The organism is Methylobacterium sp. 391_Methyba4 (assembly GCF_029691625.1).
Taxonomy (GTDB): domain Bacteria; phylum Pseudomonadota; class Alphaproteobacteria; order Rhizobiales; family Beijerinckiaceae; genus Methylobacterium; species Methylobacterium fujisawaense.
Genome location: NZ_CP121475.1, coordinates 1,120,072 through 1,344,136, shown reverse-complemented (window position 1 = coordinate 1,344,136; position 224,065 = coordinate 1,120,072). Strand labels below are relative to the sequence as shown.

The 224,065-nt window shown below is 71.0% G+C and carries 204 protein-coding genes, 1 tRNA gene, 1 pseudogene and 1 riboswitch (1 of these 207 cut by a window edge); of the genes and pseudogenes, 113 read left to right on the top strand and 93 right to left on the bottom strand.

Going from position 1 to position 224,065, the window contains the following annotated elements:
• Positions 1-102: 102 nt before the first annotated feature.
• Both P9K36_RS06435 and P9K36_RS06430 read left to right on the top strand, forming a co-directional pair.
• A complete protein-coding gene (locus tag P9K36_RS06435) occupies positions 103-321 on the top strand; it encodes a hypothetical protein (RefSeq protein ID WP_051045078.1) in 219 nt (72 codons plus the stop codon).
• 133 nt (positions 322-454) lie between these two features.
• On the top strand, positions 455-658 hold the full coding sequence (locus P9K36_RS06430) for a hypothetical protein (RefSeq protein ID WP_043356243.1): 204 nt from the start codon (positions 455-457) through the stop codon (positions 656-658).
• Between the two features lie 62 nt (positions 659-720).
• On the opposite strand, the gene lpdA (P9K36_RS06425) is transcribed toward P9K36_RS06430, so the two are convergent.
• The 7 genes from lpdA (P9K36_RS06425) to P9K36_RS06395 form a co-directional block, all read right to left on the bottom strand.
• The gene (gene lpdA, locus P9K36_RS06425; protein WP_053610584.1) at positions 721-2,160 is read right to left on the bottom strand and encodes a dihydrolipoyl dehydrogenase; all 1,440 of its coding nucleotides are present in this window, start codon (positions 2,158-2,160) and stop codon (positions 721-723) included.
• A gap of 13 nt (positions 2,161-2,173) precedes the next feature.
• Entirely contained in the window at positions 2,174-3,604 is a 1,431-nt protein-coding gene (locus P9K36_RS06420; RefSeq protein WP_278306696.1) for a pyruvate dehydrogenase complex dihydrolipoamide acetyltransferase, read from the bottom strand.
• Between the two features lie 4 nt (positions 3,605-3,608).
• Positions 3,609-4,202: a Uma2 family endonuclease gene (locus tag P9K36_RS06415; protein WP_278306695.1), complete on the bottom strand. Its 594-nt coding sequence runs from the start codon at positions 4,200-4,202 to the stop codon at positions 3,609-3,611.
• A gap of 15 nt (positions 4,203-4,217) precedes the next feature.
• Complete coding sequence (locus P9K36_RS06410) at positions 4,218-4,505, bottom strand: DUF5076 domain-containing protein (RefSeq protein WP_043356258.1); 288 nt, start codon at positions 4,503-4,505, stop codon at positions 4,218-4,220.
• A 70-nt stretch (positions 4,506-4,575) separates the two neighbouring features.
• Positions 4,576-6,018, bottom strand: coding sequence for a pyruvate dehydrogenase complex E1 component subunit beta (locus P9K36_RS06405; RefSeq protein WP_278306694.1), 1,443 nt, complete (start codon positions 6,016-6,018; stop codon positions 4,576-4,578).
• A gap of 58 nt (positions 6,019-6,076) precedes the next feature.
• Positions 6,077-7,054 carry a pyruvate dehydrogenase (acetyl-transferring) E1 component subunit alpha gene (pdhA, locus tag P9K36_RS06400; RefSeq protein ID WP_236952977.1) on the bottom strand — a complete coding sequence of 326 codons (978 nt, stop codon included), beginning with the start codon at positions 7,052-7,054 and terminating at the stop codon, positions 6,077-6,079.
• A 233-nt stretch (positions 7,055-7,287) separates the two neighbouring features.
• Positions 7,288-7,599, bottom strand: coding sequence for a septum formation initiator family protein (locus P9K36_RS06395; protein WP_043356265.1), 312 nt, complete (start codon positions 7,597-7,599; stop codon positions 7,288-7,290).
• 95 nt (positions 7,600-7,694) lie between these two features.
• On the opposite strand from P9K36_RS06395, the gene P9K36_RS06390 reads away from it, so the two are divergent.
• On the top strand, positions 7,695-8,897 hold the full coding sequence (locus P9K36_RS06390; RefSeq protein ID WP_278306693.1) for an adenylate/guanylate cyclase domain-containing protein: 1,203 nt from the start codon (positions 7,695-7,697) through the stop codon (positions 8,895-8,897).
• 56 nt (positions 8,898-8,953) lie between these two features.
• Here P9K36_RS06390 and P9K36_RS06385 read toward each other — a convergent pair whose 3' ends face one another.
• The gene (locus P9K36_RS06385; protein WP_244447777.1) at positions 8,954-9,217 is read right to left on the bottom strand and encodes a DUF3574 domain-containing protein; all 264 of its coding nucleotides are present in this window, start codon (positions 9,215-9,217) and stop codon (positions 8,954-8,956) included.
• Between the two features lie 137 nt (positions 9,218-9,354).
• Positions 9,355-10,644 (bottom strand): phosphopyruvate hydratase, encoded by a 1,290-nt coding sequence (eno, locus tag P9K36_RS06380; RefSeq protein WP_043356273.1) that lies wholly within the window; start codon positions 10,642-10,644, stop codon positions 9,355-9,357.
• A 194-nt stretch (positions 10,645-10,838) separates the two neighbouring features.
• Between eno and queF the strand changes: the two genes are divergently transcribed.
• Positions 10,839-11,291 (top strand): preQ(1) synthase, encoded by a 453-nt coding sequence (gene queF / locus P9K36_RS06375; protein ID WP_278307262.1) that lies wholly within the window; start codon positions 10,839-10,841, stop codon positions 11,289-11,291.
• Between the two features lie 64 nt (positions 11,292-11,355).
• Here queF and P9K36_RS06370 read toward each other — a convergent pair whose 3' ends face one another.
• Positions 11,356-11,694 carry a hypothetical protein gene (locus tag P9K36_RS06370; protein ID WP_043756095.1) on the bottom strand — a complete coding sequence of 113 codons (339 nt, stop codon included), beginning with the start codon at positions 11,692-11,694 and terminating at the stop codon, positions 11,356-11,358.
• Positions 11,695-12,027: 333 nt separating this feature from the next.
• Between P9K36_RS06370 and P9K36_RS06365 the strand changes: the two genes are divergently transcribed.
• Complete coding sequence (locus P9K36_RS06365) at positions 12,028-12,702, top strand: class I SAM-dependent methyltransferase (protein ID WP_278306692.1); 675 nt, start codon at positions 12,028-12,030, stop codon at positions 12,700-12,702.
• Between the two features lie 5 nt (positions 12,703-12,707).
• On the opposite strand, the gene kdsA is transcribed toward P9K36_RS06365, so the two are convergent.
• Both kdsA and P9K36_RS06355 read right to left on the bottom strand, forming a co-directional pair.
• Positions 12,708-13,562 carry a 3-deoxy-8-phosphooctulonate synthase gene (gene kdsA, locus P9K36_RS06360; RefSeq protein WP_043756093.1) on the bottom strand — a complete coding sequence of 285 codons (855 nt, stop codon included), beginning with the start codon at positions 13,560-13,562 and terminating at the stop codon, positions 12,708-12,710.
• A gap of 10 nt (positions 13,563-13,572) precedes the next feature.
• Complete coding sequence (locus P9K36_RS06355; protein ID WP_278306691.1) at positions 13,573-14,061, bottom strand: hypothetical protein; 489 nt, start codon at positions 14,059-14,061, stop codon at positions 13,573-13,575.
• 173 nt (positions 14,062-14,234) lie between these two features.
• Here P9K36_RS06355 and P9K36_RS06350 point away from each other — a divergent pair, with 173 nt between their 5' ends.
• Complete coding sequence (locus tag P9K36_RS06350) at positions 14,235-15,245, top strand: alpha/beta hydrolase (protein ID WP_278306690.1); 1,011 nt, start codon at positions 14,235-14,237, stop codon at positions 15,243-15,245.
• Between the two features lie 188 nt (positions 15,246-15,433).
• Here the strand turns inward: P9K36_RS06350 and P9K36_RS06345 are convergent, their stop codons facing one another.
• Entirely contained in the window at positions 15,434-16,609 is a 1,176-nt protein-coding gene (locus P9K36_RS06345) for an amidinotransferase (protein ID WP_278306689.1), read from the bottom strand.
• A gap of 209 nt (positions 16,610-16,818) precedes the next feature.
• Here P9K36_RS06345 and P9K36_RS06340 point away from each other — a divergent pair, with 209 nt between their 5' ends.
• The 6 genes from P9K36_RS06340 (at position 16,819) to P9K36_RS06315 (ending at position 23,234) form a co-directional block, all read left to right on the top strand.
• A complete protein-coding gene (locus tag P9K36_RS06340; protein ID WP_043350577.1) occupies positions 16,819-17,931 on the top strand; it encodes a flippase-like domain-containing protein in 1,113 nt (370 codons plus the stop codon).
• A complete protein-coding gene (locus tag P9K36_RS06335) occupies positions 17,922-18,575 on the top strand; it encodes an ABC transporter substrate-binding protein (protein WP_043350575.1) in 654 nt (217 codons plus the stop codon). The genes P9K36_RS06340 and P9K36_RS06335 overlap by 10 nt, the downstream gene beginning before the upstream one ends.
• An 87-nt stretch (positions 18,576-18,662) precedes the next feature.
• Entirely contained in the window at positions 18,663-19,871 is a 1,209-nt protein-coding gene (gene hpnI / locus P9K36_RS06330) for a bacteriohopanetetrol glucosamine biosynthesis glycosyltransferase HpnI (RefSeq protein WP_043350573.1), read from the top strand.
• Positions 19,872-19,928: 57 nt separating this feature from the next.
• Positions 19,929-21,362, top strand: coding sequence for a hopanoid biosynthesis associated radical SAM protein HpnJ (gene hpnJ, locus P9K36_RS06325; RefSeq protein ID WP_043386333.1), 1,434 nt, complete (start codon positions 19,929-19,931; stop codon positions 21,360-21,362).
• A gap of 121 nt (positions 21,363-21,483) precedes the next feature.
• Positions 21,484-22,326 (top strand): hopanoid biosynthesis-associated protein HpnK, encoded by an 843-nt coding sequence (gene hpnK / locus P9K36_RS06320; RefSeq protein WP_278306688.1) that lies wholly within the window; start codon positions 21,484-21,486, stop codon positions 22,324-22,326.
• Positions 22,327-22,358: 32 nt separating this feature from the next.
• On the top strand, positions 22,359-23,234 hold the full coding sequence (locus P9K36_RS06315; RefSeq protein ID WP_053610577.1) for a bifunctional helix-turn-helix transcriptional regulator/GNAT family N-acetyltransferase: 876 nt from the start codon (positions 22,359-22,361) through the stop codon (positions 23,232-23,234).
• A 48-nt stretch (positions 23,235-23,282) separates the two neighbouring features.
• Here P9K36_RS06315 and P9K36_RS06310 read toward each other — a convergent pair whose 3' ends face one another.
• The gene (locus P9K36_RS06310) at positions 23,283-25,949 is read right to left on the bottom strand and encodes an MMPL family transporter (protein ID WP_043386381.1); all 2,667 of its coding nucleotides are present in this window, start codon (positions 25,947-25,949) and stop codon (positions 23,283-23,285) included.
• Between the two features lie 620 nt (positions 25,950-26,569).
• Between P9K36_RS06310 and hpnH the strand changes: the two genes are divergently transcribed.
• Complete coding sequence (hpnH, locus tag P9K36_RS06305) at positions 26,570-27,733, top strand: adenosyl-hopene transferase HpnH (RefSeq protein WP_043386340.1); 1,164 nt, start codon at positions 26,570-26,572, stop codon at positions 27,731-27,733.
• Positions 27,734-27,811: 78 nt separating this feature from the next.
• Here the strand turns inward: hpnH and P9K36_RS06300 are convergent, their stop codons facing one another.
• Genes P9K36_RS06300 through P9K36_RS06285 form a run of 4 tightly spaced genes read right to left on the bottom strand, consistent with a single transcriptional unit; the run spans position 27,812 to position 30,519 of the window.
• On the bottom strand, positions 27,812-28,432 hold the full coding sequence (locus P9K36_RS06300; protein WP_053610576.1) for a GNAT family N-acetyltransferase: 621 nt from the start codon (positions 28,430-28,432) through the stop codon (positions 27,812-27,814).
• Between the two features lie 34 nt (positions 28,433-28,466).
• A complete protein-coding gene (locus tag P9K36_RS06295) occupies positions 28,467-29,249 on the bottom strand; it encodes a hypothetical protein (RefSeq protein ID WP_278306687.1) in 783 nt (260 codons plus the stop codon).
• 23 nt (positions 29,250-29,272) lie between these two features.
• Positions 29,273-29,473 (bottom strand): hypothetical protein, encoded by a 201-nt coding sequence (locus P9K36_RS06290; protein WP_043350558.1) that lies wholly within the window; start codon positions 29,471-29,473, stop codon positions 29,273-29,275.
• On the bottom strand, positions 29,470-30,519 hold the full coding sequence (locus tag P9K36_RS06285) for a hydantoinase/oxoprolinase family protein (protein ID WP_278306686.1): 1,050 nt from the start codon (positions 30,517-30,519) through the stop codon (positions 29,470-29,472). Before P9K36_RS06285 ends, P9K36_RS06290 begins: the two co-directional genes overlap by 4 nt.
• Positions 30,520-30,528: 9 nt before the next feature.
• On the opposite strand from P9K36_RS06285, the gene P9K36_RS06280 reads away from it, so the two are divergent.
• Positions 30,529-31,260 carry a HisA/HisF-related TIM barrel protein gene (locus tag P9K36_RS06280; protein ID WP_182591859.1) on the top strand — a complete coding sequence of 244 codons (732 nt, stop codon included), beginning with the start codon at positions 30,529-30,531 and terminating at the stop codon, positions 31,258-31,260.
• Positions 31,261-31,329: 69 nt separating this feature from the next.
• Positions 31,330-31,932: a 3-isopropylmalate dehydratase small subunit gene (leuD, locus tag P9K36_RS06275; protein WP_043350546.1), complete on the top strand. Its 603-nt coding sequence runs from the start codon at positions 31,330-31,332 to the stop codon at positions 31,930-31,932.
• Between the two features lie 73 nt (positions 31,933-32,005).
• Here leuD and P9K36_RS06270 read toward each other — a convergent pair whose 3' ends face one another.
• Positions 32,006-32,677 carry an O-methyltransferase gene (locus tag P9K36_RS06270; RefSeq protein WP_043350544.1) on the bottom strand — a complete coding sequence of 224 codons (672 nt, stop codon included), beginning with the start codon at positions 32,675-32,677 and terminating at the stop codon, positions 32,006-32,008.
• 94 nt (positions 32,678-32,771) lie between these two features.
• Here P9K36_RS06270 and P9K36_RS06265 point away from each other — a divergent pair, with 94 nt between their 5' ends.
• Complete coding sequence (locus P9K36_RS06265; protein ID WP_043756071.1) at positions 32,772-33,425, top strand: TetR family transcriptional regulator; 654 nt, start codon at positions 32,772-32,774, stop codon at positions 33,423-33,425.
• Positions 33,426-33,475: 50 nt separating this feature from the next.
• Here P9K36_RS06265 and P9K36_RS06260 read toward each other — a convergent pair whose 3' ends face one another.
• Complete coding sequence (locus tag P9K36_RS06260; protein ID WP_278306685.1) at positions 33,476-33,817, bottom strand: carboxymuconolactone decarboxylase family protein; 342 nt, start codon at positions 33,815-33,817, stop codon at positions 33,476-33,478.
• Positions 33,818-33,988: 171 nt separating this feature from the next.
• Here P9K36_RS06260 and P9K36_RS06255 point away from each other — a divergent pair, with 171 nt between their 5' ends.
• The 3 genes from P9K36_RS06255 to P9K36_RS06245 all read left to right on the top strand — a co-directional run bounded on the left by P9K36_RS06255 (position 33,989) and on the right by P9K36_RS06245 (position 37,673).
• The gene (locus P9K36_RS06255; protein WP_278306684.1) at positions 33,989-35,203 is read left to right on the top strand and encodes a lytic murein transglycosylase; all 1,215 of its coding nucleotides are present in this window, start codon (positions 33,989-33,991) and stop codon (positions 35,201-35,203) included.
• Positions 35,200-35,583, top strand: a complete 384-nt coding sequence (locus tag P9K36_RS06250; RefSeq protein ID WP_278306683.1) for a RidA family protein — start codon at positions 35,200-35,202, stop codon at positions 35,581-35,583. Before P9K36_RS06255 ends, P9K36_RS06250 begins: the two co-directional genes overlap by 4 nt.
• A 503-nt stretch (positions 35,584-36,086) precedes the next feature.
• Complete coding sequence (locus P9K36_RS06245) at positions 36,087-37,673, top strand: methyl-accepting chemotaxis protein (RefSeq protein WP_278306682.1); 1,587 nt, start codon at positions 36,087-36,089, stop codon at positions 37,671-37,673.
• A 115-nt stretch (positions 37,674-37,788) separates the two neighbouring features.
• On the opposite strand, the gene rplS is transcribed toward P9K36_RS06245, so the two are convergent.
• From rplS to argB, 3 genes are all read right to left on the bottom strand, one after another.
• Positions 37,789-38,190: a 50S ribosomal protein L19 gene (rplS, locus tag P9K36_RS06240; protein WP_043351057.1), complete on the bottom strand. Its 402-nt coding sequence runs from the start codon at positions 38,188-38,190 to the stop codon at positions 37,789-37,791.
• A 131-nt stretch (positions 38,191-38,321) separates the two neighbouring features.
• Positions 38,322-39,083 (bottom strand): pyrimidine 5'-nucleotidase, encoded by a 762-nt coding sequence (locus P9K36_RS06235; RefSeq protein WP_043756067.1) that lies wholly within the window; start codon positions 39,081-39,083, stop codon positions 38,322-38,324.
• Positions 39,084-39,271: 188 nt separating this feature from the next.
• The gene (gene argB, locus P9K36_RS06230; protein WP_043351054.1) at positions 39,272-40,165 is read right to left on the bottom strand and encodes an acetylglutamate kinase; all 894 of its coding nucleotides are present in this window, start codon (positions 40,163-40,165) and stop codon (positions 39,272-39,274) included.
• Between the two features lie 311 nt (positions 40,166-40,476).
• Between argB and P9K36_RS06225 the strand changes: the two genes are divergently transcribed.
• The 3 genes from P9K36_RS06225 (at position 40,477) to P9K36_RS06215 (ending at position 50,995) form a co-directional block, all read left to right on the top strand.
• Positions 40,477-41,820, top strand: coding sequence for a UDP-glucose/GDP-mannose dehydrogenase family protein (locus P9K36_RS06225; protein ID WP_278306681.1), 1,344 nt, complete (start codon positions 40,477-40,479; stop codon positions 41,818-41,820).
• A 368-nt stretch (positions 41,821-42,188) separates the two neighbouring features.
• Positions 42,189-49,631 (top strand): type I polyketide synthase, encoded by a 7,443-nt coding sequence (locus tag P9K36_RS06220; protein WP_278306680.1) that lies wholly within the window; start codon positions 42,189-42,191, stop codon positions 49,629-49,631.
• Positions 49,628-50,995, top strand: a complete 1,368-nt coding sequence (locus P9K36_RS06215) for an aminotransferase class I/II-fold pyridoxal phosphate-dependent enzyme (protein ID WP_043351049.1) — start codon at positions 49,628-49,630, stop codon at positions 50,993-50,995. The genes P9K36_RS06220 and P9K36_RS06215 overlap by 4 nt, the downstream gene beginning before the upstream one ends.
• Positions 50,996-51,184: 189 nt before the next feature.
• Here the strand turns inward: P9K36_RS06215 and P9K36_RS06210 are convergent, their stop codons facing one another.
• The 3 genes from P9K36_RS06210 to P9K36_RS06200 all read right to left on the bottom strand — a co-directional run bounded on the left by P9K36_RS06210 (position 51,185) and on the right by P9K36_RS06200 (position 55,774).
• Positions 51,185-52,369, bottom strand: coding sequence for a polysaccharide biosynthesis/export family protein (locus P9K36_RS06210; protein ID WP_182591864.1), 1,185 nt, complete (start codon positions 52,367-52,369; stop codon positions 51,185-51,187).
• Between the two features lie 193 nt (positions 52,370-52,562).
• Positions 52,563-54,053: an LTA synthase family protein gene (locus tag P9K36_RS06205; protein WP_053608833.1), complete on the bottom strand. Its 1,491-nt coding sequence runs from the start codon at positions 54,051-54,053 to the stop codon at positions 52,563-52,565.
• A gap of 218 nt (positions 54,054-54,271) precedes the next feature.
• Positions 54,272-55,774 carry a capsular biosynthesis protein gene (locus tag P9K36_RS06200; RefSeq protein ID WP_278306679.1) on the bottom strand — a complete coding sequence of 501 codons (1,503 nt, stop codon included), beginning with the start codon at positions 55,772-55,774 and terminating at the stop codon, positions 54,272-54,274.
• A gap of 335 nt (positions 55,775-56,109) precedes the next feature.
• Here P9K36_RS06200 and P9K36_RS06195 point away from each other — a divergent pair, with 335 nt between their 5' ends.
• The 4 genes from P9K36_RS06195 (at position 56,110) to P9K36_RS06180 (ending at position 59,627) form a co-directional block, all read left to right on the top strand.
• Positions 56,110-57,417 (top strand): capsular biosynthesis protein, encoded by a 1,308-nt coding sequence (locus P9K36_RS06195; protein ID WP_043348864.1) that lies wholly within the window; start codon positions 56,110-56,112, stop codon positions 57,415-57,417.
• Positions 57,418-57,526: 109 nt separating this feature from the next.
• A complete protein-coding gene (locus tag P9K36_RS06190; protein WP_278306678.1) occupies positions 57,527-58,294 on the top strand; it encodes an SDR family NAD(P)-dependent oxidoreductase in 768 nt (255 codons plus the stop codon).
• The gene (locus P9K36_RS06185) at positions 58,294-59,154 is read left to right on the top strand and encodes a formyltransferase family protein (protein WP_278306677.1); all 861 of its coding nucleotides are present in this window, start codon (positions 58,294-58,296) and stop codon (positions 59,152-59,154) included. Before P9K36_RS06190 ends, P9K36_RS06185 begins: the two co-directional genes overlap by 1 nt.
• A gap of 62 nt (positions 59,155-59,216) precedes the next feature.
• A complete protein-coding gene (locus tag P9K36_RS06180; protein WP_278306676.1) occupies positions 59,217-59,627 on the top strand; it encodes a flagellar basal body rod C-terminal domain-containing protein in 411 nt (136 codons plus the stop codon).
• Here P9K36_RS06180 and P9K36_RS06175 read toward each other — a convergent pair.
• The 3 genes from P9K36_RS06175 to P9K36_RS06165 all read right to left on the bottom strand — a co-directional run bounded on the left by P9K36_RS06175 (position 59,611) and on the right by P9K36_RS06165 (position 63,799).
• Positions 59,611-61,014, bottom strand: coding sequence for an amino acid permease (locus tag P9K36_RS06175; RefSeq protein WP_278306675.1), 1,404 nt, complete (start codon positions 61,012-61,014; stop codon positions 59,611-59,613). The genes P9K36_RS06180 and P9K36_RS06175 overlap by 17 nt on opposite strands.
• 117 nt (positions 61,015-61,131) lie before the next feature.
• Positions 61,132-61,806 carry a hypothetical protein gene (locus P9K36_RS06170; protein WP_278306674.1) on the bottom strand — a complete coding sequence of 225 codons (675 nt, stop codon included), beginning with the start codon at positions 61,804-61,806 and terminating at the stop codon, positions 61,132-61,134.
• On the bottom strand, positions 61,799-63,799 hold the full coding sequence (locus P9K36_RS06165) for a hypothetical protein (RefSeq protein ID WP_278306673.1): 2,001 nt from the start codon (positions 63,797-63,799) through the stop codon (positions 61,799-61,801). The genes P9K36_RS06170 and P9K36_RS06165 overlap by 8 nt, the downstream gene beginning before the upstream one ends.
• Positions 63,800-64,278: 479 nt before the next feature.
• Here P9K36_RS06165 and rpsO point away from each other — a divergent pair, with 479 nt between their 5' ends.
• From rpsO to P9K36_RS06150, 3 genes are all read left to right on the top strand, one after another.
• The gene (rpsO, locus tag P9K36_RS06160) at positions 64,279-64,548 is read left to right on the top strand and encodes a 30S ribosomal protein S15 (RefSeq protein ID WP_012317943.1); all 270 of its coding nucleotides are present in this window, start codon (positions 64,279-64,281) and stop codon (positions 64,546-64,548) included.
• 208 nt (positions 64,549-64,756) lie between these two features.
• Positions 64,757-66,976 (top strand): polyribonucleotide nucleotidyltransferase, encoded by a 2,220-nt coding sequence (pnp, locus tag P9K36_RS06155; RefSeq protein WP_043388877.1) that lies wholly within the window; start codon positions 64,757-64,759, stop codon positions 66,974-66,976.
• Positions 66,977-67,759: 783 nt separating this feature from the next.
• The gene (locus P9K36_RS06150; protein ID WP_043354986.1) at positions 67,760-67,981 is read left to right on the top strand and encodes a DUF2892 domain-containing protein; all 222 of its coding nucleotides are present in this window, start codon (positions 67,760-67,762) and stop codon (positions 67,979-67,981) included.
• An 80-nt stretch (positions 67,982-68,061) separates the two neighbouring features.
• Here the strand turns inward: P9K36_RS06150 and P9K36_RS06145 are convergent, their stop codons facing one another.
• Positions 68,062-68,325, bottom strand: coding sequence for a GlsB/YeaQ/YmgE family stress response membrane protein (locus tag P9K36_RS06145; RefSeq protein WP_043354988.1), 264 nt, complete (start codon positions 68,323-68,325; stop codon positions 68,062-68,064).
• A gap of 182 nt (positions 68,326-68,507) precedes the next feature.
• Between P9K36_RS06145 and P9K36_RS06140 the strand changes: the two genes are divergently transcribed.
• Both P9K36_RS06140 and P9K36_RS06135 read left to right on the top strand, forming a co-directional pair.
• Positions 68,508-68,864 carry a RidA family protein gene (locus tag P9K36_RS06140; protein ID WP_278306672.1) on the top strand — a complete coding sequence of 119 codons (357 nt, stop codon included), beginning with the start codon at positions 68,508-68,510 and terminating at the stop codon, positions 68,862-68,864.
• Positions 68,861-69,988, top strand: a complete 1,128-nt coding sequence (locus tag P9K36_RS06135; protein WP_278306671.1) for a polyamine ABC transporter substrate-binding protein — start codon at positions 68,861-68,863, stop codon at positions 69,986-69,988. The genes P9K36_RS06140 and P9K36_RS06135 overlap by 4 nt, the downstream gene beginning before the upstream one ends.
• Positions 69,989-70,136: 148 nt before the next feature.
• Here the strand turns inward: P9K36_RS06135 and P9K36_RS06130 are convergent, their stop codons facing one another.
• The 4 genes from P9K36_RS06130 to P9K36_RS06115 form a co-directional block, all read right to left on the bottom strand.
• Positions 70,137-70,664: an ankyrin repeat domain-containing protein gene (locus P9K36_RS06130; protein ID WP_278306670.1), complete on the bottom strand. Its 528-nt coding sequence runs from the start codon at positions 70,662-70,664 to the stop codon at positions 70,137-70,139.
• A gap of 354 nt (positions 70,665-71,018) precedes the next feature.
• Positions 71,019-71,420, bottom strand: coding sequence for a DUF3597 domain-containing protein (locus P9K36_RS06125; protein WP_043388871.1), 402 nt, complete (start codon positions 71,418-71,420; stop codon positions 71,019-71,021).
• 97 nt (positions 71,421-71,517) lie between these two features.
• Complete coding sequence (locus P9K36_RS06120; protein ID WP_278306669.1) at positions 71,518-71,841, bottom strand: hypothetical protein; 324 nt, start codon at positions 71,839-71,841, stop codon at positions 71,518-71,520.
• 23 nt (positions 71,842-71,864) lie between these two features.
• Positions 71,865-73,670 carry a DEAD/DEAH box helicase family protein gene (locus P9K36_RS06115; RefSeq protein WP_278306668.1) on the bottom strand — a complete coding sequence of 602 codons (1,806 nt, stop codon included), beginning with the start codon at positions 73,668-73,670 and terminating at the stop codon, positions 71,865-71,867.
• 301 nt (positions 73,671-73,971) lie between these two features.
• Between P9K36_RS06115 and P9K36_RS06110 the strand changes: the two genes are divergently transcribed.
• Positions 73,972-74,055, top strand: a tRNA-Tyr gene (locus P9K36_RS06110).
• A 17-nt stretch (positions 74,056-74,072) separates the two neighbouring features.
• Here P9K36_RS06110 and ruvC read toward each other — a convergent pair.
• Positions 74,073-74,696, bottom strand: coding sequence for a crossover junction endodeoxyribonuclease RuvC (ruvC, locus tag P9K36_RS06105; protein WP_043388865.1), 624 nt, complete (start codon positions 74,694-74,696; stop codon positions 74,073-74,075).
• 113 nt (positions 74,697-74,809) lie between these two features.
• Between ruvC and P9K36_RS06100 the strand changes: the two genes are divergently transcribed.
• Together P9K36_RS06100 and P9K36_RS06095 are read left to right on the top strand one after the other, a co-directional pair.
• Entirely contained in the window at positions 74,810-75,778 is a 969-nt protein-coding gene (locus P9K36_RS06100) for a tyrosine recombinase XerC (RefSeq protein ID WP_278306667.1), read from the top strand.
• Positions 75,779-75,933: 155 nt separating this feature from the next.
• Positions 75,934-76,791: a response regulator gene (locus tag P9K36_RS06095; RefSeq protein WP_043354938.1), complete on the top strand. Its 858-nt coding sequence runs from the start codon at positions 75,934-75,936 to the stop codon at positions 76,789-76,791.
• 216 nt (positions 76,792-77,007) lie between these two features.
• On the opposite strand, the gene lpdA (P9K36_RS06090) is transcribed toward P9K36_RS06095, so the two are convergent.
• The 10 genes from lpdA (P9K36_RS06090) to gloB form a co-directional block, all read right to left on the bottom strand.
• A complete protein-coding gene (gene lpdA / locus P9K36_RS06090; protein ID WP_043756043.1) occupies positions 77,008-78,411 on the bottom strand; it encodes a dihydrolipoyl dehydrogenase in 1,404 nt (467 codons plus the stop codon).
• A gap of 67 nt (positions 78,412-78,478) precedes the next feature.
• The gene (locus P9K36_RS06085; protein WP_043354942.1) at positions 78,479-79,234 is read right to left on the bottom strand and encodes an SDR family oxidoreductase; all 756 of its coding nucleotides are present in this window, start codon (positions 79,232-79,234) and stop codon (positions 78,479-78,481) included.
• A 7-nt stretch (positions 79,235-79,241) separates the two neighbouring features.
• Entirely contained in the window at positions 79,242-80,570 is a 1,329-nt protein-coding gene (gene odhB, locus P9K36_RS06080) for a 2-oxoglutarate dehydrogenase complex dihydrolipoyllysine-residue succinyltransferase (RefSeq protein WP_043354944.1), read from the bottom strand.
• A gap of 49 nt (positions 80,571-80,619) precedes the next feature.
• The gene (locus tag P9K36_RS06075; protein WP_043756039.1) at positions 80,620-80,919 is read right to left on the bottom strand and encodes a YciI family protein; all 300 of its coding nucleotides are present in this window, start codon (positions 80,917-80,919) and stop codon (positions 80,620-80,622) included.
• A gap of 10 nt (positions 80,920-80,929) precedes the next feature.
• Entirely contained in the window at positions 80,930-83,929 is a 3,000-nt protein-coding gene (locus P9K36_RS06070) for a 2-oxoglutarate dehydrogenase E1 component (protein WP_043388850.1), read from the bottom strand.
• Between the two features lie 172 nt (positions 83,930-84,101).
• Positions 84,102-84,986, bottom strand: a complete 885-nt coding sequence (gene sucD, locus P9K36_RS06065) for a succinate--CoA ligase subunit alpha (protein WP_043354951.1) — start codon at positions 84,984-84,986, stop codon at positions 84,102-84,104.
• Between the two features lie 2 nt (positions 84,987-84,988).
• Positions 84,989-86,185, bottom strand: coding sequence for an ADP-forming succinate--CoA ligase subunit beta (gene sucC, locus P9K36_RS06060; protein WP_043354953.1), 1,197 nt, complete (start codon positions 86,183-86,185; stop codon positions 84,989-84,991).
• 102 nt (positions 86,186-86,287) lie between these two features.
• Positions 86,288-87,250 (bottom strand): malate dehydrogenase, encoded by a 963-nt coding sequence (mdh, locus tag P9K36_RS06055; protein ID WP_043354955.1) that lies wholly within the window; start codon positions 87,248-87,250, stop codon positions 86,288-86,290.
• 400 nt (positions 87,251-87,650) lie between these two features.
• Positions 87,651-88,304: a TetR family transcriptional regulator gene (locus tag P9K36_RS06050; protein ID WP_335633093.1), complete on the bottom strand. Its 654-nt coding sequence runs from the start codon at positions 88,302-88,304 to the stop codon at positions 87,651-87,653.
• A 258-nt stretch (positions 88,305-88,562) separates the two neighbouring features.
• On the bottom strand, positions 88,563-89,339 hold the full coding sequence (gene gloB, locus P9K36_RS06045) for a hydroxyacylglutathione hydrolase (protein ID WP_043354964.1): 777 nt from the start codon (positions 89,337-89,339) through the stop codon (positions 88,563-88,565).
• A 148-nt stretch (positions 89,340-89,487) separates the two neighbouring features.
• Here gloB and P9K36_RS06040 point away from each other — a divergent pair, with 148 nt between their 5' ends.
• From P9K36_RS06040 to P9K36_RS06025, 4 genes are all read left to right on the top strand, one after another.
• Positions 89,488-90,222, top strand: a complete 735-nt coding sequence (locus P9K36_RS06040) for a methyltransferase domain-containing protein (RefSeq protein WP_043354966.1) — start codon at positions 89,488-89,490, stop codon at positions 90,220-90,222.
• A gap of 67 nt (positions 90,223-90,289) precedes the next feature.
• Positions 90,290-91,003 carry a MarC family protein gene (locus P9K36_RS06035; RefSeq protein ID WP_043354982.1) on the top strand — a complete coding sequence of 238 codons (714 nt, stop codon included), beginning with the start codon at positions 90,290-90,292 and terminating at the stop codon, positions 91,001-91,003.
• 682 nt (positions 91,004-91,685) lie between these two features.
• On the top strand, positions 91,686-92,519 hold the full coding sequence (locus P9K36_RS06030) for an ArsA-related P-loop ATPase (RefSeq protein ID WP_043354968.1): 834 nt from the start codon (positions 91,686-91,688) through the stop codon (positions 92,517-92,519).
• Positions 92,516-92,959 (top strand): hypothetical protein, encoded by a 444-nt coding sequence (locus tag P9K36_RS06025; protein ID WP_043388845.1) that lies wholly within the window; start codon positions 92,516-92,518, stop codon positions 92,957-92,959. Before P9K36_RS06030 ends, P9K36_RS06025 begins: the two co-directional genes overlap by 4 nt.
• 64 nt (positions 92,960-93,023) lie before the next feature.
• Here P9K36_RS06025 and pbpC read toward each other — a convergent pair whose 3' ends face one another.
• From pbpC to P9K36_RS06005, 4 genes are all read right to left on the bottom strand, one after another.
• A complete protein-coding gene (gene pbpC / locus P9K36_RS06020; RefSeq protein ID WP_278306666.1) occupies positions 93,024-95,051 on the bottom strand; it encodes a penicillin-binding protein 1C in 2,028 nt (675 codons plus the stop codon).
• Positions 95,052-95,276: 225 nt separating this feature from the next.
• Positions 95,277-95,528 (bottom strand): hypothetical protein, encoded by a 252-nt coding sequence (locus P9K36_RS06015; protein ID WP_278306665.1) that lies wholly within the window; start codon positions 95,526-95,528, stop codon positions 95,277-95,279.
• 111 nt (positions 95,529-95,639) lie between these two features.
• The gene (locus P9K36_RS06010) at positions 95,640-99,053 is read right to left on the bottom strand and encodes an acyl-[ACP]--phospholipid O-acyltransferase (RefSeq protein ID WP_278306664.1); all 3,414 of its coding nucleotides are present in this window, start codon (positions 99,051-99,053) and stop codon (positions 95,640-95,642) included.
• A 146-nt stretch (positions 99,054-99,199) separates the two neighbouring features.
• Entirely contained in the window at positions 99,200-99,448 is a 249-nt protein-coding gene (locus P9K36_RS06005; RefSeq protein ID WP_043354976.1) for a hypothetical protein, read from the bottom strand.
• Between the two features lie 178 nt (positions 99,449-99,626).
• Between P9K36_RS06005 and P9K36_RS06000 the strand changes: the two genes are divergently transcribed.
• Positions 99,627-100,637: an SDR family oxidoreductase gene (locus tag P9K36_RS06000; RefSeq protein ID WP_274929063.1), complete on the top strand. Its 1,011-nt coding sequence runs from the start codon at positions 99,627-99,629 to the stop codon at positions 100,635-100,637.
• 58 nt (positions 100,638-100,695) lie between these two features.
• Complete coding sequence (locus P9K36_RS05995) at positions 100,696-101,571, top strand: MBL fold metallo-hydrolase (RefSeq protein ID WP_274929064.1); 876 nt, start codon at positions 100,696-100,698, stop codon at positions 101,569-101,571.
• Here the strand turns inward: P9K36_RS05995 and P9K36_RS05990 are convergent.
• The 3 genes from P9K36_RS05990 to nthA are packed head-to-tail and all read right to left on the bottom strand — an operon-like array spanning position 101,559 to position 103,206.
• Positions 101,559-101,882, bottom strand: coding sequence for a nitrile hydratase accessory protein (locus tag P9K36_RS05990; protein WP_043388833.1), 324 nt, complete (start codon positions 101,880-101,882; stop codon positions 101,559-101,561). The genes P9K36_RS05995 and P9K36_RS05990 overlap by 13 nt on opposite strands.
• Positions 101,879-102,538 (bottom strand): nitrile hydratase subunit beta, encoded by a 660-nt coding sequence (gene nthB, locus P9K36_RS05985; protein ID WP_278306663.1) that lies wholly within the window; start codon positions 102,536-102,538, stop codon positions 101,879-101,881. The genes P9K36_RS05990 and nthB overlap by 4 nt, the downstream gene beginning before the upstream one ends.
• Positions 102,535-103,206, bottom strand: a complete 672-nt coding sequence (gene nthA / locus P9K36_RS05980) for a nitrile hydratase subunit alpha (protein ID WP_278306662.1) — start codon at positions 103,204-103,206, stop codon at positions 102,535-102,537. The genes nthB and nthA overlap by 4 nt, the downstream gene beginning before the upstream one ends.
• Positions 103,207-103,407: 201 nt before the next feature.
• Between nthA and P9K36_RS05975 the strand changes: the two genes are divergently transcribed.
• Together P9K36_RS05975 and P9K36_RS05970 are read left to right on the top strand one after the other, a co-directional pair.
• Positions 103,408-104,109: a sigma-70 family RNA polymerase sigma factor gene (locus tag P9K36_RS05975; RefSeq protein WP_043358038.1), complete on the top strand. Its 702-nt coding sequence runs from the start codon at positions 103,408-103,410 to the stop codon at positions 104,107-104,109.
• A gap of 255 nt (positions 104,110-104,364) precedes the next feature.
• Positions 104,365-104,490 carry a hypothetical protein gene (locus P9K36_RS05970; protein ID WP_278306661.1) on the top strand — a complete coding sequence of 42 codons (126 nt, stop codon included), beginning with the start codon at positions 104,365-104,367 and terminating at the stop codon, positions 104,488-104,490.
• 93 nt (positions 104,491-104,583) lie between these two features.
• On the opposite strand, the gene P9K36_RS05965 is transcribed toward P9K36_RS05970, so the two are convergent.
• A complete protein-coding gene (locus P9K36_RS05965) occupies positions 104,584-105,975 on the bottom strand; it encodes an amidase (RefSeq protein WP_278306660.1) in 1,392 nt (463 codons plus the stop codon).
• A 5-nt stretch (positions 105,976-105,980) separates the two neighbouring features.
• A complete protein-coding gene (locus P9K36_RS05960; protein ID WP_278306659.1) occupies positions 105,981-107,582 on the bottom strand; it encodes an ABC transporter substrate-binding protein in 1,602 nt (533 codons plus the stop codon).
• A 209-nt stretch (positions 107,583-107,791) separates the two neighbouring features.
• Here P9K36_RS05960 and P9K36_RS05955 point away from each other — a divergent pair, with 209 nt between their 5' ends.
• From P9K36_RS05955 to P9K36_RS05940, 4 genes are read left to right on the top strand one after another with little or no spacing between them, the layout of a single operon-like run.
• Positions 107,792-109,336, top strand: coding sequence for an acetolactate synthase large subunit (locus tag P9K36_RS05955; protein ID WP_043388912.1), 1,545 nt, complete (start codon positions 107,792-107,794; stop codon positions 109,334-109,336).
• Complete coding sequence (locus tag P9K36_RS05950; RefSeq protein ID WP_278306658.1) at positions 109,333-111,690, top strand: penicillin acylase family protein; 2,358 nt, start codon at positions 109,333-109,335, stop codon at positions 111,688-111,690. The genes P9K36_RS05955 and P9K36_RS05950 overlap by 4 nt, the downstream gene beginning before the upstream one ends.
• A gap of 31 nt (positions 111,691-111,721) precedes the next feature.
• Positions 111,722-113,194 (top strand): M81 family metallopeptidase, encoded by a 1,473-nt coding sequence (locus tag P9K36_RS05945; RefSeq protein ID WP_043349683.1) that lies wholly within the window; start codon positions 111,722-111,724, stop codon positions 113,192-113,194.
• Positions 113,191-114,333, top strand: a complete 1,143-nt coding sequence (locus tag P9K36_RS05940) for a M20/M25/M40 family metallo-hydrolase (RefSeq protein ID WP_043388814.1) — start codon at positions 113,191-113,193, stop codon at positions 114,331-114,333. Before P9K36_RS05945 ends, P9K36_RS05940 begins: the two co-directional genes overlap by 4 nt.
• A gap of 257 nt (positions 114,334-114,590) precedes the next feature.
• Here the strand turns inward: P9K36_RS05940 and P9K36_RS05935 are convergent, their stop codons facing one another.
• Positions 114,591-115,985, bottom strand: a complete 1,395-nt coding sequence (locus P9K36_RS05935; protein WP_278306656.1) for an amidase family protein — start codon at positions 115,983-115,985, stop codon at positions 114,591-114,593.
• A gap of 319 nt (positions 115,986-116,304) precedes the next feature.
• Between P9K36_RS05935 and P9K36_RS05930 the strand changes: the two genes are divergently transcribed.
• Positions 116,305-116,466, top strand: a complete 162-nt coding sequence (locus P9K36_RS05930) for a hypothetical protein (protein ID WP_164706402.1) — start codon at positions 116,305-116,307, stop codon at positions 116,464-116,466.
• A 54-nt stretch (positions 116,467-116,520) separates the two neighbouring features.
• On the opposite strand, the gene P9K36_RS05925 is transcribed toward P9K36_RS05930, so the two are convergent.
• Positions 116,521-117,459 (bottom strand): metallophosphoesterase, encoded by a 939-nt coding sequence (locus P9K36_RS05925; RefSeq protein ID WP_043388809.1) that lies wholly within the window; start codon positions 117,457-117,459, stop codon positions 116,521-116,523.
• A 64-nt stretch (positions 117,460-117,523) separates the two neighbouring features.
• Positions 117,524-118,018, bottom strand: a pseudogene (locus tag P9K36_RS05920) (VIT1/CCC1 transporter family protein); the annotation flags it as partial.
• Between the two features lie 288 nt (positions 118,019-118,306).
• Here P9K36_RS05920 and P9K36_RS05915 point away from each other — a divergent pair.
• The 3 genes from P9K36_RS05915 to lpxK are packed head-to-tail and all read left to right on the top strand — an operon-like array spanning position 118,307 to position 121,400.
• Positions 118,307-119,092 (top strand): lysophospholipid acyltransferase family protein, encoded by a 786-nt coding sequence (locus P9K36_RS05915; protein ID WP_182591884.1) that lies wholly within the window; start codon positions 118,307-118,309, stop codon positions 119,090-119,092.
• Positions 119,089-120,420: a 3-deoxy-D-manno-octulosonic acid transferase gene (locus tag P9K36_RS05910; protein ID WP_043388803.1), complete on the top strand. Its 1,332-nt coding sequence runs from the start codon at positions 119,089-119,091 to the stop codon at positions 120,418-120,420. Before P9K36_RS05915 ends, P9K36_RS05910 begins: the two co-directional genes overlap by 4 nt.
• A complete protein-coding gene (gene lpxK, locus P9K36_RS05905) occupies positions 120,420-121,400 on the top strand; it encodes a tetraacyldisaccharide 4'-kinase (protein ID WP_053610917.1) in 981 nt (326 codons plus the stop codon). The genes P9K36_RS05910 and lpxK overlap by 1 nt, the downstream gene beginning before the upstream one ends.
• 3 nt (positions 121,401-121,403) lie before the next feature.
• Here lpxK and P9K36_RS05900 read toward each other — a convergent pair whose 3' ends face one another.
• Positions 121,404-121,622 carry a DUF2093 domain-containing protein gene (locus P9K36_RS05900; RefSeq protein ID WP_043349698.1) on the bottom strand — a complete coding sequence of 73 codons (219 nt, stop codon included), beginning with the start codon at positions 121,620-121,622 and terminating at the stop codon, positions 121,404-121,406.
• A 62-nt stretch (positions 121,623-121,684) separates the two neighbouring features.
• A complete protein-coding gene (locus tag P9K36_RS05895) occupies positions 121,685-122,671 on the bottom strand; it encodes a bifunctional riboflavin kinase/FAD synthetase (protein ID WP_043388800.1) in 987 nt (328 codons plus the stop codon).
• Between the two features lie 297 nt (positions 122,672-122,968).
• Here P9K36_RS05895 and P9K36_RS05890 point away from each other — a divergent pair, with 297 nt between their 5' ends.
• The 6 genes from P9K36_RS05890 (at position 122,969) to P9K36_RS05865 (ending at position 127,079) form a co-directional block, all read left to right on the top strand.
• Positions 122,969-123,352: a response regulator gene (locus P9K36_RS05890; RefSeq protein WP_012317888.1), complete on the top strand. Its 384-nt coding sequence runs from the start codon at positions 122,969-122,971 to the stop codon at positions 123,350-123,352.
• 110 nt (positions 123,353-123,462) lie between these two features.
• Positions 123,463-123,996: a protein phosphatase CheZ gene (locus P9K36_RS05885; RefSeq protein WP_051044744.1), complete on the top strand. Its 534-nt coding sequence runs from the start codon at positions 123,463-123,465 to the stop codon at positions 123,994-123,996.
• Between the two features lie 123 nt (positions 123,997-124,119).
• The gene (locus P9K36_RS05880; RefSeq protein WP_278306655.1) at positions 124,120-124,908 is read left to right on the top strand and encodes a creatininase family protein; all 789 of its coding nucleotides are present in this window, start codon (positions 124,120-124,122) and stop codon (positions 124,906-124,908) included.
• A 70-nt stretch (positions 124,909-124,978) separates the two neighbouring features.
• On the top strand, positions 124,979-125,722 hold the full coding sequence (locus tag P9K36_RS05875; protein WP_278306654.1) for a DUF1223 domain-containing protein: 744 nt from the start codon (positions 124,979-124,981) through the stop codon (positions 125,720-125,722).
• 110 nt (positions 125,723-125,832) lie between these two features.
• The gene (locus P9K36_RS05870; RefSeq protein WP_043349707.1) at positions 125,833-126,390 is read left to right on the top strand and encodes a sigma-70 family RNA polymerase sigma factor; all 558 of its coding nucleotides are present in this window, start codon (positions 125,833-125,835) and stop codon (positions 126,388-126,390) included.
• Positions 126,390-127,079: an NrsF family protein gene (locus P9K36_RS05865; protein WP_052083551.1), complete on the top strand. Its 690-nt coding sequence runs from the start codon at positions 126,390-126,392 to the stop codon at positions 127,077-127,079. Before P9K36_RS05870 ends, P9K36_RS05865 begins: the two co-directional genes overlap by 1 nt.
• 78 nt (positions 127,080-127,157) lie before the next feature.
• Here the strand turns inward: P9K36_RS05865 and P9K36_RS05860 are convergent, their stop codons facing one another.
• On the bottom strand, positions 127,158-127,649 hold the full coding sequence (locus tag P9K36_RS05860; protein ID WP_043388797.1) for a YcgN family cysteine cluster protein: 492 nt from the start codon (positions 127,647-127,649) through the stop codon (positions 127,158-127,160).
• Positions 127,650-127,942: 293 nt separating this feature from the next.
• On the opposite strand from P9K36_RS05860, the gene P9K36_RS05855 reads away from it, so the two are divergent.
• From P9K36_RS05855 to P9K36_RS05845, 3 genes are read left to right on the top strand one after another with little or no spacing between them, the layout of a single operon-like run.
• On the top strand, positions 127,943-130,243 hold the full coding sequence (locus tag P9K36_RS05855; protein WP_043388795.1) for a PBP1A family penicillin-binding protein: 2,301 nt from the start codon (positions 127,943-127,945) through the stop codon (positions 130,241-130,243).
• A 4-nt stretch (positions 130,244-130,247) separates the two neighbouring features.
• The gene (locus P9K36_RS05850) at positions 130,248-130,931 is read left to right on the top strand and encodes a DUF1214 domain-containing protein (protein ID WP_043388792.1); all 684 of its coding nucleotides are present in this window, start codon (positions 130,248-130,250) and stop codon (positions 130,929-130,931) included.
• A complete protein-coding gene (locus P9K36_RS05845; RefSeq protein WP_043388791.1) occupies positions 130,919-131,578 on the top strand; it encodes an integral membrane protein in 660 nt (219 codons plus the stop codon). Before P9K36_RS05850 ends, P9K36_RS05845 begins: the two co-directional genes overlap by 13 nt.
• A gap of 243 nt (positions 131,579-131,821) precedes the next feature.
• On the opposite strand, the gene P9K36_RS05840 is transcribed toward P9K36_RS05845, so the two are convergent.
• Positions 131,822-132,607: a hypothetical protein gene (locus tag P9K36_RS05840; RefSeq protein WP_043349725.1), complete on the bottom strand. Its 786-nt coding sequence runs from the start codon at positions 132,605-132,607 to the stop codon at positions 131,822-131,824.
• A 98-nt stretch (positions 132,608-132,705) separates the two neighbouring features.
• Positions 132,706-132,918 (bottom strand): hypothetical protein, encoded by a 213-nt coding sequence (locus P9K36_RS05835; RefSeq protein WP_043349728.1) that lies wholly within the window; start codon positions 132,916-132,918, stop codon positions 132,706-132,708.
• Positions 132,919-133,359: 441 nt separating this feature from the next.
• On the opposite strand from P9K36_RS05835, the gene P9K36_RS05830 reads away from it, so the two are divergent.
• Together P9K36_RS05830 and gshB are read left to right on the top strand one after the other, a co-directional pair.
• A complete protein-coding gene (locus tag P9K36_RS05830) occupies positions 133,360-133,653 on the top strand; it encodes a hypothetical protein (RefSeq protein WP_043349730.1) in 294 nt (97 codons plus the stop codon).
• A 49-nt stretch (positions 133,654-133,702) separates the two neighbouring features.
• Positions 133,703-134,659 carry a glutathione synthase gene (gshB, locus tag P9K36_RS05825; protein WP_043349733.1) on the top strand — a complete coding sequence of 319 codons (957 nt, stop codon included), beginning with the start codon at positions 133,703-133,705 and terminating at the stop codon, positions 134,657-134,659.
• Between the two features lie 12 nt (positions 134,660-134,671).
• On the opposite strand, the gene P9K36_RS05820 is transcribed toward gshB, so the two are convergent.
• Complete coding sequence (locus P9K36_RS05820; RefSeq protein WP_043349735.1) at positions 134,672-136,207, bottom strand: sodium:proton antiporter; 1,536 nt, start codon at positions 136,205-136,207, stop codon at positions 134,672-134,674.
• A 57-nt stretch (positions 136,208-136,264) separates the two neighbouring features.
• Positions 136,265-137,704: a carbohydrate porin gene (locus tag P9K36_RS05815; protein ID WP_278306653.1), complete on the bottom strand. Its 1,440-nt coding sequence runs from the start codon at positions 137,702-137,704 to the stop codon at positions 136,265-136,267.
• Positions 137,705-137,825: 121 nt separating this feature from the next.
• Here P9K36_RS05815 and P9K36_RS05810 point away from each other — a divergent pair, with 121 nt between their 5' ends.
• Entirely contained in the window at positions 137,826-139,424 is a 1,599-nt protein-coding gene (locus P9K36_RS05810; RefSeq protein ID WP_043755983.1) for a gamma-glutamyltransferase family protein, read from the top strand.
• A 38-nt stretch (positions 139,425-139,462) separates the two neighbouring features.
• Here P9K36_RS05810 and P9K36_RS05805 read toward each other — a convergent pair whose 3' ends face one another.
• The 3 genes from P9K36_RS05805 to P9K36_RS05795 form a co-directional block, all read right to left on the bottom strand.
• Positions 139,463-140,320, bottom strand: a complete 858-nt coding sequence (locus P9K36_RS05805) for a class I SAM-dependent methyltransferase (protein ID WP_053610922.1) — start codon at positions 140,318-140,320, stop codon at positions 139,463-139,465.
• Between the two features lie 10 nt (positions 140,321-140,330).
• Positions 140,331-140,840, bottom strand: coding sequence for an OsmC family protein (locus P9K36_RS05800; RefSeq protein ID WP_043349744.1), 510 nt, complete (start codon positions 140,838-140,840; stop codon positions 140,331-140,333).
• 116 nt (positions 140,841-140,956) lie between these two features.
• Entirely contained in the window at positions 140,957-142,081 is a 1,125-nt protein-coding gene (locus P9K36_RS05795; RefSeq protein ID WP_043755979.1) for an 8-amino-7-oxononanoate synthase, read from the bottom strand.
• Between the two features lie 91 nt (positions 142,082-142,172).
• Here P9K36_RS05795 and P9K36_RS05790 point away from each other — a divergent pair, with 91 nt between their 5' ends.
• From P9K36_RS05790 to P9K36_RS05780, 3 genes are all read left to right on the top strand, one after another.
• Entirely contained in the window at positions 142,173-143,438 is a 1,266-nt protein-coding gene (locus P9K36_RS05790; RefSeq protein ID WP_053610923.1) for an adenosylmethionine--8-amino-7-oxononanoate transaminase, read from the top strand.
• 134 nt (positions 143,439-143,572) lie between these two features.
• Positions 143,573-143,962 (top strand): response regulator, encoded by a 390-nt coding sequence (locus P9K36_RS05785; protein ID WP_020093672.1) that lies wholly within the window; start codon positions 143,573-143,575, stop codon positions 143,960-143,962.
• 135 nt (positions 143,963-144,097) lie between these two features.
• A complete protein-coding gene (locus tag P9K36_RS05780; RefSeq protein WP_052083832.1) occupies positions 144,098-144,673 on the top strand; it encodes a MarR family transcriptional regulator in 576 nt (191 codons plus the stop codon).
• Between the two features lie 10 nt (positions 144,674-144,683).
• Here P9K36_RS05780 and zigA read toward each other — a convergent pair whose 3' ends face one another.
• Positions 144,684-145,907: a zinc metallochaperone GTPase ZigA gene (zigA, locus tag P9K36_RS05775; RefSeq protein ID WP_278306652.1), complete on the bottom strand. Its 1,224-nt coding sequence runs from the start codon at positions 145,905-145,907 to the stop codon at positions 144,684-144,686.
• A 223-nt stretch (positions 145,908-146,130) separates the two neighbouring features.
• Between zigA and P9K36_RS05770 the strand changes: the two genes are divergently transcribed.
• Positions 146,131-148,236: a TonB-dependent receptor gene (locus tag P9K36_RS05770; RefSeq protein ID WP_051976357.1), complete on the top strand. Its 2,106-nt coding sequence runs from the start codon at positions 146,131-146,133 to the stop codon at positions 148,234-148,236.
• Positions 148,237-148,398: 162 nt separating this feature from the next.
• Here P9K36_RS05770 and P9K36_RS05765 read toward each other — a convergent pair whose 3' ends face one another.
• The gene (locus P9K36_RS05765; protein ID WP_278306651.1) at positions 148,399-149,856 is read right to left on the bottom strand and encodes a PepSY domain-containing protein; all 1,458 of its coding nucleotides are present in this window, start codon (positions 149,854-149,856) and stop codon (positions 148,399-148,401) included.
• Positions 149,850-152,033 carry a TonB-dependent siderophore receptor gene (locus P9K36_RS05760; protein WP_053610926.1) on the bottom strand — a complete coding sequence of 728 codons (2,184 nt, stop codon included), beginning with the start codon at positions 152,031-152,033 and terminating at the stop codon, positions 149,850-149,852. Before P9K36_RS05760 ends, P9K36_RS05765 begins: the two co-directional genes overlap by 7 nt.
• A 283-nt stretch (positions 152,034-152,316) precedes the next feature.
• A riboswitch (cobalamin riboswitch) is annotated at positions 152,317-152,510 on the bottom strand.
• Positions 152,511-152,616: 106 nt separating this feature from the next.
• On the opposite strand from P9K36_RS05760, the gene P9K36_RS05755 reads away from it, so the two are divergent.
• The 6 genes from P9K36_RS05755 (at position 152,617) to P9K36_RS05730 (ending at position 157,782) form a co-directional block, all read left to right on the top strand.
• Positions 152,617-153,084 (top strand): NUDIX domain-containing protein, encoded by a 468-nt coding sequence (locus P9K36_RS05755; RefSeq protein ID WP_278306650.1) that lies wholly within the window; start codon positions 152,617-152,619, stop codon positions 153,082-153,084.
• A gap of 142 nt (positions 153,085-153,226) precedes the next feature.
• Entirely contained in the window at positions 153,227-154,645 is a 1,419-nt protein-coding gene (locus tag P9K36_RS05750; protein ID WP_278306649.1) for an RluA family pseudouridine synthase, read from the top strand.
• Positions 154,646-155,381: 736 nt separating this feature from the next.
• Positions 155,382-155,762, top strand: coding sequence for a hypothetical protein (locus P9K36_RS05745; RefSeq protein ID WP_043352069.1), 381 nt, complete (start codon positions 155,382-155,384; stop codon positions 155,760-155,762).
• Between the two features lie 58 nt (positions 155,763-155,820).
• The gene (locus P9K36_RS05740; RefSeq protein ID WP_043352067.1) at positions 155,821-156,486 is read left to right on the top strand and encodes an HAD-IA family hydrolase; all 666 of its coding nucleotides are present in this window, start codon (positions 155,821-155,823) and stop codon (positions 156,484-156,486) included.
• A gap of 46 nt (positions 156,487-156,532) precedes the next feature.
• A complete protein-coding gene (locus tag P9K36_RS05735; protein WP_278306648.1) occupies positions 156,533-157,324 on the top strand; it encodes an ATP12 family protein in 792 nt (263 codons plus the stop codon).
• A 299-nt stretch (positions 157,325-157,623) separates the two neighbouring features.
• Entirely contained in the window at positions 157,624-157,782 is a 159-nt protein-coding gene (locus P9K36_RS05730; protein ID WP_162494518.1) for a hypothetical protein, read from the top strand.
• Between the two features lie 23 nt (positions 157,783-157,805).
• Here P9K36_RS05730 and P9K36_RS05725 read toward each other — a convergent pair whose 3' ends face one another.
• Complete coding sequence (locus P9K36_RS05725) at positions 157,806-158,297, bottom strand: glutathione peroxidase (protein WP_278306647.1); 492 nt, start codon at positions 158,295-158,297, stop codon at positions 157,806-157,808.
• A 304-nt stretch (positions 158,298-158,601) separates the two neighbouring features.
• Positions 158,602-159,135 (bottom strand): hypothetical protein, encoded by a 534-nt coding sequence (locus P9K36_RS05720; protein WP_043352059.1) that lies wholly within the window; start codon positions 159,133-159,135, stop codon positions 158,602-158,604.
• Between the two features lie 136 nt (positions 159,136-159,271).
• On the opposite strand from P9K36_RS05720, the gene P9K36_RS05715 reads away from it, so the two are divergent.
• Positions 159,272-160,660, top strand: a complete 1,389-nt coding sequence (locus P9K36_RS05715; protein ID WP_278306646.1) for an aminotransferase — start codon at positions 159,272-159,274, stop codon at positions 160,658-160,660.
• A gap of 219 nt (positions 160,661-160,879) precedes the next feature.
• On the opposite strand, the gene P9K36_RS05710 is transcribed toward P9K36_RS05715, so the two are convergent.
• Positions 160,880-162,202 (bottom strand): HlyC/CorC family transporter, encoded by a 1,323-nt coding sequence (locus tag P9K36_RS05710; RefSeq protein ID WP_043388750.1) that lies wholly within the window; start codon positions 162,200-162,202, stop codon positions 160,880-160,882.
• Positions 162,203-162,262: 60 nt separating this feature from the next.
• Positions 162,263-163,714, bottom strand: a complete 1,452-nt coding sequence (locus P9K36_RS05705) for a hypothetical protein (protein ID WP_278306645.1) — start codon at positions 163,712-163,714, stop codon at positions 162,263-162,265.
• Between the two features lie 330 nt (positions 163,715-164,044).
• Here P9K36_RS05705 and P9K36_RS05700 point away from each other — a divergent pair, with 330 nt between their 5' ends.
• The 7 genes from P9K36_RS05700 to P9K36_RS05670 all read left to right on the top strand — a co-directional run bounded on the left by P9K36_RS05700 (position 164,045) and on the right by P9K36_RS05670 (position 171,289).
• Entirely contained in the window at positions 164,045-164,443 is a 399-nt protein-coding gene (locus P9K36_RS05700; protein WP_043352051.1) for a DUF3775 domain-containing protein, read from the top strand.
• A 21-nt stretch (positions 164,444-164,464) separates the two neighbouring features.
• Positions 164,465-165,745 carry a phosphatase domain-containing protein gene (locus P9K36_RS05695; protein WP_043388746.1) on the top strand — a complete coding sequence of 427 codons (1,281 nt, stop codon included), beginning with the start codon at positions 164,465-164,467 and terminating at the stop codon, positions 165,743-165,745.
• 124 nt (positions 165,746-165,869) lie between these two features.
• Positions 165,870-166,985, top strand: coding sequence for an alpha/beta hydrolase (locus P9K36_RS05690; protein WP_278306644.1), 1,116 nt, complete (start codon positions 165,870-165,872; stop codon positions 166,983-166,985).
• 150 nt (positions 166,986-167,135) lie between these two features.
• Positions 167,136-167,393: a hypothetical protein gene (locus P9K36_RS05685; protein ID WP_043352044.1), complete on the top strand. Its 258-nt coding sequence runs from the start codon at positions 167,136-167,138 to the stop codon at positions 167,391-167,393.
• A 37-nt stretch (positions 167,394-167,430) separates the two neighbouring features.
• The gene (locus tag P9K36_RS05680; RefSeq protein WP_278306643.1) at positions 167,431-168,597 is read left to right on the top strand and encodes an MFS transporter; all 1,167 of its coding nucleotides are present in this window, start codon (positions 167,431-167,433) and stop codon (positions 168,595-168,597) included.
• Positions 168,598-168,662: 65 nt separating this feature from the next.
• On the top strand, positions 168,663-170,852 hold the full coding sequence (locus tag P9K36_RS05675) for a primosomal protein N' (protein WP_043352040.1): 2,190 nt from the start codon (positions 168,663-168,665) through the stop codon (positions 170,850-170,852).
• Positions 170,853-170,926: 74 nt separating this feature from the next.
• Entirely contained in the window at positions 170,927-171,289 is a 363-nt protein-coding gene (locus P9K36_RS05670; protein WP_043352080.1) for an STAS/SEC14 domain-containing protein, read from the top strand.
• 6 nt (positions 171,290-171,295) lie between these two features.
• Here P9K36_RS05670 and P9K36_RS05665 read toward each other — a convergent pair whose 3' ends face one another.
• The 6 genes from P9K36_RS05665 to P9K36_RS05640 form a co-directional block, all read right to left on the bottom strand.
• Positions 171,296-171,685 (bottom strand): hypothetical protein, encoded by a 390-nt coding sequence (locus P9K36_RS05665; protein WP_043352078.1) that lies wholly within the window; start codon positions 171,683-171,685, stop codon positions 171,296-171,298.
• A 360-nt stretch (positions 171,686-172,045) separates the two neighbouring features.
• Complete coding sequence (locus tag P9K36_RS05660) at positions 172,046-172,252, bottom strand: Trm112 family protein (RefSeq protein ID WP_043352039.1); 207 nt, start codon at positions 172,250-172,252, stop codon at positions 172,046-172,048.
• A 12-nt stretch (positions 172,253-172,264) separates the two neighbouring features.
• Entirely contained in the window at positions 172,265-172,930 is a 666-nt protein-coding gene (locus P9K36_RS05655; protein ID WP_043352038.1) for an LON peptidase substrate-binding domain-containing protein, read from the bottom strand.
• A 49-nt stretch (positions 172,931-172,979) separates the two neighbouring features.
• Entirely contained in the window at positions 172,980-173,894 is a 915-nt protein-coding gene (gene trxA / locus P9K36_RS05650; RefSeq protein ID WP_043388738.1) for a thioredoxin, read from the bottom strand.
• 82 nt (positions 173,895-173,976) lie between these two features.
• Positions 173,977-174,444: a hypothetical protein gene (locus tag P9K36_RS05645; RefSeq protein ID WP_075379727.1), complete on the bottom strand. Its 468-nt coding sequence runs from the start codon at positions 174,442-174,444 to the stop codon at positions 173,977-173,979.
• A 122-nt stretch (positions 174,445-174,566) separates the two neighbouring features.
• A complete protein-coding gene (locus tag P9K36_RS05640) occupies positions 174,567-175,544 on the bottom strand; it encodes a glutathione S-transferase family protein (RefSeq protein WP_278306642.1) in 978 nt (325 codons plus the stop codon).
• A 264-nt stretch (positions 175,545-175,808) separates the two neighbouring features.
• Between P9K36_RS05640 and P9K36_RS05635 the strand changes: the two genes are divergently transcribed.
• A complete protein-coding gene (locus tag P9K36_RS05635; protein ID WP_043352033.1) occupies positions 175,809-176,033 on the top strand; it encodes a hypothetical protein in 225 nt (74 codons plus the stop codon).
• Here P9K36_RS05635 and P9K36_RS05630 read toward each other — a convergent pair.
• The gene (locus tag P9K36_RS05630) at positions 176,027-176,986 is read right to left on the bottom strand and encodes a hypothetical protein (RefSeq protein ID WP_179698318.1); all 960 of its coding nucleotides are present in this window, start codon (positions 176,984-176,986) and stop codon (positions 176,027-176,029) included. The genes P9K36_RS05635 and P9K36_RS05630 overlap by 7 nt on opposite strands.
• A 165-nt stretch (positions 176,987-177,151) precedes the next feature.
• Here P9K36_RS05630 and P9K36_RS05625 point away from each other — a divergent pair, with 165 nt between their 5' ends.
• The 5 genes from P9K36_RS05625 to P9K36_RS05605 all read left to right on the top strand — a co-directional run bounded on the left by P9K36_RS05625 (position 177,152) and on the right by P9K36_RS05605 (position 181,374).
• Positions 177,152-178,174, top strand: coding sequence for a spore photoproduct lyase family protein (locus P9K36_RS05625; protein ID WP_278306640.1), 1,023 nt, complete (start codon positions 177,152-177,154; stop codon positions 178,172-178,174).
• Between the two features lie 26 nt (positions 178,175-178,200).
• Positions 178,201-178,719 (top strand): 2'-5' RNA ligase family protein, encoded by a 519-nt coding sequence (locus P9K36_RS05620; protein WP_278306639.1) that lies wholly within the window; start codon positions 178,201-178,203, stop codon positions 178,717-178,719.
• A 31-nt stretch (positions 178,720-178,750) separates the two neighbouring features.
• Positions 178,751-179,509 (top strand): phosphatase PAP2 family protein, encoded by a 759-nt coding sequence (locus P9K36_RS05615; RefSeq protein ID WP_043356220.1) that lies wholly within the window; start codon positions 178,751-178,753, stop codon positions 179,507-179,509.
• Positions 179,510-179,551: 42 nt separating this feature from the next.
• The gene (locus P9K36_RS05610; protein WP_278306638.1) at positions 179,552-179,980 is read left to right on the top strand and encodes a PilZ domain-containing protein; all 429 of its coding nucleotides are present in this window, start codon (positions 179,552-179,554) and stop codon (positions 179,978-179,980) included.
• An 83-nt stretch (positions 179,981-180,063) separates the two neighbouring features.
• Positions 180,064-181,374: a Gfo/Idh/MocA family oxidoreductase gene (locus P9K36_RS05605; RefSeq protein WP_043388720.1), complete on the top strand. Its 1,311-nt coding sequence runs from the start codon at positions 180,064-180,066 to the stop codon at positions 181,372-181,374.
• Positions 181,375-181,380: 6 nt separating this feature from the next.
• Here P9K36_RS05605 and flgH read toward each other — a convergent pair whose 3' ends face one another.
• From flgH to flgF, 4 genes are all read right to left on the bottom strand, one after another.
• Complete coding sequence (flgH, locus tag P9K36_RS05600) at positions 181,381-182,130, bottom strand: flagellar basal body L-ring protein FlgH (RefSeq protein WP_043352094.1); 750 nt, start codon at positions 182,128-182,130, stop codon at positions 181,381-181,383.
• Positions 182,131-182,166: 36 nt separating this feature from the next.
• Complete coding sequence (gene flgA / locus P9K36_RS05595) at positions 182,167-183,240, bottom strand: flagellar basal body P-ring formation chaperone FlgA (protein WP_043760797.1); 1,074 nt, start codon at positions 183,238-183,240, stop codon at positions 182,167-182,169.
• 121 nt (positions 183,241-183,361) lie between these two features.
• Complete coding sequence (gene flgG / locus P9K36_RS05590) at positions 183,362-184,153, bottom strand: flagellar basal-body rod protein FlgG (protein WP_043388717.1); 792 nt, start codon at positions 184,151-184,153, stop codon at positions 183,362-183,364.
• Positions 184,154-184,167: 14 nt separating this feature from the next.
• Complete coding sequence (gene flgF, locus P9K36_RS05585; RefSeq protein WP_043388715.1) at positions 184,168-184,908, bottom strand: flagellar basal-body rod protein FlgF; 741 nt, start codon at positions 184,906-184,908, stop codon at positions 184,168-184,170.
• A 255-nt stretch (positions 184,909-185,163) separates the two neighbouring features.
• Here flgF and fliL point away from each other — a divergent pair, with 255 nt between their 5' ends.
• The 8 genes from fliL (at position 185,164) to P9K36_RS05545 (ending at position 192,863) form a co-directional block, all read left to right on the top strand.
• Positions 185,164-185,712, top strand: coding sequence for a flagellar basal body-associated protein FliL (gene fliL, locus P9K36_RS05580; protein ID WP_043352102.1), 549 nt, complete (start codon positions 185,164-185,166; stop codon positions 185,710-185,712).
• Between the two features lie 64 nt (positions 185,713-185,776).
• The gene (gene fliM / locus P9K36_RS05575; protein ID WP_085987666.1) at positions 185,777-186,994 is read left to right on the top strand and encodes a flagellar motor switch protein FliM; all 1,218 of its coding nucleotides are present in this window, start codon (positions 185,777-185,779) and stop codon (positions 186,992-186,994) included.
• A gap of 19 nt (positions 186,995-187,013) precedes the next feature.
• Positions 187,014-187,514: a DUF6468 domain-containing protein gene (locus P9K36_RS05570; RefSeq protein ID WP_043352105.1), complete on the top strand. Its 501-nt coding sequence runs from the start codon at positions 187,014-187,016 to the stop codon at positions 187,512-187,514.
• On the top strand, positions 187,511-188,371 hold the full coding sequence (locus tag P9K36_RS05565; RefSeq protein WP_278306637.1) for a hypothetical protein: 861 nt from the start codon (positions 187,511-187,513) through the stop codon (positions 188,369-188,371). Before P9K36_RS05570 ends, P9K36_RS05565 begins: the two co-directional genes overlap by 4 nt.
• Before the next feature lie 122 nt (positions 188,372-188,493).
• On the top strand, positions 188,494-190,131 hold the full coding sequence (locus P9K36_RS05560) for an ABC transporter ATP-binding protein (RefSeq protein ID WP_278306636.1): 1,638 nt from the start codon (positions 188,494-188,496) through the stop codon (positions 190,129-190,131).
• 2 nt (positions 190,132-190,133) lie between these two features.
• Positions 190,134-191,357: a phosphopentomutase gene (locus tag P9K36_RS05555; protein WP_278306635.1), complete on the top strand. Its 1,224-nt coding sequence runs from the start codon at positions 190,134-190,136 to the stop codon at positions 191,355-191,357.
• 12 nt (positions 191,358-191,369) lie between these two features.
• A complete protein-coding gene (locus P9K36_RS05550; RefSeq protein WP_043388707.1) occupies positions 191,370-191,561 on the top strand; it encodes a DUF1192 domain-containing protein in 192 nt (63 codons plus the stop codon).
• 3 nt (positions 191,562-191,564) lie between these two features.
• A complete protein-coding gene (locus tag P9K36_RS05545; RefSeq protein WP_278306634.1) occupies positions 191,565-192,863 on the top strand; it encodes a leucine-rich repeat-containing protein kinase family protein in 1,299 nt (432 codons plus the stop codon).
• Between the two features lie 80 nt (positions 192,864-192,943).
• Here P9K36_RS05545 and P9K36_RS05540 read toward each other — a convergent pair whose 3' ends face one another.
• Positions 192,944-193,543, bottom strand: coding sequence for a cysteine hydrolase family protein (locus tag P9K36_RS05540; RefSeq protein WP_043388702.1), 600 nt, complete (start codon positions 193,541-193,543; stop codon positions 192,944-192,946).
• 153 nt (positions 193,544-193,696) lie between these two features.
• Between P9K36_RS05540 and P9K36_RS05535 the strand changes: the two genes are divergently transcribed.
• From P9K36_RS05535 to P9K36_RS05525, 3 genes are all read left to right on the top strand, one after another.
• Positions 193,697-194,638, top strand: a complete 942-nt coding sequence (locus tag P9K36_RS05535; protein WP_278306633.1) for a lytic transglycosylase domain-containing protein — start codon at positions 193,697-193,699, stop codon at positions 194,636-194,638.
• An 83-nt stretch (positions 194,639-194,721) separates the two neighbouring features.
• Positions 194,722-195,624 (top strand): alpha/beta hydrolase, encoded by a 903-nt coding sequence (locus P9K36_RS05530; protein WP_278306632.1) that lies wholly within the window; start codon positions 194,722-194,724, stop codon positions 195,622-195,624.
• A 126-nt stretch (positions 195,625-195,750) separates the two neighbouring features.
• Complete coding sequence (locus tag P9K36_RS05525; RefSeq protein ID WP_043388693.1) at positions 195,751-197,076, top strand: O-antigen ligase; 1,326 nt, start codon at positions 195,751-195,753, stop codon at positions 197,074-197,076.
• 592 nt (positions 197,077-197,668) lie between these two features.
• Here the strand turns inward: P9K36_RS05525 and P9K36_RS05520 are convergent.
• The 3 genes from P9K36_RS05520 to P9K36_RS05510 form a co-directional block, all read right to left on the bottom strand.
• Complete coding sequence (locus P9K36_RS05520; protein WP_278306631.1) at positions 197,669-198,100, bottom strand: acyl-CoA thioesterase; 432 nt, start codon at positions 198,098-198,100, stop codon at positions 197,669-197,671.
• Between the two features lie 52 nt (positions 198,101-198,152).
• Complete coding sequence (locus tag P9K36_RS05515; protein ID WP_278307261.1) at positions 198,153-199,886, bottom strand: PQQ-binding-like beta-propeller repeat protein; 1,734 nt, start codon at positions 199,884-199,886, stop codon at positions 198,153-198,155.
• 84 nt (positions 199,887-199,970) lie between these two features.
• Positions 199,971-200,504, bottom strand: a complete 534-nt coding sequence (locus P9K36_RS05510; RefSeq protein WP_278306630.1) for an ankyrin repeat domain-containing protein — start codon at positions 200,502-200,504, stop codon at positions 199,971-199,973.
• A gap of 136 nt (positions 200,505-200,640) precedes the next feature.
• Here P9K36_RS05510 and P9K36_RS05505 point away from each other — a divergent pair, with 136 nt between their 5' ends.
• Positions 200,641-200,853: a hypothetical protein gene (locus P9K36_RS05505; RefSeq protein ID WP_043388686.1), complete on the top strand. Its 213-nt coding sequence runs from the start codon at positions 200,641-200,643 to the stop codon at positions 200,851-200,853.
• 15 nt (positions 200,854-200,868) lie between these two features.
• On the opposite strand, the gene uvrB is transcribed toward P9K36_RS05505, so the two are convergent.
• A complete protein-coding gene (uvrB, locus tag P9K36_RS05500) occupies positions 200,869-203,631 on the bottom strand; it encodes an excinuclease ABC subunit UvrB (RefSeq protein WP_043388682.1) in 2,763 nt (920 codons plus the stop codon).
• Between the two features lie 304 nt (positions 203,632-203,935).
• Here uvrB and P9K36_RS05495 point away from each other — a divergent pair, with 304 nt between their 5' ends.
• From P9K36_RS05495 to P9K36_RS05460, 8 genes are all read left to right on the top strand, one after another.
• On the top strand, positions 203,936-204,553 hold the full coding sequence (locus P9K36_RS05495; protein WP_043345491.1) for a hypothetical protein: 618 nt from the start codon (positions 203,936-203,938) through the stop codon (positions 204,551-204,553).
• A complete protein-coding gene (locus tag P9K36_RS05490) occupies positions 204,540-204,929 on the top strand; it encodes a transcriptional regulator (RefSeq protein WP_043345490.1) in 390 nt (129 codons plus the stop codon). The genes P9K36_RS05495 and P9K36_RS05490 overlap by 14 nt, the downstream gene beginning before the upstream one ends.
• Before the next feature lie 77 nt (positions 204,930-205,006).
• Positions 205,007-205,729 (top strand): di-trans,poly-cis-decaprenylcistransferase, encoded by a 723-nt coding sequence (locus tag P9K36_RS05485; RefSeq protein WP_043345488.1) that lies wholly within the window; start codon positions 205,007-205,009, stop codon positions 205,727-205,729.
• 43 nt (positions 205,730-205,772) lie between these two features.
• The gene (coaBC, locus tag P9K36_RS05480) at positions 205,773-206,996 is read left to right on the top strand and encodes a bifunctional phosphopantothenoylcysteine decarboxylase/phosphopantothenate--cysteine ligase CoaBC (RefSeq protein ID WP_278306629.1); all 1,224 of its coding nucleotides are present in this window, start codon (positions 205,773-205,775) and stop codon (positions 206,994-206,996) included.
• Positions 206,997-207,327: 331 nt separating this feature from the next.
• Complete coding sequence (locus P9K36_RS05475; protein ID WP_278307260.1) at positions 207,328-209,424, top strand: HAMP domain-containing methyl-accepting chemotaxis protein; 2,097 nt, start codon at positions 207,328-207,330, stop codon at positions 209,422-209,424.
• A 107-nt stretch (positions 209,425-209,531) separates the two neighbouring features.
• Positions 209,532-209,948 carry an FKBP-type peptidyl-prolyl cis-trans isomerase gene (locus tag P9K36_RS05470; protein ID WP_043345483.1) on the top strand — a complete coding sequence of 139 codons (417 nt, stop codon included), beginning with the start codon at positions 209,532-209,534 and terminating at the stop codon, positions 209,946-209,948.
• Between the two features lie 37 nt (positions 209,949-209,985).
• A complete protein-coding gene (locus P9K36_RS05465) occupies positions 209,986-211,356 on the top strand; it encodes a Wadjet anti-phage system protein JetA family protein (protein WP_278306628.1) in 1,371 nt (456 codons plus the stop codon).
• Positions 211,349-211,975, top strand: a complete 627-nt coding sequence (locus P9K36_RS05460) for a DUF4194 domain-containing protein (RefSeq protein ID WP_043345479.1) — start codon at positions 211,349-211,351, stop codon at positions 211,973-211,975. Before P9K36_RS05465 ends, P9K36_RS05460 begins: the two co-directional genes overlap by 8 nt.
• Before the next feature lie 165 nt (positions 211,976-212,140).
• Here the strand turns inward: P9K36_RS05460 and P9K36_RS05455 are convergent, their stop codons facing one another.
• The gene (locus P9K36_RS05455; protein ID WP_278306627.1) at positions 212,141-213,817 is read right to left on the bottom strand and encodes a methyl-accepting chemotaxis protein; all 1,677 of its coding nucleotides are present in this window, start codon (positions 213,815-213,817) and stop codon (positions 212,141-212,143) included.
• 176 nt (positions 213,818-213,993) lie between these two features.
• Here P9K36_RS05455 and P9K36_RS05450 point away from each other — a divergent pair, with 176 nt between their 5' ends.
• Positions 213,994-217,431 carry an SbcC/MukB-like Walker B domain-containing protein gene (locus P9K36_RS05450; RefSeq protein ID WP_053610950.1) on the top strand — a complete coding sequence of 1,146 codons (3,438 nt, stop codon included), beginning with the start codon at positions 213,994-213,996 and terminating at the stop codon, positions 217,429-217,431.
• A gap of 230 nt (positions 217,432-217,661) precedes the next feature.
• Here the strand turns inward: P9K36_RS05450 and P9K36_RS05445 are convergent, their stop codons facing one another.
• Positions 217,662-217,877, bottom strand: coding sequence for a hypothetical protein (locus P9K36_RS05445; protein ID WP_043352013.1), 216 nt, complete (start codon positions 217,875-217,877; stop codon positions 217,662-217,664).
• Positions 217,878-218,291: 414 nt separating this feature from the next.
• Between P9K36_RS05445 and P9K36_RS05440 the strand changes: the two genes are divergently transcribed.
• Genes P9K36_RS05440 through P9K36_RS05430 form a run of 3 tightly spaced genes read left to right on the top strand, consistent with a single transcriptional unit; the run spans position 218,292 to position 220,456 of the window.
• Complete coding sequence (locus P9K36_RS05440) at positions 218,292-219,422, top strand: trypsin-like peptidase domain-containing protein (protein WP_043388664.1); 1,131 nt, start codon at positions 218,292-218,294, stop codon at positions 219,420-219,422.
• Positions 219,419-219,682, top strand: a complete 264-nt coding sequence (locus P9K36_RS05435) for a hypothetical protein (RefSeq protein WP_111474123.1) — start codon at positions 219,419-219,421, stop codon at positions 219,680-219,682. Before P9K36_RS05440 ends, P9K36_RS05435 begins: the two co-directional genes overlap by 4 nt.
• A gap of 3 nt (positions 219,683-219,685) precedes the next feature.
• On the top strand, positions 219,686-220,456 hold the full coding sequence (locus P9K36_RS05430) for a DnaJ domain-containing protein (protein WP_278306626.1): 771 nt from the start codon (positions 219,686-219,688) through the stop codon (positions 220,454-220,456).
• A gap of 104 nt (positions 220,457-220,560) precedes the next feature.
• Here the strand turns inward: P9K36_RS05430 and P9K36_RS05425 are convergent, their stop codons facing one another.
• Positions 220,561-222,030, bottom strand: a complete 1,470-nt coding sequence (locus P9K36_RS05425; RefSeq protein WP_043352005.1) for a D-alanyl-D-alanine carboxypeptidase — start codon at positions 222,028-222,030, stop codon at positions 220,561-220,563.
• 338 nt (positions 222,031-222,368) lie between these two features.
• On the opposite strand from P9K36_RS05425, the gene P9K36_RS05420 reads away from it, so the two are divergent.
• The 3 genes from P9K36_RS05420 to clpA all read left to right on the top strand — a co-directional run.
• On the top strand, positions 222,369-222,716 hold the full coding sequence (locus P9K36_RS05420) for a phasin family protein (protein ID WP_043352003.1): 348 nt from the start codon (positions 222,369-222,371) through the stop codon (positions 222,714-222,716).
• A 174-nt stretch (positions 222,717-222,890) separates the two neighbouring features.
• Positions 222,891-223,292, top strand: coding sequence for an ATP-dependent Clp protease adapter ClpS (gene clpS / locus P9K36_RS05415; RefSeq protein WP_246410643.1), 402 nt, complete (start codon positions 222,891-222,893; stop codon positions 223,290-223,292).
• Positions 223,293-223,329: 37 nt separating this feature from the next.
• On the top strand, positions 223,330-224,065 hold the 5' end (the start) of the coding sequence (clpA, locus tag P9K36_RS05410; RefSeq protein ID WP_043755910.1) for an ATP-dependent Clp protease ATP-binding subunit ClpA. Its footprint extends 1,754 nt past the window's final position; the window shows 736 of its 2,490 coding nt (coding positions 1-736); its start codon is at positions 223,330-223,332; the stop codon falls past the right edge of the window.

The following is a 224,065-nucleotide window of genomic DNA, read 5'->3' as shown; positions in this document are numbered from 1 at the left end:
CCGCAGCGACGTCTTGGCAGGAACGCTGGGGGGCGGCATCGCCATGCGGATCGAGTCCATGTGCAGACCTGCAATCCGGCCGGCGGTCGGCGGGGTGGCGTCATGAGCGCCCGGGATCAGGCCTCCGGCGATGCGGCGACCGAGGTCACATTCCGGGGCCGCGGGCTGGCCCTGCAATCCGGTCGGCGCCTGATCCTGCTCGTCTGCCCGCTCTGTTCGCAGCGCAACGCACAGCGCGGCGCCGAGCGCGGCATCTGCGAGTGGTGCGCTTACGTCCCCTCGCCGGATCAGGCCGAGCCGGTGGATCGGCTGCGCCGCTGACGGGCGTTCCGGTGTCGGCGCGGATCGCCATCGCCTTGCGCAACCTCAGCATTTGTTTTTGAGTTTTATCTATTTATGGTTGCCGAACCGCCGCGCGCTCCCACATTCCCGTGGACGCTCGACTGGAGGGACCATGCAACCTTCCGAATGCTGCATCTTCCGGATGACCCTCGCGTCCGTACTCGGCAGCTGCATCACGCTGCTGCTCGTCCGGGGGCTCGATCCCATCGCGGCGCTGCTCCTGATCCCCGTCGGCGGCAGTACGGCGACGGTCGCGGTGATCCTCCTGTTTCAGCTGGTGAGCCTGACGCGCGCGGCGGCACCCGGTTCGGACTGACGGGCCCGTGCCGGCCTGGGCCGGACCGGAGCCCGACCCGAGCCCGGCTTCCCACTGCCGGATCAGGTGTGAATCACCTTGCCGTAGGCGTCGAGCACGCTCTCGTGCATCATCTCGCTGAGCGTCGGGTGCGGGAACACCGTGTGCATCAGCTCCTCCTCGGTGCTCTCCAGGTTCATCGCCACCACGTAGCCCTGGATCAGCTCGGTCACCTCGGCGCCGACCATGTGGGCGCCGAGCAGCTGGCCGGTCTTGGCATCGAACACGGTCTTGATCAGCCCGTCCGGCTCGCCCAGCGCGATCGCCTTGCCGTTGCCCGCGAAGGGGAAGCGGCCGACCTTCACGGCAAAGCCCTGCTCCTTGGCCTTGGCCTCGGTCAGGCCGACGCTGGCGATCTGCGGCTGGCAATAGGTGCAGCCCGGGATCTTGGCCTTGTCCATCGGGTGGGTGTGCAGGCCCTTGATCGTCTCGATGCAGATGACGCCCTCGTGCTCCGCCTTGTGGGCGAGCATCGGCGGGCCGGCGACGTCGCCGATCGCGTAGAGGCCGGGCACGTTGGTGCGGCCGAGCCCGTCCGTCACCACGATCCCACGGTCGATCTTCACCCCGAGCTTCTCCAGCCCGATATTCTCGATGTTGCCGACCACGCCCACCGCCGAGATCAGCTTCTCCGCGGTGATCTGCTGGGTCTTGCCGTCACCGCCCTCGATGGTCGCCGTGACCGAATCCGCGCCCTTCTCGACCTTCGTGACCTTGGCGCCGGTGAGGATCTTGATCCCCTGCTTCTCGAAGCGCTTGCGGGCGAGGCCTGCGATCTCGGCATCCTCCACGGGCAGGATCTGCGGCAGCAGCTCCACCACGGTCACCTCGGCGCCCATGGTGCGGTAGAACGAGGCGAACTCGATGCCGATCGCGCCCGAGCCCATGACCAGCAGGCTCTTGGGCATCGTCTCGGGGACCATGGCCTCATAGTAAGTCCAGATCAGATTCTTGTCGGGCTCGATCCCGGGGATCGCCCGGGGCCGGGCGCCGGTCGCCACGATGATGTGCTTGGCTTTGTAGGTGCCGGCCCCCTTGGCGCCCTTCGGCGCCTCGGCGCGCTTGGTCTCCGTCACGGTGACCTGGCCGGGCTGGTTGCCCTGTGCGGCGCTGTCGACCGCGGCCTCGCCCCAGATCACGTCGACCTTGTTCTTCTTGAGCAGCATGCCGACGCCGCCGTTGAGCCGGCCCGAGACGCCGCGGGAGCGCTTCACGATGGCGGCGGTGTCGAACCCGACCTTTTCCGCCGTCAGCCCGTAATCACCGGCGTGCTGGAAGTAGTGGTAGATCTCGGCCGAGCGCAGCAGCGCCTTGGTGGGGATGCAGCCCCAGTTCAGGCAGATGCCGCCGAGATGCTCGCGGTCGACCACGGCGGTCTTGAACCCGAGCTGCGCCGCGCGGATCGCCGTGACGTAGCCGCCGGGCCCGGCGCCGATGATGAGGACGTCGTAGGTGTCGGACATCGTGTGCTCCGGCTCAGACCAGCATGCCCATCGGGTTCTCGATCAGCCCCTTGAAGGCCGAGACCAGCTCCGCGCCGAGCGCGCCGTCGAGGACGCGGTGGTCGCAGGACAGGGTGCAGGTCATGACCTGGACCACGGCCGGCGCCCCGTCCTTCACGACGACGCGCTTCTCGCCGGCGCCCACCGCCAGGATGCTCGATTGCGGCGGGTTGATCACCGCGGTGAAGTGCTTGATGCCGAACATGCCGAGGTTCGACACCGAGGTGACGCCGCCCTGGTACTCCTCGGGCTTCAGCTTCTTGGCGCGGGCCCGGGCGGCGAAGTCCTTCATCTCGTTGGAGATGGTCGAGAGCGTCTTCTCGTCCGCCCGGCGGATCACCGGGGTGAACAACCCGCCGTCGATGGCGACCGCGACGCCGACCTCGGCGTGCTTGAAGCGCAGGATCCGGTCCTCGGCCCAGACCGCGTTGGCGGCCGGCACGCGGGTGAGCGCGAGGCCCATCGCCTTGATGACGAAGTCGTTCACCGAGAGCTTGAAGGCGGGCTTCCCGTCCTTGTCCTTGGCCGCGGAGCCGTTGAGCGTCTCCCGCAGCTTCATCAGCGCGTCGAGCTCGCAATCCACCGTCAGGTAGAAGTGCGGGGCGACCTGCATCGCCTCGGTGAGGCGCTTGGCGATGGTCTTGCGCATGCCGTCGAGGGGCACCTCCTCGTAGGCATCCTTGGCGTAGAAGCCCTTGACCTGATCGGTCGTGAGGCCGGCCGGCGCGCCGCCCGCGGCGGCGGCCTTCGGGGCGGGGGTGGCCGCCTTCGGCGCCTCGGCGGCCTGGGGGGCGGCGGGCGCCTGGGTGGCCCCGGAGGCCTTCGCGGCCTGGACGTCCCGGGCGATGATGCGGCCGTGCGGGCCGCTGCCCTGGACGGCGCCGAGATCGACACCCTCCTGCTTGGCGATCCGCCGGGCGAGCGGCGAAGCGAAGACCCGTCCGCCCGTGCTGGCCTGCGGCGCCCCGCCGGGCTGCGCGCCTTCCGGCGCCGCGTTCACCCGCTCGTACCCCATGTGGCCGCCGCCGGGCGTGGTGTTCTGGTTGGCCGCCGAGGCGTCGGCCTTCGGCTCAGGCTTGGCGTCAGGCTTGGCATCAGGCTTGGCCGCTCCGTTGGAGGCCGCCTTCGGCGCACCGCCGGCGGCGGCCGCCGACACGTCCTCGCCCTCGGCGGCGATGATGGCGATCAGGTCGTTGACCGGCACGTCCGCGGTGCCCTCGGGCACGAGGATCTTGGCGAGCACGCCCTCGTCGATGGCCTCCACCTCCATAGTGGCCTTGTCGGTCTCGATCTCGGCCAGCACGTCGCCGGACTTGACCGTGTCGCCCTCCTTCTTGAGCCACTTGGCGAGGTTGCCCTTCTCCATGGTCGGGGAGAGCGCGGGCATCAGCACGTTGATCGGCATGGCATCAGGTCTCGGGCAAGGCCGGGGCGGCCGGATCGTCGAAGGGAAAGAGGTCGTCGAGGGGGAACGGGACGGCGTCGAAGGGTGGAAGGGCCACGCTCTCGCCGCGCTGGACCGTGGCGAGGAGCACCCAGCGCCCGTCCGCGAGGGCGAAGCCTTCCAGCACGCCCGCGGCTGGATCGAGCAGCCAGAGGTGACCGATCTTGGCCTCCGCATAGATGCGGCGCTTGCGCCCGCGGTCGAGGCGGACCGTGGAGGGCGAGAGGATCTCGCAGACCCAGTCCGGCGCGATCTCGATGTGGGCCGCTTCCAAGTCGGTCGGCACCCGCTCCCGGCGCCAAGCCGCCAGATCCGGCACCACGACATGGGCACCGAGGTGGAGTTCCGGTTCGATCATGAAAATCCAGCCGCCGGGTCCGCCGCGTCCATAACGGAACGGGGTGCCCAGCAAGGTGGACAAATCGGACGCGGCCATCGCGTGCCGGGGCCGCGGCCGCGGATGCGTCTCCAGCACACCGTCGATGATCTCGGCGACGAGATGCGCGGGGACAGCCTCCAGTTCCGCGTAGGTCGCCTGCCGGACAGCCGCCTCAGCCATGGTCGGCAGCCATCGCTAGTTGAGGCCGCCGGGGTCGAGCCCCTCGGCCTCCCAGCCCGCGCGGATGCGCTCGACCGCCTCCTCCTCCGACATGTCGGTCTCCAGCGCGTAGGCACGGGCTGCCTGTCGGGCGAGATCGGCCAGGAGCCGGCCCCAGGTGGCCGGGTCGTCGAAGGAGCGGCGGAGGGCCACGCTCACCGCGCCGTCGACCACGGCGGCGCGCAGCACCTCGATGCCGCCCTGTTCGAGGGCGTCGGGCGGGATGGCGAGTTCGGCGAAGTCGCTGCTGGAATCTTGGCTCATGGCGCGCCGGCTGTTCCTTGGGCCCCCTGCCGGGACGGAGGCGGGGACATGCGCCCCGCCCGCGCGCCCGTCACTTGTAGCAGACGCTCTTGGCGGCCTCGACCACCTCCGCCACATTCGGCAGCGCCAGCTTCTCCAGATTCGCCGCGTAGGGCATCGGCACGTCCTTGCCGGTGATGCGCAGGACCGGCGCGTCCAGGAAATCGAAGGCGTCGACCATCAGGCGCGCCACGATCTCGGCGCCGACGCCGGATTGCGGGAAGCCCTCCTCGACGGTGATGCAGCGGCCGGTCTTCTTCACCGATTCCACCACCGTCTCGGTGTCCATCGGGCGGATCGTGCGCAGGTCGATCACCTCCGCCTCGATGCCCTGCTCGGTCAGGGCCTGCGCGGCCTTGAGGGCGTAGGTCATGCCGATCGCGAAGGACACGATGGTCACGTCGCTGCCGGTCCGGTGGATCCGCGCCTTGCCGATCGGCAGCACGAAGTCGTCGAGCTGCGGCACCGGGAAGGACTGCCCGTACAGGATCTCGTTCTCGAGGAAGATCACCGGGTTCGGGTCGCGGATCGCGGCCTTGAGCAGGCCCTTGGCGTCGGAGGCCGTGTAGGGCGCGATCACCTTGAGGCCCGGCACGTTGGAGTACCACGCGGCGTAGTCGTGGCTGTGCTGGGCGGCGACGCGGGCGGCGGCGCCGTTCGGGCCGCGGAACACGATCGGGCAGCCGAGCTGGCCGCCGGACATGTAGAGGGTCTTGGCCGCCGAGTTGATGATCTGGTCGATCGCCTGCATGGCGAAGTTGAAGGTCATGAACTCCACGATCGGCTTCAGCCCGGCGAGCGCCGCGCCGACGCCGATGCCGGCGAAGCCGTGCTCGGTGATCGGGGTGTCGACCACGCGCTTCGGTCCGAATTCCTGCAGCAGGTTCTGGGTGACCTTGTAGGCGCCCTGATACTCGGCGACCTCCTCGCCCATGACGAAGACGTCGCCGTCGCGGCGCATCTCCTCGGCCATGGCGTCGCGCAGGGCCTCGCGGACCGTCTGGGTGACCATCGGCGTGTCGGCCGGGAACTCCTCCATCACCGGCTCTCGGGCCTTGTTGGTGATGACGGCCGGTGCCGCCGGCGCCTTCGGGGCGTCGTCGCCGGTCTTGGCGGCGGGCGCGGGTTTGTCGGCCATGCCCTCGGCCTGCATGTCGGGCGTCGGCGCCGGATGGCCGCCGGCGCCGTTGGGCTTCGCCCCGCCGCCGGACTGGACGCTCGCTGGATCCTCGCCCTCGCCGGCGATGACGGCGATCGGCGTGTTGACCGCGACGCCCTCGGTGCCCTCCGCGATCAGGATCTTGGCGAGCACGCCCTCGTCGATCGCCTCCACCTCCATGGTGGCCTTGTCGGTCTCGATCTCGGCCAGCACGTCGCCGGACTTGATCGGGTCGCCCTCCTTCTTCAGCCACTTGGCGAGCTTGCCCTCCTCCATGGTGGGCGAGAGGGCGGGCATCAGGATGTCGGTCGCCATGCTCAGCTCTGCGGTCGTCGTCTCGTTCGGGGGGCGGCCAGCGTCGTCGGCGACGCGCTCAGGCGTGCGCGTCCAGCAGGATGTCGGTCCACAGCTCGGACGGATCCGGCTCGGGATCGTTGGTGGCGAACTCGGCCGAGGCGTTCACCGTCTCGCGGACCTTGGCATCGGTGGCCTTCAGCTCGGCTTCGGGCACGCCGTGCAGCTCGAGCAGGCGCTTGCGCACCATCTCGATCGGGTCGTGCTCGTCGCGCATCTTCGAGACCTCGTCCTTGGTCCGGTACTTGGCCGGATCGGACATGGAGTGGCCGCGATAGCGGTAGGTCTGCATCTCCAGGATGTAGGGACCCTGGCCGCTGCGGGCGTGCTCGATCGCCCGGGTGGCGGCCTCGCGGACGGTGCGCACGTCCATGCCGTCGACCTGCTCGCCGGGGATGCCGAAGGAGAGGCCGCGCTTTGAGAAGTCCGTCTGCGCCGAGGCCCGGGCCACCGAGGTGCCCATGGCGTAGCGGTTGTTCTCGATGACGTAGACGACCGGCAGCTTCCAGAGCGCCGCCATGTTGAAGCTCTCGTAGACCTGGCCCTGGTTGGCCGCGCCGTCGCCCATATAGGTCAGGCTGACCTTGCCGTTCTCCCGGTAATGGTCGGCGAAGGCGAGGCCCGTGCCCAGCGAGACCTGTGCGCCGACGATCCCGTGACCGCCGAAGAACTGCTTCTCGCGGCTGAACATGTGCATCGAGCCGCCCTTGCCGCGGCTGTAGCCGCCGCGGCGGCCGGTCAGCTCGGCCATGACGCCCTTCGGGTCCATGCCGCAGGCGAGCATGTGGCCGTGGTCGCGGTAGCCGGTGATGACCTGGTCGCCCTCGACCGAGGCCATCTGCATGCCGATCACCACGGCCTCCTGGCCGATATAGAGGTGGCAGAAGCCGCCGATCAGGCCCATGCCGTAGAGCTGGCCGGCCTTCTCCTCGAAGCGCCGGATCAGCAGCATCTCGTGGTAGGCGTGGAGATCCTCGTCCCGGGTGAATTGCGGCATGTTGGGCGCCGGCTTGTGCGCCTCGGCCGCCTGAGGGCTCGCGGCCTGCGATTGGGAGGACGAAGCGTCCTTGGCAGGCTCCTTGGCGGCGTCCATCGGCGCTCTCCCCGTGATTCCACGCGACGTGGTGGGGGTGTAGGACAGCGAGGATTGGAAAGCGAGGGCTGCCGCTCTGACAGGAAGCCGCTCTTGTCAGAGGACTTTCGGGGTGGACTCACGGGGCCCGGCGGCGATCAGGGCGTGATGATGACCACGTCGTTGGCGTGGACCCGGCCGAGCACGATCCGCGCCCGTTCCTCCAGGAGGTCGCGGTCGATCTGGTCGCTCTTCAGCAGCGCGACCCGGTGCTCCCAGGTGGCGCGCTCGGCCCGCACGGCGGCGAGTTCCTGATTGAGGCCGTAGGCGCGGATTTTCAGCGCCTTCTTGGCTTCGAGTCCGCGGTTGCCGCTCTCGGCCTGCCATACGAAATAGCCGACCACGAGCGCCGACAGGGTCCAGAGACCCAGCGGCAACACAACCATTCTGACTCGGCGGCGCACGACCATGGCGCGACCCTCGCGCGGAAAGGTTAATGGTTCTTTGCGATCGTGCCGCGACAGGGTCGGGGCGTGATCGGCACGGACAGGGGCGAGGCTGAGGGATGGACCTGACGCATCTGGGACGCTGGGTCGCCGCGCACGCCACGGCGACCGACGACCACGACAGCCTGCTCTCCGGATTCTGCGAGGCGCTGGTCGGCGCGGGCATCCCCGTCTGGCGGGTCAGCGTCATGGCCCCGGCCCTCGACCCGACCCTGCGCGGCGTCAGCCTGAACTGGCATGCGGGCGAGGGGCTGTCCTTCGTGGCCAACGCCCACGGTGCCGACGAGGAGAGCGACTGGCTCCTGAGCCCCGTCTACGCGCTGGTGGAGAAGGGCGAGAGCTTCGGCCGCTGGCGCCTCGACGCGCCCGAGCTGGAAGCGGACTTTCCGGTCCTGAAGGCCCTCGGGGCACAGGGCGGCGTCGATTACGTGCTGCACATCGTCGAGTTTGCGCCCGGCACCGCGCTGCGCGGCATCGCGGTCTCGTTCTGCACCCGCGGCGCCGGCGGCTTCACCGAGGCGCATCTGTCGGCCATCGCCGACGTCCTGCCGTTCCTGACGCTGGCGATCGCCAAGATGAGCTTGGCCCACACGTTCCGCGAGGTGTCGGCGACCTATCTCGGCCGTTCCACCGCCGAGCGGGTGCTCGACGGCCAGATCCGGCGGGGCGAGGGGCGGGCCATTCCGGCCGCCATCCTGCTGACGGACCTGCGCGGCTTCACGGCGCTGGCCGACCGGGTCGATCCGGCCGACATGGTCACGTGGCTCAACGAGCATTTCGACGCCCTCGGCGACCCGGTGGCGCGGCACGGCGGCGAGATCCTGAAATTCCTGGGCGACGGGTTCCTGGCCATCTTCCCGGTGCCGGACGCCGACACCCTCCCCTGCCCGGTCTGCGGCGGCGCCCTGGACGCCGCGACCGAGGGGCTCGCCGCCAACGCGGCGCTCAACGACCGCCGCCGCGCCGCGGGTCTGCCGGAGCTGCCGGCCGAGTGCGTCGTGCATTTCGGGACGGTCATCTACGGCAATGTCGGGACCGAGCGGCGCCTCGACTTCACGATCATCGGGCGGGCGGTCAACGAGGCCAGCCGGATCGAGAGCCAGTGCGCGGCCCTCGGCCATGCGCTCCTGGTCTCGGATTCCTTCGCCGAGCGGTGCGCCCGGCGGCTGGAGCCTGTCGGGACGATCGAGTTGCGGGGCCTGTCGCGGCCGATGCGGGTCTGGACCGTGCCGGCGGAGCCGTCCGATGCCGCGTCGGCCTGAGGCGGCGCAGGCTGCGGGGCCCGGAAGACCGGCCTCCCCCCGTCCTGCCGCCGCCCTCAGAACAGCGCACAGCTCCGCTGCAGCACCAGCCCGACGGCGCCCTGGGCGAAGTGCTCCCGGTACTCTTCCTTGATGCTGCGCAGGGCCGCGACCGCCTCGGGCGTCGCCCCGGTGACGATGAGGACGATGCGGGCAGCCTCATGCACGCGCCGTCCGTCCGGCCCGCGCCACTGGCCCCGACCGGAGAACACCGTCAGCCCGTCCGGGAAGCGGGGGGTGATCCGCTCGGCCAGGAATCGGTCGAAGGCCCGCTGCGGGATGAGGCCGCCGTCCGGCCGCGACAGGCCGAACAGCAGTTGCGCGCTGAGCGTCGGGCGTGCGCCGTCGCACAGCGGGTCGGCACAGGCTGGGCCGGCCGCTCCGAGGGCGAGCAGGCCGGTCAGAAGGATCCGCCGGATCAGCGCCGGGCGAGCTGCTTGAGCGCCGCCGGGCCGGCATAGAGCGCCTGCGGGCCCAGGCCTTCCTCGATGCGGATCAGCTGGTTGTACTTGGCCAGTCTGTCCGAGCGGGCGAGCGAGCCGGTCTTGATCTGCCCGCAATTGGTGGCGACCGCGAGGTCGGCGATGGTCGAATCCTCGGTCTCGCCGGAACGGTGCGACATCACCGCGGTGTAGCCGGCGCGCTGGGCCATATCGACCGCCGCCAGGGTCTCGGTGAGCGAGCCGATCTGGTTGACCTTGATCAGGATCGAGTTGGCCGTGCCCTCCGCGATGCCGCGGGACAGGCGCTCGACGTTGGTGACGAACAGGTCGTCGCCCACGAGCTGGCACTGCGCGCCGATCTTGTCGGTCAGGAGCTTCCAGCCGGCCCAGTCGTCCTCCGACATGCCGTCCTCGATGGAGACGATCGGGTAGGTGGCGACGAGCTGCGCGAGGTAATCGACCTGCGCCTCGATGGTGCGGGTCTTCCCCTCGCCCTCGTAGGCGTAGGCGCCGTCCTTGAAGAACTCGGTGGCGGCGCAGTCGAGCGCCAGGGCCATGTCCTGGCCGGGCTTGAAGCCGGCGGCGCTGATCGCCTCCATCACGAAGTCGAGAGCGGCTTCGGCGGACGGCAGGTTCGGAGCGAAGCCGCCTTCGTCGCCGACATTGGTGTTGTGGCCGGCCTTCTTCAGCTTGCCCTTGAGGGTGTGGAACACCTCGGAGCCCATGCGCACGGCCTCGGCGAGCGAATCGGCGCCCACCGGCATGATCATGAATTCCTGGAAGTCGATCGGGTTGTCGGCATGCGCCCCGCCGTTGATGATGTTCATCATCGGCACCGGCAGCACCCGGCCCTGCACGCCGCCGACGTAGCGGTAGAGCGGCAGGCCGGACGCCTCGGCCGCGGCCTTCGCCACCGCCAGCGAGACGCCCAGGATCGCGTTGGCACCGAGCCGCGCCTTGTTGGGCGTGCCGTCGAGCTCGATCATCGCCTCGTCGACCGCGACCTGATCCTCGGCCTCCATGCCGCCGATCGCGTCGAGGATCTCGGTCTGGGCCGCCTCGACCGCCTTGAGGACGCCCTTGCCGAGGAACCGATTCTTGTCGCCGTCGCGCAGCTCCACGGCCTCGTGGGCGCCGGTGGAGGCGCCCGACGGCACCGCGGCGCGGCCGAAGGAGCCGTCCTCCAGGATGACGTCGACTTCGACCGTGGGGTTGCCGCGGCTGTCGAGAATCTCGCGGGCGCTGATATTGGTGATCGCGGTCATGGAACGTCCTCTCGCGGGGGCCGCGGGTCGGTGGCCGCGCCCAAATCAGAGGGTGCGGCGCATCGCGGCGGCTTATCCGTCAAGCGGCGGCCGGCGGCAAGCGTCGGGACGGGCGGCGCACAGCCCGGTCCACCCGGGAAAGCGTCGCGGATCAGACAGATGCGCGCGGCGCCGACAGGCTTTATATGCCCGCCATGACCTCCGCCAACGACCTCCAGCTCGGCCAGCCGACGCCCTTCCCCACCTCCCCCGAGGCGGCGCGACTCGACCGGGTCCCGAACCCGCACGCGGACACCGACTACGTCGCCCGGTTCACCGCGCCCGAATTCACCTCGATCTGCCCGGTCACCGGGCAGCCGGATTTCGCGATCCTGGTGATCGACTACGTGCCCGGCGACTGGCTCGTGGAGTCGAAGTCGCTGAAGCTCTACCTCGGCTCATTCCGCAACCACGGCGCGTTCCACGAGGATTGCACCGTGGCGATCGGCAAGCGGCTGCGCGACCTCCTGGAGCCGCGCTACCTGCGCATCGGCGGCTTCTGGTATCCCCGCGGCGGCATCCCGATCGACGTGTTCTGGCAGACGGGCGAGCTGCCGAAGAACGCGTGGCTGCCGGATCCGGGTGTGCCGCCCTACCGCGGACGTTGACCGGCCAAACGAAAAGGGCGACCGGCTCGCGCCGGTCGCCCCCGATCCATCCGGATCTCAGATCTCAGTAGCCGTAGCCGTAGTAGCCGTAGCCCGGAGCCGCGTAGCCGTAGCCGCCGTAGACCGGGGCGTAGCCGTAGCCGTAGGACGGGGCGTAGCCGTAGCCACCGCCGTAGTAGCTGTCGCGGGCCGCGCCGGCGGCGATCGCACCGGCGGCGAGGCCGGCGATGCCGAGGCCGATGGCGGCACCGGTGCCGATGCCGCGGCGGCCGCGGTAGTAGCCGTGGCCGTAGCCGCCGTAACCGCCGTGGTAGCCCCACGGACGCGCCTCGGCGCCCGTCGTGGCGGCGACGCTGCCAATGGCCATGGCGGCGGCGGTGGCGATGATACCGATCTTGCGCATAGTGTTCCTTCTCGATCCTCGATCGAACATGCCCGATAACGTTGTCGCCCCGATACCGTTCCAGATCTCGCCCGGAGTTTTGGTGCGTATGCGCACACAGTCGGGATCCTGAACCGTTGTTCATCGGCGCTCGCGCCGCCGTGATTGCGGTCAAGCTTGAGCGTTCGCCTGTGGAGCACGCCCGAACTCTTGCGAAGAGCCTGGCGCGGCCGCGCCCGGCGACGGTGGCGGCCGGGGCCCGCGGGCGGCGCATTGGCGATCGGCCGGGCCCGGCGGCGGAAATCCGCCCTCCTCCGGGGCGGTCGTGCTACGGCTCCGTTCGGAGGACCGACGATGGATGCCTGGACCCTGATCCGCGACAGCTTCGCGCCCCTGCCCGGCAAGCGGATCCTCGACATCGGCTGCGGGCCCGGGGCGCTCGCGCGCCGGCTGGTTGACGCCGGCGCGGCGGTCACCGGCATCGACCCCGGTGGGGCGGCGCTCGCCCGGGCGCGGGAGACCGTGCCGGAGGCGCGCTTCGAATCCGCGACCGGCGAGGCCCTGCCCTTCCCCGATGCCGGCTTCGACGGCGCCGTGATGCTGAACGCCCTGCACCACGTGCCGGACCCGGCGGCCGCCCTCGCCGAGGCGGCGCGCGTGCTGGTCCCGGGCGGCCGGCTCGTCGTGGTGGAGCCCCTGGCGGAGGGCAGCTTCTTCGACGCCCTGCGGCCGATCGAGGACGAGACGGCGGTCCGGGCCGCGGCCCAGGCGGCCATCGCCGACGCCCTGGCCCGCCGCGCCTACGCGTGCCGCCGCGACGTGACCGTCGAGCGGCGGGAGCACTTCGACTCCCTCGACGCCTTCCTCGCCCGCGTCAGCGCCGTGGACCCGGCCCGCGCGGCGACCATTCGGGACCGGCGCCCCGTGATCGCGGAGGCTTTCCACAAGGCGGCCGCGCGCGAGGCGGACGGGCGGTTCGGCCTCGTCCAGCCCCTGCGGATCCACGTGCTGGAGCCGGAGGCCGCCTGAGCCGCTCAGGCGGTCCGGCGCTTGGCGAGGCGGTCGAAGGCGAGGAGTTCCTCGAGCAGCGCCGGCAGGTCCTTCAGCGCCACCATGTTGGGGCCGTCCGAGGGGGCCCGGTCCGGGTCGGGATGCGTCTCGATGAACACGCCCGCCACGCCCACCGCCACGGCGGCGCGGGCGAGGACGGCGACGAATTCCCGCTGGCCGCCGGAACTCGCCCCCTGGCCGCCGGGCTGCTGCACCGAGTGGGTGGCGTCGAACACCACCGGCGCGCCCTGCGTGACCTGCGCCATGATCGGCAGGCTGCGCATGTCCGAGACCAGGGTGTTGTAGCCGAAGGAGGCGCCGCGCTCGGTGACGATGACGTTGGGATTGCCGGCCTCCGTCACCTTGGCGGCGACGTGCTTCATGTCCCAGGGCGCCAGGAACTGACCCTTCTTGATGTTGACCGCCCGGCCGGTCGCGGCGGCGGCCAGCAGCAGATCGGTCTGGCGGCACAGGAAGGCGGGGATCTGGAGCACGTCCACCGCCTCGGCGGCGGGGGCGCATTGCTCGGCGGCGTGCACGTCGGTCAGCACCGGCAGCCCGAGGGTTTCGCGGATCTCGGCGAAGACCGGGAGCGCCCCGTCGAGGCCGATGCCCCGGGCGGCGCTGCCGGAGGTGCGGTTGGCCTTGTCGAAGGAGGTCTTGAACACGAGACCGACGCCGAGGCCCGCGGCCATCTCCTTGAGGGCGGCGGCGATCTCCAGGGCGTGCTGGCGCCCTTCGAGCTGGCATGGGCCGGCGATCAGCGTCAGCGGCAGGTGGTTGGCGAAGCGCACGCCGCCGACTTGGACGACGGGGCCGGGTGTCTCGATCTGCGACATGCGGGCCGGTCTAGCCCGCGCGGCGGATCCGCGAAAGCCCGGGCCTGTGGGCCAGCCGGCAGACGGTGAGGTCGTCCCTCAGGCCATCGGTCCGGGGCCCGGTCTCGCACAGCATCAGGATCGGGCCGATGCCGCCCCGGCGCGGGGCCTGCGCCAGAAGGCTGGCCTGGTGGAGGTTGAGCGCCAGAACCTCGGCCGAGGCGGCGTCAGCCCCGGCCAGCGCCCGCGCCGCGCGGCCGATCAGGATGAAGTAGCCCGGGGGCGGCTCGCGATCGAGGGACGCCACGGTGAGCCTGGCGGGGGCGCGGCAATCGAGGCTCATCCGCTCGGCATCCTGCGCCCGGAATACCGCGACGGGGCCCGTCCGACCGGCCAGGGAGGCTCCGGTCGCGCGGATCACCGTCGCGGCGAGCGCGTCGCAGGCGTCCGCGGCGCGGGCTGGCGCGGATCCGAGACTGAACACGCCGACGAGGACAGTCAGAGCGGAGAGGCGCAGCATGGGGAAATCCGCGGCAGGACAGATCGGGTTGCACCAGATAGCGCGGGTTGCCCGAGCCGCGTAGCCGCGGCGCGACAAATGCCGACTGCGCATGGACAGGGCATCCCGGATGTCCGATCTGAGCGGGCGGCGCGGCGCCGCACGCCGCTCGCAGATCAGGCTCCGTCGCGGCCATGCTTCGAACCGTCCTCGCCTCCGCCCTTCTGGCCCTGGCGCTGCCCGGCGGCGTCTCCGCGGAGCCGCAACCGCAGCCGACCTACGGGCCGGAGCTCGAGGGCTTCGCCTACCCGTTCCCGGTGGAGCGGTTCCTGTTCACCTCGCAGCGCCAGCCGCTGCAGATGGCCTATCTCGACGTCCGACCGGCGACGCCGAACGGCCGGACCGCGGTGCTGCTGCACGGCAAGAACTTCTGCGCGGCCACCTGGGAGAGCCAGATTCGGGCGCTTAGCGCCGCCGGGTACCGGGTGATCGCGCCGGACCAGATCGGCTTCTGCAAGTCGAGCAAGCCGGCGGCCTACCAGTTCACCTTCCGGCAGCTCGCCGAGAACACCCACGCCCTCCTGGCCAAGCTCGGGATCGAGCGCCCGGTCCTGGTCGGCCATTCCACGGGCGGCATGCTGGCCGCCCATTACGCCCTGCTCTACCCCAAGGCGGTGGAGCAGCTCGTGCTGGTCAACCCGATCGGCCTGGAGGACTGGGCCGCCAAGGGCGTACCGCCGACCTCGGTGGAGCACTGGTACGAGCGCGAACTGAAGGTGACGGCGGATTCGATCCGGGCCTACGAGACGGCGACCTACTACGCCGGCCAGTGGGAGCCCCGCTACGAGCCCTGGGTGACGATGCTGGCTGGTCTCAACGGCGGCCCCGGCAAGGAGGCGGTCGCCTGGGACTCGGCGCTCCTCTACGACATGATCGTCACCGAGCCGGTGGTCTACCGGTTCCCGCAGATCGCGGTGCCGACCCTGCTGATGATCGGCCAGAAGGACAACACGGCGATCGGCAAGGACCTCGCCCCGCCGGAGGTGCGGGGCCGGCTCGGGAACTACCCGGAGCTCGGCAAGGCGGCCGCCCAGGCGATCCCGGGGGCCAGGCTCGTGGAGTTCCCGGCCCTGGGCCACGCGCCGCAGATGTCCGACCCCGAGGGATTCAACGCGGCGCTGATCAAGGGGATGTCCGCGCCGTGAAAGTCCGGTCGTCCGTGTACCGGCGCGGATGCATCTGACGGCGTGCTCGACCGGCCCATCCCGTCCTTGATCTCATCCTGGGTTGCCGAGCGATCGTTGATCGCCCGCCGCCTCAGGATGCGGGGCGTGGTTCGGATCTCCGGCGATCGCCGACGACCGGCGATGACGGTCGTCGGCGCGGACCGGTCCTAGAAGTACGACTTCAGCACGCCGCGGCGGCGGACGTCGAGGGTCGCGCAGTGGAACGAGCCGCCGAACGGGCCGTAGCTGAGGAACGGCGCCGGGATCGGGTCGAAGCCCCAATCCTTCAGAGCCTTGATCAGCGTCGGCTGGCTCTGGTCGACGACGATCTTCTTCTCGGTGATCGCCAGGACGTTGATCGAGGTCCAGGGCGAGCACATCGAGATCTTGCTCATGAAGCCCTCGACCGGGTCGGGGCGCGGGGCGATCAGCACGTCCCACTTCTTGAGGACCGCCGGCAGCTTCTCGACGTCGACGTAGTCCGGGTTCACCAGCACCTTGCCGGGGGCCAGCGGCATGAACGACGAGTCGATGTGCATCGGCTGCGGGCAGCGGCTCTCGATCTCGTGGATGCGGAAGCCCGGGCCGAGGTGGCGGCGCAGCCACTCGATGCCCATCAGGTTCGTCACGTTGGAGCGGGTGACGAACAGGTCGCGGCCGCAGCGGACGAAGTCGGCGGCGTCGAAGACCGGCTCGAACTCGTTCACCGTGAACTGCATGGGCTCGCCGGCCTTCAGGTTCGGCACCCGGTAATCGTAGTTGTAGAGGTCGTCCGTGAGCTGCGGCCGCGGGGCCGAGGTCCAGCGGGCGCCGGCGCGGAAGTATTCCTTGAACAGCGACCGGTAGGCGTCGCCCTCGAAGTAGCGCGAGCGCCAGCACATCGGGCTCTCGATGATCTCGTCGCCGATGACGAGATACGGGTCGCGCGGGCAGGCCACGCAGAAGCCACGGGAGGACCAGCGCGGGGCCTTGAACTTCTTGGAGAAGTCCACCGCGTCCGGGCGGCGGACCTTCACGCCCTCGCCGGCCAGGATGGTGATGAAGTTGTCGAGCTCGGCCTGGGCGAGCTTCTTCATGAACTTCGGATACTTCCACCCGCTCGCCAGCCGGTAGAACGGCTGCGCGGCGCGCGGCAGGTTGAAGATCACCGTGAGGTGATGGGTCGGGATCGTGGCGCCGTCGAGGGAGCCGACGATCACCTCCTCCAGCGGATCCCACTCGTTCCAGGCCATGACCGGGGACTGGGGGGCCGGGACACCCGGTTCCATTCTGCCCGCAAGGCCGCCGGCATGCGTTTCGTCGGTCACGGCCTCGAGGGCCGTGATCGGTGATTCGCGCTCCATGACGTGTGCCCCTTCTGCGACGTGCCGCGGCCTTCTGCGTAGGCGCTCAAGCCCCGCGCCGCTTTGGCACCCGGTGTGTCAAACGGGTGATAGACACCGCTAATCCGTGCTGCAACGTGACAGAAACGTTCCCGGGCCGACGGACCTATTTCTGCCGCGACCGTGACCGATTTCCCGCATCAAGCCTTTTGCGAGCTTGAAAGACGACAATGAAGCGCCTCACGACCCTGGCCTCGATCGCCGGTCTGTGCACGGTCGTCGGCCTGTTCATGTCCTCCGGACTGGAGGATGTGTCGGCCGCCGTCGTGAGCGCCGGCTGGGGCGCCGCCCTGGTGGTGCTCGCCCGCATCGTGGCCGTCGCCTGGGCGGGGCTCGGCTGGTACGTGGTCTTTCCGCGGGCCGCGGCCAAGCTCGCCGACTGCGTGTCCCTCCGCTTCGTCCGTGAGGGCATCAACACGCTGCTGCCCGTTGCCACCGTCGGCGGCGACTTCGTCGGCGCGCGCCTCCTGTCGAAGCGCAACGTCCCCGGCGCGCTCGCGGGCGCCAGCATGTTCGTCGATCTGATGACCCAGGCGCTGACACAGCTCCTGTTCACCGTGGTCGGCCTCGCCCTGCTGGTCCTGATCTCCGGCGACGGCCCGATCGCCCACACGGTCGAGGGCGGCCTGGCCCTGGCGGTCCCGGCCCTCGGCGCCTTCTACTTGATCCAGCGGCGGGCCGGGCACCGCCTGATCCAGGGGCTGCTCAGCCGCTTCGCCTCGGGGCGCGAATGGCGCGCCTTCGGCGCGATCGACCAGCTGTACGACAGCCTGCGCCGGCTCTACGGCAACCACGGGCGTTTCGCGCTGGCTCTGGCGGTGCACCTCGCCGGCTGGGTGATCGGAACGCTGGAGGTCTACGTCTGCCTGCGCTTCATGGGCTATCCCATCGATTTCGCGCAGGCGCTGATGATCGAGAGCCTCGCCCAGGCGGTGCGCGGCGCGGCCTTCGCGGTGCCCGGTGCCCTCGGCGCGCAGGAGGGCGGCCTGATCGCCCTGTGCGGCCTGTTCGATATCCCGGCCGAGGCGGCGCTCGCCCTCTCCCTGGTCAAGCGCTTCGCCGATCTCGGCGTCGGGCTCCCGAGCCTCCTGCTCTGGCACCGGATCGAGTCCAAGCTCCGGTCCGAGGCGCCCGAGGAGGAGGAGCGCGAGCCGGTGCCGGAGGCCGGACGCAAGGCCAAGAGGATCGCGCCGCCCGCGACGCTGGGGCCGTTCTACAGCTACGCCCCGCCGCGCATGGGATCGCGGCTCGGTGACGGCGAGGAGTTGAAGAAGTGCGCCTGACCCGCCGGCTCGCGGCCGCCCTCGTCGCCGCTCCCTTGAGCACCGTTCCCTCGATCACCGTTCCCTTGGCCCTGCCCCTGCTCGCCGCGGGTCCCGCCTGGGCTGCCGACGAGGCCGCCGTTCAGACCGTGCGCGACCTCTACGCCGCCTTCGCGGCGGCGCTGAAGGATGGCCCGAGCCCCCTGCCGGCGCGGGTCGAGGCCGTCGGGCCGGCGATCGAGAAGGCGTTCGATTTTCCCGCCATGACCCGCATCGCCGTGGGCTCGAAATGGTCGAGCTTCACCCCGGAGCAGCAGGCGGCGGTGATCGACGCCTTCAAGCGCAGCCTGACCGTCACCTACGCCAACCGGCTGGCCCGCGCCGCCGGCGGCAAGTTCGAGGTGACCCCGAAGATCGAGGAGCGCGGCGCCCAGCGCGTGGTGCCGACCCGCGTCACCGCAGCGGATGGCGACGATTCCGCCGTGGACTTCGTGGTCAACGCCGACAACCGCATCCAGGACGTGCTGCTCAACGGCGATGTCAGCGAGATCGCCGCGCAGCGCAACGCCCTGTCGGCGCCGCTGAAATCCGGGGGGGCCGACGGCGTCGTGAAGTTCCTCCGGGCGCGGGCCGACGGCATGCTCGCCGCGAAGCCGACGCCGTGAGCGTCGTCTCCGCCAGTGCCGACCTGAACCGGCCGTTCGCGGCCTTCGCCGCCTGAGGCGGCCGGACGACCGCACGGATCCGACCGGATGGATGTCTCTTCGCTGGCGCTGCTCGGCCTCTCGTGGCTTTCGCTGCTCTGCCTGATCCTGGCGGCGGCGGGCTGCGTCTACGGCTTGGCCGCCGCCGTCTGCGCCGGCCGCTACGCGGCGCGCCGCCCCCCGGTGCTTGCCGGCGGTGCGGCCCGGCCTTCCGTGACCGTCCTCAAGCCGCTCTGCGGTCTCGAGCCGAACCTCTACGCGAATCTCGAGACCGTGCTGCGCCAGGACTATGCCGGACCGGTCCAGATCCTGTTCGGCGTCCAGAGGACCACCGATCCGGCGATCGGCGTGGTGGAGCGGCTGCAGCAGGCCTATCCCGATGCCCGCATCGACCTCGTGATCGACAGTCGCCAGCACGGCTCGAACCGGAAGGTCTCGAACCTGATCAACATGGCCGAGGCCATCGCCCACGACGTGGTGGTGTTGGCCGACAGCGACATGGTGGTCGGCCCCGACTATCTGGAGCGCCTCGTGGCGGAGCTGTCGCAGGACGGCGTCACCGGCGTCACCTGCCTGTATCACGGCGTGCCCGCTTATCGCGGCCTCTACGACCAGCTCTCGACGCTCGCGATCGACACGCAGTTCCTGCCCAACGTGGTGATGGGCCTGAGCCTCGGATTGGCGAAGCCCTGCTTCGGCTCCACCGTGGCCTTCACCCGGGCGAGCCTTGAGGCGGTGGGGGGCTTCCGCACCTTCCGCAACGATCTCGCGGACGATTACGCCATCGGCGCCGCCCTGCGCGGCCTCGGGGGCCGTGTGGCGATCCCCAGCTTCACTATCGGCCATACCAGCGTCGACACCGACCTCGCCGGCCTGTGGCGGCACGAGCTGCGCTGGAACCGCACCATCCGCACCGTCGATCCGGCCGGCTATGCCGGCTCGATCGTCACCCACGCCTTCCCCCTCGCCCTGCTGGGCGCCCTCCTGCCCGGCGCCGGCACCGGCGCGCTCTGGGTCGCCGCTGCGGCGCTGGCGAGTCGGGTCCTGCTCTGTCGGCAACTGGAGCGTGCCTTCGGCTTGGCTCCGCACCCCTACGGACTGTTGCCGATCCGCGACATCCTCTCCTTCCTGAACTTCTCCTGGGCCTTCGTGTCGGGGGCGGTGACATGGAAAGGTCACGATTATCACGTGGTTGCGGATGGCACCCTGATCCCGGACGCCGAACTCGGCCGCGATGCCGGCGCGCCCACCCGCTGATCCCGGCTTTCGCTTCCTTCCCCCTCCCCCCGGCATTGCCCTGAGGCCTTGAACCCCATGCGCACGCTCTTCCTCCAGGCCCCCACCTTCGACGGTTTCGACGGCGGTGCCGGCTCCCGCTATCAAGCCAAGCGCGAGATCAAGTCGTTCTGGTACCCGACCTGGCTGGCCCAGCCGGCCGCCCTGGTGCCGAACTCGAAGCTGATCGACGCGCCGCCGCACAACATCAAGCTTCCCGAGATCGTGGCCCAGGCCAACGATTTCGACCTCGTCGTGCTCCACACCTCGGTGCCGTCGTTCAAGTCCGACGTGAAGACGATCGAGGCGCTGAAGGCCGCCAACCCGAAGCTGATCGCCGGCCTGATCGGCGCCAAGGTCGCGGTCGACGCCGCCGGCGCTATGGCCCAGGCCCCGGTGGTCGATTTCTGCGCCCGCAACGAGTTCGACTTCACCGTCAAGGAAGTCGCCGAGGGCGTCCCGATGTCGGAGATCAAGGGCCTGTCCTATCGCGACGCCAACGGTGTCGTGGTCCATAACGAGGACCGCGAGATCATGACCGACATGGACCAGCTGCCCTTCGTCACCAGCGTCTACAAGCGCGACCTGGAGATGGAGAAGTACTTCATCGGCTACCTGAAGCACCCCTACATCTCGTTCTACTCCGGCCGGGGCTGCAAGAGCCGCTGCACCTTCTGCCTCTGGCCGCAGACGGTCGGCGGCCACACCTACCGCACCCGCTCGGTCGCCCACGTGATCGAAGAGATCAAGTACTGCCTGAAGGAGTTCCCGCAGACCAAGGAGTTCTTCTTCGACGACGACACCTTCACCGACAACCTCCCGCGCGCCGAGGAGATCGCCCGCGAGCTCGGCAAGCTTGGCGTCACGTGGTCGTGCAACGCCAAGGCGAACGTGCCGCGCGAGACCCTGAAGGTGCTCAAGGAGAACGGCCTGCGCCTGCTGCTGGTCGGCTACGAGTCCGGCAACCAGACCATCCTGCACAACATCAAGAAGGGCATGCGGGTCGAGGTCGCCGAGAAGTTCACCAAGGATTGCCACGACCTGGGCATCGCCATCCACGGCACCTTCATCCTCGGCCTGCCGGGCGAGACCAAGGAGACGATCCAGGAGACGATCGCCTTCGCCAAGCGGATCAACCCGCACACGATCCAGGTCTCCCTGGCCGCGCCCTACCCGGGCACGTTCCTGTACAAGCAGGCGGTGGAGAACGGCTGGCTCGACATCGAGAACGCCGAACTCGTCGACGAGAACGGCGTGCAGGTCGCGCCGCTGCACTACCCGCACCTCTCGCACACCGAGATCTTCACCTCGGTCGAGGAGTTCTACAAGAAGTTCTACTTCCGGGCGCCGAAGATCGCCTCGATCGTGAGCGAGATGGTGCGCTCGCCCGACATGATGAAGCGCCGCCTGCGCGAGGGCGTCGAGTTCTACCGCTTCCTCAAGGAGCGTCAGGGCACCGCCAAGGCGGCGTAAGTCAGGGGTCCGGGGCCCTTCGGCCCCGGCGGGGAGCGGGGCAGAGCTCCGCCCCCTACCCAGGGCTCCGCCCTGGACCCGCGAGAGGGCACGCCCTCTCGACACCCGTTACGAGGTTTGCGTGAAGCGTCTGGTCGTCACCGCGGACGATTTCGGGCTGAGCCCCGAGGTCAACGAGGCCGTCGAGCAGGCCCATCGCGACGGGATTCTCACGGCGGCGAGCCTGATGGTCTCGGCGCCGGCCGCCGCCGACGCGGTGGCGCGGGCCCGGCGGATGCCGTCCCTGCGGGTCGGGCTGCACCTCGTCCTCGTCGAGGCGTGGCCCACCCTCCCCGCTGCGGACCTGCCCGACCTGACCGACGCGGACGGCCTGATGCGCGCCGACATGGGGCGCCTCGGCCTCGACTTCGCCCGCAAGCCCGCCGCACGGCGGCAGCTCGCGGCCGAGATCCGCGCCCAGTTCGAGGCCTACCGGGCGACCGGCCTGCCGCTGGACCATGTCAACGCCCACAAGCATTTCCACGTCCATCCGCTGATCGCGGGCGCGGTGCTGCGCATCGGCCGCGACTTCGGCATGCGCGCCCTGCGGGTGCCCCGGGAGCCGCGGGAGATCCTGCGCCGCGCCGAGCCCGGAGCGCGGCCGCGGGCCGCCCTCGACATCGCCCCCTGGGCGGCGCTGCTCGCCGTGCGCGCCCGTCAGGCCGGGCTGCTGATCCCCGACCGCACCCTCGGCCTGGCCTGGTCCGGCGCCATGACACCGGTGCGCGTCGCGGCGCTGCTGGCCCAGCTCCCCGACGGCCTGACCGAACTCTACACCCATCCGGCCACCGGCGGCGGCTTCCCGGGCGAGGCGCCGGGCTACCGCTATGCCGACGAGCGCGATGCGCTGACCGCCCCCGCCTCCCGCGCGGCAGCCGAAGCCTCGGGCGCGATCCGCGGCGGCTTCTCCGACTTCCTCAGTTGACCAGCGCCGATATCTGACTTTAGTCAGATAAAATGACGTCCGCCGAGATCGCCCGTGTCCGCCGGTTCGCCCGTGCCGTCACCGCCGAGGTCGGGGCGCTCGATTCCTCATTCCTCGGCCGTGGCCGTCCCCTGGGGGCCGCGCGCGTCCTGAACGCGATCGGGGCCGGGCGCACGGAGGTCGGCGCGATCCGCACCTATCTCAGCCTCGATTCCGGCCTGATGAGCCGTCTCCTGCGGGGCCTGGAGGAAGAAGGACTGGTCGCGACGGCGCCGCATCCCGCGGATGCCCGTCGCCGGATCGCGTCGCTGACCGAGGCCGGGCGGAGCGAGTTCGCGGCCTACGAGGCGCTGTCGGATGCCCGCGCCGTCGCCCTGCTGGAGCGTGCGCCGCAGATGGACGCGCTCCTGCACGCCATGGACCGGGTCGCCCTGGTTCTCGGCCACGACGCCATCGCTATCACGGAGACTGATCCGACCGGCGCAGCGTCCCGCGCCTGCCTCGACGCCTACTACGCCGAGCTGGCCAGCCGATTCGCCGGCGGGTTCGACGTCGCGCGGTCGTGCGACCCCGAGGCCGCCGCCATGGTGCGCCCACGCGGCGTGTTCCTGCTCGCGAGCGGCGACGGCCTGCCGGTCGGATGCGTCGGGCTCAAGGGGAGCGGCGGCGCGGTCGCGGAGATCAAGCGGCTCTGGATCGATCCCGCGGCCCGCGGGCTGGGCCTTGCCAAGCGGTTGATGCAGGCGGCCGAGGTGGCCGCCCGCGACCTCGGGATCCGGACGCTGCGGCTCGACACCAACAGTGCCCTCCCCGAGGCCCTGACGCTCTACCGGCGATCGGGCTGGGTGGAGATCGACCGGTTCAACGACGACCCCTACCCGGACCATTTCTTCGAGAAGGCCCTCTGAGGCCTTCCGTAGCGCCGGCCGCGACCGGCCGGCGCGACTCGGCCCGTCCTATTTGGCCGGCACCGGATCCTGGTGCGGGGCGGTCTTGCGCAGGGCCGCGCCAGCCGCCTTCTCGGCTTCCGGACGGTCATCGTCGGGCTGCGCCGGCGGCTCACCGAGGGTTGCCGGCACGACGAAGAACGCCGCCACCAGGGTGAAGAACAGCGACAGCGCCAGCAGCTTGCCCATGCTCGCCGTGCCCGGATGGCTCGACAAGACCAGCGATCCGAAGGCGCTGCCGGTGGTCAGCGCGGAGAAGAAGATCGCCCGGGTCAGGCTGGAGGCGAGCATGTCGGTCACGCCCGCCCGCCACGCGATCACGTAGTAGATGTGGAACGCCACGCCGACCGCGAGCATCAGCGGCAGGGCGATGATGTTGGCGAAGTTCAGCGGCATGCCGACGATGCGCATCGCCATGAGCGTCCAGAGGGTCGCGATCACCAGCGGGCCGAGGGTCATCGCCACGTCCCAGGGTTTCCGCAGGGCGACCGACAGGATGACGAAGATCAGCACGAAGGCCGTCACCGCCGCCTGCACGAAGGCGCCCAGGATCGTGTAGCTCGACTGCGTCGTGGCCACGGGCGCACCGGTGGCGTGCGGGGCGACCTTCAGGACCTCGTCCGAGAAGCGGCGCAGCACCGTGTCGTCGTTCGAATCACCCTTGGGGTGGACCTCGATGCGCGCACGCCCGTCCGCCGCCACCCAGTCGGCCTTGAGCTGCGGCGGCAGGTTCTCCAGCGTGATCTTCTCGGGATGCAGCAGGTCGCGCAGGCGCGCCAGCAGCGGCACGAGGTCCTTGGTCAGCGCAACCGAAGCCGCCTCGCGCATCTGCACCGGGCCGGCGGCGAGCTTGTCGAGGGTGCCGGCGAGGCGCTTGGCCTCCTGGGCGCCCTTCGCGTCGCCCTTGGCGTCGGTCGAGAGGCCGTTGAGCGCCGCGGCGGCGTCCTTGAGCGCCTTGACGTTGTCGGCGTCGGTCGGCGGCGGCGGCCGGCGGCCGGGATTGAGCACCGGGTCGAGGAGCTGGGCCGTATCGGCGACCTGGGCCAGCTTCTTGTCCTGGTCGCGCGGGACGAACGTGTCGATGCTGTTGACCGAGGCGGTGACCGGAAGGGCCAGAAGCGTCTTCGACAGCGCCGGGACTGCGTCGACGCTCGGCGCCAGCACGTCGATGAAGTTCGGGCTGGTCTCGGGATTCTTGATCAGGTCCAGATAGGTCGCGATGGACTGCGTCTTGGGGCTGCGCAGGTGCATCGGGTTCGAGTCGAACGGCAGGTGCCAGAGCAGAGGCGCCCCGGCCAGGGTCACGAGGCCGACGCCGATCAGGATCGGCTTGCGGTGCTGGATGATCCACGGATCGACGCCGACGAGCCAGTTGGTCTGCACCGCCGCCTTCTCGCCCACGGGCTTGAACACCGCGATCAGCGCGGGCAGCAGCGTCAGGGAGAACAGGAAGGCCACGACCATGCCAACGCCGGCGATCAGGCCGAGCTCAGACACGCCCCGGAAGGCCGTAGGCAGGAAGGCGAAGAAGCCCGCGACCAGCGACACCGCGGCGAGCGTCAGCGACCAGCCGACCCCGCGCGCGGCGGCGCGGATCGCGCTCTCCAGGGTCGGCTGCTCGTAGCGGTCCGCCCGGTAGCGCACCGAGAACTGGATGCCGAAATCGATACCGAGCCCGACGAACAGGGCCGCGAAGGCCACCGAGATCGGGTTCAGCTCCTTGACCATGACGAGGCCCAGGGCGGCCGTGACCACGAGACCCGCGAAGGTGGTGATGATCACCGCGCCGACGAGCTTGCCCGAGCGCAGGGCCAGCCACAGGAACAGCACGATCGCGCCGACGATGATGCTGTTGTTGAGGCCCGCATCCTCCGACAGCGTCGCGAACTCCTCGTCCGCCACCGCCACCGTGCCGGTCAGGCGCATGCGCAGGCCGTTCTGCCCGTCGATCCCGAGATCCTTCGCGACGTTGCGGATCAGCTTGGTCGCCTGGTAGCCGGGCTCCAGGGCGTTGAAGTCGAGGACCGGCTGGATCACCACGAACTTCATCTTGTCGGTGACGCTGGTCTGGCCCCCCGACAGCAGCTCCTGCCACGACATCCGCGCCGGCTTGCCGGCCAGCACCTTCTGCAGCGTGTCGTCGATCTGCCCCATGGGCTTCTCGAGATCCTCGAGCTTGGCGTCGCCGGTCTTCACGCCGCGGGCGCCCAGCGTCAGCACCCGCATCACGCCCCGCAGGGACGGATCGGCGGCGAGCGGCCCGAGCAGGCCCTGCTGCTGGGTCAGCGCTTCGAGGGTCTTGTCGAGGTCCGCCTGCGACATCAGCAGCAGGCCGTTCTTGTTGAAGAACGGGCCGCCATCGGGCCGGTAGACCGTCTCGATCAGGTTCTTGTGGGCGGTCAGCGCCTTGGCGAGGTTGGCGGCCGCCTCCTCGGTCTCCTCGGGCGTCTCGCCGTTGATCACCGCGACGATCGTGTTGCTGCGCTGCGGGAACGCCTTCTCGAAATTGATCTCGTCCTGCCGCCACGGCTCCTTCGGGTCGATCAGCCGCTCGACATCCGTGTTGATTCGGAACAGATGCGCCGCGACCCCGAGGCTCGCGACCGTGACGAACGCCGTGAAGGCGATCACGATCCACCGATACCGCACCGAGAACGCGACGAGACTTTCGATCACGAGCACCCTGCCTGTTCGCATCGGACGCGCCCCATGCGCGACCGGCTCCTGTCATTCGTCCGGTCCAGACCCCGCCCACCGACACGGACGGGCCCCGGGCTCCGCCGGCCGATCGCGCCGCAATCCGGTCGGGTGCGCATCGGGTTCGAGGAACGCCGCACTGCCCGTTCTGGCCACGCCTTGCGCGTCCAGGACCCGACTCCGCCCGATGATGCGGTCCGCGGTCGGGTCACCCGCCGCGGGCCGGGACTTGCATCGCGGCCACGAGGCTCAGTAAAGAGGGCGATGCCAGATTGCAACGCGGCCGCTGTGGCGCGCATCCCGCGCCTGTCCGTGTGCGCTAGCGCACGGCGATCCTGGCGCGGCCACCAGAATCTTGGGATTCCGGTCGTATTGCCGACGCAATGCACGTGCTGTCCTCAACGATCGGACGTCTCCGCCCACGGATCCCGCGGGAGCGGTGCGTGTGGCGCCGTTGCGTCAGGAGCAGGATAAGATGTCATGACCTCGCCGAAACGGGGTCGTTTCAGATTAGTTCCAAGCTAGATCGCTGGAATTCGAGATTTTTTCGCGTTAAGCACCCCAATGCCCCGGGGTCGACGAAGTAAGGAGCCGCAATCTTGGGTATCCCCCTCCGGTACGTCGCGAAGATCGGCGGCTACATCCTGAAGCAGCACCTCACGGGCCGCAAGCGCTACCCGCTTGTGATGATGATGGAACCGCTGTTCCGCTGTAACCTGGCCTGCGCCGGCTGCGGCAAGATCGACTATCCGGACGAGATCCTGAACAAGCGCCTGCCGGTCGCCGACGCCCTCGAATCGGTGCGCGAGTGTGGCGCTCCGGTGGTGGTGATCGCCGGCGGCGAGCCGCTCCTGCACAAGGATCTGCCGCAGATCGTCGAGGGCATCATCGCCCAGAAGAAGTTCGCGATCGTCTGCACGAACGCGCTGCTCCTCGAGAAGAAGATCAAGGAGTATAAGCCGAGCCCGTACTTCACGTGGTCGATCCATCTGGACGGCGACAAGGAGATGCACGACCAGTCGGTGTGCCAGCGCGGCGTCTACGACAAGGCCGTGGCGGCGATCGCGAAGGCCAAGGAGATGGGCTTCCGCGTCACCATCAACTGCACCTTCTTCAACAATTCCCAGCCGGAGAAGATCGCCGACTTCTTCGACAGCGTGACCCGGATGGGTATCGACGGCATCACCGTCTCCCCCGGCTACGCCTACGAGCGCGCCCCCGACCAGAAGCACTTCCTGAACCGCAAGGCGACGAAGGACCTGTTCCGCGGCGTGTTCCGGCACGGCAAGGAGAAGGGCCGCGAGAAGTGGACCTTCCAGCAGTCGGGCCTGTTCCTCGACTTCCTGGCCGGCAACCAGACCTACCATTGCACCCCGTGGGGCAACCCGACCCGCACCGTGTTCGGCTGGCAGAAGCCCTGCTACCTGCTCGGCGAGGGCTACGCGGCGACCTTCAAGGAGCTGATGGAGACCACCGACTGGGATTCGTACGGCACCGGCAACTACGAGAAGTGCGCCGACTGCATGGTCCACTCGGGCTACGAGGCCTCCTCGGTGGTCGATTCGGTCCGCAAGCCCTGGAAGCCGCTAGTGCACGCGATCCGCGGCATCAAGACCGACGGCGCGATGGCCCCCGAGGTCAGCCTGGAGAACCAGCGCCCGGCCGAGTTCGTGTTCTCGCGCAACGTCGCGCAGAAGCTGTCCGAGATCAAAGCGGCCGGCGTCGACACGAAGCAGGAAGCCCGCAAGCGCACCGCCGCCTGACCGGCCCGAACGATTGACGACACGAGACCCGCGGCCGCGAAGCCGCGGGTCTTTTGGTTTCCGCATCTCCTTGTCGCGTCAGCCGAGCCGCGGCACGTGCGGGGCGCAGGCGCGCGGCAGGGTCCCGTCGAGCCGCGGATCGGGCGCGACCTCGACATGGACCGCGAAGGGGACGAAGCCGGAGCGCCGGTAGAAGGCGAGCGCGCCGGGATGGTCCAGGGTGCAGGTATGCACCCAGAACCGCGTGATCGGACGCGCCCAGGCCCGGCCGATCGCCGCGTTCATCAGCGTGCGGCCGATCCCGGTTCCGACCGCGTCCCCGGTCAGTCCGAGAAAGACCAGCTCGCAGGTGCCGGGCCTGCGGAAATCGAGTTCCAGCATGCCGACGTTCCGCCCGTCCCGCCGGAGCGCGAAGATCTCGACGTCCCCGTCGGCCAGGATCGCCGCCAGCGCCCCGTCCGCCAGTGTGAGCCGCGAGAACCAGAGCCAGTCGGCGCCGACCTCCCGGAACAGGGTCCGGTAGGTCTCCGGGTCGGTGCGCGCCAGGGGCTCGAGGGCGAGCCCCGGCGGGAACGGCCGTCCGGGACGCGGGGGCGGCGGGCGGAGCATCTCCAGGCTGGTGACGATGGTGGCGAGATGGCCCGGCGGCACCGCCGCGTAGCCCGGGGTGAGGGTCGGGATCCCCGTATCCGGCAGCATGAATCTCCTCCGCTGTCGCGTCGGCGCGGCTCGGTCACGCGGCCCGCGGGCGGCGCCGCGCGACGAGCCACGGCAGCACGCAGAGCGCCGAGACCGCGATGGACACGGCGTAGGCCGCGACCGGGTCGATTCGCCCGAGCAGCAGGTGCACGCAGACGTAGAAGGCGAGCACGCCGAACGCGCCCTGGGCGCTGCCGCGCACCACGTCGAGGGCGGCGCCGACACCGTCCTGAACCCGGGCGAAGACGATCAGCGGCCAGGAGATGATCGGGATCGGCGCCAGGACGCCGCTCAGGCCGGAGCCGAGATGCGGCGCCAGCGTCGAGACCAGCAGGACCAGGGCCGTGGCGGCGGCGAGCCGGGCCGGCATGTCCCAGCGCGGCGGGCGCGACCGGCGGACCGGCGCCTCGGTCCCCACGCGCGGCCGGCACAGGGCGACCACCAGCGCCATCGCCGGCAGGTCGATCGCCGTGGCGAGCCACAGGCCGGGCTGGAGGAGTCCGTGCAGCAGTGCGCCGCCGAGGATGAAGGCCGCCAGAGCGAGGAGGATGGCGGCGAGGATCCCCATCCGTGGCGCGGAGACGGCGTAGGCGAGATAGCTGACCGCGACCGCGCCCAGACCCTCCACCGAGCCGATCGCGGCGTCGGCGGCGAAACGCTCGCCCTGCTCGGCGGCGAGGTAGATCGAGATCGGCGCCGAGGTGAGCGGCAGCCCCGAGAGCAGGCCGCCGACGAGGCTGCCCCACCGCCGCGCCGCCGCCGAGACGGCCCACATCAGCGTCGGCGTGACGATGATCTTGGCGGCGATCAGGCTCATGGCGATCCGAACGGCCCGCGGCGTCAGGCCGCCTGGGGCGGCCCGTCATCCTCCGGGTCGGCCGGCGAGTTGAGGATGTCGTCCAGCTCGTCGACCAGCCGGTCGATCTGGTCCTCGGTGGCGAGCACCTTCAGAACCTCCCCGGATTCCGTCTCCACGGCCAATTCGATATGCGGCCCCACCCGGGCCGTCAGGATCCGGGCCAGGATCTTGATTGCACTCATGCGACTGCCTCCTCCGCGGCGATGAGGCCGACCGCCACCGCCGGTCCACAGGTCGAGATCCCGTCGCGGGCACCGCCGATCCGGTCCGCAAGCAGCGCCACCAGCGGCGTCGCCGGCCGGCCGAGCCGCTCCGCGAGGCGGGCGCCCACGAAGGCGCCGGCGCCGCACAGGACGAGGGGCGCGTCCGCGCCGAGATCGGGCCGGCTGAGGAGCTCCGCCGCCGCGTCGTGGAGCAGGCGCAGCTGCGCCTCGGCGAAGTGGGCGGCGAGCGCCGTCCAGGCCGAGGCGGGCGCCTCCGCCCGGTCGCGCCCGACGATCCGGGCGAGCCGGGTCTCGCTCTCGGCGACCGTCTTGCCCTTGCGGTCGCCGCTCGGCTGCTGGTCGGCGCCTTCGGGGAGCAGGCCGAGGATGCGGTAGACGTCCGCCATGTGGGCGAAGGTCTCGGTCATCAGCCGGGTCCGGCGGCCCGCGAAGGGGGCGTGGCCGGACAGCGCGATCACCGGCGTGCGTACCGCGCCGGTATAGACGAGCTCGCCGGTCTCCAGCCGCTCGGCATCGCTGTAGCCGGTCGCGGCCGGCCGCCCACCCACGATGGGAATCAGGTCGGCGGTGGTCGAGCCGATATCGATCAGGAGCGCGTCCGGGACGACCCGGCCGGCGAGGGCCGCGGTGGCGTGCCAGTTGGCCGAGGCCACGTCCGCCGACAGGGAGGCGGCCGCCTCCGGGGCGACGAAGCCGGATCGGCCGGCATAGATCCGCACGGTTCCGGCGAGGTGCGATTCGGCCCATCCGGACAGGGCCGCGACGCCGTCGCGCCGGTCGGCGAAGCAATCGGTCAGTTCGCCCGTCATGGTCACGGCGTGCAGGGCCGCGCCGCGGGCCCAGTCGGGGGCGGCCTCCAGCGCCCGGTCGAGGGCCGGCAGGCCCTGCCAGAGCGGGCACGGCACCTGGGCGGCGGCCACGACGCGGCCGTCCTCCACCAGGGCGACCTTGACGTGGACCCCGCCGAGGTCCCACCCGATCGTCATTGGGTTTGATGAGCGCATGGGACCGCGATGAGCGCCTCGATGGACCACAGGATCGGGCGCCCCGGCTTCGCGGTGATCCCGGTGCTCGATCTCCGGGGCGGCCGCGTGGTGCGGGCGCGCCGGGGCGAGCGCTCCTCCTATGCCCCGATCGAGACGCCCTTGGCAAAGGGCTCGGCGCCGGACGCGGTGGCCCGCGGGCTGGTCGATGCGTGGCCCGCCGGGATCCTCTACGTCGCCGACCTCGACGCGATCATCGATCGCGCCGCGCCCGACCTCCGCGCCCTGGAGGCGATCGCCCGTGCCTGCCCGGGAATCGCCCTGTGGGTCGATGCCGGCTTCGCCGAGCCTGCGGGCGTCGCGGCGTTCCTGGCCGCCGGCCTCGGGCGCCCGGTGATCGGCAGCGAGAGCCAGGCGGATGCCGGCCTCGTGACGCGGCTCGGCGACCGGGCGGTGTTCTCTCTCGACACCCGCGGGGCGGAGCGGCTCGGCCCGGCGGCGCTCCACGACGATCCGTCGCTCTGGCCGCCGGAGGTGATCGCCATGACGCTGGCGCAGGTCGGGGCCGGGGCCGGCCCGGACCTCGCGGCCCTGGGAGCCCTGCGGGTGCGGGCGCCGGATCGCCGCCTCTACGCGGCGGGCGGCGTGCGCGGCCCGGACGATCTTCGGGCGCTGCGGGCGGCCGGGATCGCCGGGGCTTTGGTCGCCTCCGCCCTCCACGACGGCACCCTGTCCCGGGCGACGGCACCCGACCTCGCGTGATGCTTCCGGCCCGGGCCTGCGGCTGCTAAACCGCGCGACAGAGAGACCACCGACACGAGCCGTCAGACGATGGAAAAGTTCACGACCCTGGAGGGCGTCGCGGCGCCCCTGCGGACGATCAACGTCGATACCGACCGGATCATCCCGGCCAAGTACCTGAAGACGATCCGGCGGACCGGCCTCGGCAAGAGCCTGTTCGCCGAGATGCGCTACCGCGAGGACGGCTCCGAGAACCCGGACTTCATCCTCAACCAGCCCGCCTACCGGAACAGCAAGATCCTGGTGTGCGGGGACAATTTCGGCTGCGGCTCGTCCCGGGAGCACGCGCCCTGGGCGCTGGCCGATTTCGGCATCCGCTGCGTGATCTCCACGAGTTTCGCGGACATCTTCTTCAACAACTGCGCCAAGAACGGCATCCTGGCGATCGTCGTGTCCCCCGAGGACCTGGAGAAGCTGTTCGAGGATGCCGAGCGCGGCGCGAACGCCACCCTGTCGATCGATCTGGCGGCGCAGACCATCCGGGGGCCGGACGGCGGCACCCTGCATTTCGACATCGACGAGGGCCGCAAGCACAACCTGCTGAACGGCCTCGACGAGATCGGCCTGACGCTGGCGCGCGCCGCGTCGATCGATGCCTACGAGCAGAAGCTCGCCCAGCGCGAGTGGGCCTGAGCGGCCCGCTGAGTGTCCCGACGGCGGTCGCGCTGAGGCGGCTGCCGGTCCGGCCCGGGTACCGGGCCCTGCCTCACCCGAGCCGCATCGACAGCTCGACGTCCTCGGCGAACGGCACCGACAGGTAGCCGCGGCTCGGCGCGCGCACGCGCGCCAGGTAGTCCGGACTGTGGTCCGCGTTGTCGGCGACCACCAGGGCGCCCGGTCCGAGGCGGCTCTCCACGAGGCTGAGAACCTCCGGATAGAGCCCCTTCGCCCCGTCGAGGAGCAGCAGGTCGACCGAGTCGGGCAGGTCGAGGCCGAGGGTCTGCAGGGCATCGCCCTCGCGGAACTCCACGAGATCCGCCAGCCCGGCCTCCATCAGGTTCGCCCGCGCCCGCACCACCTTGGACGGCTCGAACTCGCAGGTGATCAGCCGGCCGCCGCCATTGTCGCGCAGGGCCGCGGCGAGGTGCAGGGTCGAGAGGCCGAAGGAGGTGCCGAACTCGACGATCGTCCGCGCACGGCGGGTCCGGGCGAGCATGTAGAGCAGCCGGCCGGTCTCCCGTGAGACCGCGAGGGGCATGTCCTTGAGCCGGCTGTAGAAGTCTCGGTAGCCGGTTCGGCTGCCCATGAGGCGCGTCCGCTCGTCCGCCGAGAGATCGCCGATGGCGCTCACGGGTGAGGAGGCCTCTGATTGCGTGAAGAGACTGTCCAACAAGGACGCGATACGCGGCTCGGCGAGAGTAGAAGCTGAGCGTGACATGGCGATTTGCTTTCCGTCTTGCGTGCTCGACTGAACACGACGCAGAATACCGGCGCCTCCTGCCCGCGCCTATTCGCGTTCCGAGCCACACGTCATGCCCGATCGGCCAAGTCTCGGAATTTCCAAGCGAAAGCAGCCCCGGCAGGCGCGCTCCAGCGACCTCGTCGCGGCCATCTTGGAGGCGGCCACTCAGGTTCTGGCGGAGGTCGGCGCGGAGCGGTTCACGACGGCGCGGGTCGCCGAGCGCGCCGGCGTCAGCATCGGTTCGCTCTACCAGTACTTCCCCAACAAGGCGGCGATCCTGTTCCAGCTGCAGAGCGACGAATGGCGGGACACGACGGCCCTCCTCGCCGGCATCCTGCAGGATCGCACGACGATGCCGGGCGATCGGCTGCGCGCCGCGGTCCACGCCTTCGTGCGCTCGGAATGCGCGGAGGCGGCAATGCGACGGGCCCTCGACGCAGCCGCCCCGGCCTATCGCGATGCGCCCGAAGCCGCGGAGCCGCAGCTGGCCGGCACGCAGGCGTTTCGCGACTTCCTGCGCGAGGCGCTTCCGGCGGTTCCCGAGGCGGATCTGCAGGTCGCGGGCGCGATCATCGCGATGACCCTCGGCGAGGTCGGCGAGCGCATCTCGGAGGCGGCGCGGACGCAGGCCGCCGTGGAAGCCTCCGCCGGCGCGCTGGCCGACATGCTGTGCGCCTACCTGGACCGCCTGCGGAGCCTGGGCCGGGCGGGCGCCTCGTCTTGAAGCCGGCACCGGGCCCGCGCGAGGGCCCGGGATCGACGCGGTTCGCCGCCTCAGCCGTTCTCGCCGGTGAAGGCCTCGAAGGCGCGGGCGGTGTAGACCAGGGCGGCACCGGCATTCAGCGCCACCGCGACGCCCAGCGCCTCCACGACCTCCTCCTTGCTCGCCCCGGCCTTGCGGGCGGCCTCGGAATGGACGGCGATACAGCCGTCGCACCGGGTCGTCACCGCCACCGCGAGGGCGATCAGCTCGCGGGTCTTCGCGTCGAGCTTGCGCTCGGTCGGCGCCGCCGCGGCGAGCTGGTCATGAGCCTTGAGCAGGTCCGGGCTCACCGCGCCGATGCGCCCGAGCGTGCTCACCAGCTCGGCGCCGTACTGATCCCAATCCTTCATCATGCGTTTCGTCTCCCGCCTTGGAGGGCCCGCCGCTCGCTGGCGGGCTCCGAGCCAACCTATCGATTGGTAGGCGCGGTGGTCAAGACGACGCGGATTTCCTCACCCTTCGTTAACCCACATGTCGCCTGAATCCGCGCCCAGACTCCGCCCCGCATCGTGAGGATCGCCAGCATGCCGAAGCACCCGACGGGACCGAGGAAAGCGCGCGCGCTCGGGCTGCTCGCCGGGATCGCGGTCGTGCCGCTGGCAGTCCTGCCCGCACGGGCCGATTTCGACAGCTGCCTTGCCGGCATCCAAGGGCAGGCCGCCGCGGCGGGCGTCTCGGCGCAGACCTTCCGGTCCGCCACGAGCGGCATCAGTTACGACGACAAGGTGATCGAGCTGTCTCATGCGCAGCCCGAGTTCAAGACGCCGATCTGGGACTACATGGCGGCGCTGGTCGACGACGAGCGGGTCGAGGACGGGCGGGCGGCCATGCGCCAGCACGCGGCGGCCCTGGCCCAGGCCGAGGCGCGCTACGGGGTGGACCGCTACACGATCGCGGCTGTCTGGGGCGTCGAGTCGAATTTCGGCAAGAACCTCGGCAAGATGCCGCTGGTCCAGTCGCTGGCGACGCTGGCCTGCTCGAACAACCGCCGCCGGGACTTCTTCCGCGGCGAGCTAATCGCCACGCTCCGGATCATCGAGCGCGGCGACATCGCGCCGGAGCGGCTCACCGGCTCCTGGGCGGGCGCCTTCGGCCAGACCCAGTTCATGCCCACCACCTATCACCGCCTCGCCGTTGACGGCGATGGCGACGGCCGGCGCGACGTGGTCGATTCGGTGGCCGACGCCGTCGGGTCCACCGCCAACTTCCTGCACGTCGCGAAGTGGCAGAACGGCCAGGTCTGGGGTTACGAAGTGAAGCTGCCCCGGGGCTTCAACGTCGGAGCCGCCGGACGCAAGAACAAGAAACCGGTCGCCCACTGGGCCTCGCTCGGCGTGACCCGCGTGGACGGGCGCCCGCTCTCGGGCGAGGGCCCGGCCGGGATCATCGCACCCGCCGGCATCGACGGCCCGGCCTTCCTGGTGACCAAGAACTTCGACGCGATCTACTCCTACAACGCCGCCGAGTCGTACGGTCTCGCCATCGCGGTCCTCTCCGACCGGCTGCGCGGCAAGCCCGGCGTCCAGGCCGCCTGGCCGACCGACGACCCGCCCCTGTCCCGGGCCGAGCGGCGCGATCTCCAGACCCGGCTGGCCGCCCGCGGCTACGATGTCGGTGAGCCGGACGGCAAGGTCGGCCAGAAGACCCGCGATGCCATCAAGGACGTGGAGCGCCGGCTCGGGATGACGCCCACGGGCCGTCCCGGCGGCAAGGTGCTGGAGGCGCTGCGCGGCGGGTGAGACGGCGGCTGATCACGTCGGGCTCCCCGTTCGAGCGGGACTACGGCTACTCCCGGGCGGTGGTCGACGGGGACACCGTCTACCTGTCCGGGACGACCGGCTACGACTACGCCACGATGACCATGCCCGAGGGGGCCGCCGCGCAGGCCGAGGCCTGCTGGTGCACGATCCGCTCGGTGCTCGCGGAGGCCGGAACAGATCTCGCCGGCATCGTGCGCGCCACCTATTACATCATCGACCGGGACGACGCCGAGGCCGTGCTGGCGGTCTGCGGCCGGGTGCTGACCGATGTCCGGCCGGCCGCCACGATCCTGGTCGTGGCGGGTCTTCTACGCCCCGAGATGCGCGTCGAGATCGAGGTCACCGCGCGGACCCGGTAGCGGCGCCCCGATCGCGCCGGTGACGGCGGGCGGCCCCCGCGTGCCCTTCCGCCGGGCCGCAGAGCCATCCGATCCTCCGACCCGATCATCTCCGCCGCGCCCGCATTGCTGCCGCTCCCATGCCTGGTGCCTGGTGCCGGGGGCATTCGACTCGTCCATTGCTGGGGTGCAGGTGCGGTTCGCCGGGGCGATCTCAGGTTTTGTCGTCGCTGGCGGCAGCCCATCCGTGCGGCCGGCATGCGCCATGTCAAAAGCAACGGCATCGTCGCCTCATCTGCAGATCTCGGTGGTTCAACTTGTAGGTCATGATCTTGATCTGCGCGCATCTGTTGACATGAGCAATCGGATTTATCAGATCATACCGCGGTATCGCTTGATTTGGCGATCCGCGGGACTTTATTATGGGCATAAGATTTTTCAGCGTAAGCCTGTTTCGCCGTATGATGGCGCAAATTGTACTCACCGTACTGATCGTTTCAGCCATTGGCGCTGGCGGATTGCGATTGTATTACGAGGAAATGCTGTCCGAGCGGCTTCAATCCCTGCGCGCGATCACGGAGCTGTTCACCACCTACGCACAAAACCTTGAGTCCCGGGTCAGAAGCGGCGCCCTGACCCGCGAAGCCGCCCTGGCGGAACTTGCCGAGACGGCCATGGCCATGCGCTTCGACAACGGCACGAACTACGTCGCCATCTACGCGATGGACGGTACGGCTCTGGCGGTTCCCGACCGCAGGCTTGTCGGCAGCAACCAGCTGGACGCCCGGGTCAACGGGGTGCGCGTGGCCGGGACGCTGATCGATCTGCTGAAGACCTCCGACACGGCCCTGACGACGTATCAGTATCCGCGACCCGGCCGCGAGGGCCTGTACCTGAAGACCACACGCGTCGTCAGGTTCACGCCCTGGAACATCATGATCGCGGCCGGGACCTATACCGACGACATCAAGGACGCTTTCCTGTCGCTCGCTCTGGCGGCAAGCGGCCTGCTTCTCGGGGTCGGCGCCCTCGGCGTGCTCGGCTCGGTCCTGATCGGGCGCGGCATCACGCGTCCGCTCGACCGGCTCGGCCGCCGGATGCAGGCCCTCGCCCAGGGCGACGGGACGGGCCCGATTCCCGGGCTCGATCGGACGGATGAGATCGGGCAGATGGCCCGAACCGTGGAGGTCTTCCGCCAAGCGCTGATCGCAAAGGCCGAGATGGATCGGACGGCGGCGCAGGAAGCGGCGGCCAAGGCCCAGCACGTACAGAGGCTCGACGTGCTCACCCGGGCGTTCGAGGCCGATTCCGGGGCCCTCATGACGGGCGTCTCCGCGGCCGCTGCGCAGATGCAGGCGACCGCCGAGGCCATGGCACGGCGGGCCTCCCGCACGAGTGTCCGGGCCACGCATGTGGCGGGGGCCGCGCAGGAGACCGCCGGGAGCGTGCAGAGCGTCGCCGCCGCCACCGAGGAGATGGCGGTCACCATCCAGGACATCTCCGGACAGATGGCGCAATCCTCGGCCAAGACGGCGCAGGCCGCGACCGAGGCGCAGCGCACCGACGCCCTCGTGGGCGACCTCGCGAACGGGGCCGAGCAGATCGGTGCCGTCGCCAGCATGATTGCCGGCATCGCCCGTCAGACCAACCTCCTGGCCCTCAACGCCACGATCGAGGCGGCCCGGGCCGGCGAGGCGGGCCGGGGCTTCGCCGTCGTGGCGGCCGAGGTCAAGGCGCTGGCTGAGCAGGCGGCCAGCGCCACCGAGGAGATCGCCCTACGGATCGGCGCGGTCCAGGCGTCGACCTGCCAGGCCGTGGAGGCGATCCAGGGGATCGGCCGCACCATGGGGGAGGTCAGCACCCTCGCCGCCACGGTCGCTGCGGCGATCGAGCAGCAGGGCGCGACAACCGAAGAGATCGTGCGCAGCGTCGGGCGCGCCGCGGCGGCCACCGAGGCGGTCACCGGCAACATCGCCGACGTCTCGCAGGGCGCCGAGGAGACGGGCGGGGCGGCCGAGCGCGTTCTGGACGCCGCGATCGACATGTCGCGCAGGTCCGAGCAACTCGCCGCCGAGATCCGCCGGTTCCTGGACGGGATCCGGGCCGCCTGAGCGGATCGTATCGGCGGCCGGGACGGGGCGGCCGGCCAAGAAAAAACCGGCCCGGCTGAGCCGGGCCGGTCTGAAACCGGGCGATCGCTCCGGCCTGCGGAGCGATTCGGACAGCTTACTCGGCGGCGGTGGGCGCGGCGGCCGGGGCGTCCTTGGTCTTGTAGCGGTCGGTGCGCTCGACGATGCGGGCCGACTTCCCGCGGCGGTCGCGCAGGTAGTACAGCTTGGCGCGACGCACCTTGCCGCGACGGGCCACCTTGATCGAATCGATCATCGGGGAGTGCACCGGGAACACGCGCTCCACGCCCTCGCCGTAGGAGATCTTGCGGACCGTGAAGCTCTCGTTGAGGCCGCCGCCCGAGCGGGCGATGCAGACGCCCTCGTAGGCCTGAACGCGGGTGCGCTCGCCTTCCTTCACGCGGACGTTGACGATCAGCGTATCGCCCGGCTCGAAATCCGGGATGGTCTTGGCGAGGCGCGCGACTTCCTCGCGCTCCAGCTGCTCGATGATGTTCATGGCATAGCTCCGGCCGTCGCGCCGCTTCGCCCCTCATGGGCGATCGGCGCCAGGATTTCGGCGATCCTGTTGTGAGTTGGGCGGCTCTCTACAGGATCGTTGCCGGCTTGTCGATTGCCGTTGGACGCGGTTCAGCGACGGTCCCGGTCGACCGGCTCTCGCTCCGCCTTGGCCTCGGGCAGCACGCAGGCGGCCAGGAAGGCGGCGAGGTCGTCCGTGATGTGATCGATATGCGGCTCGCGCACGGCCTCCTGCTCGAAGGCCTCGCGGTAGGGATCGGTGACCCTCGGCACCACCAGCACGGTGGCCATGCCGAGGTCGTGCGGCACCGCGAGGTTCCGGGCGATGTCCTCGAACAGGGCCGCGCGGGTCGGCTCGACGGCGTGCTTCTCCAGGAACCGCTCGTAAGTCGTGCGTTCTGGCTTCGGGACGAAGTCGGCGGCGGCGATGTCGAACACGTCCTCGAAATGATCGAGGATGCCGAGCTTGGCGGCGACGGTCTCGGCGTGCCGGCGCGACCCGTTGGTCAGGATCAGCTTCCGCCCGGGCAGCCGCTCGATCGCGTCGCCGAGGCTCTTGTCGAGCTTGATCGACGAGTGGTCGATGTCGTGGGCGAAGTCGAGGAAATCGTGGGGATCGACGCCCGCCTCCACCATCAGCGCCGACAGCGTCGTGCCGTAGCGGTGATAGAAATGCTTCTGCAGCGCGCGCGCCGAGATCCCGTCGAGTCCGTAGAGCTGCATCACGTACAGGGTGATGCGCTCGTCGACCTTAGGCCAGACCGCGGCATCGCTCGGGTAAAGGGTATTGTCGAGGTCGAACACCCAGGTGTCGACGTCGGCGAAGCCGCGCGCCGCGGGGGTGGTGAACTGGGCTTTGCCGGGGTGGTGCACCGGAACCCCTCAGGTTGCTGATACCCACGGAATCTGTGGACCGGAACGGTCAAGCTCGCAAGTTTGATGCTTGTCCGGGGCTGGTCCTGTGGGCGGGGTACGACAATGCGCGGCGGGCGCAGATGTTGCCGCCACCGATGCGGGCGGCACCGCGCCGGGAGGCGGCGCGGTGCGGGTCGGTCCGATTCTTAGCCCCGACGGATCAGGGTGCCGGCGCCGTAATCGGTGAACAGCTCGAGGAGCACCGCATGGTTGACCTTGCCGTCGAGGATGACCACCGCCTCGACACCGCGCTCGAGCGCATACATGCAGGTCTCGATCTTCGGGATCATCCCGCCCGTGATGGTGCCGTCCGCGATCAGGCGCCGGCAATCCTCCACGGTGAGTTCCGGGATCAGCTTCTTGTCCTTGTCGAGGACGCCCGGCACGTCCGTGAGCAGCAGCAGGCGCTTGGCCCGCAGCGCCCCGGCGATCGCCCCCGCGAAGGTGTCGGCGTTGACGTTGTAGGTCTGGCCGTCAGCGCCGTAGGCGACGGGCGCCAGGACCGGGATCAGCTCGGCCTTCAGCACCGCGTCGAGGACGCCGCGCTCGACGTGATCCGGCTCGCCGACGAGGCCCAGATCGACGGTCTGCTCCACGTGGCTCTCGGGATCGACGACGGTCTTCATGGCCCGCTTGGCCCGGACCATGTTGCCGTCCTTGCCGCACAGGCCGACCGCCCGGCCGCCCTCGGCGGAGATCCAGCCGACGATCTGCTTGTTGATCAGGCCCGCCAGGACCATCTCGACCACCTCGACAGTGGCCTCGTCGGTGACGCGCAGGCCGCCGCGGAACTCAGACTGGATGCCGAGCCGGTCGAGCATCTTGCCGATCTGCGGCCCGCCGCCGTGCACGACGATCGGCTTCAGCCCGGACTGTTCCAGGAGGACGATGTCCTCGGCGAAATCCTCGGCCGCGGCCCGGTCGCCCATGGCATGGCCGCCGTACTTGATGACCACGATCTCCTGGTCGTAGCGCTGCATGTGGGGCAGCGCCTGAGCCAGGACCTCGGCACGCACGTGCACGTTGGGCAATTCGGTCATCGCGGTCCTTCGCCGATCCTTGGGTCGGGTCCTCGGGGGCGGATCTGCGGCCTCCCCTTCGGGCGGTGGCGCTTCTACAGGAAGCCGTCCGCGCTGCGAAGCCGCCCCGCCTCCATTCGCGGATCGGCGGCGCGCGGCCCGGCCGCCGGCGCACGGCGCCCCGGTGGTTGTCAAACTACAGTCATCCTTCGTGGGTGTTGCATTCCCGTGACAAACTGGACCGGATCCAGGCTGGCCCGGCTTGCATCGTCTGGCGGCCGGGATCATGTTGCATCGCAGCAAGCCGCTGGGCGAGCTGCCGGGAGGGCCCGATGCGGATTGCGATGATTGGGGCCGGGTATGTCGGCCTGGTCTCCGGAGCATGCCTCGCCGATTTCGGCCACGCGGTCGTCTGCATCGACCGGGATCCCGACAAGATCGCGAGCCTGAATGCCGGCCGCATGCCGATCTACGAGCCCGGCCTCGACGCGCTGGTGACCGAGAATGTCCGCCAGGGCCGGCTCGCATTCAGCACATCGATGCGGGAGGCCGTGGCCGAGGCCGACGCGGTGTTCATCGCGGTGGGCACGCCGTCCCGCCGCGGCGACGGTTTCGCCGACCTGAGCTTCGTGTTCGATGCCGCCCGGGAGATCGCCGGGGCGCTCTCGGGCTTCACCGTGGTGGTGACGAAGTCGACCGTGCCGGTGGGCACCGGCGACGAGGTCGAGCGCATCATCCGCGAGACCAATGCCGGCGCGGACGTCGCGGTGGTGTCCAATCCCGAGTTCCTGCGCGAGGGCGCGGCCATCGCCGACTTCAAGCGTCCCGACCGCATCGTGGTCGGCGCCGAGGAGGCGCGGGCAGAGGCCGTGATGCGCGAGGTCTACCGGCCGCTCTATCTCAATCAGGCCCCGATCATGGTCACCGCGCGGCGCACCGCCGAACTGACCAAATACGCGGCGAACGCGTTCCTGGCGGCCAAGATCACCTTCATCAACGAGATCGCGGACCTGTGCGAGGCGGTCGGCGCCGACGTTCAGGCGGTGGCCCGCGGCATCGGGTTGGACAACCGGATCGGGTCGAAGTTCCTGCATGCCGGGCCGGGCTACGGCGGCTCGTGCTTTCCCAAGGACACGCTGGCGCTGGTCAAGACCGCCCAGGATGCCGGCACGCCGCTGCGGATGGTCGAGACGGTGGTGGCGGTCAACGACCAGCGCAAGCGCGCCATGGCCCGCAAGGTGATCAAGGCCTGCGGCGGCAGCGTGCGGGGCAAGACGGTGGCGCTGCTCGGCCTGACCTTCAAGCCGAACACCGACGACATGCGCGATGCGCCATCGCTGGCGATCGTCGCCGGGCTTCAGGATGCGGGGGCGAAGGTGCGCGCCTACGATCCGGAGGGCATGGAGCAGGCCCGGATCCTGATGCCGGCTGTGGATTACGCCGAGAACGCCTATGCCTGCGCGGAGGGGGCGGACGCCCTGGTGATCGTCACCGAGTGGAACGCGTTCCGGGCGCTGGACCTCGACCGGCTGCGTCAGATCATGTCCTCCGAGGGATCGGCCCCCGTGCTGATCGACCTGCGCAACATCTACGACCCCGCAAGCGCGGCGCGCCACGGTTTCACCTATTGCGGCGTCGGACGAACCAAGGAGAGCGTCGCGCGGAACGGGTCTTGATCATCGCGGTGGAGACCGACGGGCCTGAATTCCTGTGCGGGATCTGCTCCGGCGCGCGAAGATTTCTTCCGGAATCAGGCCCGATGCCGCTAGACGGGCTGCCGCCCCCGAGGGGCAACTGTGGCTTTCTCGTGGTCGAGTTCGCGTCTCGACAGGCGGTCCAGCGGTTCAATCTTGGCGTTTTGGGCGCAGGGATTGGATAAGCCGCTGATGAATACATGTCACAGCCTCTGGCAATTTCGCCGCAGAGGGATGACCTCGCGTTGGGGCTGGTTGGACACCGCAATGGTGCCACAGTAAGGGGTGAGAGGGTACTCACTCGTCGAGAGCCGAGCCGACTTCCGATAACGAGCGTGTGCGAACCGAACGTGACACAACGTACAGACATTGCGATCGTCGGACGCGCATGCCGACTGCCCGGAGCCCCCAGCGTCGACGGGCTGTGGTCACTCCTGTCCGAGGGGCGCTGCGCCGTCAGCAAGGTGCCGGCCGACCGGTTCTCCCTGGAGCGGTTCGCGCACCCGCGCGCCCATGAGCGCGGCAAGAGCTACACCTGGGCCGCCGGTGTCATCGACGACGTGTGGTCGTTCGACCCTGCGGTATTCGGGATCTCGCCCCGCGAGGCGGAGCAGATGGATCCGCAGCAGCGGATGCTGCTGGAACTGACCTGGGAGGCTCTTGAGGATGCGGGCCTGCGCCCGTCCAGCGTGGCCGGCAGCAATATCGGCGTGTTCGTCGGCGCCTCGTCGCTCGATTACGGCAACCTGCGCATCCTCGACGCGCCGTCGGGCGACGCCTATGCGGCCACCGGCAACACGCTCTCGATCATCTCGAACCGCATCTCCTACATCTTCGACCTGAAGGGCCCGAGCTTCACGGTCGACACGGCCTGCTCGTCCTCCCTCGTCGCCTTCGACAACGCCGTCCAGGCGATCCGGTCGGGCCGCGTCGACACCGCCGTCGTCGCGGGCGTCAACGTGCTGGCGAGCCCGTTCAACTTCATCTGCTTCTCCACCGCGCAGATGCTCTCGCGCACCGGCCTGTGCCAGGCGTTCTCGAAGAACGCCGACGGCTACGTGCGCTCGGAGGGCGGCGTGGTGTTCGTGCTGCAATCGGCCGAGGCCGCGCGGCGCAACGGCGCCACGGTCCGCGCCGTGGTGGCGGCCTCGGGCATCAATTCCGACGGGCGCACCACCGGCATCTCGCTGCCCTCGGGCTACGCCCAGGGCGCCCTCTTGGAGAAGGTCTACCGCGAGGCCGAGATCGGTCTCGACGACCTCGCCTTCATGGAGGCTCACGGCACCGGCACGCCGGTGGGCGATCCGATCGAGGCGTCGGCCATCGGCTCTAAGCTCGGCCGCGGCCGGCAGGCGCCGCTGCCGATCGGCTCGATCAAGACCAATATCGGCCACACCGAGCCTGTCTCGGGCCTTGCCGGCCTGATGAAGGCGACGCTGGCGCTGGAGCACGACCTCGTGCCGCCGTCGCTGCATGCGGCTGAGCTGAATCCCGAGATCCCCTTCGACGACCTCAACCTGCACGTGGTGCGGAAGGCCCTGCCGATCACCCGCGGCGCGCGCGAGCGTTTCGCGGGCGTGAACTCCTTCGGGTTCGGCGGCACCAACGCCCATGTCGTCATCACCGACGCCCCGGCCTGGTCCAGGGCCGCCGAGTCGGCCCCGGCGCCGGAAGCCCAGGTGCTGCTGCTCTCGGCCCAGAGCCGGGCCGCACTGAACGAGTTGGCCCTCGATTACGCCGAGCGCCTGGAGGCCGAGCCCGCCCAGGTTCCGACCATCGCGGCCGCCGTCGCCCACCGCCGCGAGCGCATGTCGGCCCGCCTCGCCATCGCCCTCGACGGCAAGGCCGACGTGGTTGCCGCCCTGCGCGCCGTCGGCGAGGGCGAGGACACGCAGGACGCCTTCACCGGCACCGCCGTCGACCGCGTCGCCGAGGTGGCCTTCGTCTATTCCGGCAACGGCAGCCAGTGGGCCGGCATGGGCCGCGAAGCCTACGAGGAGAACCCCGCCTTCCGCGCCGCCTTCGACCGGATCGACACCCTGTTCCAGGGCTACTCCGACTGGTCGCTCAAGGACGCCCTCTACGCCGACGACCTGGACGAGCGCCTCGTGCTCACCAGCGTCTCGCAGCCGCTGATCTTCGCCATCGAGAGCGCCTCCACGGCCGCCCTCAAGGCCAAGGGTCTGATCCCGTCCTACGTCCTCGGCCACAGCGTGGGCGAGATCGCGGCCGCCGAGGCCGCCGGCATCCTGAGCCTGGAGGACGCGGTCCGGGTCATCTACTACCGCAGCCACCATCAGGAGACGACGCACGGCCAGGGCACCATGGCGGTGCTGCTGATGCCGTCCGAGGAGGTCGAGGCCTTCCTGAAGGACTACCCGTCCCTCGACATCGCCGCCTACAACAGCCCGAAGGCCGTCACGGTCGCCGGGCCGGTGGCCGATATCGACGCCGCCCTCAAGGCGCTGTCGCGCAAGCGCCGCCGCGGCCGCAAGCTCGACCTCGCCTACGCCTTCCATGGCCGGCTGATGGACCCGACCGAGAAGCCGCTCCTGCGCGATCTCGCCGGGCTGAAGGCCAAGGCCGGCACCACCGCGATGGTCTCCACCGTCACCGGCAGCGTGCTGGACGGCAGCCATTTCGGCGCCGGCTACTGGTGGCGCAACATCCGCGAGCCGGTGCGCTTCTGCGAAGCCGTGCAGGACGCGACCCGCCGCGGCGCCCGCGTCTTCGTCGAAGTCGGCCCGCGCGCGACCCTCATGTCCCATGTCGGCGACGCGGTCGAGCCGCTGGGCATCGAGACCGCCACGGTCGGCGTGATGCACCGCAAGGCCTCCGGTGGCGATCCGATCGCCAAGGCGGTCAGCGCCGCGCTGGTCCAGGGCGCGCAGGTCGACGAGACCCTGCTGTTCGGCGATGCGCCCAAGGGCGATGTCCGCCTGCCGACCTATCCGTGGCAGCGCCGGCCGTTCCGTCTCGCCGACACCACCGAAGGCGTCGGCGCGATGAGCCCCCGCCCCTACCATCCGCTGATCGGGTCGCGCACGACCTTCGACGGACTGGAATGGAACGGCTTCGTCGATCCGGTCACCGTGCCGGAGCTGGAGGACCACAAGGTCGATGGCCAGGTGATCATGCCCGGCGCCGGCTTCGTCGAGATGGCGCTGGCCTGCGTCCGCGAGGCCCTGCGCGACGACGAGGTCGTGCTGGCTGATTTCGAGATCGTGGCGCCGATGGTGTTCGCCGAGGAGGCCCTGCGCGAGGTCGCGGTGCGCCTCTCGGGCTCCGGCAACGGCATCCAGGTGCTGAGCCGTCCGCGCCTGACGCAGACGCCCTGGCAGCTCCACGCCCAGGCGAAGATCGTCGAGGGCACCTTCTCGTCGCCGAAGGCCCCCGACCTGAACGGCTTCAGCTTCGAGACCGCCGGCGAGCACGTGCTCACCGGCGACGCGCTCTACGCCAAGGCCCTCGCCTCGGGTCTGGCCTTCGGCCCGAGCTTCCAGCAGGTGGCGATGAGCGCCCGGCTGGACGACGCCACCATCGTGTCCGACCTGCTGCCGGCCGAGCCCGACAGCCGCTACGCCCTGGTGCCGAACCGGCTCGATGCCTGTTTTCACGGGTTGATCCTGCTCTTCGCCGATCTTCTCGGCGAGAATGGCGGCAAGGCTTACATCCCGGTCCGCTTCGGAGAGGTGCGCCTGCTGCGCCCCGGCGCGGTGATCGCCCGTTCGATCATCCGGACACGCCGCTGCAACGAGCGTTCGATCCTGGCGGATTTCACCCTCCTCGATGCCGAGGGGGCGGTGGTCGCCACGATCCGCGAGGGCCGATTCCAGGCCCTGCGCGCCAAGAGCGGCGGTGACCTCGCGGCCTTCGCGATCTCGCAGGTGCCGGAACTCGCCACCGAGCCGACCGCGATCCCCATGGAACGCCGTCCGAGCGTGGCCGCGCGGCTGCGCCCGCTGGCCGCCGAGGCGAAGGGGCCAGCCGACGCCGCCCTGTCTCCGGGGCACCTCCTGCTGGAAGGCTGGGCGACCTCGCTCGCCTACCGCCTCGCCTCCGGTCTGGCCCAGGGTGCGACCGTCTCTGTCACCGACAGCCGCGTGCCCGAGGCCTTGCGCCCCTGGCTGCTGAACGCCCTCTACGCCCTGGAAAGCAGCGGCCTCGCCGAGCGTGCGGGCCAGAACTGGACGCTGGGCGACGGCTCCGCGTTGCCGGCGCCCGACGAGATCATGCGCTGGATCGCCGGTGACCATCCGGATCTCTCGGCCGAACTGGTGCTGATCGCCGATGTCGGCGCCCTGGTCGACCGGCTGCTCGCCGGGAAGCTGACCGACGCGCCCGCCCTGCCGCAGGGGGCGATCGACGCCTTCGTGCTGCGCTCGGCCACCGCGCGCCACGGCGCCGACGTGGTCGCCAGCCTGATCGAACGGAGCCGAGCCCAGCTCCCGAAGGAGCGGGCGCTGCGGGTCCTCCAAGTCGGCTTCGGCCCGCTCTCGGCGCAAACCGCGACCTTCGTGGCCGCCGCCGAGGCCCGGCTCACCGTCTTCGAGACCGATCGCCGGCTCGCCGAGCGCGCCCGCCTGTCCCTGGGACGCGCCGCCGCCGTGGTCGAGACCGCCGAGGAGCTCGCTCCCGGCAGCTTCGACCTGATCCTGGCGGCCGGCAGCCTCCACCGGGGCGACCGGTCCCTTCCGGGCCAGCTCGCCGGGGCGCTCGCCACCGGCGGCCTGCTGGTGGCGGTCGAGCCGGGAGCGTCCCTGTTCCGCGACCTCGTGTTCGGTCTCACGGCCGGCTGGTTCGAGGAGGCCGTGGGCGGCATGCCCGTGGGCCGGCTCGAGGACATCGAGGGCTGGCAGCGCACGCTGAGCGCCCACGGCCTCGTCAAGGTCGAGGTCGAGCGGGCGGCCTCCGCCAACGGCGACGACCTCCTGCTGACGGCCGAGGCGCCGGTGCGTCCGGGCCCGGCCCCGGCACAGAGCTTCGCCTTCATCATCGGCTCCGACGACGAGTTCGCGGCCGAGACCGCCTCGTCCCTGGCGACCCTCCTGGTCGCGGGCGGCGTGCATGTCTCGATCATCCTCGACTCCGAGACCTCCCTGATGGAGCTGGAGAAGGAGACCCCCGACACGGTGGTGTTCCTGGCCGGCGCCTTCACCCGAGGCGGCGAGGCGGCCGAGCGGCTGCGCGACCGCTGCCTCAGCCTGAAGCGCTGCACGGAGCATCTCGGCGCCCGCCAGACCCGGCTGTGGGTCGTGGCGCCGGGGGCCACCCGCGACCGCGGCGGCCAGACCACCAACATCGAGGCCGGCGTGTGGGCCTTCTCCCGCACCCTCGCCAACGAGGCCCCGAACCTCGACGTCCGCCGCATCGACCTCTCCCCCGAGATGTCGTCGAAGCGCGCCTCGGAGCGCCTGCGCGACCTGATCCTCTCCGGCACGCCGGAGACCGAGATCGTGCTGGACGACGAGCGGACCCAGGTCGTGCGCTTCCACGCCGGCCGGCCGCAGCACCGGGATCCGGCCGATACCGTCCCGGCCGAGGCCGCGCGTCTCGAGCGCAGCAACACCGGCGGCCTCAGCGAGATGGTCTGGGGTCCGGCCGAGCGCCGCGCCCCCGGCAAGGGCGAGATGGAGATCGCGGTCGAGGCCACCGGCCTCAACTTCCGCGACGTTCTCTGGGCGCTCTCGATGCTCCCCGAGGAAATCCTGGAGGACGGCTTCGCCGGCCCGCGCCTCGGCCTCGAATGCGCCGGCCGCGTCACGGCCGTCGGCCCGGGCGTGAAGGGCTTCAAGGTCGGCGATCCGGTCGTCGCCTTCGCCCAGTCGGGCTTCGCCACGCATATCGTGGTGCCCGACCTCGTCGTCGCGCCGATGCCGCAGGGCCTCGACCCGATGGCGGCCGCCACCGTGCCGGTGGCCTTCCTCACCGCCTATTACGGCCTCGTTTCCTGCGCCCGGATGCGGCGCGGCGAGTGGGTGCTGGTCCATGGCGGCGCGGGTGGCGTCGGCCTCGCGGCCCTTCAGATCGCCAAGCTGAAGGGTGCGCGAGTCATCGCCACCGCCGGCTCCCGCGAGAAGCGGGCCCTCGTGAAGGCGCTGGGCGCCGAGCACGTGCTCGATTCCCGCTCGCTCGCCTTCGTGGACGAGGTCCGGGCGATCACCGGCGACGGCGTCGACATCGTGCTGAACAGCCTGTTCGGCGAGGCGATGGAGCGTTCGCTCAACGCGCTGCGGCCCTTCGGCCGCTTCGTCGAGCTGGGCAAGCGCGACTACGTCGCCAACACCCATATCGGCCTGCGCCCGTTCCGGCGGAACCTCAGCTACTTCGGCGTCGACCTCGATCAGGTGATCCAGCACCAGGGCGACGACGGCGCGCGGATGTTCCGCGAGGTGATGGCGCTGTTCAACGACGGTGGCCTGAAGCCCCTGCCGTACCAGCCCTTCACGGCGGCCGAGACCTCGGACGCGTTCCGGCTGATGCAGCAGTCGGGTCACATCGGGAAGATCGTGATCAGCCCGCCCAAGGCCGGCACGATCATGAAGGATACGGCGAAGCCGTTCACGGTCTCGGAGACGGGCGTCCACCTGCTGACCGGCGGCCTCGGCGGCTTCGGCCTCGAGGCGGCGCGGTGGCTGATCGACCGGGGTGCCAAGCACCTCGTGCTGGCCGGCCGCAAGGGGGCGGCCACCGATGAGGCCAAGGCGATCGTCGCCGAGCTGTCGGCCCAGGGTGTGACCGTCGAGGCGAAGGCCGTCGACATCACCAGCCGCGCCTCGGTGGACCGTCTGCTCGCCGAGATCGAGCAGAAGGGCAAGAAGCTCGCGGGCGTCCTCCACGCCGCGGCGGTGCTCCAGGACGGCCTGATCTCCAACATCGACGCGGCTGCGCTCGACGCGGTGATCGGCCCGAAGGTGATCGGCGCCCAGCACTTGGACGCCGCGACCCGTGACCGGAGCCTCGACTACTTCGTCCTGTTCTCCTCGGCGACGACCTTCATCGGCAATCCCGGTCAGGGCTCCTACGTGGCCGCCAACGGCTTCATGGAGGGCTTGGCGCGCCAGCGCCGCCGCCGCGGTCTGCCCGCCCTGGCGGTGGCCTGGGGGGCCATCGGCGATGTCGGCATGCTCGCCCGCAACAGGGCGGTCATGGAAGGTCTGGCCGGTCGCGTCGGCGTCACGCCGATGGAGGCCCGCCGCTGCCTCGACCTGATGGCCGAGGCGCTGGAATGCCAGGGGACGTCCCCCGACGAGGCGGTGATCGCCATCGCGGCGATGCATTGGGGCAAGGCGCGCGAGCGGCTCGCCACGATGCGCTCGCCGAGCTACGCGGAACTCGGGTCGGACCAGCAGGTCGAGGCCGGCGGCGTCCAGGCGATCAACATCGGGGCGCTCCTCAAGGGGGGCGACCTCGACGCGGTCCGCAAGACCGTGTCGGATGCGATCGTCGAGGACATCGCCCGGATCCTGCGCCTGCCGAAGGACGACATCAGCCGCGTCCGCCAGCTTTCGGAGATCGGCCTCGACTCGCTGATGGGCGTCGAACTCGGCGCCAGCCTGCAGGAGCGCTTCGCCCTCGACGCGCCGCCCGCGGGCCTGTCCTCGGGCATGACCGTCACCGAACTGTCGGAGTCCTTAATTCAGGCGGTTTCCGCGCCCATGGATGAGACCGCCGGCGTCGCGATGAGCCTCGTGGCGAAGCATGTCGGCGGTGAGGTGGATGCGCAGATGATCGCGCCTCTCAAGGAACTCATCGAGCAGACGTCCAGCGGGATCAAAGAGACCAACTCATGACCGACACGGCACGGCCGGACGGCGGGCGGGCGGCGCTCGCCGGCTTCGTGACCAACCGGCTCGGGCGCGCCACGCCGCGCCCGGCCCCCGTCAAAGCGGCCTCGCCGGCCGGGAAGTCGGCGGCGCAGAACTTCGAGAACCTGCCGGGCTACCGGGAGCTGAAGCTTCAGCGTCAGGCGGCGGAGCTGATCGGCCTGGGCAACCCGTTCTTCCGCGTCCACGACGCCAAGGCCGGAGCAACCACCCGGATCGACCAGAAGGCCTTCACCAACTTCTCGTCGTATGACTATCTCGGCCTGAACGGCCATCCGCGGGTGAGCAACGCCGCCCGCGAGGCGATCGATGCCTACGGCACCTCCTCGTCGGCGAGCCGTGTCGTGGCGGGGGAGCGTCCGGGCCATATCAGCCTCGAACAGGCTTTGGCCAAGCACTATCAGTCCGAGGGCTGCGTCGTGATGGTGAGCGGGCACGCCACCAACGTCACGACGATCGGCGCCCTGCTGGAATCCGGCGACGTCATCTTCCACGACGCCCTCTCCCACAACAGCATCGTCACGGGCGCGCAACTCTCGGGGGCGCAGCGGCGCTCCTTCGCGCATAACGACCTCGACGCCCTGGAGACCCTGCTCCAGTCGACCCGCCACGAGCACCGCCGGGCGCTGATCGTGGTCGAGGGACTCTACAGCATGGACGGCGATGCGCCGGACCTCGCCGGGCTCGTGGCCCTCAAGAAGCGCTACGACGCCTGGCTGATGGTCGACGAGGCCCATGGTCTCGGCGTCACCGGCCGCACCGGCGCGGGCCTGTTCGAACATTGTGGTGTCGACCCGAAGGAGGTCGACATCTGGATGGGCACGCTGTCGAAGACCCTGTCCACCTGCGGCGGCTACATCTGCGGGCCGATTGCCCTGATCGAGTACCTCAAGCACACGGCGGGCGGATTCGTGTACAGCGTCGGCATGTCGCCGCCGCTCGCCGCCGCTGCCGAGGTGGCCCTCGCGGTGATGCATGCCGAGCCGGAGCGGGTCGAGCGCCTGCGTCAGAACGGCACCCTGTTCCTGGCGACCGCCAAGAAGCTGGGCCTCGACACCGGCTTCAGCCTGGGCCTCGCGGTCGTGCCGATCATCGTCGGTGACTCGCTGAAAGCCGTCACCCTGTCGGACCGGCTGTTCCGCCGGGGCATCAACGTCCAGCCGATCATCCACCCGGCGGTGCCGGAGCGGGCCTCGCGCCTGCGTTTCTTCCTGACCTCCGAGCACACCCCCGACCAGATCCGCGACACCGTGAACGCGGTGGCCGAGGAACTGGCGGCCATCGACAAGGGCGGCTCGCTGATCGAGCAGCTGCTGGCCAAGCGGGTCTGAGCCCGTCCGGGGCCGTGGGCCCCGGATCCACGACGAGCGTTATGACGGGAAACGGGGCGCGGATGACATCCGCGCCCCGTTTCGCTTTGAACCCAGGGTGTCCGCAGGCTCGATAAAGAAGGGCCGGGATCCAGGATCGCGCGCACAGGCGGCGCCGCGATCCCGATCGTCCCGTATCCGGGCCGCTCCCTACTTGGCGTAGGAGTAGGCCAAGGCGGCGGAGGAGACTGGTCCGGTGACGCCGCTGAAGGCGGTGAGCACCTTCTGGACCTCGGTGAACGGCGCGTTCGACACGTAGATCAGATCGCGGTTGCGCATGCGGAACGCCTGGGAGACGAACAGGCTGTTGGGATCGCGCATGTCGATCCGGTAGACCACCGGCACCAGCGGCGTGCCGAGCAGCCGCGAGCTGGGGCTGAGGCGCCGCACGACGCTGGCCGGCTCGAACCGGAAGATGAACGTCCCGGCCGGGTCGGCGGCGAAGTCCGACAGGCCGCGCGCCTTGGCCAGCGCCTGGGCCAGGGTGATGCCGTCGGCCTGGAACGGCAGTTCGGTGCTGTTGCCCAGCGCGCCCACCGCGATGAAGGTCTGCGGGTCGCGCACCAGGGTGAGCACGTCGTTGGGCCGCAGGTAGATGTTCTCCTTGGGGTTCGACACCACCGTGGTCAGCGGCACGGTCGCGGTCACCGGGCCGCGCGAGAGCCGCACGAAGGTCTCGTTGACCGGCGCGCGGTTGCCGCCGGCGGCGGCGATGACGTCGAGGATGCGGTCGCCGTGGCCCGAGAGCGGCAGGCGGGCGCCGGCGGCGCCCTCGCCGGTGACGGTCACCGCCTGGCTGATCGGCCGAGTGACCGAGACCAGCACCTGCGGCTGGATAGCCTTGCCGGCGAGTTCGTTCTCGATGAGCGCCTGGACGTCCTGGGTGCGGCGGCCGGCGACCTTGATGCGGCCGGCATAGGGCACCGAAATGGCGCCGTCGCGCCCGACGGGCTGCTCGGGGATGAGGGCGGACTTGGAGCCCGCCGAGAAGCGGTCGGCCACCAGCGGACCGGAGAACAGGCCGCCCGACCCGGCTTCCCAGATCGAGACCGAGACCATGTCGCCGACGCCGATCACCGGCTCCGAGGAGGGACGGTGGTCGCCGAAGGAGGCGAGCAGGCTGTCCAGCGGCCGGCCGCGCAGGGCCTCGACCACCGAGGGCGTGACGTCGATGATCTCGTAGCGGGCGAGCAGGCCGCCGTCGGCGGTGGCCACCTCCGCCCCCGCCTGGATCGCGCCCGCCGTCGGACCCGCCGCAGGCAGGTAGGTGCAACCCCCTGCAGATCCCGCCGCCAGGGCGGCCATCAGGGCGGTGCGCGCCGTCTTACGCAGCATCACAGAGACTTCTCCTCGCCGACCCCGCGCCATCGCTGGCCCGGGCCGGGACATCCAGTTTGACCGCCAAACGCTGCGATCGCTTTAACGGCCGCGCCGAACCGGCGGCCGCCTCGCGGACGGTCGCGCTATCCGTGGGCAATGCGTCACCAGCGTGGCACGGCCACGCTTATGGCGCGCAAGCTTAACCTTATCATGTCCCGGCAGCCATGTCCGCCGGTGCGCTCGCGAGAATCCCCCGCAGCGCCCGCCCGAGCTCGTCGGCGGCGATGTCGACCTGAGCCGGAGCGCCCTGCGGTTGGCCGAAGCGGAACAGGGCGTAGTCGGTGGTCCGGCCTCCAAAGCCCGGCTTGCAACTCGGCAGCGACGGTGCGTGGTCACCAAACACGCAGAGCGTGATGGTCTGGTGGCGCTCGCGGGCGATGACGTCGAGGCCCGCCACGATGTCCTCCACCATCTGTCCGGTATTGGCGACGTGGTGGAGATACTGGGCCTGCGGGTCGTCGATGCCCGGCAGCCGCCCCGGCTTCCAGGGGCCGTGGTTCTCCATGGTCACGCAGAACAGGAATAGCGGCGTCTGCCGGGCCCGGACCTCCGCGAGGAGGCGGTCGCCGAGGGCGATGTCTCCGACATAGGGGCCGACGCGCGGCGTTTCCGTGAAGGCTTCGCCCATCACGAGGTCGGCGAAGCCGAAGGCCTCCATCACCCGTGCCCGGCGGAAGAAGTCCCTGTGGAACGGGTGCAGGAACAGTGTGCCGTAGCCCCGTCCGCGGGCGAGCCGCGCGAGACTCGTCGGCTCGTCCCCGCTCCGGGACGTGTAGGGGTCGTACCGGCCGAAGCCGAGGCTGTCGGAGGGCCGGCCGGTGAGCACCGCGTGCTCGCTGCGCATCGTGTAGGCACCGTGCGCCGGGACCCGAAGGCGCCCGTACTGGGCGGCCCGGGTGCGGAACAGGTCCATCACCGGCAGCTTCGTGCCGCCCAGCCGCTCCGGATCGACGAAGGATTCCAGCTGGATCACCACCACGACGTCGTCGCCCGGCCCGTGCGGCAGCGCCGGCGCCTCGGGCACGGGCTCACCGCCCGCCATCGCCCGGGCGGTGTAGCCCAGAAGGCTCGCCGGCAGGCCGACCCGGGTCACGTCCGACTCCAGGTCGGGCTGGGGGAACCACCGGGCGATCAGCCCTGCGAGCGGCGGGCGCGGCGCGGCCTTGACCAGCAGCCAGAGCGCGAGCGGCAGGCCGAGCAGGGCCAGGACGCGCGGCAGCGTGGCGGCGGGCAGCACGCTCGGCTCGGTCCGGTACCAGAACACGGTCACCGCCAGGGTGAGCAGGACCGGACCCGCGATGCGCGGATCCCACAGGGGCGGGATGTAGTAGAGCTGCGGATGCCGCGGCACCTGGGGCAGCAGGGCGAAATCGCTGAACAGCAGCGGCTCGCCGATCACCGAGCGCTTGGCGCGGCTGACGACGATGAGGATCGCCACCGTGATCACGCAGGTCAGCCCGGCGAGCCAGGGGCGCCAGGAGAATGCGAACCAGAACAGCAGGATCAGCAGGTAGCCGAGCAGCCGCAGGCCGAGATCCCGCGGCGCGAGGCTCGCCCGGCTGAGCGAGTCGCCCGCCAAAACCTCCAGGGCGAGGCAGACGGCGAGCGCGAGACCGGTGGCGATGAGGAACGTCGTCAAGACTCGGACACTCGGCGTGGGGCGGGCCTGCTCTCCGCCGGAATCCGGTCCGGCGGGAAACAGCGCGCGGGAGCAAGGAGTTGCGAGCCGTTCCTGATCCGGAATGATCGGGACCGGCCCCGGGGCTGGCTGCTGAGGTCTGACTCTAGCAGCGCGCGCTATCGCTTTGGTGTCACATCAGAGTCTCGTGAAACCGGATTCCGCGCGACGGCCCCGGTCTAGCGCGGGCCGCCTCCGGCCTCGCGGCCGACGCCGCGCCGGAGGCGCAGGGCCCGGACCACGGGATTGAGGAGGCCGTAGCGCGCGCGCATCACCAAATGGGCCGTCCGGCCGAGGGAGAGGGCGTTGCGCGGCGCCGCCGCCCGGGCCGCGCTCAAGCGGTCGAGGAGTTGCTCCGGGCTGCACGGCTTCATCGCCACGGGGTCGAGGTAGCGCGAATAGAGGATCATGGCGCCCGCCACCAACTCGTCGAGGCTCAGCCGGCGGCCGCGATCGGCGCCCGGCGCGAGATCCTCCGACAGGCCCCAGCCCGAGTAGAACGGCCGGCCGTGCGTCGCCACGCTGAGTCCGCGGATCAGGGCCTCGAATCCGGCCAATGACGTCATGGTCTCGACGTGATGCACCCGGTCGAGGAGGTCGACGATGCTGATGCCCGCGACGATCCGGTCGGCCAGGGTCAGGGCCTCCGCCTCCGGGATGATGCCGGGACGGAACCCGGCCTCCACGTCGGGATGCGGTTTGTAGAGCAGGAACGCGTCCGGATTCCGCCGCCGCGCCGCCTCCAGCAAGGCCCGGTTCGAGCGGACCAGCGGCGAACCGTGACGCACCGAGGCGTCGTCCTCCACCTGTCCCGGCACCAGCACGATCCGCCGTCCGGCGGGCCAGTCGAGGGCCGCGGCGTCGAGGCCGACATTGTACTTGCTGAGCCGGCGCGCCACGACCTCCTCGCGCAGGCGCCGCGCCCGGGCGACGAGGTCCGGAGTGAAGTCGGCCTCGGCCAGCAGGCGCTGCAGGCGGCTCTCCCGGCGCGGGTCGTAGTAGATGCCGAGGTCGTCCACCACCACGGAGGCGCCGGGCTGAAGGCTGGCGCCGAGGCCCACCGAGCGCAGGAACCCGTCCTCCACCCGGGCGAGGGGCAGGCCGGCCCGCGCGCAGGCCTCCTCGAGCTGGCCCGGGGCCCGCGTCGCCCAGGCGAGGAGGCGGCCGTCATGGCGCCGCCCCGCCGCGATCGCGGCCTCGGTGGTCATGGTGTGGATCGGCCGGCCGGTGGGCCCGGCGCCGAGGACGTCCAAGGCGGGCCGCTTCCAGCGGGACATCCCGACATAGACCACCCGCCGGTCGTTCTCGGCGAAGCGCGCGGCGAGCCATGCCACCCGCTCGGCGCAAGTCGCGCGGTCGATCGGCAGCCGGGTCCAGGGGTCGAAGTAGTGGACGCCCCCCTCCCCGCCGACCGGCGCCCCGTCGAGGCTGATCCGCAGGGATGCGAAGCCGGTCTCCGGCGAGTCGTACGGGCTCAGGAGCGGCCCGGGGGCGACCACGAGGCGGCGCCGGCCCGTCAGCGCCAGAATCCGCGCGGCCAAGCTTCCCGCGCCCCAGACCGCGCCGATCGCGCCCGGACGCGCCGCCCCGAAGGCGAGGCCCGTCGCGGCCTCGATTTCCGCCCGCAGGCGGCGGATCGTGCGGCCGGTCGCATAGAGCGACGAGGTCGGGTCAGGGGGCATGGTCGGTGCGTCCGGCTCCGGTCGGGTGAGGTGCTGGGCCCGCCTGTAGCGCATTTTCGTCGGCCTGGGATGTGGTGCAACGCGGGGACAACCTGAGCGCGCGTCGCCGTCGCCACGTCCTGGAAAGGATTTGGACATATCGTCGCCGCGATTGCCCGCCTAATCCGAAGGCCGAGCCGCAGGCGTGCGACCGTTGCAGACGGGCCACGCAGGCGCGGAAATGCCATGCCGCGGCATGGCTTCGGATTGCGGGCCCGCCGGGCGCCGTGCCACCTCAAGAGTCTCTCGTCGGTTCGGTTCATCCGGCCCTGGGTCAAGGACAGAAGCGCCGCGGAATGCAACAGCCCGCCCTCGACGTCCCTCGCGACCGCCCCGCGACCTTCCTCTTCCTGCAGGGCATCGCGACGCCGTTCTTCTCCGACCTCGGAAAGGCGCTGCGCGCACGGGGACACACTGTCCGGCGCATCAATCTCTGCCCCGGCGACTGGCTGTTCTGGAGCGGCGACGCCGACAATTACCGGGGTCGCCGCGAGGCCTGGGGCGAGTATCTCGAGGCCTATCTCGACCGCGAAACCGTGACCGACATCGTTCTGTTCGGCGATTGCCGGCCGTTCCACAAGGCCGCCCGCATGATCGCCGAGTATCGCGGCCTGCGGGTGCATGTGTTCGAGGAAGGCTATATCCGGCCGAACTGGATCACCTGCGAACTCGGCGGCGTGAACGGCTTCTCGTCCCTCCCCCGGACGGCCGCCGAGATCCGGGCTCTGGCGCGGCGCCTGCCGCAGCCCGGCCGGGCGATGCCCTCGACCGGCGACATGGCCCGCCGCAGCGTCTGGGACGTCGGTTACAACCTCGCCAACGTCCTGTTCCCCTACCTCTTCCCGCATTTCCGCAGCCATCGGCCGACCCATATCGCCGCCGAGTATGCCGGCTGGGTCAAGAAGTTCGCCCGCCGCGCCCATACCCGCCGCGAGGCGGCGCGCTGCGACGAGATTTACCGCGCGGTCGGCTGCGACTACTTCCTGCTGCCGCTCCAGCTCGACAGCGACTACCAGATCCGGGTCCACTCGCCGTTCCTCGGCGTCGAGGGCTTCATGGACCGGGTGATCAAGTCTTTCGCGGACGGCTCCTCGGCGCCGACCCGGCTCCTGGTGAAGCTGCACCCGCTCGACAGCGGCCTGATCAACTGGCGCAAGTTCGCCCGCGCTTCGGCCCGCCGCCACGGCGTCAGCGATCGGCTGGACTTCATCGACGGCGGCGACCTCCCGGCCCTGATCAAGAGCGCCCGCGGCGTGGTCATCGTCAATTCGACGGTGGGGATGCTGTCCCTAGAGATGGGCTGTCCGACCCACGCGGTCGGCACCGCGATCTACAACATGGCCGGCCTGACCCATCAGGGCGATCTCGACAGCTTCTGGAAGAGCCCGACGCCGCCGGAAATGGACCTGATGGCGGATTTCCGCCGCGTCGTCCTGCACCGGACCCAGGTCAATGGCGGCTTCTTTTCCAAGGAAGCGATCGACCGGGCCGTGGCCGGCTCGGTTCCGCGGATGGAATCGGCCCTGCCCGATTCGATGCTGGCGGCGGCGCGGGCGGTCGTCGAGGCGGCCGAGCGGGACGGCGAACTCGCGCCGGTCTACTGACCGGCCGGCCGCCGACCCGTCGTCATTCGGCGGCCTTTGATGCGGCTTTCGCCGCCGGTGAGTCTTTCGCGACCTTGATCTTTCCATGCGCGGCGGCGTAACCCGCCCCATGCCCCGCATTCTGATCACCGGCGCGTCGAGCGGCATCGGCGCCGCGCTGGCGCGCCACTACGCGCAACCCGGCGTGAGCCTCGTCCTCGTCGGACGCAACGCCGAACGCCTGGAGGCGGTCGCCCGCGACTGCCGTGCCAGCGGCGCCACCGCCGAGACCGCCCGCCTCGACACCCGCGACCGGGCCGCCACGGTGGCGCTCGTGCGGCAGTCGGACACGGAGGCGCCCCTCGACCTCGTCATCGCCAATGCGGCGGTGAACGGCGGCAATCAAGAGGGGCAGGTGGAGGCCGAGGACGTCGCCTTCGAGACCGCGGACATCAACTACACCGGCTCGCTCAACGTGATGCTGCCCGCTTTGACGCGGATGCTGGAGCGCGGGCGCGGTCAGATCGTGCTGCTGTCGTCGCTGGCGGCCTACGCGCCGCTTCAGGACGCGCCGGCCTATAGCGGCGCCAAGGCGGCGCTCGTCGCCCACGGCCTCGCCCTGCGCCAGAAGGTCGCGCCCCGGGGCGTGAAGGTCAACGTCGTCACGCCCGGCTACGTGAAGACGCCGATGGGCGGCGAGTTGAAGGGCTGGCGCCCCCTCGAGATCAGTGCCGAGGCGGCCGCCGTGCGCATCGCCAAGGGCATCGTGGCCAACCGCGACGTGATCGCCTTCCCCTTCATCCTCACGGCGCTCGCCCGCACCGTGCTGCTCCTGCCGGAGAACGTCCGCAAGGCCGGCCTCTACGCCTTCCGATTCCAGCGCCGGAAGCGGCGCTGATGGCGCGGCCCCGGATCGCGCTGTTCGCCCTGGAGGCGCTGCCGAACGCCCGCGTGGTGCGCCGGCTCGTCGCCGATTACCGGGCCGACATCGCGTTCGTGGGCCTCTCCAATGCCGAGCGGCCCTCGAGCGGCGGCCTCACGGGCCAGATCCGGCGACACCTCGCGCGCTCGGGCACTGGGATCCTGCCGTATCTGGCGGTCAATTTCGGCCTGCCGGACCTGCTGCGCCCCCTGGCGCCCCTGACCCAGGCGGCGTCCGGAAGCGGCGACGCGCCGGAGGCGACACCGCTCAAGACCCTGTGCCGCCGCATGGGCATCCCGACCGTGACGGTCGACGACGTCAACGGTCCCGAGGTCGCGCGGACCCTGCGGGACACGGCGCCGGACCTGATCCTCACCTACCATTTCGACCAGATCCTCAAGCCCGAGACGATCGGGCTGGCGCGGCTCGGCGGCATCAACGGACATCCCGGCCTGCTGCCGCGCCACCGCGGTCCGGTGCCGACGATCCACGCCCTCGCCGAGGGCCCCGGCAGCTTCGGCATGACCCTGCACCGGCTGGCGGCCGCGATCGATACCGGGGCGATCCTCGCCCAGGAAGCCGTACCGCTGCCCGACGGCACCACCGCCACCCGGGCCGCCGTGGCGCTGCATGCCCACGGGCGCGGCATGCTGGACGGGCTGCTCGACACGATCGACCGGACCGGTAGCCTGCCCGAGGGGCAGACTGTGCCGGTGCTGCCCTACTGCCCATTCCCGGACCGCGCGATGCTGGCCGCCCTGCGCCGCCGCGGGCTGCGTCTGACGGATGGGCAGGATCTCCGCGAGGCGCTGAGCCTCTCCGCCCGGGCGTCTTAACCGCGGGTTAAGGCTGTTCGGCAAGGATTCGGTCAGATCCTCGCCGTCGACAGGGCCCGCGCATGCCGGATTCCAGCGCCCTCCACTCGGCCTCCAGCGCGCTGGCCGCCGGCCGGCAGATGCAGAGCGGGCGGATCCGCGCGATCTCCGAGAACCTCGCCAACGCCGATTCGGTCCCGACCACCCCCGGCGGCGCCCCCTATGCGCGCAAGATCGCGGTGTTCGCCCCCGTGGTCGCCGACGCCCCCGGAGACCCGGTCGGCCGGATCGTCCGCGACACCACCGGCTTCCGCAGCCGCTACGACCCGACCAATCCCGGTGCCGACCTCCAGGGCTATGTCCGCCTGCCGAACGTGAACATCGCGGTGGAATCGGCCGACCTGCAGCGGGTGATCCGGAACTACGAGCTCAGCCTCAACGCCTCGTCGTCGATCAAAACGCTCACGCAGGCCACGATCAACCTGATCGGCTGAACCGGGCGTGCCGCCGGCCGTAGCCGGCGTAGATCGCGAGGCCGATCGCCAGCCAGATCGCGAGGCGGATCCAGGTGTCGGCCGGAAGGGCGGCCATCAGCGTCACGCAGGACAGGATCCCGAGCCCCGCCGTGAGCGTCACCGCCGGCACGCGGAACGGACGCGCCCGGTCCGGGGCGGTGCGGCGCAGGATCAGCACCGTGGCGCAGACGAGGCAGAAGGCCAGGAGCGTGCCGATGCTGACGATCTCGCCGAGCACGTCGATGGGCACGAGCCCCGCGACACCAGCGGTGAACACGCCGATGACGAGCTGGCTCGCCACGGGCACCCGCGTGACCGGATGGACCCGGCAGAAGATCTCCGGGAGGAGTCCGTCCCGGGCGATGGCGAAGAAGATCCGGCTCTGTCCGTAGAGGGCGGTCAGCGCCGAGGTCGTCAGGCCGATCAGGGCGCCGACCTTGATCACGGTCGAGAACCCCGACAGGCCGATCACGTCCACCGCCTTCGCCACCGGGTCGGCAACGTTCAGATCGCGATAGGGCACGAGGCCGGTGAGGACGGCCGCCATGGCCACGTACAGGATCGTGGTGATCAGGAGCGATCCGATCAGGCCGACCGGCGCGTCGCGCTGCGGCGCCCGGCACTCGCCCGCGGCCGTCGCCACGGTCTCGAAGCCCACGAAGGCGAAGAACACCACCGCGGCGCCGCGGAACACGCCGCTCCAGCCATAGGCGCCGAAGGCGCCGGTATTCTCGGGCATGAAGGGGTGCCAGAGTTCGGGCCGGAGATGGGCCGCGCCGACGCCCACGAAGGCCAGGATGATCGCGACCTTGCAGGCGACCAGCAGCCCGTTGACCAGGGAAGCCTGCTTCGTCGCGCGCATCAGGAGCGCGCTGAGCAGCAGCACGATGCCGACGGCCGGCAGGTTGACGAGCCCGCCATCGCCGGGGGCCCTGGCCAAAGCCGGCGGCAGATGCAGACCGAACTCCGCCGCGAGGGATTGCGCGTAGCCGGACCAGCCGACCGCCACGGTCGCCGCCGCCACGGCGAATTCGAGGACGAGGTCCCAGCCGATGATCCAGGCCGGGAGGCGGCCGAGGCTGGCGCGGGTGTAGGTGTAGGTGGATCCCGCCTCCGGGATCATGGCGGCCAATTCGGCGTAGCACAGGCCGACCAAGCCGCAGGCGATGCCGCCGATCACGAAGGAGAGGCTGAGCGCGGGACCCGCATACTGCGCCGCCGCCGTTCCGGTCAGCACGAAGATGCCGGCGCCGATCGTGGCGCCGAGGCCGATGGCGACGAGGCCCGGAGCGGTGAGGCTCCGGGCGAGCTCACGCCCCTCCCCGGCATCCGCACGCTCATTCCTGGTCATCGCGGGATCCGCCATCGCGTCCCTTCTCCCTCGCCCGGATGGTCATCTGGCACAGTCCATGCCGGGATGCCGGCCTCCCCGGAGGCGTGACCAAATCCGGTCCGGTCCAAGTCCTGTCGTTGGCGGACCAGCCTATCGCGGCACCACGCCCGCGGACCCGTCGGGCGCTCCCGGATCGCGCGCGGCAGACGGGGCGGACGCTGCGGCGTCGATCATCCGGGTGTCGGTCCGGAATGCCCGGGCCACGAGGCCGCAGAAGCGGATGAAGGCGCGGCCCTGGGGGGTGATGACGTAGCCGTCGGCCGTCTGCGCGACGTTGCCCGAGGCCTGCTGCTCGGACAGGCGCCGCTCCATCTGCCGGAAGGCGCCGAGATAGACCGTCTCGAACACCGTCCGCGCCCGCTCCGGGGTGAAGCGCTCCTCGGGATGGGCCGCCATCTGGCCGAGCAGGAACACGCTGATCGAGCGGTCGACCGTCACCGGCAGGATCACGAAGGCGCTCAGGTTGAGGGCCAGCGACAGGACGCAGGCGCCGAGGGCGTCCCGGCGGCGCAGCCCCCAGGGCCGGCCGAGGCCGGCCAGCGCCGCCGTCGCCGCCAGGGTCAGCAGGAAGGCCACGCCCAGCAGGATCAGGCCGCGGTAGAACAGGATGGTCACGCCGGACCAGAGATCCGTCTGGAACAGCAGCACGAAGCAGCCGAGGCCGAGGGCGACGGCGCCGGCCTGAAGCAGCGCCTGGGCGCAGAGCCAGCGCACGACCTGTCCGGCGCGCTGGCCTGCGGGGGGCCTGGAGCCGGCGTCAGTCATGAAGATCCTCGACCCGCAGGATCCGGACGAGCGGATCGGCATAGACCGCACGGTGCCGCCAGACCCAGGAATCCGGGCTGCTCCAGGGGGCATCCTGCGCGGTGACGACCAGGGCGCCGATCCCGGCCGTTTCGGCCCGGCGGCGCACCTCGCGACCGTCCAGGCGGTCGCGGAAGATCGGCGCGACATCGGCGAGCCGGGACGCTACGGCCTCGGGCGGGGCGCCGAACAGCCGCGCCTCTGCGTCGGCCACTCCCGTCGGCTGGAGCCCGTAGAGGCCGAAATCGAACACCCGCCGCGGCACCGGTGATTGCTGCAGCACCAGATCCCGAGGCAGGTGCAGGCCGGCCCAGGCATAGGCCGCGCGCAGCGCCCGGTCGATGTCGGGACGGCCGGCCAAGCGGGCGAAGGCGGGCCGGTCGGAGGCGGAATAGGCGCGCATCCCGACGAAGCCGTAGAGGGTCGTCGCGTATCCGAGGATCAACAGCGTGGCGAGCAGGCCGGGGAACCGGAGTCGCCGCGCCTCGACCAGGCGGCTCAGGGCCACGACGGTCCAGACGAGGGCCGCGACCTGCGCCAGCAGGACCACGCGGGCACCGAGGTCGTTGTTGAGGATCGCCGAGCGGAGGAAGCCGCCGAGGAGCAGGCTGGCCGCTGCGCAGAGGGTGAGCAACCGTCCCGCCTCCCGGGCATGCGCTTCACGGCGCGGGACGAGCCGCCAGAACAGCAGCGTCCCGGCGGCGAAGACGCCCAGCGCCACGTAGTAGTTCAGCGGCAGCAGGACGATCCGGAGCGCGCTCAGGGCCGGCTCGTCGACGAGCCCGTCGAGGGGCCCGAATCGCCGGATCGCGAATCGGATCGGCGAGCCACCATCGGTCCGGTTCGCCAGGATGCTCAGCAGGCAGGGCGCGGCCAGCGCGGCGCTGAGCAGGCCGGCGACCGCCAACCGGGCCGCGGCGCGCCAGCGGCGCTCCAGGCCCAGCAGCACCAGCCAGATCCCCGCGGCGGTCGCCGTGCCGAGACAGACCCAGACCGACAGGCCCGCGCAGGCCGCGAAGGCCAGGCCCGCGACACCGATCGCCACGGCTTCCGTATGCCGACTCGGCTGCGTGCGGTCGGCCACCTCGGCCAGCGCCAGGAGGCCGAGCCATCCGGCCAGGGCGCCGGCCACGTGGTGCGGCACCCAGACCAGGGAGGCGGGCCAGTTGAGGACCTGCTCGTTCACCCATTCGGGAATCGGCAGCCAGGTCCCGGACGCGGCCCGATCGGCGAGGACCAGCAGGATGTCGAGGCCGCCCGCCGGCAGCAACAACAGCACCGCGCGGCGGACGAGCCGGGGCGCGGCGTCTCCCAGGAGGCCGGTCGCGGCCAGGAGCCGGTCCAGCAGGCCGAGGAGCGCGAGACCGGTCCAGAAGGCCAGCCCCGCGAAGGCGGTGCGCCCGTCGACGAGGCGCCCTCCGACCCCGTCGACCAGCGCGGTCAGCGTATAGAACTCATAGTAGTAGCCCGCCCGATCGGGCCGGGCGAAGAAGGGATCCACGGGCGGAAGCCCATGCGCGACGATCGCCCGTGTGAGGGCCGCGTGCTTGACGAGGTCGATGACCGTCACGGGCTGATAGAGGGCGGTGCCGGTGTCGATGTCGATCAGCGCATAGGCCACGACGCCGAGCCAGAGTGCGGCGAGCGCCAGGACCGCCCGGTTGAGGGACGTCCGCAGGCTTCGCAGGGCCGGAAGCAGCGCGGCGAGTCCCAACACGCCATTCGCCAGTGCCGCAGCCGGGACGCCCGCTGCCTGGATCACCAGGCTGTCGAGGGCGGGCAGGAGCCCGATCCCGAGGAGCGCCCCGCACAGCAGGCGGTCGCCGGCCGCGAGCGCACGGAAGCCGAGGATGCCGGTCAGCCTGCCCAGGGCGTAGCCCGGCAGGAGGACGAGGGGGATGCCGAGCAGCGTCGCCACCACGACGCCGCACGCATCCGAGAGGGTGCCGTTCATCGCCGGGCCGCGTTTCGTGCTCCGGCTCGGCTACCATGCACGCGTTAACCGTTCCCTTGGGAAATCCGGGGCCCCTTGGTGCGGCGGCTTCGCGCCCTGTCCTTGCGCGGGATCGGGGCCGGTTCCGCGAGCGTTCCGCCTGTCCCGGCCGGGCGCGCGAGGGCGTCGCGAGCCCGACGCCCATTCCCGAACGGGTGCTGCGCCAGCGGGCCGCGGCTTGGCACGACCCGGCCCGGCCCGGCGGGGCCGGCAAGCGGGTCGCCGCGAGAACGGTCCAGTCGCGACCGCTTCGCCGAGGGCTGGCATAATTGCCGATTTCGTGTATGGATCGCGCGGCCTCGACCCGGGTTACCGGGCGGGGCTTGAGCCGCTTGGCGCTGTGACCGTGCTGGACGACATCCCGGCACCGGCCGAACGCCGAGCCCGCGCGCGCCCGAACGGGGCGCCGCATCCGACCAGCACAACCCGAAAGGCATGCGATGTCGATCACGGCAGAGCGCAAGACCGCGCTCATCAAGGAACACCGCAAGGACGCCAAGGACACCGGGTCCCCCGAGGTCCAGGTGGCGATCCTCACCGAGCGGATCACCAACCTGACCGGCCACTTCAAGACCCACGGCAAGGACAACCATTCCCGCCGCGGCCTCCTGAAGCTGGTCTCGCAGCGCCGCTCGCTGCTCGACTACGTCAAGCGCAAGGACGAGGCCCGCTACCGCGCCCTCATCGAGCGTCTCGGCATCCGCCGCTAAGGCGCGTTTCGCGCGGTTCCGGGCCCGGCCCGGGGCCGCGTTTCACCATCGCGGGCTGCCGGAATGGGTCCGGCCTCCCGACAAACGGGCCGCTTCGAGGCGCCGGCATCGGGGCAGGATCGCACGACACTTCAGCGGGAAGTGTCGCGCCGTCTTGCCCCCGGGCGGCGCCGGGCCAGGCCCGTCGCAGGCAAGGAAGAGATCAAGAATGTTCGACGTTCAACGCGAAGAGCTGATGTGGGGCGACCGCAAGCTCGTCCTCGAGACCGGCAAGGTCGCCCGTCAGGCCGACGGCGCCGTGGTCGCCACCTACGGCGAGACCTCGGTGCTCGCCACCGTGGTCGCCACGAAGGAGCCCAAGCCCGGCATCGACTTCATGCCGCTCACCGTGAACTACCAGGAGCGGGCCTACGCGGCCGGCCGCATCCCCGGCGGCTACTTCAAGCGCGAGGGCCGTCCCTCCGAGAAGGAGACCCTGGTCTCCCGCCTGATCGACCGCCCGATCCGTCCGCTCTTCGTCGAGGGCTGGCGCAACGACACGCAGGTCGTCGTCACCGTCCTGACCCACGACCTCGAGAACGATCCCGACATCGTCGCCATGGTGGCGGCTTCCGCGGCCCTGACCCTGTCGGGCGTCCCGTTCATGGGCCCGATCGGCGGCGCCCGCGTCGGCTACATCAACGGCGGCTACCGGCTGAACCCGCTGGTCACCGAGACCAAGGAGGAATCCAGCCTCGATCTCGTCGTCGCCGGCACGCAGGACGCGGTGCTGATGGTCGAGTCGGAGGCTAAGGAGCTCTCCGAGGACGTGATGCTCGGCGCCGTGATGTTCGGCCACAAGCATTTCCAGCCGGTGATCGAGGCGATCATCCGCCTGGCCGAGAAGGCCGCCAAGGAGCCGCGCGACTTCAAGGCTCCCGAGAACGCCGACGTCGAGAAGGCGGTCCTGGAGATCTGCGAGACGGAGCTGCGCGCCGCCTACACCAAGACCGTCAAGCAGGAGCGCTACGCCGCCGTCGACGCCGTGAAGGCGAAGGTGATGGCCGCCCTCTGCCCCGAGGGTGCCGAGAAGTTCCCGGCCGAGAAGGTCAAGGCCGCCTTCAAGGAAGCCCAGTCGAAGGTCGTGCGCTGGAACGTGCTCGACACCGGCTCGCGCATCGACGGCCGTGACCTGAAGACGGTCCGCCCGATCGTCTCCGAGGTCGGCGTCCTGCCCCGCGCCCACGGCTCGTCGCTGTTCACCCGCGGCGAGACCCAGGCCCTCGTGGTCGCCACGCTCGGCACCGGTGAGGACGAGCAGTTCATCGACTCGCTGGAAGGCACCTACAAGGAGCGCTTCCTGCTTCACTACAACTTCCCTCCCTATTCCGTCGGCGAGACCGGCCGGATGGGCTCCCCCGGCCGTCGCGAGATCGGCCACGGCAAGCTGGCGTGGCGGGCGATCCGCCCGGTCCTGCCGCCGGCCCACGAGTTCCCCTACACGATCCGCGTCGTGTCGGAGATCACCGAGTCGAACGGCTCGTCCTCGATGGCCTCGGTCTGCGGCGGCTCGCTGTCGCTGATGGATGCGGGCGTGCCCCTGCGCCGTCCCGTGGCCGGCATCGCCATGGGCCTCATCCTCGAGGGTGAGCGCTTCGCGGTCCTGTCTGACATCCTGGGCGACGAGGATCACCTCGGCGACATGGACTTCAAGGTGGCCGGCACGGACGAGGGCGTGACCTCGCTCCAGATGGACATCAAGATCGCCGGCATCACCGAGGAGATCATGCGGGTCGCCCTCGACCAGGCGAAGGACGGGCGCGCCCACATCCTGGCCGAGATGGCCAAGGCCCTGACCGCTGCCCGTCCGGAGCTCGGTGAGTACGCGCCGCGCATCGAGACGATGCAGATCCCGACCGACAAGATCCGCGACGTGATCGGCACCGGCGGCAAGGTGATCCGCGAGATCGTCGAGAAGACCGGCGCCAAGATCAACATCGAGGATACCGGCATCGTCAAGATCGCCTCGGCCGACGGCAAGGCGATCAAGGCGGCCTACAACTGGATCCGCTCGATCGTGGCGGAGCCGGAGGTCGGCGTGATCTACGACGGCACGATCGTGAAGTGCATGGAGTTCGGTGCCTTCGTGAACTTCTTCGGCGCCAAGGACGGCCTCGTCCACATCTCGGAACTCGCCGCCCAGCGGGTCGCCAAGGTGCAGGACGTCGTCAAGGAGGGCGACAAGGTCAAGGTGAAGTTCCTCGGTCAGGACGACCGCGGCAAGATCCGCCTGTCCATGAAGGTCGTCGATCAGCAGACCGGCGAGGACATCACCGAGAAGGTGAAGGCCGAGCGCGATTCCAGCCGCGGCGAGCGGGACGGCGAGTCCCGCGAGCCCCGCGAGGGCGGCCGCCACCGCGGCGAGCGCCGCCGCGAGGCGGGCGAGTAAGCGCGGGGACGCACCCCGTGCGGGCTTCGGCCGGCGCGGGATGGTTCAGATGGGCGCGGTCCTTCGGGGCCGCGCCCTTTTTCATGGCGCATCGCCCCGCCTCCGCCCGGAGCGGTGCCCCCTCCCTCATCGCGGGCGCGGCGACGCGCACTTGAATGGAGCCTGCCCGGTTCGACCGCATGGGGGCTGCGATGGGTGGCTTCGCGACGGTTCACGTCCCGGCTGTACACGCACCGAAGCGGACGTCGCTGCCACGCCTGCGCATGGCCCGTCTTGGCGATCAGCGCCCGTCGCTCGTCATCTCGCGAGTGGGGCGACGGCCCAAGCCGTTCCGGGTTTCAGGACATCGCGCGTCTGCGCGATCCACGCGGACAAGGGCGCCAGCCGAAGGCCAAACGGCGGATACAGGCCCTGCGCCTTCGATGTGTAAGAGGCCTGATCGACGGCGACCGGTGCTCCGCGAGGGCGATCACCCAGTCCGGAGGACACGCATGCGCGGCCTCCGCGAGGTGCCGCAGCACGGCCCGCGGAGTCTCCGGCCCGGCGGCGCGTCCACGGCGTCGTCGAGCACCCGCAGCCTCGCCGCGGCGGGTCACGGGCCGGCGTAGCGCTAGGGCGCCGCGCTGGAACACCGGAAGCGTAAGCGAGGACCAGGATCGCCGCCGCGTCCGACACCCTGCGCGACGGGTCTGGCGGCATCCGCGGCCGCCCCGTCCGACGGCGAAGGGAACGCAGCCGGCGCGCCCGCGTTCGACCGGCGACCTTCACAACAGGGATCCGTCCATGGCCAACGACATGATGCACGACATCTTCAGCGGGGAGCCGAACATCTCCACCACCGAGCGCGCTGTCTCGGTGGCTCTCGGACTCGGGATCGCGGCCGTGGCCGCGCAGCCGCGGCCCAACAAGCTTCTGAGCCTGCTGGCGCTCGTCGTCGGCGTCGGCCTGGCGGTGCGTGGCGCGACCGGCCACTGCGCCGTGAAGGCCGCCTCCGAGCACTTCTGAGCGCGCAGGCCGATCGGACGACAAAGAAAAAGGGGCGCCCCGCGGGGCGCCCCTCATCGTTTCCGGGTCGGCCGGAAGGATCAGTAGGTGGTGGTGCGGCGGCCGGCGATCATGCCGTAGATGAACAGAACCACCACGGCTCCCACGATGGCGCCGATGAAGCCCGCTCCCTGGTTCGGCCCGTACCAGCCCACGGCCTGGCCGAGGAACGTCGCCACGAAGGCGCCGACGATGCCGAGGATCGTCGTGAGGATGAAGCCCGCCGGCTCATTCGGTCCCGGCATGAGAAACTTGGCGATGACGCCCGCGAGGAAACCGATGATGATGGTCCAGAGGATACCCATAACAAACCCCAAAGCATGACTGTCGATGGCGGCAGAACGCTTCGAGACCCGCGACGGTTGCCCGCACCCTGCCCCGCGGTGACGATTTTCCGCGTGTTCCAGCGGTGCGTGCGTGTGTGGCCCTTTACGGCCGGGTGGGTGCGACGGCAGATACGCCGGTTCTCAAGGTTGTGGAGGCGGGTATGGACATTCAGCGGATCGAGCCGGGCAAGCGGATGTCGCAGGCCGTCGTCTTCGGCGACATGGTCTATCTCGCCGGTCAGGTCGCGTCCGACACGGTCGGCACCGGGGTGACGATCCAGACCCAGCAGATCCTGTCGGAGATCGACCGTCTCCTGGCCGCCGCCGGCAGCGACAAGGCGCGCATCCTCGCGGCCACGATCTACCTCGCCGACATCGCCACCTTCGCGGAGATGAACGCCGCGTGGGATGCCTGGGTCTCCCCGGAGCACCCGCCGGCGCGCGCCACCGTCGAGGCCAAGCTCGCGGCGCCCGAGTACCTCGTGGAGATCGTGATCGTGGCCGCGAAGAGCCGATGAGCGGCCGCCGTCGCTCGGTGCTGGCGGCCGCCGCGGCCGCCCTGCTGGGAGGCGTCCTGGCGGCCCTGCCCCTCGTGCGGCCGGCCCCGGCCGCCGAGGAGCGGGTCGTCAACATCTACAATTGGTCGGATTACATCGACCCGAAGGTGCTTGAGGCCTTCACCCGCGAGACCGGCATCAAGGTCGTCTACGACACCTACGACAACAACGAGATCCTGGAGACCAAGCTGCTCGCCGGCCGGTCCGGCTACGACATCGTCGTGCCGTCGGGGCCCTACCTGCAGCGGCTGATCCGGGCCGGCGCCTTCCTGCCGCTGGACAAGTCCAAGCTCAAGAACCTCGGCAATCTCTGGCCGGAGGTCACCAGCCGGCTGGCGGCCTACGACCCCGGCAACACCTATGCCGTCGACTACATGTGGGGCACGACCGGCATCGGCTACAACGTCGCCGCCGTCCGCGAGCGGCTGGGTCCCAATGCGTCGCTGAACTCTTGGAGCGTCGTCCTCAATCCCGCTTCGGCGAACAAGCTGAAGGAGTGCGGGATCATGATGCTCGACAGTCCCGAGGATCTGATCCCCAGCCTGCTCCCGGTCTTCGGCGCCAAGGCGGATTCGAAGCGCTGGGACGACCTGACGCTGGTGACCGACGCCCTCTACAAGGTGCGCGGCGCCGTGCGGAAATTCCACTCGTCGGAATACATCCAGGCGCTGGCCAACGGCGATATCTGCCTGGCGGTGGGCTATTCCGGCGACATCATGCAGGCCAAGCGCCGGGCCGAAGAGGCCAAGAACGGGATCGACATCGCCTACGTGGTGCCGAAAGAGGGTGCGCTGATGTGGTTCGACACCTTCGCGATCCCGAAGGATGCCGCCCACCCGGCCGAAGCCCTGGCCTTCATCGACTACATGATGCGGCCCGATGTGGCGGCGGCCAACACCAACTTCGTGTCCTATGCCAGCGGCAACCTCGCGGCGAAGAAATTCGTGAAGCCCGAGATCCTGAACAATACCGGCATCTACCCGGACGAGGCGACGATGCAGCGCCTGTCGATCAACACCGCCTGGGACGACCGCACCCAGCGCTTCGTCACCCGGCTCTGGACCCGGGTCCGCACCGGGCGCTGACGGGCGAGAGCCGGGGGGGGCGTGTGCCTCTCGGCCCCCCGCCGATGCGATGTCCCGCTGGGGCTTCGCGGCGGATCGGACGGATGGGGCGTGGCCGGCCCGGGCATGCCTGGGCTGCGCTGACGCGTCGGACCCTGTGGATGCCCCGTCAGCGCGCCTCGTCCAGCGGGATGTCGTGATTGATCAGCCAGGTGCGGACGGCGGAGCGGGTCTGCCGCGCGGCATCGTTCAGCAGATGATCGGGCGTCGTGAAGAAATACGGCTGGAATGTCTTCTGCTGTGCATTGCGCAGCGTCGGGTCGAGGCCGGCCTGAAGCAGCCTCAGCACCCACGGGTTGGCCGCACCGACCTGCGCTGCCAGATGGAGCAGGGAATTGCCGGTGTCATCGACCCGGTTCGGATCCGCGCCGGCCTGCAGCAGCGACGCAATCTGTGCCTCCCGGCGATTCTGGACTGCACGGAACAGGGGCGTCCAGTGACGGGGCACGCTCACGGGATCGACCGGCGCGCCGTGCCGCAGCAGAATCTCCAGATAGTGCGGATCCTCGACCATCGCGGCCATGTGCATGACGGTCTCTTGGTCGAGGCCCGGTTCGGACGGGTCGGCGCCGGCCTCGAGAAGCGCGGACAATGCGCGCGGCTGCCCGTTCCAGATTGCCCATTCGAGGAGGGTCATGTTCTGGTCGCCGCGGTCGGACAGGTTCACGCCCGGGGCCAGCGCGGCGATGCCGGCGAGATCGCCGCGGGCGACGGCGGCGGCGATGGGCGCGAGGTGCAGCCCTCGGAACGGGTCCCTGTGATGCCCCATCGGTATGGACACGACCGATCGCTCCCCGGCGCCCCGTGATTCGGCGCTGTGTGACGCGATCCATGTGATCGGAAAGGACAGGGCCCCTGCAAGGCCCGCTGCCGGGGACAAGCGCAGGCGCTCGGCAGCCTCGCGTCTTCCCTCCGCATCGTCCGGGACAGTGCCGCGGGCGGCCGTCACAGGCCGCCCGCGGCGATGCTCAGGTAAGATGAAACGGGCGATCTAGTGCTTCAGATCGTCCGGGACCTTGCCGCCGTTCTCGGCGAGCTTCTGCATGACCTGCTTGTGCAGCCAGATGTTCATGCTGGCCGAATCGTCCTTGTCGCCGGTGTAGTGCAGCTCGTCGGCGAGCTGCTTGCGCGAGGCGAGACCGGAATCGAGGCCCAGCAGCTTCATCAGGTCGACGATCGAGTGACGCCAGTCGAGCTTCTGCGGGTTCTTCTCGGCGAGGCCGGTGAGGACCGCCGCGACGTCCACGGGTTCGCCGCCGGCGGTGCCGGGGGCCGACGGGGTGGACGGGGCGCTCGTGCCGGTCGTGCCGCCGGAGGGGGCGGGGGCCGCGTCCGCGCTACCCCCGCCGAACGGATGGAGGATTTTGCTGACGATGCTGCCGAGAAGGCTCATGGATCCGCTCCGATGATCGAGGCCCGATCTCCGCACCGGGCGGCCATTCAACTGGCTGTGAGGCCGGGCGTTCCGAGACTCGGCGGGGGCCGGGCGATCAGATCGGCTTAAAGAGGGCGCCGACGAGCGCGGCCCGCTCCTGCAGGAGCGTGCCATGCGGGCCCGGTTGGCCGGCGCGGCCGTACCAGTAGTGCGCATTGCCGTCATCGCCCTCGATCCGGTGGAGATGGGCGTGCACCCAGGCGGCATCGGGCCCGGCGGCGTCCTGAACGAGGCGGTGGGCCCGGTCCCAGGCGTCGGAGGCGGGTCCGGACGGATCGTGGGCGAGCCACCAGAGCGCGGCGAGCGGTGCGGGCCAGCCGGGCGGCGGCTCGGGCGCCGAGAGTGTCGCGGTGAAGGCGGCGGGCAGGCTCTCGGTCACGGCTCTCTCCCTCCCGTGCCGGTTCAGCGGCCGGCGGCGCGCTCCGGCAGCCAGCGGCCGCGGCGCTGGCGGGCGGACCACGCGTAGCGGGCATCGCCGTCGAGGCAGTCGAGATGGTCGGCGAGGCGGTTGCGTTCAAGCCAGGACAAGGCCGCCTCCAACTCGGGCAGGGTCATGGTCGCACGCCCCTTGCCGAGGACGCGCTTGAGCACGGCGTTGTACCGGTGGGCGAGGTTGCCGCCGCGGGGCACCCGCAGGGACGTCTCGTCCTCGACCGCCTGGGCCGCCACCGCGGCGGCGAGCCGCTGGCGCAGGGTCCGCTCGGTGATGGACGGCGGTTCGGGCGCGGGTGTCGTGGGGACAGGCTCGGGCAGGCGGGGGCGCAGCAGGGCGTAGCGCAGCCCGATCGCGTTGCTCTCCAGGGGCGTGATCCCGGCCGGCTCGTCGTCGCGCCAGCGGGTCCGCTCGGGCACGATGGCGCTCGCCGGCCGCTCGCGGGGCGGCCGCACGCTGCTGCCCTGCTCGGTCTCCAGTTCCAGGCGGAACCGGGCGAAGAGCGGGTCGTCGGGGTGGAAGATCAGGGCCTGCTGCCCGTCGTAGGAGCCCGCATGCGGATCGACCCGGGTGGCCCGGGCGAGCATTTGCTCCAGCCAGGGCCGCGAGCGGATATGGGTCAGCGCTGCGACCACCGCGACCTCGGGGGCGTCGAGGCCCTCATACGCCATGGCCACCGTCACCAGCACGGCCGGTTCCGGCGTGAGCCGGAACGCGGCGAGCGCCGCGTGGGCGTCGCCCTGGCCGGAGGTCGCGAGCCGGACGTCGCGCTCGCCCTGCCCGGCCGGCATCCAGTCCCGCAGGGTGGCGAGGTAGGCCCGCGCGCTCGCCTGATCGGGCGCCACCACGAGGAGCTTGCCGAGCCCCCGGGCCGGCTCGCCGGGCGGGAGATCCCGCTCGGCCCGGCGCCGGGCACGCAGGCGCTTCGTGGCGAAGAAGGCCTCGCTCAGCAGGTCGCGGGCGAAGCCGGTCCGCAGGGCGGTGAACAGGGCCGGCCGGGTGGTGATCCGGACCGAGCCCGCACCCAGCCGGTGCGGGCCGACCCGCGGACTGTCGCCGGCGATCCGGCCGCCCTCCAGCCAGCTGGCCTCGCCGTCGATGGCGCCGAAGGTCACCGGCAGCACCGCCCGCTCGGCCAGCGCCTGGGCCCGCGAATAGCCGATCACCGCGAGGCCGGGCGCGTCGAGGTCGAGATCCGGCCCGCGGCCGGGCGCGGCGGGCTGATAGGGCAGGCCGAGGATGCGTCGCCCGTCCGCGCGCTCCAGCGTCCCGGACAGGTAGAGGCGAACGGTCGCTGCCTCCATGACGGGCAGCATCGCGCGGGACCACGCCCCCGCTTCCGCGTCCTCGGCGGCGTTCTCGTCGGCGCCGGGCCGTCCGGGCACCGGCAGGTGATGGACCTCATCGACGACCAGCAGGGTCCGGTGCGCCCGGGCTTCCGCGAGGTGGAGCGCCGGGGCGGCGGCGACCGCCTGATAGGTGGTGACGTAGCCGGCCAGACCCCGCGCCGGGTCGCGCTCGTTGTCCGCCGCCCGCACGCTGAGAGCGTGCCCGAACGCGGCGCGCCAGAGTGGGTCGGCGAAAGCCTCCTCCGCCTGCAATCGCAGGGAATCCCGCGGCACCACCCAGACCACGCGTTCGACGAGCCCGGCGGCGATCAGCCCGTGCGCGGCGATCACCGGCAGCAGCGACTTGCCGCCGCCCGGCGTCACCGCGGCCAGGATCTTCCGGACATGGGCCGCCTCGCCGCGCGCCATGGCCGCGACCAGGGCCATCAGCGTGCGCTGGTGGGACCGCAGAGACGGGGCGGGGCGGGTCAAGGACTGGCGAAGCAGGATGACATCCGCGCACCGTGGCCGATCCGGATTCCTTTGTGAATCCCTGGAGTCGCGGAACGTTCGCGTTTTCGTCCCCGTCCCGGAGGGGCGGACAGGGAGGCGCTCGCGCGGTGCGATCGATCGAAACCGCACCGCTCTCCACGGTTGCCGCACGCGCCAACGCGGATCAGCTCACCATAAGCGTTGACACCCGGCCGCCCCCTCACCATAAGGGCGCCGCGGGTGAGAAACCTGCCTTGGGGGAATGTCCCGAGCGGCAAAGGGGGCGGACTGTAAATCCGCTGCGTAAGCTTCGTAGGTTCGAGTCCTACTTCCCCCACCAAGTTCTTCCCGATCCCGTCAGCCCTGTTTCGCCAATGCGGCCTCGATGCGCGCGGCTGCGGCGGCGGAGAATCCCTTCCCTTCGAGCCCCTGTCCCGCGGCCGCCTGGCCGGTGAGCGTGCGGCGCTTGCCCTTCGGCAGATGCGCCTGCCGAAGGGCGTGGGCGTCCCGATGGCTGGCATGGGTGATCGCGATGGCCAGCGCGTCGGCGGCGTCCGCCACGCGGAACTCGGCCTTCGGCAGGAGGAAGCGCACCATCGCCTGGATCTGTACCTTCTCGGCGTGACCGGAGCCCGCCACGGTCTTCTTGATCAGGTTCGCGGCGTATTCGAACACGGGCAGGCCGGCGAGGGCCGGCACCACCAGCGCCATCGCCCGGGCGTGACCCAGCTTGAGCGTCGCCTGCGCGTCCTTGTTGACGAAGGTCTCCTCCACGGCGACCTCGTCGGGCCGCACGGTCTCGACGATGCGGCTGATCCCCTCGAACAGCTCGCGCAGGCGCAGGGCCAGCGGCAGGTCGCCGTCCGAGGTCACGACGCCGCAATCGCCGTAGGTGAGCTTCGTGCCCTGCGCGGTGATCAGGCCCCAGCCGGTGCGGCGCAGGCCGGGATCGATGCCGAGGATGCGGATGGGGGTTGTCATGGGGCTCCACGGCTCGGTGAACGGCCCGAGGCTGCCGTACGTATCGTGAACACCCGGTTTCACCAAGGCAGGGTCTTAAGCTCCCAGCAAGGATGATCCGGTCGAGTGGCACCATGAGCGCGCACGAAACCGAAGGCGATCGGCTGCTGTTTCCGGGCGATGCCCGCCTCCGCGCGGCCGTCCAGGCCTGGATCGAGGGGCTGGCCCGCGAGCGGCGAATGTCGCCCAACACCGTCGAGGCTTACGGGCGTGACCTCCGTCAGTTTCTCCACCACCTCGCGTCGCGGCAAAGCACGCCGACCATCCCGATGCTCGTCGGCTTGAAGGTGCGGGACATCCGCGCCTTCATGGCGGCGCGCCGGGCCGAGGAGGTCTCCGGGCGCTCGCTGATGCGCATGCTCGCGGGCCTGCGCTCCTTCGCACGCTTCCTCGAACGCGAGGGCTTCGGCACCGTCTCGGCCCTGGGCGGCGTGCGCTCGCCCAAGGTTCCGCGGCGGCTTCCGCGACCCCTGCCCGTCAGCGCCGCCGTGGCGTTGACCGACACGGCGATTCGCGCCGGCGAGGAACGCGCGCCCTGGGTTCTCGCCCGGGATGCCGCCGTGCTGGCGCTGCTCTACGGCGCAGGCCTGCGCATCTCCGAGGCCCTCGGACTGACTCGCCGCGACGCGCCCCTGCCCGGGGTCGACCAGGTCACCGTGCTCGGCAAGGGCGGCAAGCAGCGCATGGTGCCGATCCTGCCCGTGGTGGCGCAGGCCGTGGCCGACTACCTCGCCGCCTGCCCGCTGCCGCTGCCGCCGGAGGGGCCGCTCTTCGTCGGCGCGCGCGGGGGGGGCCTGTCGCCGCGGATCATCCAGTATACGGTGGCCCGCGCGCGGGGAGCCCTCGGCCTGCCCGACAGCGCCACGCCGCACGCCCTGCGGCACTCCTTCGCCACCCATCTGCTGGCCCGCCAGGGTGAATTGCGCGCGATCCAGGAACTCCTCGGCCACGCCTCCCTGTCCACCACTCAGCTCTACACCCAGGTCGATGCCGCCCGTCTCATGAGCGCCTACGCGGCGGCCCATCCCCGGGCGGGTCGCTGATCAAGAGTGCTGGAAGTTTCGACTTCGGGGCTGTTCAACATCATCTATAGACGCGTCATCCGATCGGCTCATTGCACAACCGCACTTTTTAAGAGCTTCGTCACGATCTTCAGCCACTATGAGCATGAACATTCGGATCGGCTTGGGCGGGCGTCATGGAGCTTGAGGACGGAGGGGCGCCGGCACGTGTCGTGATCGCGGATTGCGATCCGGGCCGGCGCCTCTCCCTGCGAGAGATCGTCCTGCGCTTCGATCCACGCGCTGTGATCGACGAGGCGACCTCCGGTCAGGCGCTCTGCGACATCCTGCTGCGTCACCGCCCGACTCTGGCCTTCGTCGGGCTTCAGCTTGACGACCTGAGCGGGCCCGAAGCCGTCGCCGTGGCGCGTCGCGCGGGTGCGGAGCCGCCCTGTCTGGTTCTGGTCGCCACCCGCGTCCTGCCGCACTGGCAGGAGATCGCCACCAGCCTCGGGGCCTACGAGGTCCTGAAGACCCCCCTCGATCCAGGCCATATCGAGCAGCTGCTCCACGCCGATGCCCGGCGCCGCGCCCCGACCCGGGCTCTGCTCGCCTGCTCGACCCCGGCGGGGCGCTCGGCCATCAGCCGCGTCGTGGCGCGCAGCGGCTTCGCCATCGACCTCGACGAGACGGATGACGGACGCCACGCCCTCAGGCAGCTGAAGTTTGCCGCCTACGACTTCGCCTTCATCGACGTGAAGCTCGGTGGCATCGACGGGCTCGAACTGGCCTGCCAGATCCAGCCCCTCAGCCTTCCGACCCGGATCACACTGTTGACGACGTCCGAGCTGGAGCCCGTCGCCCAGGCCGGCCGCTACTTCGGCGTCGATGCGGTCCTGCGAATGCCGTTCTACGCCCGCGACATCGACCTCGCCTTGCACAACGCCCTGGGCCTGCGCAGGCCCTACCTGCTCAACGCCCTGACGGCGCCGCCCGCACCGAGTGCCCTCCTGCGGATCGCCGACCTGCCGAACTCCCGGCGCAAGATCGCCTGATCCCGCCGCCGGCAGGCGGCCGCGATCTCCCAGCCTCTTTCTGAGGTGCCCGCGAAGCGGGCCTCGAAGGAGGGCTTCGGGGAGCGCGACGGTCTCCGGCGCCCTGCCTCATGGTCTGCGCTGCGCTCCGGCGACTCAGGACAAGGGGCAGTTCGGTGAGCCGCCCCTTTTGTCCCAGCCCCCCTGCGGATGGACGCTCGTGCGTCCGCCCGCCACTCAGACGTGGATCGCGCGCTTGCTCACCGCCAGGGCGGCTTCCTTGACGGCCTCGGTCAGCGTCGGATGCGCGTGGCAGGTCCGGGCGATGTCCTCCGAGGAGGCACCGAACTCCATCGCCACCGCCGCCTCGGCGATCAGGTTGCCGGCATCCGCGCCGACGATGTGCACGCCCAGCACCCGGTCGGTCTGGGCGTCGGCCAGCACCTTCACGAAGCCGTCCGTGGTGCCGTTCGCCTTGGCCCGGCCGTTGGCCGTGAAGGGGAACTTGCCGGCGTTGTAGGCGACGCCGTCCTTCTTCAACTCCTCCTCGGTCTTGCCCACCGAGGCGACCTCCGGGAACGTGTAGACCACGTTCGGGATCACGCCGTAATTCACGTGGCCGGACTGGCCGGCCAGCATCTCGGCCACCGCGACGCCCTCGTCCTCGGCCTTGTGGGCCAGCATCGGGCCGGCAATCACGTCACCGATGGCGTAGATGCCGGTGACGTTGGTGGCATAGTGCGAGTCCGTGAGGATCCGGCCCTTGTCGTCCCGCTGGACGCCCACCGTGTCGAGGCCCAGGCCCTCCGTGTAGGGGACCCGGCCGATGCAGACGAGGACCGCGTCCGCCTGGAGCGTTTCCGCCGCGCCGCCCGCGGCCGGCTCCACGGTGACGGTTGCGCCGCCCTTCTTGCCGACCTCGACGCCGGTCACCTTGGTGGACAGCTTGAAGGCGATGCCCTGCTTGGTCAGGATCCGCTGGAACTGCTTGCCGACCTCTCCGTCCATGCCGGGCAGCACCCGGTCGAGATACTCGACCACGGTGACCTCGGAGCCGAGCCGGCGCCAGACGGAGCCCAGCTCCAGACCGATCACGCCGGCGCCGATGACCAGGAGCTTCTTCGGCACCCGGTCGAGCTCCAGGGCGCCGGTCGAGGAGACCACCACCTTCTCGTCGATGGTGACGCCGGGCAGCCGTGCCACGTCCGAGCCGGTGGCGATGACGATGCTCTTGGTCTCGAGCATCTGGTTGCCGCCATCCTCGGACACGACCTCGACCCGGCCGGCACCCGCGATCCGGCCGGTGCCGTGGAAGGTCTCGACCTTGTTCTTCTTGAGCAGGAACTCGACGCCTTTGGTGTTGCCCGCCACGCCCTCGGCCTTGAAGGCCATCATCTTCTTCAGGTCGAGCTTCGGTGTGCCGACATCGATGCCGAGATCGGCGAAATGCGTGTTGGCCTCCTCGAACGCCTCGGAGGCGTGCAGCAGGGCCTTCGACGGGATGCAGCCGACATTGAGGCAGGTGCCGCCATGGGTCGCGCGCTTCTCGACCACGGCGGTCCGCAGGCCGAGCTGCGCCGCGCGGATGGCGCACACGTAGCCGCCGGGACCGGTGCCGATGACGACGAGATCGTAGGACATGAGGCTTCGCTTCCGCTCGGTCGTGCCGCGTGTGAGACGGGCAGGGAATGTCAGGTCGGGCTGAGGCTCAGCGGCCGCCGCCGACGTCGAGGATGGCGCCCGTGGTGTAGGAGGCCTCCTCCGAGAGCAGCCACACGATCGGTGCGGCCACTTCCTCGGCGGTGCCGGCCCGCTTCATCGGGACGCCCGGGCCGAGGCGCTCCACCCGGTCCGGCTCGCCGCCGCTGGCATGGATCTCGGTGGCGATGATGCCGGGCGCCACCGCGTTGACCCGGATGCCTTCGGCGGCCACCTCCCGGGCGAGCCCGATCGTCAGCGCGTCGATGGCCCCCTTCGAGGCAGCGTAATCCACGAACTGACCGGGGCCGCCCAGCCGCGCCGCCACCGAGGACAGGTTGACGATGGCGCCCCCTGCCCCGCCGCGCTTGGTCGACATCCGCCGGACCGCCTCGCGGGCGCACAGGAAGCTGCCGACCACGTTGGTTGTCATCATCCGCTGGAGCCGGCCCTCGGTCATGTCGGCGACATCGGACTTCACGTCGACGACGCCGGCATTGTTGACCAAAGCCGCGAGGCGCCCGAGCCCGTCGGCCGCCCTGAACAGCGCGATGACGTCGGCCTCGCTGCCGACATCGCCCTTCACGGCGAGCGCCTTGCCGCCCTTGGCGGTGATCGCGTCCACCACGGTCTTGGCTGCGGCGGCGTCCGACACGTAGCTCAAGCAGACCGCGTAGCCGCGCTCCGCGAGAAGCAGCGACACGGCCCGGCCGATGCCGCGGCTGCCGCCGGTGACGATCGCAACCCTGTTCTCAGCGCCCGACATGACGACCTCAGAGGTCCAACACGAGCCGCGCCGGATCCTCCAGCGCCTCCTTCACCCGCACCAGGAAGGTCACGGCCTCCTTACCGTCGACGATGCGATGATCGTACGACAGCGCGAGGTACATCATCGGCCGGGCCTCGATCTTGCCGGCCCGGACCACCGGGCGCTCCTCGATGCGGTGCATGCCGAGGATGCCCGATTGCGGCGCGTTGAGGATCGGCGTCGACATCAGCGAGCCGTAGATGCCGCCGTTGGTGATCGTGAAGGTGCCGCCCTGCATCTCCTCGATGGAGAGCTTGCCGTCGCGGGCCTTCTTGCCGAAGCCCGCGATCTTCTTCTCGATGCCGGCGATCGACAGGTCGTCGGCGTCGCGCACCACCGGCACGACGAGCCCCTTATCGGTCCCGACCGCGATGCCGATGTGGTAGTAGTTCTTGTAGACGAGGTCCTGCCCGTCGATCTCGGCGTTGACCGCCGGCACGTCCTTGAGGGCGCCGATCACCGCCTTGGTGAAGAAGCCCATGAAGCCGAGCTTCGTGCCGTGCTTCTTCTCGAAGATATCCTTGTACTGGCTGCGCATCGCCATCACGGCCGACATGTCGACGTCGTTGAACGTCGTCAGCATCGCCGCCGTGTCCTGCGCGTCCTTGAGGCGGCGCGCGATGGTCTGGCGCAGCTTCGTCATCCGCACGCGTTCCTCGCGCGCGGCGTCGTCCGGCGCCGAGGGCGCGCGCGGCAGGGTCGGTCGGGCCTCCTTGGCGGGCGCGGCCGACGGACCCTTGGCGATGGCGCCGAGCATGTCGCCCTTGGTGACGCGGCCGTCCTTGCCGGAGCCACTGACCGCCGACGGGTCGACGCCGGATTCCCGGGCGAGCTTCGCCACTGCCGGGCCGTTGTCGCCCACCGGGCGCTGCTGGGCTGCCGCCGGAGCGGCGGCGTCGCCGTGGTTGCCGTAGCCGGCAGAGGATTCCTGGGCGGGCGCTTCGGCCTTCGCGGGGGCGGCGGCCTTCGGGGCCTCGCTCCGGCTCTCGGCTTTGATCTCGGCGGCCTCCTTCGGAGCCTCCTTGGGGGCGGCCTTCTTGCCGCTGCCGGCCGCGCCGGCCTCGACGATCGAGCCGAGCAGGGCGCCGGGCTCCACGGTCTCCCCATCCTTGACCAGGATCTCGCCGAGCTCGCCGGCCGCCGGGGCGTTGACCTCCAGGGTGACCTTGTCGGTCTCGAGCTCGACGATCGGCTCGTCGGCCGCGACCGTGTCGCCGGGCTTCTTGAACCAGCGGCCGATCGTGGCCTCGCTCACGGATTCGCCGAGGGTCGGGACGAGGATGTCGGTTGCCATGCTCTCTTCTGCCCCGCGGGGGGCCTCCTCTGGATGTCGGGCCGCGACGTCAGCGCCGCAGGATCAGGGATGGAACGGGCGAGACGGTGTACCGGAAGCCTGCCTGCGCCATCAGGACGGGATCTGCTTCGCCGAGCGCCTCGGCCTGGGCCGCGTCGTCGGCCTCGACCAGGGTCAGGCCCCAGGTGCCGCCGGACTCGAAGACGGGTCCGACCGCGATGGCGGCCCCTGCGGCCGCCTGCTCCATCCAGTAGCCGGAATGAGCCGAGAACAGCGCCTTCTCGGCCTCCGTCGCGTCGAACGGGAAGCTCGGGCGGGGCGGTTCCAGACGGAGCAGGAAATAAGCCATGGCCGGATGATCAGACCGCCAGGGCCTCGTTGAGGAAGGCCTGGAGCTGCGCTTGGTGCTTCGACATCTGACCGACCGCCGTGGAGGCGGAAGCCGGACGGCCGACGTACCGGGCGCGCTTCACCGCGGAGCCGGCCTGGCCGAGCACCCACTCGAGGTAGGGCTCGACGAAGGACCAGGCGCCCATGTTCTTGGGCTCCTCCTGGCACCAGATCACGTCGGCGTTGCGGAAGCGGGCCATCTCGTTGGCCAGAGCCTTGAGCGGGAACGGGTAGAGCTGCTCGACGCGCATCAGGTAGATGTCGTTGAGCCCGCGCTTCTCCCGCTCCTCCAGTAGGTCGTAATAGACCTTGCCGGAACACAGGACGACGCGGCGGATCTTGTCGTCGCGCACGAGCTTGTTCGGCGCGCCCTCCTCCTCGGCGTCGTCCCAGAGGACGCGGTGGAAGGTCGAGCCCTCGGCCAGCGCGTCGAGGCTGGAGACGGCGCGCTTGTGGCGCAGCAGCGACTTCGGCGTCATCAGCACCAGCGGCTTGCGGAAGTCGCGCTTCAGCTGCCGGCGCAGGATGTGGAAGTAGTTCGCCGGCGTCGTGACGTTGGCGACCTGCATGTTGTCCTCGGCGCAGGCCTGGAGGTAGCGCTCCAGCCGGGCGGAGGAGTGCTCCGGCCCCTGCCCCTCGTAGCCGTGCGGCAGCAGCAGCACGAGGCCGGACATGCGCAGCCACTTGCGCTCGCCGGACGCGATGAACTGGTCGATCACCACCTGGGCGCCGTTGGCGAAATCGCCGAACTGCGCCTCCCAGAGGACCAGGGCGTTCGGCTCGGCCAGGGAGTAGCCGTACTCGAAGCCGAGCACCGCCTCCTCGGAGAGCATCGAGTTGATGATCTCGATGGAGGCCTGGCCCTCGCGGATGGCGTTGAGCGGCGTGTAGCGCTGCTCGTTCTCCTGATCGATCACCACCGCGTGGCGCTGCGAGAAGGTGCCGCGCTCGACATCCTGGCCGGAGAGCCGGACCCGGTTGCCGTCGAGCAGGGTCGCCCCGAAGGCCAGGGCCTCGGCTGTCGCCCAGTCGATGCCGACACCCGTCTCCACCGCCTTGGCGCGGTTGTCCATGAACCGCTGGATCGTGCGGTGCAGGTGGAAGCCGGGCGGCGCCTGGGTGATCTTGCGCCCGATCTCCTGCAGGGTCTCGGCCGGCACGGCGGTGCGGCCCCGGCGCGGATCGTCCACGTCCTCGTGGACCGCCTTCACGCCGGACCAGCGGCCGTCGAGCCAGTCGGCCTTGTTGGCCTTGTAGGTGTTGGCGACGTCGAGCTCGGTGTCGAGCATCCCGCGGAACTCGGCCTTTCGGGCGTCGAGCGCCTCCTGGGTCACGGAGCTGTTCTCGACGAGCTTGCGGCCGTAATTCTCCAGCACCGAGGGATGCTTGCGGATCCGCTGGTACATCTTCGGCTGGGTGAAGGCCGGCTCATCGCCCTCGTTGTGGCCGAAGCGGCGGTAGCAGAGCATGTCGATCACGACCGGCTTGCCGAACTTCTGCCGGTACTCGACCGCCACCTTGGCCGCGAAGGTGACGGCTTCCGGATCGTCGCCGTTGCAGTGGAAGATCGGCGCCTCGACCATCTTGGCGACGTCGGACGGGTAGGGCGAGGAGCGCGAGAAGCGCGGATCGGTGGTGAAGCCGATCTGGTTGTTGATGATGAAGTGGATCGAGCCGCCGGTGCGGTGGCCCTTCAGGCCCGACAGGCCGAAGCACTCGGCCACCACGCCCTGGCCCGCGAAGGCGGCGTCGCCGTGGATCAGCAGCGGCAGCACCGTGCGGCGCTCGATGTTGGGTTTGGCCCACTGGTCCTGCTTGGCGCGGACCTTCCCGAGCACCACCGGATCGACGATCTCGAGATGCGAGGGGTTGGCGGTGAGCGACAGGTGGACGTTGTTGCCGTCGAAGGCGCGGTCCGAGGACGCGCCCAGATGGTACTTCACGTCGCCCGAGCCCTCGACCTCGGCCGGGGAAGCCGAGCCGCCCTTGAACTCGTGGAACACCGCCCGGAAGGGCTTGGCCATCACGTTGGTGAGCACATTGAGCCGGCCGCGATGGGCCATGCCCAGCACGATCTCGCGGACGCCGAGCGCGCCGCCGCGCTTGATGATCTGCTCCAGCGCCGGGATCATCGACTCGCCGCCATCGAGGCCGAAGCGCTTCGTGCCGGTGTACTTCAGATCCAGAAACTTCTCGAAGCCCTCGGCCTCGATCAGCTTGTTGAGGATCGCGCGGCGGCCCTCGGGCGTGAACGAGATCTCCTTGTCCTTGCCCTCGATGCGCTCCTGGATCCACGCCTTCTCGGCGGGGTCGGAGATGTGCATGAACTCGACGCCGAGCGTCTGGCAGTAGGTCCGCTCCAGGATGTCGACGATCTCGCGGATCGTGCCGAACTGGAGGCCCAGCACGTTGTCGAGGAAGATCGGGCGGTCCCAATCGGATTCCTCGGTGAAGCCGTAATGCTGCGGGTGCAGCTCCTCGTGGTCACCGCGGGGGGCGAGCCCGAGCGGGTCGAGCTTGGCGTGCAGGTGGCCGCGCATGCGGTAGGAGCGGATCAGCATGATCGCCCGCACCGAATCCTTCGTCGCCTGCTCCACAGACACGCCGGTGGTTGCGGTGACGCTGTCCTGCGGCTTGCCGGGCTTCGCGTCCTTGGCGTCCTTGCCGTCCCGGGCGACGATGCGGTCGCCGACCGCCTTCTCCAGGGCACCCCAGTTGCCGTCGAGCGCCGAGACCAGCTCGCCGTTCAGCGGCACCGGCCAGTTGGGCTTCTCCCAGGAGGCGCCGGCGGCGTTCTTCTCGACCAGGGTCTCGTCCTCGCCGAGCCCCTTGAAGAAGGTCTGCCACTCCGGATCCACCGAGGACGGGTTGCGGGCGTAGGCCGCCTGCAATTCCTCGATGTAGGCGGCGTTCGCGCCGTAGAGGAACGAGGTTTCGAGGAGCGCTTCGTTCACGTCCTGGCGTGCCATGGTGCGTCCATCCTGTCGCGCGGGCAGGCTCCCCTGCCCTTCGGGCTCCCCGTCAGCGCGGCGGATCGCCCTCAAACCGAAACGGGGCGGGTGACCGCCCCGCTGAAATCGTCTGCACGCCCGATATGGGCGTTGCGGCCCTGCGATGGCCGCAACGCAGGCGCGCTTGCCCTCAGCCCTTCAGGACCTCGACGAGCGTCGAGCCCAGCCGGGCCGGCGACGGCGACACGCGGATGCCCGCGGCCTCCATGGCGGCGATCTTGTCCTCGGCGCCGCCCTTGCCGCCCGAGATGATCGCGCCGGCATGACCCATGCGGCGGCCCGGAGGCGCCGTGCGGCCGGCGATGAAGCCGACCATCGGCTTCTTGCGCCCGCGCTTGGCCTCGTCCTTCAGGAACTGCGCAGCCTCCTCCTCGGCCGAGCCGCCGATCTCGCCGATCATCACGATCGACTCGGTCTTCGGGTCGGCCAGGAACAGCTCCAGCACGTCGATGAACTCGGTGCCCTTCACCGGGTCGCCGCCGATGCCCACCGCGGTGGTCTGGCCGAGGCCGGCATTGGAGGTCTGGAACACCGCCTCGTAGGTCAGCGTGCCGGAACGCGAGACGATACCGACCGAGCCTTGCCGGAAGATGTTGGCCGGCATGATGCCGATCTTCGATTCGCCCGCCGTGACGATGCCCGGGCAGTTCGGCCCGACCAGACGCGACTTCGAGCCGGTGAGCGCCCGCTTCACCTTGACCATGTCGAGCACCGGAATGCCCTCGGTGATGCAGACGATCAGCGGGATCTCGGCGGCGATCGCCTCGCAGATCGCGTCGGCGGCGCCGGGCGGGGGCACGTAGACCACCGAGGCATCGGCGCCCGTGGCCTCGCGGGCCTCGGCCACCGTGTCGAACACCGGCAGGCCGAGATGCGTCGAGCCGCCCTTACCGGGGCTCGTGCCGCCGACCATCTTGGTGCCGTAGGCGATGGCCTGCTCGGAGTGGAAGGTCCCGTTCTTGCCGGTGAAACCCTGGCAGATGACCTTGGTGTTGGCGTCGATCATCACCGACATGATCAGGCTCCCTTCACGGCGGCGACGATCTTCTGGGCGGCGTCGTCGAGGTCGTCCGCCGGGATCACGTTGAGACCGGAATTCCGGATGATCGCCTTCCCCTCCTCGACGTTCGTGCCCTCGAGGCGCACAACCAGCGGCACCTGCAGGCCCACCGCCTTCACGGCCGCGATGACGCCGTTGGCGATCACGTCGCACTTCATGATCCCGCCGAAGATGTTGACGAGGATCCCCTTCACGTTCGGATCGGCGGTGATGATCTTGAACGCCGCCGTGACCTTCTCCTCCGAGGCGCCGCCGCCGACATCGAGGAAGTTCGCCGGCTCCTCGCCGTAGAGCTTGATGATGTCGAGGGTCGCCATGGCGAGGCCGGCGCCGTTGACCATGCAGCCGATCGTGCCGTCGAGCGCGATGTAGGCGAGGTCGTACTTGGACGCCTCGATCTCCTTGGCGTCCTCCTCGGTCTCGTCGCGGAGCGCCACGATGTCCGGGTGCCGGTAGAGGGCGTTCGAATCGAAGGCCATCTTGGCGTCGAGGCACTTGAGATGCCCGTCCGCGGTGAGCACCAGCGGGTTGATCTCGAGGAGGCTCATGTCCTTGGCGACGAAGGCCGCGTAGAGCTTCTCGGTGAGCGCGCCGGCTTCCTTGGCCTGGGCGCCGGACAGCCCGAGCGCCTTGGCGACGGCGCGGCCGTGATGGGGCATGACGCCCGTGGCCGGATCGACCGCGATCGTGTGGATCTTCTCGGGCGTGTCGTGGGCCACCGCCTCGATGTCCATCCCGCCCTCGGTGGAGACCACGAAGGCGACGCCGCCCGTGGCGCGGTCCACCAGCATCGAGAGGTAGAATTCCTCGGCGATCTGCGCGCCTTCCTCGATGTAAAGGCGGTTGACCTGCTTGCCGGCCGGGCCGGTCTGGATCGTCACCAGCGTCTGGCCGAGCATCTCGCCCGCATACTGCTTCACCTCGTCGATCGACTTGGTGACGCGCACGCCGCCCTTAGCGCCCTCGGGTGCACCCTTGAAGGTGCCCTTGCCGCGGCCGCCCGCGTGGATCTGGCTCTTCACGACCCAGACCGGGCCGCCGAGCTCCTTGGCGGCGGCCTCAGCCTCCGACGGGTTGAAGATGGCCACGCCGCGGGAGACGGGCAGGCCGAACTCCTTCAGCACGGCCTTGGCCTGGTATTCGTGGATGTTCATCGGAGCCTCGTAGGGAGGAGCGAATAGGTGGCAACGAACAGCGCGGAGCGACTGGGATTCGAATCCCCGAACGCTTCGCGCGGCCCGGTATCCGCTTACCGGTCAGGCGAGGTTGCTGTCGACGCCCTTGCAGGCCTCGATCAGGCCCGCCACCGAGGCGACCGACTTGTCGAACATCGTCTTCTCGGCCGCGTCGAAGGTCACCTCGAGCACGCGCTCCACGCCGTTCGCGCCGATCACGATCGGCACGCCGATGAACATGCCGGAGACGCCGTACTGGCCGTCGAGATAGGCGGCGCAGGGCAGGACCCGCTTCTTGTCGCGCAGATAGCTCTCGGCCATGGCGATGGCGGAGGCGGCGGGCGCGTAGAAGGCCGAGCCGGTCTTAAGCAGGTTGACGATCTCGCCGCCGCCCTTGCGGGTGCGCTCGACCATGGCGTCGAGCTTCTCCTGGGTGGTCCAGCCGAGCTTGACGAGGTCGGTCAGCGGCACGCCCGCCACCGTCGAGTAGCGGGTCAGCGGCACCATGTCGTCGCCGTGGCCGCCGAGGACGAAGGCGGTGACGTCCTCCACCGAGACCTTGAACTCCTCGGCCAGGAAGTGGCGGAAGCGGGCCGAGTCGAGAACGCCGGCCATGCCGACGATCTTGTTGGTGGGCAGACCGGAGAACTTCTGGAGCGCCCAGACCATCGCGTCGAGCGGGTTGGTGATGCAGATCACGAAGGCGTCCGGCGCGTGGGTCTTAATGCCCTCGCCCACCGCCTGCATCACCTTGAGATTGATGCCGATCAGGTCGTCGCGGCTCATGCCGGGCTTGCGCGGCACGCCCGCGGTGACGATCACGACGTCGGCCCCCTTGATGGCGGCGTAGTCGCTCGCGCCCGCGTAGGTCGCGTCGAAGCCCTCCACCGGGGCGGCCTCGGCGATGTCGAGCGCCTTGCCCTGCGGCACGCCGTCGACGATGTCGAACAGCACCACGTCCCCGAGATCCTTGAGGCCAGCGAGAAGTGCCAGGGTGCCGCCGATCTGGCCGGCACCGATGAGCGCGATCTTGTTGCGAGCCATGTCGGATTTGTCTCCGCTGCGTTCGACTTCGGTGATGCGGTGCGCGAGGCCGGCCGTGCTCGGCCGCCAGGGTCCGAGACCGGATTCGTCACTCTGAAATCTGCGCGGCTGTGTGGCCGAAAAGCACCGTGGCTTCAACCCGATGCAGGGTGCGCGGCCGGCGCGTCCGAGGCGTCCGGCGGCCTCTCAACGAGGCGAGGGGTGTGCCGAAACGTCAACGTCGCGAAGGTTTTAGGTGCAGTGCACCCGGCTCCGCCGGCGCTCCGAAGTCTCGATGACAGATTTTGAAACCTGTCATTTCGGTCGGGGGCGGCGCTCGGATCGGCCCGCAGCGCGGAAACGACAAGGGCCCGGACAGGGAAGTCCGGGCCCGGCGAGCGGCGTTCGCGAAAGCGGTGGATCAGAGGATGCCGGAGCGGAGCACCCGCTGGATCGCGTGGATGACGGCTCCGAAACGGGCCTCGATCAGGTCGCGGGGCACTTCGGCATCGTGCTGGATCGCCAGGGGATGCGTGAAGCGGTAGCTCGCGTCGAAGATGTAGGCGATCGCCCGCTCCCGATCGCGAGCCGAGAAGATCCCGGACGTGATCCCCTCTTCGACCACCCGCTCCACGAGACTGCGCAGGCGGACGCGATGCCGCCGGGCGATCGGCCGGGCCGACACGGTGGCGTCGAGATGGACCGCGAACAGGTTCGGTTCGTCGAACAGGGCGTCCCGCTGGACCGTCGCGAGGGCTGTCAGCAGGCGCTCGATCTTGTCGTCGGCGGGATCGGGCGCGTCGGCGATGCCGGCGAGCCGGGCTTCGACCTCGCGCAGCCAGCGCCCCGCCACCGCGTCGAGGAGCGCGTCCTTCGACGGGAAGTAACGGTACACGTTGGCGTGCGTCATGCCGGCCTCGGCGGCAACGGCCACGACCGTCACGCGCTTGGGGCCGAGCCGCGACAGATGCTCGGTGGCGATGCCGAGCAGCCGGACGTCGGCCGCAACCGGCGCCCGCGGGCGCGCAGGACTGGCCGCGTCACCATTTTCGCGGAGTGCGTCGGCGACGGAAATCTTGGGCTTGGCGCTGAGCGCCTCCTCCTTGGACCCGTCGGACTCTGGCTTGAGGAAAGGCAGCGGCAGGCGGGAAGTGGACAGGTGGTAGGGCGAGACGGACCCCCATCATACCGGCTGAAGCGTCCCGGCGCTTCGCGTTGACGTTACGGCTTCCCCCCGGGAGCCCGGTTACCTGAGCGGATTAGGACCGCTTAAACATCCCTATGTGTCAGTTTGCCTTGAGAAGGCAACAAATTTTTCTCGTTATCACCTGCGTTAAAAGCGGTTCTTCCACGCTCGCAAGGCGACGAACACCGCCTCGGGATCGCTTTCCGGCGGTAGGTCGACGGACCGGGCCAGGGCCGGCTGTCCGCTGCGCAGGAACGGGTTGGTCGCCCGTTCCGCGCCCATGGTCGAGGGGATCAGGAAGCGGCCTTCCGCCTTGGCGCGCTCGGCCTCGGCGAAGCGCGCCTTCAGGTCCGGATTGTCCGGATCGGCAGCCAGGGCGAAGCGTGCGTTGGAGAGTACGTAGTCGTGGCCGCTGAACACCTGCGTCGCGTCGGGCAGATCGTCGAAGCGCCGCAGGGAGCGGTACAGGGTCTCGGGCGGGCTCTCCATCACCCGCCCGCAGCCGAGGGTGAACAGGGTGTCCCCGGCGCAGACGAGGCCGGCCTGGGCGAACCAATAGGTCACGTGGTCGGCGCAGTGGCCCGGCGTCTCCCAGACCTGGGCTTCCAGGCGGCCGATCGCGACGGTGTCGCCCTCTCGCACCGTCACGTCCACCTGAGGGACCGCGTCCCCGGCCTTGGCGGGGGCGACCACCCGGGCCCCGGTCGCCTGCTTCACCGCCGGGATGCCCTCGACATGGTCGCCGTGCCGGTGCGTGACGAGGATGTCGGTCAAGCGCCAGCCGGTCTCGTCGAGGGCCTTCAGGACCGGCCCGGCCTCCGGGACGTCGATCGCCGCGCAGGCGCCGGTCGCCGGATCGCGGATGAGCACGCCGATATTGTCGCTGCGGCAGAGGAAGGTGCGAATCTCGGTCTCGGCGGCCATCGGACGGGGTCTCCCAGGAACGCGAAGGGGCGCGAAATCTGTTGCCGTGAACAGGTGATGGTCCCGCCGGGTTCCTCGGACGCTTGCCGCGCGGCGCGCGGCTCACCATTGAGTACAACGACCGTTCCGATCGCGATCTTCTGTTCCCATGCGTCTCGACGTCAACGGCTTGCGGGCCTTCTACGCCAGCCCTCTGGGCCGCACGACGCATCGTGTGGTCGGCCGCGCGCTCCACGATTTCCTCGGCTCGGTCTCGGGGCTGCGCGTCCTCGGGATCGGCTACGCGACGCCCTATCTCGGGCCGGTCCACTATATCGCCGAGCGCACGCTCGCCTTCATGCCGGCCACGCAGGGCGTGGTGAACTGGCCGAGCACCGGGCGTTCCTGCGCGGCTTTGGCCGATCCCACCATGATGCCGCTGCCCGAGGCCGCCATCGACCGGGTCATCCTGGTCCACGCCCTCGAATCGGTGGAGAGCCCGACAGAGCTGCTGCAGGAGGTCTGGCGGACCCTCACCCCGGGCGGCCGCATGATCCTGGTGGTGCCCAACCGCCGGGGCGTCTGGGCGCGCCGGGAGGCGACGCCCTTCGGTCACGGCCAGCCCTACAGCCGCTCGCAGCTCGGACGGCTGATGCGGGATACGCTGTTCTCGCCGGTGAGCTGGGCCGAGACCCTGTACATGCCGCCGGCACGCTCGCGCCTGATGCTGCGCACCGGACCCGCCTGGGAGTGGCTCGGCACCAGCCTGTCCCTGCCCTTCGCGGGCCTGCACGTGGTCGACGCGACGAAGCAGCTGTACCGGCCCGTCGCCGTGCAGCAGGTGCGGCGCGCCCGCCGTCTCGCGCCGGCCCGTGTGCTGGTGCCGGCCCCCTCCCCGGGCTGATCCGGATGCGCGATCCCCATCCACGGCGGTCGATGGTCCAGGACAGCGTGCGATCCGGTTGGACCTGATGAGCCTCGACCTCACCACCCAGCAGTTCCTGCTCGCCCTGTCGGCCCTGTTCTCGATCGTGAACCCGATCGGGGGTGCGTTCATCTTCGCGCAGGTGACGAGCGCCTTCAGCCACGCCGAGCGCGTTCTGCTGTCGCGGCGGATCGGCGGTTACGCCGCCCTGGTGATGCTCGGCGCCCTCTGGGCGGGTACGCCGATCCTCAATTTCTTCGGCGTCACGCTGGGGGCGCTGCGCATCGCCGGCGGACTCGTGGTCATGTCGTCGGCCTGGACGCAGCTAAACCGGCCGGAGGCGCGGGAGGCGCGCAAGCAGGCCGAGGCCTCGGGCTCGGCGGGCCGCGGCGCGGTCTCGACAGAGCCGCAGGGCGATCCGGCACCGGGCCCCCTCTCCGACATCGCCTTCTTCCCCCTGACGCTGCCGTTCACCACGGGACCGGGGACGATCGCGGTTGCCATCACCCTGGGGGCGAACCGGCCGACGGCCTATGCGGAGCGGTTCAGCTTCTACATCGGCGTCACGCTGGCAGCCCTCGCGGTCGCCGCCACGGTCGCCGTGCTCTACGCCTCCGCCGACCGGGTGGTGGCGTTCATAGGCCCGGCCCGCGCCCGGGTGATGGGCCGCCTCTTCGCCTTCCTGCTGCTGTGCGTCGGCACGCAGATCCTGGTGAACGGCCTCCTGGACGTGTTCGCCCCCCTCGCTGCGGCCCGCTGACGTCCGCGCGCGCACCCGTCATTCGCGAAGTGCTGAGGGCCGCCCCGGATCGGATCGTTTCGACGGGCCTTTCCCGTCACATGCCGGATATGCGGAGGGGTCCTCTATCCGTCCGGACGAATCTGCCAAATTGACGATTAGGTCTGCCGTATATCGATAAATGTAAAATAATAACTCATATAATCGACGATTATTGCGTTGTAATAAAGTATAAATCTTTTTTAATGATCGCACGTTAGACGGAGATTTGAGAGGAAAACTGATAAGACATGGCTTGCATCGTTTCCTGTGGCGCGCCAGATCTTTCCAGAACTCGGCTGCGGCGAAGCGAAAGCTTCCGGGTCCAACCGTCGAAGAAAGAGATCCAGGAACGGAGTGCCTACCGTGGCGACGGACGCCAATCCGAGACGCCTATCGCCGGGGGGACGCGAAGGGACGGCGCACGCGACCGCGCTCGGCCCAGGCCAGCGTCACCGGTGGGTCTCTCCGCCCCGTCGGCACCGGCATGATCGGATCCTTCCCTCACGAAGGCCCGAGAGCCCTTTGCGCGATCGCGCCGTCGGGAGCCCGCACCGCGTCCCCGGAGCGCCCGTGCGGGCTGGTCCCGTGACCCCCGAATGCCCGCAGGCCCGGTGCCGCGCGTGCCGAGGCCGTCCTGCATGAATCAGCAAGGAGACAGCGCATGACCGACACGTCCCAGAGTAAAGTTCCGGCCTGGTACAGCCCGGACGAGATCCAGGACATCCAGCGCGATCTTCTGGGCTCTGCCGCGAAGGTTCTCGTCCTCTGCCTCGGCGGCAAGGGCGGCGTCGGCAAGACCACCATCGCCCTTCAGGTGGCCGATCTCTGTGCGGAGGCGGGTCCGGTGCTGGCGATCGACACCGATCCGGCCAACCGGCATTTCCACACCGCGCTCATGCAGGAGACCAATCCCGGCAGCGACAATTTCGTGGCGCGCAGGTCCGGAATCACCGGCTTCCGGCAGCGCCTGCGTGCCGAAGACAGCACGGGGCGCGTCGACCCGACCCTGTGCCAAGACCTGATCGAACGGGTCATCGAGACCCCCGAACGCTTCATCGTGGTCGACTTCCCGGCCGGCGATACCGAGACGACGCGCCGCTGTGCCGAGATCATCGTGGAGAGCTGCCGGGAGGCGAATATCCGCCTCGCTGTGGTCGTCGCGGCCGGCGCGGTCGATCCCACCGCCCTGGAGGTCCTCAGGGAACTCCGGCCCATGCTGATCGAGTGCGATCGGGCGATCCTGGCCAAGAACACCGCCCAGGCGACGAATTTCGATTATCTCGAATCGTCCGATCTCGTGCGCTCCCTGCGCAAGCAGTCGAACTTCCGCGTCATCGAGGTGGAGCGGATCGGCGAGCGGCTGATCGAGGCCCTGCGGGTCCAGCACATGACCTGGCAGGCCCTGGCGAACAGCGCGCCGATGCGCCTTCGGGTCGAGGGCCGCCGCCTGCGGCGCAACTTCCACACGGCGTGGCGGGATGCCCTTCGGCCGTGACCAACCTCGAGCGGTTCTACCGGTCGGTCCATGGCCGCGATCTGCAGCCCTGGGAGCGCCAGCTCGCCGTGCGGATCGCGGCCGCCCTCAACACCACGACGGACGACGACTTCGTCGTCCACCTGCTGCTCGTGTACATGTCCACCAACGCCATCACCAACATGTACAACGAGCTGGTGGCGGCGCGGAATCGTCTGGCCGAAGACAACCAGGATCTGATCCGGGCGCTGACGGGCGACCTGCGCCGCAACAGATTGATGAGCTACGTGCTGCTCGGTGTGGCAGCCCTCGGCGTCCTCGTGAGCGCCGGGATCCTCGGCACCGTCCTCAGCCTGTCGCACGGGTCCGCGGCCAGCGCGACGCGGATCGCCGCCGCGCTGGAGGCCTGCGGGCAGCGCGGCGCCGCCGACACACCGCGCGGGTTCGGGATCGGCCGCTGATCCAGACGCATCCGGATTCCACTGCGGCGCCCGGTGCTGCGCCGGCAGCCAGGATTGCGTAAGCCTATTCGAGCCGGACAGACACGCTGTCGCTGGCGCCGGTCGCATCCAGGACCGAGATCCGGGCGAAGCCTGCGCCCCCCGGCACCCATTCTGCCCGCCGTCGCGGCGTCTGAATGACCGGCTGACCATCGACCAGCCAGGTGAGCGGTGGCACCCCGCCCAGGGCCTTCAAGGCGAGGCCCGGACCGCCATCCGCCGCGCCGTGGGCGTCCGCGCCGAGGCCGAGATCGATCCGCGCCCCGTCCGGCGGATACGCGATCCGCAGCGCCGGGCCCGCCGTCTCGGCCGCCTCGCGGCGCAGGTGCTGCAGCGGCGGCGGCAGGCGCCCCGTCCCCACGACCAGCGCATCCCGCGGCTGCGGGACCGGCTCGGGCTCGATCCCGAGGCGCGCGAAGGCGTCGAACAGGAGCGGCGCCGCGACCGTCCGGCCCACGAGCCCCGGCACCGCGGCGCCGTCCGGCCGACCGGCCCAGACGACGACCGTGACGTGACGGTCGAAGCCCGCCGCCCAGGCGTCGCGGTACCCGTAGGAGGTGCCGGTCTTGTAGGCGATGCGATTGGGCAGGGCGTTCTCCGGCGGCGGTGTCCCGCGCAGGATGTCGGCGACGTACCAGGCGGCCACGGGCTCCGCGACGCGGTGCCGGGATTCGGCCGCGACCCCGTCGGCGCGGCGCAGCAGGTCTGGAACCGCGCCGCCGCGGGCGAGCCCGGCATAAAGACGGGCGAGATCGGTGAGCGTGATGCCGAGCCCGCCCAGCGCGACCGGCAACCCCGGCGCGGCCTCTCGGGGGAGCTGGATCCCGGCCCCGGCGGCGCGCAGCCGGGCGATGAAGCGGGCGGGCCCCACCGCGTCCATCAATTCGACCGCCGGCACGTTGAGCGAGAGCTGCAGGGCCCGGCGGGCCGTCACCGTGCCCTGGAAGGTCAGGTCGAAATTCTCCGGGGCGTAGCTTGCCGAGAAGCGGGCGGGCCGGTCTTCCAGCAGCGTCTCGGGATGCGCGAGGCCGTCCGCGAAGGCCATGGCGTAGACGAACGGCTTCAGCGCCGAGCCGGGAGAGCGCACCGCCAGGGTCATATCGATGGCGCCGCGCCGGGACGGGTCGAGGTAGCCGGCGCTGCCCACCTGGGCGAGCACCCGCCCGTCACGATTGTCGAGGACGAGGATCGCGGCCGAGAGGTCCGGCCCGGCGGCGGCTGCGCGCTCGGCCGCCAGCGCTTCCAGTCTCTCCTGCAGGCGGCCGTCGATGGCAAGGCGGATCGTTGCAGCCTCCGGGTCGGCCGCGACCGCCTCCTCGGCGGCATGCGCCGCGAGCATCGGGAACGGCCGGCGCGCCGTCGGCACCGGCTCGGCCCGGGCGGCCTCGGCCTCGGCCGCGGTGAGGATGCCGCGGGCCTGCGCGACGGCCAGGACCCGATCGCGGGCGGCGCGGGCGCGCTCCGCGAACCGGTCCGGGCGGCGGGTCTCGGGCGATTGCGGCAGGGCGACGAGGAGAGCCGCCTGCGCCGCGGTCAACCGCACCGGCTCCCGCCCGAAATACGCGATGCTCGCCGCCCGGACGCCCTCCAGCGGACCGCCATAGGGGGCCAGCGCCAGATAGAGATCGAGGAGCCCGGACTTCCCGAGACGTCGCTCCAGCGCGACCGCGCGCACCATCTGGCGGAGCTTGGCCGCGAGGGAACGCTCCCGCCGCGGCTCGACCAGGCGGGCCACCTGCATCGACAGGGTCGAGGCACCCGAGACGATGTGGCCCCGGACAAGCCACTGGAGGGCGGCGCGCAACACCGCGGCCGGATCGATGCCGGGATGATCGGCGAAGCGGCGGTCTTCGAAGGCGAGCAGCATGGCCCGATAGCGTGGATCGACCGTCTCCGCGGTGACCGGCAGGCGCCAGCGCCCGTCCGCCGTCGCGAAAGGGCGCAGCAGCGTGCCGGCCCGGTCCAGCACCACCGTCGAGCGCGCCTCTGCGGGGCTGAGGTCGAGGGGGGGAAGCGCGTCGGCGAAACGCCAGAGCGCGCCGACGCCGGCCACAAGGAGGCTCAGACCGAGCGCGGCGGCTCCGAAAGCCAGCCGCGAACCGATGCGCCGCGCCCGCGGGGGCGCCGGCCTGCTCGGATCGGACCCGTCGTGCGGCACGCATCCCCCCGGTTCCGGCTCCGACGGCGCAGGATTTACCGTTCCGGCGCGGCCGACAAGTCCCCCGGCGATCCCGGGCGCCGACCGCGCGCGACCGTCCGGTCCGGGTGAGGCCCGACCCTACGCCGTGCCGACCACGCGCAGGTCTTCGAGGACGGGGCGATCCGGACGGTTCATCCGGACCGGGAAGGGCACGACGTTGGAGGGCATCGGGGCCGCCACCGGCTCGGAGGGCGGCGGCGCCGCCTTGCCGGGCTTCGTCCAGCGCCCGATCCGCTTGAAATAGGTCCGCCTCGCCAGCCAAGCGGGAATAGGCCTGCCCTTCTGCATGATCTGCCCCTCGTCGAACCGACCCGCGTCCCCCTCAGACACGCAACCCGTACGCGCCGAGCGTCTCGAATCGCGGCTGTATGCGCGATACCATCGGATCCCGGGGCACCCCGCATCCCCCGTTTGGGTGACGCGGGGCGTGAGGGCCTCCGGTCAGGCGGCCGCCGTCTCTTTCGCGCGCTCCAGGGCCAGCTTGGTGACGGCCACTTGGTCGATCTTGCCGGTGCCGAGCATCGGGATCGCCTCCAGCACCACGACCTCGGCCGGGATCGCCACGTCCGAGGCGCCACGGCTCTTGGCGAAGCTCTGATAGGCCGCCCGGGTGGCGCCCGTCTCCTGCGTGAACAGGACCAGCCGCTCGCCCTTGCGCGGGTCCGGCAGCGCCGCCACGGCGCTCGGACGATCGGGCCAGAGTTCGGCGGCCAACGCCTCGACGCCGGCGAGCGAGACCATCTCCCCCGCGACCTTGGCGAAGCGCTTCGCCCGGCCCTTGATCGTCACGAAGCCCATCGAGTCGATCGCTACGATGTCACCGGTGTCGTGCCAGCCCCCCGGCGGCGGCTCCAGGACGCCCGGCTTCTCGGCGCGCAGATAGCCCAGCATGATGTTGGGGCCGCGTAGCGACAGGCGGCCGCCCTCGTCGATCCCCGGCACCGGGTCCAGGCGGGTCTCGATACCGGGCAGGATCCGCCCGACCGTGCCGAAGCGGTTGAACATCGGCGTGTTGAGCGCCACGACCGGTCCGCATTCGGTGACGCCGTAGCCCTCCAGGATGCGCAGCCCGAACTTCTCCGCATAGGTCCTCCGGGTCGTCTCCTTCACGGCCTCGGCGCCGGCGACGACGTAGCGCAGCGAGCGCAGGTCGTAGGAATGGGCGGCCCGGGCATAGCCCGTGAGGAACGTGTCGGTCCCGAACAGAACGGTGCTGTTCGAGCCGTAGATCAGCTCCGGGACGATCCGGTAGTGCAGCGGCGACGGGTAGAGGTAGACCGGCACGCCCGAGACCAAGGGCAGGATCAGCCCGGCCGTCAGGCCGAAGGCGTGGAACACGGGCAGGACGTTGAACACCTTGTCCATCGGCCCGAAATCGATCCGGGCCGCCACCTGCGCCACGTTGGCGAGCATGCAGCGGTTGGCGAGCACCACACCCTTCGGCGTGCCCTCGCTGCCCGAGGTGAACAGCACCGCTCCCGGATCCTCGCCGCGGCGGGCCACGAGGGGGCGCCGGGGCGCGAGAAAGCCCCGGATCTTGTCCCCGGTGGTGATGCCGGCCCGCACGTCCTCCAGGTAGACGAGCTCCACCGAGTCGCGGATCGCCTCCACGAGCGGTCCGAGCCGCCCCTTCTCGATGAAGGCCCGGGAGGTGAGGATCCGGCTCACCTCGGCCGCCCGGCAGGCGGAGAGGACGTTGGCGGGGCCGGCCGAGAAATTGATCATCGCCGGGACCCGGCCCGCGGAAGCCAGCGCGAAGAGCGTCACGGCGGCGCCGTTGGCGTTCGGCAGCATGACGCCGATCCGCCCGCCGAGGGGCGCGAGGGGCATCAGCTTGCGGCCGAGGATGTTGGCGCCCATCACGAGCCGGCCGTAACTGAGCTTTCCGCCGACCGGGTCCTCCAGGGCGTTGCGGCGCCAGCCGTGAAGCTCGCCCGCTTCGATCAAAGCCGCCATCAATCCGCGGTCGATGTCGGTGGTGCGGAAGACGAGGTCCGACATGATGCCGTAGAGGGCCGCACCGGCCGCCTGCCGCCGCGCCTTGCCCTTGAGGGCCGGGTCCACCGTCAGGCGCACCGGCGGCATCACCGTCACGACGACTTTGGGCCACCAGCGGCGGCTGACCTGCCGGCGGGAGAGGCGCGAGAAGGCGGTGCGCTCCAGCCCGTCGATCTTCACGGGCACCACCATCGCGTCGGACTTGTCGGCGATGAGCCCGGCGCCGTCATAGACCTTCATCAGGCTGCCGGTGACGGTGAGCCGACCCTCGGGGAAGATGATCAGGGTCTCGCCGCCCTTGACCGCATTGATCAGCGTCCGGGTGGCCAGCGGCCGGGTCGGGTCCAGGGGCATCGCCTTGGTGACGCGCAGGAACGGCCGCACCCACCAGCGCTGCGCGATCCCGCTGTCGATGGCGAAGACCGGCTCCTGCTCGAGGAGCGACAGGGCCAGCGGCGCGTCGAGAAACGAGACGTGGTTGAGCGCCACGATGGCGTTCGGCCCGGCCGCCGCGAGGTTGTCGAAGCCCCGGACTTCCAGGCGATAGAAGGCCCGGAACAGGATCGACAGGGCGTCGCGGAACGGGCTGGTCGGCAGGGTCGCGAACACGATCGCGCCGACGAGGACGTTCAGCACCGCCACCACGGCGAGAAGGCTCGCGATCGACAGGCCCGCGCCCTGCAGACCCGCGAGCGCCAGGGTGCCGGCCACCATGAAGGCCGCCGTCATGACGTTGACCGCGCCGATGATTCGCGCCCGCATCGCCTTCTCGGCCCAGGCCTGCACGGCCGCGAAGGACGGGACGATGTAGAGGCCGCCCGAGACCGCGAGTCCGAGGAAGTCGATCCCGGCGCGCAGGCCGTGGCCGGTCTGCAGGAACGCGAGGGGCCCGATCGGCTCCGCGGGGGGCGCCGGGAGATGGCCGACCGTCCAGGCGAGATCGAGGCCGAACAGCCCCATCAGAACCGCGCCCACCGGCGTCGGCAGCAGCACGATCCGGCCGCTGGCGAGCCACGAGGCGAGGCCGGAGCCCAATGCGATGCCGATGGAGAAGAGCGCCAGGAGCAGCGTGATCACCGTCTCGGTGCCGTTGAAGGCGCCGCGGACCAGGACGGGCAGCAGCGACAGCACCACCACGCCGACGAGCCAGAACCAGCTCACGGTGAGCGAGCCGCGCCACAGGCGCGTGTCGGCCCAGAGGTCGCGCAGCAGCGCGTAGGTGGAGCGGGCGACGTTCGGGTCGACGCGCAGGTCCGGTGCCCCCTCCCCGGTCGCCGGGATCATCCGGGCCGAGAGCCAGCACAGGACGGCGAAGCCCATCACCAGGGCCCCGAACACGATTCCGGACCCGCCCATCGCCGAGGCCGCGCCCGCCGCGATCGTCCCCAGCAGAATCGCCAGGAAGGTCGCCGCCTCCACCAGGGCGTTGCCGGCGGGCAGCTCCTCGCGCCGGAGATGGTCCGGAAGGATCCCGTACTTGATCGGGCCGAACAGGGCCGCGATCGTTCCGAACAGGCCGAGCGCGACGAACAGGATCGGCACGGAATGCAGCAGGAAGCCGAGCACGGCGGCGCCGGCCGCGAAGATCTCGGCGAACTTGAGCCGCCGGGCCATCAGGGCCTTGTCGTACCGGTCGGCCCATTGGCCGCCGAGTCCTGACAGGATGAAAAACGGCCCGATGAAGACGGCGCTCGCCAGGGTCACCAGGACGCCGGCATGGGCATCCGCCTGGCCGCCGATGCCGAACAGGATCAGGAAGGCCAGCGCGTTCTTGAGAAAATTGTCGTTGAACGCCGAGAAGAACTGGCACCAGAACAGCGGCGCGAACCGCCGCGCAGTCATCAGGGTACGGAACATGGCATTCTCTCGGTTCCGACCCTGACTGGCCTACGAGAGACGGTCAGGTCAAATCGGACCGATGCGAACGCACAGGGATCACGGCCGTCGCGGTGTCGGACCGTGTGAACCGGCACCGCCCGTGGCGGATCGGCCGGCAGGCCGCGTCAGGTCTTCGGGGCCAGGCGCTCCTTCCGCCCGACGTGCCGGGCGATGAGGGCGTGCAGCGAGGCGCCGAGGTCGTAGGACCAGTACATGTGGGCCGCGAGCGTCGTGATCACGAAGAGCGCGGCCCCGGCCGCACAGGCCGGCAGCAGCAGCAGGAACGTCAGCACCATCCCGACGGCGGTCCGCTCGGCCAGAGAGGCCTGCGGCCAGGGATCGATCGGCAGGGAGAAGCGTCGTCCGGTGCGCATGGCTGCGACCCTCGATGGTTCGGCATGACGCGGTACAGGCAGTCAACAGCTGTGGCTGTCGGACGTTGCGTCGCCGGAACGGAATTCGGCCGCCCCGTGACGATGCGGCCCGGTCCGACGACGCAACCGAGGGCGCCGATCCGTGTTGCCGGTTCGATCAGTCGACGGTGAGGTGGGTATGGCACGGGTTGCGGTCGTCACTGGGGGCACGGCCGGGATCGGGCTCGCCACGGCCCATGAATTCGCTGCGCGCGGCTGGTCGGTGGCGGTGATCGCACGGGATCCGGGTCGTCTCGCCGCGGTGGAGCGGGCGCTGGCCGCCTACGGCCAGCCGGTCCTGGCGATCGGGGCCGACGTGGCCGATTCGCAGGCCGTGGACGAGGCCGCGGAACGGGTGGAGCGCGAACTCGGCCCGATCCGCGCCTGGGTCAATAACGCCATGTCGACCGTGGTGAGCCCGGCCGATCGGATCACGCCGGACGAATACCGGCGGGTCACCGAGACGACCTATCTCAGCCAGGTCTACGGGACGCTCGCCGCCCTGCGCTTCATGAAGCGGCGCGATCGCGGCGCGATCATCCAGGTCTCGTCCGGTCTGGCGATCCGGGCGGCGCCGCTGCAGGCGCCCTATTGCGCGGCGAAGTTCGCGGTCTCGGGCTTCACCGACGCCCTGCGCTGCGAGCTGCTGCACGACCGGGTCAATGTCAGCCTCAGCGTGATCTACCTGCCGGCGGTCAACACGCCCCAGTTCAACTGGGCGCGCAACCGCACCGGGCACCGCCAATTCGCGCCGGATCCGGTCTTCGACCCGCGGCTCTGCGCCGAGGCGATCCTGTACGCGGTCGAGCATCCGCGCCGGGAGGTCTGGGTCGGGCGCTCGTCGATGGTGATGGCCGCAGCGCAGGCGCTGGCGCCGGCGCTCGCCGACCGCAAGGCTGCATCCATGTGGTCGGCGCAGCTCTCCGACGAGACCATCCCCGCCATGGCGGGCAACCTCTACGAGCCCGTGCCCGGTTCCGTCGGGATCGACGGCCGATTCTCCGACAGGACCAAGGCGAGCCGGACCGAGTTCGCCACGAGCCGCACCCGCGATCTCCTGGTCGCCGGCCTCGCCGGGCTGGCGCTCGTCGGGCTCGCCGGCACCGTCCATGCCGCCCGTTCGGCGCGCCGGCTGCCTCAGAGGACCTGACGGCTGCGTCCGAGCGCGCCGCCTGTTACACGATCCGCCTCGAGGAAGGTCCACCACGATGCCCGGCTACCTGCCCTTCGCGGGCGCCCTGAAGCTGCCCGCCTATACCTGCGACAATTGCGGCTTCTGGCAGCGGCACTTCGAGACGCCGGCCGCCTGCCCGATGTGCCTCGACGCCCGCCACGTGGTGCCGCAGGATGGCTGGCGCTTCCGCACCGCCCGCGAGGCGCAGGAGGCCTTCCCCTGTCACTGGCAGGAGCTGGAGTCGGGCGTCTGGCGCTTCTGGAACGAGCCGGTCTCCGGCATCGGGCCCTCCGCCTACCTGATCCAGACCGAGCACGGGAATATGGGCTTCGAGGGCTGCCCGGTCTTCAGCGAGGCCGCCCTCGACCAGATCGCCCGGCTCGGCGGCATGGCGGTCCTCTCGGCCTCGCACCCGCATTCCTACGGGGCGCTGCCGCAGCTCCAGGACCGGTTCGACCCGGAGCTATGCCTGCCGGCGGCCGACTTCACCTGGAGCGCCGCGCTTCAGGTGAGCTGGCCCTACGACGATTTCCTCGAGCCCCTGCCCGGCCTGGAACTGCACCGGACCGCCGGCCATTTCGACGGCCACGCGGTCCTGTACGACCGGTCGCGGAAGATCTGCTTCTGCGGCGACGCGCTGAAATTCGAACTCGACCCAGACGATTTTCGCCGCGCCACGACGATCTCGGCCCACAAGGCCTTCGTCCGCGGGGTACCGCTCACGCCGAGCGAATTGCGCCGGTACCGCGACGTGTTCGAGCGCCTCGACTTCGTCCAGACCTGGACGCCGTTCGAGCCCGCGCGCAATTGCGGGCGGCCCGAGGTCCTGGCCTTGCTCGACCAGCTGATGAGCGGCCGGTCTCACGCGGCTCCGGTGCCGCTCGACGGGCTCCGGCCTCAGGGCCGGTAGAGCGGATCGTTCTCCAGGCGGATCGGCTGGCCGTGGGGCGTGGCCTCCGCGGCCCGCAGGAAGGCCGCGGTCCGCGCCGCGACGGTCTCGGGTCCGGCCACGCCGCGCTCGGCCAGGAGCGCCTCCAGCGTCGCGAGCCACGCGCCGTAATCGGCCGCCTGCTCCGGCGCGCCCGCCGGGCGGATCTCCCGCCCGAGGCGCGCGGCCCATTCCGACCACGTGAACACTCCGGCTTCCCGCAGGGCGACCACCAGGGCGAAGACCTGCGCCTCCCAGGGCGCCGCGAAGGCGTTCGGCGACGGATCGGTCACGCGGGCTCCAGATAGGGTTCGAAGGCCGCCACCGTGACGATGCCGCCCGGATCGCCGCTCTCGCCCCACAACTCCTGCGCGGTGAAGGCCACCGTGTAGAGCCATGTCGGGTTCTCGCCCGCCCCGTAGGCGTTGGTGTCGGGGAAGACGAAGACACCGTCGACGCGCACGATCCGGCCGTGCCTGCCCCGGACGTAGCGCGGCAGCCGCGTATGGCCGGTTGGGTGATCATTGCGCGCCCGGATCACGTCGCCCACCGCGAAGCGGGCCGCGGCAGCGGCGGTGCGGCTGCTCGGGAAGCCGGCCCGGAAGCGCTCTTCCAGTCCCTCGCGGTGCAGGACGCGCGCGACAGGCTCGGCCGGGGCCGCGGACTTGCCGGCCTCGATCTCCGCCTGCGTCGCCAATCCGGTGGCGGCGACCTGCTTCTCCAGGGCCTTCAGCCAGATCTCGTAGTAGCTCGCCGCAAGGTACTCCGCGGGCGGCAAGGATTCCCGATTGGCGCGGCTGCCGTCGAGGTTCCACGCACCCGTGTAGCCCATGGCCATCGCCATCGCGAAGACGCGGCGCTCCCAAGGGGCGTGGAAGACCGGCTCGTCCGGCTCCGGCGTCACCGGCCCGAAGCCGTGGCAGCCGCCGAGATCCTGGGCGCCGTTCATATCGGCATCTCCACGGGCGAGGCCGGTATGCCCTTGGGCAGGCCCGTGCCGATCATGGAATCGCGGGTCACGAGGGCGGCCAGCGACTCCTCGGAAAAGCCCTCCGTCTCGGCAGGCCGCATGGGCAGGACCATGTAGCGGGTCTCGGCCGTCGAGTCCCAGACGGTGATGCGGGTGGTTTCCGGCAGCGTCACCCCGAACTCGGCGAGAACGCCGCGCGGGTCGATCACCGCCCGGGCCCGATAGGGCGGCGCCTTGTACCAGACCGGGGGCAGGCCGAGCACCGGCCACGGGTAGCAGGAGCACAGGGTGCAGACGACGAGGTTGTGCGTCTCCGGCGTGTTCTCGACCACCACCATGTGTTCGCCGCCGCGGCCGCCGATCCCCAGTTCGGCGATGGCCGGCGTGGCGTCGGCCAGGAGCCGCGCCCGGTATGCGGGATCGGTCCAGGCCCGTGCCACGACCCGGGCGCCCGCATGTGGGCCGACCTTGGTCTCGTAGAGTTCGACCAGGGCATCGAGGGCCGCCGGGTCGACATAGCCTTTCTCGGTGAGCAGGGATTCGAGGGCGCGCACCCGGGCCTCCACCGGCGACAAGGCGCTGCCATGGTGATGATCGTGCTGATGATCGTGGTGATCATGCTCATGATCGGCGTGATCGTGGCTCATCCCGCTCTCCTGGCTGCGCGCAGTGTGCATCCCCCGAGGGGGCGGCGCCAGTCCGGCTGCGCGGATCCGATTCGTCCGTCTTGCCGGGCGCTCTGCCTAAATTCCCTGTCACGTTCGGGAGCGTTTGGCATAGGTTCAGAATTTTACCGCTACCGACGTTAGAGCGATTCCAGTAAATCGGTGTTGGAGGCGGAAAGATTCATGACTGATGCTGCTGCGGACCTGCCCGACGCCGTCGTACGTGCCCGGGATGACAGCTACGCCGCAGCCATCGGCCAGCACCTCGTCCTGCCGATCCGCGAGTATTTTCGGGTCGTCGAGCAGGAGCCGCTGCCGGCGCAGCTCGCCGCCTTGGTTACCCGGTTCGAGGTAGCGATCAAGGCGCATGGCGACACGGTGCCCTTCGACTTCCGCGGCGACATCATCAAGGCCTTGCCGGCTCTGCGCACCTTCGCGCTGTCGCTCGTCGGCGATGTGAGCCGCGCCGACGATCTGGTGCAGGAGACCTTCGTGAAGGCCTGGGCGAACCAGCAGAAGTTCCGGCCGGGCACGAACTTCACCGCTTGGCTGTTCACCATCCTGCGCAACCAGTTCTACACGGACCTGCGCAAGACGCGGCGGGAGGTGGAGGATGTGGACGGGACGCATGCGGGTCAGATGAGCAGCCCCTCGGACCAAGAGGATGCCAGCACCCTCAAGGTCGTCTGGGAGCGTCTCGGCGACCTGCCCTCGGCGCAGCGGCAGGCGCTGCTGCTGGTGGGGGCGGAGGGCCACACCTACGAGGAAGCCGCCCTGAAGCTCGGTTGTCAGGTCGGGACCGTCAAGAGCCGGGTGAGCCGGGCCCGGTCGTCGCTGCTCGATACCCTCGGCGTCGTGGTCTCGGGCCAGGCACCGGCTGTCTGAGCCGGCGGCTCGGCGGCATGCCGGTCCGGCTGATTGGTCTTCGGCGCTAAGGCGATCGTAAGCCGTGGCCGCGTAGGCTCCTGGCGATCTCCGCGACGGGCCGCGCGCATGGACGCTTCGTCTCAAGACGGCGCAAGCGCCGCGCACCGGGGTCTGGCGCACCCGGTGGTCATCGCCTTCGGTCTTTGCCTCCTCGGACTCGCTTGCTCCTGGGCCATCTGGCGGCTCGGTCTCGTCACCGAGGATTCCGCCTGGATGAGCGCGTTCCTCTGTGCCGTCGTCTTTCTCAGCTTTCTGTCGGTCTGGTTCAGGGCGCTGATCTTGAACCTGAAGGCGTTCTGGGCGCTCGTCGTCTGGATTTGGACTCTCTTCGCTCGCTGATGCCCGGTGCAGGGCGGCGCGGCGGACGTGTTCCTTTCGCCGCGCCGTCCTGTGAGCCGGTGATGGAGCCGGCGGCACGCGTCCGAACGCCCCTCACATCGGCGGCCGGCGCAGGTGCCAGTCGGTCGCCCGCTGATAGGCCTGTCCGATCCGCAAAGCCGTTGCCTCTTCGTATCCCCGGCAGACGATCTGCAGCGAGAGCGGCAGGCCGGAGCCGGTGAAGCCGTTCGGCAGAGCCAGGGCACAGAGGTCGAGCAGGTTGCCGAAGCGGGTGAAGCGCGACGGCAGGTGCGCCTCGTCGACGGCGGCGAGGGCCACGGCTGCGCTCTCGGTGGTCGGCGTCAGCAGGGCGTCGATCCCCTCGAGGGCGGCAGCGTATTGCTCTTTCATCGCGGCCCGCCGGTGAAGCGTGCCGAGGTACGCCTGGGCCGAGACCGTCGCGCCGGCCAGGATCCGCCCCCGCACGGCGTCGCCGAGTTGCGCGGACGGGTCCTCCGCCAGGCTCCCATTGACGAAGTACGCCTCCGCGTTGGTGATCTCGGTCAGCGCCATGCAGTCGCTGAACCGGAACGGCAGAGCGACATCCACGATCTCCGCCCCCTGCCCGGCCAGGAGGTCCAGGGCCGCGTCGTAGGCGGCCAGCATGTCGGGGGCGACCCCGTCCCGTTCCGAGGCCGGCATCCGGCCGAGGCGCAGACCGCGGACGCCGCGGTTGAGCGTGGACCAGGGGGCGTCCGGCTGGATCCCGCGGGTGGTCGGATCGCGGGGATCGGGGCCGGAGATCGCCTCGTAGAGAAGCGCGGCATCCTCCACGGTGCGGGCCAGCGGTCCGGGCGTATCGAGGGTCATAGACAGCGGCACGATCCCCCAGGTCGAGACGCGCCCGACCGTCACCTTGAGCCCCGTCAGCCCGCAGAAGGCGGCCGGCAGGCGCACCGATCCGCCGGTGTCGGTGCCGATGCCCCAGGGGGCCATCCGGGCCGCCACCGAAACGCCGGTGCCGCTGCTCGAGCCGCCGGGGGTGCGCGGCGTCTCGGTGTCCCAGGGATTCCACGGTGTGCCGAGATGCTGGTTCGTGCCCCAGCCGCCATAGGCGAACTCCACCGTGTGGGTCTTGCCGAGCACGATCATGCCCTGGCCGATGAGGCGCTTGGCGATCGTCGCGGTGCGCTCCGCCCGCCGGGCCCGGTGGGCGGCCGAGCCGCCCATGGTAATCCGGCCCTCCAGGTCGATCAGGTCCTTGAGCACGACGGGGACGCCATGGAGCGGCCCCACGGCATGGCCCGACCGGATCGCCCGGTCGGCGCCCTCGGCGGCGAGGCGGGCATCGGCGGCGAAGACCTCCGTGAAGGCCTGGAGCTTGGGCTCCAGCCGGTCGATCCGTCCGAGAAGGGCATCGACGGCCTCGACCGGCGAGAGCGTCCGCCCTTGGATCGCCCGGGCGAGTTCGGCCGCGGAGGCGTGTACGGGATCGATGTCGGACATGGGTTCTACTGCACGCTGACGAGGGTGAGATCGACGAACCAGGATTGCGGCGAGACGAAACCGTGGATCTTCTTGGACATCCCGCGGGGATTGAGGTCGTGGACGACGAACAGCCAGGGCGGGTTGTCCACCAGGCGCTCGTGGGCGGTCTTGGTCTGCGCGTCGATCACCTTGGCGTCGGTGGTCTCGGCAAGCGCCTTCAGGGCCGTGTCGAACGGGTCATCCTTCCAGTTGGGGAAGTTGAAGCCGTTGGGCGGGAACCGGTCGCCCGCGAAGTAGCGGGCCATGACGGCGGGATCCGACGAGGGCGAGGAGACATTGAGCGCCATCGCCCCCTGAAGGTTCGGCGCGTCGGGGAGCGCCCGGGCGGCGTTCAGCAGCACCTGCCATTCGACGACGTTGAAGGTCAGATCGACGTTGCAGGCCTGCTTCAGGTTCTCCTGCAGGTACTCGTTCATCGGCATCGGCAGCATCTGGCCCGAGCCGGAGGAGGAGATCATCACCTTGAGGCTGAGCGGCTTCTTGTCGGTGAAGCCGGCCTCGGCCAGCAGCGCCTTCCCCTTGGCGGCGTCGAAGGTGTAGCGGTTCTTCGGGTTGCCGAAATTCGGATCCTTGTCGTTCAGCCACCCAGTCGCCGGCTCGGCGGTCCCGTTGAGGAGTTCGACGATGCCCGCCCGGTCGATGCAGTAGTTCAGGCCCTGCCGGACGCGCACATCCTTCAGCGGGCTGTCCTTGGCGCCGATGTTGAAGAGGTAGGGCCAGACATGCGGGTATGAGCCCGTGGTGATCGTGAAGCCCGCCTGTTTCAGCGACGGGATCGCGTCGGGCGCCGGTACCTCGATCCAGTCGACCTGGCCGGCCCGCAGGGCCGCGACCCGGGCATTCGCCTCCGGGATCGGCAGCAGCCGGACCTTGTCGACCTTGGCCATCCGGTCCGGGTCCCAGTAGCCGTCGAACTTGGCGAGATCGACCGCCTCCCGCGGGGCCACGCGGGTGATCCTGAACGGGCCCGTGCCGGCTGCCGGCAGCGCCGCGACCTTGCTCCAGTCGCGCCCCGCCTTCTCGAAGGAGGCGGGCGAGGTGAAGAGCACGTAGACCACCATGTAGGGGAAGTACGAGGCGACCTGCGTGGTGGTGATCTGCACGGTCGAATCGTCGATCTTCCTGTAGCTCCCGACGAGCGGCGCCCGCGCCCGTGTGATGCCGGCGCCCTGGGCCTCGAATTGCGGGCTGTCGTTCTTGAAATAGCGGTCGAGATTCCAGATCACCGCGTCGGCGTTGAACGGCGTCCCGTCATGGAACTTCACGCCCTGGCGCAGGTGGAAGGTCCAGACCGCCTTGTCGTTCGGATCCTGCTCCCAGCGCTCGGCCAAAGCCGGGATGAGCCCGGCGAGCTTGGTGGTGCTCTTGAGATCCCACTGCACCAGCCCCTCGAAGATCGGGTAGCCGAGGAAGCGCATCCCCTCGAAGCCGTTGTTGGGCATGCCCGTCGTGGTGGGGATGTCGCTCGCCGTCATGGCGATGCGCAGGACGCTCTCGGCGCTGGCCGATCCCGTCAGGGCCACGGAACCCGCCAGGGCGGCGGCAATCAGGCGGCGAAATGTCATCCGGATCCCAATCGTCGTAGTTGCGGCGCGCCAAGCGCAATTCCCGCGCCACGCTCAAGTTTAGGTCCTGCGTTCGGCGAACAGAAGATGCCGGACTTCGCCTCTTGCGCGTGGCGTCAGCCGCGTCACGATAATAAAAAATGCGATTCGCCGGCCAACTCGGCGGCACCGCGAGGGAGACACCCGTGACCGACGAGACGCCGCGCGCCATCAACGGGGCCGAGAGCTTGGTCCGGACCCTTGTCGAGGGCGGGGTCGAGGTGTGCTTCACCAATCCCGGCACGTCCGAGATGCATTTCGTCGCCGCCCTCGATCGGGTCGAGGGGATGCGCTGCGTCCTGTTCCTGTTCGAGGGCGGGGCGACGGGTGCCGCCGACGGTTACGCCCGCATGGCCGACAAGCCGGCCTCGACCCTGCTCCATCTCGGGCCGGGCCTCGCCAACGGATTGGCCAACCTCCACAACGCCAAGAAGGCACGCACCCCCGTCGTCAACATCGTCGGCGAGCACGCGACCTACCATCGGGAATACAACGCCCCGCTCACCTCCGACATCGAGGGGCTGGCCCATCCGATGTCGTCCTGGGTGCGGACCGGGATGAGCGCGACCGAGATCGGCTCCGACGGCGCCGCCGCCATCGCGGCCGCCCGTACGGCCCCGGGTCAGGTCGCGACGCTGATCCTCCCGGCCAACACCGCCTGGGATCCCGGCACCGGACCCGCGCCCGTGCCGCCGATCCCCGAGCGTGCGCGGGCGAGCGACGACGCGATCGCGGCGGCCGTGGAGGCGCTCCGGAGCGGCGAGCCGGTGCTCCTGCATCTCGGCGACCGGGCAGTCCGGAACGAGGGCCGGGTGATCGCCGACCGGATCGCCCGCAAGACCGGCGCGCAGCTGATGGCCATGACGTCGAATGCCCGGATCGACCGCGGCGCCGGCACCGTGCCGATCGAGCGCCTGCCCTACCCGATCGACCAGGGCATCGCGGCCCTGAAGGACTTCCGCCACATCATCCTGATCGGCGCGACCCCGCCGGTGGGCTTCTTCGCCTACCCGGGCAAGCCGAGCCTGCTGGCGCCGGAGGGCAGCACCACGATCACGCTGGCGACGCCCGAGGAGGACCAGATCGACGCCCTCGAGCGGCTCGCCGAGGCCGTCGCGGCCCCGCCCGCCGAACCGGTCGCCGTCGGCCCGCGGCCGAAGCTCCCGACCTCAGGTCCGCTGGACCAGGACACGATCGGGCAGGTGCTCGGCGCGCTGATCCCCGAGGGCGCGGTGATCTGCGACGAGTCGATCACGACGGGGCGCAACTTCTTCGCCCTGACCCGGGATGCCGCGCCCCATACCTGGCTCCAGCTCAGCGGCGGGTCGATCGGCCTCGGCATCCCGATGGCGACCGGCGCCGCCGTGGCCTGCCCCGACCGCAAGGTCATCAACCTGCAGGCGGACGGCAGCGGTCTCTACACGGTGCAGGCGCTCTGGACCCAGGCCCGCGAGCGCCTCGACGTGGTGACGCTCGTCTGGTCGAACCGCTCCTACGCGATCCTGCGGGCGGAGCTCGCCAATGTCGGCGCGCTCAATCCCGGCCCGAAGGCGCTCGGCATGCTGAGCCTCGACGATCCGGCGGTGGATTGGGTGAGCCTCGCCCGAGGATTCGGGGTCGCGGGGCGGCGGGTCGAGACCCTGCCCGACTTCATCGCGGCGTTCGAGCACGCGCTGGCCAATGCAGGTCCGCACCTCATCGAAGTGGCTCTGTGAGCGGCGCGACCTATCCCGTCCCCGGCCTCGACGCGCCGGTGGAGATCCGCCTCGACCGCTGGGGGCTGGCGCATATCCGCGCCGGCACGGCGCTCGACGCCTTCCGGGCGCAGGGGTTCAACGCGGCCCGGGACCGGCTCTGGCAGCTCGACCTCTGGCGCAAGCGCGGCCTCGGCCTTCTGGCGGCGGATTTCGGGCCCGGCTACCTCGCCCAGGATCGCGCGGCCCGGCTGTTCCTCTACCGCGGCGACATGGCGGCCGAGTGGGCGGCCTACGGGCCGCAGGACACGCGGGCCATCGTCACGGCGTTCGTGGCGGGGATCAACGCCTACGTGACCCTGACCGAGGCGCGTCCCGAGCTGCGCCCGCCGGAATTCGCCGTGACGGACACGCGCCCGGCCCTGTGGCAGCCGGAGGACGTGGTGCGCATCCGCAGCCATGGGCTGATCCGCAACGTCCTGTCCGAGGTCGCCCGCGCACGGGTGCTCGCCCGTGCGGAGAGCCGGTCGGACGGGCTCGACGCGGACGACCTGCGCAAGCGGATCAGCCCGCCCCACGAACCCATCGTCCCGGACGGTTTCGACGCCGTCGACTGGCCGGACGATCTCCTCGACGACTTCCGACTGGCCACGGCGACGGTGGGGTTCAGCCCGGACCGGATGGCGGCGACCCGCGCGGAGGCCTGGGACTGGTCCAAGGTCGACGCGCACGGAGCCGTCACGCGCGGCCCCCGCAGCGTGCCGAAGGAGCCGGCCGAGGGCTCGAACAACTGGGCGGTGGCGCCGTCCCGCACCGCCACCGGACGGCCGATCCTGGCGAGCGATCCGCACCGGGTCTACCTGCAGCCCTCGCTGCGCTACGCCGTGCACCTGACCGCCCCGGGGCTCGACGTGATCGGGGCCGGCGAGCCGGCCCTGCCCGGCATCTCCATCGGCCATAACGGCCATGCCGCCTTCAGCCTCACCATCGCGCCGATGGACCAGGAGGATCTCTTCGTCTGCGAGACCGACCCGGCCGATCCCGACCGCTACCGCTCCGGCGACGGTTGGGCGCCGATCATGCGCATCACGGAGCGGATCCCGGTGCGCGGCGGACCGGACGAGACCGTCATCCTCGGCTTCACCCGGCACGGGCCGGTGCTTCGCGAGGACCAGGGCCGCGCCTTCGCGCTGCGGACTGTCTGGTCGGAGCCCGGCGCTGCCGCCTATCTCGGCAGCCTCGCCTATCTCGGCGCCACGACGCCCGAGGCCTTCGGCGAGGCCCTGCGCCATTGGTCGGCGCCCTCGGTGAACCAGCTCTACGCCGACACCGCGGGGCACATCGCGTGGTTCATGGCCGGCAAGGCGCCGGTCCGCCCCGGCCATGACGGATTGCTGCCGGTGCCGGGCGACGGCCGCTACGATTGGGCCGGCTTCCACGATCCCGGCGCCCTGCCCCGGAGCGTCGATCCGGCCTCGGGCTGGCTCGCCACCGCCAACGAGATGAACCTGCCGCCGGATTATCCCGCGGAGGATCGGAAGGTCGGGTTCGAATGGGCCGAGCCCTGGCGCGCCGGCCGTATCCGGGCGGTGCTCGGCGGGCCGGACCGGCACAGCCTCGCCGACTCGCAGGCGCTCCAGGGGGATGTCGTCTCCGAGCCGGCCCGGCGGCTGGCCGATCTGGTGCGGGCCCTGCCGGCGGCGGGCGATCCCGATGTCGCCGCGGCCCAGGCCGTGCTGGCGTCGTTCGACGGCGCGCTGCACCACGGCTCCGCGGGCGCGGCCCTGATCGAGGTGGTCTGGGTCCGGCACCTGCGCCCGGCCCTGCTCGCGGCGCTGGTGCCCGATGCCGGGACGCGGCGCCTGCTGCCGCCCGGCGATACGCAGAGCCTGATCGAGCGGCTGGAGACCGGTCTCGACCCGGCGGCGTGCGCGGCGCTGCTCACCGACGCCCTCGCCGCCGCCTACCGCACCTGCCGGGAGCGGATGGGCGCCGATCCGGCGGGTTGGTCCTGGGGCCGCCTGCACCACGCGCTGTTCGCGCATCCGCTGACCGCCCTGAGGCCCGATTCCCGCTGGGATATCGGTCCGCTGCCCGTGGGCGGAGCCGCGGCATCGGTCATGCACGCGGAGTACCGGACCGACACGTTCCGGCTCACCCACGGCGCCTCGTTCCGCATGGTCGTGGATGTGGGGGACTGGGACCGTTCGGTCTTCATCAACGTGCCGGGCCAGTCGGGGGACCCGGCAAGCCCGCACTACGCCGATCTGGCCCCGGTCTGGGGGCGCCAGGACTATGTGCCGATGCTCTACGGCCGCGCGGCCGTGGACGCGGCCACCGAGACGGTGATCACGCTGACCCCGAGCCCCGCCTGACCCGGCGGCCGGGACGGATTGGGACAGGACCTTGAAGATCTTCATCGCGGGCCTCGCCACAGAGACCAACACCTTCGCGCCCTTGCCCACCGGACAAGCGGCGTTTCACGCCGACTACGCCCGCCGCGACGGCAGCCGGAACCCGCCGAGCCTCAGCAATATCGGCCTCAAGGCCTGGCGCACGCTGGCCGAGGCGGACGGGCATACGGTGGTCGAGAGCCTCTCGACCTTCGCGCAGCCCGGCGGCATCACCCTGCGGGCCGTCTACGAGGCGCTGCGCGACACCCTGCTGGAGGACCTGAAGGCGGCGATGCCGGTCGACGCGGTGCTGCTGTTCATGCACGGCGCAATGGTGGCGGAGGGCTATGACGACTGCGAGGGCGACATCCTGGAGCGGGTCCGCGCCATCGTCGGGCCGGACGCCACGATCGGCGTCGAGCTCGACCTCCACTGCCATCTCACCGAGACGATGCGGACCAACGCCGACGTCATCGTGATCTACAAGGAATACCCGCACACCGACATCGTCGACCGCGCCCGCGACCTGTATCCGTTGGTCGTCAAGACGGTGTCGAAGGACATCCGGCCGGTGATGGCGTACGCCGACTGCCGGATCGTCAACATGTGGCGCACCAGCCGCGAGCCGGTCGCGGGCTTCGTGCGCCGGATGGAGTCCCTGGAGGGGCGCGACGGCATCCTGTCGGTCTCCTTCGGGCACGGCTTCCCCTGGGGCGACGTGGCGGATGTCGGTGCCAAGATGCTGGTCGTCGCCGACGGTGATGCCGGCAAGGCGCAGGCGCTGGCCGATGAGCTGGCCGGCGCGGTCTGGGCGATGCGGGAAGAGGCCGCGAGCCGCTGCGATACGATCGACGCGGCCATCGATTTCGCCCTCGCCTCCGCCGACCCGCGCCCGATGGTCCTCGCCGACTTCGCCGACAATGCCGGCGCGGGCGCGCCTTCGGACAACACCGCGATCCTCGCCCGCCTCGCAGAGCGGGGCGTCAAGGACGTGGCCCTCGGCCTGATCTGGGATCCCGGGGCGGTCGGCATCTGCCACGAGGCCGGGCTCGGGGCGTCTTTCACGCTGCGGATCGGCGGCAAGTGCGGCGTGACCTCCGGGAACCCGGTGGACCTGCGCGTCACGGTGCGCGGCCTGTCGGACAACCACAGCCAGACCGGCCTCAGCGGCGGCCACGCCCATCTCGGCCCCGCGGCCTGGGTCGAGGCGGACGGGATCCACGTGGTGCTGACCCACAAGCGCCAGCAGGCCTTCGCGCCCGACGCGTTCACGGGTCTCGGCCTCACCCTCGACGACAAGCGGATGGTCGTGGTGAAGTCGATGCAGCATTTCTACGCCGCCTTCGCGCCGATCGCGAGCGAGGTCCGCTACGTCGCGGCCCCCGGAGCCGTTCCGCCGGATTACGGCGCGATCCCCTACACCAAGCGGTCGGGCCTCTACTGGCCGCGGGTCGCCGATCCGTTCGCCGAGGAGAAAGCCCGATGATTCCGGATCTGCGCTTCGACGCTCAGGACATCCTCGCGACCCTGCAGCCCTGGGTCCTCTGCGAGAGTCCCACCCACGACGCGGCGGCGGTCAATCGGATGATGAGCGTCGCCGCCCGCGATCTCGCGCTCCTCGGGGCGACCGTCGAGACGATCCCGGGCCGCATGGGCCTGAGCGACTGCGTCCGCGCGCGGTTCCCGCACCGGGACCGCGACCGGCCCGGCATTCTGGTGCTCGGCCATCTCGACACGGTGCATCCGGTCGGCACCCTCGGAAGCCTGCCCTGGCGGATCGAGGGCGACCGCGCCTACGGCCCGGGCATCCTCGACATGAAGGGGGGCAACGTCATCGCCCTGGCGGCGATCCGCGCCCTGGCGGCGGCCGGGATCGAGACGCCGCTGCCGGTGACCGTCCTGTTCACCGGCGACGAGGAGGTCGGCAGCCCCTCGACCCGCGACCTGATCGAGGCTGAGGCGGCCCGCCACGCCGTCGTGCTGGTGCCCGAACCCGGGCAGCCCGACAACGGCGTGGTCACCGGTCGCTACGCCATCGCCCGCTTCGATCTCGAGGCCCTGGGCCGTCCGAGCCATGCCGGCGCCTCGCCCCACGAGGGGCGCTCGGCGATCCGCGCGATGGCGCGCAAGATCCTCGCGATCGATGGGCTCTCGGACGCCGACTGCACCGTCTCCACCGGGATCGTCTCGGGCGGGCAGTGGGTGAACTGCGTCCCGACCGTCTGCCGCGGGCAGGCGCTCAGCATGGCCAAGCGCCAGGCCGACCTCGACCGCGGCGTCGAGCGGATGCTGGCGCTGTCGGGGGAGGAGGACGGCGTCCGCTTCACCGTGACCCGGGGCGTGACCCGGCCGGTCTGGGAGCCGGATACGGGCTGCATGGCGCTCTACGAGCAGGCGCGTGCCCTGAGCGAGGCGCTCGGCCAGCCCCTGCCCCATCGCAGTGCCGGCGGCGGCTCGGACGGCAACTTCACCGGCGCCAACGGTATCCCGACCCTCGACGGGCTCGGGCCGCTGGGCCAAGGCTACCACACCCTGGAGGAGCACGTGCTGATCGAAACCCTGCCGCAGCGGGCGCGGCTGTTCGCGGCCCTGCTGGCAAACCTCGGAGCCGCAGACCGGGCCTGAGCCCGGCGGGCGTGATGTCAGACGCCGACCCGGCCGAGGGCCGCGATCGCGACGGCACCCCGGCAGGCCCCCCGCCGTGCCGCCGCGGACGAAGCCCGCCAGGGCGAGGAGCGGACCTGACGGCGCGGCCGGCAGACCGGTCAGGGGGCTTCCCAGGCACCCGCCGGTGGCGCTCCGCGACCCGTCGCGACTCCTGCGGCCGATCGTCGGACCGGCAGGCCTGCCACTTTTCGGTTCCCGACAGGGGCGGCCCGGCGTCAGACCGGGTCGACCGGCATCTCCGGCACGCCTCCGGCCTCGATCGCCGCGCCGGCCGCGAGGCATAGGTCTTCCCGGTAGCGGGCGGCGACCAGTTGCACCCCGACAGGGGTCCGTCCGACGAGGCCGGTCGTCACGGTGAGCGCCGGGACCCCGATCGGTGCCAGTCCCACCTGCAGCAGGTTCGCCTCGAAGGCCCGGGCGACGCCGGCATCCCCGGTGCGGTCGAGCCCGTCGGGGAAGGGCAGCTCGCCCGAGACCGGGACCAGAAGCACAGGGTTCTCGGCAAGGAACAGCGACCATTCCCGTGCCAGCGTCGCGCGCCGGGTGAGCGCCCGGGCGATGGCGTCGGGCGCCATCGCCTCGGCCCGCGACCGGAAGCTCTCCAGGAGCCCGATGGCCGCCGGATCCCCTTCCCGCTCCGCCGCAGCCCGGACCGCCGCGTAGCCGTCACCGAGCCAGAGCTGGAGCTGGAGTTCGCTGGCTTCCCGGATCGGCGGGGTGTCGGCGATCTCCGTGACCGTCCATCCGGCCTCGGCCAGGCGGCGCGCGGCCTCGCGCAGGGCGGCTTCGACCTCCGGGGCAGTGGCGAGGCCCCCAGGCCGCACGCACAGGGCGACCTGGCGTGGCACGGACGGCCCTTCCAGCGGCGCCGGCACCCACCATGGATCGCGCGGATCCGGGGCCGCCATGACTTCGAGGCCGAGGCGAAGATCCGCGATGCTGCGGGCGAGCGGCCCCGAGACCGCCATGAGTTGGGGACCGATCCCGCGCTCGGGCGAGGACGGATTCCAGGCGGGGATCCGGCCCAGGCTCGGACGCAGCCCGTGCACGCCGCAGGCATAGGCTGGATAGCGCACCGATCCGGCAATGTCGGTGCCGTGGGCGATCGCGCCGATCCCGGCCGCCACAGCCGCGCCCGCGCCTCCGGACGAGCCGCCGGGCGTCAGAGCCGGATCGCGCGGATTCTTGGTGTCGCCGTGGAGCTGGTTGGTGGTGAACCAGCGCAGCGAGAAGGCGGGCGTGTTGGTCCGACCGAGCAGCACCGCGCCGGCCCGGCGGAAATTGGCGACCACGGGATTGTCGTCCGTCGCCACGAGGTCGCGCTGGAGACGCAGCCCGTTCGTCGTGGCGAAGCCCTGCTGGTCGGCGTTGACCTTGATGGTGACCGGGACACCCGCGAGCGGGCCTGGCGCCTCACCCCGAGCCCGGGCGGCGTCCACCGTGTCGGCCTGCGCCAGCACATCCTCCGGGCGGTGCTCGACCACGGCGTTGATCCGCCCATTGACCGTCTCGAGCCGGTCGAGGGCGTCCCGCGCGACCTCCCGGGCCGAAACTTGGCCGGTGCGGATCAGGGCCGCGAGGTCGGTCGCCGTCAGACGCCAGAGCTGCATGGGGGTTCCTTTCGCGCGCCCGGACGGGCGGGGTCCATCCTACGATTCGCACCACCCGAGCGGCTCCCGGCCGGCCCGCGCAGCATATTCAATATGCAAGCCGACGGCCGCTTTTTTCCGCTTCCGCGGATCGCCAACGCCGGCAAGGCTTTGCCGCAATGCAGCAGAAAAGACCTAAGCATTCCGACGTATGCGGCTCTTGCTACCTTTGGAACGACTGATAACCTCCCCCCGTTCGCGCGTTCGACCGGCCAATTCAGCGAGAAGGAACGACTTTCTTAGACGAGGGCAGGCAACCTCCAGCAGAAGGCAGGCTTCCATGGCAGAGGTGATTCGCGTCAGGCCGACACACGACGGCACCTACACTGTGTATCGCGGGACACTCGCGTTGATCTGCGGTCTTACCCGCCTCCAGGCCGAGCGCTACGAAGCGAGCCTCAGCCGACAGCAGCGCACCGACTTGGCAGTCGTCGGCATCTGACCCGCATCCCGATCCCGGGCCGGCGCCCCCTCACGGGCCGGCCGGCCCGGCTCGTCAGGCGAGGTTTGACGCGTCGAGGTCCGACCCGTCGAGGTCCAGGGCGCCGAGATCGCTGATGGCGCCTGACGCATCGAGGCCCCGTCGCCGGGCTGTGACCGAGACTCTCTGGTCCGACCGGTCGATCTCGAACAGCAGGTAGGAGGCCCGGCGCGACGCCATCGCCCCGTGTCCGTGCGGGCGCGCCGATGCGGAGGGGGCACCCACCACCGGGACGGCCCGGCCGTCCGGCCCCGGGATCCGGGCGGCGCTGGTGACGTGGTTGTGACCGTGCAGGATCAGGTCCGCCCCGGCCCGTGCGATCATCGCGGTGAACGCTGCGGCATCCTTCAGCTCGCGGCCGGGCGAGGCGCCCCCGGGCTGCGGCGGATGGTGGATCATCACCACGCGGAACGGGCGCCCCGGCTCCGTGGCCAGGGCGCGGAGCAGGGCTTCGGCCGCGGCCAGCTGCGGCGCACCGAGGCGGCCCGTCGCCACGAAGGGTTTGGTCGGGATCGCGCTGGACAGGCCGACCAGCGCCAGGGGCCCACGCCGCCGCAGATAGGGAAAGCGGCCCCACGAGCCGGAATCGTCGCCCGTGTAGCGGCCGCAGGCGGCGAGCAGGCCTTCCAGGGAGCCGCGGACATAGGCATCGTGGTTGCCCGGCACGAAGCTGACCGCTTCGGGCGAGCCCAGTGCCTCCAGGAAGGTGCGGGCCGTCTCCCATTCGCTCGGCAGGCCGATGTTGCACAGGTCGCCCGTACAGGCGATGTGTCCGGCGCCCTGCGCCTTCAGATCGGTGACCAGCGCCTCCAGCACGGTCATGTCGTGGCTGCGCGAGCGCCCGCGCCGCCAATTGGCGTAGCCGGTGGCGCGCTTGCCGATGAGCTGGTGGAGACGCACCCGGCCGAGGGGGCCGACATGCGGATCGCTGAGATGGGCGAGGCGGAAGGTCAACGCCGGTGGTCACCCTCGACACGGGGACGGAAGGCGCCCCGCATCGCGGGCGCGGCGCCTCGCGTCAAGCGCTTCCGATCAGCATCCCGACCACCAGCACCAGCGCCCCGCCGAGCATGACCTGCAGGGCCGCGCGCCAGAAGGGCGTCGCCATGAAGCGCGTGCGGATCGCCGCGATGACCGCGAGTTCCACCACCACGACCAGGACGGCGAGGCTCGTGGCGAGCACGAACGGGTTCGGCCAGCCGGGCGGGAGCGTGTCGGGAATCGCGTAGGGCAGCGTGTGGCCGAGGCCGCCCAGCGTGGTCATGGCCCCGCAGACCAGGCCGCGCAGCCACGGGTCGCCGCGGCCCGTGACCTGGCCGTCGTCCGAGAGCGCCTCGGTGAAGCCCATGCTGATGCCGGCCCCGACCGACGCCGCGAGCCCCACCAGGAAGGTCGCGCCGTTATGCCCCGTGGCGAAAGCCGCCGCGAAGATCGGCGCGAGGGTCGAGACCGAGCCGTCGATCAGGCCCGCAAGGCCGGGCTGCACGTAGCGCAAGACGAAGGCGCGGCGCGCTTCCGCGTCCAATGCGACGGCACTTTCGAGGGCGGCGGCCATGCGAATCTCCTTGTTTGGATCAATTCCAATCTACAGTCTGGAATTAATCCAAACAAGGGTGCTTGCCGTGTTTTCGCCGCTCCGCGGGAGCATCCGCGACGCCGGCAGGCCGGTCGACACCGGTGGCTCAAACGTGTGGTTGTGGGCGGGGCCGATTGTCTCGTCTCGGGGGCGGGGGCTAGACCATGCCCGGTCGAATTCGATCCGGAACTGATCGGGCGGCCGTCCAGCCGCCCCACGCGTGACATGAACCTCGGCAAGCGTTTCATCCGCCATCCGTCCGTCCAGGGCCTCCTCGGCCGTTTCGCGGCCGGCTATCTGCGGCTCGTGCGACTCACCAACCGCTTCGAGATCCATGCGGGCGATGCGTCCCCGGGGGCCGCGGACGGCTGGATCGACGCGCGCAAGCCGCTGATCATCGGCATGTGGCACGGCCAGCACATCATGATGCCGCTCATGCGTCGCCCGGGCGACCGCGTGGCCACGATCATCTCGCGGAATCCGGATGGGAACATCAACACCATCGCGCTGGAACGCTTCGGCGTCCGTGTGATGCGGGCCTCCGGCGCCCGCGGCCGCAGCCGCGCCACCGATCTGCGCGCCAAGGGCGGAGCCGAAGGATTGCGGGCCATGCTGCGGGCCCTGAAGGGCGGCGAATCGGTAGCCTTCAGCGCCGACGTTCCCAAGGTCTCGCGCCGGTGCGATGCCGGGATCCTGACCCTGGCGCGCTTCTCCGGGCGGCCGATCGTCCCGGCGGCCGTGGTGACGAGCCGGCATCTGCGCTTCAACTCGTGGGACCGGGCCTGCCTGGGCCTGCCCTTCGGCCGCGGCGCGATCGTGCTGGGCGACCCGATCTATGTTCCGCGGGACAGCGACGGCGAGGCCTTCGAGACGCTGCGCCGCTTCGTCGAGGCCGAAATGAATCGGGTGCATGCCCGCGCCTACGCGCTCGTCGGGCGCGCCGACCGGGCGGCGCTCTACCGCGACCCGCTTCCCGAGCTCCGAGACGCGCCGGTGGGAGACCTCGCGTGAGGCGTCCCTCCGTCACCCTGCCGCTGCAGGCCTACCGGGCCGGCCTGCGCATCGGCGAGCCGGCGCTGACCGGCCTGCTCGCGTGGCGTGCGCAGCGCGGCAAGGAGGATCCGCGTCGGCTTCCGGAGCGGCGCGGTCTGCCGGGGCGGGCCCGGCCGGTCGGGCCGCTGGCCTGGATGCACGGCGCGAGCGTCGGCGAAGCCCTGTCGCTGATCGGGCTCGTCGAGGGCATGATCGCCCGCGGCTTCTCGGTGCTCGTGACCACGGGCACACGCGCGGCGGCCGAACTCGTCGGCGTGCGGCTGCCGCCCGGCGCGGTGCATCAGTACATGCCGCTCGACGCGCCCCGCTGGATTGGACGGTTCCTGGAGCATTGGCAGCCGGACCTCGCGGTCATCGCCGAATCGGAGATCTGGCCGAACACGATCCTGGCGCTGGATGAGCGCGAGATCCCGCTGATCCTGGTCAACGGCCGCATGTCGGAGCGCTCGTTCCGAGGCTGGGAGCGCTGCCCGCGCACCGCCAAGGCTCTGCTGACGCGGATCGCGATCTGCCTCGCGCAGACCCAGGAGGACGGCGAGCGCTTCGCCAAGCTCGGGGCGCCGCGGGTGAGCATCGCGGGGAATCTGAAGTTCGACGCGTCGGTGCCCCCGGCCGACGCGCAGCAGCTTGCCTATCTCGGGGCCATGATGGCCGGCCGGCCGGTTTGGGTCGCCGCGAGCACGCATGCCGGCGAGGAGACCATGGTCGCCTATGCGCACGCGATGCTGAAGGTGCAGTTCCCCCAGCTCCTGACCATCATCGCCCCGCGGCATCCGGCCCGGGGGGGCGAGGTGGTGGCGTGCGCCGACGCCGTCGGCCTGCGCAGCGCCCGGCGCTCCACCGGCGGGCGGCCTCACCCGTCCATCGAGGTCTACGTCGCGGATACGATCGGTGAGCTGGGCCTGTTCTACCGCCTGAGTCCCCTGGTGTTTCTCGGCGGTTCCCTGGTGCCGCGGGGCGGACAGAACCCGATCGAGCCGCTGCGCCTCGGCTCTGCGGTGCTGCACGGGCCCCACATCGAGAATTTCAGCGTGGTCTATCAGGCCCTCGACCGGGCCGGGGGCGCCCTGCCCGTGCGCGACGGCGTCGAACTGGCGGCGATCGCCGCGGAGCTCCTCGGCGATCGGAGCCGGCTCGCCGACATGGCCCGTGAGGGGCAGCGTGCCCTGGAGCCCTTCGAGGGGGCGGTGGCGCGCACGCTCGCCGTGCTCGATCCCTTCGTGGCGCAGATGAAGCTCCAGCGCCTCGACCGGGGTAGCCGCGCGCGACCGCTCGTGCGGGCCTGATGCGGCCCCCGGCCTTCTGGGCGGCGGGGCCGGATCACCCGGCCGCGCGCGGCCTCGCCCCCTTCGCGGCGCTCTACGGGGCATTGGTGGCCCGGCGCATGGATCGTCCCGGCGCCCCGGCCGGCTGCCCGGTCCTGTGCCTGGGTAATTTCACCCTCGGCGGTGCCGGCAAGACGCCGGCCGCCCTGGCGGTCGCGGCCCTCCTCGCCGAGCTCGGCCGCAGGCCGGCCTTCCTGTCCCGCGGCTACGGGGGCCGGAACGCGGGCCCGGTGCAGGTCGATCCCGACCGCCACGCCGCCGCGGAGGTCGGCGACGAGCCGCTGCTCCTCGCCCGCAAGGCGACCGCGATCGTCTCCCGGGACCGGCCGGCGGGCGCTGCCCTCTGCCGGCAGCTTGGCGCCGACGTCATCGTCATGGATGACGGCCTGCAGAATCCGAGCCTCGTCAAGGATCTCAGCTTCGCGGTGGTCGACGGTCCCGCCGGCCTCGGCAACGGATTGCCGTTCCCGGCGGGGCCGCTGCGCGCGCCCCTCGCCCGGCAATGGCCGCATGTCGGTGGGCTGATCGTGATCGGTGATGGCGCCGGCGGCGACGCGGTCGCCCGGGCGGCCGAGCGGCGCGGCCTGCCCGTCCACCGGGCGCGACTCGTGCGGGAGGCGGATGATCTGGCGGGCCGGCGCTGCCTCGCCTTCGCGGGCATCGGCCGACCCGAAAAGTTCTTCGCGACCCTGGCGACGGCGGGCGCGGTGATCGCCGGGACGCGTCCGTTCCCGGATCATCATCCCTACCGGCCGGGAGAACTGGCTGTCCTGGCCGAGTCGGCCCGGCGCCTCGGTGCAGACCTCGTCACCACCGAGAAGGACGCCGTGCGCCTGCCGCCGGCCTTCTCGGCAGACGTGCGCGTCCTGCGCGTCCGCCTCGTGCTCGACGACGCGGACGCCCTGCGCCGGCAGATCCGCGACGCGCTCCGCGCGCCGTGACCCTCAGGGACGGCCGGTTTCCTTGAGCCGCTGCAGAATCGCCTCGGGGGAGGCGTAGGCCTCCTGGCGGGCGGCGCTCCAGTAGCGCAGCCCGTCGAGCGGGATCGGCTCGCCGGTCACCGCGCAGCGCACGAAGCTGCCGGGCTTGACCACCCGCATGGTGCCGTCGCCGTATTCGACGACCGCTTCGCCGTTGTTCGCGCGCTCGTAACGACCCAGCACGTCCGCCTCCTGCTCGATGGCGCCTTCTACACGATCTGCACGCCCCGCGATGCCCGCGAGGTTCAGGTCAGCATCGACGGGGTTTCATCGCGCGCCAGCAGGGCCCGCGCCATCGCCGCATCGACATGCATGCGTTCGACCAGCGCGTCGGCGCTGGCGAACCGCTCCTCGCCGCGAATGTGTCCGACGAACTCCACGGCGATGTCCTGCCCGTAGAGATCGTCGGAGAAATCGAAGAGATAAGTCTCCAGCAGCGGCGCGCCGTCATCGAAGGTCGGACGGCGCCCATAGCTCGCCACGCCGTCGCGGAAGTCCCCCGACGTCAGGCGGACCCGCACCGCGTAGATGCCGTGTGCCAGCCCGCAATCGGGCAGCATCATGTTGGCGGTGGGAAAGCCGAGCTGCCGCCCGCGCTTGTCGCCGTGGCGCACCGCGCCGAGGACGAACCAGCGATAGCCGAGAAGCGCGTTGGCGCGGACGATGTCGCCGGCCGCGAGGGCGGCGCGGATCGCGCTCGACGAGACCGGCTCGGTCTCGCCGCCGAGGGCGACCGGCGCCACGATCCGGCAGCGCATCCCGGCTTCACGGCAGAGTTCGGCGAGGATCGCGGGGGTACCCTCGCGGCCGCGGCCGAAATGGAAATCGTGCCCGACGACAACGCCGGACAGGCCGAGCGCCCCCTTCAGGAAGTCGAGCACGAAGGCACGGGCGCCCGTGGCAGCCAGAGCCCCGTCGAAGCGGCGCACGATCAGGCCGTCGAGGCCCAGATGCGCGAACACGATCTCCTTGGCGGCGAGGCCGGTCAGCCGGAACATCGGCGCGTCGGGCGTGAAATAGGCCCGCGGATGCGGCTCGAAGGTCAGGATCACGGCCGGTCGGCCGGCCGCACGGGCCTCGGCGCGCACGCCCTCGACGAGCACCCGATGACCGAGATGGACGCCATCGAAATTGCCGATCGCCGCCACGGCCCCGGCCAGGGCGGGTGGGACGGGCGCATCGGCGCGGCAGATCGTGAAGGGCCGCGCGGCCGTGTCGTCGCCTGGGGCCATCGGTTCGGGGTCGAATGCTCGGAAGGGTCGGATGGGATCGCCTGACATGTCCGCGAGGGGCCCGACGCGGCCGGACCCTGCCCAAAGGCGCCCGGAGGGTCAAGCGAGGCATTCCGAGGGCGCCGGGCTGCCCTCGGGGCGCGCGGCCTCGCCCCGGCCGTCCCGATTAACCGCTTCGCAATGCGCGTGCCCTATTTTCAATGCTGTGCAGCGCAGCTAAAACGCAGCGTTAGCGAAGCGTTAATCTATCCGGGAGCCGCCGCGGCTTCCCGCCGGGCAATACGGAGCAGTTGTTCGATGGCTCTCGACCTGAGCATGCCGATCCTCGTTGTCGACGATTACCAGACGATGGTCCGCATTATTCGCAATCTACTGAAGCAGCTCGGCTTCGAAGAGGTTGATGACGCGTCCGATGGGACCGAGGCGCTGGCGCGACTGAAGGGCCGCAAGTACGGGCTCGTCATCTCTGACTGGAACATGGAGCCGATGACGGGCTACGAGCTGCTGCGGCACGTGCGCGCTGACGAAAATCTTCGGACGACGCCGTTCATCATGGTGACGGCCGAATCGAAGACCGAGAACGTGATCGCGGCCAAGAAGGCCGGCGTGAACAATTACATCGTCAAGCCCTTCAACGCGGCCACGCTGAAGTCGAAGATCGAGGCGGTCTGCGGAAGCTGACCGGCTCCCCTTCTTCGTCCCCTCGCCGTCCGGGCTGTTCGCTCCTGCGCCGCCGGGCGCCGAGACGTGGCGTGGCCGGTCAGGACGGCCACAGATCCGAGGAGAAGAGCATGTCGTCAGCCGCCTCACGGCAGGCCGATCTGCGGTTTCGTGAACCGCAGACCGTGATCGCCGAGCTGATCGAGATCGCGGATTACATCGCCCATCTCCGTGAGGAGATCGGGGCGCTGCGCGCGAACGAGATGAGCCGTGACCGCATCCCCATGGCGCACGAGGAGCTCGGCAGCGTTGTCGCGGCGACGGCAGGCGCCACCAACACGATCATGGAGGCCGCCGAGGCGATGCTCGGCCTGCCCGACGGACCGGGTTACCGCGAGGCCGTCGAGGAGCGCATCAACACGATCTTCGAAGCCTGCGCGTTCCAGGACATCACCGGCCAGCGGATCGCCAAGGTGGTCGAATCGCTGCGCCTGTTCGAGCAGCGCCTGGCGCGGTTCGTGGGGGCCGTGAAGGCCCGCGACGCGTCCTCCATGGATCCCGCCGAGCGCGCCCGGCGGGCCCGGGCGGAGGATCTCCTGCTGAACGGTCCGCAGGCTGTGGACGCCACGCCCTCCCAGGACGACATCGACGCGCTGTTCGCCTGAGGCGAACCCCGCCGGCGAGGCGTCGACCGCCGACCCGATAGTCGACTCGGCGGCGGCCTGCCGGTTAGATCGCCTCCCGAGCCCGCCGCCGCCCGGCGGCGCCGGAAGGAGGCCTCGGCAGGAATGACGGCGCGGTTCTGGTCCGAATTGACCACCGATGACTTGACGCGTCACGATATGGGGCGGGCGATCGCGGTGCTGCCGGTGGCCGCCATCGAGCAACACGGCCCGCACCTGCCGCTCGCCACCGACACCCTCATCGCCGAGGGCTACCTCGCCCGTGTGCGCGACCACGCGCCGCCCGATCTCGACGTGCTGCTGCTGCCAGTCCAGCCGGTGGGGAAGTCGGACGAGCACGATTCCTTCCCGGGTACGCTCTCCCTGGACACCGGGACGGCGCTCGCCGCCTGGACGGGAATCGGCGCGGCCGTCCACCGCGCCGGCTGCCGAAAGCTGGTGCTCGTCACGAGTCACGGCGGCAACAGCGGGCTCATCGATCTCGTGGCGGGCGAGCTGCGCGCCCGGTTCCGCATGGTGGCGGTCACGACGTCCTGGGCGCGACTCGGCTATCCCGAGGGCCTGTTCCCCGCCGACGAGATCGCCCACGGCATCCATGCCGGCGGGATCGAGACGGCGCTGATGCTGGCCCTGCGGCCTGACCTCGTCCGGGCCGACCGGATCGCCGACTTCCCGCCGCGGACGCGGGCGATGGTCCGCGACTTCACTCACCTGCGTGCCGGCCGCCCCGCCGCCTTCGCGTGGAAGGCCGGCGACCTCCATCCTTCGGGCGCCATGGGCGATGCGCGTCTCGGAACCGCCGAGGCGGGTCGTGCGGCACTGGACTACGGCGCCCGGGCCTTCCTCGCCCTCCTGCGCGACGTCGACGCCTTCGAACTCGACCCGGACGTGTAACCGCCGCCGCGGCAGCGCCGAAGGAGCCGGTACGCCGGGTCCGAACCGCCGGCGTGCGGGAGTTCCGGCCATGCACCCTGCCCTCTTGATCGCCGCCGTCCTGTCGTGTGCCGTCCTCCCTTCGGCCGAGGCGGCGGCGCGCCCCGTCGTCGTCGAATTGTTCACCTCGCAGAGCTGCTCCTCCTGCCCGCCCGCGGAGGCGCTGATCGGCCGCCTCGCCCATGAGCCGGCGGGTGCGCAGGGCGACGTCCTGCCGCTCGCGTTCCACGTCACCTATTGGAACCACCTGAACTGGCGCGACCCCTACGCCCTGCCGGCCGCCACCGCCCGCCAGGAATCCTACGCGACCCGCCTCGGCGGACCCGCCTACACGCCGCAGGTCGTGATCGACGGGCAGACCGGGCTCGTCGGCTCCGACGAGGTCGGGCTGCGCAGCGCCATCGCCCGCGCCCGGGAGGCCGGCCCCGGCATCCCGGCGACCCTGGCCCGCGACGGCGGGCGCGTCGTCGCGCAGATCGGGCCCGCACGCGACGCCGGAGGGGCCTCCGGCCGCGTCCTGCTGATCGGATACGATCCGAGCCACACCACGCGGGTGCTGCGCGGCGAGAATGCCGGGCGGACCCTCGAGCAGGCCAACGTCGTCCGCTCGCTGCAGGATCTCGGGCGCTGGTCCGGTACCGCCGCGACCTTCACGGCGACCCGCCCGGAGGGCGAGACGGCGGCCCTGCTGCTTCAGGCCGATGACGGGCGCATCCTCGGCGCGGCGCGACTCGCCGCGGCCCCCGCCGGGACGGGACGGGAGGCCGTACGATGATGCTCGCCGTTTCGGGCGGGCTGCCCGCGCGCGCTTGGGCGCTGGCGTCGGGATCCCACCGCGGGGTAGACACGACGCGGGCCGGGGGGCGGAACGACGGCGGAGCCCGGATGGCGCTCGAAGAGGAACTGGCGACCCTGATGGCGGCGGCGCAGGGCGGCGACGCGGCCGCCTACCGCTCGCTGCTGAAGGCGTGTCTGCCCGTGGTCTCGGCGATCGCCCGGGCACAGGGCGTGCGCGGCGAGGCGGTGGACGATGTCGTGCAGGACGCGCTGATGACCGTCCATCGGGCCCGGGCGAGCTACGATCCGGCCCGTCCCTTCCTGCCCTGGTTGCGCGCCATCACCCAGCGGCGGGCGATCGACCGGCTGCGCCGCGCCGGGCGGCGCCCGCGGGAGGTCAACGACCCCCTGGCCTACGAGGCCGAGGTCGATCCGGGCCCGATCCCCGGCCATGGGCTGGAGGCGCGGGATCGGGCGGCCGCCCTGGCCAGGGCGGTGGCGGCCCTGCCCGACGGCCAGCGGCAGGCCGTGGAGCACCTGGGCCTGCGCGAGCTGTCGCTCGACGAGACCGCGGCCCTCACCGGTCGCAGCAAGGGAGCCCTCAAGGTGAACCTGCACCGGGCGCTGAAGGCGCTCCGGGCCAGTCTGACGCAGGAGCGGGAGTGATGCCCGGAGAGGGGAGCAATCGGGCCGGCGGGGACCTGTCCCGTTACGACCGACTCGTCGAGGAACTCGCAGGCGGCCTCGAACCCGTGCGGCCGCTGCCGACCCCGGAGGCCCGCGCGGCGCTCTGGCTCGGCGTGACGCTGGTGGTCGGCGTCGTCCTCGCGGCCTGGATCGGAACCGGCGGCTTCATGCTGCGCATGCATGTGCCGGATCTGGCCCTCGCGGCGGTCGGCGCCGTGCTGACGGCGATCACGGCCGCCTTCGCGGCCTTCGCCACGAGCGTGCCGGGACGGTCCAGCCGCTGGGCGCTTTTGCCGCTTCCGCCCCTCGCCCTCTGGGTCGGCGCGAGCGGGCTGGGCTGCCTGCGCGACTGGATCGCGCCGGGGGCCGACGTGCCCGGCGAGCACACGATCACGGGCTGCTTCAGCTTCCTGATCTGCGTCTCGGTGCCCTTGTCGGTGCTGATCGTCGTGATGCTGCGGCGCGCCTGCCCGCTGCGGCCGAACCTCACCGCCGCCCTCGGGGGGCTGGCGGTGGCGGCGGCGGCGGCGGCGCTGCTCATGCCCGTCCATCCCCACGACGCCACCGCCACGGATCTCCTGTTCCACGCGGCGGCGGTGACCATCGTCATCGCGGCGAACGGCCTGGCGGGCGGCCGGCTGCTCGGCCGGCACTCCGGGGCCGGCTAGGGCGTACCGGTCGGGGCGCCGGGCCGCGACCACGCGGCGTCAGCCGGTCTGCGGGCGCCGGCGTCCGGCGCGCTGGCCTCAGGCGGCGCTGGGATCGAGGCCCGGCCAGTCCACGATCCGGTCCGGCAACTCGTCCTCGGAGAATTCCTCCTCGTTGCCGGCGAGCCGGCCGCGGACCGAGATGCCCGCCTCGTGCACGCTCGCGGCCCGGCCGGAGATCAGGGGATGCCACGGGTAGAGCGGCTGCCCGTCGCGCACGAGCCGGTACGCGCAGGTCGGCGGCAGCCAGGCGATCGACCGCACCGCTTCCGGCGTCAGGCGCACGCAGTCGGGCACCCGCTTCTGGCGCCGCGCGTAGTCGCGGCACCGGCAGGTGAGGCCGTCGAGCAACGTGCAGCCGATATCGGTGTGATGGACCTCGCCGGTATCCTCGTCCTCGAGCTTCATCAGGCAGCACCGGCCGCAGCCGTCGCACAGGCTCTCCCACTCGGACGGGGTCATGGCTTCGAGCGTCTTGGTCCGCCAGAACGGCTCGACCGCCCCGCGGCGCGGCGCCTCGGGCTTGGGCATCGGGAAAGTCTCTCGGATGGGAAGCCGCCTCTCTGCCCGAGCCCGGGCACCGCTGCAAGCGTGGCCGCCGACGACCTCCATGCGACCGGATCGCACCGTCGTGCGTTACGCCCAAGCTCGTCCGCGGCGATTCGCGAGACTGCGCAGAGCCTCGCCGACGGTTCCGGATCCTGCTATGGACCTCGGATGCCGTGCGGTGGCGCAGGCGCAGGGTTCGTGTCCGCGGCGCGGGCCCTCGACCATCCGCCGCCAGGATCCGCCGCAGAGGCGCTCGACAAGCCGGGTTCGACATCGTGCGCCTGCCGACGCTCACCGAGATCAAGGTCCGCCTCGAACGCGCCGCGCTCGCCTTCGACGCCTGGGTCAATGCCAGCCTGTACGATGGCGGCCAGTCCACGGGCGAAGCCTACGAGCGCTTCCAGCGCGTCATGAGCCGGTTCGCCGTGCGCGGCTGGAAGCGCGTCGCCCTCGACCTGACGAGCGAGGGCGTCACCATCGGGACCGGGGGCGCTGTCCTGATGCTCGCCCTGGCTCAGCCCGCCTTCCAGCTGACGAGCGAGAACTGGCTCAAGCAGCAGGACCTCGCCGTCACCTTCCTCGACCGCTACGGCACCGAGGTCGGCCGCCGCGGCATCAAGCATGACGATTCGCTCAAGCTCGATGACTTTCCCGACATCATGATCAAGGCGCTGGTCTCCACGGAGGACCGGCGCTTCTACGAGCATTGGGGCATCGACCCGATCGGCACCCTCCGGGCGCTGGTCAACAACTCGCGCGGCGGCGGCGGCACGCAGGGCGGCTCCTCGATCACCCAGCAGCTCGCCAAGAACCTGTTCCTGACGAACGAGCGCTCCCTGGAGCGCAAGATCAACGAGGCGTTCTTGGCCCTGTGGCTGGAGAGCCACCTCACCAAGAACGAGATCCTGAAGCTCTACCTCGATCGCGCCTATATGGGCGGCGGCACCTTCGGCGCCGTGGCGGCGGCGGACTATTATTTCGGCAAGCCGCTCAAGGACATCAGCCTCGCCGAGGCCGCCATGCTGGCGGGCCTGTTCAAGGCGCCCACCAAGTACGCCCCGCACGTCAACCTGCCGGCGGCGCGCGCCCGGGCGGCGGACGTGCTGCACAATATGGTGGAGGCGGGCTTCGTCACCGAGGGCCAGATCCAGACGGCGCTCCGCAACCCGGCGACCCCGGTGACCCGCACCCGCGACATCACCGCCGACTATTACCTCGATTGGGCCTTCGGCGAGATCAAGGCCATGGCCGACGCGGGCAAGCTGCGCAGCGATCGTGTGCTGACCGTGAAGACGCCCCTCGACCTTGCCATCCAGAAGCGGGCCGACGAGGTCGTGGCCGACATCCTGCGCAAGTCCGGCGACGCCTACGACGTCGACGAGGCCGCGATGGTGATCCTCGACCCGGACGGGGCGCTGCGCGCCATGGTGGGGGGCGCCGATTACGGCGAGAGCCAGTTCAACCGCGCCACCGACGCCCTGCGCCAGCCCGGCTCGTCGTTCAAGCCCTACGTCTATTCGGCCGCGCTCGCCTCCGGCTTGTTCAAGCCCGACACGACGGTGGTCGATAGTCCCGTCTGCATCGGCAACTGGTGCCCGCAGAATTACGGCCGCTCCTATGCCGGCCGGGTGCCGATGTGGCTCGCGGTGGCGAAGTCGATCAACACGATCCCGATCAAGATCTCGATTTCCCTCGGCAAGGCCATGGGCATCAGTCACGAGGCCCGGGCCGCCAAGGCGGGCCGCGCAAAGATCACCGAACTTGCCCACAAGATGGGCATCACCTCGAACCTGATCGACACGGTGTCGATGCCGATCGGCTCGGACGAGGTGACGGTGATCGACCAAGCGGCGGGCTATGCGGTCTTCGCCAACGGCGGTTTCCGCGCCAAGCCCTACGCGGCCATCGAGGTGAAGAACTCGTCCGGCGAGGTGATCTACCGCCACGCCGACGAGGCGCCCGAGCGGGTGCTCTCGCCCCAGGTCGTGGCCGACATGAACTTCATGCTGAACAAGGTGGTCGAGGAGGGCACTGGCAAGCGGGCGCAGCTCGAGGGCGTGAAGGTGGCCGGCAAGTCGGGCACCACGAACGCCTACCGGGACGCGTGGTTCGTCGGCTACACGGGCAATTACGTGGGCGCCGTCTGGTTCGGGAACGACGATCACACCTCCACCAACAAGCTGACCGGCGGCTCGCTCCCTGCCCAGACCTGGCACGACATCATGGAGCCGGCCCATCAGGGCATCGAGATCAAGGGTTTGCCCGGCCTGAAGGACAGCCCGCGCGCCGCCCAGCAGCAGGCTTCCGGGGGCCCGACCGCCCCGATCGACCCCAATGCCAGCGCCTACGGCAAGCTCTCGCGCCGCTCCTTCGAGGTGATCAGCGGCCTGAACGGCCTGTTCCGCACGGTCGAGCGCGCCCCCGCAGAACCGGCTCCGGACGCACCCTCCGGAACCGGAGAGCCGCGCAAGACCGGCAGGAAGCCCGGCGACCGGGCCGCGGTGCCGCCGTCCGGCCAGCTGCGCGAACTTGCCGAGGGCAGCCGCCCGGTCGGCGGTTTCACCGAGGTTCGGTGAGCGCATGAAGCTCACGATTCCCGACGCGTTCGGCCGCGTCTCCATGTCCGCCGGCGCCCCGCGCAGCCGCGCGGTCCGGTTCGTCCGACGGCTGTGGCGCAAGACTTCGATCGCCGGCCTTGCCGTCTACGCCCTGGCGCTGGGCGCCCTCCTGGGCCTCGCCAGCGCCGACTGGGCGACGAGCGGCGGCTATCCGTTCGGGGGCGTTCAGGTCGGTGCCTGGACCGCTTGGCCGCGGGCCGGCGCGGCGAATGCGGATCCTTACACCCGCGCCGTCAATGCCCGCCGGGGAGAGATCCCTCTGGCGGTCGGTGAGGGACTGCTCCTGACGGCGGCGGTCGACGATGCCGGGCAGGCGCTCGACGCCACCTGCACCTACCGGATCGGCGGCGCGACGCCGCCCGCCCGCGCCTGGACGATCACGGTGGCCGGCCGCGGCCCGCGCGATCCCGGCCGTGCGCCCCTGCGCGAGGGCTTCACCTCCACCGAAGTGCTGCGCGCGCCCGACGGGTGGTTCTCGATCGTGCTCGCGCCGGATGTGCAGCCCGGGAACTGGCTCCCGAGCCCGCGGGCGACCGGTCCGGTCCGGCTGGCGCTGCGCCTCTACGATACGCCGGTGGCCGCCAGCGTCGGGTCCCTCGACCGGAGTTCCGTGCCGGCCGTCACTCGCCTCGGATGCGCCTCGTGAGCCTGCGCTTCGTCTACGCCACGCTGATCGGCCTCGTGCTCGCCGGGATCGTCCACATCGCGGCGGTCCTGGCGATCCCTGCCCTCTCGGAAGCCGACGCCGTCTCGCGCGCCCGCACCAGCGAGAACCTGGACCATCCGCAGTCGATCTACACGGTCGCCACCGGTGACGACCCCTCCCCGCCCGAGGCATGGCTGCCGATCCCGGATCCGGCGGTGGCGGTGGGCGTCTGCGCCTACAACCTCGCGGACGGGCCCATGCGCGTCTCCGCCCGCACCGGTCCCCTGTCCCTGTCGCTCGCCGCGCATGCCCGCCGCGGGGCCTTCTACGCGGTGACCGACCAGGCCGCGGTCCGTGGCGCCCTCGACCTCGTCATCCTGACCCGCGCCCAGTACGACGAGGCGCTTGCGGACGACGACGAGAACGATCCGAGCCGCGACGTGCGCATCGTCGCGCCCGACACGCGCGGCTTCGTGGTGGTGCGGGTGATCGCCGGTCTCCCGAGTCAGCGTCCCGCCGCGAATGCCGCGGTCCAGGCCGTCTCCTGCACCACCGACACGTCGACGGACGATGCGCCGACGGGCAAGGACGCACCCGGCAAGGACGCGCCCGGCAAGGATGGGCCCGGCAAGGGGACGGGGCGCTAGCGGGGCCGTCGAACGGGCTGGCTGCGTCGATCGACGTGCGGCGGGCCTCAGCCACCTTCGTCCGTTCGGGGATCCGCGGATCGTCCGCGTCTCCAGCACTAGGCGATCGGCCGGATGGACCTGCCCCTCTCCCTGACCCACGATCCGGACACGCGCGGGCCTGCACGTCGGCCACGCGGCCGATGTCGCGGCGGCACGGGCGCTGTCGTCGTCAGGATGGGGCGCGACCGCAGTCTCGGTCGTTCAATACTTGACCACCAGCGGCTCCGCCTGCGCGACCGGCACCGGGGGCGGCAGCGGAGCCGGTCCGAGGCCGCAGCGGGCCGCGGCATCCGGCGGGAGGAGCGGGTCGAGCAGGTTGCGGCGGGCGGCCAGCATCATGATGGACCGCTCGGCCGAGACCGATTCCGGTGCCGGCGCCGCGGCGAACAGGTGTTCCAGGGCGAAGCGGTAGCGCGCGAGCCGCAGGCCGGCCTCGAAGCGCACCCAGGCGATCAGGCAGCGATTCTCGGCGACCCGCTGGGCGGCCTCCAGCACGTCGGCGTTGTCGAGGGTCTTGGCGAAGGGCAGGCTGCGCAGACGGGCGGCATCGGCGTCGATAACGCGGGCGGCCAGCGCCACGAAGATCGGGATCAGCCGGGCATCGGCCGTGGCGTCGTCGCCGAGCTTCCGGTAGCGGGAGACCGGGGAGCGGGACGGCTCCGCCGTGAGGGCCTCGTAATAGGAACCGACTTCCTCGTAGCGCCAGGTCGGCGGGAGCACGTGGGCGCTGGCGAGGCCCAGCACCGCGTCCTGAAAGGCGGTGAAGCTGCTGGCGGGCTGGACGAATCGCCAAGCGCGGTCGCGCAGGGCCTGCTCGTCGTCGGTGAGGCCGGATTCGAGCAGCAGGCGCCCGCGGTCTCGGGTGCTGAAGCTGCCTGTCGTATCGATGAGCCCGTTCCAGACCCCCGTACGCGGTCGGCCGAAATCGCCGCTCTGGGTGCAGGCTGCGAGCACGGCCAGTGCAGCGCCGACGGGGCCGAGGCGCATCGCTCGGCGGGCGCGGCCGAACGGCCGGCGATCCGGGGCTGACATGGGAGAACCGTCTGTGGCGGCGTGCGGCCGATGTGACATGGACCGCGACGTCCTCAGGACGCGAGGCGCTCGTAGCGCACGCCGAGGAACAGGAGGATCTCGCCGCGCCGCTCGCCGGAGCGCGGAATGCGGGAACTCCGACGCGCCTCTGCGCCCGGAAAGGGAATCAGGTCCGCGGACGCGGCCGGCGCAACTCTGCGGGACAGATCGGCGGCCGACTTCGACGAGCGGATTTCGCCGGTCTCCTGCGGCTTGAAAAGGGTCATGGTCTCCGGCTCCTGTCGGCGGTCCGAGCATCTGGCCCGGGCCCTTCGGAGGGCGTCGGCAAGGGCTACCGAAACAATCCAGCACGACGTGGTTAACGGAGTCTTTCCAGGCATCGGCGCCCGAAGAGCGCTCTGATGGGAGTTGGCGCGCGACTTGCGTGGCCTTCCGTGCCCATGGCGGGCGTTTCCTCCCTTCGACTTGAGGCCCCGTCCGATCCCGGACGGGGCCTTCTTATGTGGAGCGTCGTGTCTTGTCGGACGCCGCCGCCGTGCGACCCGCGAGCCACACCGCGGCGAAGCGTGGTCGCGACGTTCCTGCGCGGAACCCCTCGGGACCTCCAACGCTTGCCTACCGCCCGGCCCGACCGATATGCCGGACGCGGGCGATTGCGGGACCGCCGCGTCGGTTCTCCGCCCGAGCGAGATTGAGGACACCGCTGAATGCGACTGGTTCCGGAACGATCCCTGCGCGCCGCCCGCCGCCGCGGGTTGGCTACTGCGGCGCTGGCGCTGTTCGCGCTTACGGCTGGCCCCGCCTATGCCCAGCGCGAGGACCAAGGCCTGCAGCTTGGCTGCGCGAACGACTATTTCCGCCTCTGCGCGGGCGTCGACCCGAACAGCCAGGACGCGGATCGCTGCATGATGCGCAACCGCAAGCGCCTGTCTCCCGAATGCCGGTCGGCGATCGGCGACTACGACAAGCGCACGGGCAGCAAGTCTCTGTCCGACGATTGAAATTGCCGCATCCGGTTGTGATGTCCGCCGTTGGCGAGGGGCGTTTGGTATGAGCCTGACCGTCGCGGTTCAGATGGACCCGATCCAGAATATCCGGATCGCGGGTGACACGACCTTTGCCCTGCTGCTGGAGGCCCAGCGGCGGGGGCATACGCTCGTCTACTACACGCCGGACCGGCTCTCGATGCAGGGCCGGCGCGTCACCGCGCGGGTCGAACGTCTGACCGTACAGGACGTCGAAGGCGCGCATTACACTCTGGCGCCACCGGAGCGGCTCGACCTGGCCGAGGCGGACGTGGTGCTGATGCGCCAGGATCCGCCCTTCGACATGGCCTACATCACGGCCACCCACATGCTCGAGCGGATCCATCCGGAGACCCTCGTGGTCAACGATCCCTTCGAGGTGCGCAACGCGCCCGAGAAGCTGTTCGTCCTCGATTTTCCCGAGTTGATGCCGCCGACCCTGATCAGCCGCGACAAGGCGGAGATCGAGGCCTTCCGGCTGGAGCACGGGACGGTGGCGATGAAGCCGCTGCACGGGCATGGCGGCGCGGCCGTGTTCAAGGTCACCGAGAAGGATCCGAATTTCGGCTCGATGTTCGACCTGTTCGCCACGACCTTCCGGGAGGCCTGGGTGGTGCAGCGTTACCTCGACCGGGTCACGGAGGGCGACAAGCGCATCATCCTGGTCGACGGCGTCCCCATGGGCGCGGTCAACCGCGTCCCGGCGGCCAACGACATCCGCTCCAACATGGTCCGCGGCGGGGCCGCCTCCGCCTCCGAGCTGACCGACCGCGAGCGCGAGATCTGCGCCACGATCGGGCCCGAGCTGGCGCGGCGGGGCCTGATCCTGGTGGGGATCGACGTGATCGACGGGCACCTCACCGAGATCAACGTCACCTCGCCCACCGGCATCCGGGCGATACAGCGGCTCGGGGGCCCCGACCTGTCCGTCGCCGTCTGGGATGCGATCGAGGCCCGGATCGCGGCACGCAAGGGCGTGTGACGGCGCGCGGTCTCAGGTCTCCGCGCGCGGCGTCGCGCTGAGTTCGGCCCAGTCGAACTCCTCCTCCAGCAGGAAATAGGCGTCGTCGCCGATCCGGCCCTGGCGGCGCAGGGCGAGCACCGCGTCGCGGGCGGCCTCGACGGCTTGGCGCCGGGCGGCGTCCGCCGGCAGGCTCTCCGGCGCCAGGCCCTCGTCGTGCGCCTCCGCCTCCGCGAGGGCTGCGCGGAACTCGGCGCGCAGCGCGTCGGTCGCCGGCGCGTCCTCCGCATCCGCGAGGCTGTCGAGGGCGGCCTTGTAGGCCGCCGCCCGGGCCCGGCCCGTCTCACGCCCCACGGGGTCGTCGTCCTCGAGCCGCAGATGGGCGAGCAGCGGCCGCAGGGTCAGGCCCTGAACGATCAGGGTTCCGAGCACCGTGACGAAGGCGGCGACGACCACGAGATCCCGGTGCGGGAACTGGGCAGGCAGCGCCAGGGCGGCCGCCACGGTGACGATCCCGCGCATGCCCGCCCAGGACAGGGCGATGCCCGGCCCCAGCCGCGCCGGAACTCCGGCTTGGCGGAGGCCGAATTCGCGGATCCCGGTGGTCGGCAGGACCCAGGCGAGGCGGGTCACCACCACGGTGGCGAAGGTCGCGCCCGCGAGGATCAGGGCCTGCCACGCATCCGCGCCGCTCAGCCGCTCCCGGATCGGGTCGATCTGGATGCCGATCAGCACGAAGGCCAGGACGTTGAGCACGAACACCGCCGTATCCCAGACGGCGTAGGAGATCACCCGGGCCCGGGGCGCGGTGACGCCGGGGGCCCGGCGGGCGACCGTCACCGCGAAGGTCACGATGGTCAGGACCCCCGACAGCTCGAGCCGCTCCGCGGCGAGCCAGATCCCGAAGGCGGCGACGAATTGCATCACGATCGCGCTCGCCGGGTCGGTCACGCGCCGGGTCACGGCCACGAACAGCAGGCCGAGGCAGGGGCCGACGACGAGGCTCGCGACGACGCCCAGGAGGAACGCCGGCGCCACCTCCGCCGGGTGGAAGGTGCCGGCCATCGCGGCCGTCACGCCGAGCCGGTAGATCAGCAGCGAGGCCGCGTCGTTGAGCAGGCTCTCGCCGCGCAGGATCGTGGCGAGCCGGTGCGGCATCGGCGCGTGCTTGAGCACCGCCAGTGCCGCCACGGCGTCGGGCGGCGCGACCACGGCACCGAGCACGATGCAGGCGGAGAGCGGCATGTCCGGGACGACGAGCCGCGCCACGACCGCGACGGCGAGCGTGGTCACCGCCACCGCTCCGACCGCGAGCCCGGCCACCGCGCGCCAGTTCTCCTTCAGATCCCGCACGGAGGCGTCGAAGCCGGCATCGAGCAGGACCGGAGCCAGGAACAGCGCGAGCGCCAGTTCGGGATCGAGCCGCAGGTTCGGGACGCCGGGGACGAAGGCGAGGCCGACACCGCCCAGCGCCAGGAAGGCCGGATATGGCGCCCCGAGCCGACGTGCGACACCGGCCAGGAGGACGGCGCCGAACAGGACGCCGACGACCCACTCGAAGACTAACATGCTGCTGAAAGAGGCGGAGCCCCGGGACCGTTCCGGGGCCCACGGTCGCAGGCCGGCTCAGTACTGCACGGTGGCGCGTACCCCAAGCACCGCCGCGTTGCGCAGCCGGCGGCCGTCCGGACCGGCGATGCCGGCGCCCGGCCGGATGACGTATTGCGCGTCGGGCTGGACCGTGAAGCCCGGCACGACCACGGCCTGATAGGTCGCCTCGATCACCGCCTCGGCGCGGCGGCGGGGCATCGGCATGCCCGAGTAGAGGATCGTGTCCCGGTCGGCCCGCTGGGCCTCGTCGCTGATGCGCGCGTAGGCGACGCTGAGGCCGATCGTGTCGTCGTCGCGCCCGTCGAACAGGCCCTTGTAGGCCAGCCCGGTATCCACGTAGGCATCGATCAGGCTGGAGCGGGTGGGCGACCACGCGGCACGCACGAAGAAGCCGAGGCCCTCGTCGTCCTTGCCGGATTCCCGGTAGAGGGTCTGGTCGTAGATCGCGTAGAGGCCGGCATTGCCGCGCACCGGCCGGCCGATCCCGGTGGCGTTCGGGTCGGCGAGCGGCACGCCGGTGATGTCGAAGCGCAGGCTGTCGAACCGGCCGAAATGCTGCCAGCCGCCCAGGGTGATGTCGCCGGGCAGGCCCCGGGAACCGGGCGCGATGTTGTACGCGTAGGTGGCCTCGGCGATGATCAGGGCCGGATCGCGCAGGCGGAAATTGGTGCCCGTCCGGTCGAGGCGCTGCGCCTCCGGATCGTCACCCGGACGGTTCGCACCGGCCGGATCACCGTCGTAGAGCCCGACCTGCAGGGAAAAGCCGTTGCCCGGCACGTATTTGGCCCGGATCGCCGGGGCTGCGAGCGGGTAGGCCGGCCCGCCGCTCGGCAGGTCGAGCCCGGTGATGACCGGCCAGCCGAAGGTCGAGTTCACGAACAGCGTCGCGGTCTGGCTGACGAAGAACTCGGTGTCGGCAGCCTGCTGCCCGATCCGGATCCCGAGCTGGCCGTCCATCAGGCTCTGGTCGAACCAGAGCACGTAGAGCCGCGTGGACGGCAGCGCCTCGATGACGCTCGTGGTCAGCAGGTTGCCGACATAGTAGCGCGACAGGCCGGTGCCGTGGATGAAGTAGGCGTTGGCATGGACCGTGGCGCCTTGCCAGCCCGCCAGCCGGTCGAGGTCGAGGTTGAGGCGCAGGTTGAGGCGATCCTCGACGATCGCACCCTGTCTAAGGCCGCCAACCGGATTGCCGAGCACGTCGGCGATGTAGGTCAGGCTGTACGCGATGCCCCGTTCCTTCAGGACCGGGCGGATCCCGAGCGGGTCGCCGAGCGGGCCGAGAGAGGGCTCCACCGAGCGGACATAGCCGCCCGAGGCCTGGCTGGTGGTCTCCGGCTGCGAGACCGAGATGCGCGGATCGGCGCCCGCGCCCTCGTACACGGTCCGCGTCTGGGCCGCAGCGGGAAGGGTCGACAGGCCGAGGGCCAGCCAGGACATGAGTTTGCAGGACATCGGCCGCTTCTGGGCGACAGCACACGCGCAGCATAGCATGGCCCGCCGCCCGTATGCGCTTGGTCTTTGCAGGAGGCGTCGCCTCGCCTAACCCTGCGGCCGGTACACCACAGGACCGTCGATGCCCGAGACCCCCGTCTTCACGTCCGCCGCCGTCGCCGCACCCCACAGCCTCGCCGCCCAGGCCGGCCAGACCGTCCTCGCCCAGGGGGGCAACGCCATCGAGGCGATGGTGGCGATGGCCGCCTCCATCGCGGTGGTCTATCCGCACATGAACGGCATCGGCGGCGACGGGTTCTGGCTGGTGCGCGAGCGGGGCGGCCGGGTGCGGGGCATCGAGGCCTGCGGCCCGGCCGGGCGTCTCGCCACGATCCCCCGCTACCGCGAGAAGGGCTACGACGCGATCCCCGCGCGGGGACCCGACGCCATGGTCACGGTGGCGGGCGCGGTGGGCGGCTGGCGCCTCGCCCTGGAGCTGGCGCGGGCGCTCGGCGGCCGCCTGCCCCTGGAGACGCTCTTCGCCGACGCGATCGGTCAGGCCCGAGCCGGCGTCGCGGTCTCGCCCTCGGAGGCACGCTACGTGCCACAGGAACTCGACACGCTCCACGACGCGCCAAACTTTGCGGCAACCTTCTTGAAGGACGGCAAGCCCTATCCCGCCGGAGAGACCCGCGCGCTGCCCCGCCTCGCCGATACCCTGGAGCAGCTCGCTCATGCGGGGCTCGGCGACTTCTATCGCGGCGATATCGGCCGGGAGATCGCCGCCGACCTGGAGCGCCTCGGTGCGCCGGTCACCCGGGCGGATCTGGAGGCCTTCGCGGCGGTGGAGCGGGCGCCCCTGTCGATCCGGCGCCGCGACGCGACGCTCTACAACTTCCCGCCGCCGACCCAGGGGCTCGCCGCCCTGCTGATCCTCGGGATCTTCGACCGGCTGAATGTCTCCGAGCCCGAACGCACGGCCCATTATCACGGGCTGATCGAGGCGACGAAGCGGGCCTTCGCGATCCGCGACCGGGTGGTCACCGATTTCGCCCGCCTGCGGCACGACCCCGCCGCCTTCCTGACCCCGGAACGGCTGGCCCGCGAGGCCGCGCTGATCGACATGGGTCGCGCAGCCCGGGTGCCCCTGCCCGATCCGGGTCACGGCGACACGGTCTGGATGGGCGCGATCGACAAGGACGGGCTTGCCGTCTCCTACATCCAGTCGGTCTACTGGGAGTACGGCTCCGGCACGGTGCTGCCCGCCACCGGCATCTGCTGGCAGAACCGGGGCATGTCGTTCTCCCTCGACCCGAAGGCCGTGAATCCCCTGGAGCCCGGTCGCCGCCCCTTCCACACGCTGATCCCGGCGCTCGCCGCCTTCGACGACGGCCGTGTGATGAGCTACGGCAGCATGGGCGGCGACGGGCAGCCGCAATTCCAGGCCCAGATCTTCACCCGCTACGCCGATTACGGGATGTCGGTGGCCGATGCCGTCGACGCGCCGCGCCTGCTCTACGGGCGCACCTGGGGGGCGCCCTCGCTCAGCGTGAAGGTGGAGGACCGGTTCGATTCGGCCTGCATCGCGGCCCTCGGCCGACTCGGCCACGAGATCGAGGAACTGGGCGGACCCTACATCGACTCGCTCGGGCACGCGGGCATGCTGGTCCGCCATCCCCGGAACGGTCGGATCGAGGCGACCCACGACCCGCGCTCGGACGGCGGCGCCCTGGGACTCTGAGAGAACGCGCCGCCCGCCCGGCGGCGCGGGATGCCGGCTCAGCCCGCCTGAACGAGCCAGCAGGCGGCGCGCAGGCGCACGGCGCCACCCGCCGCGTGCCGCGCGAGGGCCGCCGCCACGGCCGCCTCGGCCCGCGCCCGGAGATCCGGTGCGGCCTCGCGGACGAGGTGGGAGCTGGGGCCGAGGTTCAGGGAGACGTGGGTGGCCGCCGCGGTCGCCGCCGCGTCGGTCTCGCCCTGACCGACGACGATGTCCCGGTCGAGCGCGTCGCAGGTCACGCCGGCGAACCCGGCGGCGCGCAGGAGCGCGACCAGCGGGTCGGGGTCGGAGAAGCGGAAGGGCCCCGGCGTGTCGGGCTGCGGCGGAGGCGGGGGCTCCGGCAGGAGCGGAAGCACCGCGTCGCGCGGCACGCTCACCCAGTGATTCTCGGGCAAGGTCCGCCAGCACAGGAAGGTCAGCCGGCCGCCCGGCTTGAGCATCCGGCGAATGTTGGCGAAAGCGCCGGCGGAATCCGGGAAGAACATCACGCCGAAGCGCGACAGGATCCCGTCGAAAGGACCGAGATCGGCCGTCCCGACATCCGCCTCCACGAACCGGATCGGGGCGGTGCGTGCAACCTCCGCGGCGGCGCGGTCCCGCGCCACGGCGAGCAGCGGCGCCGAGATGTCGGCCCCCGTGACGCCGCCGCCGGGCCCGACCCTGCGGGCGGCCTCCAGGGTCGTGGCCCCCGCGCCGCAGCCGATATCGAGCACCGTGTCGCCGGGAGCGAGGGGCGTGCGGGCGAACAGCGCCTCCGTCAGCGGGAGGAACATCGCGTCGAGGACGACCTGATTGCGCGCCCAGCGCGTGCCGACCTCGCCGTTCCAGTATTCGGTCTGGGTGATGCCGCCCGCCATGCTCCCTCCGTCAGACCGTGGTCGTGGCCACGGACAGCTCGGGCTTGTGGTTCAGGGTCTGGAACACCACGCAGTAGCGCTCGGTCAGCTTCAGGAGCTGCGCCAGCTTGTCCTCCGGCGCGTCGGTATCGAGTTCGAAGAACAGGCGGATGCTGCGGAAGCCCACCGGCGCCTCCTTGTCGACCCCGAGGGTGCCGCGAAAATCGAGGTCGCCCTCGGCGCTGACCGTGCCGGCGCGCAGCGGGATCTCCAGGGCTGTGGCCACGGCCTTGAGCGTCACCCCCGCGCAGGCGACCAGCGCCTCCAGCAGCATGTCGCCCGAGCACAGCTCCGCCCCCGAACCGCCCGTCGCCGGATGGAGCCCGGCCTCCGCGATGGCGCGGCCCGTCTCGACCTTGCAGGCGATCTTGGTGTCGTCCAGCGTGCCCCTGGCCTTCAGGGTGATGACTGCCGCGTCCGGTGCGGTGCGGTACTTGTCCTTGATCGGAGCCTGGAGGGCTCGCAGCGTGGTGGCGTCCATGGCGTCGTCCTCTCGATTCCGGATCTGACCCGCTTCTCGGCGGCGGGCCGGCCGGAGCGTTCCGGCTCCGTCAGGCGCCCGGTATAGGTGCGCGCCACGCGGACGGGAAGCGGTTCTCAGGCGCGCCCGGTGAGGACGGCCACCGCTTCCGCGAGGGCGTCGACCTGGGCCTCGTCGTGGGCGGCCGAGAAGGCCACCCGCAGCCGCGCGGTCCCGGCCGGCACGGTCGGAGGGCGGATCGCCACCACCAGGAATCCCGAGGCCTCCAGCGCGGCCGAGATGTCGAGCGCCGCCTGCGCCTCGCCGACCAGGACCGGCACGACGGCGCTCTCGGCCTCCGGCAGGCCCAGACGGGCGGTGAAGCGCCGGGCGAGGGTCAGCGGTCGGGCACGCCGGTCGGGCTCCGCCTCCAGGATCGTCAGCGCCTCCAGGGCGGCGGCGGCCGAGGCCGGAGGCAGGCCGGTGGTGTAGACGAAGCTGCGGGCGCGGCTCGTCATCAGGTCGATGACCGGGCGCGAGGCGCAGAGATAGCCGCCATACGAGCCGAGCGCCTTCGACAGGGTGCCCATTTCCAGCGGCGCCCGCGGCCCGTCCTCGACCACGCCGATGCCGTGGGCGTCGTCCACCAGCGTCCAGGCGTCGAAGGTCTCCGCGATGCCCAGGATGTCGCCGAGCGGCGCCCGGTCGCCATCCATGCTGAAGACCCGCTCGGTGAGCACCAGGGCGCGCCCGTAATGGGGGCGGTGCTCCGCGAGCTGGGCCGCGAGGTCGCCGGGATCGTTGTGGCGGAACGTCAGGACCCGCGCGCCCGTCAGCCGCGCGCCGGCCCACATGCAGGCATGGGACAGCGCGTCCAGCAGGACGAGGTCGCCCCGCCCGGCCAGCGCCGGGGTAATGCCGAGATTGGCGAGATAGCCGCTGCCGAAGACCAGGGCGGCCTCCGTGCCCTTGTGGCGCGCGAGGCCGTCCTCCAGCGCGCCGAGATACGGATGGTCGCCGGTCACGAGCCGCGACCCGCCCGACCCCGCACCGTGGCTCGCGACGGCCGCCTGAGCCGCCGCGATCACCCGCGGGTGATGCGAGAGGCCGAGGTAATCGTTGCAGGAAAAGGAGACGAGCGTCCGGCCCCGTCGTGCCGCCGCGGCGCCGGAGCCGCGCTCCGTCGGAACCAGCGTGCGGCGCAGGCGACCGGCCTCGAGGGCTTCGAGTTTCCCGGTGGCGAAGGCGTCGAGGCTGTCCATGGGGATGGGGATGGGCGATGCCGCGGCGGCAAAGTCAAGCGGCGGGTGCCGGACTCTTGACCCCCGTCCGAGGGGCTTCCATGCCGGACGCATGACCCTCGAAACGCCCGCAGGCCATCTCTGGCGGCCCTACACGCAGATGCGCCTCGCCCCGCCGCCGCTGGAGGCGGTCGCGACGCATGGCACCCGCATCCGCCTCGCCGACGGCCGCGAACTCGTGGACGGCATCGCCTCCTGGTGGACCGCGGTGCATGGCTACAATCACCCGCACATAGCGGGCGCTGTCGCCGACCAGCTCGCGCGCATGCCCCACGTGATGTTCGGCGGCCTCACCCATGCGCCGGCGGAAACGCTGGCGCGCCGGCTCGCCGCCCTGCTGCCGGGCGATCTCGACCACGTCTTCCTCAGCGATTCGGGCTCGGTCGCCGTGGAGGTCGCGCTCAAGATGGCGGCGCAGATGTGGATCAACCGCGGGGTGGGCGGCCGGACGAAGGTCCTGGCGTTCCGGGGCGGCTATCACGGCGACACGATGGGGGCGATGTCGGTCTGCGACCCCGAGGAGGGCATGCATCGCCGCTTCGGTGCCTACCTGCCGAGCCAGATCTTCTGCGACCTGCCGCGAAGCGCGGCCGAGACCGCGGCGCTCGACGCGGCCCTCGCGTCTCATCGCGACACCCTGGCGGCGGTGATCGTCGAGCCGCTGGTCCAGGGTGCGGGCGGGATGCGGATGCACCCGCTTGAGGTGGTCGCGACGATCGCCGGGCTGGCGCGCCGGCACGGACTGCCGCTCATCGCCGACGAGATCTTCACCGGCTTCGGGCGCACCGGCAGCCTGTTCGCCTGCGAGCAGGCGGGAATCGTGCCCGACATCGTCTGCCTGTCGAAGGCCCTTACGGGCGGCACGATGGCGCTCGCCGCCACGGTCGCCCGCACGGAGGTGTTCGCGGCGTTCTGGTCCGAAGACCCCGCGGCCGCGCTGATGCACGGCCCGACCTTCATGGCCAATCCCCTGGCCTGCGCAGCGGCCAATGCCAGCCTCGATCTGTTCGAGGCGGAGCCACGGCTGATCCAGGCCCGCGCCATCGCGGCCCGTCTCGCCGAGGGGCTGGAACCCCTGCGGCGGGTGCGCGGCGTGGCGGATGTCCGGGTACTCGGTGCCATCGGAGCGGTGCAGTTCGCCCGTGCGCCCGACTTGGCCGTCCTCAAGGCGCGATTGCTCGCCCGCGGCGTCTGGGTCCGGCCGTTCGGCGACATCGTCTATCTCACCCCCGCCCTCACGATCGATGCAGCGGATCTCGACCGGCTGATCGAGGCGGTCGCTGCGGTAGTGACCGAGCTGGCGCCCGGATCGGCATGACGACCGGGCGTTCCACATTCCCGTGATCCGTCTCCGCGGGCGCCTGCAACCCGTGACCGTTTCTGCCGTTGGGCCTACGGCTGGAGATGCGTGCGGCGGCCCGCGCGGCCGGACGCTGCCAAAGGGAGTACACAGTGGCGAGCGAGCAGACGGGTTCGAGCGGCGATCGGCCGGTAATCCTCCTCGTCGAGGACGAGGCGCTGACGATCATGGACCTCGGGGACGTGCTGGAGGAAGGCGGCTACGACACCGTTCAGTGCGCCTCGGCCGAGCGCGCGCTGAGCATCCTGCAGGCGCGCCCGGACATCTGCGGCCTGGTCACGGACGTGCAGCTGTCGGGAAAGACCGACGGGTTCGATCTGGCGAGTTCCGTGGCCGAGGCGCGGCCGCAACTGCCGATCCTGATCGTCTCCGGGCGCGCGGCCCCGGATCCGGCCCGCATGCCCGAGCATGCCGAGTTCATCGCCCGGCCCTGCACCGGCGAGGATATCCTGGACCGTCTTCAGCGCCTCATGCACTGCTGATCCGACCTTCACGGCGGCCCCGTCATCTCACCGTCACCGGCCAGCGCCACACGGACCGGAGCGGCCGCGTGACGGGGGTGGACGGTGCAGTTTCAGGATCGTCCGGCGGCCGCCGGCATTAATTCGGGCGCTCCGGTGGGCGACAAGCAGAAGCGCGATCATCAGGACGAAGCTGCGGCCGTGCTCGGCCACACGTCCAAGAAGATGCGGCCGCCCGGCGTCCGCAGCGTCGGTTGGGCGCTGGTGCAGGCGGCGCGCCTGCACCGCGCCCGCACCGGCGACCGGCTGGCCAAGCTGGGGCTTTTCGCCGGCCAGGAGCAGGTGGTGCAGGCGCTGGCCGCGGCAGGCACCATGACCATGGGTGATCTCGCGGCGCTGCTGCGGGTGCGGCCGCCCACCGCGTCCAAGACCGTGACGCGGCTCGCGGCCCTCGGCATCGTCGAGCGCCGGGCCGAGTCGGGGGATGGCCGCGTGGTCCGGGTTCAGCTCACGGAAGCCGGCATGGCCAAGGCCGAGGCGATCGAGCGGATCCAGGAAGAGGTCGAGGCCGAGTTGCTCGACCACCTCGACAAGACCGACCGCCGACGCCTGCGCAAGCTCCTGCGCAAGGCCGCCCGCGGCCTCGCCGAGGCAGCCGGTGCCTCCGGTCAGGTGACGGAGGCCGATGCCGAGATCGAGGCCGAGGACGAGACGGAGGGCCTGCCGGCCTGACCGGCGGGGCTCAGGCCGCGGCCCGGCGCCAAGCCGGGAACGGATCCGGCAGTTCGCGGTAGGGCGCGGGATCGAAAGGTGCGCGATCCGGGCCGGTGTCCACGAGGCAGGCATCGAGCGCGGCGATGAGCGCGGCGCGGTCCATCCCGGATCCGATGAAGACCATTTCCTGGCGCCGGTCGCCCCAGACCTCGCTCCAGACCGTATGCAGGCGCTCCCGGAACTCGGGCGCCTCCGGCCAGCGCCGCCGCGGCACCGCCGACCACCAGAACCCCATCGCGGAGACCCTGGCCACGGCCCCCGCCAGGGAGAACTCGCCGACCCAATCCGGCCGCGTCGCCAGCCAGAAATGGCCCTTCGCCCGGATCAGGCCCGGCCAGGTGGCGTTGACGAAGGCGTTGAAGCGCTCGGGGTCGAAGGGGCGCCGGGCCCGGTAGACGAAGGAGGCGATGCCGTATTCCTCGGTCTCCGGTACGTGCGCGTGGGCGCCGTAGAGTTCCTTGAACCAGAGCGGGTGCTGCTGCGCCTTCTCCTCGTCGAACAGGCCGGTGTCGAGGATTTCCGCGAGCGGCGCACGTCCGTGATCGGTCTCGAGGATGCGGGCGTCGGCGTTCAGGCCGCGCACCACCGAGCGGACCAGCGCGAGATGCTCGGGTGAGACGTCATGCGCCTTGTTGATCACCACCACGTCGGCGAACTCGATCTGCTCCACGAGCAGGTCCACGAGCGTGCGCGTATCCTCGGCGCCCGCGGTCTCCCCGCGCTCACGCAGGAACGCGGCCGAGCCGTAATCCTTCAGCAGGTTCACCGCGTCGACCACGGTCACCATCGTGTCGAGCCGGGCCAGATCCGACAGGGAGCGGCCCGCCTCGTCCCGGAACGAGAAGGTCGACGCGATCGGGAGCGGTTCGGCGATGCCGGTGCCCTCGATCAGCAGGTAATCGAACCGCCCGGTCTCCGACAGGCGGCGGACCTCGGCGAGCAGATCGTCGCGCAGGGTGCAGCAGATGCAGCCGTTGGTCATCTCGACGAGGGTCTCGTCCGTCCGGGACAGGTCGGCTCCGCCCGCGCGGACGAGGTCGGCATCGATGTTGACCTCGCTCATGTCGTTCACGATCACCGCCACCCGGCGGCCGTCGCGGTTGTTCAGAACATGATTGAGCAGCGTCGTTTTGCCGGCTCCGAGAAAGCCGGACAGGACGGTGACGGGCAGGCGGCGATCGGGCTGTGTCATGCCGCAATCAAAATGTTATAACATTTCAAAGTCAAGGCAGTGAAACGCGCCGCAGCGGCGGGACCCGGCGAAGCTGTTGCAACGATGTAACGTTTCTCAAGCGTGTCGGGGTGGCGCGGGATTACACCTTGCACCTGACCCGAGGTCCGCGACACTGAAACAGTATAACACTATGTGAGTCTCCATGTCCCGCCTGCGTCGCCTCCGCTTCCTTGCCGGCACAATGCTGTCCTCGACCGTCTGCACCGGCATGTTGGCTCCGTCGGTTGCCCGGGCCCAGCAGGCCGTCACCCTCGACGAGATCAGCGTCACCAGTCCGAGCCCGATCCAGGCCCCGCGCACCGCGCCGATCGCCGACGCGGCGGTCCCGATCGGCGTTCTGCCGGTGGCGACCAACACCTTCTCCCCCGTCACCGTGGTCACCCAGGAGCAGATCGCGCGCGATCAGCCCCGGACCTTGGGCGACGCCCTGTTCGACAGGCCTGGCATCTCCGGCACGTCCTACGCCCCGGGCGCGGCCTCACGGCCGATCATCCGCGGTCTCGACAACGCCCGGGTGCGCATCCAGGAGAATGGCATCGTCAACGGCGGCGTGTCCGACCTCGGCGAGGACCATGCCGTGCCGGTGAATCCGCTGGTGGCCGACCGGATCGAGGTGATCCGCGGCCCCGCGACCTTGCGCTACGGCTCCGGCGCCATCGGCGGCGTGGTCTCGGCGGACAACAACCGGGTGCCGACCTTCATTCCGGCGAACGGGGTGCAGGGGCAGGTGACCACCGGCTTCTCCAGCGTGGACAACGGCCGGCTCGGGGCCGCCACGGTGGATGCCGGCGGCGATGGCATCGCGGTCCACGCCGACGGCTTCAAGACGGCCAACGACAGCTACGCGATCCCCGGCGGGATCCAGCGCAACTCCTACAACGAGTCGCAGGGCGGCGCGGTCGGCATCTCGGCGATCGGCGACCGCGGCTTCGTCGGCATCTCCTTCAGCCACTACGACGCCATCTATGCGATCCCCGGCGGCGTGGCGGAGCAGGACCGGACCCGGCTGACCCCGAACCAGGATCGGGTGCTGTCGCGGGGCGAGTACCGGCCCCTCGACGGCCCCTTCGAGGTGATCCGCTACTGGGCGGGCTACTCGGTCTATCGCCACAACGAGGTCGGCATTGGCGAGGACGGGATCGAGGGCGTCCAGGCGATCTTCAAGAACCGGGAGGCCGAAGGGCGCCTGGAACTCCAGCACGTCCCGGTCTTCACGGATCTCGGCAAGCTCACCGGCGCGCTCGGCTTCCAGTCGGACCGGCGTGTGATCAACACGCAGCTCGAATCGTTCCTGCCCAAGACCGAGTCCCGTGCGAACGCGGTCTACCTGTTCGAGGAGCTGGAGCTGCGTCCGGGCACGCGTCTGCAGGCGGCCGGGCGCTACGAGGTCGATCGGCTGTCGAGTACGGCCGCGCAGTTCCCCAGCGATTACGTGCCGGTCGACGGGCAGGAGCCGTTCCAGTACGCCCGGACCCGCCGCTTCGCGCCGAAGAGCGCCAGTATCGGCGCCCTGCAGGATCTGCCCTACGGCTTCGTGGCGAGCCTCACCGGCTCCTATGTCGAGCGCGGACCCACCGGCTACGAGCTGTTCTCGCAGGGGCCCCACGACGCCACCGCGACCTTCGAGATCGGCAACCCGAACCTCAAGAAGGAGCGCGCCCGGACCGTCGAGGCCAGCATCCGGCGGGCCGAGGGACCCTTCCGCCTCGACGCCACCGGCTACTTCACGCGCTACACCGGCTTCATCTACCGCAACTACACGGGGCTGACCTGCGACGACGACTTCGCCTCCTGCGGTGTCGGCACCGACAACCGGCAGATCGTCTATCAGCAGCAGAACGCGACCTTCTACGGCGCCGAGATCATCGGCCAGTACGACCTCCTGCCGGTGGGCAACGGCTTCGCCGGCATCGAGGGGCAGTTCGATTTCGTCCGCGCTCAGTTCGACAACGGCACCAACGTGCCGCGCATCCCACCCTACCGGCTCGGCGGCGGCGTCTACCTGCGGGCCGACGGATGGTTCGCGCGGGTGAACCTCATCCACGCCTTCAGCCACGACGCCACGGCGGTCTACGAGACGCCCACGCCCGGCTACGACGACCTGCGGGCCGAGCTGAGCTACACCAAGGCGGTCGATCCCGCGGTCTACGGGGCGAGCGCGATCACCCTCGGCGTCCAGGGCCGCAACCTCCTGAACGACGACATCCGCAACTCGACCTCGTTCAAGAAGGACGAGATCCTGCTGCCGGGGCGGAACGTGCGGCTGTTCCTGACGGCGCGGTTCTGAACGCTGCGGCCGCCACGGCGCCGTCCTTGCGCGAGCGGCGAAGCCATCCAGGGCTGCGCCGGACGTCGCGTTGTCGGCGGGCACCGGGTCACTGCGCTCTCGGCGTGACGACCAAGCGGGCGTGCTCGGCCGCGTCGGGCACCGGGAGCCTCGGCCGGCCCCCTAGGCCGACAGAACGCGGCGCAGGCGGCGCCAGCCCGCGACCAGACCGGTGACCGCGATCCCCGCCGCCAGGAGGTTCAGGACCCATTGGGCGGCATCGTGGAGCGAGCGGTTGCCGCTGAGCCCCGGCAGATCGAGGCGGTGCGCGGCGTCGAACAGCCAGCGGTTGATGCGGCCGGAGCGATCCAGGCGCTGGAGGATGGTCCCGTCCCGGGGATCAACGTGGAGCCACGTGGCGTCCGGATCAGCGAAGCGCAGGCGCAGCACCGGAAGCGGCCGTGGGTCGATCCCGTGCGGATACCAGTACAGGTCGTAGGCGGTCAGGGTCTCTGCCGTCCGTAATCCGCCGGGCAGGGCCGGACCGGCGGCCCGCGCGAGCGCGGCGGCATCGAGGAGCGTGCCGTCACCTGCCCTGCGGCTCCGGGCTCCCGCCGGTGTGTCGGCGACGATCCACCAGGACCCGCCGATGGCGGCGAAGCGCAGCGCGCGGGTTCCGGCCTCTGCGAAGCCCCGCAGGGCTCCGGCGTCGAGGCCGAGGGCGGCGGGCTGTCCGGCATAGGCGGCGCGGATCTCGGCGGGCGCAGCGTTCGACGAGAACCAGCGGTTCGGGTTCATCGAAATCCAGCCGCTGAGGATGAAGGTGCTGAGTCCGATTCCGCCCGCGAGGCCGAACAGGTGGTGCCAGCGTGCGAGACCGCGATAGGGCGTGACGGCCCCGCCCGCGTAGCGGCGGCGGAGGCGCAGGCGCCAGATCCCGATCGCGAGGCCGCTCAGCGCCCCGAGGGCGGCGAAGCCGGACAGCCAAAGCAGGACCGTCCGCCACAGATCGGCCCGGGCGCGCAGCGGCGTCAGGTAGATCCAGTGCGCCACGGCGCCGGCCCAGTTCCAGCCGCGCTCGAAGCGGGTCGTGTCGAGGGCGACCTCGCCGGTGACCTGAGACACGTAGAGCTCGGTCCCGGCCGCATCGTCGAGGACGACCTTCAGGAATGGCCGGAGCGGGTCGTACCGGGCCGTGACGGTCCACTGGTCCCGCTCGACCGGATCGACATGTGCGCCCGGAATCCCCTCGGCCGCGAGACGCAACGCATCCTCGGGCCTCAGCGGGCCGAGCCGCTCCCCGGTCCGCGCCGAGACCGTGGCCCGGCGCCCCTCGCGGTCGGCGATCCGGTAGACCGGTTCCGCACCGCGCATCTCCAGGGCGAAGGCCGCCGGCACGCCGGCAAGACCGCCGGCCCGCAGCGCGTCGTCGGGCGCCACCGCGACGCGCTCCCAGGCGATCGGTGCGAGTCGGTCCAGGCGCTCGGCCCCGGTGAGCGCCGGGAACGGCACGTAGAGCATCACCAGTCCGGAGCCGATCCACAGGGCGAAGAACAGCCCCGCGGCGATCCCGGCCCAGCGGTGGAACAGCAGCAGCCAGCGCCGCCCCGCCTTGCCGAGCCGCCGCGGCAGGCTCACCACGTCACCGTGTAGGCGACCTCGACCGAGCGCGGCCGCCCGAGCAGCCAGTTGGTCCCGACCCCGTTCACGGCATTGCCGCTGATCGCGTAGACCTTGTCGAACAGGTTGTAGACCCGCACGGACAGGCGCGACTCCGCCGTGACCTGATGGTCGAGGACCACGTTGACGAGGTTGTAGGCCGGGCGCCGCGCCGTATTGCCGAAGTCGCTGTAGACCTGCCCCACGTTCTGAAGCCCGACCCGCGCGGTCCAGTCGCGGTAGACGTCCCAGGTCAGCCAGAGGTTGGCCACGCGCTCGGGCACGTCGATCGGCTGATTGCCGGCGTACGAGACCGTGGCGCCGTTCACCGTCTGGTCGAACCGGTCGTACTGCGCGTGCAGCAGCGCGAGGTTGCCGTCCAGCCGCCAGCCCGGAGCAAAGCGCCAGCCCAAGGCCAGCTCGAATCCCTGCGAGGACTGGCTCCCCACCTGCGTGGACAGCGTCGGCTGGCCGGGGATTGCCGAGATCAGGTTGTCCTTGACGATCCGGTAGCCCGCGATGGTCCATTCCACGGCACCGTCGAAGGCAAGACCCTTGGCGCCGATCTCGACTTGATCGCCTGTGGCGAGCTTGAAGCCCGCCAGCGACTGGTTCAGCGTGATCAGGCTGTTCACCGGGTCGGTGGCGAAGCTGTACTGGGCGTAGAGCGCGCTGTCCGGCGTCGGGTTGTAGACGAGGCCGAACCGGTAGCCCAGCGCCCGGTAGGTCTTCTCGAACCGCGATCCCGTCTGCAGGTCCTCCCGATTCAGCGTCGGCACGTCGAGGCGCACGCCGGTGAGGAACGAGAGCTTGTCCGACAGGATCAGACGGTCCTCCGCGAAGACCGAGGCTTGGCTCGTCTGCGTGGCGTAGGCCGGACGGGCTCGCCCGTTCTGCGGGAAGAGGCCCGGATCGTAGCCGACGAGCGGCACGCTGGTGGTCTGGTCGAAGTAGAAGTTGTTGGTGTGCCGGAAGTCGATGTGGTTCACGTCGAACCCGGCCACGAACTGGTTGGGCAAGCCGAACAGGCTGCCCCGGAACGTCGCGTCGAGCCGGTCACCGACCTGCTCCTGGCTGTGGTAGATTTCCAGATAATCGCCCCGGTCCACCAGCCCGGTGCCGCGGTTGTAGGAATATTGCTCGACGTCGAGCCAGTGGCGCCGGCTTGTGAGCCGGTAGGCGGTGTTGCGGATCGTGATGTCGGCCGAGGGCGACCATTCGGTCTTGAGCTGGGTCCAGTTGTCGGCCCAGGTGATCTTCGCGTCCCGGACGTTGTAGTTGTTGAACCGGATGAGGTCCGGGATCCGTCCCTCGACGAGCGGCGTGCCCCAGTAGCGGGCGGGCTCCTGGTAGCCGAGATCGTGGCTCAGGGTGAACGCCAGATCGGCGCTCGGCCGGAACAGCAGGGCGGCCGAGACCGCGAGGTTGCGGAAATCGCCCTCCGGCCGGATCCAGCCGTCGGCGCGATTGCCGCTGACGTTGAGGCGATACGCGAAGGTGTCGCCGAACTCCGCTTGACCGATTCCGCCGCCCGAATCGAACGCAAGGCGCGCGACGCCATCCGTGCCGACAACGGCGCGGGCGGCGTTGATTGGCACGAAGACCGGCTTCTTCGGCACCACGTTGATCACGCCGCCGATGGCGCCGTCGCCGTAGAGCACCGAAGACGGGCCGCGGAGCACCTCGATCCGCTCGACGTTCCACGTGTCGAACGGGAAGGTCACCGTGTTGGCGCCGACGTAGAAGCGCGTGCCGTCGTAGAGCTGCTGGATCGAGTTCGGGCCGGCGAAGCCCCGGGATGTGAAGGCGCCGTTGCCGTTGCCGGGTGCCGCGATGGTGGTGATGCCGGTGGCGTCCTGGGTCACGGCTTCGGCGATCGTATCCTGGCCGCGCAGCCGCGCGGTCTCGCCCGACACGATGTCGAGGCTGGCCGGCGTCTCCAGCGGCGTCAAACCGAGGCGGCTCGCGGTCCGGTCCGGGGTGCGCAGATTGAGGCCGTTCGGCGCAGCGCGGTTCGGGTCTCCGCCCGCGCCGGCCACGGAGAGTTCATCCAGGGTGACGGCCTCCTGGGCGGCGGTCGGACTGGCGAGGAGCGCGAGGAGAACGCCACAGAGGGGAGCCGGCCCGCCGGAGCGGGCGCGATGGATCGAGAGAAGCATGGGGAAAGCGGTCCGTGCACGGCGCGCGCCGGCCCCTTCGTCCTATAAGCATTGTAATAACATTACAATTCCTCGACCATCCGGAAACCTGAGCCTGAACGGGTGCGCGGAGGCCTCCCGGAACAGGGATCGCAGGTCGCGAAACGGTGGAGACGGACATGGGAACGGCGTCGCGGGCGCGCTTGCTGTGGCACGTCACCGCGAACGAGGCCTCGGCGGCCGCCTCCCCTCGGGATGGACGGCGCCTCGACACCCGCCAGGACACCCCGCCCGGCGCGTTTCGCGTGTGACCACGGCTGACGGCAGGTCTCCTGGCTCGCGGGTCGCCGCCCTCGCACCGTCTTCCCGGGGTGACCCAGTGACGTGGTGGTGAAGGGCTCGCCGCTTACAGTTGCGGGGGCAGCCGCGGCTTCGGGGCGGACCCCTCATCGCGTTCCCTTTTGATCCCCGAGGGGAACCGTCGAGGAACAGCTTGGCCGTCGTGCGTCCGGGCGTCAACCGCACGTCCGGGAGTTGTCGTGGATCGACGCGGCGGCCCGCCGGTTCGTTGCGGCGCCGTCGGGAACGATTTAGCCGGTTCGGCATGACGGTCTGGCGTCCCCCTGCGGAGATCCGCGTGAAGGCCTTGGGGCTCCCCCGGCGCGGCGATAGCCTGCTGGTGGCGGAGATCCATGCGGATGACGGGCGGCTAACAGGTGTCCGGCCCCTCGGTGGCAGCGTCGCATTCGGTGAGAGGGCCGAGGACGCGCTGATCCGGGAGTTCGAAGAGGAGCTCGGCGTCACCGTCACGGTGCTCGGCGGCCCGCGCGTCGTGGAGAACATCTTCCTGCACGAGGGGCAGGTCGGGCACGAGGTGCTGTTCCTGTTCCCGGTCGCCCTGCCGCCCGGCCGGTTCGACGGACAGGAGCGCTTCGTCTTTCACGAGGATTGCGGCACCGCCTGCGTGGCGCGGTGGTGCGATCTCGACGGGCTCGACGTCCCGGGCGGGCCGGAACTCTTCCCGACCGGGCTGAAGGCCTCGCTCCGCGCGGCGTGGGACGCGGAGCCCTGACGGGCGCGATCGCGCTGCCGCCTTTGCCGCTGCGCGCGGGCGATGCTACAGCCGTGCAATCCCATCGGTCCGGACGTCCGCGACGCCGCGGCCCATGCGCCCGGACGCTCCGTCCGAAGCGGAGACGGGTGCCGGCGGAAGCATGACGACACGACCTCCCAAAAGCGGCGGGCCGAAGGGGCGCAAGCCTCAGGCCGGCAAGTTCGATGCGGGCAAGTTCAAGCCCGGCAAGTTCCAGGCCGACGGCCGTGCCCGCACGGGCCCGCGCACCAGCGCCCGCGACGCTGCAGAGCGCGCGGCCCGCAATCGCGGCGACGATGCGGGTGCGCGCGATCCCTGGGGTGCGCAGGGCGCCGCAGCCGCAGCCGCAGCCGCAGTCCCGGCCCGGCCCGCGAAGCCGCGGCGCGACGCCGCCGCGCCGCGCGGTCCGCTGGCGGCGAAGCCCGGCAGCCGGCCCGTTTCCAAGCGCTCGGAGGCCCCTGCGCCTGCCCCTGCCGCTGCCCCCGCGCCGACACCCGGTCCGACCCGCCGCGAGCAGCGCGCGGCCGCCTCCGCGACCCTCGCCTCCGGGGTGCAGACCCTGATGGTCGAGCCGGACGAGGCCGGCATGCGGATCGACCGCTTCCTCACCGCGCGTTTCCCGCTCCTGCCCTTCACCCGCGTGCAGACCATCGTCCGCAAGGGCGAACTGCGCGTCGACGGCAAGCGCGCCAAGCCGAACGACCGGCTGGAGCCGGGCATGAGCGTGCGCGTGCCGCCGCTGCGCCTCGACCAGCCCTCCGAGCGCCCGCGCAACGCCGCCCGCGAGCAGGACGATGCCGAATTCATACGGTCGCTCATCCTCTACGAGGATGCCGACATGATGATCCTCAACAAGCCCTTCGGCCTCGCGGTCCAGGGTGGTTCGGGGACGGTCCGGCACGTGGACGGCCTGCTCGCCGCCCTCACCGGCCCGGATGGCCAGAAGCCGCGCCTCGTCCACCGGCTCGACAAGGATACGGCTGGCTGCCTGATCGTCGCCAAGACCCGGCTCGCCGCCGCGACGCTCGCCAAGAGCTTCCGCTCCCGGGCCGCGCGGAAGATCTACTGGGCGCTGACCGCGGGCGTGCCGCGGGTCCGGCAGGGGCGTGTCTCGACCTACCTGGCCAAGGAGGAGCCCACCGACGCCGACGCGCGGATGCGCGTCGCCAAGCACGGCGACGAGGGGGCGAGCCACGCGCTGACCTACTACGCGATGGTCGATCAGGCCGCCCAGAAGCTGTCCTGGCTGTCGTTCAAGCCGGTGACCGGACGGACGCACCAGCTGCGCGCCCACGCGGCCCATATCGGCCACCCGATCGTCGGCGACCCGAAATACTTCTCCGTGGAGAATTGGGAGCTGCCGGGGGGCATCCAGAATCGCCTGCACCTGCTCGCCCGCCGGATCGTCATCCCGCATCCGCGCACCGGCAAGCCCGTGGATGTGAGCGCGCCGCTACCGCCCCACATGGCGCAGAGCTGGAACCTGCTGGGCTTCGACGCCACCCGCTACGACCCGATCGTCGAGGCCCCGGAAGCCTGAGTGGGCAGCCAGGGCACGGCCGGGTTCGTCAGAGTGTACGGGACTTCCGGCCGCCGCCCTGCGGCGCGACCCGCCGATCGCCGTCGGGGCCGCGCCCGGTATGCCGTCGCGACGGTCCCGCGCCTGGTCGAGTCCGCGCCGGACCTCCTGGGCTGCGGCCACGACCCGGGTCGGGCAGGAGAACCGCTTCGCCCTGCCCGTCGCCCCTCGGCCGAATGCGCGTCCCGAGGGCGGTATCCTCGCCCCGGCCCGGATGCATCGGCTGGAGGAGCGCCCGTCCGGTCGAGGCTCCTGCAAGCTTCGCTGGCGGATAGGGATGATGGCTCCGGAGGTCCGTCGCGCCTGCGCCGCCGTGCCGGCACGCAGGGTGCAACGAAGACGGGCGCCTGCGCTCGGTTCAAACGATCGCCCAGGTGCCACTGCGGCGACGCGACGCGCCGGATGGCGGGATCCCCGCTCAGAGGACCGCGCCGTGAGGCGGTCTCGGTCTCCGGTGAGAGGTCGGTTTCGCGCATCAAAGCGGGCAGCCGCAGGAGCCTGATTGCCGGATCCCCCCTCCATCCCCCAAATCATTGTCGCCGGAGATGTGCGCTGCGGTATCCCCGGTGAAAGTGACCCGTCATCGGGGCGGGCCGTGCCGCGCATGCCTTGGCAATCGGCCGTGCCGCCTCATATGCTGCCCGCGCCCCGCCGATCCGCCGCGGGGCCAGTTTCCGGCGGTTCGAGATCCTGACATATGAAGCTCGCGATGCTGGCCTGCCTCGCCGCCCTGTGCCTCACCGGGCCGATCGCGCACGCCGCACCGGGCGAGGCAGCCAAGGCGGCGCCGACCGCGAACGGCGCCCATCCGGCCGAGGCGGCGTCGCCGCATCCGCCCGCCGCTCCCGCCGCGAATGCGGCGCCCACGCAGGCCGCGCAGCGCCCGGCCGCGAGTTCCCGCGCGGAGCGCCGCCGGCGTTCCTATGCGGCCTGCAATCGCGCCTCGCACCAGCGCGGCCTGCGCGGCGGCAAGCGCCGGCGTTTCCTGATCCGCTGCCGGCTCGGCTACGAGCGGACCCGGGTTCCCGGCGGTCAGCCCGCCGCGGCCGCGCCGGCGCAGCCGGGCCGGAAGCCGTGACCGAGTCCGACATCCGCCCATCCGCGCCGTCGGGGCCGCCTTTGGCGCGTCGTCGGCGATGAGGCTCGTCGTCTTCGACGTCGACGGCACCCTCGTCGACAGCCAGCACCTGATCGTGGCGGCCCAGGAGGTGGCCTTCGCGGAGAATGGCCTGCCGGCCCCGGGGCGGCGCGAGGCGTTGTCCGTGGTGGGCCTGTCACTGCCGCAGGCCTTCCGGCGTCTGGTCGGCGAGGACGGCCCCGTTGCGGAACTCTCGGAGAGCTACAAGCAGGCCTACAACCGCCTGCGGCTCGATCCGGCCCATGAGGAACCCCTGTTCCCCGGGATGGCCGACCTGCTGACCCGGCTCCATGACCGTGGGGATGTGCTGATCGGCCTCGCGACGGGGAAGTCGCGGCGCGGCGTCGACCGGCTGATCGCGCATCACGGCTGGGCGGAGTGGTTCGCCACGACCCAGAGCGCCGACGACGCGCCGTCCAAGCCGGACCCGACCATGCTGCGGCAGGCGATCAGCGAGGCCGGTTGCGCGCCGGAGGCGACCGTGATGGTGGGCGACACGACCTTCGACATCGCCATGGGCGTGGCGGCCGGTGCCACGGCCATCGGAGTCGCCTGGGGCTATCATCCGCCGGACGCGCTCTACGGGGCCGGGGCCGTGACGGTCGTCCCGACGGCCGCTGCGCTGGAGGTGCTGCTTCTCGAGGGCCTCGCGACGGGCGGCTGATGGCGAAAGGCTCGCGCGCCGGGCCGGAAACGCCTATCTCGCGTCCATGAGCGATCAGACGACAGACTGGCTCGGCGAACCGGGCGACGGCGCGCGGCCCGACCCGATCCGTGCGGCCCGGGGCCATTCCAAGCCCGCCCTGCCCCGGCGGTTCTACACGGAGGCCGGCTTCTCCGAGGAGGCCGAGGGATTCCGGCTGACCCTGGACGGACGTCCGGCCAACACACCGGCCCGCAACCCGCTGCGGCTCCCGAGCCGCGCCCTGGCCGAGCGGGTCGCGGCGGAATGGGCGGCCCAGGACACTGCGATCGACCCGGCACAGATGCCGCTGACGCGGCTCGCCAACACGGCGATCGACGGCGTCACGCCCCGCTTGGGTGCGGTGGCGGCCGATCTCTGCGCCTATGCCGGCACCGATCTCGTGGCCTATCGCGCTGGTGACCCGGAGCGCCTCGTGGCGGCGCAGGCGGCGGCCTGGGACCCGATCCTCGCCTGGGCGCGGGACGAGTTCGGTGCGCGGGTGATCCTGAGCGAGGGCGTCATGCATGTCGAGCAGCCCGCCGACACGATCCGGACCCTCTCCACGGCGGTGAATGCGGTGACGGATCCGTTCCGTTTGGCCGGACTGCACACCCTGACCACCCTGACCGGCTCCCTTCTGATCGCGCTGGCGGTGCTGCGTGGCCGCCTGGCCCCGGCGGAAGCCTGGGACGCCGCTCACGTCGACGAGACCTACCAGGCTGCCGTCTGGGGGCGCGACGCGGAGGCGGAAGCACGCCTCGCGGCGCGCCGGATCGAGTTCGAGGCGGCGGCCGCGTTCGTCGGTGTCGAAGGCTGAGCCGAGACCCGAAGTGCGATCCGTCGCGCAGATGCAATTGGGCAACAATCCGGCATTCGCGGCGCCCGGTCGGCTTCAGCGGCTGACAAGCCGCGAACACTGTTTTACGGTCGGCGCACATTGTGTTCGAGACGACAATGCGTTCCGATCAGCCTGTCCGATGCAGATTTGAAGGCGAACTGGCTACGCTGATTGCCTCGAAGCAATCGTCCCGGGATCTGCCCGCGCGATACGCGCTCTTCGACGCTCTTTCGGACCTCGAACGCAGGGCAAAGAGCGCCGGTGCCCCCGACCTGACCTTGCGCAAGATCGCCGAGATCCGCTTCCTGACGGGCATCCTGCGCGAGTCGGTGCGCCCCTTCCCGGTCGCGTCCCTGCGGACGGTGCTGCGGGCTCGCGAGCGGGTCGATCGACGCCGCGTTCCCGCCTCCGAGGCGGCGGATCTCGACGCGGTCTGACGCCAAGGTCACGCCGACGCGGCTCAGGCTGGCGCGGCCAGGGCCGCCCGGATCTTCGCCTCCAGGGCCGCGGGCTTCGTCCCGGGCGCGAAACGGGCGATGACCCGGCCGTCACGACCCACCAGAAACTTGGTGAAGTTCCACTTGACCACCCGCGTGCCGAACAGCCCCGGTCGGGCCTGGGTAAGATGGGCGTAGAGCGGATCGGCATCCGGCCCGTTCACCGCGATCTTGGCGAGCACCGGGAAACTCACATCGTAGCGCAGCGAGCAGAACTGCGCGATTTCGGTGGCGTCGCCCGGCTCCTGGGCGCCGAACTGGTTGCAGGGGAAGCCCAGGATCGTCAGACCTTCCTCCCGGTATCGGCGCCACAGCCCCTCCAGGCCCTCATATTGCGGGGTGAAGCCGCAGCGGGAGGCCGTGTTGACGATGAGCAGCACCTGTCCGCGATGCTGCGCGAGCGGGTAAGGCGTGCCGTCGGCCGCGGACACGCTGAGATCGTGAACTGTCGTCATGCCCGATCACTCGAGCAAACCGGCCGGTTCCGCAAGACGCGCGCATCAGGTCATCGCGACCGCGCCGCGGCGCCGCCGGCGGCGCGTGGGGCCCGCCTCCCCTCCGCGCCCGACCGGGATGTGGGAATGCCGCGCTGTCGCTTCCCCATCCGGGGCGCATCCACGGTGCCGGAGGCGCCGGGCACCGGACTGCCGGACAGGCAATCCGCCCCGCTGACGGGCGTCCGGCCCGGAGCGCTGAAACGGAGCGGCCACGTGTCCATGAGCTCCTGAGAGCCGGCCTTTCCGGTCCGGGCCGGTGGGCTCAGGCCGGGACTTTCCGGACGTCGAAGCTGGGGCCCTGCGGGGTCATGCGGTCGGTGGTGACGATGCGTTCGTCGGCGCCGACCACCCCGAGACTGACATCGCGGTCCGGCAGGACGACGGTGGTGCTCTTGTTGACGTGGACCAGCACGTGCCGCCGCAGCGGCACCGAGGCGACGGCCCAGCGTTTGAGCTGCCCGTAATAGGGTTCGCGCCGCCACGCGCCCGCTTGGCCGGGATCGACCTGGACGTTCATGTTGCGGGTGAGCGGGTCGAGGCTCAGCACCATCTTGGCCCGATCCGGCTTCCATTCCGGTCCGAGCCAGCCTTCCGTCATCCAGAGGCAGTGGAATGCCCGGCAATGGTCGGGCCGGGTGGCGTGAATGGCGCAGCCCTGGCCGGCCCTGGTGTGCCGGCACCATTGTCCGGCCACGCTCTCCACCGCGGGCACGTCGTAGACCTTGCAGCAGAGCGTGCAGGCGCCGCAGGCGCGGCCGGGGGCGGGTTGTGCGACGAACGTTTCCGGATTGAGCATCGGTCGGGCGTCAACAGAGGCGGTCGCGGGCGGCATGCGTCCGGTAACGGCCGGCCGCGGGTCCTTCGGGCTACCTGCCGGGGCATCGGGTCGGTAGTGTGGCGGCGGTGACCCTCGCACGAGGACCTTGCGAACCATGCTCTCGAATCTCGCGACCCGCGACGTCGAAACCGTTCTCCACCCCTACACCAACCTGTCGACGCACCGACAGATCGGTCCGCTGGTTCTGGAGCGCGGCGAGGGTGTGCACGTCTACGACACCGAGGGGCGTCCCTATATCGAGGGCATGTCCGGCCTGTGGTGCACGGCCTTGGGCTATTCCAACGCCGAGCTGGTGGAGGCGGCCCGGGCGCAGATGGCGCGCCTGCCCTTCACGCACCTGTTCTCCGGCCGCAGCCACGATCCGGGTATCGAACTCGCCGAGACGCTCAAGGAGCTGATGCCGGTTCCGACCTCGAAGATCTTTTTCACGTCTTCGGGATCCGAGGCCAACGACACGCAGGTCAAGCTCACGTGGTATTACAACAACGCCCTCGGGCGCCGGAATAAAAAGAAGATCATCGCCCGCCAGAAGGGCTACCATGGCGTGACGGTCGCCAGTGCGTCGATGACCGGGCTCGCCGCGAATCACGCCGACTGGGACCTGCCGCTTCCGGGCTTCCTGCACGTCTCCGCCGCCCACCATTACCGGGGCGCCGAGCCGGGCGAGAGCGAGGAGGCCTATTCCGCGCGCCTCGCCGCCGAACTGGAGGAGACCATCCTGCGGGAGGGGCCGGACACGGTGGCGGCCTTCATCGCCGAGCCGGTCATGGGCGCGGGCGGCGCGATCGTGCCGCCGCGGGGCTATTTTTCCGCGATCCAGGCGGTGCTGGCGAAATACGAGGTCCGCTTCATCGCCGATGAGGTGATCTGCGGCTTCGGACGGCTCGGCACGTGGTTCGGCAGCGAGGCGCTGGGTGCCCGGCCCGATTCGATCTCCTTCGCCAAGGCCCTGACCTCGGCCTACATGCCGCTCGGCGGCGTGAGCATCGACGAACCGCTCTACGAAGCGCTTGTCGGCCAGAGCGAGAAGATCGGCACCTTCGGCCATGGCACCACCTATTCCGGACACCCGGTGGCTGCGGCCGTGGCGCTGAAGGCCATCGAGATCTATCGCCGCGACCGCATCATCGAGGGGGCGGCCGAGAAGGCACCCCAGTTCCAGCGTCGCCTCTCGGCGCTGGCCGGGCACGACCTCGTGGGCGAGGCCGGGGGCATCGGGCTGATCGGCGGCCTGGAGATCGTCGCCGACAAGGTCACCAAGCGGCAATACGACCCCAAGGCCGGCGTCGCTGCGCGCTGCGTCGCCTTCGCGCAGGGCGAAGGTCTGATCGTGCGGGCGCTTGCCGGCGACCGCGTCGCGGTCTGCCCGCCGCTGATCATCGCGCCGGATGAGATCGATGCCCTGTTCGACCGGCTCGGCCGGGCGCTCGACCGCACCCGGGACTGGATCCGTGCCGAGGGGCTGGAGGCGATGCCGGGCTGAGGCGCGCGGCCGGTCGCGGATGGACCTCAGACGGACGGCGGGAAAACCGTCGTCCGGACCCGGTGCCGCACCCGCATTCCGGTCGAAGACGCGCGCCCCGTCATTTTGCGTGGCGCGACGTGACCCGGCATGCCGCGAGGTCCATCAGCATCGCGCCTCCAAAAGGCGGCGCTGTGCGCGCGGACGCGGCGACGTCGAAGCCGCCGCCCGGACGCGGCATCACACCGCGTCGCGCTGCGCGTCCGGCTGAGCGGTGGCCTGGAGCCCGGTCGCCGTCAGCGGCGTGATGCGCAGCGTGGTGATCCGGTTCTTGGCCTTCCGCAGCACCTGGAAGCGGAAGCCGTGGAAGTTGAAGGCCGTCCCCTGATCCGGGATGGTCCGGGCCTCGTGGATGACGAGGCCCGCGATCGTGGTCGCCTCCTCGTCGGGGAGTTTCCAGTCCATCGCGCGATTCAGGTCGCGGATCGGCACGCCGCCATCGACGTTCACCGACCCGTCCCCCTGCGGGCGCACCCCCGAGACCGTGACGTCGTGCTCGTCGGCGATGTCGCCGACGATCTCCTCCAGGATGTCTTCCAGAGTCACGAGGCCCATCACCTCGCCGTACTCGTCGACCACCAGGGCGAAGTGGGTCTTCTTGGTGAGGAAGGCCTTGAGCTGGGCGCGCAGGGACGTGGTGCCCGGCACGAACCACGTCTCCAGGGCGAGCGCCTCGACCTTGAGGCCCGAGGCGTCGCCCCCCGCCGCGTCGAGCGCCCGCAGAAGGTCCTTGGCGTGGAGCACGCCGACGATGTTCTCCGGCGTGCCGCGCCACAGGGGCATGCGCGTATAGGGCGAGGACAGGACGGCGCGGACGATGTCCTCGGAGGGCTGGTCGGCGTCGATCGCCCGCATCTTGGTGCGGTGGACCATGACGTCGGAGACCGACAGGTCCGAGAGGTCGAGGAGGCCGCCCAGCATGTCGCGCTCGGCCTTTGCGACGCCCCCCTCCCGGTGCATCAGCGCCACCTGCCCGCGCAGCTCCTCGGCGGCGGTGAGGATCGACTGGTGCTCGCCGATGGTGACGCCGAACGGCTTCAGCATCAGCCGCACGAGATGCTCGATGGCGATGGCCAGCGGGCCCATCAGCGCCACCGCGAAGGCCACCGGCCGGGCGGTGAGCAGCGCCGCCTTGTCGGGCTTGGAGATGGCGAGGGTCTTCGGCAGCACCTCGGCGAACACGATGACCAGCACCGACATGCCGACCGTGGCGTAGATCACGCCGCTCTTGCCGAACAGCGCGGTGAGCACGCTGGTGGTGAAGGCCGAGGCGCCGATCGCCACGATGTTGTAGCCGATCAGCATGGCGCCGATGAAGCGCTCGCGGATCGCCAGGATGCGGTTGACGATCGCGGCCCGCGGATCGCCCGCCTGTTCGAGGGCGTGCATCCGCGCCCGCGACGCGGCCGTGAAGGCCGTCTCCGCGCCCGCGAAGAAAGCCGAGAGGAGCAACGAGATCGCCACGATGCTCGCGGCGAACCACAGGTCGATATGGGTTTCCATCGGGTCCGTCAGGCACGCCGCGCGCGGCTTGTCGGCCGCCCATATAGCGCCTCCCGCGACTTATTGCGCGCCGATCTGGCGCACCGTCCACGTCGCCCAGTAGACGGGCCTTCCGTAGAGGCTCGACGTGTCGCGGCCGGAGGCGGTCGGAGCGAGCCGGTCGAGCCAAGTCAGGAACCCGGCCTTGTTCGGATAGATCGCCGGCGTGTCGAGGTTGCCTTCCGCGTCCGTCATCCAGAAATGCGCGCTCCGATCGTACCGGCCGCTGCCGTCGCCCCCCGAGCGCAGTCCGAGATAGGCCGGCGAGCGGCCGGCTTCGACCGGATCGGCGTAGAGCTTGAGGGCGCCGATGCCATCGAGGTTCATGTCGGCGGTGTACTGGAGGCAGATGTCCGCCACGGGGCCGCCCGGCGCGTTGGCGGGCCGCTGGCACGTGTAGGAGACCGCCCAGCGCTGCAAGCCCTTGGCCCGGGCCACCCGCACGAGGGACCCGGGCGGCAGCGGCCCGGCGAGCTTGCGGGCCGTCGACCAGACCTTCGCACCGGACAGGTCCTGCGCGGTGCGCAGGAAGAGCCCGGTGCGGCGCTTCTCGGGGGCGAGGCCGCAATCCTCGGGCAGCACGTCGGTATAGACGTAGTGATAGGTGCGATCCACGACGCTGATCGAACCGGCGAGCCCGTGGGTCTCGAAGGCCGGGGCCGTGCAGGCCGAGGTCACCGGCTTGCCCGCCTCGTCGATCACCGCGGCGGGGGCGGGCGGGTCGCTGCGCCGCCCGCGGCCCGCGCCGGCCTCGAACGGCGTCCAGGCCAGGCCGTACCCGTCCGCGGTGCGGGTGCGGATCTCGAAGGTCTGGAAATCGAGGGTCCGGGCCTCGATCTGCACGCGGCGGCGGACATCGGCCGGGCCGGACGCCGGCGCGTCCTGCTCCGCTCGCCGGCGCCGACGGCGGCCCCGGCGCTCGGTCTCGGCATCGTCCTCGCCGGTGACGCCCACGCGCTCCTGCCCGAGCAGGAAGACGTAGCTGTAGGCCTCCCCGGCCCAGGTGCGGCCCGTCACCGCGATCGGGTCGCGCGGGCCGATCCCCTCGGCCGTCGGTGTCGGTTCGGACCAGCCGCGCGCCCGCGTGCTCTGCTCTGGCAGGTCGACCCAGAACCGGTCGGCCGTGGGCGGCAGCGTCGTGACCAAGGCCTCGAAGGTCCGCCCGGTGCGCAGGGCGCCGCCATCCCGGCTGTCCGTGGCGCGGCGCTCCGGGCAGGGCTCGTCCCGTCGGGATGCCACCGGGGTCTGCCCCTGGAACAGGGCCTGGATCGGGCCCGGTGCCTCGGAACGGGCAAGCCGCAGGAGCTGAACGCCGCGTACGAACGCGCAGGGCGCCGGCGCGATCAGGACGCCCTCGGCCTCCGAGCCATCCCGGCAGATCTCGAGGGCGCCGCCGCCCGTGAGGAAGCAGCTCGGCGCGCTGCCCTCGTAGCTCGCGGGCCTGGCCTCGGCGGGGTCCGGTCCAAGCAGCACGGATGCGGCCACTCCGCAGAGCCCCGCGAGGGCGCCGACGTGCCAGCGGCGCCCGGCCGAGCGCCGAGACCTTGAGTCGCGTACGCAGGAGACGATGGTATCGGCGAAGGATGTTCCAGCAGACTCTATAGAAACCACGTCTATCGCCGATGTTGACCCGGTTATCGAAATAGTCTCGCAGGCTCTATCCTACGGTGGTCCAACCGGGAAGTGGCGCGGACCACGCACCGCGCCTTCGATGGGGATGGGGCGAACCCCGGGCCCGCTCGTCCGTTGTCGCGGCTTGAGGGCCCCGCTTGGCCGCTCCTGTCAGCGTTCGGAGATCAGCGCATGGATATCGCCGTCGAAACCGTCACCGACATCGTCATGCGGCTGCGCGCCATCGAAGTGAAGGAGGGCAACACCGATCCGGATTCGGGCTCGAACCCGATCGACGACGGGTCCACCGACGTCCTGACCTCCGGCACCGACGACGCCACGGAATCCGAGGTCCGGGGCCTGATCGCCGGGCTCGACGACGATTCCCGGGCCGAGCTGCTTGCCCTTCTCTATATCGGACGCGGCGACATGGAGCCCGAGGAGTGGAGCGAGGCCGTGCGCTTCGCCCGCGAGCGCGAGGCCGCTGGCGAGGGCGCCGTGCGGGAGCTGCTGGGCTCGCCCGACGCCGGGGATCTGCTGGAGGAGGGCCTCGACGCGATGGGGCTCAGCCCCGAACTGCCGCAGGCCTGAGCGCCCGGGAGCGGCCGGTCCATGGCCTCACGCGTGCGCAAGGGCGCCACCAAGGCGCTGCGGGTCCTCACCCGGCCGGTCCGCCGGGCGCAGGGCCGGGGCGGCAAGGGACCGGGCGGCCTCGTGGTCGAGCCGTACCGCGGCTACGGCTCACGCGATGAGGTATTCCTGATCGGTCGCGTCTTCCGGCAATCGCCCGGGATCCCCGGCGAGGATCCCGATTCCCTGCGGGCGCAATGGCGCGACCTGCGGCGCCGCATCGCCCGGCGGGCGATTGCCGGAGCCGCCGTGACCGCCCGGTTCGGCGACGACGCCGTCCGGGTCGAGACCGACCGCGACGGTTATTTCCGTCTGCACCTGCACCCGCGCACGCGACCGGCTGCGCCGGGGGAGTGGCACGCGGTCGATCTCCTTCTCGACGCCGACCCGCCGATCCCCGCCGAGGGCGCGGTGTTCATCCCGCCCGACCAGTGCCGTGTCGTCGTCGTCAGTGACATCGACGACACGGTCATGCGCACCGGTGTCGCCAACAAGCTGACGATGCTCTGGCGCCTGTTCGTGGAGGATGCCGAGAGCCGGGTCGCCTTCCCGGGTGTGGCCGCCCTCTACCGGGCCCTGCATGCGGGCGCCGGCGGCGGCGAGGGCAACCCGATGCTCTACGTCTCCCGGGCCCCCTGGGGCCTCTACGAAATGCTGTCGGAATTCTTCCAGCGCCACGGCATTCCGGCGGGGCCGGTGCTGTTCCTGAGGGAATGGGGGCTGTCCTGGACGCATCCGCTGCCGCGCCGGGCCACCGACCACAAGCAGGCGCTGATCCGCCACATGCTCGCCCTCTACCGGGATCTGCCCTTCGTGCTGATCGGCGACAGCGGCCAGCACGATCCGGAGGTCTACGCGCAGATCGTCGAGGAGAATCCCGGGCGGGTGCTGGCAGTCTACATCCGCAACGTGTCCCGCGACTCGGCCCGGGTCGAGGAGATCGTCCGCCTCGCCGGCGCCGTCGCCCGGGCCGGATCGAGCCTGGTGCTGGCCGGCGACAGCGTCGCGATGGCCGAGCATGCGGCGGCCATCGGGTTGATCGCCCCCGAGGCGGTGGCCGGCGTCGCCGACGAGCACGCCGCGGCGGAGACCGATACACGGCGGGAGACCGCCCGGATCACGCCGGATCTCGCCGGTTCTGCCGCCGAGGACCCGATCGCCCCCGAGGCGATCGCCGAGGCGCTGGCCGGTGACGGCGCCGTGCCGGCGACCCTGGTGGTCGAGCCGGCCACCCCGGCTGCGCTGCCGCGCCTCGAAGCGTGAACGCAAGGCCGTGATCGTAACCGGGGCCGCTGTCGCGGTCCGCCCCGTCCGATACTTCATGGATCCACGCAGCCGGCCCCCGCCGAGACGGATCCGCAGACCGGGCTGCCCAGGAGGAACCGAGATGCGCCTGAGCCTGTCCGCGCTGCTGATGATCGCCTGCGGAACCCACGCCGCCCTCGGGCAGGCCGCCCCCGCCGAGAGGCCAGTTCCCCGTTTCGAGCAGCTCGAGGCCGAGATCGGGGCGGCCAATGCCGCGCCGGGGCCACGGACGGTACCGGCCAAGGTCGTGCCGGTGCCCGCCGACACGACGAGTCCGCAATTCCGCACGGCTGTGGCGGCGCCCTACCGCGTGCCGGCCTGGAACGCGAACCCGCCGGACGCCGCGGCCTGGAAGGCCCTGGTCGACCGACTGGCCGCCGCCGGCGCCGCCGCCCTCCCCGCCCTGCGTGAGAAGCTCGGCGTCACCAGCGAGGCCGCCGTGATCGGTGGCGTGAAGGCCTTCGTGATCCAGCCCCGGCAGATGCCCGAAGCCAACCGCAACCGCCTGCTCCTGCACATCCACGGGGGCGGCTACGTCTACAATCCCGGCGAGTCCGGCACGCTGGAGGCGATCCTGATGGCCGGCCTCGGCGGCTACAAGGTCATCGCGGTGGATTACCGCATGCCGCCGGATGCCCCCTACCCCGCCGCCATGGACGACGCGACCGCCGTGTGGCGCGCCATGCTGACCATGCAGAAGCCTCAGAACATGGCGGTGTTCGGCACCTCCACGGGCGGCGGCATGACCCTGGCTCTGATGCTCCGCGCCAAGGCCGAGGGACTGGCGCTGCCGGCGGCGATCGGCCTCGGCACGCCCTGGTCCGACATGACCGAGACCGGCGACAGCTACCGGACCAACGAGTGGCTGGACAACGTCCTCGTCAGCTATTCCGGCTACCTGACGCCGGCCGCCAAGCTCTACGCCGCCGGTCGGGACCTGAAGGACCCGCAGTTCTCGCCGATCTATGGCGATTTCGCCGGCCTGCCGCCCGCGATCCTGATCACCGGCACCCGCGACCTGTTCCTGTCGAACACCGTGCGCACCCATCGGAAGCTGCGCGCCGCCGGGATCGAGGCGTCCCTCCAGGTGTTCGAGGGCATGTCCCACGCCCAGTACCTCTTCACTCCGGACGCCCCGGAGACCAAGGAGGTGTTCGGCGAGATGGCGCGGTTCTTCGATAGCCATCTGGGGCGGTGAGACGCGGCGCGGCGGGCTTGCGCGGGGCTTGTCCTCACGAAATGGTGCAATGCAGCAATTCGGTGGGAAGCCTTCACATCCCGGTGGCGATGCCTAGGTTTGGGCGCTCCCGTGCCGGTCCACGCTCTTCGAGCCTGTTGGAGCCCATCCGTGCAAACCTACACCCTCGCCATCGCCGACGGCGTCTTGTTCGCCTGCCTGCCCGACGAGGCCGACATCACGGCCGCGATCACCGACGCGACCGCCACCAATTACGGGTTCGGCCTCAGCCTCGACATCGTCCGTGGGGCGACCCTGACCAACGCGGCGGGGCCCGAGGACGAGGTCGTCTGGCAGGAAGGTCCCGACAGCGAGCTGCTCGACGCGCAAGGGCGGCGCTACCGCTACGCCGTCCGTCGCCCCTGCTGACCTGACTTCGGGAGGCCCGCCGGACTACGTTCCGCCCATGCAGAAGCGGGCGCCAGGGGCGGAACGACGTGGCGGGCTCCCCCGGTTCCTCGTCCTGTATGCGGCGCTCTACGGTGCCTATGGCGTTCTGTCGCCGATCCTGCCGGGCTTCCTGGCGGCCCGTGGCCTGACGCCGGCTGAGATCGGCCTTCTTCTCGCCGCCGCGGGTGCGCTGCGCCTCGGGATCGGGCCGCTGGCCGGCGCCTTCGCCGACCGCCATCGCGCCGGCAGATCCATTCTTGCGGCGAGTCTCGCGCTGGCGGGGCTCAGCACCCTGGCGCATCTGCCGGGCGTCGGGTTGGCGCAGTTGATCGCCCCGGCTCTGCTCTACGCGGTGGGCACCGCGGCTCCGGCGCCGCTCGCCGACGCGCTGGCCCTGGCCGCCGCGCGGGGTGGGGCGGCGTTCCAGTACGGCTGGATCCGTGGCGCGGGCTCGGCCGCTTTCATCGCGGGCACCGCCGCCGCGGGCTGGTCGATCGGGATCTTCGGCCTCGCCGCCGCCCTCGTCGCGAGCGGCGGCCTGTTCCTCGCCGCCGGTGTGTCGGCCCTGGCGCTGCCGGCGGATCGGGCCCGAGCGACCCGGGCCGGGGCGCCGTGGCACGGTTTCGCTGCCCTGATCGCGCTGCCGCGTTTCCGCCGCACGGTGCTGGTCGCCGCCCTGGTGATCGGCGCCCACGCGATGCACGACGGCTTCGCCATGATCCTGTGGCGCTCCGCCGGGATCGCGCCGGCCACCGCGGGCCTCCTCTGGTCGGTGTCGGTGGCCGCCGAGGTTCTGGTCTTCCTGCTGGTCGGGCCGCCCCTGCTGGCGCGGATCGGCCCTGCGGCAGGCGTCGCGGCCGCGGCCTGCGCGGGGGCCGTCCGCTGGGCGGTGCTGGGCTCCACGACCGCGATCCCATGGCTCGCCGCCGTCGAGGCCCTGCACGGGGTGAGCTTCGCCCTCCTGCACCTTGCCTGCCTCGGGCTCATCGAAGCCACCACGCCGGCCGACCTCCGGACGACCGCGCTGGCCCTCTACGGCACCCTGGGCCTCGGCCTGTCCGGCGTCGCCGCGACCCTGGCCTCCGGGGCGCTCTACGGGTCCTTCGGGGCTTCCGCCTTCTGGGCGATGGCGGCCCTGAGTCTCGCGGCCCTGCCGCTGGTGCCGGGGCTGCGGGACCGCTGAAGCGGCGGGTTCTTTTCCCGGGCCTGTGGTACGGACCCGGAACGGACCCGCCCGAAAAGCCCAGCATGCCCGTCGTCGCCGAGATCCTGATCCCGCTGGCCCTCGATACACCCTACAGCTACGTGGCACCGGCCGGGCTCGACCTCGCCGCCGGCGACGTGGTGCAGGTGCCCCTCGGACCGCGCGAGATCGTCGGGGTCGTCTGGGGCGTGGCCGAGAGCCCCGGCGGCTCGAACCTGCGGCCTGTGACCGACCGCCTGCCCTTCCCGCCCCTGTCGGATCCGCTGCGCAGCCTCGTCGACTGGATCGCCCGCTACACGCTGGCGCCGAAAGGCTCGGCGCTGGCCATGGTGTTGCGCCTGCCCGACGAGGCGGCGGCCGGCGAGACCGCCCGGGTCGCCGTGCGCATCACCGACAAGCCCCCGGCCCGGCCGACCCCGGCCCGCACCAAGGTCCTCGCCGCGGCCGCCGACGGCGGTCTGCGGGGCAAGAGCGCCCTGGCCAAGGAGGCCGGGGTCTCGCTCTCGGTGGTCGACGGGCTCATCGACGACGGTGCCCTGGAGACCGTGGCGGTCGCGCCCGAGCCGGTCGCGCCGCGGCCCGATCCGGACTTCCCGCGCTCGCCGCTCTCGCCCGCCCAGGCCGAGGCCGTGGCGGCTCTGGTCGCGCCCTTTCCGTGGGACCGGCCGCCGGCGGAGGATCCGGCCGATCTCAGGCCCGTCCTGCTGGAGGGGGTCACCGGCTCGGGCAAGACCGAGGTCTATTTCGAGGCCGTGGCCGCCTGCATCCGGGCGGGCCGCCAAGCGCTGATCCTGATGCCGGAAATCGCGCTGACGGCCCAGTTCCTGGACCGCTTCGCCGCCCGGTTCGGGGTTCGGCCGGCGGCGTGGCATTCCGGAATCGGCGGCAGGCGTCGCGAGCGCCTGCGGGCCGCGGTGGCCGAGGGCGAGGCGCTGGTGGTGGTCGGCGCGCGCTCGGCCCTGTTCCTGCCCTTCGCGCGGCTGGGGCTGATCGTGGTCGATGAGGAGCACGAGACCGCCTACAAGCAGGAGGACGGCGTCCATTACCATGCCCGCGACATGGCGGTGGTGCGCGGGCGTCTCGAGTCCTGCCCGGTGGTGCTGACCTCGGCGACGCCCGCCATCGAGACCCGCGTCAACGCCGCAAGGGGGCGCTACCGGCACATCCTGCTCCCCGAGCGCTTCGGCGGGCGGCGCCTGCCCGACATCGCGGCGATCGACATGCGCCTCGACCAGCCCGAGCGCGGCCGCTTCCTGAGCCCGCCGCTGGTCAACGCCGTGAAGAGCACCCTGGAGCGCGGCGAGCAGGCGCTGCTGTTCCTCAACCGCCGGGGCTACGCGCCCCTGACCCTCTGCCGGGCCTGCGGCCACCGCTACCAGTGCAAGAACTGCTCGACCTGGCTGGTGGAGCACCGGTTCCGCCGGGCGCTGGTCTGCCATCAATGCGGCTATGCCGAGCGCCGGCCGGAGGCCTGCACCGAGTGCGGCACATTCGACAATCTCACCGCCTGCGGCCCCGGCGTCGAACGGATCGCCGAGGAGGCCACGGCCTTGTTTCCGGACCGGCGCGTCGTCGTCCTGTCGAGCGACTTCCCCGGCGGCGCGGAGCGCCTGCGGCAGGAACTCGATGCCGTGGCAGCCGGCGAATGCGATATCGTGATCGGGACGCAACTCGTGGCGAAGGGCCACAATTTCCCGTTCCTGACCCTGGTCGGCGTACTCGACGCCGATATCGGCCTGACCTCGGGCGATCCGCGGGCCGCGGAACGGACGTTCCAGCTGCTGCAGCAGGTCACCGGCCGTGCCGGCCGCGGTGAGAAGCCCGGCCGCGCCCTCGTCCAGACCTACCAGCCGGACCATCCCGTGATCGCGGCCCTCCTGTCGGGGGATGCCGAGCGCTTCTACGCGGAGGAGATCCAGGCCCGCGAGGCGGCGGGCCTTCCGCCGTTCGGGCGACTCGCCGCGCTGATCGTCTCGGCGACCGAGCGCGAGGTGGCGGAGGCCCACGGCCAGGCGCTGGCCCGCGCGGCCGAGCCGCCGGAGGGCGTGATGGTGCTGGGTCCCGCCGAGGCGCCGCTGGCCCTGGTGCGCGGCCGATACCGCTTCCGCCTGCTCGTGAAGACCGAGCGCAACGTCGATCTGCAGGCCTACCTGCGCGCCTGGATCGCCCGGGGTCCGAAGGTGCGCGGCAACGTCCGGGTCGCCATCGATGTCGACCCGCAGAGCTTTTTGTAGGACACTCGGGCGACGGGCGGCGGATCCCGGCCGGAGATTGGCCGGGACGCATGCGGTTCCCGGAGGAGCGATCAGTGCTGACTTATACCAAGACGCCGGATTCCAACGTCGCCGAGATCGTGGTCGACGGGAAGATCACCGACGAAGAGATGAACGCCATGATGACGGCGATGAAGGCCGACCTCGACAAGGGCGGCAAGATCAAGCTGCTCGAGGACATCCGCGCCTTCGAGGGCATGGAGCCGGCCGCCTTCTTCAAGGATCCGCGCTTCGGCTTCTCGATGATGAAGAGCGTCAGCCACGTCGCCCTGGTGACGGACGCGCCTTGGCTCAAGGCGCTGGCCGAAACCTTCAATTTCGTCTCGCCGACCCAGATCAAGGTGTTCGAGCGGGCCCGCATCGACGAGGCGCGCACCTGGCTCGCAGCCGCCGTCTGAGCGGTCTCAGTCGGCCTGCGCGGTGCGGGTATCGCTGCGCCGCGCGGTCCAGTGGCCGGAGCAGAGGGACGAGACCTTCCAGGTCCCCGCGCCGCTCCCGGCCCGGAGCCGCCCCGTTCCCGTGCCGCTCGCGGTGCCGTTGTTGACAGTGAGCCCGACGCTGCCATCGGCCCCGACATGCCCGTTCACCTGCGCGCCGGCGGCGCCGGAGATCAGCTGCACGTGACCCTCGCGGATGGCGAGCGCGTAGGTGTAGCGGGCGCTGCACAGACCGGTTTCCGTGACCAGTTCCACCGACCACCGTCCGTTATGCGTGCCGGGCTCCGCGCTGGCGGGCGCGCAAAGGGGAAGGAACAGGCCGGCGGCGAGGGCCGCGACGGCGGTCAGCTTGATCATGCGGGGCGATCTCTCAGCGAAGTGGATGCCGCCTGAGGCGGGATGCACGGTCAGAATCATCGATCGGGGATGACTCGACGCTGAACGATCGAAGCGGCAAGAGTATGGCCGCCACGCGTTAGCTCAAGATAGATCAGGGTCGGCGAAGGGCGGAGTAATAGTCAAGCTCGATAGGGTCGAATCTGCTCTCCGATCGGAAGACCTGATGCCAAATCTCGCCGACATCCTGAGGTTTGGCAGGGGGGCGGCCGGCACGGGGCGCGCCAAGCCCGACCGGAGGGGGCGGGTCCCGTAAGCACGGGGCGCTCGGGATGCGAAGCGACGCGGGCTGCCCCGCGCGCAAACGAACGGCCCGGGCGATCAGTCCGTCAGCGGCCGGGCTTCTTCCGGCAGCATGATCGGGATCCCGTCGCGGATCGGATAAGCGAGCTTGGCGGAACGGCTGATCAGTTCCTGGCGGACGGAATCGTATTCCAGTGTCCCTTTGGTCAGCGGGCAGACCAGGATCTCCAAAAGCTTCGGGTCCACGCGGGTCGCTTCGACGGGGGCGGTGAGGTCGTTGGTCATCGTTCGTGCAGCCTATTGCATCGTCGACTCGGGGCCCGAGCCGCGAACCAGTTCCATCTGCGTGACCGCGATCAGGATCTCGGCCCGCGTCTTCAGGTCGGGGGCCTCGAGCATCGCCTGTTTCTCGCGCACACCGAACGGACTCATCATGCAGAGGGCGTTGACCAGCGCCTCGTCGGGCGCCTCGTCGATTCCGGCCCAGTCCACCTTGAGGTCGTTCGACTCTACGAAGTCGCGCAACGCCTTGAGCACGCCCGCGCGGTCGACCTGCTCCTCGCCCGCCCGGGGCTCGAAGTCCACAGCGAAGTCGTCATAGGAGACGTGGCAGCGGCGATAGGGGCCGATCGAGGCCAATTCACTCTCGACCCGGAAGCGCGTGATGCCGGTGAGCGAGATCAGGTATCGTCCGTCGCCGGTCTCCGCGTACTGGGTCACCCGCCCCGCGCAGCCGACGCGGTAGAGTTTCGGATTGGCCCCGCCCGATCCTTCCGGATCCGGCTGGATCATGCCGATGATCCGGTCCGTGCGCATAGCATCGTCGACCATGGCGAGATAGCGCGGCTCGAAGATGTTCAGCGGCATCTGCCCGCGGGGCAGCAGCAGCGCCCCGGAGAGGGGGAAGACCGGGATGACCGCGGGACAATCCGCCGGGCCCTTGTAGCTCGCATGGGTACTCATGGCGCCTCCCGGGGGGGCCGATTGGTGGTCCGAAGCGCGAGCCGGAACCTCACGAGAACAAAAGCGCCGAGAGCTTGCGCCGTCCGCGGATCGTATCCGGATCCATCACGCCCCAGGCCTCGAAGAACTGCAGCAGCTGCTTGCGCGCCCCGTCGTCGTTCCAGTCCTTGTCGCGCCGGCGCAGTTCGATCAGGTGGTCGACCGCCTGGCCGCGTTCGCCACGGGCGGCGAGGCCCAGCGCGAGGTCGAACCGCGCCTGATGGGCGTCCGGGTTGGCCTCCACTTCCCGCTGCACGCCCGCGAGATCGCCGAGCGAGGCGGCCTGCTCGGCGAGTTCGAGGGCGGCGCGGATGCCGGCGAGCGCCGGATCGCCAGCCTTCGCCTCCGGCACCATGGCCAGAACCCGCTTGGCATTCTCGATCTCGCCCGCGTCGAGCTGCATCTTGGCGAGGCCGGCCAGCGCCGTGACGTTGTCGGGCTGCTGCTCCAGGACCGCCGCGTAGATTTCCGCAGCACCGGCGAGGTCGCCCTCCTCGATGAGGGCGGCGGCGTCCGCCAGGGCGGCCTCGAGCGGATCCTGCTGAGGACCGGCCACGCGCCCGATCAGCTCCTTGATCTGGCTCTCGGGGACCGCGCCCATGAAGCCGTCGACCGGCTGGCCCTTCTGGAAGACGATGACCGCCGGAATCGACTGGATGCCGAGCTGACCCGCGATCGAGGGATGCTCGTCGATGTTCATCTTCACCAGGGCGACCGCGCCGGCGGCCTCCCGGACCACCTTCTCCAGCACCGGCGTGAGCTGCTTGCAGGGCCCGCACCAGGGCGCCCAGAAGTCGACCAGCACAGGCCGGTGCATCGACTCGGCGAGCACGTCCTGCCGGAAGCTCGCAGTGGTCGTGTCCTTGATGAGGGTGCCGGTGTCGCCGGCCGGGGCACCGCCCCCGGCGAGGGTGTCGTTGAGCATCGGTCTGGCTTCGGAACCTTTTTCGTGGAGTTCCCTAAATGGGGCTTCCGCCATGATCTGACCAGCCCAAAGACAGGGACGCTCAGCGGGCCGGTGCGGCGGCCGGCGCACCGGCAGGCGCCTTGGCCGCAGTCACGAACGTTCCGGCAAACGGGCGTCCGTCGGCCGTGCTGGCCTCGCAGGTGATCGCGGTGCGGCCCGGTTCCGGTGTGGAGAAGCGGCAGGCGCCGATCGCCAGGACCGGGGCGCCATCCTTTCCGGTGGTGACCACGTTGATCGGCTGCAGCGGATCGGTCTCCTCGGTGGCTTCCTGCTGGGCGCCGTTACCGCTGAAGCTGAGCGCCTGACCGTCGGAGGTGGTGAAGTCGAAGCTGGTGCGATTGCGGCTCACCGCGTTCGTCAGGACGTTGCTGCAGGAGCTGCTCAGATCCTGCGTGCCGATCACGAGCTTCTCGCAGGTGCCGTCCAGCCGCAACGCGGCCTGGGCGCGTGCCGCGGAGGGAAGACTGACGAGAGCGCAGAGCAGCGCGAGGCGCAGGCGATTGGTCATGGCGGGTCGGGCATCCTCCGGTTGAGAGCCGAACTAGGCGCACGGCGCCCGCCGTCGAGGGGGCGGCATCGGGACGGGGCCGGCGTCGGGCTCACCACGGGCCGAACCCCCACCGCAGCCGGCTAGGCCGCAAACCGCAGGGCACGGTCGTTCGGGGCGGCGAAATCCAGCTCCGGTCCGAGGGGCACGATCCCCGTCGGATTGATGGTCGGATGGCTCTCGTAATAATGCCGCTTGATATGCGTCAGATCGACGGTCGGCGCGATGCCGGGCATGGCATAGAGATCGCGGAGATAGTTCGACAGGTTCGGATAGTCGGCGATCCGGCGCCTGTTGCACTTGAAGTGCCCGACATAGACCGCGTCGAATCGCACCAGGGTGGTGAACAGGCGGATATCCGTCTCGGTCACGCGGTCGCCGCAGAGGTAACGGCTCCGGTCGAGCCGCGCTTCGAGCGCATCGAGCTCGGCGAACAGGGCCTCGAAGGCTTGGGCATAGGCGTCCTGGGTGGTGGCGAAGCCCGCCTTGTAGACACCGTTGTTCACCCGGTCGTAGACCCGAGCGTTCACCGCGTCGATCTCGGGACGCAGGTCCGCCGGGTAGAGATCCGGACCCGTACCCCCGAAGGCGTCGTTCAGCATCCGCAGGATCTCGGCGGATTCGTTCGACACGATGGTGCCGCGCTCCCGGTCCCACAGCACCGGCACGGTGACGCGGCCGCTGTAGGACGGGTCGGCCGCCAGGTAGACCTCGTAGAGGCGCCGTGCGCCGTGGATCGGGTCCGGCGTCGCGCCCGGCGTGTCACCGAACACCCAGCCCTCGGCGCCCATATGCGGATCGACCACCGAGACGGAGATCACGTCTTCCAGCCCTTTGAGCGCGCGCCCGATCAGCGTGCGGTGCGCCCAGGGACAGGCCAGGGAGACGTAGAGATGGTAGCGGCCCGGCTCGGCCCGGAAGCCGCCCGATCCGGAGGGACCCGGTGATCCGTCGGCGGTCACCCAGTTGCGGAAGGCCGAGGCCTTGCGCTCGAAGCGGCCGCCCGTCGCGGCGGTATCGTACCACTGGTCGCGCCAGATGCCGTCCACGAGGAGGCCCATCGTCGTCTCCGGTCCCATAAGCGATCCGACCCAGATGGGCCTCGCGCGGCGTCTGTGAAGACGGATGCCGGTCTGCATCCGAGGAGCGCCGACCGCGCGACCGGTGCGCCCGGTCCCGCCGGCCCGCGAGTTCTGCGCAAGGCAGGGCTGCGCCGATCCTTCTGTTGCGGTGCAGCAAACTGAGCCATCTCTCGGGCACCCACCCGTCGCCGCGCACGTGCCGCAGCGGCCCGATCGCGTTGGGAGATCGATGGAGGTGAAGTGATGTCGTTCGCGCTGGTGCCCGTCGCCGAGGCGGCCCTGTTCACGTTCGGATGCTTGGTGATCCATGCTCTGCGGCGCCATGCCGACGTGGTCACGGCAACGCTCGCGTGCCTCGCGACACTCCTCGTCCTGATGATCGGGATCGCCTGCGCGCCGGAATCCGTCGCCAAGTATCAGGCCGCCAGCGTCACCGACTTCGCCCGCCTGGATCCGGCCATCTACTGAGGCGCCACGGCACGTCCCAGGCCGTCGCTCCTGAGCCGTGCGAGGCGACCGCCCGTCCCGCGCTGACCGGCGACGGCCACGTCGAAATCGTCCTTCGGCAGCTTGGCCAGGAAGCGCTCGGCGATCTCGAACAGCAGGATGTCCGGACGCACGCGCTCGATGTAGGGCCAGTCGAGGCTCGAGGACCAGATGAAGTGAACCTCGCTGAAACTCTCGGCGAGCAGCCCGGTCAGCAGGAACGGGTCGAAATGGGCGCAGGAATCGCCGAACAGGACGAGCCGTCGCGGATCGGCCCCCGGGGACGGGTTTCGATAGACGACATGCGCGCCGACATGCACCTCGCGGTCGCGTCCCTGCGCCTCGTAGGCGGCCAGTAGCGGCCCGGTCTCCACCCGAATCGCATCGCGCTGCAGCATGAACCGCTCCAGCCGCTCGCGCGGCCGCTCGGGCAGCTTCTCGCCGAGATCCATGATCTGTTCCGAGACGGTACCGGGACGGCCGCCGATATCGGCGGGCGGAACCGCCCCGAGCGCCCGCATGATCTCGCGATAGGCCAGCAGGCACCCCTGCGCGGTCCAGTGGGTGTCGGTGCGCAGGTAGAGCGGCGTCGCTCCGTTGCGGGCAGCGCGAAGCGGCGCGAGAAGGTCGAGATAGGCCGGGTGTCGCGCGAGGCGTCGGGCCAGTCGCCGGGTCGAAGCCTTAGCCGGCGCGTAGCGCAGGCCGTCGGTCTTGTCGTCGTAGACCGACAGCTTCTCCGGCACGATCACGTGGAGGCAGCGAATGCCGAGGTCCTCGGCCCGCCGCGCACGGGCCTTGATCAGCCGCGTCCAGCCGCGCAGCAGCAGCCAGTGCCGCAGACCGCCGCGATACCGGTCCATGACCCGGTTGGTTCCTCCGGTGAGAAATAACCAGCCGTCGCGGCCGACATGGACGCTCTCCCTGCCTGAAGACATGACGGTGCTTTAGCCGCACCGTGAGCGGGCGACTAGGCCGGACCCGGTGCCGGGACGAGGCGTTCCTCAGGCATGCCGCCTTCGTCCCTCCCGGCCGTTCAGACCCCCGATTGCCCGGAGCCCGTCCGCCCGGGGCGCCCGTGGCACCCGCGCCGGGTGCTGGTGATGCCGTCCGCTCTGGAGCATCCCCATGGTCGGGCCATGCAGGCCCGCGCCGAGGCCCTGGGCCTGCCGGTGGAGCGCCTGCCGTCCAACCGCCTGCCGAGCCCGCGCGAGGCGGATCCCCGCCGGGCTTACGCGGCCGCGAAGGCGACCCTCGTCCTGACGAGCGCCCCGCCGACCAAGCTGCGGCTGCAGCCGATCCCGCCCTCGGCCGATTGGCGCTTCGACCTTGCCGAGGGTTGCCCCGCCCATTGCCAGTACTGCTACCTCGCCGGCTCGCTCGCCGGGCCGCCGGTGACGCGCGTCTATGCCAATCTCGAGGCGATCCTCGGCAACCTCACGGCCTATGCCGGGCGCGGGGCAGTGACCTCGGCGTCCCGGGAGCGGGCGCACGAGGGAACCACCTTCGAGGCGTCCTGCTACACCGATCCCCTCGGCATCGAGCACCTGACCGGCTCGCTCTCGGCGGCGATCCGGCATTTCGGCGCCTGGGACGCGCCGGTTCAGTTGCGCTTCACCACAAAGTTCGCCGCGGTGGCACCGCTCCTCGACCTGCCGCACAACCGGCGCACGCGGATCCGCTTCTCGGTCAACCCGCGGGCCGCCGCGCGTTACGAGGGCGGCACCGATCCCCTCCCCGCCCGGCTCGCCGCCATGGCCGAGGTGGCCCGGGCCGGTTATCCGGTCGGCCTGACCGTCGCGCCGATCCTGCCGGTCCCGGACTGGGAGGCAGCCTATGCCGGGCTGATCCGCGCCGCCGCCGACGCCCTCGCCGATGTGCCGGATCTCGACCTCACCGCCGAACTCATCACCCATCGCTTCACCCCCGGCTCGAAGGCGGTGCTGCGCGGCTGGTATCCCGGCTCGGACCTGCCCCTCGACGAGGCCGAGCGCGTCGAGAAGCGCACCAAGTTCGGCTCCGTGAAGTATGTCTTCCCGAAGCTCCTGATGCAGGCGATGCGCAGCCACCTCACCGCGTGCCTCGCCCGAGACCTGCCGACCGCGCGGATTCTGTACTGGACCTGAGCGGCTTCGGGCGCCATCTGGCCCGCATGATGGACGCGGACCCCCTGATCCTGACGCTCGCCTTCGATGAGCAGACCTTCGCCCGGTTCGACGGCGAGCGGCGTCGCTACTTCCCTGAAGCGCTGAATCGCATTCCCGCCCATGCGACCCTGTTCCACCACCTGCCGGGCGACCGGGAGCGGGGCGTGATCGAGGCCATCACCGCCCTCGCCCGCACCGTTCCAAGGCCGGAGGTCGCCGTGACGGGCCTGCGCTTCACCGGCCGGGGCGTCGCCTACGTGCTCGAATCCGATGCGCTGTCGAACTTCCGGGCCCGCCTTGCGCAGGGCTTCGCGCCTCATCTCACCGCCCAGGATCGGCAGGGCTGGCGCCCCCACGTTACGGTCCAGAACAAGGTGGCTCCGGACAAGGCCCGGGCGCTCCACGCCGACCTGTCGGCCGGTTTCGCGCCGTTCCGCTTCGCCGCGCCGGCGACGCTGCTCTGGCGCTACCGTGGCGGTCCCTGGGATGCGGTGGCCCGCCTGCCCTTCGGAGAGAACGACTGATGACGCACGTCCCCGACCCGGATCCCGCCGCATGAAGGCCCCGAGCCAGATCCGCAACAATCGCCTGATCGAGCCCGCCCTGGCGGTGTGGCTGCGGTTGCGCCTGAACGAAGTCGGTCCCCTCGTCGCCCTGCTCTGCCTGAGCACCCTCGGCTATGGGTTCTTCTACCTCGCCCACGAGGTCGGCGAGGGCTCCACCGCGGCCCTCGACCGCCGGATCCTGCTCGCCCTGCGCAACCCCGCCGATCTCGCCGATCCGATCGGGCCGCCCTGGCTCGAGGAGACGATGCGCGACATCACCGGGCTCGGCAGCGTCTTCACGGTGCTGTTCCTCACCTGCGCGGTGGCGGGCTATCTCGCCGTGTCCGGGCGGCGGCGCATCGGCCTCTACGTCCTGGCGGCGGTGGGCAGCGGCGAGCTGGTCTCGACCTTGCTGAAGATGCTCTACCACCGGCCGCGACCGGACCTCGTCCCTCACGGCATGGAAGTGTTCACGGCGAGTTTTCCGAGCGGCCACGCCACCATGTCGGCCATCGCCTATCTGACCCTGGCGACCCTCATCGCCCGGGTCGAGCGCAACCGCCGCGCGAAGGCACTGGTCCTGGCCCTCGGAGTCAGCGTGACGCTGCTGGTCGGCATCAGCCGTATCTATCTCGGCGTGCACTGGCCGAGCGACGTGCTGGCCGGCTGGTGCATCGGCGCGGCCTGGGCATCCCTGTGCTGGTTCGTCGCCCTGCAGCTGCAGCGTCGCGGCGAGGTCGAGGCGCCCGATCCGCCGCCGCCCGCCTGAGGCCGCCATTAAGGTAAACCGACGGTTAAAGGAGACGCGCCGATGCGCTTCGGGCTCAATGGCGGTTGTCCCGACATCTGCACCCATCAGGATGAAGCGCTCGTGGTCGACCGACGCCGTACTGCCCGACGCCGCGTCTGCCTGGGCGGCCGACTGCGCGTCGCGGCCTTTCTGCCGGATCTCGACTGCACGGTCCGCGACGTGTCCCTAGACGGGGCACGGATCCGGGTCCCTGCCGACGCCACGCTGCCCGATTGCATCGAGCTGTTCATCCCCTGCCGTGGCGAGACCCGGCGGGCCTTCATAGCTTGGCGGGCGGGCGAGAGCGTCGGTCTCGGTTTCACCGAGACGGGGGCCGCGACGCAGCCGGCGGCGATCGCGCGCCGGCTCGCCGCCAGCGAGGCGGAGGTGGCGCGTCTGCGCGCCGCGCTTCTCGACGGAAACGGCACGCCGCCGGGTCGCGTTCACTGAGAGCGCGGTCCCGCCCTCGGCGGCTTCCACGCCACGCGGCGCCCAAGGCGCCTCCATTCCGTCCCGGCGACACGGCGAGGCCCATGGCAGACGACACCCGGCTCTCACGACGCAATCTTCTCGCGGCCGGGGGCGCCCTGGCCGGCGCCGCGATGGGCGGCGGCGCCCAGGCCGCCCCGGCGGGCACTCCACCGGCCCCCTCGGTTCCGGCCGATACCGGTGCCGTGCAGGGCGGACGGGTGATGTTCCCGAACTGGCGCGGTGCCGGTGACAGGCCGCCCGCCCCGAGCCCGGCGCCTCAGCCACCGGGCCAGCGGGTCGGCTACTGCGTCGTCGGTCTGGGGCGCCTGAGCCTCGACGAGATTCTCCCGGCTTTCGGCGAGGCCAAGCGCGCCCGCCTTGCGGCGGTGATGTCGGGCTCCCCCGACAAGGCGAAGCTCGTGGCCCGGCAATACGGGCTGCCGGACGATGCCGTGTACGGCTACGACGGGTGGGATCGGCTGAAGGCCAACCCGAACGTCCAGGCGGTCTACATCGTCACGCCGAACGGCGTGCACCGGGACAACGTCGTGGCGGCCGCGGCGGCGGGCAAGCAGGTGCTCTGCGAGAAGCCGATGGCGGTCTCCTCGGACGAGTGCCGCGAGATGATCGCGGCCTGCGCCAAGGCCGGCGTCAAGCTGATGATCGCCTATCGGTGCCAGTACGAGCCGCACAACCGGGCCGTGATCAAGCTCGCCCGTTCGGGCGAGTTCGGCCGGCCCCGGCTGATCCAGGCCTTCAACGGCCAGACCACGGGACTGCCGGAGCAGTGGCGCCTGCGGAAGGCGCTAGCAGGGGGCGGGTCGCTGCCGGATATCGGGCTCTACTGCCTGAACACCACCCGCGCGGTCCTCGGCGAGGAGCCGAACCTGATCCAGGCCCAGATCCACTCGCCGCCGGACGATCCCAAGTACCGCGAGGTCGAGGAGACGGCGAGCTTCACCCTGCACTTCCCGTCCGGCGTGATCGCCCAGTGCCTGTCGAGCTACGGGGTCTACGAGGCGCGAAGCCTGACCCTGCACACCGGAACCGCCGCCATCGACCTCCAGAACGCCTTCGCCTACCAGGGCCAGCGGCTCATCATCGGCCACCGCGACGGCAAGAACGCCGCGCGGGACGAGAAGGTCCTGAGCCCCAAGAACCAGTTCGCCCTGGAACTCGACCACTTCGCGCGCTGCATCCAGGAGGATCTGCGCCCCCGCACCCCCGGCGAGGAGGGGCTGCAGGATCAGGTGCTGATGGAGGCGATCTATGAGGCCGCGCGGACCGGCGCTCCGGTCAAGGTCGGGCCGCCCCCCGGCGCCGGGTCCGGCCTCGACGTCACCCGTGGGCCGGAGCCGGAGGAGCCGGGCTGAAGGGCCTCAGAACGGCAGCAGGATGTCGACGATCTGCTGGCCGTAGCGCGGCTGCTGCACGTCGGTGATCTGGCCCCGCCCGCCATAGGCGATCCGGGCCTGGGCGATCTTGGTCGAGTCGATGGTGTTGTCCGACTCGATATCCTCCGGCCGGACAACGCCCGCGACCACCATCTCGCGCACTTCGAAGTTGACGCGGATCTCCTGCTTGCCCTCGACCACGAGGTTGCCGTTGGGCAGAACCTGGGTGACCACCGCGGCGACGTTCGTCGTCACGGTCTCGGCGCGCTGGACCGAGCCGGCACCGTCATTGGCGGTGGCCGAGGTGGCGGACAGCAGCGCGGTGCTGCCGACGCCGAAGGACTTGCCGACCGCGTTGTTCTCCAGTCCCAGGGCGTTCGGCAGGCCGAAGCTCTCGGTGTTGGCCCGGGAGCGCTTGGTCTCGTTGCTGATGTTGGCCTGATCGGTGACGTTGACCTTCACGGTCAGGAGGTCGCCGAGCCGGGCGGCGCGCTGATCCTTGAAGAAGGCGCGGGAGCCCGTCCGCCACAGCGAGTTCGGGGCGTACGAGACCGGCTGGACGTCGGGCATCGGCATCCGCACCGGCTTGTAGCCCGGCTGGGTGGTGGGATCCTCGATCGCCGACAAGGCCGGGGTCGCGCCCACCTGCGAGAGGCGGTCGGCGGTGTTGCAGGCACCGAGCGCGCCGGCGATCAGAGCGGCGGCGAGCGGGTTCAGGACGATGCGGCGGGCCATCGGGCAATCACTCTTCGACGCGTGCAGGACGGGCGGTCAGCGCAGGGAGGCGGTCGCCTGGACGGGGGCGGCGCCGGCGGCCTGCTGAGCCGCGGGGCTGGGGCTCACCGAGACCCGGCCGGGGCCGATCACGGTGGCCTGCAGGATCTTCTTGGAGGCGACGTTGACGACGTTGACGACGGCGCCCATGCGGCCGGAATCGTTCGACAGGCCGCGCATCGACAGGCTGACGTTCGGCGTCTCGTACACGATGGTCACGTTCTCGCCGCGCGCGACCAGCTCGGGCGGGGCGGTATCGGTCATCCGCAGCACGGTCCCGGCGGTGAGCGTGTTCTGGGCGACCTCGCCGATGACCGCCGTGGCGCTTCCCTGCGCGTCGGAGGCGACGGTCTCGCGCGGACGCCGCTCCGCCACGACGTCGCCCTCCTTCACCGGTTCGCCGCGGTTGAGCGTCCGGGTGAGCACCGCCACTTCGCGCAGTTCGACGACCACGCCGGATACCCGCAGGGAGGCCTGCCGCTCGCCGAGGCTGACCAGCCCCGCGACGCGGCGGGAGCGCAGGTCGTAGGTGACGTCGAGGGCTGCGGCCTGCCCTTCGAGGTCCACCGGAGCGAGCAGGGTCGGGCCGTCCCCGTCGAAGCGGATCGTGACGCTGCGGGGGTCGAGCCCGTAGCTGGTCTCGAGGCCGCGCTTGAGCGCGGCTTCGATCTCCGGCGGCCCGAGGCGGCGGGCGGCGCGCTGCACGGCGATCTGCAGCCGGCCCCCGGTCTCCAGGTTGGCGAGACCCAGGGCGGCGGCGGCGTCGAGGATGCGGCGGGTCTGGATCGTCCCGGTGGCACCCAGGGTGGGTGCGCGGAACAGCGGACGCGCGGCCAGGCGCTCCGGCACGCCCTCGACCAGGTCGGCCAGCGTCAGGATGTCTCCGCGGGCTGTGACGTCGCCGCGCAGCCGCAGACCTTCAGCCTGGGCCATGGCGGGGATCGCCAGGGCGCCGAGGACCGCGAAGGTCAGGAAGGCCAGCACCGCGCGCAGGATCACGGCCGAGCCCAGGGGGGAGACCCGCGGCCGGGGACGGCGGATGATCGGGCTGATGTCACTTCCGTCCGCCATGCCGATACGGGGCAGATCGAGGGTCTCGAAGTCGGGATCGGGACGGGTGGGATGAGCGGGATGGGCGGGATGCATGCCGGCATACATGTTCAGGGACCTGAAGCGGGTGCGGGTCGCGCGGTTAGCTGCGGAACATCTGCGTGGTGGTGGAGAGCATCTGGTCGGCCGCGGTGACGACCTTCGAGTTCATCTCGTAGGCGCGCTGCGCGGCGATCAGGGACGAGATCTCGGTGACGGCGTTCACGTTCGCCTCTTCCAGGTAGCTCTGCTGGAGGTTGCCGAAGCCGTCGGCGCCCGGCAGGCCGCTGATCGCCTGCCCGGAGGCCGCGGTCTCGACGAACAGGTTGTCGCCGATCGATTCGAGGCCGACCTTGTTGACGAAGCGCGAGAGCTGGAACTGGCCGAGCGCCTGCGGCGCCGTCTGGCCCGGAATGCTCGCCTGCACGACGCCCGTCGCGCTGATCGTCACCGACGTCGCGTTCTGCGGCACGGTGATCGCCGGATCGAGCAGGTAGCCGTCGCGGGTGACGAGCTGGCCCGAGGCCGAGAGGTCGAAGGAGCCGTCCCGGGAATAGGCGGTGCGGCCGTCCGGGAGCGTCACCCGGAAGAACCCCTCGCCGCGGATCGCGACGTCGTAATCCTTCTCGGTGGACGAGAGCGTGCCCTGTGACATCACGCGGGCTGTCGAGGTCGTCTTCACGCCCGAGCCGAGGGCGAGGCCGGCCGGAAGCTGGGTGTTCTGCTGCGAGGTCGAGGCGCCGGCCCGTCGCAGGTTCTGGTAGAGCAGATCCTGGAAGTGCACCTGCTGGCGCTTGTAGCCGGTGGTGCGCAGGTTCGCGATGTTGTTCGAGATGACCTGGACGTTGAGTTCCTGGGCCGCCATGCCGGTGGCGGCGGAGTAGAGGGCGCGCATCGGCCGAGCTCCCCTTAGGCGACGTCGGCGAGGCGGCGGATCGCCGTGCCCCGCAGGTCGTCGAGGCGCGAGATCATGCTCGACACCATGGCGTAGGACCGGTTCACGTCCATCAGCCGGGTCATCTCGATCACCGGGCGGACGTTCGAGCGTTCCAGCGCTTCGGATTCCAGGCGTCCGTCGATGCCGGCGGGGCGTGCCGGCTCCGGCGAGGCGTAGAGGTTGCCCCCCTCGTTGGTCAGCCGCTGTGGGTTGGCGAAGGTGACGAGCTTGATGCGCCCGCGGATGCCGAGATTGGTCGACACGGTACCGTCGGGGCCGATGGCGAGGCCGGTCTCCTGCGGGTTGATGGTGATCGGTCCGCCCTCGCCCGCCACCTTGTAGCCGTCGCTGGTGACGAGCGCGCCCTGCGGGTCGATCTCGAAGGCGCCGTTTCGGGTGTAGCGCTCGCCCTGGGGGGACTGCACGGCGATGAAGGCCGCACCCTTGATCGCCACGTTGAGCGGGTTGCCGGTCCGCTCGACCGGGCCCTGCCCGAGATCGAGGGTGGTGCCCTGGTCGATGACGTAGGAGAGACGCCGGTCGGGCCGGGCGAACGAATCCGCGCTGGCCACCGGCATCAGGTATTCCTGGAAGCGGGTGTTGCGAGCCTTGAACCCGGTGGTCGAGACGTTCGCCATGTTGTTGGCGATCACGTCCAGCTCGCGCTGGAGCGCCATCTGGCTCGACACGCCGACGAAGAGGGCATTCTGCATCGTGGACTCTGGGACTCGCGGGCCGCGGAGGCGGCAACGATCCATTCAGCATCCGCTGTGCCAAACCCAACGGAAGAAAATTCCATCGTTCTGACAAGGGCTTGACGGGGATTGCGCGGTCGTCGCGTCGGCGCCGGGTCTGCGTTGCGGCAAACCTGGCCCGGCAGGAATTGCCTGCTTAACGGCACGTTAACCGTGATGCTCCGATATCTGGGTGTACCTGGCGCGCAGTCTCCCGCGAGAGAGCATTATTCCATGGCCAAGAAGCCGAAGAAGGCCTCCGCCGAGGAAGGCGGGGCCGGAGCCGAAAGCGCCCCGAAGGGCAAGAAGAAGCTCATGATCATGGTGGCCGTCGCGGTCCTGCTCGTGGGCGGCGGCGCGGGCGCCTTCCTGATGATGGGCGGCGGCGGCGGCAAGGAGGCCGCACAGGACGGCGGCCACGGCGGAGGGCACGGCGCAGACGGCAAGGGTGTCGGCCCGGACGGCAAGAAGCCCGTGGTCTTCGTGGACGTGCGCGAGATGCTCCTCAACCTCAGTCCGGACCAGCCGCAGGACAAGGCCCGGTACGCGAAGGTCCGGATCGCCCTGGAGCTGAAGGACGCGAAGGCCGAGGAGGAGGTCAAGCCGCTGATGCCGCGGGTGGAGGACGCGCTGCAGGTCTACATGCGCGAGCTGCGCGCCAGCGACATCACGAACTCGGTGGGCCTGTTCCGGCTGCGCGAGGAATTGCTGCGGCGGGTCAACATTGCCCTGTATCCCGCCAAGGTCGATGCCGTGCTCTTCAAGGACGTGATCGTCCAATGAACGCGCCTGCGACCACCCCCATCGCCTCCAACCCCGCGCCGGGCCGGCCCCCGATCGAGCACGCCTGATGGAACCCGAAGACGAACTCCCCGAGGACGATTGGTCGGCAGCCCTTCTGGAGCAGGGCGCCGAGGGCGGCGACTCGTCCCTCGCCGAGGAATGGGGCGCGGCCCTCGCTGAGCAGGGCACCACGCGCAACGCGAGCGACGTCGCCGCCGAATGGGCGACGATGATCGAGGACGGGGAGAGCGACAACCTCCCCGAACTCGCCGGCAACGACCGGGTGCTGAACCAGGACGAGATCGACGGCGTCCTCGGCTTCTCCATGCGCGAGCTCTCGGCCTCGGGGGCCGGGGGCGTTCAGGCCATCGTCGATTCGGGCGTCGTCCAGTACGAACGCCTGCCGATGCTGGAGATCGTCTTCGACCGGATGATCCGGTTGCTGTCGACCTCCCTGCGCAACCTGTTCCAGGACAACGTCGAGGTGACGCTGGACAACATCACCTCGGTGCGCTTCGGCGACTATCTCAACGCGATCCCGCTGCCGACCCTGCTCGGCGTGTTCCGGGCCGAGCAATGGGAGAATTCCGGCCTCGTTACGGTCGATTCCAACCTCGCCTACGCGACCTTCGACCTGCTGCTCGGCGGCAAGCGCGGCGGCTTGTCGAGCCGTCTGGACGGTCGCCCGTTCACCGCCATCGAGATGACGCTGGTGCGCCGCCTCGTGGAGATCGTGCTGGGCGATCTCGAGCTGTCGTTCCAGCCGCTGTCGCCCGTGACCTTCGGCATCGACCGGATCGAGACCAACCCGCGCTTCGCCACGATCACGCGGCCGGGCAACGCCGCGATCCTGATCAGCCTGCGCCTGGACGTCGACGGGCGCGGCGGCATGCTGCAGATCCTGTTCCCCTACGCGACGATCGAGCCGATCCGGGAGCTCCTGACCCAGAGCTTCATGGGTGAGAAGCTCGGCCGCGATCACGTCTGGGAAGGCCACCTCGCCACCGAGATCTGGCAGGCCGACGTGACCATGGAGGCGGTGCTGCACGAGATGATGCTGCCGCTCAAACAGGTCATGAGCCTGAAGGTCGGCGAGACGCTGATGTTCGACGCCAAGCCGTCGGATCTCATCACCGTGCGCTGCGGCGACTGGGCGCTCACCCAGGGGCGGATGGGCCGCGTCGACGGGCACATCGCCGTCCAGGTCACGCGGCCCCTGCGCCGCTCGCGCACGACGATCCAGGCCTACGAGGCCTCGATGAACAACCGGTCGGACAATTAGGGCCGATGAGGGTCCCAACATGAGTCTCTTCGTCACCCTCGCCGCCGACATCCTGGTTGCCGTCCTCCTGGCAGCGACCATCGTCACGTCCCTCCGTCTCTCGCGCCGCATCGGCCAGATGAAGGGCGACGAGGCCGCCCTGCGCCAGACCATCGGCGACCTGATGGTGGCGACCGGCACGGCCGAGCGGGCCATCGCCGGTCTGCGGGCGACGATCGACGAGGGCGACCGCACGCTGAACGCCAGCCTGGAAACCGCCACCATCCGCGCCGCCGAGCTGAAGCTGCAGGTCGAGGCCGGCGAGGGCGTGATCACGCGCATCGGCGCCATCGTGGCGCAGATGCGCGCCGTCCCGATCCGTCCCGAGCCGTCCCCTGAGCCGAGGCCCGCGCCGGAGATCCCGCCCGAGCGCAGGCCGGAGCAGGCCGGTCCGAACGGGGAGCGCCTCGGGGTGGCGGCCGCGGCGGCCCTCGCCATGAGCGAGCGCGCCCTCGCCCGCGTCCGGGCGCGCGCCGCGTGACCGGCGTAAAGGCCCCGAAGATCCCGCCGCCGAAGCCGGATCCCGAGGAGCGGATACGCCGCGCCGCGACGCCGCAGCGGCGCGCGCGCCGGAAGCCCGTCCGGCAGTTCCGGCTGCGCCTCATCGACGCCGTGGCGCTGGCGGCGGGCGGGCTGCTCGTGCTCAAGCTGCTCAGCCTGCTGCAGGCCGGCCTGCCGGAGAGCGCCGAGCTTCCGGAATACGGGCGCGCGGTCGCCCGGGCGCGCACCGGCTACGAGCCCTACGACCCGGTGACGACCGGATCGGTGGGCGCCAAGGAGGCGCCGGCCGCCGCGACCGAGAAGTCGCCGGAGCCGCCCCCGGCGCGGCCCGCACCGCCCGCGGCCGGGAACCCGGCCTCGCCCACCGAGCGCCTGCTCCTGGAGAAGCTCGGCGCCCGGCGCGACGCCCTGCGCCAGAAGAGCGAGGAGCTGGAGCTGCGCGAGAAGATGCTGGGGGAGGCCGAGCGCAAGCTCGAGACCGGCCTGGGCGACCTCAAGAAGGCCGAGGACAAGGTCGACGCCGTCGCGAAGGCGAAGGAGGACGCCGAGAAGCAGGGCCTGAAGAACATCGTCACGATGTACGAGGCGATGAAGCCCAAGGACGCCGCCCGGGTGTTCGACCGGCTCGGGCTCGACGTACTGGTCCCGATCGTGCTGGCCATGAATCCCCGCAAGATGTCCGAGGTCCTGGCGGTGATGCAGCCCGAGACCGCCGAGCGCCTGACCGTGGCCCTCGCCAACCGCGCCCGCGGCGCCGGAGGGCCGCAGGCCCAGGCCGGGATGGGGCTGCCCGCCAACGAGTTGCCGGCGATCGATCCCGGGGCGCCGGCGCGCTAGGAACGCGGCGCAGCGCGGGCGGCCGCGCGACTTCCCGGAGTCTGCCGTCGCACATGTCGGGTGGGCGTCATGCGGCACCCGCACGGGCTAGGGTCCGGGGCCGGGCGCGCTATAAGGGGCTCATGTCAGAGGCCGATCCCCAGCCGCTCCTCGCCGTCGAGGACCTGTCCGTGGCGTTCCGCGCGCGGGAGGGCGAGACCGTGGCGGTCGACGGCGTCTCCTTCGCCATCCGCCGGGGCGAGACCCTCGCCCTCGTGGGCGAATCGGGATCGGGCAAGTCGGTGACGGCGCTGGCGATCCTGCGCCTCCTCGATGGATCGGCCCGGCAGGACGGCCGGATCCTGTTCAAGGACCGCGACCTCGCGCAGCTGCCCGAGCGGGCGATGCGCGACGTCCGCGGCGCCGACATCACCATGGTGTTCCAGGAGCCGATGACCTCGCTGAACCCGCTCCACACGATCGAGCGGCAGATCGGCGAGGTACTCGGCCTGCATCGCGGACTCTCCGGCAAGGCGGCCCGCCGGCGGATCCTGGAGCTTCTGGACCTCGTGGGCCTGCGCGACGCGGAGCGGCGCATGGGCGCCTACCCGCACGAACTCTCCGGCGGCCAGCGCCAGCGCGTGATGATCGCCATGGCGCTCGCCTGCGAGCCGGACCTTCTGGTCGCCGACGAGCCGACCACGGCCCTGGACGTCACCGTGCAGGCGCAGATCCTGGCGCTGCTCGCCGACCTGCAGAAGCGCCTCGGCATGGCGATGCTGTTCATCACCCACGATCTCGGCATCGTCGAGCGGATCGCCGACCGCGTCTGCGTGATGCTCAAGGGCCGCATCGTGGAGGCCGGTGCGACCAAGGCTGTCTTCGCGGATCCGCAGCACGAGTACACGCGCCGCCTGATCGCCTCCGAGCCGAAGGGCCGGGCCAACCCCGTCCCGGCCGATGCCGCGCCGCTGCTGGAGGCCGGGCCCCTGAAGGTCTGGTTCCCGCTGAAATCGGGTCTGCTCCGGCGCGTCACCGGCCATGTCAGGGCCGTGGACGGCGTGTCCCTGCGGGTCCGGACCGGCGAGACCGTCGGCGTCGTCGGCGAGTCCGGCTCAGGCAAGACGACCCTCGGCCTCGCCCTTCTGCGGCTCACGCGCTCGGAAGGGCCGATCGTCTTCCTCGGACGGGCGATCGACGGCTTCGGCGTCGCGCAGATGCGCCCGCTGCGGAAGGACATGCAGGTGGTCTTCCAGGATCCCTACGGCTCTCTCTCGCCGCGCATGTCGGTGGCCGACATCGTCGCCGAGGGGCTGGTGGTGCAGGGCGCGGCGCGTTCCCGGGCGGAGCGCCGGGCCGTGGTCGCCAAGGCCCTGACCGATGTCGGGCTCGATCCGGCCGCCATGGACCGCTACCCGCACGAGTTCTCCGGCGGCCAGCGCCAGCGCATCGCCATCGCGCGGGCCATGGTCCTCAATCCCCGCTTCGTCGTCCTCGACGAGCCGACCTCGGCCCTCGACCGCTCGGTCCAGGCGCAGATCGTGACCCTGCTTCGCGACCTCCAGCGCGAGCGCGGCCTCGCCTACCTGTTCATCAGCCACGACCTGAAGGTGGTGCGCGCCCTCGCCAACTACGTGATCGTCATGCAGAACGGCCACGTGGTCGAGGAAGGCCCTGCGGAGTCGATCTTCGCGAATCCTCAGACCCCCTACACCCGCGCCCTGTTCAAGGCCGCCTTCGCCCTCGAGAGCGACGCGCCCGCCGAGCTGGAGTCCGCCTGACCATGGCGCGCGCCCTCATCATCGTCCTCGATTCCGTGGGCGTGGGCGGGGCCCCGGATGCGGAGAGCTACGGCGATGCCGGCTCCGACACGCTGGGGCATATCGCCGAGCGCTGCGCGGAGGGAAGCGGCGATCGGGCGGGGCTGCGCGCGGGTCCGCTGCGTCTGCCCCATCTCGCCGAACTCGGGCTCGGACTGGCGGCCGGCGGCGCCTCGGGCCGCATCCCGCCGAACCTCGCGCCGGCCGAGCCGCCGCGGGGCGCCTACGGCCACGCGGTGGAGAAGGCCGCCGGCAAGGACACGCCCTCCGGTCACTGGGAGATCGCCGGGCTGCCCCTGACCGAGCCCTGGGGGCATTTCCCCGACACCCGGCCGGCCTTCCCGCCGGAGCTGACCCGCGCGCTGATCACGGAAGGCGGCATCCCGGGCATCCTGGGCGATTGCCACGCGCCGGGCGTCGCGATCATCGACGCGCTGGGCGCCGCGCATGTCCGGACCGGCCAGCCGATCTGCTACACCTCGGCCGACAGCGTGTTCCAGATCGCCGCCCACGAGGAGGCGTTCGGGCTGGAGCGGCTCTACGACCTGTGCCGCGTGGCGCGCCGGCTGTGCGACCCCTACCGCGTCTGCCGGGTGATCGCCCGGCCGTTCGTGGGTTCGGCGGAGGCGGGCTTCCGCCGGACCGGCAACCGCAAGGATTTCGCGGTCGCGCCGCCTGGGCGCACCCTGCTCGACCGGGCCGAGTCGGCCGGCCGCGCGGTGGTGAGCGTCGGCAAGATCGGCGACATCTTCGCCCACCGCGCCACCGGCCGCGAGATCAAGCCGGGCCCGAATGCGGCCTGCGTGACGGCGGGACTCGCCGCGCTGGCGACCCTGCCGGCGGGCGGCCTGATCTTCGTCAACCTGGTGGATTTCGACACGGAGCACGGCCACCGCCGCGACGTGCCGGGCTATGCCGCGGAGCTGGAGGCGTTCGACGCCCGGATCCCCGAGATCCTGGCGGCGCTGGCGCCGGGCGACCTCGCCGTGATCACCGCCGATCACGGCAACGATCCGACCTGGACCGGGACCGACCACACCCGCGAGCAGGTCCCGGTCCTGGCCTTCGGCCCCGGCGTGGCCGCCCGGTCGATCGGCCGGCGGGAGACCTTCGCGGATATCGGCGCCACCGTGGCGGCCCATCTCGGGCTGGCCTGGGACGGGGCCGGAACATCGTTCCTGGATTAAGGAGGACACGACGTGCGGGACGACGACGACCGGCCGCGCAAGGCCGTTGCCCACGAGATCGGGCAGCCCCTCGACACGCTCTCCCTCGGGGATCTCGACGCGCGCGTTGCGCTCCTGCGCGCCGAGATCGCCCGTCTCGAGGCGGCGCGGGCCGCCAAGCAGGCGGCGCAGGGCGCGGCCGACGCTTTCTTCAAGCGGAGCTGAAGCTTGGACCGGAGCGAAACCCTCGCCGCCCTGCGGCGCGGCGATCTCGGCGGCGCGCGGGAGCTGCGGCTGCCCGACGGGCTGACGGCGGTGCCGCGCGAGGTTTTCGCCCTCGCCGACACGCTGGAGGTGCTGGATCTCGGCCGGGGCGACCTCGCCGACCTGCCGGACGATTTCGGCCGCCTCCACCGCCTGCGCGTGCTGTTCTGCTCCGGCAATCCGTTCCCACGCCTGCCGCCGGTGCTCGGCGCCTGCCCCGCGCTCAGCCAGTTGGGCTTCCGCGGCTGCGGCATCCGCGAAGTCCCGGCGGAGTCGCTGCCGCGCGACCTGCGCTGGCTGACGCTGACCGACAACGCGATCGCGGAGCTGCCCGCCGCCCTCGGCGAGCGGCCGTTGCTCCAGAAGCTGATGCTGTCGGGGAACCGGATCGCGGCGCTGCCGGACAGCTTCGCGGGCGCGGCGCGTGTCGAGCTGATCCGGCTCTCCTGCAACCGGCTCGAAGCGCTGCCGCCCTGGCTCGGCACCCTTCCGCGCCTCGCCTGGGTCGCCTACGCGGGCAATCCCGCCGAGCCGGCCTCCGAGCCCGCGGACGCGCCGCGCGTGCCGTGGGCGGACCTGGACGTCGGCGATCAACTCGGTGAGGGCGCGTCGGGCCGCGTCTTCCGCGCGGCTTGGCGCGGTCCTATCGCCGCGCAGGATGTCGCCCTGAAGCTGTTCAAGGGCGCCATGACCAGCGACGGCCTGCCCGAGCGGGAGATGGAGGCCTGTCTCGCTGCCGGCACGCATCCGGCGCTTACCGGTGCGCTGGGCCGGCTCCACGATCACCCTGCCGGCGTCCAGGGGCTGCTGCTCCGGCTTCTCCCGTCGCACTGGCGGGTGCTCGCCGGCCCGCCGAGCCTCGCGAGTTGCAGCCGCGACGTCTACGATCCGAGCCTACGGCTGGAGCCGGCTAAGGCCCTGCGGATCGCCCGCTCGGTCGCGGAGGCGGTGACCCATCTGCACGGGCGCGGGCTGCTCCACGGCGACGTGTATGCCCACAACACCCTGTGGGATGCCGCAACCGGCGCCGCCGTGCTCAGCGATTTCGGTGCCGCCTCGGCGCTCCCGGACGGACAGGGCGGCGCGGTGCTGGCGCGGGTCGAGGTGCGCGCCGTCGGCATCCTGATCGATGAGCTGCTCGATCGTTGCGCGACGCCGCCGGAGACTCTGCGGGCTCTGGCGCAGGCCTGTATGCAGCCGGATCCCGACGGGCGGCCGGCGCTCGACGCGGTGATCGACGAGATCGACCGGCTCCAGTCCTGATCCCGGCGGATTCGGCCGTGCCGCCGCTTCAGGCGGATACCGCGCGGGCTCTGCGGAGCGGGAGCCTTGTTCCCACGGCGTCAGTCCGGGATGTCGCCCTGCCCGCGCGCGATCACGGCGAACAGATCGCCGAGTGCGGCGAGGCTCGCGGCCTGGAGCTGGGCTGCCGGCACCACGTGTCCGTCCGGCCCGGGAAGATCCCGCGTCGCCGTGGCGGCGGCCACGACGGTGGGACGGAACCCGAGGTTGAAGGCGCTCCGGGCGGTGGAATTGACGCACATATGCGTCATGAATCCCGCCAGGATGACGTCCTGCACGCCGGCTTCCTGGAGGCGTGCCTGCAGGTCCGTGCCCACGAAGGAACTCGGATAGGCCTTGGTGATCACCGGCTCGTCGCCCTGCGGCGCCACCTCCGGGCTGATCTGGCCGATCGGCGCGGTCACATCGTAGGGCGTTCCCGGCCCGGCATTGTGGCGGACATGGATCACCGGGATCCCCGCGTCGCGCGCCCGCTTCAGCAGGCCCGCGGCCTCGCGGAGCGCAGGCTCGACGCCCTCGAGCCGCATGACGCCCTCGCGATAGGTCTGCTGCAGGTCGATCATCACCAGAGCGGAGCCCGTGAGCGGGGCCGGCGCGGGGCTCAGGCCGGACAGGCCGCGCAGGGTTGCCAGATCGGACATCGGCGCATCTCCCATGGCGCCGCCTTGGTGGGGCGCTCGAATGTCGGGACGCTACGACGGACCGGCCCGGAAGCGCCATAGCGCAAAGGTGTACCGTCCGAACCGCACGGGAAGGTTGACGGTCTGGATTGATCCGTACCCGCAGGTCGCTACATGCGCGGCGTGATTGCCCCGCCCCTGCGCCTCGGCGCCCTGCTCCTCGCCCTCGCCTGCGCGCATCCGGCCGCGGCCGCCCCGTCCGAAGGGGCGACCGAGACCGTCGAGCAGGCCCTGTGCCGCCTGATCGATGAATCCGCCAAGGCCCGTGGCCTGCCGGTGCCGTTTCTGACGCGCCTGATCTGGCGCGAGAGCAGCTTTCGCGTGGGGGTCGTGAGTCCGGCCGGGGCGCAGGGCATCGCGCAATTCATGCCGGGAACGGCACGGGAGCGCGGCCTCCTCGATCCGTTCGATCCCGAGCAGGCGATCCCGCACGCAGCCCATCTGCTGTCCGATCTGAAGTCCCAGTTCGGCAATCTCGGTCTCGCGGCCGCAGCCTATAACGGTGGCGCCGCGCGGGTCAGCAAATGGCTCGCCGGCGATGGCGGCCTGCCCGCCGAGACACGGACCTACGTGGCGGTCATCACGGGCCGGCCGGTGGACGATTGGCGGACCGGGCCCGCCAAGGCGATCGAGTACCCGGAGGGCGGTGCACCCGCCAAGCCCGAGGGCAAGGACGCGAAGGACGCGAAGGACGCGAAGGAGGCCCATCCGGAGGCACCGCAGACCTGCCTGCAGGTGACCGCCAGCCTGCGCGTCCCGTCCCGCGGCGACCGCTTCGCCCTCGGCCTCAACGAGGGACCGGCCGCTCCCTGGGGGATCCAGCTCGCGGGCAACTTCTCCAAGGCGCTGGCGCTCCAGAGCTTCAACCGGGCGCGGAGCGCTTATGCGGGGGTGATCGGCGAGGTGCGGCCGATGATCATCGGTACCCGCCTGCGCAACCGCGGCACCCGCGCCTTCTACCGGATCCGCATCCCGGCGCAGAGCCGGCAGGCGGCCGACGACCTGTGCGGCCGCATCCGCAAGGTCGGGGGCGCCTGCATCGTCCTGCGGACCTGATTTTCCACGATCCGCCGCGGGACCGTCATCAATCCGCCCCGAGGGCGGTGCGGTATGAGCCGGTCGGGATAACCGGATGGGATATGACACGCCTCCTCACCGCGTTTGCTAGCCTCCTCTGTCTCGGGCTCGCCGCGTTCGGCTTCACCGCTGCCTCGCCGCTCGCCCTGTTCGACGCGATCGGCCCGCGCGATCCGGGGGGGCGCCTCGCCGCGAAGGACCAGCCCTTCGGCGAAGGGCCGCGGCGGCACCTCGATGTCTACGTCCCGACGGCGGCCGCCGAGAATGCGCCGGTCCTCGTGTTCTTCTACGGCGGCTCCTGGCAGAGCGGCTCCAAGGACGATTACGCCTTCGTCGGGCACGCGCTCGCCGCGCAGGGCTTCGTCACGGTGCTGCCCGACTATCGGCTCTACCCGGAGGCGCCGTTTCCCGGCTTCCTGGAGGATGGCGCGGCGGCCATCGCCTGGGTGCGCGACAACATCGCGGGCTATGGCGGCGATCCGCGCCGGATCGTCCTCGCCGGCCACTCGGCCGGGGCCTACAACGCGGTGATGCTCGGCCTGGACCCGCGCTACGTGATCGCCGCCGGAATCGATCCCAAGGTCATCAAGGCGGTCGCGGGCCTGTCCGGACCCTACGATTTCCTGCCGTTCGATCAGGACACCACCGTGAAGGTGTTCGGGAAGGCTCCCGATCCGGAGGCAACGCAGCCGGTGGCCTTCGCGGGCCCGCTCTCGCCCCCCGCCTTCCTGGCGACCGGAGACGCCGACACGGTGGTGAAGCCGCGGCACACGGTCAGCCTCGCCGCCAAGCTGCGGGCCGAGCACGTCCCGGTCCAGGAGCGGATCTATTCGGGGCTCGATCATAAGGACACGTTGCTGGCGCTGTCCGTCACCTTCCGCTCCAAGGCCCCGGAACTCGCCGAGATGGCCTCGTTCCTGATGCGGCAATCCGCCGGCCGCTCGCAGTACACGATGCGGCGCTGATCGCTTCGGGCTTACGTCAAGGTTATCGCGCGATCGTCGGCCGGAACGTCTGATTTTCCATCGCCCCGGACCCGCGGGCCGCTAGAATGGTCTCGGCCGCACGGCGCGGCCTCGCGGTGGGACGGCATGGCTTCTGCGGACGCGGCGATCGGGATCCCAGCCGACGGGCGGCAGCGCGGCGTCGCGGGCCGGGACATGCCCGACGTGCTGCGCGTGCTCCTGAACGGGTTCGTCTTCGTCCTGCTCTGGAACCACGTCTGGCTGAAGGATCTGTCGGATCGGTCGATGCTCGCGGCCTCCGAGGATGGAAGCCTGCTGACGCAGGTCCTGTTTCTCGGCGCCGGTGCCGCCATGGCCGCGGCGATCCACCGGATTGGCGTCCGGCACCTTCATCCGCTGCTGACGCGCCCCCTCGTCCTCTGTGCCGTCTGGCTCGGGGCGACGGCGCTCCTGTCGATCGAGCCCAGCCTGTCGCTGCGGCGGCTCGTCCTGTTCGCCATCGCGGCGATGCTCTCGGCAGGCGTGCTGATCGTGGCCCGATCCCCCCGGCAGTTGGCGCTGACCATGGCCGGATCCGCCCTGGTGATCGTGCTCGGCTCCTACCTCGCGGTCGCCCTCGTGCCCAATCTCGCGATCCACTCGGCCTTCGACGTCAATTCCGATCCCAGCCATCCCGGTCTCTGGCGCGGAATCTTCCCGCAGAAGAACGAGGCCGGGGCAGCCATGGTGATCCTGGTGATCGTCGGCCTCTACGTCGCCACCGTCGCGAGCCGTCTGCTCGGCTGGGCGATCGTGCTCCTGGCGGCCGGCTTCCTGGTGGCGAGCGGCTCGAAGACCGCGATCCTGCTCCTTCCGGTGATCCTCGCCGTCACCGGCCTGTGCCAGGTCCTCACCGGCGGGTTCCTGCGGCGCCTGCTGCTCCTCGGCCCCGTGATCGGGTTCTCGCTGATCTCCATCGGCTCCGTGCTCGCGCCGCCGATCCAGGACGCAGTGGGGGCGCTGCTCACCGACGCGACCTTCACGGGCCGCAGCGAGATCTGGCAGTTCGCCATCGACAACATCATGATCCGGCCCTGGCGCGGCTGGGGCATCGGCGCCTTCTGGATGACCGAACGCACCATGTACGCCGGCTCCGAGGAGCTGACCTGGGTCACCACCGTCGACCATGCCCACAACGCCTATCTCGACACCGCGCTGATCGGCGGCCTGCCGTTCCTCGCGCTCACCGTGGTGGCCTTCGTCCTCGCCCCGGTGCGCGACCTGCAGCGCGTGGCCGGCGGAATGCGCCTCGACGCGGAGACCATGCTGTTCCTGCGGCTGTGGTTTCTCGGGCTGGTCTCGGCCTCCTTCGAGACGGTGCTCTACAACGGTAACAACGCCACCTGCTGCATGTTCATGATGGCGGTGTTCGGCCTGCGCCTGCGCACCCGCTACGCCGTCCTGGCGCGCTGAGGCGGATCCGCCGCCCGATCGTCCCCGACCCTCGGCGCTTCGCCATCCCACGCGTATCGCCGCCGGACGCGGGACGCGCACGGAATGCCGTCCTCGCGACCGAGATGCAGCCGCTTGGCGACCTCCCTGCGGGATCGGCGCAGGATGGATGTGGCTCGCCCTGCCGACCGGCGCTCGGTTCAGGCTCCGGGCGGGATCGTCCTGCCGGATCGACGGGCTGTCGGCGTCGCGTCGGACGCCGACAGCCCGGACGGTTCCTGGAACTACCTCTCTCGCGCCCGGAGAGGGACGTCGATCCGACCCGGCCTGCCTCCACATGCCGATCGGCGCCTTGGCGTATCGGTGCGGCTTCGCCACCGAGGCGCATGTTTCCCGGCGCTTCAACGGTCGCCACGGTCTCACGGCCCGCGATGACAGGGCTGCGGCCGTCCGGCACCGATCCGATACGGTCCCGGATCGGCAAATCGCCCGCGCGCATAGAACGCTGACCTTCGGGCGCACGCTACCGGTCCGGATCCGCGCCGGTCCTCTCAGGCGCCGAGGATCCCGCCGCGTCGCTGAAGGACGCCCCGCTCCCGTCCTCGAAACCGGATCAGAGCCCGGATTCGGCCGGCGGCACCGGCCGCGGGCGCCGGTCCTCGCCGATCGCCACGAAGGTGAAGGTCGCTTCGGTCACCTTCATGGTGACCTCGCTCGCCCGTTCGCGCCGCCAGACCTCGACCTGGATGCGCAGGGAGGAGCGCCCGACCCTCAGGAGCCACGCATAGAGGCTCACCTCGTCGCCCACGAAGACCGGGTGGTGGAAGGTGATCGCGTCGACCGCGAGGGTGGCGCAGCGTCCCCGTGCCCGGCGGGCCGCGATGTTGCCGGCCGCGAGATCCATCTGTGCCATGAGCCAGCCGCCGAAGATGTCGCCGGCGGGGTTGGTGTCGGCGGGCATCGCGATGGTGCGGATGACCGGCGGACCGCGATCCGTCGGCTGGACCGTCGCCCCGCCCCCGATGTCTTCGCACAGGTCCGCCATGGCCATCCGTCCCCCGAACGGACGGGAGACATCCGGCCAAGCTCGGTCGCGGTCAATCGGGCAGCGCGAAGACCAGCAATGCGTCGCCGGTGCCGAACCCGGATGCCTTGGTGAAGGAGGCGCCGCCCGCCGCCACCGCGAGGTATTGCTTGCCGTCCAGCGCGTAGGTCATCGCCGGGCCGCTGATGCCGGCCCCGCACTGGAAGCGCCAGAGAATCCGGCCGTCCTTCGCATCGTGGGCGTCGAGATGGCCGTCCTCCTCTCCCGAGAAGACGAGGCCGCCGGCCGTCGCCAGGGTCCCTCCGGAGAGACGGCTCCCCCCGCGGACCGACCAGGCGATCCTGCCGCCCTCCACGAGGTCGACCGCCGTCAGCGTGCTGAAGGACGCCTCGCCCTTCGCCTCGCCCGTCTCCGTGTAGCGGATCTCCGGACGCCCGGCAGCTGCCGGAACGGTCTTCACCGTGTAGGTCGTCGCCCCGTGGCGGACCTGAAGGTAGGCGCGCCGGCCGTCATAGGCGGTGGGCGGCCACGAGACCGCGCCGAGGGGACCGGGCGCCACCACGGTGCCCTGCGGCGTCGGCGGCGCGAACAGGTTCTTCTGATCGACGAGCGGCGCGGACCGCGCCAGGAGCGTCCCCGTGGCGCGGTCGTGGACGTAGATCCAGCCGGTCTTGCTTGCCGAAGCCACCGCCTTCGCGCCACCGGGCATGTCGAGCAGGAAGGGCGGCGCGGCGACGTCGTAGCCCCATTCGTCGTGCGGCACCTGCTGGTAGTACCAGCGCAGCGCGCCGGTCTTCACGTCGAGGGCCACGAGGCACATCGTGTAGAGGTTGTCGCCCGGACGCGAGAGGCCGAAATTCTGCGGGGCCGGGTTGCCGGTGCCGAGGAAGATCAGGCCGAGATCCGGATCATAGGCCGGCGTCATCCAGAGGGAGCCGCCGCCGACGCGCCAAGCGTCGCGGTTGGCCGGAGCGGCGGCCTTCTCGGCGGCGATGTCCCGGTGGAGCGGCGTGCCGTCGGCGGTCTGGGCGACGAAGCCCCCCTCCCAACCCTCGGACGGCGTGACGTACCAGCGCCAGCGTTCCTCGCCGGTCTTCGCGTCGTAGGCCGCGAGCCAGCCGCGTCGCCCGTACCCGCCCTCGATGCCGACGACGGCGCCGCCATCGAGGCCGCCCGCCTCGTCCTCGATGTGGAGGCCGTATCCGGCGCCGGTGACGCCGACGATCACGAGCCCGTCGGCAACCAGCGGCGGCATCTTGAAGCCGAGGCGGCTCGAGCCCTGGACGGGCTTGCCGCCGAGCGTCGCGGCGAGGCCCGAGGCGGTCTCGCTCTCGCCCTCCTCAGGGCGGACCGCCTCCTTGTCCCAGACGATCCTGCCGGTCTTCGCGTCGAGGGCGATCAGCCGCCCGTCCATGGTCGCCTCGAAGACGAGACCCCCCGACACCGCCACCCCGCGGTTCGAGGGCGGTCCGAAGATCTTCTCGGTGCGCGGCTTGTGGGTGTAGGTCCAGACGGGCTTGCCGGTCTTCGCGTCGAGGGCCGCGACGTTGTTCTGCGTCGTGGAGACGAAGAGGGTGCCGTCCACCATCACGGGCTGGGCCTGGAAGTATCCGGTGATTCCGGTCTGAAAGATCCAGGCGGGGCGCAGCCGACCGACAGTGTCGCGGTCGATCTGGGTCAGGTCGGAGAAGTTGCGGTTGCTCGGATCGTGTCCGAAGGCCGGCCAGGGCGATTCAGCGGCGGAGGTCGACCCGAGGGACGCCGGTCCCGCAAAGCAGGCCAGCAGGACCGCCCCAATCCATCGCGCCAAAGCTGTGCTCCCTTGTGCGGCGACAGTCGCGCCCGCCTGGATCCGTTTCTGAGTGTGAGCCTAAGCCTGCCTCCGGGGCGCCCCGTCGAGCTGCGCCGGCGTCGCCTGGGCACCCATTGCCCGGGCCATGTCGGCGGCGCTCTGTCCGGAGGCGTCGCGCCGGTCCGGGTCGGCGCCGTGGCGGAGGAGCAGGTCGACCATCTCGGTGCGGTCGAACATCGCCGCCGTCATCAGGGCCGTGCGGGTGCCGTCGCCGGTCCCGTCCACCCTGGCCCCGTGCTGGAGCAGGAGCTGCGCGATCGCGAGCTCGTTCTTGAAGGCCGCGCCGGCGAGGGGCGTCTGGCCACGGTCATTGGCGAGTTCCGGGTCGCCGCCGGCCTCCAGGATCACCCGCGTGGCGTCCGCCTGGCCGTTATAGGCGGCCAGCATCAGCAGGCTGTCGCCCTTGTCGTTGCGCAGGTTCGCCGGCAGCCCCTGCCCGAACAGGTCGGCGAGGTCCTCCGCATGGCCCATCCGCGCGTACTGGAAGACGCGGGCGGCGAAGGCCAGGGTCTCGTCATCGAGGGTCGGGGGCGTGTTCGTCTCTGAGGCCATCGCGTGCTCGTCTCTTCTGGCCGCTGATCTGGGCCGGTCCGGCGTCCACGTCCAGCGGCGGCGGGAACAGTTTCGGGGCGCTGCTCGTTCCAGCCGCCAATCCGGGCCAAAGGCCCGACGCTTCCGGAGCGCGCCGATGCCCCGACCCTTCGAGCCCTTCGCCGACGCCTTGCGCACCGCGCGCGACATCGTCCGGGAGCGCGCAGGCGCGGTCGCACAGGCGGCCGTACAGGCCGATCCCCACGCCTACGACGAGGCCTGCAACGCCCTCGCCGTCCGGATCGCCCAGGCCATCGTCGATGCCGGCGAGGCCGCGACGGCGCATGGCCGGGATCACGAGGCCGCCTGAGCCAACGGCGGCCGGTCAGCCCCGCCGCCGTCCGCCGCCGCCCTTGTATTTGGGCTTCTGCCCGCCGAGCCCCTGCGTCGAGCGCGGCTTCGGCCGCTCCTGCCAGGCCGGCGCGAGGCCGCCCACCGGAAGCTCCCGGTCCGTGCCGGGGCCCATATTGTCGAGGTCGGGCTTGGCGATGCGGCTGCCGCCTCCGCCTGCGCCCCCTGCCCCGCGCGGCGCCTTCCGGCCGAACTTTCCGGCCTCGCGCTCCACGTCGCTCTGTCGTGCCATCGGGTCGTCCGAGACCAGAAGCTCGGTGGCCTGGAGCCGCTTCAGCTCGTCGCGCAGGCGGGCTGCCTCCTCGAAGTCGAGATCGGCGGCGGCGGCGCGCATGCGCTTCTCCAGATCCGCCATCACGGCCTTGAGGTTGTGGCCCACCGTGATCGCGTCCTTGGCCAGCCCGGTATCGACCTGGACGTGGTCGCGCTCGAACACGCTGCTCAGGATGTCGGCGATGCCGCGCTTCACGCTCTGCGGCGTGATCCCGTGCTCTTCGTTGTAGGCGAGCTGCTTGGTGCGGCGCCGCTCGGTCTCGGCCATCGCCCGCTCCATCGAGCCGGTGATGTTGTCCGCGTACAGGATGCAGCGCGCGTCGGCGTTGCGGGCGGCGCGGCCGATGGTCTGGATCAGCGAGGTCTCCGAGCGGAGGAAGCCTTCCTTGTCGGCGTCGAGGATCGCCACCAGGGCGCATTCCGGGATGTCGAGGCCCTCGCGCAGCAGGTTGATGCCGATCAGCACGTCGAAGGCGCCGAGCCGCAGGTCGCGGATGATCTCGATGCGCTCCAGCGTGTCGATGTCGGAGTGCATGTAGCGCACCCGCACGCTGTTCTCGTGGAGATACTCGGTGAGGTCCTCGGCCATGCGCTTGGTGAGCGTCGTCACCAGCGTCCGGTAGCCGGCCTGCGCGACTTCGCGGACCTCGCCCAGCAGGTCGTCGACCTGGCTGCGGGCCGGGCGGATCTCGATCACCGGATCGACGAGTCCCGTCGGGCGGATCACCTGCTCGGCGAAGACGCCCCCCGTCTGCTCCATCTCCCACTTGCCGGGCGTCGCCGAGACGTGGACCGTCTGCGGGCGCATCGCGTCCCATTCCTCGAAGCGCAGGGGGCGGTTGTCGAGGCAGGAGGGCAGCCGGAAGCCGTATTCGGCGAGCGTCGCCTTCCGGCGGAAGTCGCCCCGGTACATGCCGCCGATCTGCGGCACCGTGACGTGGCTCTCGTCGGTGAAGACCAGGGCGTTGTCGGGCAGGTACTCGAACAGGGTCGGCGGCGGCTCGCCGGGCTTCCGGCCGGTGAGGTAGCGGGAATAGTTCTCGATGCCGTTGCAGGCGCCGGTGGCCTCGATCATCTCGATGTCGAAGGTGCAGCGCTGGTCGATGCGCTGCGCCTCGATGAGCCGGCCCATCTTGGTCAATTCCTCGATCCGGCCGTTCAGCTCGTTCTTGATGCCCTTGATCGCCTGCTGCAGCGTCGGGCGCGGCGTCACGTAGTGCGAGTTGGCGTAGACCTTCACGAATTTCAGTTCGGAGATCGTCTTGCCGGTGAGCGGATCGAACTCGACGATGCTCTCGACCTCGTCGCCGAACAGGCCGATGCGCCAGCCGCGGTCTTCCAAGTGGGCGGGCCACAGCTCGATGGAATCGCCGCGCACCCGGAAGGTGCCGCGGGCGAAATCCGACTGGATCCGCTTGTACTGCAGGGCCACGAGGTCGGCGATGAGCTGGCGCTGCTCGATCCGCTCGCCGAGCGACACGGTGAACGACATCGCCGTGTAGGTCTCGACCGAGCCGATGCCGTAGATGCACGAGACCGAGGCGACGATGATGACGTCGTCCCGCTCCAGCAGGGCGCGGGTGGCGGCGTGGCGCATCCGGTCGATCTGCTCGTTGATCGAGGATTCCTTCTCGATGAACGTGTCGGAGCGCGGGACGTAGGCCTCGGGCTGGTAATAGTCGTAGTAGGAGACGAAGTACTCGACGGCGTTGTCCGGGAAGAACGCCTTGAACTCCCCGTAGAGTTGCGCGGCCAGCGTCTTGTTGGGCGCCAGGATCAGGGCCGGGCGCTGGGTCTCCTCGATGATCTTGGCCATCGTGAAGGTCTTGCCCGAGCCGGTGACGCCGAGCAGCACCTGATCGCGCTCGAGTCCCTGCACGCCGCCGACGAGTTCGGCGATCGCTTTTGGCTGGTCACCGGCGGGCTTGAACTCGGATTTCAGCGTGAACCGGACGCCGCCCTCGGATTTCTTCGGTCGCTCCGGGCGGTGCGGGACCCAGGTCTGGCCGTCCTTGAACAGCGGGTTGCCCTCGGTGAGCAGCCGCTCCAGGGCCGACACCGTCGCGGAGGCGCCGCCGTCGCCGCCGGGATCCGGCAGGTCGGCGCCCTCGGGCACCGGACCGTCCTCCGGCGGCGTCAGGCCGAGCGCCTGGGCGAGGCGCGGATCGACATCGGCCGCGTCGCCGAGGGCGTAGCCGGCCTGTGGAGCCTCCGCGAAGCCGTCGCGGGCGATCGCGCCCCGGCGCGCGGCGGCCTTGGTGCCGTCCTTGCCGGCTCGTCCTTTCGGCTTGCCCGGCCGCGCGGGCGGCTCGGGGGGCGGCTCGACGGCGGCCGGCCGGTTCCGGTTGAGCGCCGGGTTCAGGAGCTCGGCCAGATAGGTGTCGAGCGGCTTGAGCTCGGGCTTCGACGCCTTGGCGGACGACGCCGAAACGGAAGCGGCGCGCGGTTTCTTCGGTGCTGGCATGAGAACAATATGGGCCTGGACCCCGCTCCGAGGAACCCTGCACGGGTGCAGTTTGACAACTTCCGTGGGAGGCCGCCCGCGCCTCGGACCGGTGGGTGGGCGAGACCCCTTTCCACTGGAGAAGGCGTAGCGAATACAGCCATTAAGTAGAATTCACGGTGTGCCGATCTCGACCTCGGGCTCGGATGCTGAGAAGATCCGCATCCGCGGGGCGGGCCAGGCGGCTTGCGGAAAGCCCATCCTGTCGATACTTTGCGATGCAAAGCGCGGTGCGAAGCATGCTGCAGCCGGGGGCTTGAGGCACATGCAGGACCTGGACAAGGCGCTGGCGGACATCGTGGCGATCCGCTCGCAGATCGCCCGCGACACGGCGTTCCGGGGTTTGGGGGCGGCGACGGTCGCCGGCACCGGCTTCCTCGCGCTGGCCTGCGCGGCGGGGCAGGCCCTGTGGCTTGGCGATCCCGCGGCGCGGCCGGGCCTGTTCTTCGGCCTCTGGATCGCGGCCGCCCTCGCGGCTTTCATGATGATCGGCGTCGAGGCGGTCCGGCGCAGCCGGCGCCTGCATTCCGGCCTCGCCGACGCCATGGTTTGGAACGCCATCGAGGTGTTCCTGCCGGCCGCGGGCGCGGGGGCCTGCCTCGCCCTGGTCGTCGCCCGCTTCGCACCCGACGAGGTCTGGATGCTGCCGGGTCTCTGGCAGGTGCTGGTCGGCCTCGGCCTGTTCGCCTCGTCCCGGATCCTGCCGCGGGCTGTCCAGGGCGTCGGCGCCTGGTACCTGCTCGCCGGGCTCGCCGTGCTGGCGGTCTCGGCCGAGACCCGGGCCCTGTCCCCCTGGACGATGGGCCTGCCCTTCCTGCTCGGTCAAGCGTGGCTGGCCGGGATCATCCATCACGCGGCCCGGGCCTTCGATGACGACCGCTGACCGTTCCGACGGGCGCTTTTCTTACGAGGGGCTCGACAGGATCATCCACGAGCGGGCGCGCCTCAGCGTGCTGACCTCCCTGGTGGCGCATCCGAAGGGCCTGCCCTTCCCGGATCTCAAGCGCCTGTGCGGGCTCACCGACGGCAACCTGAGCCGCCACCTCGCCGTGCTGAGCGAGGCCGATCTGGTGAGCCTCGAGAAGGGCTTCGCGCACAACCGGTCGCAGACAGTCTGCCGCCTCACCGTCACCGGGCGCCAGCGCTTCATCGGCTATCTCGGCGTGCTCGAGCAGGTGGTGCGCGACGCCGCGCAGGCCGCCGAGCGCGGCCCCGAATCCGGTGTCCGCGGCCTCGATCCGGCCACGAAAACGGCGTGAGACCGCCCCGTCCCGCCGGGAATGTTAATCCCGTCTCGATAGACCTGAACGCCACGCCCATGCCGGGAGACTTTACGATGCAAAGCGAAGCGGTGCCGGGTCCCCTGCACGCCGCGATCATCATGGACGGTAACGGGCGCTGGGCCACGCAGCGCGGCCTGCCGCGGCTGGCCGGCCACCACCGCGGCGTGGAGTCGATCCGGCGCACCGCCGAGGCCTGTCCGGATCTCGGCATCGGCACGCTCACGCTCTACGCCTTCTCGGCGGATAACTGGCAGCGCCCCGCCGAAGAGGTCGGCGGCCTGATGCGGCTCCTGCGCTCCTACCTGCGCAACGAGACCCAGCGCCTCGCCCGGACCGGCACGCGCCTCAGCGTCGTCGGCCGGCGCGACCGTCTGCCGGACGGCATCCCCGAGGCGATCGCCGCGGCGGAAGCCGCCACGGCGGCGGGGACCCGGCTGCATCTCCGGATCTGCGTCGACTACTCGGCCCGCGACGCGATCATCGCCGCGGCGCAGCGCCTCCAGGGCGAAGATCCGACCCGCGAGAGCTTCGGCAAGCTGGTGGCCGGCCCGATGCACGGCTCCCCCGTCGATGTCGACCTGCTGATCCGCACCGGCGGCGAGCGGCGTCTCTCCGACTTCATGCTGTGGGAGGCGGCCTATGCCGAGTTGCATTTCACAGAGCGGATGTGGCCCGAGTTCGGTCCCGAGGACCTGGCCGAGGCGGTCGCCGAGTTCGGCCGCCGCGAGCGCCGGTTCGGCGGGCTGAAGGCTCCGGCAGTCCCGGCCGCGGCCTGAGGCCGCTTGACGGGCGCGCACCGGCGCGCAGAGGGTTCTCGGCATGACCGAGACCCTCGCCCAACGCCGCGTCCTTCTCGTCATCGGCGGCGGCATCGCGGCCTACAAGGCCCTCGACCTGATCCGGCGCCTGCGCGAGCGCGGCGCCAGCGTCTGCCCGGTGCTGACCGCGGGGGCGCAGGAATTCGTGACGCCCCTTGCCGCCGCCGCGCTCGCCGGCGAGCGGGCCCATACCGACCTGTTCGACCGGGCTTCCGAGGCCGAGATCGGCCACATCAAGCTCGCCCGTCAGGCGGATGCCGTGGTGGTGGCGCCCGCGACCGCCAACCTGATGGCCCGCATGGCCGGCGGTCACGCGGCCGACCTCGCGACCACTGTCCTGCTGGCGACGAGCCTTCCGATCCTGATCGCGCCGGCCATGAACGTCCAGATGTGGGCGCATCCGGCCACCCGCCGGAACCGCGCTGTCCTGGAGGGCGACGGCGTCCGGATCGTGGGGCCGAATGCCGGCCGGATGGCGGAGCCCGAATCCGGCCCGGGCCGCATGGCCGAGCCCAACGAGATCGCCGATGCGCTGGAGCGGATGCTCGGCCAGCAGGCCGGGGACAGGCCCCTGGCCGGCCGGCGCGTGCTCGTGACCTCCGGTCCCACCCACGAGCCGATCGACCCGGTCCGCTACATCGCCAACCGCTCCTCCGGCCGCCAGGGCCACGCCATCGCGGCGGCCGCCGCTGCGGCCGGTGCCGCCGTGACCCTGGTCTCCGGGCCCGTGGCGCTCCCCGATCCGCCGGGCGTCGCCGTCGTCCGGGTCGAGACCGCCCGGCAGATGCTGGAAGCCGTCGAGGCGGCGCTGCCAGCCGACATCGCGGTCTTCGCCGCCGCGGTCGCCGACTGGCGTCCGGAGCAGGAGGCCGGCAGCAAGAAGATCAAGAAGGACGGCACCGGCCCGGCGCCGATGCCGCTGGTGGAGAATCCCGACATCCTCGCCACGATCGCGCGCCTGCCGGTGGGGCGCCCGCCCCTCGTGGTCGGGTTCGCCGCCGAGACCGACACGGTCGTCGAGCACGCCCGGGCGAAGATTGCCCGGAAGGGCTGCGACCTGATCGTGGCCAACGACGTGTCGGCCGAGGGCGGCGTCATGGGCGGCGCCGACAATACGGTTCACCTGATCCGACGGGACGGTGCGGTGGAAACCTGGCCGCGCCTCGGCAAGGACGAGGTCGCCCGGCGGCTCGTGGCCCATGTCGCGGGGCTTCTGGCCGGCTGACGCGACGGGGCCGCTGCGAGCCCGCCTCCCTGCCCCGCGAAGGTGCTTCGAAGGTGCTTTGTCGGCCCGCGCGCCCCGGCGGCGACGTCGATCGCGCCCAGACGGGTGAGAGACGGTCCTGAGATATTTGTATTTTGGAAGAGAAGTTTTTCGCAATTATTCGCGGTTTCATTCGGTAAATGCCGGAAATTGACTCAAATCACATTTCGAATGAGTCTATATGCGGTCGAATGACCATAGAAATACATCAGATTTTTTGATTGTGACTGAGAAAAACTTGTTATGATCCTGCGATATGCTCGATCTGTCGGGCCGTCGGAGGTGAAGGATGATGCGGGTGCGGGACCTGTCGATCCGGACGACCATGTGTCTCGTCCTCGTCGCCATGGCGACGATCATGCTGGCCTTCGCGACGGGCGCCGTGCGGGAGGCGCAGGAGCAGGCGGCGGAGGCCGAGCAGGTCATCACCCTGGTGCGGGCGAGCCGCGCCCTTCTCCAGACCGTGAACGTGGCCCGGTTCGAACGGGGGGCGACGCTGCAATTCCTCGCCGCCGCCGAGCCCGTCGAGGCCGAAACCCGCGCGTCGCTCTACGCGGACCGGCAGCGGGTGATCGCCGGGCTGGCCGAAGCACAGCCCCTCCTCGACGGGCTGGGTCTCCCCGCCGTGACTGCGACCCTCGGCCCCCTGCGGGCTGCCGGCGGACGCGTCGAACGCCTCCGGCCGCGGGTCGACGCGGCCCTGAAGCTGTCGGGATCCCAGCGGGATGGCGCGGTGACGACCGAGGCGAAGGCCGCCTTCCAGGAGATGCTCGATGCCCTGATCGCCACGAGCGATGCCGTGGATGCCGCGATCCCGCTGTCCGACGGGATCCTCCGACGCGATCTCGCCCTCAAGCGGGCGGCCTGGTCGACGCGCATGGCCAACGGAGCCGTCGCCCTGCGCGTGCAGACGTCCCTGGCAGCCGGGACGGCCTGGACGCTGGACGAGACCGTGGCGGCCGCCGAGGAGCGGGGACGTCTCGACGCGGCCTGGAGATCGGCCATCGAGGCCGCTTCGGAGATGTCCGAGACGGTTCGCGCGGCGTTCCGCCGGGCCCGGGAGAACAATTTCGAGGGCCCATCCCTGGCCCGCCGGTCCGCAGTGGCGACCGCGCTGAGCCGCGGCACGCCGCCGGGTCTGACGCTCGCGCAGGCACGCAAGCTCGATACGCCCGAGCAGGTCACCCTCGTCGACCTCGCCTTCGTCTGCCTCGACGAGATGATCGCGCGGGCCGAGACCCTGTCCGGCGCGGCCCGGCGCGTCCTGCTGCGCGACGGGGCGGCCCTGCTGGCAACCCTGCTCCTCGTCGCGCTCGCCCTGATCGTGCTCTTCCGCGGGGTGCTGCGGCCGATCCGGGCGATCACCGCGACGATGGAGGCCCTGGCGGCCGGCGATGCCGACGTCGCGCTCCCAAGCCTGGACCGGCGCAACGAGATCGGCGCCATGGTCCGGGCCGTGCAGGTCTTCAAGGACAATTTGATCCGGTCCCGTCGCCTCGAAGCCGAGGCCGAAGAGGCCCGGCAGGCCGCCGAGGCGCGGCGCCGCAGCGGACTGCGCGCGATGGCCGAGCGCTTCGAGCGGGCGGTCGGCGGCGTCATCGCCCGGGTCTCGGCCTCGGCCACGGCCCTGCAGGCCACCGCCGGGAGCATGACGGAGACCGCGGCCGAGAGTGCCGGGCAGTCGACAACCGTCGCCGCCGCCGCCCAGCAGGCGGCGAGCAACGTCAACACCGTGGCGGCGGCTGCCGAGGAACTCGGGACCTCCGTGCAGGAAATCGGCCGGCAGGTCGACGGCTCGGCCAATCTCGCGCGTGCGGCCGTCGCGGAGGCCGATCAGACCGGCGCGCTGGTCCGGGACCTGAGTGAGGCCGTGTCGCGGATCGGCGACGTCGTCGGGCTGATCGCGACCATCGCGGGCCAGACGAACCTGCTGGCGTTGAACGCCACGATCGAGGCGGCGCGGGCGGGCGCCGCCGGTCGCGGCTTCGCGGTCGTCGCCGCCGAAGTGAAGGCGCTGGCCGTTCAGACCGCCCGCGCCACGGACGAGATCTCGGGCCAGATCGGGCGGGTTCAGGCCTCGACGGGCGAGGCCGTCGCGGCGATCGGGACGATCACGGCCCGGATCCGCGAGATCGACGGCGTGGCGACCTCGATCGCCGCCGCGGTGGAGCAGCAGGGCGCGGCCACTCAGGAGATCGTCCGCAACGTCGGACAGGCGGCGCAGGGCGCGGCCGCGGTCACCGGCCATATCGCCGGCGTCGCCGAAGCCTCGAGCGCGACCGAGGCGGCGGCGGGGGAAGTTCTGGCCGCGGCCGCGGCCCTGTCGGCCCAGTCCGCGCATCTGACCGCCGAGGTCGACCGGTTCCTGGACAGCGTCCGCGCCGCCTGAACGGTCCCGGAGGCTCGGGCGACCGGGCTCCCTGGCCTGGACGGGTCCGAGGCGATAGAAGGCCTCCCGACGGCCGGCGCGCACGGCGCCGGCTCCAGGGAGAAACCATGCCTCGCCTGTCCCCCCTCTTCGGAGCCGCGTTGATCGCCATGACCACAGCCGCCACTGCCGAGACCGTGACCACGCCCTCCGGCCTCAAGTATCAGGACGAGGTCGTCGGCACCGGGCCTGAGCCGAAGGCCGGCCAGCAGGTCACCGTCCAGTATACCGGCTGGCTCGACGAGGGCGGCAAGAAGGGCAAGAAGTTCGATTCGTCCCGCGACCGCAACCAGCCCTTCAGCTTCCCCCTCGGCGCCGGCCAGGTGATCAAGGGCTGGGACGAGGGCGTCGCCACCATGAAGACCGGCGGCAAGCGCACCCTGATCATCCCGCCGCAGCTCGGCTACGGCGCCCGGGGTGCCGGCGGCGTGATCCCGCCGAACGCCACCCTGATCTTCGACGTCGAACTCCTCGGCGCGAAGTAAGCGGCACGGCTGCGCGACGGCGAGAGTTTCCAGAACCATGCTGTTCGCGCAGCTGTCCGACGAGCTGTTCAAGCCGCTGGCTTCGCCGAGCCGCAGCTTCAACGCGGCCCTGCTCCTGCACCTGCACCGGCGCGTCCTCGGGGCCGAGCCGGTGCGCAAGGCCGAGCTTCTGGCCGAGATCGGCGACTTCGCCGCCGGCTGGAGCGATCCCGAGGTCAGCGGCGACGAGCCGATCTCCGCCGATCCGACCGAGCGCCGCACGGCGCTCTACCGGCGCCTCCTCGACACCGGCTGGCTGATCGAGCGCCGCGAGCGCTACGTCCCGGTCGCGGAGTTCGACCCCGAGGCGCGGCTCCTCCTGGAGGAGCTGTCCCGGCTGGAACGGGGCGAGACCCGCTCCTACGGCGGGGCCGTGCTGGAGGTTCTGGGTGGCCTCGAGAGCGCCCTGTCGGATCCGGCGAACCGCTCCGAGGCTCTCTCCAACGCCGCCCGGGGCGCGGCCGCCTTCCTGTCGCACGTGCGCGGGCTCGCGGCCGGCATGCGCAAGGTCGAGGAGCGCATCCTGCGCGAGCCCGACCGCGCCAAGACCTTCCGGCTGTTCTTCGAGGATTTCGTCGAGCGCCACCTGATCAGCGACTACCGGACGCTCCACACCCGCTTCAACCCGTTCCGCTTCCGCGCCAGCGTGGTGCGCGAGGCCGGCCGGGCGCTGCGCGACGCCCTCACCGTCCGGGCCCTGGCCGAGGGCCTCATCCGGGAGGGGCGGAGCGCCGATCTCGACGCGGCGCAGCGGGCCGTCCGGACGGATCTCGCCCAGATTCTCGCGGTGTTCGAGGGGCTCGACAACCATCTCGATGCCGTCGACGCCGTGGTGGCGCGTCTGGAGCGCCGGATCGCCTCCGCCCTGCACGTGATGGACCGCCCGGATCCGAGCGGCGTCGAGCGCGTGGCCGCGATGCTGCGCGCCGTCGGCGGGTCGGAGATCGCCCCCGACGTGCCGGGCGACGTCTCGCTGCTGCGGCCGCCCATCGGGCACGCGCATCTCCAGGCGCCGCGGGCCCGCAAGGCCGCGATCGACATGGAGCCCCTGCCCGACGTCGAGGACGATCCGGTGGTCGACGCCTTCGCGGCCGCCAAGGCGGAGTTCCGGCGCCGCACCACCGTGACGCCCGAAAGCATGAGCGCCTTCGTGGAGGCCCGACTCGGAAAGGCGGTGCGGCTGCGCGGGTCGCAGATCGTGATCGCGGGCGTCGACGACTTCATCGTGTTCCAGCGCCTGCGCGAGATCGACGTGCTGTTCGACGCCAAGCTCGGCGAGCGCTACGCCGTCACCCGGCTGCCCGAGCGGGTGGCCAATGGCTGGCTCGACTGCCCGGATTTCCTTCTGGAGCGCCGCCCCTATGCTTGAGGGCTTCCGCGCGATCATCGACGGCGACGAGCCGCCGCCGCCCGGCGCAAGGGCGCCGGATGCCGAAGAGCTGAGCCGTGCCCTCCAAGTGCTTCTGAAGGGGCAGGTGATCTACGCCGAGACCCAGGGGATCGGCCGCTCCTACGAGCTCGCCCGGCACTACGCCCCGTTCTTCACCGACTACTTCGCCTGCCTCGGCTACGCGCTCACGGTCTCGCATCGCGACCAGATGGTCTCGCTGAGCCCGGCCGCCGACGCGCCCCGCCACGACATCGTCTCGGAGCGCCTGCGCAAGGACGAGACGCTGGTGCTCCTGGCGCTCCGGCTCCTCTACGAGGAGGGCCTGCGCGACCACCGGGCCGGGACTGACGGGATCGTCGACTGCACCACCGACGAGATCGTCGAGAAGATCCGCACCGTGGCGCGCAACGAGCCTCCCGAGGAGGGGCGGCTCGCCGACATCCTGCGCCTCTACGCGAAGCGCGGCGGCCTGCGCCTCGGCGAGCGCGACCGGGTCGAGCGGGTCACCCCGCTCTCGCTCCTGCCGGGGCTGACGGTGCTGGCTTCCGACGCCTGGATGGAGCGCCTTCGGGCGTGGTCGGAGGCCGGGGAGGCCTGATTCCGACGTGCGTCCTTGAGGGGGGGCGTCTTCGCCAACGGAGCGAAGCGCCCCGGCGGCGGTCCGCTCGACGACGTCCCGCTGACCGGGGTCAGGCGTGGCGCCCGTGACGACGGGCGGCGACCGGGCTCATCGCCCGGACGCCTCCGGCCGGCCGGTATCCGGTCAGGCCGCCCGGACGGTCGCCAGGAAGTGCTCCACCTCGCTGCCGAGATGGGCCGCCTGCCGGGCCATCTCGGAGGCCGACGCCAGGACCTGCGCGGCGGCCGCCCCGGTCTCCTCGGCGGCGCCCGCGACGCCGCTGACATTGGCGGTGACGGATTCGGTCCCGGTCGCCGCCTCGGCGACGTTGCGGACGATCTCCTGGGTGGCCGCGCCCTGCTCCTCCACCGCGGCGGCGATCGACGTCGCCATGCCGCTGATCTCGCGGATGCGGCCCGCGATGCCGTCGATGGCCTGGACGGCCTGGCCGGTCGAGCCCTGGATCTGCGCGATCTGGGCCGAGATCTCGGCCGTGGCCTTGGCGGTCTGGTCGGCCAGCGCCTTCACCTCGGTGGCGACGACCGCGAAGCCGCGTCCCGCGGCGCCGGCCCGGGCGGCCTCGATCGTGGCGTTCAGCGCCAGCAGGTTGGTCTGGCTGGCGATGGCCGAGATCAGGTCCACCACCTCCCCGACCCGGCGCGCGCCGGTGCTCAGGGCCTGGACGAGATCGGCCGTGGCGGCCGCCTCGCGGACGGCGGCCTGCGCCAGATCCGCCGAGGAGCCGACCTGACGGCCGATCTCGTTGACCGAGGAGCCCAGTTCCTCGGCGGCCGCCGCGACCGTGGTCACGTTGCTGGAGGCCTCCTCGGCGGCGGCCGCCGCGCTGGTCGACTGGCCGGCCGTCTGCGTCGCCGTCACGGTGAGGCTCTGGGCCGTGGATTGGAGCTGCGTCGCCGCGGACGTCACCGAGCCGACGATACCGCCGATGGCCGACTCGAACCGGTCGGCGAGTTCGCGCGTCGCCTGCCGGCGCTGGGCCTCGGCGCCGGCCCGGGCCTGCGCGGTCTCGGCCTCGAGGGCGCGGGCGTGCAGCAGGTTCTCCCGGAAGACCGCGACGGTCGCCGACATGGCGCCGATCTCGTCCCGCCGCGCCGCGTAGGGGATCTCGGCCTGCGTGTCGCCGTCGGCGAGGCGCCGCATGGACCGCGTCATCCCCGCGAGCGGCCGCGACACGCCCGTGAAGGCGTACAGCATGGCGCCCAGCGCGATGACGAAGCTGACGAGCAGGCTCACGATGGTGGTCCGGACCGCGTCCGCTTGGCTGTCGCGGGCCGTGCGCCCGGCCGCCTCGCCGTTCCTGATGTTCAGGTCGGCCAGAGCGCGGGTCGCGGTCGAGGCCGCGAGATAGTTGGCGTTCATCGGCCCGCGGAAATAGGCGAGCGCCTGATCGTGCTGATCGGCCGGGAAGGCGCGCAGACGGGTCCAGTCGGCCTGCTGCACCGCGAGCTTGGCGAGCAGGTCGTCGTAGATCGCCTGTTCCTCCTTCGACGCCACCAGGGTGCGGTAGGCCTCGGCCTTCGCCTGGCGGTTCCGCATCATCTCGTCCGCGCTCTTCAGGCTGGTCGCGCGCTCCGATTCGGTATCCGCCGTCACGTAGCGGAACTGCCACAGTCGCGAGCGCATCACGAGGGCGTTGATCGCCTGGGCCTCGTTGATCGACGGCACGGCGTTGTCGATCAGCTCCGCGAGCCGCTGGTCGACCGCCTGCATCTTGTAGAGAGTCACGCCGCCCTGAACCAGCGCCGCCAGGAGCAGGAGGGCGAAGAGGCCGCTGAGCTTTGCTTTGAGACTGAGACGCATCGGTCGGTTCCGGTCGTGCGGACGAGACCGGCAGGACATGAACAGGTTGTGCTAATAGTGTCATAACCTGAGGTAGGATCGGGCTTCAGAGGTTCGCGCGTGTCGGCTTGCATACGCGGCCGAGTCCGGCCAACTGGGCCGAACATTCCTCGCCACCGGCCCGACCCACCCACATCGTGTACGTCCTCACCGACATCGCCATCTCCAACTGGTACCTGATCCGCCGCGAGCAGATCCGGCTGCGCGGTGCCGCCGCGCTGGTCGGGCCGACGGGGGCCGGGAAATCGACGATCTTCGATGCGGTCGGCACGGTGCTGGCCGGCAACAACGCCAGCCGCCTCGCCCTCAACGCCTCGGCCTCCGGGCGCAGCGCCCGAACCGTGCGCGACTATTGCTTGGGCTGGATCAGCGACCCGGCGGAAGGCGGCCGCCCGACCCGCGAATCCTGCGAGACCGTGCTGGTCCTGGTCTTCGAGAATCCCGATTCCGGCCGTGTGGTCTCGGTCGGCCTCGCCCTGGCCGCTCGGGCCGTGGAGCCTAAGGAGACGGTGCTCTCGCGCTTCATCGCGGTCGGGCACCGGTTCGAGGTCTCCGACTACGCCCGCACCGCCCCCGGCGGCACCTACACGGCGCCCTGGAGCGAGATCGCCGCGGACCTGCGGGCCCGCGCGGCGAGCTTCACCGAGTACCGGACCTCCGGCGAACGCTTCACGGCCGATGTCCTCGCCACCCTGCGCGAGGGGGCGCCGTCGCCGGAGCCGCGCCACTTCCTGCGCAGCTTCGCCAACGCGGTGGCGTTCAAGCCGATCTTCGACACCAGCGCCTTCGTGCGCGCCTTCGTGCTCGACCCGGAGCCCCTGGACGTCGAGCGCGTGCGCCACTCCATCGCCAACTGGCGTCGGCTTCTGGAGACCATCGCCGAGCTGGAGAGCCGCCTCGGACGCCTGCGGCGCCTACGCGACCGCTACGAAGCCTGGGGTGAGGCGGTCCTCGCTGCCGCGACGCACGAGCTGCGCGCGGCGAGCGCCGAGCTGCGCCGCCGGAGCCTCGACCTCATCGCCGTCCGGTCCCGGCTCCGGGAAGGCGCCGACACCCTGCGCATCGCCCGCGAGCGCGTCGCGGCGAGCCGCGGCTACGTCCGCGAGATCGACGGCGAGATCGCCGAGAAGAAGGCGCTGGCCACCGCGAGCGCCGCCGAGGGCCGGCTCGCCGCCTCGACGCTGGGCCTCTCCATGCTGGAGCGCGACCGGAAGGAGCTGATCGGCCGGATCGGCGATCTCGTCGGCCTCGTCGGGCAGATGGCCAAGCTCCAGCCGGTCGCCCCGATCCTGCGCCAGAGCTGCCCGCAGGCGGCCCGCCTCGCCGAGGCCTGCGCCCGGGCGGGCCTGCGTCGGGAATCCTCCCCCGAGGAGATCCTGCGCCCCGAGGGGCCGCTCGCCGAATTGGCCGACGGGCTGGTGCGCCTGCCCGATTTCGACGAGGCGCTGGAGCGGGCCGCCGAGGACGCGGCGCTGAAGGCCCGCGCCCAGGAGAGCGAGGCCGAGCGCACGGCGCCGCGCACCGGCGGCGGCCCGACCGCGCGCCTGTCCTCCGACACGGTGGCGTTCCGCGGCGAGCTGGAGCGCCGCGGCATCGACGCGGTGCCGATCTGCGAACTGGCCGAGATCGTTGACCCCACCTGGGGGCCGGCCCTCGAAGGCCTGCTGGGGCGCGCCCGCGAGGCCCTGGTGGTTCCCCCGGACCGGCTGAACGAGGCACTCGGCGTCCTGCAATCCGGCCGCGACCGGTTCCACCGCTGCATCCTGGTGAAGACCACCGACACCGCCAAGCAGCGGTCCCGCCGCTACGACGACGGTCCGCTCACCGTGATCGAGACCAGCGACCCGCACGCGGAGGCGTTCCTCGGCGTGCGGCTCGGCGGCTACGACCTCGCCCGGGACGACGCCGAACTGGCCCGCCTCGCCCGGGCGGTCGCCCCGAGCGGCCGGACCACGGCCGGGATGGCCTATTCGGTCACCCGCAGCGTCGACCTGCTGATGACCCGCGGCCATCGCGGGCCCACCGCCGACAGCCGCCGCGCCCACGAGATCGCCGTCGCCGAGGCGCGGCGCCTGCGCGGCGAGGCCGCGGTCCTGCGCGAGGCCGCCCGGACGGCGGCCGCGATCCGGGCCCGCGTCGCCCGGGGCCTCGACGACGTGGAGGCGCTCCGGGCCGAGCTCGACGGGCTCGACGGGCGGCGGCGCACGCTCCAGACCGAGCGGGAGGGTATCGAGAAGCGCGATACCGCCGGGCTCGCCGCCGAGATCGCCGCGCTGACCACCGAGCGGGTCGGCTACCTGCGGGAATTGTCGGAGGAGCTGGAGCCCAAGCTCGACCGCCTGCTCGCCGACGAGGCGGCGCTGCGCGCCCGGATGGGACCGGTGCGCGAGGCCGTCCGCGCCGCTCTGTCGGCCCGCCGCGCGGCCCTGCGCCAGCTCAGTGCCGGCGACGCCGCGCGGGTGCGCCTCGCCCGCGGCGAGCCCTTCGACCTCGGCGTGGTCGCCGAGGCGCGGCGGGCGCTGGCCGGCCTCGATGCCAAGGCGGCCGGATCCCGGGTGACCGCCGAGCGCGGCCTCGCCCGGGAGTCCGCCGAGGCCGCCCGCTCCCACGGGCGGATCGCCGAGCGGGAGCTGGCGGAGGCCTGCGCCGCCTGGCGGGTGGAGAACCCGCTCGCCTCCGGGGACGCCCCGGCGATCGACGGCTTCGCCTGGGTGCGGCGGGAATACGAGGCCGTGGAGGGGCACGAACTCCGCCGCTACAGGGCGCAGGCCGAGCGGGCCGAGGTTGAGATGCGCCGCCTGATGACCGAGGATCTGCTGACGCGCCTCGCCGACCGGTTCGAGCGGGTCCATGCCCGGCTCGCCGCCCTCAACGAGCGGCTCTCGGCGCGCAGCTTCACCGGCCAGACCTACGCGTTCGAGGCGGCGGTGGATCGCCGCTACGCCGCCGTGCACGCGCTCGCCACCGAGACCGCCCGCTCACCCGAGGCCGCGCAGGCGCTGCTCGCCGGCGAGGCGGAGGGGCAGATGGCGGCGGCGCTCGAGGAGATCACCGCGCTGATCGCCGGCGAGGAGGATGCGGCGCGGCTCGCCGATTACCGCAACTACTTCGTCTACGAGATCGGCATGCGCGACCGGGCGGGCAACCGCACCACGATGTCGGCCCGGGCGCTGCGCGGCTCCGGCGGCGAGGCCCAGGCGCCGTTCTACGTGGCGATCGCCGCCTCGCTGGCCAGCGCCTATTATCCGGGCGACCGGCCGGGCGACGAGAATCCGGGCCTGGGCCTATGCCTGCTGGACGAGGCCTTCTCGAAGCTCGACGTGCGCAACAGCCAGGCGCTGGTCGATCTGTACCGGGCCTGGGGGCTGCAGCTCCTGATCGCCGCCCCCGAGGACAAGCGCACCACGCTGACCGAGGTGATGGATACGATCGTGACGGTCTATAAGAGCCCGGATCTCACCTCGGTGCGGATCGAGGCCGAACACCCCCTCGAGGCGGCCCGGCGGGCGCTGCACGCGATCAACCCCGACCAGATCGGGATCGAGGGGTTTCGCCAGCCGGACGCGGCGGAGTGAGCGGCGCCGGGGTCGGCGCCTTCGGGCGATGAGAGCCCTCACGGTCGTGACGCGCGTCGCGACCCTTGCCTTCGGGACGTTCGGAAACGTGGTGCTCGCGGTTGCTGCGCGCCGCGCGCCAGGACAGCCGCGCCGACGCCATCACCGGGAGGGCTCACCGAGCCCGCGCAGGGCCGGGGCGGGGCTCGCGCCGCCATCCCCGGTATCCCCGTTCTTCGTCGCGCCGGGCGTCAGTTCAGGTAGGTGCGGATCCAGTTCGGCGAGAGGATCTCGCCCTCTTCGGTGATGATCCAGGGCTGCTTGGCCGGGTCGGCCAGGGCACCGGCCGCGGCCGCGATCGCCTCGCGCAGGGTGTCGTAGCGCTCGGGCTGCGCGAGCGGGGCGCTCGCCGGGGCCGTGCGCCAGATCGTCAGATCCGCGGGCCGTTCCAGAGCTTCGGTTTCCATGGGTACTCGTCCTTCCGAACCGTTTTGGACCGTTCAGATCGCCGCCGCCGGGCTGGGCCGAGGAGCGGTGGCGATCGAGGGTCTGAGCGTCAATGCAAGCATCTCTGCGGCAGCTTTGCGATCAATTCGGGCGGTTTTCGAAGCCAGCACCCGGTGCCGAGGCACGAGCGTGGGCGGGGTTCGGTGTTCCATGTCCGTATTGAGCACAGCTGAGCTGCCCTGGACTTGCGAGAATTGTGGCTCCTGAATGGTGACCATTCCGTTAGCCAGTCTGCACCGGTCGCCGACGTGCGCCAGAACACGTCAGGAGCCTGTCGGCGGCGGCGCCTCTCTGTGTTGACGCCCCGATCCTGAACGCGCACTTAAGGCTTCGCCCGTCGAGGGCCTGCCTTCGCGCTTCTTTCGGAGACACCCGTGCCGGATCGTACCGTGCGCATCGTCCTCGCCGCGGTCCTGGTCCTGCTGGCGCTCTACGTCGCCCAACCCTACCTGCAACCGCTGCTCTACTCCGCCGACACGCCGCGGGCGGTGATGGCCCGCGGCGATCTGGCGCCGGCCGAGACGTCGACCGTCGCGCTGTTCGAGCGCGCGAGCCCGTCCGTCGTTCACGTTTTCGCGCAGGGGGCGGCGCAGAACCGAGACCTGCTCGACCTCGACGACCAGGGTGGCGACCAGGGCGGGACGCAGACCGGCACCGGCTTCGTCTGGGACGGCGCCGGCCACATCGTCACCAACACCCATGTCGTGCAGAACGCCGCGCAGAGCGGCGGATCGGTCTCCGTCCGGCTCGGCGACGGCGAGGTGGTCCCCGCGACCCTCGTCGGCCTGGCGCCGTCCTACGACCTCGCCGTCCTGCAGCTCGGGCGGGTGCGGCACATGCCGCCGCCGCTGGCGATCGGCACCTCGGCGGATCTGAAGGTCGGGCAATCGGCCTTCGCCATCGGCAACCCGTTCGGCCTCGACCACACCCTGACCACCGGCGTGATCAGCGCCGTGCGACGGCGCATGCCGACCAGCGAGGGGCGCGAATTGTCCGGCGTGATCCAGACGGATGCGGCGATCAATCCCGGCAATTCCGGCGGGCCCCTCCTCGATTCCGCGGGCCGGCTGATCGGCGTCAACACCGCCATCGTCTCGCCGTCCGGCGCCAGCGCCGGGATCGGCTTCGCGATCCCCGTCGATGTCGTCAACCGCATCGTGCCGGAGCTGATCAAGGCCGGCCGGGTGCGCAATCCCGGCATCGGCATCATCGCCGCCCAGGAGGCGGCCACCGCGCGGCTCGGCATCGACGGCGTTGTGATCGTGCGGGTGCTGCCCGGCTCCCCCGCCGCGCAGGCCGGGCTGCGCGGCGTCGACCCGCAGACCGGGGATATCGGCGACGTGATCGTCGAGGCCAACGGCCGCCCGGTCCATCGGCTCGCGGACCTGACGGCGGCCATCGAGGAAGCCGGCCTCGGCGCCGGCGTGACCCTGAAGGTGGTGCGCGATGGCCGGATCCGGCAGGTCCGCGTCACCACGGCGGACGTTGCGGAGAACCGGCAATGACGCGCCTGCGCCTGGCCCTCCCCGTCATCGCCCTCCCCGTCATCCTCCTCGCCGGTGCGGCGCAGGCCGGCGAGCCGCCGGCGCGCGCGCGCCTCTGCCCGGAGAATCTGCCCGAGGGCGTGCGTCTCCCGCCGCAGCCCGGCTGCGACGCCGACATCCGCCCGCCGAAGCCGCGCCGTCCCGGCTTCTTCGACCTGGGCGACGGGACCAGCATCCAGATCGGCGGGAGCGCCTCCGCCACCTATGGCGTGCGGCGCTGAGCGATGGTGCTGTTTGCCGGCCTGCTCGCCTGCCTGACCCTGTGGTGGCTGTCCAAGAACGGCGGCCTCGGCCGACGGATCAGGCGCGGCCTCGGGGCGGGCCTCGGCTCAGCCTTCGGCTCAGCCCTCGGACGTGTGCGGCTGCCGACCTTCGGCGCCTTCGCGCTGCTCGCCGCCGGGTTCCTGCTCCTGCGCGGGAACTTCGTCCTGGCGGCGCTTCTCGGGCTCAGCGGCGTCTGGTTGATCGAGGGGCAGGCCGCGATGACCGCGCGGCTCCGTCGTCTGATCCGGCCGGACCCCGGTCAGGGGCCCCGCGATCCTGCGGATCGCCGCTTCCGCACGACCCTGATCGACGCGCTCCTGCGCCCGGACGGCAGCCTGCGCACCGGCCGGGTCATCGCCGGGCCAAGCGCCGGCACGTCGCTCGACGCTATGCCAACCGGTGCCGTGGTCGATCTGCTCCGGCTCTGCCGCCTTCGCGACGCCGCGGGCGCCGCCCTGCTAGAGCCGTATCTCGACCGCCGGGCGCCCGGATGGCGTGTAGACGCTGAGCGCGATCGCGACCCGCGGCCGCGCCGTCCGGCGAACCCAGGGACGATGACGCAGGAGGAGGCGTACCAGGTCCTGGGGCTTCAGCGCGGGGCGACCGCTGAGGAGATCCGGTCGGCCCACCGGTCTCTCATGAAGCGGGCTCACCCCGACCAGGGAGGCAGCGCCGAGCGGGCGGCGCGCGTCAACGCGGCCCGGGACAGGCTTCTGAACCGACATCGCTGAACTCCACGCGCGTTGTCAGAGAGATACCGATCGTCGGCCGCGGACGAACTCGGTCGCGGCCGTTCCGTGTCGGCGCGCGGGCGCGCCGGCCGGTCTCCGGAGCCTCAGCTCCGGGTGGCGAAGCAGCTGAAGCCGCTGCGCTTCAGGGCCGAGCAGGCCTCCTGGGCGGAATCCTGCTCGGCGAAGCCCGAGAAGCGGGCCCGGAACAGCGTGGTGCCGCCGTGCTCGACCTTGACGGTGTAGGGTGCGGCCTTGGAGAGGCTGCCCCCCACCTTGGCACGCGCCTCAGAGAGCATCGACCGGGCCTTGCCCTCGTCGTCCATGGCCCCGAGCTGGATCACCCAGGCGGTGGGGACGACGCGGGCGCCGGAGACCGCCTTCGGCGGCTCGTCGCGCTCGAGGGAGGCCACCCGGGCCGTGGATTTGGACGCCCCCGGGAAGGGCGGCTGGGCATTGCCGCCGCCGGCATAGGCCTGGGCCGCCTTCGGGATTCCCTGCGGCCCGGGCTTCCAGGTGCCGCCCGGCGTCGTCGTCTTCGAGGGCGACAGGTCGAGGGGCTCGCCGGTGGTGCCGGTGGTCTCGACATCCTCGTCGTCGGCGGAGGCGACCTGCGTGCGGGTCCGCGAGACCGCGTCGGCGACGACTGCCGGGCGGGCGCGCTCGGCCACTTCGGTGACGGCGGGCGCGACCCGGGCGCCGGCATAGGCCCGCGGCAGGCTGGACCGGACGAGGTCGGCCATGATCCGGTCGCGGCTCGCGCCGGACTTGCCGCCGAGCACGATCGCCACGATCTGGCGGCCGTCGGACTTCGCGGCGGTCATCAGGTTGAAGCCGGAATCCCGGGTGTAGCCGGTCTTGATCCCGTCGACGCCCTGGACGTTGCCCAGCAGGTGGTTGTGGTTGCCGATCACCCGGCCGCGGAACGCGAAGGACCGGGTCTGGAAGTAACGGTAATAGCGCGGAAACCGGTCCTGGATCGCCTGGGCGAGGACGGTCAGGTCGCGGGCGGTGGTGAGCTGGTCCGGGTCGGGCAGGCCCGAGGCGTTGGCATAGCGCGTCCGGCTCATGCCCAGGGCATGGGCCTTGGCGGTCATCATCTGGGCGAAGCGCTCCTCGGAGCCGGCGATGTTCTCGCCGATGGCGCAGGCCACGTCGTTCGCCGACTTCGTCACGATCGCCTTGATGGCATCCTCGACCGTGATGGTCTGGCCCGGCCGCAGGCCGAGCTTCGACGGCGCCTGGGCGGCGGCGTGGGCCGAGATGGTCAGTTCGGAATCGAGGGCGAACTTGCCGCGCTCCATCTGCTCGAACAGCATGTAGAGCGTCATCACCTTGGTGATCGAGGCCGGGTGCCGCAGGGCGTCCTCGTTGACCGCGTGCAGGGTCTTGCCGCTCTTCACGTCCACGACCATCGCGGCGTAGGGCGGGTTGTAGCCGCCGGTGGCCCGGGCATGGTGTTGGTGCCGGCCGCGCCGGGCCTCGGCCGGCGAGGCCAGGGCCGTCAGGACCGCGGCGGCCAGGATCGCGGCCGGGAGCGCTGGAATCGTCCGGGAGCGGCCTACTACGCTACGCATCACGCCTGATTGCCTCGCGAGACCGGATCTGGCCGGTCGTATCCCCTGCAGAGCCTCCCGCCGATCGCGTGGCCCCGCTGCATCAGTGGAGAGTTAGGCAGGTGCAGTTACAGGCCCGTTAATGCGATCGCGGCGAATGCCGGATCGTGTCGTTCCGGCCATCGTTTACGGTCGATCGCTCGCGGACCGTCACCGGCCTGCCAACCCATGCCGGTTGCGGCCGACGGGTCTTACCCGCCCGAGCTTGACGCTGGCTGTCGCGCCGCACACTCTCGCGCCGATCCGAAGAGGTCGGTCACGGGTGGCCGGCAGGTTCGGCGGCGGTCTGGAGATCGGCGATGCAGAGGCCCCCTGCCCTTCCGTTGAGCCCGGTCGTCTCCGGGTTCAGAACGCCCCTTCATCGGTTCGGGATCGTGAGTCGGGCGGCCCAGACCCTCGGGATCACGTATGCCGACTCGTTCAAGACGGCGTTCGACGATCTCGGGGCTACCTCGCGGGCGCTGGCGGCGGCCCGCGGCCCGGCCGAACTCGTGGCGGTTCAGGCCGCATATCTGAACCGGGCCGGCGCGCGCGCCACGGCCCGCTCTGCCGCGGCCGGCGACATGATCCTCGGCCTCACCGGCGCATTTCTGCGGCCGAAGGCAGCGCTCGACGGCGCGCCCCGTCCCGGATCGGCGCAGACGTGAGCCGCTGGCGCATGATCAGCGAGGCGGACAAGTGCGCACAGGCGTCTGGCGAAGTCGGCTCACCGTCTGTAGATTAACGGCCGTGGAGCCGAGCGCTGCTCCCGGCAGGCCAGGACTGGATCGGCCGTCAGGGCCGGCGGCGCCCGCTCCAAACGAGGGATCGGTTCGACGCACATGACACAGGTCCCCATGCAGGGCACCGCGAGTTCGACGAAGGTTCACTGGCCGGCGCGCACCGCGGTCACGGCGTCCGGTTCGCGCGCCCCTGGCGGCGACGACCGGTCCAACACGGCGATCATCACCCGCACCAAGCCGCGGACCAAGCGGCCGAGCCTGTACCGGGTACTCCTTCTGAACGACGACTATACGCCGATGGAGTTCGTGGTCCTGGTGGTCGAGCGGTTCTTCAACAAGAGCCACGAGGACGCCTACCACATCATGATGCACGTGCATCAGAACGGGGTCGGCGAGTGCGGCGTCTTCACCTACGAGGTGGCGGAGACCAAGGTGACGCAGGTCATGGACTTCGCGCGCAAACACCAACATCCTCTCCAGTGCGTTATGGAAAAGAAATAGGCGCCGCTCGCGGTAGGCACCCACACAGAGGCCAGCTTTGCCAAGCTTCTCACGCAGCCTAGAACAAGCTCTCCACCGCGCCCTGGCGCTGGCCGGAGAACGCCGGCACGAATACGCGACGCTGGAGCATCTCCTGCTCGCCCTCGTGGACGATCAGGATGCGGCCGCGGTCATGCGTGCCTGCAACGTCGAGATCGACACGCTCAAGCGCAGCCTGGTCGACTACGTCGACACGGAACTCTCCAACCTCACCGGGGACGGACGGCAGGACGCCAAGCCCACGGCGGGCTTCCAGCGCGTGATCCAGCGGGCGGTGATCCACGTCCAGTCCTCCGGTCGGGAGGAGGTGACCGGCGCCAACGTGCTCGTGGCGATCTTCGCCGAGCGCGAGAGCCACGCCGCCTACTTCCTGCAGGAGCAGGACATGACCCGCTACGACGCGGTCAACTACATCAGCCACGGCATCGCCAAGCGCCCGGGCGCCTCCGAGGCGAAGCCCGTGCGCGGTGCCGAGGACGAGGGTGCCGCCGAGCGCCCGAGCGACGAGGGGGATCCCCGCGGCGGCGCGAAGAAGAAGGGCGACGCGCTCGACGCCTACTGCGTCAACCTCAACAAGAAGGCCCGCGACGGCAAGATCGACCCGCTGATCGGCCGCGAGACCGAGGTCCAGCGGACCATCCAGGTCCTGTGCCGCCGGCAGAAGAACAACCCGCTGCTCGTGGGTGACCCGGGCGTCGGCAAGACCGCCATCGCCGAGGGGCTGGCCCGCAAGA

What these genes read in the sequence shown, in the direction of transcription:
- P9K36_RS06435 (WP_051045078.1), top strand. Translation starts at nt 103, where the DNA reads ATGAGCGCCCGGGATCAGGCCTCCGGCGATGCGGCGACCGAGGTCACA.
- P9K36_RS06430 (WP_043356243.1), top strand. Translation starts at nt 455, where the DNA reads ATGCAACCTTCCGAATGCTGCATCTTCCGGATGACCCTCGCGTCCGTA.
- lpdA (WP_053610584.1), bottom strand. Translation starts at nt 2,160, where the DNA reads ATGTCCGACACCTACGACGTCCTCATCATCGGCGCCGGGCCCGGCGGC.
- P9K36_RS06420 (WP_278306696.1), bottom strand. Translation starts at nt 3,604, where the DNA reads ATGCCGATCAACGTGCTGATGCCCGCGCTCTCCCCGACCATGGAGAAG.
- P9K36_RS06415 (WP_278306695.1), bottom strand. Translation starts at nt 4,202, where the DNA reads ATGGCTGAGGCGGCTGTCCGGCAGGCGACCTACGCGGAACTGGAGGCT.
- P9K36_RS06410 (WP_043356258.1), bottom strand. Translation starts at nt 4,505, where the DNA reads ATGAGCCAAGATTCCAGCAGCGACTTCGCCGAACTCGCCATCCCGCCC.
- P9K36_RS06405 (WP_278306694.1), bottom strand. Translation starts at nt 6,018, where the DNA reads ATGGCGACCGACATCCTGATGCCCGCCCTCTCGCCCACCATGGAGGAG.
- pdhA (WP_236952977.1), bottom strand. Translation starts at nt 7,054, where the DNA reads ATGCCGCAATTCACCCGGGACGAGGATCTCCACGCCTACCACGAGATG.
- P9K36_RS06395 (WP_043356265.1), bottom strand. Translation starts at nt 7,599, where the DNA reads ATGGTCGTGCGCCGCCGAGTCAGAATGGTTGTGTTGCCGCTGGGTCTC.
- P9K36_RS06390 (WP_278306693.1), top strand. Translation starts at nt 7,695, where the DNA reads ATGGACCTGACGCATCTGGGACGCTGGGTCGCCGCGCACGCCACGGCG.
- eno (WP_043356273.1), bottom strand. Translation starts at nt 10,644, where the DNA reads ATGACCGCGATCACCAATATCAGCGCCCGCGAGATTCTCGACAGCCGC.
- queF (WP_278307262.1), top strand. Translation starts at nt 10,839, where the DNA reads ATGACCTCCGCCAACGACCTCCAGCTCGGCCAGCCGACGCCCTTCCCC.
- P9K36_RS06370 (WP_043756095.1), bottom strand. Translation starts at nt 11,694, where the DNA reads ATGCGCAAGATCGGTATCATCGCCACCGCCGCCGCCATGGCCATTGGC.
- P9K36_RS06365 (WP_278306692.1), top strand. Translation starts at nt 12,028, where the DNA reads ATGGATGCCTGGACCCTGATCCGCGACAGCTTCGCGCCCCTGCCCGGC.
- kdsA (WP_043756093.1), bottom strand. Translation starts at nt 13,562, where the DNA reads ATGTCGCAGATCGAGACACCCGGCCCCGTCGTCCAAGTCGGCGGCGTG.
- P9K36_RS06355 (WP_278306691.1), bottom strand. Translation starts at nt 14,061, where the DNA reads ATGCTGCGCCTCTCCGCTCTGACTGTCCTCGTCGGCGTGTTCAGTCTC.
- P9K36_RS06350 (WP_278306690.1), top strand. Translation starts at nt 14,235, where the DNA reads ATGCTTCGAACCGTCCTCGCCTCCGCCCTTCTGGCCCTGGCGCTGCCC.
- P9K36_RS06345 (WP_278306689.1), bottom strand. Translation starts at nt 16,609, where the DNA reads ATGGAGCGCGAATCACCGATCACGGCCCTCGAGGCCGTGACCGACGAA.
- P9K36_RS06340 (WP_043350577.1), top strand. Translation starts at nt 16,819, where the DNA reads ATGAAGCGCCTCACGACCCTGGCCTCGATCGCCGGTCTGTGCACGGTC.
- hpnI (WP_043350573.1), top strand. Translation starts at nt 18,663, where the DNA reads ATGGATGTCTCTTCGCTGGCGCTGCTCGGCCTCTCGTGGCTTTCGCTG.
- hpnJ (WP_043386333.1), top strand. Translation starts at nt 19,929, where the DNA reads ATGCGCACGCTCTTCCTCCAGGCCCCCACCTTCGACGGTTTCGACGGC.
- P9K36_RS06315 (WP_053610577.1), top strand. Translation starts at nt 22,359, where the DNA reads ATGACGTCCGCCGAGATCGCCCGTGTCCGCCGGTTCGCCCGTGCCGTC.
- P9K36_RS06300 (WP_053610576.1), bottom strand. Translation starts at nt 28,432, where the DNA reads ATGCTGCCGGATACGGGGATCCCGACCCTCACCCCGGGCTACGCGGCG.
- P9K36_RS06295 (WP_278306687.1), bottom strand. Translation starts at nt 29,249, where the DNA reads ATGAGCCTGATCGCCGCCAAGATCATCGTCACGCCGACGCTGATGTGG.
- P9K36_RS06290 (WP_043350558.1), bottom strand. Translation starts at nt 29,473, where the DNA reads ATGAGTGCAATCAAGATCCTGGCCCGGATCCTGACGGCCCGGGTGGGG.
- P9K36_RS06285 (WP_278306686.1), bottom strand. Translation starts at nt 30,519, where the DNA reads ATGCGCTCATCAAACCCAATGACGATCGGGTGGGACCTCGGCGGGGTC.
- P9K36_RS06280 (WP_182591859.1), top strand. Translation starts at nt 30,529, where the DNA reads ATGAGCGCCTCGATGGACCACAGGATCGGGCGCCCCGGCTTCGCGGTG.
- leuD (WP_043350546.1), top strand. Translation starts at nt 31,330, where the DNA reads ATGGAAAAGTTCACGACCCTGGAGGGCGTCGCGGCGCCCCTGCGGACG.
- P9K36_RS06270 (WP_043350544.1), bottom strand. Translation starts at nt 32,677, where the DNA reads ATGTCACGCTCAGCTTCTACTCTCGCCGAGCCGCGTATCGCGTCCTTG.
- P9K36_RS06265 (WP_043756071.1), top strand. Translation starts at nt 32,772, where the DNA reads ATGCCCGATCGGCCAAGTCTCGGAATTTCCAAGCGAAAGCAGCCCCGG.
- P9K36_RS06260 (WP_278306685.1), bottom strand. Translation starts at nt 33,817, where the DNA reads ATGATGAAGGATTGGGATCAGTACGGCGCCGAGCTGGTGAGCACGCTC.
- P9K36_RS06255 (WP_278306684.1), top strand. Translation starts at nt 33,989, where the DNA reads ATGCCGAAGCACCCGACGGGACCGAGGAAAGCGCGCGCGCTCGGGCTG.
- rplS (WP_043351057.1), bottom strand. Translation starts at nt 38,190, where the DNA reads ATGAACATCATCGAGCAGCTGGAGCGCGAGGAAGTCGCGCGCCTCGCC.
- argB (WP_043351054.1), bottom strand. Translation starts at nt 40,165, where the DNA reads ATGACCGAATTGCCCAACGTGCACGTGCGTGCCGAGGTCCTGGCTCAG.
- P9K36_RS06225 (WP_278306681.1), top strand. Translation starts at nt 40,477, where the DNA reads ATGCGGATTGCGATGATTGGGGCCGGGTATGTCGGCCTGGTCTCCGGA.
- P9K36_RS06215 (WP_043351049.1), top strand. Translation starts at nt 49,628, where the DNA reads ATGACCGACACGGCACGGCCGGACGGCGGGCGGGCGGCGCTCGCCGGC.
- P9K36_RS06210 (WP_182591864.1), bottom strand. Translation starts at nt 52,369, where the DNA reads ATGCTGCGTAAGACGGCGCGCACCGCCCTGATGGCCGCCCTGGCGGCG.
- P9K36_RS06200 (WP_278306679.1), bottom strand. Translation starts at nt 55,774, where the DNA reads ATGCCCCCTGACCCGACCTCGTCGCTCTATGCGACCGGCCGCACGATC.
- P9K36_RS06195 (WP_043348864.1), top strand. Translation starts at nt 56,110, where the DNA reads ATGCAACAGCCCGCCCTCGACGTCCCTCGCGACCGCCCCGCGACCTTC.
- P9K36_RS06190 (WP_278306678.1), top strand. Translation starts at nt 57,527, where the DNA reads ATGCCCCGCATTCTGATCACCGGCGCGTCGAGCGGCATCGGCGCCGCG.
- P9K36_RS06185 (WP_278306677.1), top strand. Translation starts at nt 58,294, where the DNA reads ATGGCGCGGCCCCGGATCGCGCTGTTCGCCCTGGAGGCGCTGCCGAAC.
- P9K36_RS06180 (WP_278306676.1), top strand. Translation starts at nt 59,217, where the DNA reads ATGCCGGATTCCAGCGCCCTCCACTCGGCCTCCAGCGCGCTGGCCGCC.
- P9K36_RS06175 (WP_278306675.1), bottom strand. Translation starts at nt 61,014, where the DNA reads ATGGCGGATCCCGCGATGACCAGGAATGAGCGTGCGGATGCCGGGGAG.
- P9K36_RS06170 (WP_278306674.1), bottom strand. Translation starts at nt 61,806, where the DNA reads ATGACTGACGCCGGCTCCAGGCCCCCCGCAGGCCAGCGCGCCGGACAG.
- P9K36_RS06165 (WP_278306673.1), bottom strand. Translation starts at nt 63,799, where the DNA reads ATGAACGGCACCCTCTCGGATGCGTGCGGCGTCGTGGTGGCGACGCTG.
- rpsO (WP_012317943.1), top strand. Translation starts at nt 64,279, where the DNA reads ATGTCGATCACGGCAGAGCGCAAGACCGCGCTCATCAAGGAACACCGC.
- pnp (WP_043388877.1), top strand. Translation starts at nt 64,757, where the DNA reads ATGTTCGACGTTCAACGCGAAGAGCTGATGTGGGGCGACCGCAAGCTC.
- P9K36_RS06150 (WP_043354986.1), top strand. Translation starts at nt 67,760, where the DNA reads ATGGCCAACGACATGATGCACGACATCTTCAGCGGGGAGCCGAACATC.
- P9K36_RS06145 (WP_043354988.1), bottom strand. Translation starts at nt 68,325, where the DNA reads ATGGGTATCCTCTGGACCATCATCATCGGTTTCCTCGCGGGCGTCATC.
- P9K36_RS06140 (WP_278306672.1), top strand. Translation starts at nt 68,508, where the DNA reads ATGGACATTCAGCGGATCGAGCCGGGCAAGCGGATGTCGCAGGCCGTC.
- P9K36_RS06135 (WP_278306671.1), top strand. Translation starts at nt 68,861, where the DNA reads ATGAGCGGCCGCCGTCGCTCGGTGCTGGCGGCCGCCGCGGCCGCCCTG.
- P9K36_RS06130 (WP_278306670.1), bottom strand. Translation starts at nt 70,664, where the DNA reads ATGACCCTCCTCGAATGGGCAATCTGGAACGGGCAGCCGCGCGCATTG.
- P9K36_RS06125 (WP_043388871.1), bottom strand. Translation starts at nt 71,420, where the DNA reads ATGAGCCTTCTCGGCAGCATCGTCAGCAAAATCCTCCATCCGTTCGGC.
- P9K36_RS06115 (WP_278306668.1), bottom strand. Translation starts at nt 73,670, where the DNA reads ATGGCCCTGGTCGCGGCCATGGCGCGCGGCGAGGCGGCCCATGTCCGG.
- ruvC (WP_043388865.1), bottom strand. Translation starts at nt 74,696, where the DNA reads ATGACAACCCCCATCCGCATCCTCGGCATCGATCCCGGCCTGCGCCGC.
- P9K36_RS06100 (WP_278306667.1), top strand. Translation starts at nt 74,810, where the DNA reads ATGAGCGCGCACGAAACCGAAGGCGATCGGCTGCTGTTTCCGGGCGAT.
- P9K36_RS06095 (WP_043354938.1), top strand. Translation starts at nt 75,934, where the DNA reads ATGGAGCTTGAGGACGGAGGGGCGCCGGCACGTGTCGTGATCGCGGAT.
- lpdA (WP_043756043.1), bottom strand. Translation starts at nt 78,411, where the DNA reads ATGTCCTACGATCTCGTCGTCATCGGCACCGGTCCCGGCGGCTACGTG.
- P9K36_RS06085 (WP_043354942.1), bottom strand. Translation starts at nt 79,234, where the DNA reads ATGTCGGGCGCTGAGAACAGGGTTGCGATCGTCACCGGCGGCAGCCGC.
- odhB (WP_043354944.1), bottom strand. Translation starts at nt 80,570, where the DNA reads ATGGCAACCGACATCCTCGTCCCGACCCTCGGCGAATCCGTGAGCGAG.
- P9K36_RS06075 (WP_043756039.1), bottom strand. Translation starts at nt 80,919, where the DNA reads ATGGCTTATTTCCTGCTCCGTCTGGAACCGCCCCGCCCGAGCTTCCCG.
- P9K36_RS06070 (WP_043388850.1), bottom strand. Translation starts at nt 83,929, where the DNA reads ATGGCACGCCAGGACGTGAACGAAGCGCTCCTCGAAACCTCGTTCCTC.
- sucD (WP_043354951.1), bottom strand. Translation starts at nt 84,986, where the DNA reads ATGTCGGTGATGATCGACGCCAACACCAAGGTCATCTGCCAGGGTTTC.
- sucC (WP_043354953.1), bottom strand. Translation starts at nt 86,185, where the DNA reads ATGAACATCCACGAATACCAGGCCAAGGCCGTGCTGAAGGAGTTCGGC.
- mdh (WP_043354955.1), bottom strand. Translation starts at nt 87,250, where the DNA reads ATGGCTCGCAACAAGATCGCGCTCATCGGTGCCGGCCAGATCGGCGGC.
- gloB (WP_043354964.1), bottom strand. Translation starts at nt 89,339, where the DNA reads ATGGCCGCCGAGACCGAGATTCGCACCTTCCTCTGCCGCAGCGACAAT.
- P9K36_RS06040 (WP_043354966.1), top strand. Translation starts at nt 89,488, where the DNA reads ATGCGTCTCGACGTCAACGGCTTGCGGGCCTTCTACGCCAGCCCTCTG.
- P9K36_RS06035 (WP_043354982.1), top strand. Translation starts at nt 90,290, where the DNA reads ATGAGCCTCGACCTCACCACCCAGCAGTTCCTGCTCGCCCTGTCGGCC.
- P9K36_RS06030 (WP_043354968.1), top strand. Translation starts at nt 91,686, where the DNA reads ATGACCGACACGTCCCAGAGTAAAGTTCCGGCCTGGTACAGCCCGGAC.
- P9K36_RS06010 (WP_278306664.1), bottom strand. Translation starts at nt 99,053, where the DNA reads ATGTTCCGTACCCTGATGACTGCGCGGCGGTTCGCGCCGCTGTTCTGG.
- P9K36_RS06005 (WP_043354976.1), bottom strand. Translation starts at nt 99,448, where the DNA reads ATGCGCACCGGACGACGCTTCTCCCTGCCGATCGATCCCTGGCCGCAG.
- P9K36_RS06000 (WP_274929063.1), top strand. Translation starts at nt 99,627, where the DNA reads ATGGCACGGGTTGCGGTCGTCACTGGGGGCACGGCCGGGATCGGGCTC.
- P9K36_RS05995 (WP_274929064.1), top strand. Translation starts at nt 100,696, where the DNA reads ATGCCCGGCTACCTGCCCTTCGCGGGCGCCCTGAAGCTGCCCGCCTAT.
- nthB (WP_278306663.1), bottom strand. Translation starts at nt 102,538, where the DNA reads ATGAACGGCGCCCAGGATCTCGGCGGCTGCCACGGCTTCGGGCCGGTG.
- nthA (WP_278306662.1), bottom strand. Translation starts at nt 103,206, where the DNA reads ATGAGCCACGATCACGCCGATCATGAGCATGATCACCACGATCATCAG.
- P9K36_RS05975 (WP_043358038.1), top strand. Translation starts at nt 103,408, where the DNA reads ATGACTGATGCTGCTGCGGACCTGCCCGACGCCGTCGTACGTGCCCGG.
- P9K36_RS05970 (WP_278306661.1), top strand. Translation starts at nt 104,365, where the DNA reads ATGAGCGCGTTCCTCTGTGCCGTCGTCTTTCTCAGCTTTCTGTCGGTC.
- P9K36_RS05965 (WP_278306660.1), bottom strand. Translation starts at nt 105,975, where the DNA reads ATGTCCGACATCGATCCCGTACACGCCTCCGCGGCCGAACTCGCCCGG.
- P9K36_RS05960 (WP_278306659.1), bottom strand. Translation starts at nt 107,582, where the DNA reads ATGACATTTCGCCGCCTGATTGCCGCCGCCCTGGCGGGTTCCGTGGCC.
- P9K36_RS05940 (WP_043388814.1), top strand. Translation starts at nt 113,191, where the DNA reads ATGATTCCGGATCTGCGCTTCGACGCTCAGGACATCCTCGCGACCCTG.
- P9K36_RS05935 (WP_278306656.1), bottom strand. Translation starts at nt 115,985, where the DNA reads ATGCAGCTCTGGCGTCTGACGGCGACCGACCTCGCGGCCCTGATCCGC.
- P9K36_RS05930 (WP_164706402.1), top strand. Translation starts at nt 116,305, where the DNA reads ATGGCAGAGGTGATTCGCGTCAGGCCGACACACGACGGCACCTACACT.
- P9K36_RS05915 (WP_182591884.1), top strand. Translation starts at nt 118,307, where the DNA reads ATGAACCTCGGCAAGCGTTTCATCCGCCATCCGTCCGTCCAGGGCCTC.
- lpxK (WP_053610917.1), top strand. Translation starts at nt 120,420, where the DNA reads ATGCGGCCCCCGGCCTTCTGGGCGGCGGGGCCGGATCACCCGGCCGCG.
- P9K36_RS05895 (WP_043388800.1), bottom strand. Translation starts at nt 122,671, where the DNA reads ATGGCCCCAGGCGACGACACGGCCGCGCGGCCCTTCACGATCTGCCGC.
- P9K36_RS05890 (WP_012317888.1), top strand. Translation starts at nt 122,969, where the DNA reads ATGGCTCTCGACCTGAGCATGCCGATCCTCGTTGTCGACGATTACCAG.
- P9K36_RS05885 (WP_051044744.1), top strand. Translation starts at nt 123,463, where the DNA reads ATGTCGTCAGCCGCCTCACGGCAGGCCGATCTGCGGTTTCGTGAACCG.
- P9K36_RS05880 (WP_278306655.1), top strand. Translation starts at nt 124,120, where the DNA reads ATGACGGCGCGGTTCTGGTCCGAATTGACCACCGATGACTTGACGCGT.
- P9K36_RS05875 (WP_278306654.1), top strand. Translation starts at nt 124,979, where the DNA reads ATGCACCCTGCCCTCTTGATCGCCGCCGTCCTGTCGTGTGCCGTCCTC.
- P9K36_RS05870 (WP_043349707.1), top strand. Translation starts at nt 125,833, where the DNA reads ATGGCGCTCGAAGAGGAACTGGCGACCCTGATGGCGGCGGCGCAGGGC.
- P9K36_RS05865 (WP_052083551.1), top strand. Translation starts at nt 126,390, where the DNA reads ATGCCCGGAGAGGGGAGCAATCGGGCCGGCGGGGACCTGTCCCGTTAC.
- P9K36_RS05860 (WP_043388797.1), bottom strand. Translation starts at nt 127,649, where the DNA reads ATGCCCAAGCCCGAGGCGCCGCGCCGCGGGGCGGTCGAGCCGTTCTGG.
- P9K36_RS05850 (WP_043388792.1), top strand. Translation starts at nt 130,248, where the DNA reads ATGAAGCTCACGATTCCCGACGCGTTCGGCCGCGTCTCCATGTCCGCC.
- P9K36_RS05845 (WP_043388791.1), top strand. Translation starts at nt 130,919, where the DNA reads ATGCGCCTCGTGAGCCTGCGCTTCGTCTACGCCACGCTGATCGGCCTC.
- P9K36_RS05840 (WP_043349725.1), bottom strand. Translation starts at nt 132,607, where the DNA reads ATGCGCCTCGGCCCCGTCGGCGCTGCACTGGCCGTGCTCGCAGCCTGC.
- P9K36_RS05835 (WP_043349728.1), bottom strand. Translation starts at nt 132,918, where the DNA reads ATGACCCTTTTCAAGCCGCAGGAGACCGGCGAAATCCGCTCGTCGAAG.
- P9K36_RS05830 (WP_043349730.1), top strand. Translation starts at nt 133,360, where the DNA reads ATGCGACTGGTTCCGGAACGATCCCTGCGCGCCGCCCGCCGCCGCGGG.
- gshB (WP_043349733.1), top strand. Translation starts at nt 133,703, where the DNA reads ATGAGCCTGACCGTCGCGGTTCAGATGGACCCGATCCAGAATATCCGG.
- P9K36_RS05820 (WP_043349735.1), bottom strand. Translation starts at nt 136,207, where the DNA reads ATGTTAGTCTTCGAGTGGGTCGTCGGCGTCCTGTTCGGCGCCGTCCTC.
- P9K36_RS05815 (WP_278306653.1), bottom strand. Translation starts at nt 137,704, where the DNA reads ATGTCCTGCAAACTCATGTCCTGGCTGGCCCTCGGCCTGTCGACCCTT.
- P9K36_RS05810 (WP_043755983.1), top strand. Translation starts at nt 137,826, where the DNA reads ATGCCCGAGACCCCCGTCTTCACGTCCGCCGCCGTCGCCGCACCCCAC.
- P9K36_RS05805 (WP_053610922.1), bottom strand. Translation starts at nt 140,320, where the DNA reads ATGGCGGGCGGCATCACCCAGACCGAATACTGGAACGGCGAGGTCGGC.
- P9K36_RS05800 (WP_043349744.1), bottom strand. Translation starts at nt 140,840, where the DNA reads ATGGACGCCACCACGCTGCGAGCCCTCCAGGCTCCGATCAAGGACAAG.
- P9K36_RS05795 (WP_043755979.1), bottom strand. Translation starts at nt 142,081, where the DNA reads ATGGACAGCCTCGACGCCTTCGCCACCGGGAAACTCGAAGCCCTCGAG.
- P9K36_RS05790 (WP_053610923.1), top strand. Translation starts at nt 142,173, where the DNA reads ATGACCCTCGAAACGCCCGCAGGCCATCTCTGGCGGCCCTACACGCAG.
- zigA (WP_278306652.1), bottom strand. Translation starts at nt 145,907, where the DNA reads ATGACACAGCCCGATCGCCGCCTGCCCGTCACCGTCCTGTCCGGCTTT.
- P9K36_RS05770 (WP_051976357.1), top strand. Translation starts at nt 146,131, where the DNA reads ATGCTGTCCTCGACCGTCTGCACCGGCATGTTGGCTCCGTCGGTTGCC.
- P9K36_RS05760 (WP_053610926.1), bottom strand. Translation starts at nt 152,033, where the DNA reads ATGCTTCTCTCGATCCATCGCGCCCGCTCCGGCGGGCCGGCTCCCCTC.
- P9K36_RS05755 (WP_278306650.1), top strand. Translation starts at nt 152,617, where the DNA reads ATGACGGTCTGGCGTCCCCCTGCGGAGATCCGCGTGAAGGCCTTGGGG.
- P9K36_RS05750 (WP_278306649.1), top strand. Translation starts at nt 153,227, where the DNA reads ATGACGACACGACCTCCCAAAAGCGGCGGGCCGAAGGGGCGCAAGCCT.
- P9K36_RS05745 (WP_043352069.1), top strand. Translation starts at nt 155,382, where the DNA reads ATGAAGCTCGCGATGCTGGCCTGCCTCGCCGCCCTGTGCCTCACCGGG.
- P9K36_RS05740 (WP_043352067.1), top strand. Translation starts at nt 155,821, where the DNA reads ATGAGGCTCGTCGTCTTCGACGTCGACGGCACCCTCGTCGACAGCCAG.
- P9K36_RS05735 (WP_278306648.1), top strand. Translation starts at nt 156,533, where the DNA reads ATGAGCGATCAGACGACAGACTGGCTCGGCGAACCGGGCGACGGCGCG.
- P9K36_RS05725 (WP_278306647.1), bottom strand. Translation starts at nt 158,297, where the DNA reads ATGACGACAGTTCACGATCTCAGCGTGTCCGCGGCCGACGGCACGCCT.
- P9K36_RS05720 (WP_043352059.1), bottom strand. Translation starts at nt 159,135, where the DNA reads ATGCTCAATCCGGAAACGTTCGTCGCACAACCCGCCCCCGGCCGCGCC.
- P9K36_RS05715 (WP_278306646.1), top strand. Translation starts at nt 159,272, where the DNA reads ATGCTCTCGAATCTCGCGACCCGCGACGTCGAAACCGTTCTCCACCCC.
- P9K36_RS05710 (WP_043388750.1), bottom strand. Translation starts at nt 162,202, where the DNA reads ATGGAAACCCATATCGACCTGTGGTTCGCCGCGAGCATCGTGGCGATC.
- P9K36_RS05700 (WP_043352051.1), top strand. Translation starts at nt 164,045, where the DNA reads ATGGATATCGCCGTCGAAACCGTCACCGACATCGTCATGCGGCTGCGC.
- P9K36_RS05695 (WP_043388746.1), top strand. Translation starts at nt 164,465, where the DNA reads ATGGCCTCACGCGTGCGCAAGGGCGCCACCAAGGCGCTGCGGGTCCTC.
- P9K36_RS05690 (WP_278306644.1), top strand. Translation starts at nt 165,870, where the DNA reads ATGCGCCTGAGCCTGTCCGCGCTGCTGATGATCGCCTGCGGAACCCAC.
- P9K36_RS05680 (WP_278306643.1), top strand. Translation starts at nt 167,431, where the DNA reads ATGCAGAAGCGGGCGCCAGGGGCGGAACGACGTGGCGGGCTCCCCCGG.
- P9K36_RS05675 (WP_043352040.1), top strand. Translation starts at nt 168,663, where the DNA reads ATGCCCGTCGTCGCCGAGATCCTGATCCCGCTGGCCCTCGATACACCC.
- P9K36_RS05665 (WP_043352078.1), bottom strand. Translation starts at nt 171,685, where the DNA reads ATGATCAAGCTGACCGCCGTCGCGGCCCTCGCCGCCGGCCTGTTCCTT.
- P9K36_RS05660 (WP_043352039.1), bottom strand. Translation starts at nt 172,252, where the DNA reads ATGACCAACGACCTCACCGCCCCCGTCGAAGCGACCCGCGTGGACCCG.
- P9K36_RS05655 (WP_043352038.1), bottom strand. Translation starts at nt 172,930, where the DNA reads ATGAGTACCCATGCGAGCTACAAGGGCCCGGCGGATTGTCCCGCGGTC.
- trxA (WP_043388738.1), bottom strand. Translation starts at nt 173,894, where the DNA reads ATGCTCAACGACACCCTCGCCGGGGGCGGTGCCCCGGCCGGCGACACC.
- P9K36_RS05645 (WP_075379727.1), bottom strand. Translation starts at nt 174,444, where the DNA reads ATGACCAATCGCCTGCGCCTCGCGCTGCTCTGCGCTCTCGTCAGTCTT.
- P9K36_RS05640 (WP_278306642.1), bottom strand. Translation starts at nt 175,544, where the DNA reads ATGGGCCTCCTCGTGGACGGCATCTGGCGCGACCAGTGGTACGATACC.
- P9K36_RS05635 (WP_043352033.1), top strand. Translation starts at nt 175,809, where the DNA reads ATGTCGTTCGCGCTGGTGCCCGTCGCCGAGGCGGCCCTGTTCACGTTC.
- P9K36_RS05630 (WP_179698318.1), bottom strand. Translation starts at nt 176,986, where the DNA reads ATGTCTTCAGGCAGGGAGAGCGTCCATGTCGGCCGCGACGGCTGGTTA.
- P9K36_RS05625 (WP_278306640.1), top strand. Translation starts at nt 177,152, where the DNA reads ATGCCGTCCGCTCTGGAGCATCCCCATGGTCGGGCCATGCAGGCCCGC.
- P9K36_RS05620 (WP_278306639.1), top strand. Translation starts at nt 178,201, where the DNA reads ATGATGGACGCGGACCCCCTGATCCTGACGCTCGCCTTCGATGAGCAG.
- P9K36_RS05615 (WP_043356220.1), top strand. Translation starts at nt 178,751, where the DNA reads ATGAAGGCCCCGAGCCAGATCCGCAACAATCGCCTGATCGAGCCCGCC.
- P9K36_RS05610 (WP_278306638.1), top strand. Translation starts at nt 179,552, where the DNA reads ATGCGCTTCGGGCTCAATGGCGGTTGTCCCGACATCTGCACCCATCAG.
- P9K36_RS05605 (WP_043388720.1), top strand. Translation starts at nt 180,064, where the DNA reads ATGGCAGACGACACCCGGCTCTCACGACGCAATCTTCTCGCGGCCGGG.
- flgH (WP_043352094.1), bottom strand. Translation starts at nt 182,130, where the DNA reads ATGGCCCGCCGCATCGTCCTGAACCCGCTCGCCGCCGCTCTGATCGCC.
- flgA (WP_043760797.1), bottom strand. Translation starts at nt 183,240, where the DNA reads ATGGCGGACGGAAGTGACATCAGCCCGATCATCCGCCGTCCCCGGCCG.
- flgG (WP_043388717.1), bottom strand. Translation starts at nt 184,153, where the DNA reads ATGCGCGCCCTCTACTCCGCCGCCACCGGCATGGCGGCCCAGGAACTC.
- flgF (WP_043388715.1), bottom strand. Translation starts at nt 184,908, where the DNA reads ATGCAGAATGCCCTCTTCGTCGGCGTGTCGAGCCAGATGGCGCTCCAG.
- fliL (WP_043352102.1), top strand. Translation starts at nt 185,164, where the DNA reads ATGGCCAAGAAGCCGAAGAAGGCCTCCGCCGAGGAAGGCGGGGCCGGA.
- P9K36_RS05570 (WP_043352105.1), top strand. Translation starts at nt 187,014, where the DNA reads ATGAGTCTCTTCGTCACCCTCGCCGCCGACATCCTGGTTGCCGTCCTC.
- P9K36_RS05560 (WP_278306636.1), top strand. Translation starts at nt 188,494, where the DNA reads ATGTCAGAGGCCGATCCCCAGCCGCTCCTCGCCGTCGAGGACCTGTCC.
- P9K36_RS05555 (WP_278306635.1), top strand. Translation starts at nt 190,134, where the DNA reads ATGGCGCGCGCCCTCATCATCGTCCTCGATTCCGTGGGCGTGGGCGGG.
- P9K36_RS05540 (WP_043388702.1), bottom strand. Translation starts at nt 193,543, where the DNA reads ATGTCCGATCTGGCAACCCTGCGCGGCCTGTCCGGCCTGAGCCCCGCG.
- P9K36_RS05535 (WP_278306633.1), top strand. Translation starts at nt 193,697, where the DNA reads ATGCGCGGCGTGATTGCCCCGCCCCTGCGCCTCGGCGCCCTGCTCCTC.
- P9K36_RS05530 (WP_278306632.1), top strand. Translation starts at nt 194,722, where the DNA reads ATGACACGCCTCCTCACCGCGTTTGCTAGCCTCCTCTGTCTCGGGCTC.
- P9K36_RS05525 (WP_043388693.1), top strand. Translation starts at nt 195,751, where the DNA reads ATGGCTTCTGCGGACGCGGCGATCGGGATCCCAGCCGACGGGCGGCAG.
- P9K36_RS05520 (WP_278306631.1), bottom strand. Translation starts at nt 198,100, where the DNA reads ATGGCGGACCTGTGCGAAGACATCGGGGGCGGGGCGACGGTCCAGCCG.
- P9K36_RS05510 (WP_278306630.1), bottom strand. Translation starts at nt 200,504, where the DNA reads ATGGCCTCAGAGACGAACACGCCCCCGACCCTCGATGACGAGACCCTG.
- P9K36_RS05505 (WP_043388686.1), top strand. Translation starts at nt 200,641, where the DNA reads ATGCCCCGACCCTTCGAGCCCTTCGCCGACGCCTTGCGCACCGCGCGC.
- uvrB (WP_043388682.1), bottom strand. Translation starts at nt 203,631, where the DNA reads ATGCCAGCACCGAAGAAACCGCGCGCCGCTTCCGTTTCGGCGTCGTCC.
- P9K36_RS05495 (WP_043345491.1), top strand. Translation starts at nt 203,936, where the DNA reads ATGCAGGACCTGGACAAGGCGCTGGCGGACATCGTGGCGATCCGCTCG.
- P9K36_RS05490 (WP_043345490.1), top strand. Translation starts at nt 204,540, where the DNA reads ATGACGACCGCTGACCGTTCCGACGGGCGCTTTTCTTACGAGGGGCTC.
- P9K36_RS05485 (WP_043345488.1), top strand. Translation starts at nt 205,007, where the DNA reads ATGCAAAGCGAAGCGGTGCCGGGTCCCCTGCACGCCGCGATCATCATG.
- coaBC (WP_278306629.1), top strand. Translation starts at nt 205,773, where the DNA reads ATGACCGAGACCCTCGCCCAACGCCGCGTCCTTCTCGTCATCGGCGGC.
- P9K36_RS05475 (WP_278307260.1), top strand. Translation starts at nt 207,328, where the DNA reads ATGCGGGTGCGGGACCTGTCGATCCGGACGACCATGTGTCTCGTCCTC.
- P9K36_RS05470 (WP_043345483.1), top strand. Translation starts at nt 209,532, where the DNA reads ATGCCTCGCCTGTCCCCCCTCTTCGGAGCCGCGTTGATCGCCATGACC.
- P9K36_RS05465 (WP_278306628.1), top strand. Translation starts at nt 209,986, where the DNA reads ATGCTGTTCGCGCAGCTGTCCGACGAGCTGTTCAAGCCGCTGGCTTCG.
- P9K36_RS05460 (WP_043345479.1), top strand. Translation starts at nt 211,349, where the DNA reads ATGCTTGAGGGCTTCCGCGCGATCATCGACGGCGACGAGCCGCCGCCG.
- P9K36_RS05455 (WP_278306627.1), bottom strand. Translation starts at nt 213,817, where the DNA reads ATGCGTCTCAGTCTCAAAGCAAAGCTCAGCGGCCTCTTCGCCCTCCTG.
- P9K36_RS05445 (WP_043352013.1), bottom strand. Translation starts at nt 217,877, where the DNA reads ATGGAAACCGAAGCTCTGGAACGGCCCGCGGATCTGACGATCTGGCGC.
- P9K36_RS05435 (WP_111474123.1), top strand. Translation starts at nt 219,419, where the DNA reads ATGACGCGCCTGCGCCTGGCCCTCCCCGTCATCGCCCTCCCCGTCATC.
- P9K36_RS05430 (WP_278306626.1), top strand. Translation starts at nt 219,686, where the DNA reads ATGGTGCTGTTTGCCGGCCTGCTCGCCTGCCTGACCCTGTGGTGGCTG.
- P9K36_RS05425 (WP_043352005.1), bottom strand. Translation starts at nt 222,030, where the DNA reads ATGCGTAGCGTAGTAGGCCGCTCCCGGACGATTCCAGCGCTCCCGGCC.
- P9K36_RS05420 (WP_043352003.1), top strand. Translation starts at nt 222,369, where the DNA reads ATGCAGAGGCCCCCTGCCCTTCCGTTGAGCCCGGTCGTCTCCGGGTTC.
- clpS (WP_246410643.1), top strand. Translation starts at nt 222,891, where the DNA reads ATGACACAGGTCCCCATGCAGGGCACCGCGAGTTCGACGAAGGTTCAC.